Source organism: Embleya sp. NPDC020886 (genome assembly GCF_044333915.1).
Taxonomy (GTDB): Bacteria; Actinomycetota; Actinomycetes; order Streptomycetales; family Streptomycetaceae; genus Embleya.
The window spans coordinates 129,942-303,359 of record NZ_JBIRRX010000011.1; the positions used below are offsets into that span (position 1 = coordinate 129,942).

Below are 173,418 nucleotides of genomic sequence, written 5' to 3' on the forward strand. Positions count from 1 at the left end.
ACGCCACGAGCACCCCCGGCGGCGTCTCGTTCACCCTGGACCCGGCGCTGAACTACTCCGAGGCGGCGTTCAAGGCCGACATCGCGGCCAAGAAGGCGGCCGGCAAGAAGGTGATCATCTCGGTCGGCGGCGAGAAGGGCACCGTCTCGGTCAACAGCTCCTCGTCGGCGAACAACTTCGCGAACACGCTGTACACGCTGATCCAGACCTACGGCTTCGACGGCGTGGACATCGACCTGGAAAACGGCATCAACTCCACCTACATGTCCCAGGCGCTGCGCTCGTTGTCCGGCAAGGTCGGCGCCGGCCTGGTGATCACCATGGCCCCGCAGACGCTGGACATGCAGTCCACCGGCACCGAGTACTTCAAGACCGCGCTGGCGATCAAGGACATCCTGACCGTCGTCAACACCCAGTACTACAACAGCGGCGCGATGCTCGGCTGTGACGGCAAGGTGTACAGCCAGGGCACGGTCGACTTCATGACCGGCCTGGCCTGCATCCAACTCGAAGGCGGCCTGGCCCCCTCGCAGGTCGGCCTCGGCCTGCCCGCCTCCCCGCGCGGCGCCGGATCCGGCTACGTCTCGCCGGGCGTGGTCAACAACGCGCTCGACTGCCTCGCCAAGGGCACCGGGTGCGGCACGTTCAAGCCGAGCAAGACCTACCCCGGCCTGCGCGGCGCGATGACCTGGTCGACCAACTGGGACGCCCTGAACGGCAACCAGTTCTCCAACACGGTCGGCCCGCACCTCGACACGCTCCCGTAGCGCGTCGCGCCCGGGCCGGACCACGCGACCGGCCCGGGCGCGGCCCCACCTTGCTCCGTTCCGTCCCGACCACGCGAGGAATCCCATGTCCGGATCCACCAGCGTTCGTCCCCCCAAACGGCTGCGCTCCCTCGTCGCCGCCGCAAGCACCGCCCTGTTGACCGCCGCGATGCTCACCGCCGCCGGCGGCACCGCCGATGCCGATGTCGCGGCCGCGGCCGAACTCGTGCAGAACGGCGGCTTCGAATCCGGTCTGACCGGCTGGACGTGCAGCGCCGGCAGCGGAGCCACCGTCAGCACCCCCGTACACGGCGGGACTTCGGCCCTGAAGGCGACCCCGGCCGGCAGCGACAACGCGCGCTGCACGCAGACGGTCGCCGTGCTGCCCAACTCCGACTACGTGATCTCCGGCTGGCTGCGCGGCAGTTACGTCTACCTCGGCGCGACCGGCACCGGCACCACCGACCCCGCCACCTGGACCGGCTCCGCACCGGACTGGACCCGGCTGAGCACCACGTTCCGCACCGGCGCGAACACCACGTCGGTCACCCTGTACACGCACGGCTGGTACGGCACGGGCGCCTACCACGCCGACGATCTGTCGCTGACCGGCCCCGGCGGCACCCAGATCCCGGCCGCGCCCACCGGCCTGGCCGCCGGCGCGCCCACCGCCTCCAGTGTGCCGCTGACCTGGAACGCGGTGCCCGGGGCGACCGGTTACAAGGTCTACCGCGACGGCGCGTTGGCCCAGACGGTCACCGGCACCGGCGCGACCGTCACCGGCCTGGCCCAGGGGACCACGTACAGCTTCCAGGTCACCGCGACCAACACCGCCGGCGAGTCGCCCAGGTCGGCCGCCGTGAGCGCGACCACCACGGGCGTCGTCGAAGTCCCGGCCACTCCCACCGGCCTCGCCGCCGGCACCCCGACCGCGACCACCGTGCCGCTGTCCTGGAACGCGGTGCCCGGGGCGACCGGCTACAAGGTCTATCGCGAGGGCGCGCCGGACCTGACGGTCACCGGGACCGGCACGACGGTGACCGGCCTGGCCGCGTCCACCGCGTACAGCTTCCGGGTCAGCGCGACCAACTCGGCCGGCGAGTCGGCCAAGTCGGCGGCCGTCACCGCCACCACCGGCTCCGACGGCGGAGGCGGCCAACTGCCCCCGCACGCCCTGGTCGGCTACCTGCACGCGAGCTTCGCCAACGGCGCGGGCTACACCAAGATGGCGGATGTGCCCGCGAGTTGGGACGTGATCAACCTGTCCTTCGGCGAGCCGACGTCGGTCACCTCCGGTGACATCCGGTTCGTGCGCTGCCCGGTCACCGAGTGCCCGAGCGTGGAGAGCGACGCCGACTTCAAGGCCGCCATCCGGGCCAAGCAGGCGGCCGGCAAGAAGGTGCTGATCTCGATCGGCGGCCAGAACGGCCAGGTGCAACTGTCCACCACCGCCGCACGGGACAAGTTCGTGCAATCGGTCGGCGGGATCATCGACGAGTACGGACTCGACGGCTTGGACATCGACTTCGAGGGCCACTCGTTGTCGCTGAACACCGGTGACACCGACTTCAAGAACCCGACCACGCCGGTGATCGTCAACCTGATCTCGGCGGTCAAGACGCTCAAGGCCAAGTACGGCAGCCGGTTCGTGCTCACCATGGCACCCGAGACGTTCTTCGTGCAGATGGGCTACCAGTACTACGGCTCCGGCCAGTGGGGCGGCCAGGACCCGCGCTGCGGCTCCTACCTGCCGGTCATCTACGCGTTGCGCGACGACCTGACCCTGCTGCACGTCCAGGACTACAACTCCGGCTCGATCATGGGCCTGGACAACCAGTACCACAGCATGGGCGGCGCGGACTTCCACATCGCGATGACGGACATGCTGCTCACCGGCTTCCCGGTCGCGGGCAACACGAACAACGTGTTCCCGGCGCTGCGACCCGACCAGGTCGCGATCGGCATGCCGGCCTCGGTCCAGGCGGGCAACGGATGGGTGTCCACCACCGAGGTGAACAAGGCACTCGACTGCCTGACCAAGGGCAGCAACTGCGGCGGCTACACGCCGCACGGCGTGCGACCCACCCTGCGCGGACTGATGACCTGGTCGATCAACTGGGACCGCTTCAACAACCTGGAATTCTCCAAGAACTTCGACAACTACTTCGGTAGCTGAGCCGCTCGGCTGCCGCCGTCCCCCGGCAGCCGAGCCCCCGACGACCCCCGCCGCCGGACCCATGAGAGACCGGCGGCGGGCCGGTCACCCCCGGCGGTGACGCCCAACAGCCGTCGTGGCGGCCCCACTCAGGTGACGCGATGGCCGAACTCGGCTGACAGCGCGTCGAGTTCGGGAGTGCCGAACTCGTCTGCCAGGGCCTGGAAGGCGACCACCTTGTCGTCCCCGAAGCGCCGAATCTTCGCGGCGAACGTGTCCGGGCGCAGGAAACGCGGCGGGTTGGACTTGCTGTGGAACTTGTCCGCGTACATCACCAGACGTTCCTCGACCGACTCGGCGAGATAGTCGTCCACCGGGATCGGCAACTGCCGGCTCAGCACGTCGTCCCGGGTCAGTCCGACGCCGGTGTGACACGAGCAGAACCGGTGCAGCGACTCGGGCAGGCCCTCCTTGCGCAGGATCTCCACGCCGAGCAGTCCGTGCCGTACGTAGTTGGCGCCGTCCAGTCGGCCGTCCTCGTCGTAGAGCCGGTAGACCCCGATGTCGTGCAGCAGGCACCCGGCTCGGACCAGGTCCCGGTCCACGCCGGCGCCGGCGGGTCCGTCGAGCAACTGCTCGGCGATCCGCCAGACGATCCCGCAATGGGTGTGCACCTTTTCGAAGGCCGCTCGGGTCGGCGCGTACGCCCGGTGCAGTGCGGTGACCTCGGCGACCGTCGGAACGTGTGACATCCGGGGAGCTTAGCCGAGGGACCGTCTGGTTTGTCCGGATGGGCGGCGGATCAGCATGGCGGGGGGCTTCGGCGATCGGCGGGCGCGGGTGGGACCGACGCCGTCGTGGCGCGGTGGGAAAGGTCCGGGAATGCGTGCTGTGCGTGTGTGAACGGGCCTTCACGCAGCGCGAGTTCGATGTCGGAGCGCCCCGACGGGTACCCTCGTGGTTGCCTGATGTTCGCCCGGTCGATCCTGCGGGGGCATCACGGGATCAGGCACCGTGGAGGGGCGACGGCCGGCGACGTGCCGGTGCCGGGCCGGCAGTGTCTGCCGATGGGGCGGACGCCGGCGGGTGCGGCATCGAGGGTCGGACGGGTCCGTCCGCGACCGACGGCCATCCCAGCGAACCAGGACACGCGATGACCCCGACCACGCTCGCAGGGCCCGCTCCCGCCGGGCGCACCGACCACCACACGTTCATCGCGATCGAGGGGCCGCCCGGCGCGGGTGGCGCCGCGCTCGCCGACACCCTCGGCACCGCGCTCGGCTGCACGCCGATCGCCGGGCGTGCCGAATCGATCCGCCTCGACGCCCGCGCCGGATACGGCCTCGGTCTGGCCGGGCTGCTCCGGGCCGATGAGCTGGTCAAACGACAGCGCTCGGCCGGGCCGGTGATCGTGCACACGTGGGCGGCCGGCGTCGCCGCCGACGGCGCGGTGATCTACCGGGCCGACGGGAGCAGGCTCAGCGCCCAGGTCGCCGAATACCGGGCCGTGCTGGAGGAGCCGACCGTCACGGTGCACCTGACCGCGTCGGCCCGCACACTGCGCGACCGACTGTCCGCGCAGCAGGTGCTCTCCGCCGACGACCGGGGCTGGCTGACCCGCCGCGGCGCGCTGGAGCGCATCGCCGAGGCCCATGTCGCGCTCGCGCTCGAAGCCGACCCGAGGCACGCGATCGTGGTGGACATCGACGGATGCGGAGCGCGGTCGGTGGCGGACGTGGTGTTCGCCGGACTGCACGCGCGCGAGATCGGCGTCGTGGACGCGGCGTAGGGTGCCGCGCATGAGCGGTGAGATGGGATTGCGCGAGCGCAAGCGGCAGCGGATGGCGGCGACGATCTCCGATGTCGCGATCGCCCTGTTCCTGGCGAAGGGCTTCGACCGGGTGTCGGTCGCCGAGGTCGCGGAGGCCGCGGAGGTCTCCAAGCCGACGCTGTTCCGGTACTTCCCGACCAAGGAGGACCTGGTGCTGCACCGGTTCGCCGACCACCAGGACGAGGCCGGTCGGGTGGTGGCCGGTCGGCCCGAGGGCGTCTCGGCGCTGACGGCGCTGCGCCTGAACTTCCTGGCCGGACTGGATCGGCACGATCCGGTCACCGGGCTCAGCGACCAGCCACAGGTGCTGGCCTTTCATCGGCTGCTGTACGGGACCCCGAGCCTGGTGGCCCGGCTGTACGCGTACACCGAACGCTCGGAGGAGGCACTGGCCGACGCGCTGGCCGCCGCGGCGCCCGCCGCGAACGCCGACCCGGAGGCGGCCGACGGGCCGGGCGGGGACCGGGACGCGGGCGCGGACGAGGACACGATGCAGGCCCGGTTGGCGGCCGGGCAGATCATCGCGGTGCAGCGCATCCTGGCCCGGGAGAACTGGCGGCGGATCGCGGCGGGCGAGCGCGCGGCGGCGCTGCATCCGGTGGCCCGGGCGACGGCGGAACGGGCCTTCGATCGACTGGCCGGGGGGTTGGCCCGCTATACGAGCGTTACTCGGTAACATTTTTAACCGAGTTGCATTATCCTGGTCGGCATGACGCCACTCGATGCCGAACTCGGCCGGGAGCGCGCCTACCACGAGGTCTGCCGCGAGGCGATGGCCGCGATGGTCGCGGGCGCCACCGAACACGTGCGCACCGGCGCCGACGTCTCCGCCTCCGGCGCGGATGCCGAGGCGCTCGGATACACCCTGCGCAGCCGCGCCCGTGAGATGGACGAACTCCCGGACACCCCACTGTTCTTCGGCCGCCTGGACTTCGTCGAAACGGAGGCGGCCGGCGAGCACCGCGGCGGTCGCTACCACATCGGCCGACGCCGGATCGGCACCGATCCGGCGGTCCCGCCGCTCGTGGTCGACTGGCGCGCACCGATCTCCAGGGCCTTCTACCGGGCCAGTGCCCGCGACCCGCAGGGCGTCGCGATCCGCCGCCGGTTCGGCTGGGCGCCGTGGAGCGACGGCGCCGCCGAGGACCTGACCGGCCTGGAGGACGAGCACCTCGCCGCGAGCCCCGAGCCGGATCCGGCCGACACCGGCGGCCCCGGGGCGATCCTGGCCGGCGAACTGCGCCGCCCCCGCGTCGGCCCGATGCGCGACATCGTCGCCACCATCCAGCCCGAACAGGACGACCTGGTCCGCCGCGACCCGACCGCCTCGATCTGCGTACAGGGCGCCCCCGGCACCGGCAAGACCGCCGTCGGCCTGCACCGCGCGGCCTACCTCCTCTACACCTACCCGCAGCGCATCCAGCGCGCCGGCCTGCTGATCGTCGGTCCCAACCGGGCCTTCCTGCGCTACATCTCCGAGGTGCTGCCCGCGCTCGGCGAGACCGGAATCCGGCAGACCACCATCGACGAGGAGGTCGGCCGGCAGGCGATCCGGGCCCACGACGAACCCGCCGCCGAGGTGGTCAAACACGACCCCCGGATGGCGACCGTGCTGCGCCGTGCGCTCTACGCCCGGGTCGTCGCCCCGATCGAGCCGGTCGCGGTGCCCGACGGCTCCTACCGGCGCCGGATCACCCTGGACGAACTGACCCGGATCGTCGAGGGGGTGCGCGCCGAGGATCCCCCGTACCAGGTCGGCCGGGACCGGATCCGAGCCCGCGCGGTGGCCCTGCTGCAACGCCAGGCCGAACGCAACTCCGGCCCGCCGACCGGTGCCTGGCTGCGTCGGATGGGCGGCTCGAAGGGCGTCGCCGGCTTCGTCGACCACTGCTGGCCCAGGGCGCACCCCGAGCAGGTTCTCGCCGAGCTGCTCACCGACCCGCACGCGTCGGCCGCCGTCGACGGCATCCTCACCGCCGACGAACAGCGGGCCATCCGGTGGACCCGGCCGCCGCGCTCGTGGCGCAGCGCCCGCTGGTCGGCCGCCGACCTGGTCCTGCTGGACGAGCTGGCCGGCCTGATCGAACGGCCGCCGACCTACGGTCACGTGGTGGTCGACGAGGCGCAGGACCTGTCCCCGATGCAGTGTCGCGCGCTGGCCCGGCGGATCGGCTCCGGCTCGGTGACCGTGCTCGGCGACCTGGCCCAGGGCACCACGCCCTGGTCCGCCCGCACCTGGCCCGAGCTGCTCACCCACCTGGGCCGACCCGAGGCCGAGGTGGCACCGCTGACCGTCGGCTTCCGGGTGCCCGCGGTGATCGTGGCGCTGGCGAACCGGCTGCTCGCGGGCCTGGACGTGGACGTGCCCGCGGCCCGGTCGTTGCGCGAGGACGGCGAGCTGAGCATCCGCGAGGTGGCCGACCCGATCGCCGCGGCGGTCGTGGCGGTGCGCGCCGCGCTGGAGCGGCCGGGCTCGATCGGGGTGATCGCGGACGACGCGCGGATCCCGGCGTTGGCCGCCGCGCTGGCCGCCGCCGACATCGCCACCACGACGGCGGAGGCGCCGGATCCGACCGGCGCGGTGCGGGTGACCGTCCTGCCCGCGACGCTGGCCAAGGGGCTGGAGTACGACCACGTGGTGGTGGTCGAACCGGCCGCGATCGTGGCCGCCGAGGCGCGCGGGGCGGGCCGCCTGTACGTGGTGCTGACCAGGGCGGTGTCCCGGCTGGACATCCTGCACGGCCTGCCGCTTCCGGCGCCGCTGCGGGAGGCGCCGGCCTGAGCGCGCTCGCCCGGGTCGGCACCACCCGTTCGCGGTAGCCGAGCGGGCGGCGTGCGCGCGGCGAACCTAACGTGTGGACAGGACCGCTGCCCGGACACGGCCGGTGGATCGACCCGGGAGGCACCATGACGGGCGCGAGACACGAGGTCCCGGTGATGATCGCCGGCGACTCGATCGGTCACGTCGGCAGCGGCGACCGGACCTGGCGATATCGTCTGTGGCGACACCTGCGCGCCCACGACGTGCGGCTGGACCTGGTCGGGTCCGACGACCCGCTCGGCGACATCGAGGCCGAGGTGGCCGAGCACCGACCGGACTACCTGCTGATCCTGCTCGGGGTCGACGACCTGCGGCCGAACATCGATCCGGCCCGGTTCGAGGAGAACCTGCGCGCGTTCATCTCCGACGCCCGCCGGGCCAACCCGCGTCTGCGGATCGTGCTCGGCCACGTGTTGCCCACCCATCAGGCGGGCCCGGACCCGGACTTCGCCGCCCGGGCGGCGGCCTTCAACGCGCGGATCGACGCCCTCGCGGCCGACCTGAACAGCGACGAGTCGCCGATCGTGGTGGCCACCACCGACGCCGAGTTCATCGCGGCCGACCACACCGGGGACGGCCTGCACCCGAACCCGGCCGGCGAGTACCGGATCGCGGCGGCGTTCGCCGACGTCCTCGCCGACCGTTTCCACCTCGGCGTGCACTACCCGCGCCCGTTCCCCAGGGTCTCGGACGCCTCGACGGATACGCCACCCCCGACGAATTGACGGCGGCCCCAGGGCGGTTCGGCGCTATACCGGTGGGACGAGGGTGAAGTACCGGTCGGCGGTGTCGCGGTCGCCGGTTACGGTGAGCCGGTCCACCGGGAGGCGGCCCCACAGGAAGAGCGCCAAGTCCGATGCCGTACCGGCCAGTTCGACATCACCGCGCCCCTCGGCCGGGCCGAACCGGACCTCGTCGCCGACCAGACGCAGCGCCCAGTCGCCCGGTCCGTCGGTCTGCCGGAACCGCAGGTGCTCGCCGGACCCGGGCGGCGCCTGCCCCCGCTCGCGCCGGGCCGGGACCATCACCTCGAAGTGCTGGGCGATCGCGTCCGCCGCGAGTTCGGCGTGCACCGGAGCGGCGGCGCCGACCGCCTGCTCGGCGTCCCAGCGGTGCACGGCGGCCTCGATGGTCTGCATGCGCAGCCAGAAACCGACGCTCTGCTCGGCGGACCAGGTCCAGACCGTGCGCGCGGCCGGCGTGTGGGCGAACGCGTCGGCCAACTCGCCCGCCCCGGCGGCGAACCAGTCGACCAGGCCGGGCGGCAACGGCCCCGGGGTGGGCGTGGGACCGCCCGGGGTCGGCCAGCCGGTGCGGTCCTCGGGCAGGGCGTAGATCCCGATGTCGGTGACCGGCGGCGGCTCGGCGAGTGCGGCCACGACGACCCGGGCCACGAAGCGGTGCACGCCGCCGAGGTGCACCACCAGATCGCTCATCGTCCACTCCGGACAGGACGGCACGACGGGCGCCTCGGGAGCGTTCAGACCCCGCCGCGCGGCGGCCTCGAACGCACGAACCTCACGGCGGAAATGACTGATGTGGTCCATGGATCGCATTATCGGCGAGCCGACACCCCTTTCGCCGCACCGCTCTCGCGGGTCCTCCGAAGACCTCCGGGGGGACGCGGCGCCCATCGACGGGTTGGAACGCATGGGCAGAATGCCGGAGATCGACCCTTGGTGCGTCACCTGCCACGCGCGTTCATCCGGATGGAGGCGTGGGCGAGGGGGGCGTGTACGTCGCCACCCGCGTCGGCTCGGAACGTCGCGGTTGGCCCCGGCCCGGGCGACAAAACCCGGTCCGGCACCAATAGGCTTGCCGGCAACGGGAATCGACCATTCCATCAATCCACGGTTGGAGCCTTCATGGCAGACGACTCGCAAACGGCGGACAACGCTCCGGTCGAGCCGAACGACGACTGGCGACCGGTCGGCATCGACATCTCCACGCCCAGCATCGCGCGAGTCTACGACGCGGTACTCGGCGGCAAGGACAACTACCCGGTGGACCGCGCGATAGCCGAGGCGTCGCTGGCGATCGTCCCGGAGATCGGCGATGTCGGCCGGTACAACCGGGCGATACTCGGGCGCGGTGTGCGGTACATGGCCGAGCAGGGCATCCGCCAGTTCCTCGACCTCGGCTCCGGCCTGCCCACCGTGCAGAACACCCACCAGGTGGCCCAGGAGCACTCGCCCGAGGCCCGGGTGGTCTACGTGGACAAGGACCCGATCGTGCTCGCGCACGGCCGGGCGCTGCTCGCCGAGAACGACCGGACCACGGTGGTCACCGCCGACCTGCGCGACCCGGCCGAGATCCTGAACCACCCGGACGTACGGGCCCTGATCGACTTCGACCAGCCGATCGGCCTGATGCTGGTCGGCGTCGTGCACCACCTCAACGACTCCGAGGGCCCCGAGCAGATCGTCGAGGCGTACAAGAAGGCGCTGCCGCCCGGCAGTTTCCTCTTCCTCACCCACTTCTGCGCGTCCAGCCCGGACGCGGTCGCGCTGGAGAAGGCGCTGCTCACCGACCTGGGTTCGGGGCGCTTCCGTACGATCGAGGAGATATCCGCGTACTTCGAGGGCCTGGAACCGGTCGAGCCGGGCGTGGTGTTCCTGCCGCAGTGGCGGCCGGAGGAGCCGGTCGAGGAGCCGCTGACCGTCGGTCAGAAGCTGATGGCCGGTGGCATCGCCCGCAAGCCGACGGCCTGACCCACCACACGTGATCGTCGCGGCGCGCGGCTCAGCGTGCCGCGGCGAGTTGTCGTTCGACGCGGGCGACGACCTCCTGGAGGTACAGCCCGCGGCGGACATCGCACACGTGCTCGCCCCCGTCGCGCACCAGGCTCGCGAACTCCGCGCGCAGCACCGCGAACGCGGCCCCGTCGATCGCGGTGGACAGGTCGAGCGCGGCGACCCCGGTCGCCCCGTAGACCTCCACGTCGTAGCGGTGGCCCGCCGCCGCGGCGCAACACAGCACCAGTTGGGACACCGCGCCGCCGGCGTGCACCAGTTGTACCGCCGTCCACCCGTCGCCGGGGGCATCGGCCCGCACCTCCACGACGTCGCCCAGCGCGACGCTCATCAGATCGAACGCGTGCGGCCCCACGTCGAGAATCGCCCCGCGAGCCTGTCGCCACGGCGACGCCGCGAACGGACCATCGAGGAAGGCGCCGGTGACGCAGGCCAGTCGCCCGCCGCGCCATCGGGTGTCGGCGCTCTCCAGGTGGGCCAGGAAGTCCCGTACCCGCGGCGCGTATCGAGCGCTCAACGCGACCATCGAGCCGACCCCGGTCTCGCCGATCACGTCGGCCAATCGACGGGCGCCGTCCAGGTCGTCCGCGATCGGCTTCTCCAGCAGCACCGCCTTGCCCGCCCGGGCCGCCCGCTCGGCCAGCGCGGGCTGCGCCTCGGGGGCGATCGCGAAGACCACCGCCTCGCACCGGTCGAGCAGTTCGTCGAACCGCGCGCACGCCTGGGCCCCATGGGTCTCGGCCAGTTCCCGGGCCGCCTCCGGGCGGCGCGCCCACACCGCGGCGAGCCGGGTCTCCGGCCCGTCCGCGAACACCGGCGCGTGCACCAGACTCGCCCATGGACCCGCCCCGACCAGTCCCACCGCGACCCGCTCGGCCATCGTCATCGCCTCCACCGTGCACACCACCCGACCCCGCCGAGCGAGCGTACCGGCGCGCCGAGCCCGCCCGGCCCGCGCCCCGCCGGCCCGCGGGCCGGCCGCCGTCGCTTCGACCGGCGGGGCCGCGCGGCCCTGGAGAGCTTGCGAGGACGCTGCTAGCTTCCGGCCGCATGAAGTTCTCCATGTCGCTGCCCGTGCTTCGGGACGCCGGCCACGCGCAGCCGTACCACCGCACTTTCGCGCTGGCCCGGATCGCCGAGGAGGCGGGTTTCGACACCGCCACCGTCGGCCACCACCACTTCATGCCGGGCAACATGAGCGATCCGCTCACGCTGCTGGCCGCCGTCGCCGCGCGCACCGAGACGCTGCGGGTGGGGACCGGCATCTTCCAACTCCCGGTGCACCACCCCGTGCGGGTCGCCGAACAGGTCGCCACGATCGACGAGATCTCCGGCGGCCGGGTCACCCTGGGCGTCGGGCTGGGCTGGTGGCCGCTGGAATACACCGTGCACGGATCCGACTTCCGCACCCGGGGCGCGCGGATGGAGGAGGCGCTGGAGATCCTCCGGCTGCTCTGGACCCGGGAGAACGTCGGCTACCGGGGCCGCTTCCACAACTTTCCCGAACTGACCGTGCACCCGCGCCCGGTTCAGGAGCGCATCCCGTTGTGGGTGGCGGGCGTCGCCGACGCCGCCGTCGAGCGCGCCGCGCGGCTGGGCGACGCGTGGTTGTGCGGTCCGGTGCAGTCGTTGGCCAAGGCCCGATCCTGCCTGGCGGTCTACCGGGCGGCCTGTGCGACGCACGCCCGGCGTCCGGACTGGGTGCTGCGCCGCTATGCGTGGCTGGGCAAGGATCGCCGCACGGTGGCCGAGGAGGTGCTGCCCGGATACGTCGGCGGCCTGCTCGAACACTGGCGCGAGTCGGCCGAGGACGCCGACGAGCGGGAGTTGTTCCGCCGCCTGGACGCGGGTGAACGGGTACCCGCCGAGGAGATCGCCCGCGACCGCCTGTTGTGGGGCGACCCCGAGGACGTGATCGCCCAGATCACCCGCTACCGCGACCGCACCGGCAGCGAGCACGTGCACGCCGCCTTCGGCGCGGGGCTGCCGGCCGGGGCGAGCCCGGTGTCCACGCGCGGCTCCTTCGATGAACTGGCCGCGATGATCCGGCTGTTCGGTGCCGAGGTGATCCCGGAGTTCCGCTGACCCGGGCCGCCGGCCCGAGTGTCGGTCGGGCCGGGCGCGGACATGGCGCGGGCCCCACCGCCGGTGGCGATGGGGCCCGCGCCCGGCAGTCGGTGCCGGGTGATCAGCGGTGGGCGATCAGTGCACGAGCACCGGAATCGCCGGCTCGTCCGCGTCCTCGTCGTGCGAGGCGACCACCGTGCTGTCGCCGTGCCCGACGGTGATGAACGTGAAGGCGATCGCCGAGGCCAGGGCCAGGATGCCGACCGCCCACCAGATCGCGGTGGCGTAGCCGTGCACCATGGCCTGCATGCGCAGTTGCTCGGCGCCGGCCGAGGTCACCGCGTGCGAGGCCACGTAGGCGGTGGTCGCGCTGGCCGCGATGGTGTTCAGCAGCGCGGTGCCGATCGCGCCGCCGACCTGCTGCGACGTGTTGATCATCGCCGACGCGACACCCGCGTCGCGCGGCTGCACACCGTAGGTGGCCAGGCTCATCGCCGGCATGAACGAGGTGCCCATGCCCAGGCCGAGCAGGATCTGCGCGGGCAGGATCAGCCCGACGTAGGAGCTGTCCACCTCGATCTGGGTGAGCAGCAACATGCCGACCCCGGCGGTCAGGAAGCCCGGGCCCATCAGCAGCCGGGCCGGGACCCTGGTCATCAGCCGGGCGCCGATCTGGGTCGAGCCGGTGATCATGCCCGCGATCATCGGCAGGAACGCCAGGCCGGTCATCACCGGCGAGAAGTCCTTGACGATCTGGAGGTAGTAGGTCAGGAACAGGAACATGCCGAACATCGCGATGATGGCCAGGCCCAGCGAGAGGTAGATGCCGGCCCGGTTGCGCTCGGCGATCACCCGCAGCGGGAGCAGCGGAGCCTTGACCCGGCTCTCCACGAAGACGAACGACGCGAGCAGGACGGCGGCGGCCACGAACAGGCCCAGCGTGCTGCCGGCGGTCCAACCGTGGCTCTCGGCGCGGGTGAACGCGTAGACCAGGGTGCCCAGGCCGACCGAGGACAGCACCACGCCGGGGATGTCCAGCGGCGAACGGTTGCGGGTGCCGGCGGGCTCGCGGATGACCAGGACGGCACCGGCCGCGGCGACCGCGGCGAAGGGGATGTTGACGAAGAAGGTCCAGCGCCAGTTCATGTACTCGGTGAGCACGCCGCCCAGGATCAGGCCGACCGCGCCACCACCACCGGCGATCGCGCCGAAGATGCCGAACGCCTTGGCGCGTTCCTTGCCGTCGGTGAACATCACCGCGAGCAGGGACAGCGCGGACGGGGCGAGCAGCGCGCCGAACACACCCTGGAGGGCGCGGGCGCCGAGCAGCATGCCGGTGCTCCCGGCTATGCCGCCGAGCGCGGAGGCGGCGGCGAAGCCGACCAGACCGACGATGAAGGTCCGGCGTCGACCCCACAGGTCGGCGATCCGGCCGCCGAACAGCAGCAGCCCGCCGAACGCGAGGGCGTAGGCGGTGATCACCCATTGTCGGTTGCCGTCCGAGATGCCCAGGTCGGTCTGGGCGGACGGCAGCGCGATGTTCACGATGGTGCCGTCGAGCACGACCATGAGCTGGGCGAGGGCGATGAAGACGAGCGCTTTCCAGCGCCTGGGATCGGGCATGGCGGTCTGGGGCGGAGCGGTTGCAGACATGGGTGTACTCACTTTGGGGGTGCGTTGCGACGGCGGGCGTCGCAGGGGCGGACGGTGCCCCTCGCCCACGCCGAAGTGGCGAGGCGACGGTGACGAGTTCGTAGTCGTTACGCGGTCACGCGGTATTGCGGTGAAATCGGAAGTCGGTAGGGCGCGTCAGCGCCCGGAAGGCTGCCCCTCGGGCTCGTCGGCCAGGTGTTCCAGGTCCCGCATCGCCACGGTGGAGCCGGACAGCGGGGTGGGGTCGGATGTGCACAGACCGTCGAGCAGCACGTCGAGGTGACGGTGCACGAACCGGTCGTTCACCACGCAGCCACCCATCCCGGGCAGCGGTCGGGTGAGTTGGGTGATCGCCATCAGGAGATCGCCCGAGCCGACGTCGACGCGCAGCCGGCCCTCGGCACGAGAACGCTCCATCAGCGTCTCGACCAGGTCCTCCAGCCGCGTCCGGGCGGAGATCAGCTCGGGGTGTTCCTTGTCCACGGTCGCGGACACGAGTGGGCACAGCGCCCCGATCCGCTCCCTCATCGCGCCGTGGGCGAAGCGCCGCAGGGCCGCGAAGGCCACCGGCTCCTCGGCCAGGGCCAGCTCGCCCTGCTCGGTGATCCGCTCCAGGACGGAGAGGATCACCCGGTGTGCGAGCTCGCCGCGGTCGGCGAAGTGGCGGTACAGGGTCGCGTTGCCGACTCCGGCACGGCGGGCGACCTCGTCGAACGGCACCTCGGCGCCGTGCTCGACGAACATCTCGCGCGCCGCGGCGATGATCCGCTCGCGATTGCGCCGGGCATCCGCACGAAGGCGCGGACCGCGGTCCTCGACAACGTCGGTGGCGGTGACGGTGGCGGTACTGCCCATGATCCGGCTCCTTCCTGTCGGTCCCGACCGATAACCGGGGAGTGATTCCCCGATTGTGATTCGCTCGGTTAAACGGACAGGAAGTCCCCGGATATTTCAATCAGTGATGTGACCTGGGTCACAGCCTCCGATGGCGACGGCCCGGTGCGTGATCGCCGTCGCGGCCGAGGGTGTCGGGGCGGGGCTGGAACGGTTCCGTACCCGGGCGCGTCCGTAGTAGGCGGGAGTCGCACCCGGCCCCCCGACCGCGGCTCGGCCCGCCGACCCGGAACCCGTCCGCGGTCGCGCGCGGCGGCCCGTCGGTCGCGAGAAAGCGGTTCGCCGGCCGTGACCCTGGGGGGTCTGCCACGACGTGGGGCGGCCGGCCACGACACAGGGGGACGATCCGTATCGGTATCGCCGAGCCCGGGCGCACTGCCCGGGACAACAGCGCGCGAGGTGGGGGAGGGCACGCGGCCGGTGGGACGGGGGCTGCGGAGAAAGGTGCACGTGGGGTGGCCGCCGGTGGGGTCGGCGTCCGCGAGATCGGTGTCCGCGACGAGGTGGACCCCGACGGCGGGGGTGTCGAGGGTGGGGACGTCGAGGCGGCCGAGGGGGCGCCGCCCGATGTGCCCTCGTCGCCGCGTCGGGGTCGGCTGCGGCGGCGGTGGCGGTCGTGGAGTCGGTGGCGGCGGGTCACCGTGATCGTGTTGTTATTGGTGAGTCTGCCGCTGGTGCCGGTCGGTGCCGCCGCGCTCGCGTTGCGGTTGGAGTACGCGGGCGATCCCTCGGATCAGGCCCGCAGTCGCGGCCGGGATGCGATCTGGCTGGGCCACGCGTGGGTGGACGGGCGCAAGGGCCCGGCCGAACTGGCGGTGCTGGCAAAGCGGTTGCGCGATACCGGCATCCACGACCTGTATGTGCACGCCGGCCCGCTGGAACACGACGGCACGCTGCCGGCGTCGGCGCATCCCGGGGCGCGGCAACTGGTGGAGGCGGTGCACCGCGAGGTGCCCGGTGTACGGGTGCAGGCGTGGCTCGGCGACATCGTCTCGCACGGCGGGCCCGGCCTGAACCTGACCCGTCCACAGGTGCGCGCGGCGATCACCGCGTCGGCCGCGCAGGTCCTGGACGCCGGCTTCGAGGGTGTGCACTTCGACCTGGAGCCGGTGTGGTCCGGCGACGAGGACTTCCTGACCGTGCTCACCGCCACCCACGAGATGACCCGGGCGCGCGGCGTCCCGCTCTCGGTCGCCGCCGCCCAGATCGACCCGCTGCCGTCGCTGCACAACGTGTTCCTGGCGTTGCGCGACCACCCCAAGTGGTGGTCGCAGCGCTACTTCGGCCAGGTCGCGCGCCGGGTCGACCAGATCGCGCTGATGTCCTACGACACCGCGATGCCGCTGGAGTCGTTGTACGGCGGCTACGTCGCGCAGCAGACCGGGCTCGCGCTGGAGGCGACCCCGGCCCGGGTCGACCTGCTGATGGGCCTGCCCGCCTACTACGCGAACTCGTGGGGCCACCACGGCTCGGCCGAGACGGTCGCGGCGGCGGTGCGCGGCATCCGGCTCGGCCTGACCCGAACCGACCTGCACCGACCGGCCTTCGGCGTCGCGTTGTACGTCGACTTCACCGCGACCGACACGGACTGGGCGTCCTACCGCCGCGACTGGTGCCGCCTGGACGAGTGAGCCGGGTCCCGGCAGGCCCGAACGCGGTGTCCGAATGCCGCCGGCACCGCGTTCCGGCCCCGCCCACGCTGGTGCCATGACCACCATCGCAAGCCCACCCGCCTTCGTCGTCCGAGCGATCCCCGCCGAGTTCCTCGACACGGTCCGCGCCGCCGGTACGGACGTCTCCGGCCACCCGGTCGAGCCGCGCGCGGCCGGCGGCGGCGAGCCGCTGCGCTGCTGCCTGCGCGACGCGGAACCGGGCGAGTCGCTGATCCTGTTCGGCTACGAACCCCCGCTGCCGGCAAGCCCGTACCGCGAGATCGGCGCGGTCTTCACACACGCCGAAGCCTGCCCCGGCCCGACCGACGACGGCTACCCGCCGCACTGGCGCGACCGCCCCCAGGTCTTCCGCGCCTACGACGCGCTGGGCCGCATCCACCCCACCTCGCGCGTCCACGACACCGACGCCCCCGAAGGGGCCCTCGCCGAAATCCTCGCCGACCCGGAGGTGACCCGAATCCACAGCCGCAACATCACCTACGGCTGCTACATGTTCGCCATCACCCGCCCCACCCCGGACCACGACTGATCGTCGCCGGCTCCCCGCCCACGTCCGACGGCTGTCCGTCGGTGGGTGGGGAGGCGGTGATGCCGTTCAGGACGTAGGTCAGGCCGGTGGTGAAGGTGGTGTCCCAGTCGTTCTGCAGCATGTAGTCGTTGGCGCTCAGCGTCGGGTAGCGGTCGTTCAGGTCGTGTAGCCGGCGCTGGGCGGCCTCGCGGTCCTCGGCGGAGAGGGTGAAGCCGGCTCGGGCCACGGTCGCGCCCATCAGGTGGTTGTAGAGCGCCCAGGTGGCGGAGTTCAGGCGCCGGCCGGTGAAGCCCGCCCGGACCAGGGTCGCCTGCAGGAACTCCATCCGGGCCAACAGGTTCGGGCCCAGGGTCGGTCGCTGGAGCAGCGCGGCCGACCACGGGTGCCGCAGCATGGTCGCCCGCCAGTCCATGAGCAGGGCGACGATGTCGGCCTGCCACGCGTCGGGGTCCGGGGCAGGCGCCGGTAGCGGTGTCTCCGCGAAGATCGCGTCGAGCGCGAGGTCGACCACGTCGATCTTGGTGTCCACGTGCCAGTAGAGCGTGGTGACGCCCGACCCCAGCCGCTCGGCCAGACGCCGCATGGTCAGCCCGTCGATGCCCTCCGCGTCGAGCAGGGCCACCGCCTCGCCGACGATGCGTGCCCGGGTCAACGGGGGTTCCTCGCGCGCCGCCCGGGATTCGCGCAGCCACACGCTCTGCGCGCCCCCCGCGGCCTGGCCCTTGGCGTTGCCCTGCTTGCCCTTGATGACCCAACCTCCTTGCTCTTTCCGTGACGGCGAGCCTAGTATCCTGGCCTTGTCGAACGTTGTACCAGTACTAGTACGTTGTTCTAGAGGGGCGGAAACCAGCCGTGCATCAGCGGGAGTACGAGCAGGAACACGAACGGGAACACGAGCGCGCGCCCGACCCGGAGCGGGCCGAGGCGGTGGTCGATCCGGCGGTCGATCGTCGCCACGAGCAGCGGTGGTGGGCGCTGGCCGTGATCACCCTCGCCCAGCTCATGATCGTGCTGGACGGCACCATCGTGAACATCGCGCTGCCCTCGATGCAGCAGGATCTGCACCTGTCGGACGCCGACAGGCAGTGGGCGATCATCGCCTATGTGCTGGCCTTCGGCGGGTTATTGCTGCTCGGCGGCCGGGTCAGTGGGCTGCTCGGGCATCGCCGGACGTTCCGGATCGGCCTGATCGGGTTCGCCGCCGCCTCCGCGCTGGGTGGCGCGGCCGACGGTGCGGGCACGCTGTTCGGGGCCCGCGCGCTGCAGGGGGTGTTCGCCGCGGCGATGGCGCCCGCCGCCATGTCACTGCTGACCCTGACCTTCACCGACCCACGGGACCGCGGCAAGGCGTTCGGGGTGTTCGGGGCGATGGGCGCCGCCGGTTCGGGGGTCGGCCTGCTCGCGGGCGGGCTGCTCACCGAATACCTGGACTGGCGGTGGTGCCTGTGGGTCAACGTGCCGATCGCCGGAATCGCCCTGCTGGGCCTGCCGTTCGTCTACCGCGACCGTCCCTCGGCCGGGCCCGGTCGGCTGGACCTGCCGGGAGCGTTGCTGAGCGTGGCCGGCCTCGTGGCCTTGGTCTACGGCTTCAATCGCACCGAACCACGCGGCTGGGACGACCCGTTGGTGCTCGTCCTGCTGCCCGGCGGGGTGTTGTTGCTCGGCCTGTTCGTGCTGGTGGAGACCAGGGTGCGCCATCCGCTGTTGCCGATGCGGGTGGTGGCGGACCGCGTTCGTGGTGGCGTCTACCTCACCAGCGCGTTGATGTTGGCGGCGCTGTTCGGCTGCTTCCTGTTCCTGAGCTACTACGCGCAGACCGTGCTGGGCTATTCACCCGTGCGGGCCGGGCTGATCATCATGGTGCTGGTCGCGGGCTCGCTGGTGGGCTCGATCCTGATCGCGGGCCGGCTGCTGGCCCGGGTGACCGCCAGGGTGTTGATGGTTCCCGGGCTGCTCGCGATGGCCGCCGGGTTGTTGCTCCTGTCCCGGTTGACGGCGGACAGCGCGCATGTACTGGTGCTGTATCTGGTGCCCGCGCAGATCCTGATCGGCCTGGGCCTGGGCGTCGTGCTCACCACCGCGACCAGCCTGGCCACCGCGGGGGTGGGCGCGGCCGACGCCGGAACCGCCGCGGCGACCTTCAACGCCGGACAGCAGGTGGGCGGCGCGCTCGGCACCGCGCTGTTCAACACCGTCGCCACCAGCGTCACCGCGACCTGGCTGCGCAACCACGAGGGTGCCCCGGACGCGGTCACGGCGGGCACCGTGCACGGATTCGGCGTGGCCCTGCTGGTGGCCGCCGGCATCATGCTCGGCGCGACGGTGGTCGCGGCCGTGCTGATCACCCCGCGCCCGACCGGGGACGCGCCGCCGTCCTGGTCCTGAGCGCACCCGGCCGGCCTCAGCCGCCCGGCACGGAACCGGGCGTCCGGGGGCCGTGCCGGGTGAGGCTGCCGGTGCGTTTGAGGGTGCGGATGATCGGCGCGGTCTCCACCGCGTCGATGCCCGGCAGGGCGCCGATGCGCTCGGCCAGGTAGGTGTACAGCGACTCGTCGTCCGGACACAGGACCGTGGCCAGCACGTTGGTACGGCCGGTGCCGGCCGCCGCGTAGGCCACTTCGGGGTGGCCGGCCAGGGCGGCGCCGGTGCCGGCCAGATGGGCGGGGCGTACCGACATCCACATCGCGGTGGTCGCCGGGTTGCCCAGGAGCCGTTCGTCGAGGTCCAGGACGAAGAACAGCGCGCCGGCCGTGCGCAGGTGGGCGATCCGGCGGCGCGCCGTCGACTCGTGGCAGCGGGCCTCGGCGGCCAGCGCGGCATGCGAGGCCCGGCCGTCGCGGCTCAGCACGCCGAGCAGGACGTGGTCGAGGTCGGTCAACTCCAGCGGCGCCGCCCGGGCGTCGGGTGTCGGGTAGGCGGGGGCGAGCGCCGCCTGCTGTGCCGCGTCGAGCGGTTCCCGGCCCAGCACCACCGCCGGACCGTCCCACGTGCTCGGGCCGCCCTTGAACATCCGCAGCAGGCGGTGCGCGGTCATCGAGACCACCCGACGGCCGGCCGGGATCCGCTCCAGGAGCAGCGCGTCCCGGTCGTCGTCGCCGGCACCGGCCACGACCAGGTGGCAGATGATCTCGGTGCCGCCCGAGGCCAGCCGAACCCAACGGGTGTCCGACCGCTCGGCCAGTGCCCGGGCCAGACCCAGGGCCGCGCTCGGTACGCACTGGAGTCGCAGCACCCATACGCTCTGCCCGACCGGCCGGGGATTGAGCCGGCCCACCACACGCAGCCCGGCGCTCTCGCGCAGCCGGGTGTACCGGCGGGCGACCATCTGATCGGAGACGCCCAGCACCGAGGCGATCCGGCGCAACGGAGCCCGTCCGTCGATCTTCAGTGCATGCAGAAGCTGCAGATCGAGGTATTCCACACATCCGGAGTCTAGCTCCGGCGATATCCGGCATCCGCGCCCACACTCGTTGCCGCCGCCCCGGGCCGATTCGGATGCTCGTGGCCATGAGCGCATTCAAGGATCTTCGGCACTACATCGACCACCTGACCGAGCAGCTCGGTGCCGACGAGGTGCGTCGGGTCGACGGCGCGGACCGGGACACCGACATCGGCGGGATCACCGAGCTGATGGCGGAGCGCGAGGGACCCGCCCTGATGTTCGACAACATTCCCGGATTCCCGGCCGGGTTCCGGGTGTTCACCAACTTCATGGGTACGCCGGCGCGTACCGCGGTGGCCCTCGGTCTGCCGCCGGACACCGCGGGACTGGACATCGTGCGGGCCTGGAAGGACCTGGGCAGGCGACTGGAGCCGATCCCGCCGGTCGTGGTGGACACCGGTTCGGTACTGGAGAACGTGCTGGTCGGTGCGGACGTGGACCTCGGGATCTTCCCCGCGCCGCAATGGCACGACGCGGACGGCGGTCGCTACATCGGCACCGCGTGCATGGTGATCACCCGCGACCCGGACACCGGCTGGGTCAACATCGGCACCTACCGCGCATGTGTCCAGGGCCGGGACCGGCTGTCGTTGTGGATGCTGGGCAACCGGCACGCCCGGGCGATCGCGGAGAAGTACTGGGCGCGGGGCCGAACCTGTCCGATCGCGGTGGTGGTCGGCCAGGACCCGATCCTGTCCACCGCCGCGGCGATCGCGGCACCGGCCGGGATGTCGGAATACGACCTGGCCGGCGGGTTGCGCGGACAGGGGGTCGAGGTGCTGCTCCCGCCCGGGAGCGAACTGCCGGTGCCGGCGCACGCGGAGATCGTAATCGAGGGCGAACTGCCGCCGGTGGAAGAGGAATCGGTCCTGGAGGGTCCGTTCGGGGAGTGGACCGGCTACTACACCCACTCGGGACAGGAGACGGTGGTCCGGGTCACCCGGATCCTGCACCGGGACGATCCGATCATCCTGGGCGCCCCGCCGATGTTGCCGACCGTGCCGGCCGGCGACCAGGCGGTGCCGCTGTACTCGGCGTCGGTGACCTGGGATCACCTGGAAGCCTCGGGTGTGCAGAACATCAAGGGCGTGTGGGCCTATGCGCGGCAGTTGATGATGGTCGTCTCGATCGAGCAGACCGGCGCCGGCGACGCGATGCACGCCCTGTTCGCGGCCCTCGGGCGCAAGCGCACCGGTGGCATGGAGCGCTACTTCGTGGTGGTCGACGAGGACATCGACATCACCGACATCAACCACGTGTTGTGGGCGATGTTCACCCGGGTCGACCCGTCCGAGTCGATCCAGGTGCTGCGCGCGCCGACCACCGCCATCGACCCGCGGTTGTCCCCGGACAAGCGGGCGGCGGGCGACCTGTCGATGGGGGTGGTGCTGATCGACGCGTGCAAGCCGTTCGCGTGGAAGGACCACTACCCGGCGGCCAACCGCTTCGACGACGCGTCCCGCGAGGCGCTGCGCCGGCGCTGGGCGGGCGTACTGCCGCTGTAGCGCGGGCCTGTGGTGCCGTGCCTGTGGTGTCGTGCCGTGCTCCGGGAGGGGCTTGCCGGCCCCTCCCGTCCGCTGCGCCCCTCCCGTCCCCCTGTCCGCTTCCCTCACCGCCGATCCGTCGGATCAGGAGATCGTCGTGCCGAACGCATCCCCCACCCGTTTCGTCGTCGGGGTCACCGGCGCCACCGGCGCGCCGATCGCCGTCCGCCTCCTGGAGGTGCTGCGCCGACTGCCGCACGTGCAGACCCATCTCGTGCTGAGCACCTGGGCCCGCTCCACGATCGAGGTGGAAACCCCCTACTCGGCCCGTGAGTTCGCCGAACTCGCGGATGTGACCCACAAGTTCGGCGAGTTGGGGGCGACCATCTCGTCCGGCTCGTATCCGGTGACCGGCATGGTGGTGGTCCCGTGCAGCATGAAGACGCTCGCGGCGATCCGGCACGGCTTCGCGGACAATCTGATCACCCGCGCGGCCGACGTCACACTCAAGGAGCGGCGTCCGCTGGTCCTGGTGCCGCGCGAGACGCCGCTGAGCGAGATCCACCTGGAGAACATGCTCGCGCTGGCCCGGATGGGCGCCCGGATCGTGCCGCCGATGCCCGCCTTCTACGATCGCCCGGGCAGCATCGAGGATCTGGTCGACCACGTCGTGATGCGTGTTCTCGATCAGCTCGGCCTGCCTTCGGCCGACGCGGACCTCGCCGAGCGCTGGCCGGGCCTGACCGAGGTGCGGGGCCGGGAATGAGCGGGCGGCGAGGGGCATGCGCCTCCCGCCGCCCACCCTTGGCGAGGGGTCTTCGGGGGTCAGCGGAAGACGCCGGTGTGGCCGAGCGAGTACCGGCCCGGCTGCGGATACACGCACAACCCGTGCGGGCCCACGCCGACCGGGATCCGGGCGAGCAGGTGCCCGTCGGTGGTGTCGATCGCGTATACCTCCGCGTCGTAGCGTCCGCTGAGCCACAACACCTTGCCGTCGGCGGAGACACCGCCCATGTCCGGGCTGCCGCCGCCGGGCAGGTGCCACTTGGCGGTCAGCGCGCCGGTGGCGAAGTCGAGTACCGAGATCGAGCCCTCGCCGCGGTTGGAGATGTACAGGCTCTTGGAGTCGCGGCTCGGGTACAGGCCGTGCGCGCCCTTGCCGGTGCGCAGCTTGGTCGGCTTGCCGAACGTGTCGCCGTCGAGCACCCAGACGCCGTCGGACATCATGTCGGCGATGTACCAGGTCTTGCCGTCCGGGGAGATCTTGACGTCCTGCGGCATCGAGCCGGACAGCGGGATCTTCTGCTTGGCCAGCACCTTCATCTCGGCGGTGTCCACCTTGAGCAGCTCACCGGAGAACTCGCAGGAGACGATGAAGTACTTGCCGTCGGGCGAGAAGTCCGCGTGGTTGACCCCCGCGCACTCGCTGGGCACCGCCTTGACCACGGCCATCGTGTGCGCGTCGCGGAAGACCAACTGGCGGTCCATCGAGGCCATCACGACCGCGTACTTGCCGTCCGGCGTGAAGTAGAGGTTGTACGGGTCGTCCACCGGGACCGGCGTGCCGACCTTGCCGGTGGCCGGGTCCAGCGGGGTCAGCGTGTCGCCCAGGTCGTTGTTGACCCACAGGGTCTTCAGGTCCCAGGACGGCACCACGTGTTGTGGTTGGTGGCCGACCTTGATCGTCTCGATCACCTTGTAGGTGCTCGGGTCGATCACGCTGACCGTGTTCGACTCGGTGTTGGGCACGTACACCCGGGACGGGAAGTCCTTGACCACGTCCGAGAACATGCCGGGGCGGTCGGCGGCGTACAGATCGTGCGGGTCCAGTGGGGGCGGCATGCCCGGCAGCAGGTTCGCGGTTTCCGGCGCCGGCAGTGCGGCCGGGACGGGCGCGGGTTGCACGGGGGCGATCGAGGACGTGCCGGGGGAAGGCTTCGCCGTGCCGTCCGAGGAGGACGCGCACGCGGCGGACGCCACCAGGCAGCAGGCCACCAGGAACAGGGCGACCGGGCCGGGCCGGCGACGGGTGGGGGAGGGATGAGTGGTCATCAGGTGACGAGCTCCGACATCGTGACCGCCCGCAGTCCGCGGGTCCGTAGGCCGTCGAGGATTGCGGGCAGCGCGGCTACGGTGCCCGGGTGTCCGAAGTGCAGGCTGACCACCGAGCCCGGCCGAACCCCGGTCAGCACGGTACGGCTGACGGCGGCGGCGCCGGGATCGGTGAAATCCAGGGAGTCCAGGTCGTAGCCCAGGCAGTGCGCGTATCCGGCGCGGCGGACCTGGGCGACGACGGTGGGCGTGCAGTCCTTGGCCTGTGAGGGCCGAAACCAGCGTCCGATCGAGCCGGTGAGGCGCTTGAGCCGGTCGGCGCAGTCGGTGATCTCGGCGTAGGTGCGATCGGCGGACATCGAGGAGATGTCGCCGTGATGCATGGTGTGGTTGCCCAGTTCGTGACCGCCGTCCAGGACCCGGCGCGCCATCTGCGGCTGTTCGTCGAGCCAGCTGCCCACCGCGAGGACCGTGCCGCGCGCGCCGGCCGCCTCCATCAGGCCCAGCATCGAGCCGGCGATCTCCGCACTGCCCTGACCGTGGAAGGTCAGCGCCACCTGGGGGCGATCACGGGGTCCGGAGGTGACCTGGAACGGCAGATCGGCGGGCAGCGGGGGCGGTTCGGGAACGGCGCCGACGGCCGGTGCCGAATCGGCGCCGACCGGCTTCGCCGTGGGTGCGGGCATGGACGCGTGCGGGGAATCCTCGCCACACGCGCTCGCGACCGCACCGACCGCACCCAGCGCGGCGGCCCGGGCGAGCTGCCGCAGCGCGCTGCGGCGATCCAGAGGCGTCACGCTGGCGACCTTACGCGCTGTGATCGTCCGGATGCGAAATGTGCACGTCGGATGGGGTACGTGTCGCGGTGTGGGGATGTGTCCCGGGCTCGGCGTGTCCCAGGGGTCGGCGCCTCGACTCAACCGGCCGTCGGCGGCACCGCCTCCGTGTACGCCCGCAGGATGGTCAGCGCCTCGACGGTCAGGCCCGGACGCGCCTCCGCCCGGACGGTCGGCGACCACTCGGCCCAGCGCAGCGGCCAACCGCCGTCGTCCTCCTGGGCGTCCGCCAGTGCACGCAGGCCCGCCCGCAGTTCGGCGTCGGAGAACCAGCCCCGGGCCAGGCTGTCCGGGCGCCGCGCGAAGTCGTGTGGCAGGTGATACTCGCCCTCGGCGTAGCCCGGGGCGAGCCGGGCCCGTTCCGGATGCGCCGGGTCGAGCAGCACGAGCCGCTGCTCCCGGACCAGTTCGCCCAGTCGTTCGGCCCGACGGCGGGCCCAGGGCCGATCGGGGAGAGCGTCGAGGAAGGTGACTGCCGCCTCCACCTCGTACGGGTGGGTGGTGTGCAACTCCTCGACGGCGGTACGGCAATACTCCGTCGCCCGGGTCAACCACGGATGCTCGACGCCGGCGTGCAGGAGCGGGCCGACGATCCAGCCGGTCGGGATCAGGCCCGCGACCGGCGGATCCGGGACCACCAGCCACGGCGGGTGCGGGTAGTCGCGCAGGCTCGCCAGCGCCGGTGGCACCCCGCCCGCCTCGGTCGTCACGCCCGCCAGCCAGTCGCACAGCCGAGCCGACTCGGGGCCGCGCAGCGCTTCGGTCTCCGCCAGGATCGGCATCGCGGTACGCAACGTCGCCGGTTGGGGCAGCGGCCCTCGCACGTCCGGCTCCAGGCCGTAGGCGTAGCCGCCGTCCGAGGTCCGGTACGCGTGCAGCGCGTCGAGCACACCGGCACGTTCGTCCGCGGTGGGCCCGGGCGCCCGAGCCGTCTCGACCGGTGTGCCGAACAGGTATGCGAAGCGCCGCTGTTCCAGGACCCGCCCCGACGTCCACAGGAACCGCTCGGCCCGCTCGACCATGTCCTTCGTGATCCACGTCATGCCCGGACGCTAACGGGCGGATTGTCGCGGATCTTGAACGAATCGGACATCGGGCGTGCCGGATCGGCGATTTCGTGGCCGTTGCGTGTCGGGACCTGGGCCCGCCGATGACGGTTGGTGGAATTTGCCCGCGCGGGGGTTGGCCCGCGCCCCGCCGGCCGGCCACGGTGGGCGGGTCAGGTTCGACGACGCTCTTCGGGGGATGCTCGTGTTCGCTCGTTCCGGTAGCCATGCTCTGCGCCGATCCGTAGTCGCCGGCTCCGCCGCACTCGCCGTCTCGGCCCTGTTGGCCGGCCCGATCCCGGCCGCGCACGCCGCCGAGTCGGAGCGATCGGCGGGCTCGCACGGCACGTTCGGGGTGCACCGGGACGGCCGCCCGGTGGTGGTCCCGTTCCGGACCGGGCGCGACGGCGAGGCTCTGGTGACGCTCACGGTCGCCGCGCCGGGCATCGACTGGGGCACCCCGGGCCGGGAGTCGGCGGTGTTGCAACTGAGCGTCGACGGCCGACCCGCGGGCGACGTGGTGGTCTTCGGGTCCACGCCCACCGAGCGCAGCTTCGCGCTCGGCGCGTTGCGCAAGGGACGGCACCGGCTGACCCTGGGCTACGCGGCCGACCGGTCCTCGGCGGCCGGCTCGGTGGTGCGGGTCTCGCGGCTGCGTACCGAGACCATCGGCACCGGGGAGCGCGAGCACGCCGTGGCCGCGAACGCGCCGGTCCTGTACGGGCGGAGCATCCCCGGCGTGCCCGGCGGCGCGACCGGCCCGTTCCAGAACGCGATCTCCGACACCCCGGTGCTGGCCTGGTACCAGGAGGCCCCGGCGGCGACCGCCGGCAACCGGGTGCTGACCTACACGATCGTGTGGAGCAACGAGGACGGCGGCACCTCGACGCCGGCGCTGATGGCCCGCTGGGGCCGCACCACCGACATAGAGTGGGCCTACCGCGTCGAGGTGGACGCACGAGGCAGGGCGGTGCCGGGCACGGCCTACTTCCAATCGCCCGACCACGGCACGAAGTTGTTCGCCGGGCGCTACGAGGACGGCCATCCGCTGCTCCAGACCTGCACGTTGAACAACAACCTGTGCGACGTCGTGGACAATCCGATGCGATTCGCGCCGGCGGCGGTCGAGCGGCTGGTCGACCCGAAGAAGACCGCGCGCGAGGAGATGGTGGACCGTCACCCGTGGGTGTACCCGGTGATGACCGCCGAGGTACGCCGCGAGGGCCGGGTCGTGGCCGATCCGCCGGCCGACACCACCACGCTGATCGCCGACCCGCAGGACTACCTGTACGCGGTGATCCGCAAGACCACCTCGGCGCCGCCGCCCGGTGCGGCGGGCTGGAACGGTGTCGCGCTCGGTGTGCGGATCAAGGGCGATCCGACGCTGTACCGCTCGGACCGCGCGCGGGTGGACTGGTCGTTGCAGCGCGACGACCCGGCGGCGACCACGGTCCGACTCCCGCACGGGACGCGGGCGTCGGACATCGTCGAGGTGGTCGCGATTCGTACCGTGGCCGGGGTCGACCCCGGTTCCACGATCACGGTGAACGGGGTCAACCGGGCGTTTCTGCTGGGCGCGGACGACCGACCGGGGCGGGCAGTGCCGGTCCGTCCGAAGTCGGTCACGCTGAGCGCGGCGGCGCCGGAGGCGGTGCTGTACCGCCGGTGAACCGGTTGGCATCGGGCACCGGCCGGGCTTGATGAGGTGTTCTCAAGCCGCGGTCGGGAGTCGGGCGCCGGGCGGGCCGAAGTCGGCTCGCCCGGCGCCCGGCCGTCGGTGTTCCGCCGGTTGTCCGGGCCTTTGCCGCGGTTGCCCAACGGCCTTACCGGCAAGGCGTCTTCCGGTACCGGATGGGGTTTTGCCCCGCCGCTTCTTCGTCTCTTCTTCGCCTGCCCGCCACGAGCCGACCCCCCGCGCATCACGTCGCGCGGGTCAGGGTGTGGGCGTCGACGCTCGACCGTCGTCGACCGGAGCGAGAAGGAGACGTCCATGTCCGGATGGAAGACCGTCACGGCTGCGGTGTTGGCCGGGGCCGCCATCGTCGCCGCCCCGGGAACGGCCGCGGCGGCGGACCGCCACGGCGGCAACCAGCGCGGGTCCTTCGACCTCCAGGCACACCGCGGCGGTCTCGGGCTGACCGTGGAGAGCACGCTCGCCTCCTTCGCCAAGGGCCTGGACGTAGGCGTGTCCACCCTCGAACTCGACGTGCAGATCACCGAGGACGGCCGCGCCGTGGTCACCCACGACCGCAAGGTCGACGGGCGCAAGTGCGCCGACACCGCACCGGTGCGGGCCGGCGACCCGGAGTTCCCCTACGTCGGCAAGTACGTCAACACGCTCAGCCTGGCCCAGGTCCGCACGTTGGACTGCGGGTCGCGGCAGTTCCCCGGTTTCCCCACGCAGACCACCTCGCCCGGCGCCCGAATGCCGCTGCTCACCGAGGTGTTCGACCTGGTCCGGCGTCGGCACGCGCACGGCGTGAAGCTCAACGTGGAGACCAAGGTCGAGGCCGGCGCGCCCCAGGAGACCGCGCCGCGCGAGCAGTTCGTGCAGACGGTGGCGCGCGAGGTGCGCCGGGCCGGGCTGTTGCGCCAGGTCACCATCCAAAGCTTCGACTGGGGTGCGCTCAAGCGCATGCGCCAGGTCGAACCGCGCCTGCCGCTGGTCGCGTTGACCAACTACGACTTCCTTCAGGTCGGCAAGCCCGGCGCCTCGCCCTGGCTGGGCGGCCTGGACATCGACGACTTCGGCGGCGACCCGCTGCGCGCGATCGCCTCGTTCGGGGCCGGCACCTTCTCGCCCGTGCACGGTTTCCCGCAGAACGGCAAGGTGACCGATCCCGACTACCGTCCGTACGTGACCCGGGAGATGGTCGCCCGGGCGCACGCGCGGGGCATCAAGGTCGTGCCGTGGACCATCGACGACCCGGCGACCATGGCCAAGTTGATGGACGACGGCGTGGACGGCCTGATCACCGACTACCCGGACCGGTTGCGGGAGTTGCTGGCCGCGCGCGGACTGCCGCTGCCCAAGCGGTATCCGGCTCGCGGCTGATCGATCCGGCCGCACCGGGGGCCGGGCGCGGAAAGGGTCCGGGCGCGGAAAAGGGCCGGGCCCGTCGACACGTGGTCGACGGGCCCGGCCCTGGCTGCGGCTACTACACGGCGGCTGTTGCCGTGCGGTTACTGCCTGTTGACGCTCGGATCAGAGGTTGACGCCGTGCGCGCGCAGGTAGGTGACCGGGTTGATGCCGCTGCCGTAGTTCGGGGTGGTGCGGATCTCGAAGTGCAGGTGCGGGCCGGTCACGTTGCCGGTCGCGCCGGAGAGGCCGATCTGCTGACCGGTGCTCACCGTGGCACCCACGCGAACGCTGATGCTGGACAGGTGCGCGTACTGCGAGTACTTGCCGTCCGCGTGCTTGATGACGACCTCGTTGCCGTAGGCGCCACCGTTGCCGGCGCTGACCACGGTGCCCGAGGTGATCGCCTTCACCGAGGTGCCGGTGCCGACCACGAAGTCCTGGCCGGTGTGGCTGCCGCTGGACCACAGCTTGCCGCCGGTGCCGAACGCGGTGCCCAGCGAGCCGCTCACGGGAGCGACGTAGCCGGAGGCGTTGACCGAGGAGCTGCCGGCCTTGACCGAGGCACCCTTGGTCGCGACCGGGGCCTTCTCCTTGACCGTGGTCTTCGGAGCGACCTTCACCGACGCGGAGGGCTTGGCCTGCGACGTGGTCGTGGTCGTGGTCTCGGTCTTGGGCGCGGCCTTCGGCGCGACCTCGGCCTTGGCGGTGGCGGTGGCGGTGGTGGCGGTGGCGGCCTTGGCCTTGCCGGACAGCTTGAGCTTCTGACCGATCTGGATGACGTCCGGGTTGCCACCGATTACGGCGCGGTTGTCGGCGTACAGCTTGTGCCAACCACCGGTGACGGCCTTGTCCGCGGCGATCTTGGACAGGGTGTCACCCTTGACCACGGAGTACGAGGAGGTGGTCGACGCGGCGGCCGGGACGACCTCGATCTTCGGGGCCGGGGCGGTGGTCGGCGCGGACTCGGCCGGCTTCTCGGCGGCCTTGGGGGCCACCGTGACCGAGGTCTTGGCCGAGCCGGCGGCCTTGGTGCTCGGCGAGACGGCGGGCTTGGCGCCGCCCTTGGTCAGACCCGCCGGGCCGGAGGTGTTCGGCCACGCGCCGGGGCCCTGCACGGCGAGGACCTTCTCCGCGATGGCGATCTGCTGGTCCTTGGTGGCCAGGTCGGCACGCGGGGCGTACTGCTGACCGCCGAACTCGTTCCAGGTGCTCTGGGTGAACTGCAGGCCACCGTAGAAACCGTTGCCGGTGTTGATGTGCCAGTTGCCCGAGCTCTCGCCCATGGCGACCTTGTCCCAGGTGGAGACCGAGGCGGCGTTGGCGGTCGCGAGACCGGTGATCAGCGGGGCGGCGACGATCGCGCCGGCCATTCCGAGGGTGAGCGCGAGACGCGTCTTCTTGGGCATACGGGCAGGGGTGTTGAACGACTGCACGAAGATTTTCCTTCTCCCACGCCTACGAAGTGAGCTGTCGGATTCGGGCTGGAGAGTCTCGCCCGGCCGTGTTCGGCCCTCGTGAGAGGGACGGGCACGGCTTCACCCCAAGCCGTCCTAATGGGCGTCTGTGTCACAGACGCCCGGGACGGCATTCCACTTGGTTCCCCCGCTCCTGCCTTTCGGGTTTCGTACCGTGGCCTCGCTCCGGCGGCAGGATTCGGCGAACCGGGAGACCATTTCGCCGAGCACCGGACCGGTGTGGCGAAGCACCAAGCTACGCACACCCCGACCGGGAACCAAACATCACGATTCGCCGAAACCGAAAAATCAGGACGTAAGCGTGGAATATCGGGACCTAAAGTCCCGGACGCGGTACGCATTGTGCCCGAGTTGCTCACGCTGAGCCGATAGGGGAATCACCATGGGTGAAATTCCGGAAAACTCGGTTCACGCTGCGTACGAGTTCCTGACCATCGGTATGCGCGATGTGACGTGCGTCATGCGCTCGATAGCGGAGTGTCCGAATTACCCCTATATATACGTCCCAATTTGCCTGCCGGCCCGGTCTCCGCCGGGGTTGTGACCGCCGGGAAGTGGTGCGCGTCTCGGGGCTTCACTTGGATTCGATCCGCCTCATGGGGGCGACGCTCTCCGGCAGAGCCTGCTGTTTCGCTGCCCGGCCGGCGTCGTCGATACCGAGTACGTGGCGCGGGTGGGTCGAGATGGCCCGTTGCATCAGGGCGGCGCGTTCGGGGTTGTCGGCGGTGGCCTCCCGGGACCTCGTAGCGGGTGCCCGGTCGAGCGCGACCGGGAGCCGTATCGGCTCGGCGGTCCCGGCGACGGGACGCTCGCGGCACCGGGCGCGGCCGGTCCCGTTCGGGCCCGGCCCCGGTCACCCCCCGTATTCAGGCCCGCCAACCTCGTCGATCGGGTGGCTTGGGACGGAGGGGGTGGGGGCATGGGGGCGGGCATGGAACGATTCGAGATTGCCATCTTCCCGTTCAACGACCAGGACATGGCCGCCGACGCCCGGGGCCCGGCGGTGCGCTCGGCGGTGGTCGAGGCCACCGGCGAGGTCGGCGCATCGGGCCATCCGCGCTACGCGGGTGAGGGTGTGGTGGCCGACATCGACCCGAGGTCGCGCACGGTGGAGGCGATCACCATCGACGGCGCCGAGATCGAGGACGGGTGGAGCGTGCGGATCGTCCCGGCACCGGGCTGAGCCGATACCGACGAGGGCGGCCGTCGACACCGCGGACCCGCGGGTCGAACAGCCGCCCTCGACATCGTTTCCGGCCGACCCGGCGGGTCGGCGATCGGGCTCAGACCGCGGCGGACAGCGCCTCGAACTGCTCGTCGGACAGTCGGATTCGGGCCGCCTCGGTGTTCTCCTCCAGGTGCGCGACGCTGGAGGTGCCCGGGATCGGCAGCAAGACCGGGGAGCGGTGCAGCAGCCAGGCCAGCGCCAACTGTGAGGGCGCGGCGCCCTGTTCCTTGGCGACCTGCTCCAACGGACCGCCCGGCCGCGCGAGTTGGCCGGTGGCGATCGGGAACCACGGGATGAACGCGATGTTCTCGGCCGTCGCGTAGTCGAGCACGCTCTCCGACTTGCGGTCGGCCAGGTTGTACAGGTTCTGCACGGAGACGATCTCGACGATCTCCCGGGCCTCGCGCAACTGCTCCACGGTGACCTCGGACAGGCCGATGTGCCGGATCTTGCCCTCCTGCTGCAACGCGCCGAGTTCACCGAGCTGGTCCGCGAGCGGGACCTGCGGGTCGATCCGGTGCAGCTGGTAGAGGTCGATCCGCTCCAGGCCGAGGTGACGCAGGCTCAGTTCGGTCTGCTGGCGCAGGTATTCGGGCCGGCCCAGGGCGCGCCATTCGCCCGGTCCGGTGCGGGCGAAGCCGCCCTTGGTGGCGATCACCACGTCCTCGGCGTACGGGTGCAGCGCCTCACGGATGAGTTGTTCGTTGACGAACGGGCCGTACGAGTCGGCCGTATCGATCAGATTCACCCCCAGTTCGACGGCGCGGCGCAATACCCGGATCGCCTCTTGGCGGTCCTTTGGTTCGCCCCAGACACCGGTTCCGGTGAGTTGCATGGCGCCGTACCCGAGCCGGTGCACCGGCAGGTCGCCGCCGAGCGGGAAGACACCGGAGGCGTGGGCGGGGCCGGACGCGGACGAGACGGTCATCGGTTCTCCGTAGGGGTCGGGCGGCCCGGGCGGGCCGGACGGCGCGGACGAGGTCGAGGCCATTGTGCCCCGGGCCTCGGGCGTGGTCACCGGGATACGTCCCGCACGCGTGGTGCAGGTCCCCGGTGACGTGTCCATCCGCAGGATGACCAAGTTCGGGCGCGTACTTGTACACAACGACGCATTCGCGGCAGGGCGCTGCTCCCTAGTGTGTGCCACTCGTCGAGGCACTCGATCCACGGATGGAGCTGTTCATGGTCTGGCTCATACAGGACTATCGCGAGGAGGACCTCGCGGCGGTGGTGCACCTGATCGACACCACGACCGAACTCGGCCAGGAGTCGGTCTTCTCGCTGTCGGAGTGCATCAACGCGCTGACTTCGCGACAGCCGGCGGTGGTTGCCCGGCGGGACGGCGCGGTGGTCGGTGCGGCGCTGGCCACGGTCTCCGAGGGGCGGGCCTGGGTGATGCGGATCGCCATCTCGCCACCCGCGCGCGGCCTGGGGCTGACCAGTACGCTGCTGCTCGCGCTGGAACGCCGGTTGGTCGAGGACCGGGTGCGCCGGATCGCCTACGTGCTGCCCGAGGAGGACTCGCGCGAGTTGGGGCTGCGCAACGCGGGCTACGAACGGCGGCCGGCGGTGGCCTACTTCGAGAAGGTCGAGCCGGTCGACGACCATGCGGCGGAAACCCTGGACCGGCTCGGCGGGCGGATGTTGCCGGGCGACCTGTGGTCGAAGGTGGCCGGCATGGAGGTGGAGAAGAACCTGATCGAGCGGCGGGTGGTGTTGCCACTGGCGGATCCCGAGCGGGCTTTCCGACACGGCGTCGAACCGCCCAGCGCGATCGCGTTGTTCGGCCCGCCCGGGACCGGCAAGACCACCTTCGCCCGGGCGATCGCCTCCCGTCTGGGTTGGCCGTTCGTGGAACTGCTGCCCTCGCGGCTGGCCGACGGCGGCAACCTGGCCGCCGCGCTGCGCGAGGCGTTCGGGCGGCTGGCCCGGCTGGAGCGGATCGTGGTGTTCATCGACGAGGTCGAGGAGATCGCGCCGGTCCGGCACGCCCGGCCCAGTGCCGGCCACGCGGTGACCAACGAACTGCTCAAGCTGATCCCGGCGTTCCGCGAACACGGCGATCGGCTGCTGGTGTGCGCGACCAACTCGGTGCGCTCGCTGGACCCGGCATTCCTGCGGCCGGGGCGGTTCGACTACATCATCCCGGTGGGCACACCGGACGCGGACGCGCGGCGGGCGATGTGGACCCGGTACGCGTCGGCGCGCCCGGACGTGGACCTGGACGCGCTGGTGGCGGCGAGCGAGCTGCTCACCCCCGCCGACATCGGGCACGCGGCCCGGATCGCCGCCCAGGCGTCGTTCGAGCGCGACCTGTTCGACGAGTCCGCGAGCGGCGAGGGACCCGGCGCCCACACCCGCGACTACCTGGACGCGCTCGCCCAGTCCCGCCCCACGGTGACCGCGAGCATGGTCGAGCTGTTCGAGGAGGACATCACCACCCACGCCCGGGTGTGAGCCGATCGGGCGCCGCGCCGGCCGGGCCGCCTGGACCCGGGCGGCCCGGCCGGCGCGCCGACGGCTGCCCTTGACGTGTCCGGCTACGGGGTCGTACGTTCGTTTGCGTTCGATTGAAACGTTTCATTTTCTTCTCGGTGGTGTCAGGAGAGTGCTTCCATGACGGACGACGCGATGGTGCGGGCCGCCTTGCGTGCTCAGCGGATCGAGACCCCCTCGTGGGCCTACGGCAACTCCGGCACCCGGTTCAAGGTCTTCGCCCAGCAGGGTGTGCCGCGCGATCCGTTCGAGAAGATCGCGGACGCCGCACAGGTGCACGCCTTCACCGGCGTGGCGCCGATCGTCTCGCTGCACATCCCGTGGGACCGGGTCGAGGACTACACGAAGCTGGCCGAACACGCCCGGGAGCACGGGGTGCGGATCGGCGCGATCAACGCCAACGTCTTCCAGGACGACGACTACATGCTCGGCAGCGTGACCAACCCCGACGCCCGGGTGCGCCGCAAGGCGATCGATCACCTGCTCGCGTGTGTGGACGTGCTGGACGCGACCGGCTCGCGGGACGTGAAGTTGTGGTTCTCGGACGGGACGAACTACCCGGGCCAGGGCGACATCGCCACCCGACAGGGGCACCTGGCCGAGGCGCTGGCCGAGGTGTACGCCCGGCTCGGTGCGGATCAGCGCATCCTGCTGGAGTACAAGCTCTTCGAGCCCGCGTTCTATCTGACCGACGTGCCGGACTGGGGTACCGCCTACGCGCACTGCCTCAAGCTCGGCCCCAAGGCCGTGGTGTGCGTGGACACCGGACACCACGCGCCGGGCACCAACATCGAGTTCATCGTGGCGTTCCTGCTGCGCGAGGGCCGACTCGGCGCGTTCGACTTCAACTCGCGCTTCTACGCGGACGACGACCTGATGGTGGGCGCGGCGGACCCGTTCCAACTGTTCCGGATCATGCACGAGGTGGTGCGTGGCGGTGGGCTCGACCCGGCCGAGGGGGTGAACTTCATGCTCGACCAGTGCCACAACATCGAGCCGAAGATCCCCGGCCAGATCCGTTCGGTGACCAACGTCCAGGAGGCCACCGCCAAGGCGCTTCTGGTGGACGCCGACGCGCTGACCGATGCGCAGCAGGCCGGCGACGTACTCGGCGCGAATGCCGTGCTGATGGATGCCTACAACACCGATGTCCGGCCGCTGCTGCGGGAGTTGCGCGAGGAACAGGGGCTGGCGCCGGATCCGGTGGCGGCCTATCACGCGTCCGGCTACGCGGAGCGGATCCGGGCCGAGCGGGTCGGGGGCACGCAGGCCGGCTGGGGCGCCTGAGCCTTCCGGGTGCGGGTGCGGGGCGTGGGCGTGCCGGTGTTGCCGCCGTGTTGTATCGATGGTTCCGATTCACAAGGAGATTCGCCGATGTCCGGCACCTCGTCCGAGGTCGATCGTCTGCTGGAGCGTTCCCGTGCGCTGGGGGCGGATCCGCGTAACACCAACTATGCCGGGGGCAACACCTCCGCCAAGAGCGAGGGGACCGATCCGGTCACCGGCTCGACGGTGGAACTGATGTGGGTCAAGGGCTCCGGCGGCGACCTGGCCACGTTGACCGAGGACGGGCTCGCGGTGTTGCGGGTGGATCGGCTGCGTGCGCTGGCGGACAGGTATCCGGGGGACGAACGCGAGGACGAGATGGTCGCCGCGTTCGACTTCTGCGCGCACGGCAAGGGCGGCGCGGCGCCGTCGATCGACACCGCGATGCACGGTCTGCTCGACGCCGCGCACGTGGACCACCTGCATCCCGACTCGGGCATCGCCCTCGCCACGGCGGCGGACGGGGAGAAGCTCACCGCCGAGTGCTTCGGCGACACCGTGGCGTGGGTGCCCTGGCGTCGACCCGGCTTCCGGCTCGGCCTGGACATCGCGGCCATCCGGGCGGCCAACCCGAACACGATCGGCTGCGTACTGGGTGGGCACGGGATCACCGCGTGGGGCGACAGCAGCGCCGAGTGCGAACGCAACTCGCTGCACATCATCCGGACTGCGGAGAAGTTCGTCGCGGCGCGGTTCGACCCGGCTCGGCATCCGTTCGGCGAACTGCTGGCCGAGCCGCTGCCCGAGGAGCAACGCCGGGCCCGGGCAGCCGAGTTGGCTCCGGTGGTGCGGGGTCTTGCCTCCACCGATCAGGTGCGGGTCGGGCATTTCACGGACAGCGCGGAGGTGTTGGAGTTCCTTTCGCGGGCCGAGCACCCCAGGCTGGCGGCACTGGGTACCTCGTGCCCGGACCACTTCCTGCGTACCAAGGTCCGGCCGCTCGTGGTGGACCTGGCGGCCGACGCGCCGATCGAGGACGTGATCGCCCGACTGCGCGAACTGCACACGAACTACCGGTCGGAGTACGCCGCGTACTACGCGCGGCAGGCCGAGCCGGACTCCCCGGCCATGCGGGGTGCCGACCCGGCGGTGGTGTTGGTGCCGGGTGTGGGCATGTTCTCGTTCGGCAAGGACAAGCAGACCGCGCGGGTGGCGGGCGAGTTCTATGTCAACGCGATCAATGTGATGCGGGGCGCCGAGACGATCTCGACGTACGCGCCGATCGACGAGCGGGAGAAGTTCCGGATCGAGTACTGGGCGCTGGAGGAGGCCAAGTTGGCTCGGCAACCGGCGCCGCGTGCGTTGGCCGGGCGGGTGGCGTTGGTCACCGGCGCGGGGTCGGGCATCGGGAAGGCGATCGCCGGGCGGCTCGTCGCCGAGGGCGCGTGTGTGGTGGTCGCGGACCTGAACGCGGCGAGCGCGGCCGAGGTCGCCGAAGCGCTCGGTGGGCCGGATCGGGCGGTCGCGGTCACGGTCGACGTGACCTCCGAGGAGGGCATCCTGGCCGCGTTCGATGCGGCGGCGTTGGCCTTCGGCGGGGTGGACCTGGTGGTCAACAACGCGGGTCTGTCCATCTCCAAGCCGCTGTTGGAGACCACGGCGCGCGACTGGGACCTCCAGCACGACGTGATGGCGCGGGGGTCGTTCCTGGTCTCGCGGGAGGCGGCTCGGGCGATGATCGCGCAGGGGCGGGGCGGTGACATCGTCTACATCGCCTCCAAGAACGGGGTCTTCGCCGGGCCGAACAACGTCGCGTACGGGGCGACCAAGGCCGATCAGGCGCACCAGGTACGGCTGTTGGCGGCCGAGTTGGGGGCGCATGGGATCCGGGTCAACGGGGTCAATCCGGATGGGGTGGTGCGGGGGTCGGGGATCTTTGCGGGGGGATGGGGGGCGGAGCGGGCTGCGGTGTACGGGGTCGAGGAGGAGCAGCTCGGGGCGTTCTATGCGGGGCGGACGTTGTTGGGGCGGGAGGTGCTTCCGGAGCATGTGGCCAATGCGGTGTTCGCGCTTACGGGGGGTGAGTTGTCGCATACGACGGGGTTGCATGTTCCGGTCGATGCGGGGGTCGCGGCGGCGTTCCTGCGGTAGGCCCGCTGGGGGGCCTCGTGTGGGGTTTGGGTCGGGTTCGCCTCAAGCGCCGGCGGGGCTGGGTGGCCTCATGCGTCGGCCGGGCTGGTTGCCCTCGTGCGCCGGGCGGGCTGGTTCGCCTCAAGCGCCGGCGGGGCTGGGTGGCCTCATGCGCCGGCCGGGCTGGTTGCCCTCAAGCGCCGGGCGGGCTGGTTCGCCTCAAACGCCGGCGCGGCTGAGTGGCCTCAAGCGCCGGCCGGGCTGACTTGCCTCGTGCGTCGGGTGGGTTGGTTGCCCTCGTGCGTTGGGCGGGTTGGGTTCGCCTCAAACGCCGGCGGGGCTGAGCGGCCTCAAGCGCCGGCCGGGCTGATTTGCCTCACGAGCTGGCCGGGCTGATTTGCCTCGTGCGTCGGGCGGGCTGGTTTGCCTCGAATGTTGGCGGGGCTGGGTGGGTGGGTTGGCTGGGTTGGGTGCGCTCGTGTGTCGGGTGGGTTGGGGGCTTCAAGTGGTGGCCGGGTTGCTTGGCTCGTGGGGCGGTGGGGGTGGGTTTGCCTTGGGTGTCGGGTGGGCTGGGGCGGTTGGGGTTTGGTTGGGGTTTTTGGTGAGGAGGGGTTGGGGTGCGGGGATTTGTGGCTGTTGATTTGGGGGCGTCCAGTGGGCGGGTGTTGGCTGGGCGGGTGGGGGGTGGGGTGTTGACGGTGAGTGAGGCTCATCGGTTTGTGAATCGGCCGGTGCGGGTCGGTGGGACTTTGCATTGGGACGTGCTCGGGTTGTATGCGGGCGTGTTGGACGGGTTGCGGGCTGCGGGGCGGGTGGGGGGCTCGCCGGTGAGTGTGGGGATTGATTCCTGGGCGGTTGATTTCGGGTTGTTGGATGCGGATGGGGTGCTGCTCGGGAATCCGGTGCATTATCGGGACGCGCGCACCGATGGGGTGTCGGAGCAGGTGTACGGCCGGGTGGATGCGGCGGATCTGTATGCGAACACCGGGATCCAGCATGCGAGTTTCAATACGGTGCATCAGCTCGTCGCGGCGTCCGGCACACCGCAATTCGCGGCCGCTCGGCAGGCGTTGCTGATTCCGGATCTGATTTCGTACTGGCTGACCGGAGTGGCGGGCACCGAGGTCACCAATGCCTCCACCACCCAGTTGCTGGATCCCCGTTCGGGACGCTGGTCGAGTGCGGTGATGGACGCGCTCGGGCTCGATCCGGGGTTGTTCCCGCCGCTGCGGCTGCCCGGCGAGGCGGCGGGCGCGCTCACCGCGGAGGTGCTCGCCGAGACGGGGCTGCGCGGGCCCGTACGGGTCACCGCCGTCGGATCGCACGACACCGCGTCGGCGGTGGTCGGGGTGCCGGCGGACGGCAGCCGGTTCGCGTACATCTCCAGTGGCACGTGGTCGCTGGTCGGGGTCGAACTCGACGCCCCGGTGCTCACCGAGGAGAGCCGTCGGGCCAACTTCACCAATGAGCTGGGCGTCGACGGCACCGTGCGCTACCTGCGCAACGTGATGGGGTTGTGGCTGCTCCAGGAGTGCATGCGGTACTGGGACCGGCTGGGCCGACCGCAGTCGCTGGAGCGGCTGCTCGACGAAGCGGCACAGGTACCGGCGCTGCGGTCACTGGTGGACGCCGCCGATCCCGCCTTCCTGGCGCCCGGCGACATGCCGGACCGGATCGCGGCGGCCTGTCGGCGGGCGGGCGAACCGGTGCCCGAGACGCCCGGCGAGATGGTGCGCTGCATCGTGGACAGCCTGGCGCTCGCCTACCGGGGCGCGGTGCTGGACGCGCAGCGGCTGGCGGAACACGCGGTCGACGTCGTGCACATCGTCGGCGGCGGGGCGCTGAACACGCTGCTGTGCCAGGTGACCTCGGACGCGTGCGGACTGCCGGTGGTGGCCGGGCCGACCGAGGCGGCGGCGCTGGGCAATCTGCTGATCCAGGCCCGGGCGGCCGGGAGCGTGACCGGCTCGCTGGCGGACCTGCGCCGGTTGTTGCGCGAGACCCAGCCGCTGCGCCGGTACGAGCCGTGCGGCGACGCGGGCGACTGGGCGCGAGCGGCGGATCGCCTGCCGGTGTGACCGGGGCGCCCGCACCGGCGGCGAACAGGCGCGGACGCCGAGCAGGGGCCGGCGGTGTGGCAACCGTTAGGCTGCCGTGATGGTTGCCGCCGGACCGTACCGGCCTGGAGAAGCGGATCGATCCCCGATGACGACGTCGAGCATCAAAGAGGTGGCCCGTCGGGCCGGCGTGTCGGTGGGCACCGTGTCCAACGTGCTCAACCACCCGGAGCGGGTCGCCGAGTCGACCCGGACCCGGGTGCTCGAAGCGGTGGAGTTGCTCGGCTTCGTACGCAACGACTCGGCCCGATCGCTGCGTTCGGGCATCGCGAACACCGTCGGTCTGATCGTTTTGGACGTGGCCAACCCGTTCTTCACGGATGTGGCGCGCGGCGTGGAGGACGTGTGCAACGAGAGCGGCTCGGTGGTCATCCTGTGCAACTCGGACGACTCCGGAGCCAAGCAGGATCGGTATCTGCGGGTGCTTCAGGAGCAGCGGGTGCGCGGCGTGTTGGTCACCCCCGCCCGGGACGCCGAGTTGCCGGTGGCGGAGTTGCGGGCGCGCGGGCTGGCCGTGGTGCTGCTCGATCGCACCGGCGAACGGGCCGACCTGTGCTCGGTCGCGGTGGACGACGTGGCGGGCGGGCGGATGGCCGGCGAGCATCTGGTCGCCGAGGGGCATCGCGAATTCGTGTTCGTCAGCGGCCCGCTGACCATCCGTCAGTGTGCCGATCGGCGACGCGGCATGCGGGCCGCGCTGCGCGACGCGGGACTGCGGCTGGGCACGTGCACCCGGGATGTGGTGGTGCCGGCGATGAACGCCCGCTCGGGCACCGAGGCCGCCGTCCGGCTGCTTGCCGACGGTCGGCTGCCGTCGGCGGTGTTCTGCGCGAATGACCTGCTGGCGATGGGGTTGATGCGTGAGTTGTCGCGTGCGGGGGTGCGGGTTCCGCAGGACGTCGCGGTGGTGGGCTACGACGACATCGAGTTCGCGGCGGCGTCGGCGGTGCCGCTGACCTCGGTGCGTCAGCCCACGTATCGGCTCGGGCGTACGGCCGCCGAACTGCTCTTCGAGGAGAGCGAGCAGCCGGAGTCGCACACCCATCGGCAGGTGGTGTTCCGGCCCGAGTTGGTCGTGCGCGAATCGACGACGGGCGGCGACGAGACCCGGTAGGGTCCCGCCGCCGCCCGCTGTGGCTCACGCGACTCGTGGTGCGCGTTCCGTGCGATCGGTGGTGCGTGTTCGGATCAGTAGGCGGTGATGACCGACGTCCCGGCGAAGGTTTCCGTCGCCTGGAGGCCGATGTAGTGGTAACCCTCGGACGGTGCCGTGATGGTCAGCGACTCGGCGTTTCCGGCCGCGGTGGACTTGGCGGTGTAGGCGGTGTTCGTGGCCCACACGGCACTGTTGTAGTAGAGGTCGGCGTTGCCGGTACCGCCGGCGGTGGTGATGGTCAGCTTGGCGGTACCCGCGGGGATGTAGATGTAGAAGTAGAGCTTGTCGTTGCCGTCCTTGGTCGCCGACAGGTTGCTGCGCCGGCAGTTCTTGCCCAGCGCGCGGGTGTCGGGGTCGGTGCACTCGGTGCCGCCACCGCCGCCGATGGTGACGGTGTGCGTGACGTTCGCGGTGGCGCCCGCGTTGTCGGTGACGGTCAGCCGCACGGTGTGGCTGCCGGCCGCGAAGGTCTTGGTCGGGTTCGCCTCGGTCGAGGTGGTGCCGTCGCCGAAGTCCCAGGCCCGGGAGGCGATGGTGCCGTCCGGGTCGGTGGAGGTGTCGGTGAAGGCGACCGAGGTGCCGTTGACGGCGCTGGTGAACTCGGCCACCGGCGGACGGTTGCCGGGAGTGGTGCCGCCGCCGCACCCACCTGCCGCGCAGGCCGCGAGCCAGGTGTACCAGTCGCTGTCGTAGCGGCTGCCGATGGTGCTCGTCAGGAACGTGCGGGCGCCGGTCCAGTCGCCGGTCCGGTAGTAGCCCAACAGTCGGGTGATGTCCGCGGGGTGCTTCTCCAGCATGTACCGCACTCCGAGGTAGCCCCAGCGGTAGATGCGGGTCGTGTCGTTGGAGTAGGTGGTGTCGAACACCGTGCTCAGGGCGTAGGTGCGCTTGCCCGCCTCGGTGATCGCCGCGTCGTAGGGCAGCTTGCGGTAGGAGTAGGAGACGTACTCCGCGAAGCCCTCGATCCACCAGATGGTGGGGGTGGTGACGCCGGCGTCGAAGTCGCCGGCCATGTCGAAGCGGCCGTCGAGATAGTGCGTGTACTCGTGGTTGAGGTTCCAGATCTCGAACGCGGGACGCGTCCACTCGGCCTCGTAGGCGATGAAGCGCGGCTGGTTGCCGGCCGCGCTCGGGTCGCCCTCCAGGTACATGCCGCCGTTGTTGGTGTCGATGCCGAAGATCGCACCGGCGTAGGTCTGGTAGTCGGTGCTGGAGTCGAAGACCACGACTTCGATCTTGGTGTTGTGGTCGTTGGCGACCGGGCCGTTGTCCGCGGCCACACTGTGGAAGTAGGCGTCCTGGTTGCGCAGGCTGGTGCACGCTTGGGTGAGGTTGGCCGAAGTCATCTCCTGCGCGCGGATCCTGATGCTGTCGCTGCAGGTGTAGTCGACGGTCAGTACGGCCGCGGTCAGCCGAGTGGCGAGATCGCAAGTGTCGTAATAGGCACACTGCGCCTTGTCGTAGTAGTCCGCGCCCGAGGCCAGTGCGACCCACAACGAGGCGGTCGGGCCGGTGATCGAGGTGGCCTGGAGGTGGGTGCGCACCATCGGGCGCACCCTGGTCTGCAGGGTCGGGTACTGGACGAAGCGCACCAGTTCGCGACCCGCGTTGGTGGTCAGGAAGGCCCGGTCGGTGCCGAGCAGGTCACGGTGTGCGGTCGCGAACGCGTCGACCGCGTCGACGACGCTCGGGTCGGCCTTGACGGTGCTGACGAACTCCGGGACCTGGTGGCCGCGGAACAGCACGGTGAAGACGTTGTTGACCGCGGTCTTCATCCACCAGGACGCGTCGTACGAGCTGTTGTAGCCCGCCAACAGGCGCTTGACCACGGACAGGTAGCGGGCGTTCTCCTCGGCGCTGTCGATCAGGGTGACCGCCTCGGCCAGCGTCTCGCCGTTGGCGTCGGTGACGTCGGAGGAGTGCGCGTTGGCAAAGAAGGTGTCCAGACCGGACCGGATGGCGGTCTGCAACGCGGGCCCGTAGGTGCCCACGGTGGACTGGTTGTACCAGTGCACGTAGTAGCCGGCTCGCAGGAAGAGCACGATCTGCGGGGCACCGGTGCTGCCGTTGCCCGGGTAGGCACCGGCCAGGTCGCGCAGGGCGTAGGCGACCGAAGTCATCTGCGCCTCACGGAAGATCGAGGAGGCGTCCGTCCCGGTCACCGTGAACAGCGTGTTGACGCAGTCGGTGGTCGACGCCTTGATCTGCTGGACGAGCGCGCTGCCGGTGCGACTGGCGAAGTCGGCGACCGTACAGGTCGCCGCCGCGGCGGTGCGTTGCCCGGCGGCCATCGACGGGCGGTTCGGGAGCACGGCCGCCGCCGGGTCGTCGTAGTCGCGCTTGGCGGTGGCCGACGCGGACGCGGACAGCGGTGGTTGCACGGGTACCGGTAGCGGTTTGCCCTGGGTGTGCGGGGTCTGGTCGGCCGGTGCGCTGGGGGCGGTGCCGGCCGACGGTCCGTCGGTGGAGGAGGAGTTGGGGGACGAGCCGGCGGTTGCCCGGGACGTGGACGTCGCCGCGGCCGGATCGGAGGGGGCGGCCGATCCGGGCTGGGTGAACAATCCGAAGCCCATGGCGAGGGAGATGCCTACCACCGCGATGCGGCGAAGTCCCTGTCGTGCCGATGTGGTTCGCAAAGACCGTCTCCTTGCGGGACGGAGGTCACGCCGATGCGTGCCTCCGGTTGAGGGGTGGTGCCACGGCATGAGCGGTTCGTCGCCGGTCCCGCTCCGGGGACTTCCGGGATCGGCGCGAGCGTGGTCCTGGTCGCTGCCTCACCGAAATCCCAACGGTGGCAAGGCAGTTGGTGCCACGGCAGACCGGAAGGGGAGCGTCCGGCCGACCGCGTGACATGTACCATGTCACAAATCACATTTTGTGTGAAGGCCTGTGGAAGAACGAGTGCGGCCAACGAAATGGCAGCCGTCGGTGGGGAGATCCCGATTCGAGCTGATCCCTACTGGTCTAGACCTTGATTATTGGTCCAGACCTTCATTACGCTCGCCCTACTGTGTGAGCCGGACATCCCGGCTCATTGTGGGGCGCAGGTTCTCCATCGGATCCCAATCCAGGAGCACCCATGGCCATCGGAACCGTGAGGCGCACCAAACGCACCGAACCAGGCAAGAGATTCATTGCGATCTGTGCCGCCCTGTTACTCCCGCTCGCCGCGATGGTCGGCCTCTCGGCCGCGCCCGCGCAGGCTGCCGCGGGCGCGACCGCAACGTTCGCCAAGACCTCCGACTGGGGCAGCGGCTTCCAGGCGGAATGGACGATCAAGAACACCGGTACCACCGCGATCACGAGTTGGACCGTCGAATGGGACTTCCCCACCGGCACCAACCTGGGTTCGTACTGGGACGCGCTCATCACCAAGTCCGGAACGCACATCACCGCGAAGAACCGTGAGTACAACGGCTCGCTCGCACCCGGGGCCAGTGCCAAGTTCGGCCTCCTCGGTTCCGGACCCGGCAGTCCGAGCAACTGCAAGGTCAACGGCGGTCCCTGTGACGGCGCACCGCCGGTGGACAACCCGCCGAGCGCACCGGGAACACCCACCGCCACGGCGACCACCGTCGACTCGATCTCGCTGAGTTGGCCGGCCGCCACCGACGACAAGGGCGTTCAGAACTACGACGTCTACCGGGGCAGCACGGTGGTCGGCACGGCCACCGGCACCGCGTACACCGACACCGGCCTGACCGCCGACACCGCATACACGTACAAGATCGTCGCCCGCGACACGATCGGCCAGACCGGGCCCGCGAGTTCGACGGCCACCCTGCGCACCAGGCCGACGGGCGGCACCGACAACCCACCGACGGCGCCGGGCACACCCCAGGCGAGCGCGGTCACCGACACCTCGCTGACGCTCAACTGGGCGGCGGCGACCGACGATCAGGGCGTCAAGAACTACGACGTCTACCGAGGCGCGACCAAACTCGCGACCGTGACCGGCACCACCTACGGGGACACCGGCCTGACGGCGAACACCACGTACACCTACACGGTGGTCGCCCGGGACACCATCGACCAGACCGGCCCGGCCAGTGCGCCGCTGACGGTCAAGACCACCGGCGGAGGCACCCCCGGCAACGACTACGCGCGGGTGGGCTACTTCGTGCAGTGGGGCATCTACGGCCGCGCCTACACGATGAAGTCGCTGGACACCTCCGGGGCGGCGGCCAAGCTGACGCACCTCAACTACGCCTTCTCCAACATCGATCCCACCAACCTGACCTGCCTCAACGGCGTCACCAAGGCCACCACCCCGGGACCGCAGGACCCCAACCAGGGTGACGGCGCGGGCGATTCGTGGGCCGACTACGAACGCTCGGTCGGTGCGGGCGAGTCCGTCAACGGAACCGCCGACACCTGGAACCAGCCGTTGGCCGGAAGCTACAACCAGCTTCTGCAACTCAAGGCCAAGTACCCGAAGTTGAAGACGCTGATCTCGATCGGCGGCTGGACGTACAGCAGGTACTTCTCGGACGCGGCCAAGACCGACGCGTCGCGGCAGAAGTTCGTGAAGTCCTGCGTGGACATGTACATCAAGGGCAACCTGCCGGTGACCAACGGACGCGGCGGCACCGGTGTCGCGGCGGGTGTCTTCGACGGGTTCGACATCGACTGGGAATGGCCCGGCTCCGAGGGTCACGCCGGCAACCACATCTCGACCGACGACAAGAACAACCTGACCCTGCTGATGGCCGAGTTCCGCAAGCAGATGGAAGCGCTGACCACGACCACCGGCAAGCACTACCTGCTCACCGCGTTCACCCCGGCGGACCCGGGCAAGATCGATGCGGGCTGGGACATCAGCACGCGGGACGGCACGCCCAGCGTGTTCGACTACATGGACTTCGCCAACGTCCAGGGCTACGACTTCCACGGCTCCGGCAGTGACAACAGTTGGGAACCCAACCGCACCGGCGACCAGGGCAACCTGTACGTCGACGCGGGGGACCCGTACCCGACCAAGTTCAGCGTGGAATCGACCGTCCAGTACTACCTGGACCAAGGCGTCGACCCACGCAAACTGGTGCTCGGGCTCGCGTTCTACGGACGTGGCTGGCAACAGGTCACGGACGGCGGGGCGCACGGCGAATGGCAGGCCGCCAACGGCGCCGCACCGGGCCAGTTCCCGGAGGAGTCCGGTACCAGGGGCTACGCCAACCTGATCGCGTCGGTACCGAACCTGACCGTCTACCACGACGAACAGTCGGTCTCGACCTACGGCTACACCGGCAACAACGGCCAATGGTGGACCTTCGACGACGCGTGGTCCATCGGTAAGAAGACGGCCTGGCTCCGCACCAAGAACCTCCTGGGCGCGATGCTCTGGGAGATGAGCGGGGACACCGGAGTGCTGATGACCGCGGTCGACAACGGGCTCAAGTAGCCCACCGGATCGGAAGGTCGGGAGTGCGGTGAGTGGCCGCCTCCCGACCTTCCTCATGCCCGGCCGCATGCCCGGCCGCCGTCGGTGACGGGGAGTGGCGGTGCCGGGCGCGCCCACTCCGGTAAATAGTAGCCATGTACATAGTCGTCATGTACTGTATTCATCAGTCGAGCAGCACCGAGAATCCTGAGGAGCAGTCATGACCGGCACCGCAACCGCCCCCACCCCCGTCCTCGCCAACGCCCGGGTCATCGCCCTGACGCACTACGCCGGACGGGCCCTTCTGGAAAGCGTGTTGGCCCGCCACGGCGCCACGTTCCACCAGAGCGTGGCGCTCCGGGTCGTCGTGGTCGCGGGTGGGAGCATCGGCCGTGACGAGCTGGTCGCCGACGTCGTCGGTTCGCTGAAGGCCGACGAATCGCTCGTGCACGACGTGATCGGGGAACTGACGGCCGCCGAACTGTTGGAGGCGGACCCGGCGCAGGCGTCCCGGCTGCGACTGACCGACGCCGGACGGGAGTTGTACGAGCACAGCGCCGCCGAGACCGCCCCGATCTCGGCCCGACTGTACGCCGACATCCCGGCCGAGGACCTGGCGGTCACGGGCCGGGTGCTGGCCCTGATCACCGAGCGGGCGAACGCCGCGTTGGCCGGCGCCTGAGGCCCCGTCCGTTGCGTTTCACCCGTCAAACCCCGCCGCCGCCCTCGCCCGTCGCCTCGTCGCGCAGCGCCCGCTTCAGGATCTTGCCGGTGGGCCCCAGCGGCAGTGCGTCGAGCGTGCGGATCACCCTCGGATACTTGTGCCGACCGAGGTGTTCACGCGCCCAGTCGATCAACTCCTCCGGTGTCGGGGCCCGGGTACCGGCCGGGGCGGGGCGCAGGACGACCGCGGCATGCACCTCCTCGCCGAGCGCCTCGTGCGCCGCGCCGTACACCGCGACCTGGGCGATCGCCGGGTGCCGGGCCAGGACTTCCTCGACCTCGCGGGGGTAGACGTTGTAGCCGCCGCGGATGACCAGGTCCTTCTTCCGGTCGACGATGGCAAGGAAACCGTCCTCGTCGACGACGCCGAGGTCGCCGGTCCGGAACCAGCCGTCCACGATCGCGGCGGCGGTGGCGGCCGGGTCGTCCAGGTAGCCGGCGAAGACGTTGTGGCCGCGGACCACGACCTCGCCGACCGTCCCCGTCGGCAGCAGGTCTATGCGTTCGTCCACGTCGGCGGCGGCGACGGCCACCTCCACACCGCGGATCGCATGCCCGACCGTGCCGGGTCGGCGGCCCAGCAGTCGTTGGTTGAAGGTCGCGGCCGGGGACGTCTCGGTCAGCCCGTATCCCTCGAACACGTGCGTGCCGAACGCCGCCTCGAACCGCTCCAGCACGGCGACCGGCAGGGCCGCGCCGCCGGATACCGCCAACCGCAGGCTCGGCATGGTTCGTTCGCCGGCCGCCTCGGTGAGCGCGTGGAACATGGTCGGCACACCCATGAAGACACTCACCCCCTCGCGGACGATCACGTCGACGGCGCCGGCCGCGTCGAAGCGCGGCATCAGTACGAGCGTGGCCCCGGCGCGCAGCGCGGCGTTCATCGCGCAGGTCTGGCCGTAGCTGTGGAACAGCGGCAGACAGCCCAACACCACGTCCCCCGGGCCGAGTTCGTGCAGATCCTGGGCGCAGACGGTGGCGTTGAGCACGAGGTTCAGGTGGGTCAACCGGGCGCCCTTGGGGCGACCCGTGGTGCCGCTCGTGTACAGGATGGCCGCGATGTCGTCGGCCGTGGTCGGGTGGGCGGTGGTCAGCGGCTCGCCGCGGTGCTCGTGGTCGGCGCCCAGTGCCGCGATGCCGGCCGCGTCGGCGGCGGCCAGCGCGGTCGGCCACAACGCGCCGCCGCTGATCACGAGCACGGATCCGCTGTGTCGCAGGATGAATTCGACCTCCTCCGGGACCAACAGCGCGTGGATCGGTACGACCGAGGCACCGGCCGCGATGACCGCGTAGTACACGCGCGGGAACAGCGCGATGTTCGGCAACATGATCGCGACCCGATCACCCGGCTCGACGCCACGCTCGCGCAATGCCGCGGCGTAGCGCAGGACATCGGCCCACAACTGCCGGTAGCCGACCCGGATTTCGCCTTCGACGACGGCGACGCGGTCCGGGTGGCGCAGTGCGGAATCGCTCAAGAGGGCGGCCACACCGAGTTGTTGCTGCACGGGGCACTCCAGGGGTATGCGGCGGCGCCGGGCGCCGGACGGGGTTGCCGACCCGAACCGCCCCCGGCCGCACGAGGGCGCGGGGCGCGGGTCGTGCGGCCGGGACGGCGGGAGGGAGAAGGCGGGAAGGAGGCTGGAGGGAGAACGTGGGATGGTGGAAGGAGCCGGAGACGGGGAGCCGGAACCACGACCGACGACCGCGATCCGAGACCACGACCGGATGCCCCGGGCTACTTGCGCCTGTACTCCTTGTCCATGTTTGCGAGCACCGAGTTCACCGACGCCCGCCCCGTGAGCAGTTCCTGTACGCCGGCGAAGTGCGCCTGCTGGACCTGGGTGTTCGGCCAGTGCTGATCCGGCCACGGGCTTGTGTTGCCCTGGGCCGGCGCCTGCACGACGACGGCCTGCACGGGCGAGGGGGTGTACTCCACACCGGTCAGCAGCGGCGGCACATCCGCCGTCCTGGCGTAGGCGCTCATCACCTCGGGGCGGGCGAGGAAGTCCAGGAACTTGATCGCCGCGGCCTTGTGGCCGCTCTTCGCATTGACCGCCAGGCCGCTGCTCGGCGCGACCGGCACCCGGTTCTCCGCGACCACATCGGACGCGGGCAGCGGGAACGAGGCGATCTTCGTACCCGGCGCGGCCTTGGCCACCGAGTTCGCCGCCGACGTGGTCATCACGAAGCCGACCGACTTGCCCGCCAGGAACTGTCCGCTCGCCGCGGTCAGGCTGGTGCCGACGGGGTCCGCGTTGAAGCATCCCCGGTCCTGCATCTCCCGGTACTTGGTGAACGCGCTCGCCCAGCCCGAGCCGGCGAAGGTCGCCCGACCGGCCGCCATTCTCGCGTCGAAGTCGGGCCGCGGGGTCCCGGGTCGCACTGATGCCGTCCCAGTCGGTCAGCGACAGGCTCGCGCCGCGCAGTGCCGGTACGACCAGGACCGCGAGGTAGACCGCGGCGGCGGGTACGACGAACCACCACGGCACGCGGCCGTTGCGGGGTCGGCGCGGCGGGGGTGTGCGGGTCGGGGCCGGCCGCACGACCGGTCTCGACGTGGTGTGCGGGGTGACGGTGGTCATGGTCGACCTCGATTCGTGCCCTGGGCGCGGGGTGCGACCGGCGCGGCGTCGACGAGGGCGCCCCCGGCGAGGGCGTCCAGGGCGGTGTCGAACGTGCCCGCGGGGTGGTCGGCGACGCTGCCGTCCGGGGCCACGAGCGTGACCGGCACCGGGGATTCGACGTGGACACGATTGCCGTCGACGTGCACGTGGACCAGCCCGTGTGGGGTGGGCACCGCGCCCTTGGCCCAGCTCAGGTCGCCGAGCCGGGGGGCCACGCGGACCGTGGCATAGCCGGGCTCGGCGGGGGTGACGCCCAGCGTGTACACGAGCAGATCGCGGCTGGGCGTGGCGGACCAGCCGTGGCAGTAGGTGCCGCCCTCCCAGGTCTCCCGCCACGCGGTGGGCCCGGTGGCCAGCAGCCGTGCCCAGTCGCGGTACAGCCCGGTGAGCGCGTCCGCGGCGCCCAGCCGGGCCAGTGCGTCGTGCACGACGTAGCGGAAGAAGGGCTGGGCGCCCACGACTTGCCGGTGCACGTCCCAGGTGACCGGGGGCGGGGAGAAGCGCTCGATCCGGTGGCCGGTCGGCGCGCCGTCCGCATCGCCGCCGTGCGCGGCGACCGGCGCCTGGGTGAACATGGCGTCCCGGGCGAGTAGGAACTCCCGTACCCGTTGCGTGCGTTCGGCCGGGACCAGGCCGGCGCAGACCGCGGCGGCGGTGGTGTGCTCGCTCATCGCGGGCTGTACCACGTCGTGGACCGCGTGGTCGCGGTAGCCGCCCCGCCGGGCGTCCCAGAACACCTCGAAGCCCGCGCGCACCGCGTCGTGCAGGCCGCGTGCCCACGCGGCCCGACCGGCGTCGCCGAGCCAGTGGGCCATCTCTGCGAAGTCGCCCAGGGCGCGTGCCCACAGCGCGTTCAGTGTTGCGCTGGTGCCCTCGACCTGCACCGGCGACCAGTCGATCAGCACCCATCCGGTCACGTCCCGGACCAGGCCGTCCGGGCCGAGGAAGGCGGTGAACCAGTCGAGCACGGCTTCGGCGACGGGCATCAGGCGGGCCACCAGGGCGCGGTCGCCGGTGTGCCGGTAGAGGTTGTGCACCGAACGCACCCAGTGCAGCGACCAGTCCGGGATGGTGATCAGGTCCGGATCGCCGGCGTCGCCCGCGACCACCATCGGCAACAGGCCGTCCGCGCGCGGGGTCGCGGTGAGCAGTGGTGCGTGCCGGGCCAGGCTCCAGTCCGGGTTGTTGACCAGGTCGACCGACTGGTGCACGACCGCGTCGCCCGTCCAGGCCCGCTGTTCCCGGCTGGGGCAGTCGATGTAGGCGTCGTGTGCGGTCAGGTCCACGGTGCGCAGGCCCACCCGATGGATTTCCGTCAACAGCGGGTCCGAGCAGGCGAAGTACGGGCCGGCCGGACGCGGGCGCAGTCGTTCGGCGAGGGTCGGGGTGAGCCGGAGCGGGCCGGTGGCGCAGACCACGAGCACGATGTAGCGCCCGCCCGCCGGGTCGCCGAGTTCGAATCGTTCGCCGTCGCCGCCGCGTGTGGTGTATGCGAAGCACGCCGCGCTGGAGAGCGCCGCGGGGGTCGGCGACTCGCTGAGCGCGCCGAACAGCACGGTGCCGGGGGCGGCTTCGACGTCGATGCGCAGCGTGCCGCTGACCATTCGGCCGAGGTCGGCGATGACCAGTCGGCGGCCGGCGGGCAGTGCGAGCGAGGAGACCGCGGACGTCTCGTCCGGGTCGGCCGCGGTGTCGGGCCGGGCCTCGGGGCGGATCTCGCCGAGTGCGTCGGCCAGTGCGGTGTGAATGTCGGCGAAGCCGAGCGGGCCCTGGGGACGCGGGGCCGCGGTCAGCGCCGCGGTGGCGAAGGAGGCGGGTGTGCGGGTGGCCCCGCCCGGTTGCGGCAGCGGGTTGGGCAACAATGCGCCGTACGGCTCGGAGGGTGGCCGGGTGGCGCCCGCGCTGCCCACGTGCGATGCGGACAACACCGTTGCGGCAGGCCAGTGTTCGTCGTCGAAGTCGAGGCCGGTCCAGGCCGGGTCGAGCCGCCTGGCGTCCAGGATCTCGGGGATCTGCGGGGAGACTGTGGATTGCGGTGCGCACGGGGTCCAGGCGTCCGACTCCAGGCAGCGCCAGGACGCGTCGGTGGCGATCCAGGTGTCCCCGCCGACGCCGACCTCGGCGACCAGCGCGCCGCCGCCCAGGGTGTACGTGGTCGGGGAGGGTACCCACCATGCGGTGCGGTGGCCGTAGAAGCGCACCAGCACGGCGATCACGTTGCGTCCGGGGCGCAGCGCCGCGGCCGCGTCGCCGTGGTCGTAGTACAGCCGGCGGGCACCGTGTCGGATCGGGCCGCGGGTCAGTTCGACGCCGTTGACGTACAGCACGTGTCGGGAGTCGGAGCTGATCCGAAACGGTGCGTGCTCGGGTATCTCGGTCAACTCGAAGGTGCGCCGGAACAACACGCGGCGGTCGAATCGCTCGGGATCCAGCGATCCGTTCATCGGGTTCTCGTGCGGCGGCTCCCCCACCGCACCGTGTTCGGTCCAGAGCCACTGGCCCTGCCAACGACGGCTCACGAGTGTGTCTTGCATCGTGCGTGTCCTTCCGATTCTCGACCCTCGGTTCCCGGCACCCGATGCGGAACGCCCGGATCCCGAGTGGATCCCGAGCGGCGGGGACCCCCGGCTGCCGCTCGGCGGACACACCCTAACTCCGTTTTTTACTAACCACTAGATAAAAATGATAGGATGCTGACTGTGACTGAGAGAACACGCGGAGACGACGAGGATCGTGGGCGGCCGTCCCGACGAAGCCCCCAGCCCCGCCGCGGCCCGGGGCGCAGTGAGCGCGGCGCGCGACGGCGCGAGGAACTGGTGACCATCGCCGGCGAACTCTTTGCCCGCAGCGGCTTTCGCGGCACCGGCCTGGCCGAGGTCGCGGCCCGCGCCGGGATCACCCAGCCGGCGCTGCTCTACTACTTCGGCAGCAAGGAAGGACTGTTGCAGGCGGTGATCGAGCGACGGGGCGCGCAGAGCATCGAGTTCGCCCAGGAGTCGGTGGCCATCGGCGGCCTGCGGGCGATCCGGGAGTTGCCCGCCTCCGCACACCGCAATCAGCGCGAACCGGGTCTCGCGCGCCTGCTCGCGGTGCTGACCATGGAGAACCTGGACGCGGAGGATCCCGCCCACGAGTACTTCGTCGAGCGCTATCGACGACTGCGCGCGCTGATCGCCCGAATCATCACCGACGCCCAGGCCACCGGCGAGATCCGCGCCGAGATCGACCCGGCGCACAAGGCCGCGGAACTCCTGGCCACGATGGACGGTCTGCAGATGCAATGGCTGCTCGACCCGACGGAGGTCGACCTGGTCACCGCCATCGAGTCCTATGCCCTGACCCTGATCCGCGATCTGGCCGCCGACCCGTCGGTCTACGCGGCGGCCACGACCCGGGACACGACCGACGTCGAATAGTGCACGCGGCGGCGGCGAGCCGGCGCAGCGCCCCCGGCGACTGCGGACCGGGGCCGCGACCGGCCCGGGAGGCGAGTTCGACGAACACCGACACACCCTCAGCCCTGTGCCGAGGTGTGCTCGGCCAGGTACCGGCGCAGCGTCACGACGGCCGCTTCGGCCCGGCGCCGCTCGGGTGGGTCGTCACCGAGCGGGTCCGTGCCGGCCTCCGGCGGCGGTACGGAACACCTCGCCGCTGCGCCCGTATCGAGCCCGGGGCGAGGCGCGGTTGCCGAGCCGCCCGCAACCTCGCGCCGCGTCGTGTTCGGCGGCGCGCGATCACCGGCTCGTGCCCCGGGGACAGGGGGCACGAGCCGGTCCGCGCAGCCGCGAGGTGGTCACTCGCCGGCGTACGCCCTGCGCAGCGCGGCGATGTCGAGCTTGCCCATCTTGAGCATCGCGGCGGTGGTCCGGGTCGCCTTCTCCGGGTCCGGGTCGCCGATCAGGTCGATCAGCTCGGTCGGCACGACCTGCCAGGACACGCCGTACTTGTCCTTGAGCCACCCGCAGGGCCCCTCCGACCCGCCCTCGGACAGCTTGGCCCAGTAGTAGTCCACCTCGTCCTGATCGGCGCACGGGATCTGGAACGAGATGGCCTCGTCGAAGGTGAACTGCGGGCCGCCGTTGACGCCGACGAAGCGCTGCCCGTTGATCTCGAACTCGACGGCGAGCACGGAGCCCGCCGGACCGGGACCGGCCTCGGTGTAGCGGCCGATCCGGCCCAGCTTGCCGTCCTCGAAGATGGACAGGTAGTGGTTCGCGGCCTCCTCGGCCTGACCGTCGAACCACAGACAGGTGGTGAATCCCTTGCCGGTCATCGTTACCTCCGGTACTCGGTGCGGGGTGACGTACACGAGTACCGACCTGTTTCGCGCGGCAAACTCATCGCGTTCCGGCCGACGGTTTCCCGACGGCCGCCCGCGCCTTCGGGTCAGCGCCTGCGGGCGGCCTCGACCACGTCGCGGATGCCGTCCGCCGAGGTCACCCGGCGGGCGTACTCCGGCTGCCGCAGCGCGCCGCCCATGTAGGGGAGCGGGTTGCGGTGCGTCGCGGTGCTCTCCAGGACCGCACCGGCCGCGAAGTGCACCTCGCGCACGCCGGTGGCGGCCAGCACCCGGTCGATGTTGCGGGCGGTGATGCCGCCGCCCGGCATGATCACGATCCGGCCCGCGGCCTGTTCGACCAGGCGCGCGATCAGCGGAGCGCCCTCCAGCACGCTGCTGTCCTGGCCGGAGGTGAGCACCCGGTCGACACCGAGTTCGATCAGCTGCTCCAGCGCGGCGTGCGGGTCGCGGGTCATGTCGAAGGCGCGGTGGAAGGTGACCGAACGATCGCCGGCCGCGGCCATCAGCTGCTCGATCACCGGCCGGTCCAGGTCGCCGTCCGCGGTCAGCGCGCCGATCACCACGCCGTGCGCGCCGGCCGCCCGGATCGCCTCGACGTCCCGACGCATCGCGGCGACCTCGTACTCGTCGTACACGAAGTCGCCGCCACGCGGACGCACGATGACATGGACCCGGATCGTGTCGACGGCGGCCAGGGTCGTCTCGATCAGGCCGAGGCTGGGCGTGATGCCGCCCTCGAACAGGTCCGCGCACAACTCGACCCGGTGCGCGCCCACCCGTTCGGCGGCAAGCGCGCCGGGGACGTCGTCGATGCAGATCTCGTAGGTCGGGGCGGTGTCGGGGCCGGCGGTGACGATCATGGCGTGTTTCTCCCGGTGAGCGAGGATGAGCGGATGAGCGGAGGGGGACGTCAGGTCGGCATGGCGGTCACCCGGACCTCGCCGACCGGCAGACCGCCGCCCGGCACCGGTACGGACGCCCACTCGTGCGCCGCGGCCGTGTCCACGCCGAGCGTGCGCAACGCGGCCAGCGCGAGCGCGGTGGTCGCGCGCGGGCTGCCGTCGATCACCTTGACCGCGACCGCGTGCCCGGCGGTCGTCGCGGCCACGAACACGCCCTCGGCGCCGCCCTTGACCACGACGCCGGGCAGCAGCCGCATCACCTCGGTGTTGGCCTGCCCGTCCCCGCCGACGTAGCGCGGGTGCTCGCGCATCGCGTCGGCCACCGTGCGCCCGGGACCGTCGGACGAGGTGGCCAGCGCGCGGACGCCGCGGGCCAGCCCGGTCAGGGTCATCGCGAACACCGGCGCGCCGCAGCCGTCCACGGCGGTGTGTACCGTCGATTCGCCCGCCGACTCCTCGATGCCCTCGCGGACCAGCACCTGGAGCGGGTGCGCCGGATCGAGGTAGCCGTCGGTGGGCCACCCGGCCGCGACACACGCGGCCAACATCGCGGCGTGTTTGCCGGAACAGTTCATCCGCTCCCGCGAGTCCGCCTCGCCGCGCCCGATCATCGCCCGGTAGGCCGCCTCGTCCTCCGGCCGACTCGGCGGACACCGCAGCGCGTCGCCGGTCAGGCCGGCCGCCGCGAGGATCTCGCCCACCGCGTGCACGTGGAAGTCCTGCCCGGTATGGCTGCCCGCCGCGATGGCCACATGTGCCCCGACCAACGGCGCACCCGCGCGCAGACAGGCCAGCGCCTGGAACGGCTTGGCCGAAGAGCGGGGTATCACCGGCTCGTTCGGGTCGCCGAGCTCGATCACGGGCCGCCCGTCCGGGGCCAGCGCGACCAGGCTGCCGAAGTGCCGACTCTCCACGAAGCCGGAGCGGACCACCTCGGCCAACTCGGCGTAGCGGGTGCTGGGTTCGGGGCGCACGGTGTCCTCCTGGCGCATCGGGTCCTCCGGGTCGGGGCATTCGCTCGGGTCGCCGAGCACGGGCGGTGCGGTCACGGGTGGTGCGGTCACGGTCGGTGCGGTCGTGCGCGGCCCGCTCACAGCCGGCCGTCCGCGCCCGCGCGAGCCCGCAGCAGGGTCCGCAGGTTGCGGCGGCCGACGGGGCGGAAGCCCTGCCGGGCCTCCAGCGTGCGGGCCAGCTTGGACAACGACGCGTTGAGCACGATGTAGACGAGCGCGATGATGATGTAGGTCTGGATCAGGAGTCGGTTGTAGCTGGCCAACACCCGGCCGCTGTACAGCAGTTCGGAATAGCTGACGATGAAACCGAGCGAGGTGTCCTTGAGCAGGCCCACCGATTGGCTGACCAGCGACGGCAACAACCGGCGGATCGCCTGCGGCAGCACGATCAGCCGCATGGTCTGCGTGTCGGTCAGGCCGACGGCCAGGCCCGCTTCGCGCTGACCCCGGTCCAGGGACAGGATGCCGGCCCGGAAGATCTCCGCGAACACGGCGGCGGCGGACACCGACAGCGGCAACACCAGTTTCCAGAACAGCGGCAGGTCCACGCCGTAGTGCGGCAGTCCGAACAGGACCAGATAGACCAGCAGCAACACCGGAACGGTACGCATCACCTCGATGTACACGGTGGCCGGCCAACGCAGCGCACGACGCCGGGACAACCGCCCCAGGGCCAGTACGATGCCGCCGGCCACGGACAGCGCGGTGGCGACGGCCGCGGCGCGGATCGTGGCCCACAGGCCCTCCAGCAGATATCGCCACATCGGCCACGTGGTGTAGGGCCGCCACTTGTCCGCGTCGAGCTGGCCGTGGTCGGCGAACCGCCGTACGGCCAGGGCCAACAGCGCGGCCACCGTGACACCGGCCACGATGCCGGCGATGCGCATCCGGCGACGCGCGATCGGGCCGGGCTCGTCGAACAACACTCGGGACGCGCTCATCGCACGATCGCCACCTTCCGCTCGATCACGCCGGTGAGCAGGCCCGCGGCGGCGCAGATGACCATGTAGCCCAGGCCCGCGCCGACGAACACCGGGATCGGCTGCGCCTCCAGCAGGTTGACCCGGTTCGCGGCGGAGGTCAGTTCGACCACGCCCACCGCCGCGGCCAACGAGGTGTTCATGGTCAGCGCGATGAAGATGTTGCCGATCGGCTGGACCACGCCGCGCAGCGCCTGCGGCAGGATCACCAGACGCAGCGACTGGCCGAAAGTCAGTCCCAGGGCCCGGGCCGCCTCGGCCTGGCCGATGGAGACCGTGTTGATCCCGGAGCGCACCGCCTCGGCGATGTAGGCCGCCTCGTACAGCGCGATCACGATCACCGCGGTGGTGAACAGCGGGAAGATCACCCCGACTTCGGGCAGGCCGAAGACGAACAGCACGAGCAGGACCAGCAGCGGGGTGTTCTGGAAGGTCTCCACGTACACGGTGCCCACGCCGCGCAGGGCGGCGACGGGGGAGACCCGCAGGGCGGCCACCACGACGCCGATCAGCAGCGCGCCGGCGAACGACAACGCGGTGAGTTCGAGCGTGGTGGTGATGCCGTCGGTGAAGGCGGAGAGATGTCGCAGCACGACATCCATCGGCGATGGCCTTTCGGGAGAGGGTGGGAAGGGACGCGCGGGTGGGGGCGACTCGGGTCGAGCGCCGGGGCGGGAGGGCGTGGTGTGCGGCCCTCCCGCCCCGGGGATCAGGAGCCGGGCACGCCGCCGATCGCGGGCGGGGTCGGCGGGTTGCCCTCGACGACGGTGCCCAGCGTCTGCTTCCAGACCGACTGCCACGAGCCGTCCTGGCCGATCTTGCGCAGCCAGTCGTTGACGAACGTCTTGAACGCGGCGTCGTCGTGCCCGAGTCCGATGCCGTACGGATCGGCGGTGAACGGCTCGCCGACCACGGTGGTGTCCGGGTTCTGCTTGACGTCCGCGACCAGGAGCGCCTGGTCCTGGACGTAGGCGTCGCCGCGGCCCTGGCGCAGCGCGGTGACGCACTCCGGGTCGCTGCCGAAGGTGACCACCTTCGCGTCGGGGGCGACCTGCTTGATCGCGGCGATGGCGGGCGTGTTGGCGCCGGCGATCACGGTCTTGCCGTTCAGGTCGGCCGGCGTCTTGATGCCGCCCGCGCCCTTCTTGACCAGGATGGCCTGGCCGGACGAGTAGTACGGACCGGCGAAGGCGACCTGTTCGGCCCGCTTGGGGGTGATCGTGTAGGTCTGGAAGACCACGTCGACGGTGCCGTTCTGGAGCAGCGCCTCACGGGTCTCGGTGGCCGAACTGACGATCTTCACCTCGGGCTTGCCGATGATGTACTTGGCGAGTAGCCGGCCCATCTCGGCGTCGAACCCGTCCGTCTTGCCGGATATCGGGTTGAGCTGCGACCACAGCGGCGCGTCCTGCGAGCCGCCGACGATCAGATAGCCGCGCGCCTTGATCTTGGCCATCGTGGAGTTGGGCAGGATCGCGCTGTCCGGGGCGACGTCGGCCTTCTTGGCGACGTCCTCGCCGGCCGGCTTGGCGCCACCGGGCACGTCCGAGGAGGAGCCCCCGGAGCAGGCGGCCAGCGCGGTCAGGGACAGGGCCGCGAGCACCGCCGGGACGGCGGAGCGCAGGCGACGCGGGGTTGCGGCGGCGCGCGGGCGACGCAGGGGGAAGCCGGACATCGGGGCCTTCCTTCGCAGGTGAGGGTGTGGTGGGGACGGGACGAGGGGGTACGGCCCGGTGGGCGCCGGCGAGGTACCCGGGGTGTCAGTGACTGAGCACCTTGGACAGGAAGTCCCGGGCGCGGTCCGTGGTCGGAGCGGTGAAGAAGGTGTCGGGCGTGCCGACCTCGACGATCTGTCCGTCGGCCATGAAGACCACGCGGTCCGCGGCCCGGCGGGCGAAGCCCATCTCGTGCGTGACCACGACCATGGTCATGCCCTCGCGGGCCAGGTCGACCATCACGTCCAGGACCTCGTTGACCATCTCCGGGTCCAGCGCGCTGGTCGGTTCGTCGAAGAGCATCACCTTGGGCTGCATGGCCAGGGCCCGGGCGATTGCGGCACGCTGCTGCTGGCCGCCGGACAGTTGTGCCGGGTAGTGGTCCGCCTTGTCGGCGATGCCCACCCGGTCCAGCAACGCCCGGGCCTGCCGGTCCGCGTCGCTCGCGGACAGGCCCTTGACCCGGGTCGGTCCGAGCGTGACGTTCTGCAGCACGGTCTTGTGCGCGAACAGGTTGAACTGTTGGAAGACCATGCCCACTTCGGTGCGCAGCCGGGCCAATGCCCGACCCTCGGCGGGCAGTTCCTCCCCATCCAGTAGGACCACGCCCGAATCGACGTTTTCCAGCCGGTTCAGACAGCGGCACAGGGTCGATTTGCCCGCGCCGGAAGGGCCGATCAGCACGACCACCTCGCCGGCGGCGACGGTCAGGTCCACGTCGGTCAGCACGCGGACCGCCCCGAACGACTTGTTGATGGCGCGTGCCTCGACCATGGGCGTCAGTACGGCGGAAGAAGGCGACGCGGACTTCATCAACGCTCCATCTTTGTTCGGAATCGAAGTTTCATGTGACAGTAGAAGTTGAATTCGAAGGAAGTCAATGCCTTGCTGGTTATTACGGGGTGTGCTATTCCTGTCACTGCCGTACCGCAGCAGGTGTGCCTCGAACGGGAGTGGGACGTTGGCTGGAAGCGCGGGTGACCTGGTGCGACTGGTGGCCAAGGGGCACGGTCGATCCCGGGCGGAACTCGCCCGAATGAGCGGAATGGCCCCGTCGAGCGTCTCCCTGCGCGTGGAGGAGCTCATCGACGCCGGGCTGTTGCGCGAGGACGGCGAGGGCGCCTCCCGGGGCGGCCGGCGACCCCGGCAGTTGCGCCTGCACGAGAACGCGGGCGTGGTGGTGGCCGTGGACGTGGGCACCCACCACGTCCGGATGGCGGTCCTGGATCTGGGCGGCCGGGTGCTGCTGGAGCGCGAACTCCCCGGCGACATCGCCGAAGGCCCCGAGCGGGTGAGCGAACGGCTGGTCGAGCACCTTCGGATGACGCTCCGTCAGGCATCGGTGGAGCAACTGCCGCTGCTCGGCGTCGGCATCGGCATGCCGGGCCCGGTCGATCCGGGCGCGGCCAAGGTGGTCGCGCCGTCCCGGATGCCCGGCTGGAACGAGTACCCGATCGGCCGCCGGATGAGCGAACTGCTCGGCGTACGCGTGGTGGTGGAGAACGACGCCAACCTGATGGCGGTCGGCGAACACCGCTACGGCTGGCCGGATCGGGACAACCTGATGGCGGTCAAGGCCGGCACCGGGATCGGCTGCGGCATCATCGCGTCCGGGAAGCTGCACCGCGGGCGCGGCGCGGCCGGCGACATCAGCCACGTCCCGGTGCACGTCCCCGAACCGGTCACCTGCTCGTGCGGGCACTCCGACTGCCTGGAGGCGCACGCGAGCGGCGCGGCGCTGCAGCGCACGCTGCGCGCGCAGGGCATCGAGGTCTCCTCGTCGCGCCAACTGGTCGAACTGGTCAACGACGGCGTGCCCGAGGTGACCACGCTGGTCCGCAACGCGGGCCGGCTGGCCGGGCAGGTGCTCACCCCGCTGGTGAACTTCTTCAACCCCGACGTGCTCGTCCTGGGCGGCGGCCTCTCCGCCGCCGAGCCCTTCGTCGCCGCGGTACGCGGCGCGATCTACGAACGCTGCCTGCCGCTGGCCACCCGCGACCTGGAGATCGCCACCGCCGTGACCGGCCGGGACGCGTGCATGCTGGGTGCGGGCGCGCTGGTCCTGGACGAGGTGCTGGCCGGGGACTGGGTGGACGACGCCCTGTCCGCCCGCTGATCCGCGCCGGGTCCGAAGGAGGCGACCCCTACGCGCTGCCCACCCAGGACTCCGCCCCGAAGGTCACCTTGATCTCGGAGGCCAGGGTGCTCGCGTCGACCTTCGCGGCCAGCGCGTAGACGGTGGTTTTGTGCACGCCGCGCACGGTGAGGTGGACCGGGGAGTCGCCCGGGTGGGCGGCGAGGATTCGTTTGAGTTCGGCCACCGACTGCTCGGTGACCCGGTGGGCGGGCAGGGCCAGGCGCACCGGCGGTCGGCCGCCGTGTTCGGCGGAGGACACGTCCAGCACGGTCACCTCCCGACCGAAGACGTTCGGGGTTCCGTCCCGCTCTTCGATCCGGCCGGTGACCGAGACCACGTGGTCCTCGACCAGGGCGGGTCGGACGAGCCGGTAGACGGCGGGGAAGAACAGGACCTCGATGCCGGCGTCCCGGTCCCGGAGGTCGACGATGGCCCACACTTTGCCCTGTTTGGTCGTCTTGAGCTGCACCCCCGTGATCAGTCCGGACAGTCGCACCTCCCCGGAGCCGCGTTCGGAGCCGAGCAGCGCGGCGATCGAGCAGTCCCGCGCGGCGGCGAGGATGTGCTCGGCCCCGTCCAGCGGATGGGCCGAGACGTAGAGCCCGAGCATCTCGCGTTCGGTGGCCAGGAGTTGCCGGCGCGGCCACTCGGCGTCGTCGATCGGGAAGTCCAGGCCGAATGCGGGTTCGTCGCCCTCGCCCGCGCCCGCGTCGGCGAACAGATCGTCCTGGCCGAAGCTCGCCGCCTTCTTCACCGGGACGAACGCGTCGATGGCCTCCTCGTGCACGGCGGCCAGGCCCTTGCGCGAATGCCCCAGCGAGTCGAACGAGCCGGCCTTGATCAGCGATTCCACGGCCCGTTTGTTCAGGGCGGGCAGGTCCGCCTTGCTCAGGAAGTCGGCGAAGGAGGTGAACCCGCCCCTCCTGCGCCGGGCGTCGACGATCGCCTCGATGACGTTGTCGCCGACGTTGCGCACCGACCGCAGCCCGAACCGCACATCGTCCCCGACGGCGGTGAACTCCGCGACGGACTCGTTGACATCGGGCGGCAGGACCCGTACGTCGTTCTTGCGGGCGTCGGCGAGGTAGACCGCCGCCTTGTCCTTGTCGTCGCCGACGGAGGTGAGCAGTGCGGCCATGTACTCGGCCGGGTGGTTGGCCTTGAGATAGGCGGTCCAATACGAGACCAGGCCGTAGCCGGCGGTGTGCGACTTGTTGAACGCGTAGCCGGAGAACGGGAGCATGACGTCCCACAGGGCCTTGATCGCCTCCTCGCCGAAGCCGTTCCCGCGCATGCCGTCGTGGAACTTGTCCCATTCCGCGGCGAGTACCTCCGGCTTCTTCTTGCCCATCGCGCGGCGCAACAGGTCGGCGCCGCCCAGCGTGTAGCCGGCCAACTCCCGGGCGATGGCCATGATCTGCTCCTGGTAGACGAGCAGATGGAAGGTGTTCCCGAGGATCGGCTCCAGCGCGTCGCGCAGTTCGGGATGGATCGGGGTGATCTCCTGGCGACCGGTCTTGCGATGCGCGTAGTTGGTGTGTGCGTTCGCCGCCATCGGGCCGGGACGGTACAGGGCGTTGACCGCGGCGATGTCCTCGAACCGGGTGGGCTCCATCTGCCGCAGCAGCACCCGCATGCCGCCGCCGTCCAGTTGGAAGACGCCGAACGTGTTGCCCTCGGCCAGCAGTCGATACGTCCGAGCGTCGTCCAGGGGGATCACCACGGTCGAGGCGTTGCCGTCCAGCGGATCGACGGTGGCCAGGTCGATGCCCCGGTTCTCCCGGATGTTCCGGATCGCCTGGTCGATGACGCCCAGGTTGCGCAGACCCAGGAAGTCCATCTTGATCAGGCCCATCGCCTCGCACGAGGGGTAGTCGAACCCGGTGATCCGCACGCCGTCCGAGGCGCGCATGTGCAGCGGGATGCGGTCGGTGAGCCTGGTCTTGGACAGGATCACCGCTGCGGCGTGCACCCCGGTGCCGCGGATCAGGCCCTCGACGCCGCGGGCGGTGTCCAGCACCCGCCGCACGTCCGGCTCCTCGTCGTACATGCGGCGCAGCTCGCCGGCCTCGGCCCAGCGCTCGTGGGCGGCGTCGAAGACGGCGGCCAGCGGGGCCGGTTTGCCGTTGTGGTCCGGCGGCAGGGCCTTGGTGATGCGCTCGCCGTGGGAGTACGGGTAGCCCAGGATGCGCGCCGAGTCCTTGATCGCGTTCTTGGCCTTGATCCGGCCGAACGTGTTCACCATGGCGGTGTACTCGTCGCCGTACTTCTCGGTCACGTAGCGCACCATGCGGTCGCGTTGGCGGTCGTCGAAGTCGAGGTCGACGTCGGGCGGGTTGATGCGCTCCGGGTTGAGGAACCGCTCGAACAGCAACCCGTGTTCCAGCGGGCACAGTTCGGTGATCCGCGTCGCGTAGGCCACGATGGAGCCGGTGGCCGAGCCGCGCCCGGGACCCAGCGGGATCCGGTTCTCCCGGGCGTGCCGGCAGATGTCGGCGACGACGAGGAAGTACGAGCTGAAGCCCATCGGACCGATCACCGACATCTCGGTCTCGAAGCGGTCCAGCACCCGCGCCGGGATCGGATCCCCGTAGCGCATCACCAGCCCCCGGCGAACCTCCCGACGCAGCCAGGACTCCTGGCTCTCGCCTGCGGGCACATCCGGGAAGTGCGGCATCTCGTCGACGTAGTCGAAGACGTCGTGGTATGACTCGACGCGTTCGGCGATCAACAGGGTGTTGTCGCAGGCTTCGGGCAACTCCGCGAACAGGGCGCGCATTTCGGCGGGGGACTTGAGGTAGTAGCCGGAGCCGTCGAAGCGGAACCGCTTGGGGTCGTTCTTGTCCTTGCCGACCCCGATGCACAGCAGGCTGTCGTGCGCGTCGGCCTGGTCCTCGGTGACGTAGTGCGCGTCGTTGGTGGCCAGCAGCGGGAGGTCCAACTCCTTGGCCAGACGCAGCAGTCCCTCGCGCACGTCGCGTTCGATGGCCAGGCCGTGGTCCATCAACTCCAGGAAGTAGTTCTCCGGGCCGAAGATCTCCCGGTACGCCGCGGCGGCGGCCTTCGCCTCGTCGTACTGGTGCAGCCGCAGTCGGGTCTGTACCTCGCCGGACGGGCAGCCGGTGGTGGCGATGATGCCCTCGGATCGCCGCGCGATCGACTCCCGGTCCATCCGGGGCTTGCCGGCCGGGAATTGGCCCTCGTAGCCGGCCTGGGTGCTCAGCCGGAACAGGTTGCGCAGTCCCCGGACGTCGCGTGCCCACATGGTCATGTGCGTGAAGCGACCACCGCCGGAGACGTCCTTGGAGCCCTCGCCGTCGTTGCCGACGGCGCGTCGGCCACCGGGTCCCCAGAACTCCTGCTTGCGGGAGAACCGGGACGAGGGCGCCACGTACGCCTCGATGCCGATGATCGGCCGGACGCCGGCGAAGCCCCGCGCGACCCGGGCGAACTCGTAGGCGCCGAACATGTTGCCGTGGTCGCTCATGGCGATCGCGGGCATGCCCAGCCGGGCGACCTCGGCGAACATCGGTCCCAGCTTCTGGGCGCCGTCGAGCATCGAGTATTCGGTGTGATTGTGCAGGTGGACGAAGGAATCCGGCACGAGTGAGTCATCTCCGAGGCGGGGAGGAGGCGCGCTTGATCAACCAAGCGTTGACCGGAGACATCAAATCGAGCATGACGTAATGGGATCAAACAACTATCTCGCCCACAATCCACAACGATCGGTTGTGCTTCTAGGATGACGGGCGTGGATATCGCCGCCGTACGCACCTTCGTCGCCGCCGTGGACGCGGGACGGTTCCAGTCGGCCGCGGCCCGACTGTCGATCTCCCAGCAGGCCGTCTCCAAGCGCATCGCCGCGCTGGAGCGGGACCTCGGTGTGCAGTTGTTCGTCCGGACCGCGCGCGGCGCGCAATTGACCATCGACGGGCAGGTGTTCCTGCCGCATGCCCGGACGCTGCTGCATGCCGAGGAGCAGGCCGCCGCGTCGGTGCGGCCGGGCCGGCGCGCGCTGCGGGTCGACGTGGTCGGGCGCCGGCTCGCCCCGGCCGGCCTGGTGCGCGACTTCCACCTCGCGCATCCGGAGATCGGGCTGGACGTGGTGACCCTGCCCGGCGCCGACGCGGCCGTGGACGCGGTACGGTCGGGCCTCATCGACGCGAGCATCCGGGCCGTCACCATGCCCGGTCGGCGGTTGCCCGACGGCGTCGAGGCGACCCCGGTCCTGGACGAGCCGCTGCGGCTGTTCGTCGGCCCCACCCACGAGTTCGCCACCGCCGCGACGGTGGCCACGGCCCGACTCGCCGGGCGCCGGATCTGGATGCCGGGCAACATCCGCGGCACCGAATGGACGGCCTACTACGACGAGTTCGCCGCCGCGTTCGGATTCACCGTGGACACGATCGGCCCCGACTTCGGCATCGAGGTGCTCCTGGACACGATCGCCGAATCATCGACGCTGGCGACCTTCCTCACCGACCGCACGCCGCTCGTCTGGCCCGTCGGTCACGACCTGCGGCTCATCCCGCTGTGCGACCCGACCCCCGTCTACCCGCACTCGCTGCTGTGGCGCGCCGACAATCCACACCCCGGGCTCACCGCCCTGCGCGAACACCTGGTCGCGTCGGCCCCCGAGCACCCCTACGGCCGAACGTGGGCGCCCGGCTGGGCCCGAACCCGCCGCGCCGCCTCGACCCGCCCCCCGGACGCTGATTCCGGCCGGTAGCCACACCCCGTCGGCGGGGTCGGTCGAGGTGCTGCCACGGCGCGATCGAGAGCGGCCCCGAGCGGTCGTGGTTCGACAGGAATCACGGGCGACGGATCCAAACGTCGCACAAACGCATCATTCGATTACAGGTTGTGGTGCAAGTCGCGGGGCGGGGTAGCTATCGAGGTGCTCGGCGGGCAACTTCGGGACGTCGGCGTCTATTGGGAGCGAACAATGATCCGCGTTCTCTTGGTGCACGACACGGAACTGATGAGATCGGCGCTGACCGCGCTGCTCGATCGCGAGGAAGACATCGAGGTGGAGGCCGACAGTTGGGACGGCGCACCGAATCGGGCCCGGTGCCAACGTCCGCACGTCTGCGTGGTGGACGTGGACTGTCCCGGATCCGTGCAACTGCCGCGTCGCCCGGTCGATCCGGACTGCGCCCTGCTCGTCCTGGCCACCACGTCCCGGCCGGGCAGCCTGTGTCGGGCAGCCGAGGCCAAGGCCCTGGGCTTCGTGGACAAATGCGCGCGACCTCCGCAATTACCGAGAGCGATCCGGTTGGTGGCCGCCGGTCGGCGCTATGTGGACGGGTCGCTGGCGCTCGACCTGCTGCGCGCCGCGAGCGCCCCGTTGACCCCGCGCGAGATACGGGTGCTGACGCTCGCCGCCGAGGGGGCGTCGGCTCCGGAGATAGCCCGCGACCTGCGGCTCAGCATCGGCACGGTACGCAACTACATGTCCGCGATCACCCGCAAGACCGGCGCCCGCAACCGGATCGACGCGATCCGGATCTCGCAGGACGCCGGCTGGGTGTAGCACCGGCCCGGTCGGATCCGGGCGACGCGCCGGAGCCCGGATCCCGACCCCCTCCCGATCCTCCTCAGATGCGTTCCGCGTGCCAGTCCCCCACCAGGTCCCGGTACAACGACGAGCGATCCAGGAGTTCCCGATGCGTTCCGCACACCGCGTGTACACCGTCCAGGACCAGCACCCGGTCCGCCCGTCGGGCCGAACTGATCCGATGGGCGACCACGATCAACGTCCCCGGCCGGTCCGCGAAGGCCCGTTCGGCGCGTCGTTCGGCGGCCGGATCCAGATGGCAGGTGGCCTCGTCCAACAGGACCAGCGGCGCCGGTGACAGGTGGGCCCGACCCAACGCGATCAACTGGCGCTCGCCCTGCGACAACGACGCCGGATCCACCGGCGCGTCGAGGCCGCCCAGTCGATCGATCAGCGGCCCCAGGCCCACCGCGTCCGTCGCCGCGGCCAGCGCCGCCGCGGACGCGCCGTCCGGGCACAGGTAGAGCAGGTTCTCCCGCACACTCGCGCCGAACACGTACGCCTGTTGCGGGATGAGCACCCGCTGCCGGGAGGCCTCGCCGCCGACCGGGCGAACCGGCCGGCCGTCCACGAGCACCTCGCCCCGGTCCGGCACGAGCACCCCCGCGACCAGGGCGGCCAGCGTCGACTTGCCGATGCCACTGGGGCCGACCACCACGAGGTGCTCGCCGGGTTCGACGGTCAGGTCCAGGTCGCGCACCACCGGCGCCGCGTTCGGGCCGTAGGCGAACGTCACCCGGCGCAGCCGCACCCGCGGCGGCCCACCGGTCGCACCGGCCGCGTCGGCCGGGCCGAGCACGCCGGCACGCCGCCGCGCCGACGTCGGCCCCGAGGTGAGCCGATCCAGGACCACGAGCAGTCGGGTGCCCGCCGCGCCCAGCGCCTGCATCAACGTGTGCAGCGCCGGCAACAGCGCCTGGGTGAGGTAGGTCAGCGCGCCCAGCAACGCCCCCGCGGTCAGGCCCCGATCGAGCAACCACGGAGCGCTCACCAGCAGCAACAGGACCGGCAACTGCCCGGCCACCCCGAGCGCGATCGCCCGGGCGCCGGCCCACCGGGCCAACGACCGCGCCGCGCGGGCCTCGGCGTCGATCAACGCGTGCGTACGAGCCGCGACCGACTCGCCCGCGCCGCCCGCCAGCACGTCACGCAGGCCCGTCGCGACCATTCCGAGTTGCCCGGACAACGCCTCGTCGGCGTCCAGGAAGGCCCGCTGTCGGGCGGCCATCGGCAGCAACGTGGCCAGGAAGAGCGCCAGCCCGAGCACCAGCGGCGGCACCACCACGACCAGCAACTCCGGTGCCAGCGCGGCCAGTCCGAACAGCGCGCCGAGAGCGGTGAAGACGAACGAGCGGGCCACCAGGACCAGTCCGGCGAAGCTGTCCCGGGCGATCTCGCTCTGGTTGGTCAAACGCGAGACCACCGCGCTGTCCGCCGCGCGGGCCGGCGCGTCGATCGCCTCGGTCAGCGCGCGCGTCGCCACCCGCCGGACCAGCCCGTCGCGCAGCGGCTCGACCAGATCGGCCAGGCCGCGAAAGATCCCGCCGGTGGCCCACCCGCCGAAGACGATCGCCACCGCGGCAACGGCCAGCCAGGCCACCCCGATTCCGGCGCGCCCGGCCAGAAAGCCGTGATCGAGGGCCATCGCCACGCCGTAGCCGCCGAGGAAGGTCTGCGCCGACTCCAGCAGCGACCATCCCGCGAGCCGGACCAGGACCCGCCTGCGCCGGGCCAGGAAACGCCGGGCGAGCACCGGCACACGGGACTTGCTCACCGATCCTCCCCGGCGGCGCCCGGTCCGGCCCCGGCCGCCGATCCCTCGGCCGCGCCCGGATCGCCGAGATCCGCGAACACCGCCCGGTAGTCCGGCACGTCCCACAACTCCCGGTGTGTGCCGAGCGCCCGCACCCGGCCGGCCTCCAGCCACACGACCCGGTCGGCCCGCGCCGCCGAGGAGGCCCGATGGGCGATCAACAACCGGGTGCCCGCGCGCACGTCGCGCACCAGCGCCCGGCCGACCCGCAATTCGGTCACGCTGTCCAGGCTGGAGGTGGCGTCGTCCAGGATGAGCAGTCGCCCGGCGTGCGCGAACGCCCGCGCCAGCCCGAGGCGTTGCAGTTCGCCCCCGGACAGCGGGGCACCGCTCAGCGGCGCCGCGTAGCCCTTCGGCAGCAGCCGGATGAAGCCGTCGGCGCCGGCCGCTTCGGCGGCGACCTCGACCTCGCCGGGGGAGGAGGCATACGGCCCGAAGCCGATCGCCTCGGCGATCGTGTCGCCGAACAGCGCCGGTCGCTCGAAGGCGTACCCGACCTCGCGCCGCCACCGCGTCGGATCGACCTCGGTCGCCGGCACCCCGTCCAACCACACCGTGCCCGCGTCCACGTCGGTCAGCCGTCCGGCGACCGCGGCCAGCGTGGACTTGCCCGCGCCCGAGTGCCCGACCACGGCCACGGTGCTGCCGCCCGGCACGATCAGGTGCACGTCGCGCAGCACCGCCGTGCCGTCCCGCACGACGGTGACCCCGCGCAATTCGAGCCGGCCCGGGCCGTGCGCCGGCAGCGGGTCGGTGCCCGAACGCATCGGGGGCACGGCCAACAACTCGGCGGTGCGGCGGGCGGCGGCGCGACTGCGCACGAGGGCGTTGAGTTGCCCGACGCCGGCGCCCAGGCCGGCGGCCAACAGGGCGTAGCGCGAGGCGGCGAGCAGTTCGCCGACGGTCAGGTCGCCGTGGGTCAGCCGGATTCCGCCGACGGCCAGCACGGCCGTGGTCAGCAGCGGCACCAGGATTCCGGCGCCCGCCATGGCCCGTCCGTAGACGTGCCACATCCGCCTGCCCTGGTTGCCCAGCTCGGGCAACGGCGCGAGGATCCGGTCGAGTTCGCGGGCCGAGCTGCCGGCGGCGGCGATCGTGCGGGAGCCGCCCAGGGCCTCGACGAGCCGGCCGGCGATGTCCGCCTGGACACGCTGGTAGCGGGCCACACTGTCCGAGGAGTCGCGCACGAAGGCGCGCAGCAGCCAGGCCAGCAGCGGCACACCCGCCAGGAACACCGCGAACAGCGGGAGGTCGATGACCGCGAGTGCGATCAGGCCGCCGAGCGGAACGAACAACGCGGCCAGGCCGGTTGCCACCGTGGCGGGAGCGGTGCTCGCCTCGGCGGCGTTGCCGGTGAGTCGGGTGACCAGGTCGCCGGGGGTGCCGCGCTCGGCGGCGCGGTGCGGGGCGAGCGACAACACGTGGTCGATGCCGAGGCGGCGCAGCCAGGCGGCGGTCCGGGCGGTGGTGATCCCGCTCAGGAGCGCCTCCGCCGCGTCGAAGACGACTTCGGCGACGATCAGGATCGCGCACAAGGCGACCGCGCGGCGTGCTCCGGCGGCGTCGTCGAGCAACAGGTCGAGCGCGTGGCCCAGGACGGCGGGCAGCGCGATCGCGACTGCGGCGGCGCCGACACTGCAGGCGAACAGGGCGGAGGTGCGGCCCGCGCTGTGCCGGAGGGCGCCGACCAGGAGCCGGCCGGGGCCGTCGGTGCCGTCGGCGGGCGCCGGTTCGGTGCGGTCGGCGGTCCGGCGGATGGCGGCCATGTGCTGCGATTCCTCGCCTCCGGGTGCGGGGTGGGTCCTGGGACGTGCGCTGTGGGCGTACTTTCGAGAGCAGCGGTCCCGGGCGGAATGCCGCCGCCCGGGACCGCGTCGCGCTTTTCACCTCGGAGTGGTCAACCCCGGGAGTGGATCGGTCAGTCGCAGATGAGCAGGCTCAGCCGGCTGTCGCCGCACACGAGCAGGCTCAGGCGGCTGCCGCCACCGTGGCCGCCGCCACCGAACTCGGGGGCCTCTTCGGTCTCCATCGCCTGCAGGTCGAGAAGTGCCATGGTGATCATTCCTCTCGGTAGTGGTACTCGATCGACGGGACATCGATCGCCCGGTGCGCCCGCCCGAAACCGCAGGCGGGTCTTGCTTCGATCCCCGTGAAGGGATCGGCTTCAGGGCCGCGAAGGCGGCGGGAGGAAGGGCAGTTGCACGGGTCGGTCGTGCAGGGCGCTGCCCAACGCGAGCAGGCAACCGGCGGTGCCGGTGCTGAGATCCATCGACAGCCGCATCATCTGCTCACCGGCGAAGGCGAGTCGGCCCCGGTAGGGGACCGCGCCCCAGGACAACGACTCGATCTGCCGACGGATGTCGGCCGGTTCGGTCCCGGGCCCACCGGTGGTGGTGCGACTCAGGTGCAGCACCATGCCCGCCGTGCCCCGGAACAGGCCGGGCTGGGCACAGAACCTGGCCTGCGCGGCGCGCACGATCTCGCCGCGGGCCTGCTCGAACTCGGCGTCGGGACGGTGCGCGAGGTAGTCGTCCAGGACCATGCCGATGCCTACGCTGCCCGCGCCCAGGTAGGGCATCGTGCGGCTGCCCTCGTCGACCTGGAGGGTGCCGCCGACCGCGATCACACAGCGGGCCAGGTCGGCCCGCAGCGCTTCGGCGGCGGCGTCCAACAGGCCCGGGTCGCCGAGTCGTTCGTACAGGCGCAGGTACAGCAGCGCGCCGCCGGTGGCGCCGTGCAACAAGCCGGCCCGGGCCGGTGCGGGACCGGTGCGGATCCGGTCCGCGAGCTGCTCGGCACACGCGAACGCATGGGTGTCCAGGGCGGATTCGCCGGTGGAGCCGGCCAGGTCGTGCAGGGCCAGGCCGAGACCGGCGAGGCCGCTGTGCAGGTCCGGTCCCAGCATGCGCCGGTCCTGCGCGAGGATCGTGTCGACCAGATCCAGGGCCCGTTCCCGCCGACCGAGCCGGTCCAGCGTCCAGGCGACGCCGGACAGGCCGTCGTAGAAGCCGATCGGGTTCCCGGGCGGCAGGTTCTCGGTGGCGCGCAACAGCCATTCCTCGGCCGCCGGAAGCGGCTCGGCGTCGGTCTCGGCCAGCGCGTACAACACGCCCGCCGCTCCGTACCCGAAGCTCGCACCGCCGCCGGGCACGGCGAACTGAACGATGTCGCCGGGGAAACAACGATCGTCGCGGCCCGGTGTGGCGGACGCGTGGATCGCCCGGGCCATCGAGTCACGGCTGTTCGGCCAGTCGTCCAAGGCGACCGGGAGGTAACCGTGTGTCGGCCGGGGGCGATCGGGGATCCTCGTCTGCGGATCCTGCTCGGGCCGGTGCCCGCGCAGGATCTCCTCGACCGCCGTGTCCAGCCAACCGGCCGGGATCGGGAACTGTTCGGCGGCGATGTCGGCCAGATGCCGGGCCTTGTCCCGATCCACGGCGAACAGGCTGGTCAGCGGCAGGAACAGGGCGATCCGCAGACACGCCAGGGCGTAGCGGTCCACCTCCGCGCCACGTCGGTCGCGCGGGGCGACGAAGCCGGGATGGGCGACCACCTGTCGGGCGTTGTCGTCGTCCACGGCGGCGGCCTCGAAATCGAGCAGCGTCACCGCGCTCTCGTCCTCGGACATCATGATGTTGAACAGGTGCAGGTCGTTGAAGACCACACCGCGGGCGTGGACCTGCGCGACCGCGTTCTCCACGAGGGTGTAGACCCGCATCGCCCACTGGGTGTACTCGACCAGTTGCTCGGGCGAGGGATCCGTCTCGATCAGCGGATGCCGGTGGGCGAAGAATGTGTTCAGCGGGCTGCCCTGGATGAACTCCAGCACCAGGAAGCTGTGTTCGCCGAGGGTGAACCAGTCGTGCACCTCGGGGGTACAGCCGAGCCCGCTCAGTCGGCGCAGCGCGTCGCGCTCGCGCTCCAACCGGGTGACCGCGTCCGCGCCGTCCGCGGCGAGCCCGGCGTGCGGCCGGGCCTCCTTGAGTACGACCTGCTCGTCGGTGCGCAGATCCCGGCCGATGTAGACGCCGCCGCCGTTGGAGAAGTGCAGCGCACGCTCGATCTTGTACGGGAGTTCGCCGACGGTGGTCGCGGACCGGGCGGCCAGGTGCGGGGCCAGGAAGGCGGGCAGGTCGAGCCACGGCGGCAGCCGAAAGGTGGGTTCGCGGCGGTCGGGGACCAGGGTGCCGGTGTCGTCCGCGATCGCGGGACACGGTTCGCCGCGCTCGTTGTGGCAGTTGCGCTCGGTGAAGCTGCCGTACCGCAGGTGGACCGGTCCTTCGCCCCAGCGCAGGTCGCTGAGGATGTACGGGCCGGGTTCGCCGGCCAACAGCTCGGCCAGGTCGGTCGCGATGTTGCGACACTGCTCGTCGTCGGTGGGGTAGACGGTGACGAACTTCCCGCTGCCGGCCCGGTCGGCGTACTTGGCGTTGCGCGTGTGCAGCAGGTACCGGCTCGGTACGCACTTGAAGGCGATGCCGCGTGGGACGCAGTAGTCCCAGACGGCGGCGAGTATCCTCTCGGCGTTGCCCAGGCACGCGGAGACGTGGATCTTCCAGCCCTGGGCGGGCAGCGGGTACTCGGCCGGTCGGAAGGCGAGCCAGTCGGCGAAGTTGTGCCGCCGCCAGCCGTCCGGGAGTTCGCGGCGCGTGGTCCGGTAGGACGCCGCCGGACCGCTCTCGTCCGTGCGGAGTCGGTGCGGCGCGTCGTAGAACGTCCGATCGGCGTCGCAGTAGGCCGCGTACCCCTTGTTCATCGCACTCCCATTCCCGATGGCTGGTGCCGTGGAGAACGTTGCCGGCGAACGGGAGTGGACGGCAGTCGTATTCATCACGAAACGTCATGAGGAACGCACGGGTCCGCACGTGAAGAACTCACGTGCATGACAACCGAGTTACCGGTCCGGGCGGGATCGCCGCCGATGCGGGTGCCCGACGCGCGACCGGCAACCACCGGGTACACCAGCGGTGTTGCCGATCCGGGATCCGGGAGCCGCAGGAGCCATGACCCAGGAGCCGGCCGCGAAGCGCGGTGGCTCAGGGCGCGGTGACGGTGAAGCGGACCGGGGTGCCGGGGACCGCCTGGGCGGCTTGGCCGAGGTGTTCCTCGGGGACCACGCCGATCACCGGGTAGCCGCCGGTGACCGGGTGGTCGGCCAGGAAGAGTACCGGTCGTCCGTCCGGGGGCACCTGCACCGCACCCAACACCATGCCCTCGCTGGGCAGTTCGTCGGTGCGTGCCCAGCTCAACGCGGGCCCGTCGGTACGCAGCCCGATCCGGTTGCTCGCCGAGGCCACCGTGTAGCGGGCGGCGCCGAGCGAGGCCGGGGCGCCGGGCGAGAACCAGTCCCGGCGCGGGCCGAGGACCAGCGGCAGCACGAGTTCGCTGGGTGGGCCCGGGCATCGGGACACGTCCGCGCCCGCCGGGGTGGGGCCGCTCGGCTCGCCCAGCGCCAACACGTCGCCGTCGGCCAGCGGCGCCGGCCCCAGCCCGGAGAGCAGGTCGGTGGAGCGGCTGCCCAGGACCGGTTCGACCGCCACGCCGCCGGCGAAGGCCAGGTAGCCGCGCAGACCGGCGGTGGCCGGGCCGACGTCGAGCACGGCGCCGGCCGGGATCCGGATCGCCGCGCCCCACGCCACCGGGCGGCCCTGCACCCGGACCGCGCAGGGTGCGCCGACCACCGCGGCCACGGTGGTCGAGCGCACCCGCACGGCGGTGCCGGTCAGAGTGGTCTCCAGGGTCGCCGCGTCCGGCGGATTGCCGACCAGGCGATTGGCCAGCCGGTGTGCGGGTTGGTCCAGTGCGCCGGAGCGGGGCACGCCCAGGTGCGCGAACCCGGCTCGGCCCAGGTCCTGCACGGTGGTCAGGGCGCCGGCCCGGACCACCTCGACGGCCCGGGTGTTCATCCCCCCTCCGGCACGAAGTGCACCCGCACGCCCGGGGCGAACAGTGCGGCGGGCTCCCGGGCGGCGTCCCACAACACCGCGTCGGTGCTGCCGATCAGTTGCCAACCGCCCGGCGAGGAGCGCGGATACACGCCCGCGTACTCGCCGGCCAGCCCCACCGAGCCGACCGGTACGGCGGTGCGCGGGGTGGCCCGGCGGGCCAGGTGGTAGCGCTCGGGCAACCCGGTGAGGTAGCCGAAGCCGGGCGCGAAGCCGCAGAAGGCGACCCGGAAGGTGACCGCGCCGATGATCTCCGGGACCCGCTCGACCGGCACCCGCCACAGCCCGGCCACCTCGACCAGATCCGGCCCGTCGTAGCGGACCGCGATCTCGATCCGCTCGCCCGCCTCGACGGACAGCGGCGGGATGCGCCAACCGGGTACGTCGGCGGCCAGCGCGGCGGGATCCGCGAGCCCGTCCAACAGCACGGTGCGGGCCGCCGGAACGATCTCGCGCACCGTCGGCAGGGTTCCCGCGGCGCGGCGGCGCAGCAGTTCGGCGTGCAGCGCCTCGGCCCGGTCGGCCGTGTCCACCTCCAGGAGCAGCGCGTGTCGGCCCACCGGCAGGGCCCTCACGCGAACGGCTCCAGGGACACGTCGGCGGCCAGCAGCGCGCGGCGGACCCGCAGCGCCAGCTCGGCCGCGCCCGGGGTGTCGCCGTGCAGGCACAGCGACCGGGCCGAGACGGCGACCCGCTCTCCGGTGATGGCGACGACGGCGCCCTCACGCGCCATCGTCAACGAGCGGGACACGACCCGGTCGCCGTCGTGGACGACGGCCCCGGGTTCCCCGCGCGGCACCAGGGTGCCCTGCGCGGTGTATGCGCGGTCCGCGAACGCCTCGCGTACGCAAGGCAGTCCGGCGGACTCGGCGGCTTCGAGCAGGCGCGAGTCGGGCAGCCCGAGCACCGGCAGCGCACCGCCGGCCAGGAGCACACCGGCGACCACCGCGCCGGCCTGGTCCACGTCCCACACCGTGCGGTTGTACAGCGCGCCGTGCGGCTTGACATAGGTCACCCGGGCCCCGGCGGCACGCGCGAAGACCTCCAACGCGCCGATCTGGTACGCCACTTCGGCGGCCAGCTCGGCGGCCGGGACGTCCATCGCCCGGCGGCCGAAGCCGGCCAGGTCGCGGTAGGAGACCTGCGCGCCGATCCGCACGCCGCGCTCGGCGGCCAGGTCGCAGACCCGACGCATCGTGGCCGGGTCCCCGGCGTGGAATCCGCATGCGACGTTGGCGCTGGTCACCACGGACAGCAGCGCCTCGTCGTCGGTCAGCGTCCAGCGGCCGAAGCCCTCGCCCAGGTCGGCGTTGAGGTCGATCACGGTGGTGTTCATGCGCCGTCCATCCGCATCGCGGTGCAGATCATCTCGCACGCGTCGTCCAGGTAGCGCTCCAGGACCGCCGCGGCGCCCGCGGTGTCGCCGGCCCCGAGCAGGTCGACGATGCGCCGATTCAGGCGCAGGAACGGTTCGTGCAGCGCGCGGGCCGAGGGCATGGCCAGGAAGGCCAGCCGCAGCTCGGCGAGCAACCGGGTCATGTACTCGTCCAGCCGCGGGCTGCCCGCGAGGGCGACCAGGGCCCGGTGGAAGCGCAGGTCGGCGGTGCCGACCTCGGGCCAGTCGCCGGCGTCGGCCGCCGCCTCGCCGCCGGCCACCGCCGCGTGCAGTGCGGCGAGGTGTACGGGGCCGGCCGTGGCCGCGGCGCGCAGGCCGGTGCCCTCCAGGGCCCGACGGACCGCGTAGATGTCGTTCACGTCGTCGGGGTCGAGCGTGCGCACGAAGACGCCCCGGTTCATCTCGTGCACGACCAGGCGGCCGTCGACCAGCGTGCGAAACGCCTCGCGCAGCGTGTTGCGGGAGACTCCGAGGGCGGCGCCCAGGGCCTGTTCGGAGAGTCGGGTGCCCGGGGGCAGCGCGCCCTCGGCGATGCGATCGCGCAGCACCTCGGCGACACGTTGCGCGGTGCCCGAACGCCCGAGCAGGTCGCGATCGGCGGCAAGGCGTCCGAGTGTGTCCTCGGCGGAAGGCCGGGCGAGGTCGACGTCTTGGCCCATGTGGGGTCCCCCAGAGTGCGACGAGCGGTGCGGGAGGAGTAGATCAAGTTCCCGCACCGTTCACAAGGTCTTGTGGGATTGTTCAACAATAGCTTAGCCTCCTCGGCACCTCCTCGTCCCCCTGTTCGAGGACCCGAGCGTGGAAGGCTGCGCAATGATTGTGCTCCTCGGCGTCCTGCTGGTGATCGTAGGGTTCGCCACTCGACGCAACCCCCTGTTGGTGGTCGGTGTCTCCGGCGTGGCCACCGGCCTGCTCGGTGACCTGTCCCCGCGCGAAGTGCTCGCCGCCTTCGGCAACGGCTTCGCCTCCAGCCGAGGCGTGACGATCTTCGCGATCACCCTGCCGGTGATCGGGCTCCTGGAGCGCAACGGTCTTCAGGAGCAGGCCCGGACGCTGATCGCGCGATTCGGCAAACTCACCACCGGGCGTTTCCTGGTGTTGTACCTGGGTCTGCGTCAGCTCACCGCCGCCGTCGGCCTGGTCAGCCTGGGCGGACCGGCCCAGACGGTACGGCCGTTGGTGGTCCCGATGGCCGAGGGCGCCGCCGAGCGCAGCCACGGACCGCTCCCGGACAAGACCCGGGAGAAGATTCGTTCGCATGCCGCCGGCGCGGACAACGTCGGCCTGTTCTTCGGCGAGGACTGCTTCCTGGCGGTCGGTTCGATCCTGCTGATCACCGGCTTCGTGAACACCACGTACCACCAGCACATCGAGCCGCTGCACGTGGCGTTGTGGGCGATTCCCACCGCCGTCTTCGCGTTCCTCATCCACGGCGGCCGACTGCTGCGGCTGGACCGCACGTTGGCCCGCGAGTTCGCGGCGATCGCCGCCGCCGGACCGCCCGCCGAAACCGCCGCCGCATCCGTCGTCGCCGGTCGCGCCGCCGGCATCGTCGCCGAGGGGAAGCTCAAGTGATCAAGGTCGAGTGGTTCTTCTGGCTCGTCGGCGCCGTCTTCCTGGTGATGGCCGCGCAGATGCTCGTGGACCGCAGCAATCCCAAGCGGTTCGGCAGCGCCGCGTTCTGGGGCCTGCTCGGCGCGGGCTTCGTTTACAGCACCCGCGTCGTGGAGAAGACCTCCCCGGCCGAACCGCTGGGCGTGGCCGTGCTGGTGATGGTGTGTCTGGCCGGCTTCGGCTTCACCGGCAAGGGCACCGTGCACACCACCGGCCGCGAGCAGCGGGTGGCCATCGCCGCCCGACTCGGCAGCCGCCTCTTCATCCCCGCACTGACCATCCCGGTGGTGGCGATGGTGTGCGCGGTGCTCGTGAAGAAGTGGCACATCGGCTCCGAACCGGTCCTGCAAAAGGGCAGCGAGACCATCCTGGGCCTGGGCGTCGGCGCGATCGTCGCGCTGGTGGTCGGCATGCTCGTGGTCCGCGAGAAGCGGATCAGCGTGCCGATCCACGAGGGCCGCTCGATGCTGGAGGCGATGGGCTGGGCGCTGCTGCTGCCGCAACTGCTGGCCACGCTCGGCTCGATCTTCCAGGTCTCGGGCGTGGGCAAGCAGGTCGGCGTGCTCACCTCGAAGGTGCTGCCGGACGGCAAGATCTACGTCGCGGTGATCGTGTACTGCCTGGGCATGTTCCTGTTCACCATGATCATGGGCAACGCCTTCGCCGCGTTCCCGGTGATGACCGCGGCGATCGGCTGGCCGGTGCTGGTGGTCGAGGGCGGCGGCGATCCGGCGGTGGTGCTCGCACTGGGCATGCTCGCGGGCTTCTGCGGCACGCTGTGCACCCCGATGGCGGCCAACTTCAACATCGTGCCCGCGGCGCTGCTGGGGCTCAAGGACCAGTACGGGCCGATCAAGGCGCAACTGCCCACCGCCGGCGCGCTGCTCGTCGTCAACATCGGCATCATGTCGGCCTTCGCCTTCTGATCCCGCCGCGTCCCCTGTCCACCGCGTCCCAGGAGAGAACCACCATGACCCGCGTACTCGTCACCGGATTCGACACCTTCGCCGGCGAGGCCACCAACCCCTCCTGGGAGGCGGTACGCCTGCTCGCGGACGCGGCCGAACCGGGCCTGACGGTGACGGCGGTCAAACTCTCCTGTGTCTACGGGGTCGCGCTGGAGGAACTGCGGGCCGCCGTCGAGCGGGTCGACCCCGACCTGGTGTTGTGCGTGGGCCAGGCCGGCGGTCGGCCGGACGTGACCGTGGAGCGGGTCGCGATCAACGTCGACGACGCCCGGATCCCGGACAACGCCGGCCGGCAGCCGATCGACACACCGATCGTCGAGGCGGGCCCCGCCGCGTACTTCGCCACGCTGCCGGTCAAGGCGTGCGTCGCTGCGGCCCGCGCCGCCGGCGTGCCCGCGTCGGTGTCCCAGACGGCGGGCACCTTCGTCTGCAACCACGTCTTCTACGGCCTGATGCACCTGCTCGCCACCGAACGCCCCACCACCCGCGGCGGCTTCGTGCACGTCCCGTTCTCCTCCGACCAGGCCACCGACCGGGCGGTCCCCTCACTGCCGCTGCCCACGATCGCCGCCGGCCTGCGCGCCGTCATGACCACCGCCGTCGCCCGCACCACCGACATCACCGCCCCGGGCGGCACCACCCACTGACCACCCGTCCGCCCGTCGACACGGGATGCGAGCCGACAGCGGTCGCCCGGGTTCGCGAACGGCCCGAGGCCCTCGATCGTGCAGGTACGGACGGCCGCGTGCGGAGCGAGTCGGCACGGGGATGGATACTGGTGCCCGGTCATCGTGCTCGCTGCCACGGGTGATGGCTCGGTGGGTGCGGGTCGACCGAGGACGGTCTCCGCCGGGCGTCCCGTATCGGGACGGGACCACCGGGCACCGGACGCGACCTCGATGCGCCCCGCCACCGCGGCTCGCGGTGCGCGCACCGGCCACGTCGTCGACGAGGGACCCACCATGAAGCGATACATCCTGACCGGCACGCCCGGTGCCGGCAAGACGACCGTGCTGCGCCTGTTGGCGCGGGCGGGGTACGCCGTCGTCGAGGAGGCGGCGACCGACGTCATCGCCCGAGGACAGGCCCGGGGCGAGCGCGAGCCGTGGACCGACGCGTCGTTCGTCGACCGGGTCGTCGCGCTGCAACGCGAACGGGAGCGGGAGGCCGGGACCCGGAGCGAGGACGTGTGCTTCTTCGACCGGTCGCCGATCTGCACCCACGCGCTGAGCGTCTACCTCGACCGGCCGATCTCGGCGGCGCTGTCCGCCGAACTCGACCGGATCGCCGAGGCCGGCACGTATCGACGTCGGGTGTTCTTCCTCCGGAACCTGGGCTTTTGCGAACCCACCGCCGCCCGCCGGATCGACTTCGCCCAGTCGTTGGAGTTCGAGCGCGTCCACGAGGAGAGCTACCGGGCCTTCGGCTACGACCTCGTCGACATCCCGGCCGCGACCGCGCACGAACGCGTCGCGACGATCCTGCGAACGCTCCGCGACTCCACCGACTGACCGCCGCGCCGGGCCCGGGATCGGGGTGGACGATCGAGGGTCACCCGTTCGGCAGTCCGCCGGTGGGTGGTGCGAACCGGGTGCGGATACCGGGTGTCGTGCGGAAACTCGGGAGTGCCGGGGTGACACAGTGTAGCCAGTCGGCGTCGAGGCGGCATTTTCGGCATGCGGGGGACTCTTCGCCCGGCTTACCTGGAAGTCGCGAGCACGGCTGTCCCAGTGGTAGGTCGCTACCGCGTCCGGGCTCGCCGGAGGTTGCATCATGCGTTCGATCACCAGGCTTGCGGGCACCGCGCTGCTCGGCGCGACGCTCGCGCTCGCCGTCCCCGCGGTCGCCCACGCCGCTCCGGCCCGCCCCCAGGTCGACCCGGCGGACTGCGCCAAAGCGGTCGCCGCCGCCGCGAAGGGGCAATTGCAGTACGACGCCGCGGTCGCGGACTTCGCCAAGGCCGCCGCCGCCGCGGCCGGGCAGCCCGACAAGTCCCGGCAGGAACAGCTCGAACGCGCCAAGAACGAGATGGGCGCCGCCGCCTCGGCCGCCGCCGAGGCGTGCCCGGACGCCAGGGTCCTCGGCGGCGAGGGCGGGTCGGACAAGAGCCGGCCGGACGCCGAGCAGGCCGCGCACGGCAGCGCCGCCGGCGACCGGGACGAGTACGCCGAGGCACCCTCGGGCAGCATGCACACCGGCGCCGGCGGTACCTCCGGCAACGCCACCGCCGGCGGGATCGCGCTCGGCGTGGGCCTGTTCGCCGCCGGCGCGAGCCTGGTCGTGCGGCGTCGCCGACTGGGCGCGGGCCGCGGCTGAGCGCGTGCGAGCCGGCTCGGACCACCACGCTCCCGCACCGCTCGACCCTGATCGCGGCGGTGCGGGAATCTGGTGGAACACACCGACCGGGCAGGCGAGTTCCTACCCACCCAGGCGCGTCGGGCGCAGCACCCCTCAGGAGCAGCAGTGGATCCTTCGGCCCCGCCCGACGAAGGTCGCAAGCGCAGCATGGGGCCGGTGGGCGCCGGGGTGGTGGCGATGTGCCTGGGCGCCGCGCTGATCGTCAACGGCACCGGGGCCGCCGATCCGCCGCCGCAGCCCGGCGAGGCCCGGGTCTATCCGGACCAGCCCCGCCCGGCGCCGGACGATCCGCCGCCGCTGGCCCCGTTGTCGGCCGCGGCGCCGGTCCGGGTGCGGATCCCGGCGATCTCGGTGGACGCACCGCTGACCGGCCTGGCCCTGGAGGACGGCGGCCGACTCGCGGCCCCGCCGGACGACGAGGACAACCTCGCGGGCTGGTACCGCAACGGCACCGCCCCCGGCGCGGGTGGCACCGCGATCGTGGCCGGACACGTGGACACCCCACAGGGCCCGGCGGTCTTCTACCACCTCGGCGAGCTGAGTCGGGGCAACACCGTCGAGGTGGATCGTGCCGACGGCGGCACGGCGATCTTCACCGTCGACGCGATCGAGGTCTACCGCGCCGAGCAGTTCCCGGACCGACGCGTCTACGGCGCCGCGAAGGGGGCGGAGTTGCGGTTGATCACCTGTGGCGCGGGCTTCGACCGGACCGAGCAGCGCTATCTGGGCAACGTCGTCGCGTTCGCACACCTGACCGGCCTGGTCGCGCCGCCGCGCGCGTCGTGAACACGCGTCGATGGCACGAAGCCCCGTCCGAGCCGGAGCCGGCGCGTGCGCCTTGGTCGAAACGCCGCCGCCCCGCCGGCCGGGTGGCCGTCGGGGCGGGCGAACAGCGGGGCGCCGGCCCTGTTCGAAACCGCCGGATTCCCCGTCGAGGAGACCGACCGGGCGATGAATACGGTGCTGGCCTACGTGATCGGGATGGCCACTGCCGAGGCCGCCTACCTGTCGATGATCGCGCGCAGCGATCGCACCGAGCAGGAGTGGATGGCGAGCCTGTGGTCGAGCACCGAACAGGCGATGGCCCGACACCCGCGACTGCGCGAGGCCCAGGAGGCCAAGCGCGACCGGAAGCCGGCGCCGGTGCGCGACGTTCGACTACGGCCTGCAACGCGTATTGGACGGTCTGGCGACCCGGCCGAGCTGAGGCGGGCCCTCGATCAGCACTGCCCGGGCACTGCTCTCGTTCGTCCGGCGTCGGACGCCGGGCTGATCCGCGCCCGCCGCTCGTGTCGACGGGTCGTCACCACCACCACGACCGCCACCGACAGGGCGCCCGCCGCATGGGCGAGCGCCAACGTCATCCGCTGGTGCACGAAGCCCATTTCCAGCTCGATCTGTTCGTCGGCGGGGGCGATCCACGGATCGCCCATGATGCCCAGCAGCCGGCTCATCGTGGTCGCGGCGAGCAGCACCACGGCCGTCGCGATCAGCGGGGTGGGGCCGATCGCGGTGCGCCGGGCCTCCCGGGTCCGGCGCGCCGGACTGCGCCGACCGCCCAATCCCGCCGAAGGGCCGTACCACTGCTCGCGGTTTCGGGACACGAGTACGGCCCAGCACAGGAAGAGCACGGGCATCGCCACGCTCGTGACCGCGAGCACCGTCACCGCCAAGCTCGTTGCGCCGTTCCCGCGTGGCGCGAGCTGCGCGGCCAACCGCAGGGCCTCCCGCTCGGCCGGCTGGTCGATCCGTGAGGCCAGGTCGGCGTGCCAGTCGCGGTACACGACATAGGCGAACAGGTCCGCGACGACCATCGCCGCCGCCGCCGTGGTCGCCGCGATGCCGGCGCGCCGGATCGACAACGGCCGAACGGAAGGCAGCCGAAGAGGTGGTAACCGAACCGCCGACTTCGACGCGCCGCCGGATCGATCGGACACCGTTGGTACCCCCGGTTCGGGAAATGTCGTGTGTGCCAAGGATCATGACGCGGCGTCGGCTCGTCGAGTGCGCGGGCCGCTTCGTGCGCGAAACGTCACCATCGCGCGATGCGACGGGAGGTGTGATATCCGCCGGCGGTTCGGGCGTTCGGATGCCATCATGCCGTCGGACGCTGCCGGGGGCGCCGGGGTACGGGCATTCCGGTTCGACGACGAGAGGGGCGGGTGGCTGCCGTGACGATCCACTTCTACGGGGCCGACGAGGTGCCCTACGGCTGCTTCTCCAACTTCTCGCCGCACGGCTTCACCGTCGACGAGGTGTCCTGGCCGACCTCGGAACACTTCTTCCAGGCCCACAAGTTCGCCGGCACCCCGCATGCCGAGCGGATCCGGCGGGCGCCCACGGCCTTGCGCGCGGCGGAGTTGGGCCGGTTGCGGAGCGTGCCGCTGCGCCGGGACTGGGAGTGGGTCAAGGACGAGGTGATGCGGGGCGGGGTGTACGAGAAGTTCCGGCAGAATCCGCGGATCCGCGCGATCCTGCTCGGGACCGGGACGCAGCCGCTCGTGGAGAACACCACGACCGACCACTACTGGGGCCGCGGCAGCACCGGCACCGGGCGGAACATGCTCGGTCGGATCCTGGCCCGTACCAGGACCCGACTCGCGGCCGAGATCGAGGCCGAGACCCGGGCCGGGGGACGCGAACGAGGCCGGGCACGGGGCTGATTGCCCCGGCCCGGCCTCGTTCGCGCAACGCGGTGGGCGTCAGTTGCCCCAGGGCGAGCCCTTGACGTCGACGAAGATCGGGTTGCTGTAGAACCAGATGTCGCGCCACGGGTCGCCGTCGTTGTTCGGGTGCTGGATCGGGCCGGCCGGGTCGACGCCGGCGCCGAACGGGCCCACGCCGTGCCGGTTTCCGTCGCTGCCCCGCAGCCGGACGTAGTACGGCTTGTTCCGGCGGGGCAGTTGCACCTTCAGCGTGTAGGTGCCGGTGCGGCCGGACACGTCGATGCGCTTGCTCACCCGGGTGTCCGGGGCCTGCCACGAGTCCGCGTCGCGGGACTTGCCGGTGACCGTGCCGGTGATCACGTCCACATGCGCGAGCTTGGGCACCTCGCCGTGGTAGTTGGGCCGACTGGCGGTGGTGACCCGGATGTAGAGGGTGGCGCCGCGATTGGCCGCCAACGGCAACCGGCCGCCCAGGGTGACCGGTTCGGTGTGGCCGTTGTCGGCGACCATCCACACGTCCAGGCCGTCCAGGAGCTGGCCGTGGTCCACCCACACCCGCCCGGCCCGGAGCCCGGCCATCACGTCGCGGTAGCCGAACCGTTCGACACCCACGTGGGTGCGGCTGAACTGACCCGGCCAGAAGTCGCTGCCGGGCTGCGGAACCCCGGTGTCCACGGGCAGCGGCTTGGAGCCCAGGTCGTCGAAGCCCTTGCCGGGCGGGTAGGCGCCGTCCGCGTAGGTGTCGAACATGGTGCGGTGGTTGTCCGAGTTCGAGGTGACCGACCACATCCGGCCCTCGGCGAGCAGTGCGTCCCACATGCCGCCGACCGTCGCGGTCATCCAGTCGAAGCCGCCGTGCGTGCGGTAGGTCTCGGCCGGGTACCGCGGCCAGCTCTGCGCTGACGGGGCGTTCTGGTACTCGCCGCGCTGGAAGGTGCCCGGCCCCGACTGGCCCTCGCGGAACTTCACCCAGGCCGGGTCGGCGTTGGCCTGCGAGCCGGGCGCGCCCTCGAAGCCGAGGAAGATCGAGGGGTCCGCGTCGTGCCAGGCGCGCAGTTCGTGCGGCGAGACGATGCCCAACCGGCTGGGGTGGTTGGCCAGTACCAGGACGTCCTCGACGAAGCCCTCGCGCTTGCGCTGACCCAGCCAGCGGATCGCCTCCACCGCCTTGGCCTCGTTGGCGGCGGTGACCGGGTCGCCGGGGGCGCCCACGTCGAACTTGTTGAGCTTGGCGTCGAAGGTCAGCTCGAATCGGCGCAGCAACTCCACCTCGTTGCGGCCGGGCGCGACCATCACGGTGGCGTGCTCGGCGGCGGGGACGTACCACTCCAGGCCCTGGAAGATCAGTACCCGGGGGTTCTCCTGGCGGGCCTTGACGATCTCCGCGTGCTCGCGCTCCGCGCCGCCGGCGTTGGCGTGGCCGAAGTTGGCGTGCTCGGTGTAGACGATCCAGTCCAGGCCGAACTGTCGACCCTGCGCCGCGGATTGCGCGAAGCCGTACTTCGCGTCGTGGCTGTAGACCGTGTGCACGTGGTGGTCGCCCACCAGGTAGACGAACTTGGCGGGCGGGCCGTCCTGGCCCGGTCGCGAACTCGCCTGCACCGCGTCGTCGGATTCGGCCGCGGCAGCCGTACCGGCACCCACCGCGCCGAGCGCCGACGCGCCGAGGAAGCCGGCTCCGAACAGGCCGGCTCGACCGATCAGGCCACGCCGGGACACGCCCTGCGCGTCGAGCCGATCCTCGGCCACCTCCGGGTCCGCCCACTCGGGCAACCGCGGAGCGAGGTGGTCGTCGGGTCGGTGCGAGTGGTCCTCGGTCGTCATGTGCGTTCCTCCGGTCGGGGGCGTCGGCGGATGCCGCCGCAGACGCTATGGGCCGTAGGTGGCGAATAGGCGACATCCGGCCACCGCGCACGTGACGGGCAGAATGATCTTGGGCTGTCCGGCTCGGCCGGCTTCGACCGGATTCCGCCGGTCAGCCGGTGTGCACCTGCGGATCGGGGACCTCGTGGGCGGACCGTTCCGGGCCCGGTGAGCGTGCTCCGCGCCGGCGCAGCAGCAGTTCGACCACGATCAGGTTGGGCACCCAGCACAGGAACGGGACGACTTTGTAGGCGCGGTCGAAGTCGGTTATCGGGACCAGCAGCACCAGCCACAGGCGCAGGGTCACCGCCGCGTAGGTGAACGCGAAGGCGCGCTGCATCCAACGCCGGTGTTCGGCGACCGCGCCGCGGCGGATGGTCCGCAGGCCCATCAGGGCGCAGGCCACCCACGACACCGCGAGCAGGCCGAAGCCGGCCGTGCCCACCGCGCCGGCCAGGTTCAGCGGCGCGAGTACCAGGCCGGCCGCGCCGCCGACCAGGATGCAGGCCAGCGTCACCCGACCGCAGATCCGGTGCAGCCGAGGCGATCGGCGCCGCACCCGGGAGGACAGTTGGCCCGGGGACAGCAGCAGGGCCAGTCCGGCGGCGACGATGTGGGCGTAGAAGAAGGCCCGGGCCCATGGTGGGCGATCCGCGTAGTTCGCGGCGATATCGCCGTCGTCCGAGGCCAGTTCGGTCAGGGTGTTGGTCAGATAGGGGAGCGGCGCGAACACCGCGATGGCCAGGGCGCTCAGGGCCAACCACCAGACCCCGACCGTGCGTCGTCGGGTCGGGTCGTGTGTCACCACTGTCATCTCCGGGCGTCCTTTCCCGCGGGCCGGCACCGCGTTTTCCGGCTGCCGGCTCCGCTCCTGCGGTGGGTGTCCTGCGTTGCGTGTGTCGCGCGGTGTGTCTTGGGCGGGTGTCTCTCGCGCCGTGTGCCCCGTGCCGTGCGTCGCGTGCCGTGGGTTTCGCGCGGTGGGATTCGGCCGGTGCGTCTTGCGCGGTGGATCTCGCGCCGGGCGTGCGGCACCGCGTGTCCCGCGTTGCGTGCCTGCAACGCTAGAAAACACGGGGTGTTCGGGTCACCCCTCGCAGCGGGGGGAATCGCCTCCCTCCTGCGAGGGAGACGCGCCTCCACCGAGGGGAGGTGGACCGGTGCGGCCGGTGCCGGTGCAGGATGGGGCATGCGTATTTCCGACGCCTGGCTGACCCTGGGATTCGTGGTCGCGGCGGCCTCGGTGACCCTGTTCGCGCCGGCCGGTCCGCCGTACCACGCGTTGGACGCGGTGGGTGTCGGGCTCGCCGTCGGGTCCGCGCTGTGCTTGCTCTGGCGCCGGGTGGCGCCGATCGCGGTGGTCTTCGCCACCTCGGCCTTCGTGGTGATCAACGCGGCGGCGGGCTACGCGACCACGGTGACCCAGTGGCCGGCCTGGATATCGCTGTTCACCCTGTTCTCGCTGCGGGGTGCGACCGCCCGGATCATCGGATCGACGCTGGAATTGGCGGCGGTGGCCGGATACGTCCTCCTCGATCGTGCGCCGGTCGGCGGTGCGGACGTGTTCGGCGTGACGGTGTGCTTCCTGCTGGCCACCGTCACCGGCGACGCGGCCCGCAGCCGACGGGCAGTCTCGATCGCCGAACACGCCCGGGTGCGGGCCGAGGAACGCACCGAACTGGCCCGCGAATTGCACGACGCGATCGGACACGCGGTGAACGTGATGGTGATGCAGGCGGGGGTCGGTCGGCGGGTGTTCGCCGACGATCCGTCCTTCGTGCGCGAGGCGTTGGGCAATATCGAGAGCGTCGGCCGCGAGGCGCTCGGCGAACTGGACCGCCTGGTACGGGTGTTGCACGCGGCCGAGCCGGTCACCGATCTGACCGGTCTGGTGGAACGGGTCCGGGCCGCGGGGCGGGAGTTGCGGCTGAACGCCGAGGAGGTCGAGGTGAGCGAGGGGGTCGCCCGGGCGCTGCACCGGATCGTGCAGGAGGCGCTGACCAACGCGCTGCGACACACCGAGACCGGTCGGATCGAGGTGGACCTGGTCCGGTCGGGCGGCACGGTGGTGCTGGAGATCGTCAACCAGGGCCGACATCTGCCGGTCGGCCCGCCCGGACGCGGCCTGGCCAACATGCGCGAGCGGGCCCGTCTGGTCGGTGGCGAGGTGGAGGCGGGGCCGATCCAGGCGGGCTTTCGGGTGCGGGCGACGCTGCCGGCCGAGGCGCTCTCGTGATCCGGGTCCTGCTGGTCGACGACGACGCGTTGGTACGCAGCGGGTTGACCGCGCTGCTCCGGGCCGAGCCGGGCATCGAAGTCGTGGGCGAGGCGGCGAACGGGGTCGAAGCGGTACGCGGCGCGCTCGAACATCGCCCCGACGTGGTGGTGATGGACATCCGGATGCCGGTCCGCGACGGGGTCTCCGCGACCCGGGATCTGCTGGCCGTTCCCGATCGCCCGCGAGTGCTGGTACTCACCACGTTCGACCTGGACGAGGTGGTGGACGACGCGATCACCGCCGGCGCCGACGGATTCCTGCTCAAGCGGGCCACGCCCGAGGAACTGGTCGCAGCCATTCGTACGGTCGCGGCGGGCGACGCGGTGGTGTCGCCGGCGGTGGCCCGCAGACTGTTCGCGTCGCACGCCGCGCGGGTGGGTCCGGACCACGCGCGAGCGGCCCGACTCACCGAGCGGGAGGCGGACGTGTTGCGGGCGATGGCGCTGGGCCTGTCGAACACCGAGATCGCCCGCACCCTGCACCTGTCGGTGGAGACGGTCAAGACGCACGTCAAACACGTGCTGGCCAAGCTGGACGTGCGCGACCGCACCCAGGCGGTGGTGTGGGCCTACCGGACCGGGTTCGCCTACCGAGGAGCACTCACCGTCCCGGAGTGAGCCGGGCAACACCCCTCGGGGGTGCGGGGTTCCGCATGACGAGCGGAACCCCGCACCCCGGCGGCGACTACGCGGTGCCCGCCTTGGCCAGGATCGCCGCGGCGACGTTCCCGGGCACTCGGGCGTACGAGTCGAACTTCATCGTGTAGCTCGCCCGGCCCGAGGTCCGCCCGCGCAGGTCGCCCACGTAGCCGAACATCTCGGCCAGCGGCACCAGCGCGGTGACGACCTTGGCGCCGGAGCGCTCGGTCATCGTGGCGACCTGTCCACGCCGGGCGTTGAGGTTGCCGATGACCTCACCGAGGTAGTCCTCGGGCGTGGTGACCTCGACCGCCATCGTCGGTTCGAGCAGCGCCGGCGCCGCCAGCCGCGCGGCCTCCTTGAAGGCCAGCGATCCGGCGATCCGGAAGGCCATCTCGGACGAGTCGACGTCGTGGAAGTCGCCGTCGAGCAGGGTGACCCGAAGGCCGGTGAGCGGATATCCGGCCAGTACACCGAACTCCATCGCGGCTCGGCAGCCCGCGTCCACCGACGGGATGTACTCCTTCGGGATGCGCCCGCCGGTGACCTTGTCGATGAACTCGTAGCCTTCTCCCTCCAGTGGTTCGATGGCGATCCGGACCTTGGCGTACTGGCCCTTGCCGCCGGTCTGCTTGCGATAGGTGTAGTCGTGTGCGGCCACCGACGCGCACACCGTCTCGCGGTAGGCGACCCGGGGCCGGCCGACGTCGGCCACGACGTCGAACTCCAGTCGCATGCGGTCCACCAGCACCTCCAGGTGCAGTTCGCCCATGCCCGAGACGATGGTCTGGCCGGTCTCCCGGTCGGTCTTGACCCGGAAGGACGGATCCTCCTCGGCCAGGCGCTGGATCGCGACGCCCAGTTTCTCCCGGTCCGCGCGGGAACCGGGCTCGATTGCCACCTCCAGCACCGGTACCGGGAAGTCCATCGATTCCAGGATCACCGGGTGCGCCGGGTCGCACAGCGTCTCGCCGGTGGTGGTCTGCCGCAGCCCCATCACCGCGACGATGTCGCCGGCGCCCACCGACGCGATCTCCTCTCGTTTGTCGGCGTGCATCCGGTAGATCTTGCCGATTCGTTCCTTGCGGCCCTTGACCGGATTCTGCACCTGGTCGCCGGCGGTGAGCCGGCCCGAGTAGACCCGGACGAAGGTCAGCTTGCCCAGGTGCGGATCACTGGCGATCTTGAACGCCAGTGCCGCCAGCGGTTGTTCGTCCGACGGCCGGCGCTCGACATCGGTCCGCGCCGCGTCGACCGCGCGGCCCACGATCGCGGCCACGTCCAGCGGCGACGGCAGGTAGCGCGCGACGGCGTCGAGCAGTGGCTGAACTCCCTTGTTCTTGAAAGCGGTTCCACACAGGACCGGGGTGACGGTGCGACCTTCCTCGGAGCCCGAAGCGATGGTGATCCGGCGGATCGCGGCGTGCAACTGCGCCTCGGTGGGCTCCTCGCCCGCCAGGAACAGTTCCAACATCGCCTCGTCGTGTTCGGCCACGGTCTCCACGAGCCGAGCCCGCCAGGTGAGCGCGGTCGCCAGGTGCGCGGCCGGGATCTCGACGTCGTCGTAGGCGTCGCCGAGCGCACTCTCGGCGGGCCACACCAGGGCGCGCATGCGGACCAGGTCGACCACGCCGCGGAAGTCGGCCTCGGCACCGATCGGCAACTGCACGACCAGGGCCACCGCGCCCAGTCGTTCGCCGATCATCTCGACGCAACGATGGAACTCGGCGCCGGTGCGGTCGAGTTTGTTGACGAAGCAGATCCGGGGCACCCGGTAGCGGTCCGCCTGTCGCCACACCGTCTCGGATTGCGGCTCGACGCCGGCGACCCCGTCGAAGACGGTGACCGCGCCGTCGAGCACCCGCAGGCAACGCTCCACCTCGACGGTGAAGTCGACGTGGCCGGGTGTGTCGATGAGGTTGATCCGGTGACTCACCCCGTCCAGGGCCCAGTCGCAGGTGATCGCGGCGGAGGTGATGGTGATGCCGCGGTCGCGCTCCTGCGGCATCCAGTCCGTCGTGGTGGTGCCGTTGTGGACTTCGCCGATCCGGTGCGAGGCGCCCGTGTAGAACAGGATGCGCTCGGTCGTGGTGGTCTTGCCGGCGTCGATGTGGGCCATGATCCCGATGTTGCGGATGCCGGCGAGGTCGCGGGCGGTTGTGGTCATGACGGAGTCTTCTCTCCTGCTCGATGGGATGGCTGGTGACGAATCCGGGCAGCCGCCATCACTCCGCGACCCGACCGGGCGTGCTGCCTGAACGGCACGGAGGGGCAACGGATTTCATCGGACGGCGGCATGCCGGGGTGCGATGGCCGCCGGGACCGGTGCGCGCGACCGGACACACCCCATCGACCCATGGGCGGACCACACGCGTCGGTCGGCGACACCGACGGTGACGCCGCCGATCGGCGGGCGTGCGGGTGCGCCGGAACCGGCACGGCGCGAGGCGCGGCGCGGTCGGTCGAAGGAGGATCAGGGCGCGGGCGCGGGCCGAGCCCGGACGAACCGGGCTCGGCGCGGGGCGGCGGCCTTCGGGTCGACTCGGGGGCGGCTGGTCAACCGCGGGTCGGCGGTCGGCGCAACATTTGTCGTCGCACCACTCACCGACGCCGGCTCAGCCGCGAGGCGACCCGGAGCAATCAGGCCAACGGCCCTTCCACGGCTCCCGATTCGTCGACGGATGCCCACTCCGCGGCCGGTCGCCGAACGCGAAGCGCGGCCCACCGATCCGCTCGCAGGTCACATCCATGTCCCCAAGGTAGATCAAGAACTCCCGCACGGTCACCTGCATTTCCCACACACCCGAACACACCCGTCCACCCCACCGGCCCGCCCCGCGCCCTCGCCGCATCCGCATCCGCACCCGCACCTGCGCTCACGCCCGTGCTCACGTCCGCGCCCTCGCCGCACCCGCACTCACGCTCACGCTCACGTCCGCACCCGCACCCGCACCCGCACCCGCACCCGCACCCGCACCCGCACTCACGGACCGTGGTCACCGCGTCGCCGACGTGGCTGATGGTCGAGGCGGTCCAATAGCGCCGGAACGCGCCGGCCGAGGGTGGGTGCCGGGTCGCTTCGTCACCCGTGCTCGTCGTCGCGTCGCTCATTCGCGTCCCCCGGGATGCCCGGCCCGTCGGGCGGCCCGGTCCGGGTCCGTCGGACCGACAAGTGAGTAACCAATGGAAACTCACTATAGTGGGCAGGTCGAACCAGGCAAGGCGAGGGCACATGCGATACACGGATCTGGCGGATGCCGACTGCGCCATCACCCAGGCGCTCGGCATCGTCGGCGACTGGTGGACCCTGCTGCTGATCCGCGATGTCGCGGCGGGCGTGCACCAGTTCGGCGCGCTGCACGAGCAGGTCGGGATCAGTCGCAAGGTGCTGGCCCAACGGCTCAAGGCGCTGGTGGAGCACGGGGTGCTGGAAAAGCGGCTCTACCACCCGCACCCGCCGCGCTACGAGTACCACCTCACCGAATCCGGCCGCGGCCTGCTCCCCGTCCTGGTCGCCCTACAGAACTGGGGCGGGCAACACGTCCTGGGCGACGGCACACTCACCGCCACCGGCGAAGCCGACTCGGCCGAGGCCCGTCAGGCGCACGCCCTGGTCGGCACCCGGTTGCCCGCACTGACGCTGCGCACCGCCGCCGCCGAGCGCGTCGACCCGATCGCGGCCACCGCGTGGACGGTCCTGTACTGCTTCCCCGGCGCCTACGCACCCGGCCTCCAGGGTCACCCACCCGGCTGGGACGAGATCCCCGGCGCGCCCGGCTGCACGCTGGAATCGTGCACCTACCGCGACCGGCTGGGCGAATTCACCGACCGCGGCGCCACCGTGCTCGGCGTGAGCACCCAACGCCCGGACCAATTGGACTCGTTCGCCCGGCACGCGAACATCCCGTTCCCGCTGCTCTCGGACGCCGACCTGGAACTGACCGCGGCACTGCGGCTGCCCACCTTCCGGGCGGCGGGCGTGGATCGGCTCAAGCGGCTGACCCTGCTCCTGGACGACACCCGCACCATCCGCGGTGTGCTCTACCCACTGCCCGACCCGGCCGGCTCGGTGCAGGACGCGCTCACCCTGATCGACACCCGCGAACCCCGGGCAACCGGGCACGGACAACACGTCGATCGTTAGTACGTCGCGTCCACCCGCCGAAACCGCCGGCCCCGGTCCCATCCCGCCGGGGGCGCCGAGCGGCGTTTCCCCTACCCGGCGACCACCTCCGACCCGTTACGCGCGACCGACGCGCCGGCCCGCCGGGTTTTGCCCGATGGTGGTCGAGTTCGGTGAAATCGGCGTGTTCGAGGGCGGATGTGGGCAACAATGCGCCCAATGGCGGGTCCGCGACGACGCGGTGTGGGGTGGGCGAATGTGCGCCGGTCGGCCCGCCTCGGCGGCCACGACTGCGGGGGTGGGTGTGGAGGCAGAGCTGATGACGTTGGCGGCATCGGGCGCGACCACGATGGTCGGACTGATGGTGTCGGAGTCCTGGGCGCAGGCCCGGACCCGGATCGCCGCCCTGTTCGGCCGTGGCGACCCGGCCCAGGGAGTCCTGATCGAACGCGAACTGGAGTCCTCCCAGCGCGAGTTGTCCGTGGCCCGGGAGGCCGGCGACGACCTGGTGATCGCCGACGTGGAGGCGGAATGGCGCACCCGGCTGCGCCGCCTGCTCCGTACCGATCCGGTTGCCGCCGCCGAACTGCGCGCGCTGCTCGACGAGTTGGCCCCACTCTTACCGGAGGAAGCAATGGGCACGGTGCACAACACGATCAGCGGCGGAACCCAACACGGCCCGGTCGTCCAGGGCCGGGACTTCTCCGGCCTGACCTTCGGCACGCCCGGCACCGCGCCACCGCCGACCACCCCGACCCCGGACGACCCCGAACCGCGCCGCTGACCGCCGTCCGCGAGTCACGAGCCACCGTCCGTCCCCGGCCCGCCCGGGCAGTCCGGCGTCGCCCTACAGCCCCATCCGCGCCACCTGCACGGACAGTTCGGCGGCCGAGGACACCACCGCCGCCACGTAGTGCGACACCTGCTCGTCGGGCACCCGATGGGACAGCGCGGCGATGCTGACGGCGGCCACCACGTCGCCGTCCTCACGGCGCACCGGAGCGCCGATGCCCAGCACGTCCGGGTCGAGTTCGCCGCGCGCCACCGCGTAACCCCGGGTCCGGATCTCCGCGAGTCGCGCCCGCAGCCGCTCGGGATCGGTCACGGTGGCGTCGGTGAAGCGGGGGAGCGGGTGGGCCAACAGCAGGTCGAGCTCGGCCGCGTCCGCCCAGGCCAGCAGGGTCAGCGCGGCGGCGCCGGCGTTGACCGGCAGCACCTGGCCGCGCTCGTAGGACAGCCGCAACGTGTGTACCGCCTCCTCACGTTCGAGGCAGACCACCGTGTCGCCGGCCCGACGGGTCAACAACACCGGCTGACCGACCGCACGGGCCAGCGTGCGCATCACCGGACGGGCCAGCTCGGACAGGCCGACCCCCTTGCGGGCCAGCCGGGCCAGGTCCAACACCCGGGGCCCGAGCCGGAATCCGGAGCCGCCGTCGTTCTCCTCCAGGAAGCCGTTGGCGGTCAGGCTCTGCAGATAGCGGTACGCGGTCGAGCGGGCGACGCCCAGGTGTTCGGCGACCTGGTTCGCGGACAGCGCGAGGCGGTCGTCGCCGAAGAGCAGGAGGATGTCCAGGGCGCGGTCCGCGGTCGAGTTGCGTCCGCGATATCCCTGGCCGTTTCCGGCTTCCCGAGGAGTGCTACCTGACATGCGGGAAACCTACCAGTTGTCGCCGCGCGCTCCCGGCGCGCGTCGGGCGTGGGCGGACCGGGCTCACATCGAGGCCGGCAACAACTGCTCCGCCCAGATCGTCTTGCCGTCGCCCGTGTAGCGGGTGCCCCAGCGCTGGGTGAACTGGGCGACCAGGAACAGCCCGCGCCCACCCTCGTCCGAGGTGCGCGCGTGACGCAGCCGAGGGCTGGTGCTGGTGGCGTCGGAGACCTCGCAGATCAGCGTCGCGTCGCGGATCAGCCGCAACCGGATCGGCCCCGACGCGTAGCGGATCGCGTTGGTGACCAGTTCGCTGACCACCAACTCGGTGGTGAACGCGATGTCGTCCAGCCCCCACTCGGCGAGCTGCCGGCCGGCCAGGGTGCGGGCCTCGGCCACGATCGCCGGGTCGGCGGGCAACTCCCAGGACGCCACCTTCGAGGAGTCCAGGGTGCGGGTGCGGGCGATCAGCAGGGCCACGTCGTCCGGCGGCGGATTGTGCACCAGCGTGTCCAGCACCGAGCGGCACAGCTCGTCCAGCGGCCGGTCCGGCTCGGCGAGCGCGGCGCGCAACCGGTCCATCCCGGTGTCCACGTCCCGATCACGCGTCTCGACCAGCCCGTCGGTATAGAGCACCAGCAGGCTGCCCTCGGGCAGTTCGAACTCGGCGGACTCGAACGGCAGGCCGCCCAGGCCCAGCGGCGGCCCGGCGGGCAGATCCAGGAACTCCACCGCGCCGCCGGGGCGGACCAGGGCCGGCGGCGGATGCCCGGCGCGGGCGAACGTGCACAACCGGCTGACCGGGTCGTACACCGCGTACAGGCAACTGGCGCCCAGCGCGGTGGTGTCCACACCGCCCTCGCCGGTGCCCTCCTCGTCGACGAAGCGGATGACCAGGTCGTCGAGATGGGCGAGCAACTCGTCCGGCGGCATGTCCAGGTCGGCCAGCGTGTGCACGGCCGCGCGCAGCCGGCCCATCGTCGCCGCGGCGTGCGTGCCGTGCCCGGCCACGTCGCCGACCACCAGCGCGACCCGGGCGCCGGACAGCGGGATCAGGTCGAACCAGTCGCCGCCGACCCCGGCCCGGTCGTCGGCGGGCAGGTAGCGACTGGCCACCTCGACCGCGGTCTGCCGGGGCAACCCGTGCGGCAGCAGGCTGCGTTGCAGGGCCAGTGCGGCGGCGTGCTCGTGGGTGAAGCGGCGCGCGTTGTCGATGCACACCGCGGCGCGCGAGACGAACTCCTCGGCCAGGATCAGGTCGTCGCCCTCGAACGGGTCCGGGGTGTCGCGGCGGAAGAAGTGCGCCACGCCCAGGATCGTGCCGCGAGCCCGGATCGGGACGACCATCATCGAGTGCAGGCCCACCAGGCGGGTCCGGTCGGTGGACACCTTGTCCTGGGCCAGCCAGGGCAGGATCGCCGGGTCCAGGACCGGTTCCAGGACCGCCTTGCCGTCGACCAGGCAGCGGGCGCCGGGGGAGTTGGGGGCGACCGGGGCATGCTCGCCGATCCGGGCGATCGACTCGGCGGGGACACCTGCCACGTTGCCGTCCCGGCCCTCCCGGCCCTCCCGGCCCTCACGTGCCGAGCGCTGCCCGAGTCGGATCAGCTCCGGGTTGTCCCGGCGGACCGGGCCGGGCGCGGGTTCGATCCCGCCGAGCACCGGTTCCAGCAGGTCGACCGCGACGAAGTCGGCCAGATCGGGGACCGCGACGTCGGCGAGTTCCTGCGCGGTGCGGGCGACGTCCAGGGTGGTGCCGATCCGGGCCCCGATGTCGCTCAGCAGCGCGAGCCGCTGCCGGGCCCGCCAGCGGTCGGTCACGTCGATGACGAGGTAGCACACGCCCGCCGGGGTGCCGGAGCTGTCGTCGAGCCGGAAGAACGAGGTGGAGTACGCGTGCACGTGGTCCGGGTCGCTCGCGGTGCGGCCCTGGTATTCGTGGTCGATCAGCGGGACCCCGGTCTCCAACACCTCGCGCATGCGCTTCTCGATGGTCTCGGCCGGCAGCCCGGGCAGCACCTCGCTCAGTCGTCGGCCGATGCGCAGCGCACGCGGGATTCCTCCATTGCGTTCGAGCTGGTCGTTCAGCCACACGCAGCGCAGTTCGCGGTCGACCACCGCCATGCCGACGGGTGCCCGGTTGAGCAGGTGGTCGAGCAGCGCCCGATCCGCGCCCCACGGCACGGCGGACCCGTCGGCCGCGCCGTCGTCGGCCCCGGGGGTGTTGGGTGTGCCCATCGAACCCTCCTGTTCCTCCTCATTCCATGGTCGCGCGTTTGCCGCTCAGTGCAGATCGGCTCCCGCGCCCGGCGTCGACCCGGCCGATCCCGGCGGAGCGGGCCGAGTCCCCGGTCGACGGGTCAGCATCAGGGCCACGTCGTCGGCCCGCTCGGTCAAGCGGCCCGCGTCGCGCAACATCCCGTCCGCCAACTCGGCCAGGCTCGCGTGCGGGGTCCGCGACAACGACGCGCGCATCCGGTCGATGCCCCAGTCCAGGTCGGCGCCGACATCCTCGACCAGGCCGTCGGTGTACAGCGCCAGGACCGAGCCGGGTTCCAGGACCAGTCGGGTCACCGGATACACGGCGGCCGGGTCGACGCCGAGCAGGGTGCCGCCGGCCACGTCGAGCACCCGGGTGCGTCCGTCCGGGCCGCGCAACAGCGGCGGCGGGTGGCCCGCGCGAGCCGCCTCGACCACCCCTGTGGCCGGGTCCAGCTCGAGGTAGCAACAACTCGCGAACAGGCCCGGGTCCAGGTCGGCGAGCAGCCGGTTGGTGCACCGCACCACCTCGTCCGGCCGCTGCCCCCCGGTGGCGAACGCCCGGACGGCGCTCCGGAGTTGGCCCATGGTGCCGGCGGCGGCCACGCTGTGCCCCTCGACGTCGCCGATCACCAGGCCGACGCCGTGCCCGGTGTCGATCACGTCGTACCAGTCGCCGCCGATCTCCATGCCCTGGGTGCCGGGCAGGTAGCGGGCCACCACCTCCAGGTTGGGCAGGTTCGGCAGCCGGTGCGGGAGCAGGGCGTGTTGCAGGCCGCGGGCGAGGGTGAATTCCGCGTCGTAGAGCCGGGCCCGTTCCAGCGCCTGGGCGATCAGGCCGCTCAGCGCGGTCAGTACCGAGCGCTCCTCGGGGGTGAACGCGTGGTGCCGGTCGAAGCCGAGGATGCAACTGCCCACCGGTCGGTCCGAGGCGATCAGCGGCAGGAACGCCCACGCGGACATCTCGTCGAGCGGGATGCCCGGATACGCGCCGGCCAGTTCCTCGGGCGATTCGAAGAAGATCGGTACGCCGCGGGTGAGCGCCTCGACGCCGGGCAGCGAGGCGTCCAGCGGGGCACCCTCGAACCGGTCCAGGAATCCCTCGGGGTAGCCGGTCTGCAGGGCGAGGAAGAAGCGTTCGTCCCGGACGATGTAGATCGCCAGCTCCCGGCCGCCGAACGCGGGCAGGATCTGGTCGGCGACGACCTTGCACACCTCGCCGACCGAGACCGCCTCGGTGAGCGCCCCGGCCATCTGGAGCACGTGGTAGATCGCGCCGAGCCGGGGCGGCTCGGCCTCGATACGGTCGGCGCCGGCCGCCTCGGCCCGATCGTCGGCGCCGGGCGGCGCGCCCACCGGGACCACCTTGCCGGTCAGCCCGTACGGGTCGGGGTAGAGCGAGAAGGCCAGCCAGCGATCGCGTGGGGTGCGGGCCAGGAAGGAGCCGGGCTGCTGGGAGAGCATCGCCGCCCGGTAGCGGTCCTCGTAGGACGGGTCGGCCAGCCAGGGCAGGGCTTCCCAGGGGGTCCGGCCCAGCACGTCCTCCGGCCGCACGCCCAGCAGGTCCCCCAGATGGCGGCTGGCATAGGTGATCCGGCCGCCCGGGTCGAGCGCGAAGACGCCGTCGCGCAGTCGCTCCACCGCCTCCGCCGCGGCGGCCCCCGCGCCCAGGTCGAGCACCGCGCCCACCAGGTGCCGAGACTCGCCGGCGGCCTCCTGGTCGGGAACACGGCCCCACACCTCCAACGGCCGGCCCGCGCCGTCGGAGCCCGCCACCTGGAAGCGCCAGGCGAGCACCCGGCCGGTGGCCACGGCCTGCCGCGCGGCGTCGCGGAACTCGTGCCCACCGCCGGAGATCACCCGATCGGCCAGGGTCGTCGCGCGCTTGTCGAAGGTGGCCGGGTCGACGCCGAACAGCTCGCACAACTCCCGGTCCGCGTCGAAGGCGCCGGTGGCCACGTTCCAGTCGAACAGGCCCACCCGGACCAGCGGGAACGCGTTCGCGGGCAACAGGGTCACGGTGGGCGGGCCGTCGTAGTCGACGGCCGCGCCGCGGGCGATCCGTGCGCCGAGCGCGTTCCCCAGTCGTCGGCTCGCCGCACCCAGACTGCGCCGCCGCGAGGCGGGCAGGCCGCGTCCGGGGGAGGCGGGCCACATCACGCAGACCACACCGAACGTCTCGGTCCCGGCGCACACCGGCGCCGAGGCGGACGCGTAGGCGTAGGGCATGCCCAGGGCGAGCTGCGGGAAGCGCCGCATGGTGTCGCCGTCGTCGGCGAGGAAGACGGTGCGGCCGGTGCGATACGCCTCCGGGGCGGGCAATGCGCCGGTCACCGGGACTCGGCTCCACGGCGCGAGCAGGGAAAGCGCCAGTCCGGCGACCTTGGTCAGCACCAGCGAGCGCCGATCGGGTGAACGCAGATAGACCACGCCGGCGTAGGCGCCGGTGCCGCGTACCGCGCTGTCCAGGCAGGCGGAGCAGTCGGCCAGGAGCGTGTCGCGCTCCCGGTCGAGGTGGGCCTCGTCCGGCACCGCGTGAGGGGGTGCGGGTCCTGGCCCGGCCTCGGGCGTCCCACCGGTCATGGGCGCCGCCCGGGTCCGGACGACGGGCGTCTTCGTACCGCGCGGTGCGCCGGACGCTCCGCTGCTTGCACGCACATATGTCACGGATTACGCCTGCCGGGATCCGATGTCAAACCGGCTGATTATGCGTGTATCAGGCATTTTGTCGTGACAGTCGGGCGCGCCGTCGCCGGGTGTGCCCACCATGCCTGCGTCGGGCCTGACGGGCTGCGACATACGGGTGAAACCGGGGTGGCGCGGTGTGTGTCGCCGCAGTGTCGACGGCCGTGGCAGGCACCGTCGAAATGTCCCATCTTCAGGTGATGCAACCTGATCCGACCGCGTGTCCCGTCCTCTTCGTGGAGCCCATCGTGATGCCATCCCCGTGCCACCGCCCGTCCACCCGCGCCCGGCGGCCGATCGTCGCGGCGATCGCGCTGGGTGTCGCCACGATCGCCGGCACCGGCCTGGCGCACGCGCTGCCGATGGCCCCGGGGGACAACGGCGACGTGAAGGTGCACCAGAGCACCACCTCGCCGACGGATCAGAGCAACGAGCCCAAGGTGTGCCTGTTCAACCTGGCGGCCTTCAACTTCGACACGCTCCAGTCGGTCACCTACACGATCGTCGCGCAGCCGGCGAACACCGAAGGCACCCTGCTGGGCGGCACCATCACCCTCGTGGACGGGAACGGTCACACGCCGAACCTGTCGTTGCCCAACGGGCAGTACAAGCTGGTATGGACCTTCGAGGGCGAGCACGGGGCCGGCAAGCAGAAGGTGTTCAAGGTCGACTGCCCCGCCGGCACCACCACAACCGGCGGCACTACCACCGGCAGCACCGGCGGCCGGCCGATGGGCAGTGTCAACGCCGGGGGCGGCGGCGGGGATTCGCACTTCGACGCGGGTGAGGTGACGGCCGGCGTGCTGGTCGCGGGCGCGGCGCTCGGTGGCTTCGGCCTCTACCTCGCGCGTCGTCGCCGTGCCACGGGCGATGGGTCGAACTGAGCCCGCGCCGGCGCAGCGCACGCGGCGCTCCGGCCCGGTCGCGGCCGGGGCGACCGCGTTGGCCGTCGCCGTCGGACTGTGGCTGGTCCAGCACGGTTCCGGGGACGGCACGGTCGAGCGGCCGCCGGCTCCGGACGCGGCTCGGGCGTCGGCCCACGCCCGGGTCCCCAACGACGCGGCGCACCGGGTGGACGCCGCGCCGCTGAAGGCGTCCACGCCCACCCGGATCAGGATCCCGGCGATCGGCGTCAACGCGCCGATGAGCGCGCTGGGCACCGGTCCGGACCATCGGCTGGCCACCCCGCCGGTGGGCAACAAGAACCTGGTCGGCTGGTACCGCGACGGCGTCGACCCCGGCGCCCGGGGAAACGCGATCACCGTCGGCCACGCGGACACCCGCTCGGGCCCGGCCGTGTTCTTCAAGCTGGGCCTGCTCCGGGTGGGCGACCGGATCGAGGTGCAGCGGCGGGACCGTCGCACGGCGGTCTTCACGGTCGACGCGCTCCGGTCCTACGCCAAGGACGCCTTTCCCGACGACGTGGTCTACGGGTCGACCGAGGCCGCCGAGTTGCGGGTGATCACCTGTGGTGGTCGATACGACAAGCACACCGGATACGCCGCGAATGTTGTGGTCTTCGCGCATCTGACGGGCAGCCGGTAGGGCTGCTCGACCCGTCCGCGATCAACGACCCGCACCCGCCGTCGCGCGGGGCGGGATCGGCGCGGGGGTACACCCGGTGGTCCCGGATCCGGTTCGCACCGGATCCGGGCCGCCCGGGGGCGATCTTCGACACCCTGGTGCGGACCGTCGCGCGCTGCGTGGCCTGCGGCCGGTTCGCGCCGACGGATCCGGACGACGCGGCCACCCACCTGAGTGCGCTGGTGCACGGGCCGGCCAGTCTCGAACTGCGCGGCGCGCTGGGCGAGGGGGAGCGGGCCGACCACCGGTGGCGGGTCGCGCTGGAGGCGGCCTGCCGGGGGCATCGCGCGGCACCCGTGTCGGGCTGACTCCGGGCCGGGCGGGGCCGGTTCGGGGCGACGCGGAAATCCGGTCGCCGTTGTCGGTGCGCTTGCCTACGCTCGTGCCATACCACGCGACGACACCCCGGGGGAACCCTCATGAGCATGCCGAACTACACCCAGGACCCGCTGGTTCGCCTCGACCGCCACCGGATCGAGTTCATCACCTACCCCGGCGACCACGCCGCGCTCGGCTTCGTCGCCACGCGGGCGACCTGCTCGTGCGGCACCTGGGCCTCGAACCGGCCCTGGGAACGCGGCGATCACCTGCGCGCCTTCGCCCGGCACATGGGCGACGTCCAGGTCATCGCGCACACCGTGCCGGGCGCCTACGCGCAACTCGCGGTGGTCCCGCTGCGCTGCGTCGACGCCGAGCACGCCGCGGCCGTGGTCCGCGACTGGCCCGAGCCGCAGGACGCCGAGCACGGGCTGTTCCGGCGCGAGGAGACCGTGTTCATCGCCTACCGGGACGGCGAGTTTCCGTGCTCCGTCGCGGTCTGGGCGCACCTTCGAGGTCACGTGAGCGACGTATACGCCGGGCGTCTGCTGCGGGACGTGGCCTGATCGCCACCGTCGCCGTGCCCGGCGCGTTCATCGAGTCCCGCGGCTGCCGGGGCGCGTCCGCCCGCGCCCGGCTCGACGCGCCGCCGGGTCGGTGGGTGCGGGTCAACCGCGTGCTCGCGGCGGTCGGTCGTGGCTGTTGTCGGCCGGCCGGAACGGGCCGTCCAAGGCCGCCCATTGCAGCAACATGATGGTCTTCGCGTCGGCGATGGAGCCGTCCCGGATCATCGCGAGCGCCTCGGTGAAGGGCAACTCCAGGGTGCTGATGTCCTCGCCCTCGGCGGCGATGCCACCACCCTCGCCGGTGGCGCTCCACGGGCCGTAGGGGGCGGCGTAGAAGTGCAGCCGCTCGGTGACCGAGCCGGGGCTCATGTAGACGTCGAAGACATGTTCGGGACAGCCGACCCGGTGCCCGGTCTCCTCGGCGGCCTCCCGCCGGATCGCCTCCTCGGGGCTGTCGCCGTCCAGCAGTCCGGCGGCCGTTTCCACGAGCATTCCGTCGGGGTGGCCGTTGACGTAGGCGGGCAGGCGGAACTGGCGGGTGAGCAACACCGTTCGGCGCTCGGTGTCGTAGAGCAGGATGGTGGCCCCGTCGCCCCGGTCGTAGTTCTCCCGCTGCTCGCGACTCCAATGCCCGTCGGCGTGCCGGTAGTCGAAGGTGGTCTTGCGCAGCACGTACCAGTCGCAGGACAACACCTCGACGTCGCGGATGCGCACCCCGGGGTTGCCGGTCAGGTCGCGGCCGAGGCGATCCAGGCCGATGCGGCCGCGGCGGTCGGGAAGGTCGATGCCCTCTGTCGTCGGGCGGCCGGTCGTCGGGCGGCCGGGGGGTGTGGTCGTCACGGTGGTTTGGCTCCTCGGATCGGGCGGCCGGGCGGTTCGGCGTCGGAGGGTGGGTCGGACCGGTCAGCCCAGGACGGTGCGCACACCGGCCTTGCGCAGGGCCGCCAACGTGTGCGGCCCGTTCGGATGGGTCGCGGCGTCGGCGGCGGCGTGGTCGGTGACGAACCCGTCCACCGCGTCGAGCGCGGCGACTCGGCCGAAGGCGCGAACGCCCAGCTTGGTGGCGTCCGCGACCACGATCGTGCGCGTGCTGCGGGCGAGCCCGACCTGCTTGACGGCCGCGTCGTCCAGATCGAATTCCGACCAGCCGTGCTCGGCGTGCACGCCGCCGATGGACATCACGAAACAGTCGAAGGCCAGCGACTCCAGGGTGCGCAGGGCCAGCGGGCCGACCAGCGAGTGTTCGCCGGGACGCGAGCGTCCGCCGACGACGAGCAATTCGATCCGGGGTCGGTCGGCGAGCCGTGCCGCGGCCTGGAGGCTGAGCACCGCGACGGTCAGCGGCGCGCGGGCGGCCAGGTGGTCCGCGACGTGCACGGTGGTGGTGCCCGCGTCCAGCAGCACCCTTGAGCCCGGTTCGACCAGGCCCGCCACGGCCGCGCCGAGTCGGTCCTTGGTCGCCGCCTGCCACGGTTCGCGCGCGGCGAACCCGGCGCCTTCCTCGCGGGCGCGGGCGGGGATCGCGGCGCCGTGCACCCGGCGGACCAGGCCCTGGCGCTCCAGCGTGTCCAGGTCCCGGCGCACGGTCATCTCCGAGACGCCGAGGCGTCGCGCGAGTTCGGCGACCGGAATGCGCTCGGAGCCCTGCACGAGGCGCAGGGTCAGGTCCAGGCGGGCGGCGACATCCATGGGGCATTTCTAACACGTGAATGTTCGATTGAACACCCACGTGTTCGTTTTGGGTGGTTGCGGCCCGATCAACGAAACGCCGCGATGTGGCGGGTCGCCCGGTTGGTGAAGGTGCCGGCGGGGCGGTCCGCGCTGCGGCCTGCCGCGCCGGTGGCGAGGGAGCGAGTCGGTCGACCGACCGAAGGACGGCGGCAACCCCGGGCGGCTGCTGTCTATATTTGTTAGTGAGATGACTGACTCAGTGCAGAGGAAGAGCCGGCGCGGGGCCGATGCCGGGCCCGGTAAGCGCGAACGGCTGGTGACGGCGACCACGCGCGTGCTGCACCGGCAGGGGGTCGAGCGGACCACCCTGGCGGACATCGCGACCGAGGCCGAGGTACCGGTGGGCAACGTCTACTACTACTTCCGGACCAAGGACCGACTCGTCGAGGCCGCCATCGACGACCACGAGCGGCAACTCCGCGAGCTGATCGCGGTGTTGGACGAACTGCCGACCCCGGGCGAGCGCCTGCGGGCGCTGGTGGGCGGTTGGGTGGAGCAGCGCGACCTCGCGGTGCGGTACGGCTGCCCGTTCGGCACGCTGGTGTCCGAGCTCGACAAGCGCGAGGACGACCTGGACCGGCACGCCGCCGAGGTGATGCGCCGGCTCCTGACCTGGGTCGAGGAACAGTTTTGCGCGATGGGCCACGACGCGGACGCGCGCGACCTCGCGCTCTCCCTGATCGGGGCCTATCAGGGCATGTCCCTGCTCACCAACACGCTCCGCGATCCGGACGTGATGGTCGGCCAGGGCCGGCGCCTCACCGCGTGGATCGACTCGTTGGCCGGAGGCTGATGCCGGCCGGCGAAAAAAGTTTCGGCGGGCTGTCGATTCGGCCGCTGCTCGTTCGTCGTCCTGATGTACGGCAACCCGCCGGACGAAGGAAACGACGGAACAGAGCAGGAGCCGGACCATGAAGTACATGTTGTTGATCCACAGCGGCACGATCGACGCGGACGGCGGCGCCGCCGAGTGCACCGTCGAGGACTGGGTGGCGTACGACAAGCAGGTCAAGGACGCCGGGATCTTCGTGTCCGGCGAGTCGCTCGCCGACCTGGTCACCGCGACCACCGTCCGGGTCGATCCCACCGGGGATCGCACCGTGACGGACGGGCCGTTCGCCGAGACCCGCGAGGTGCTCGGCGGCTTCTACGTGATCGACGTGCCGGACCTGGACGTCGCGCTCGACTGGGCCGCGCGCTGTCCCGGCGCCCGGGGCAGCGGCGCGATCGTGGTGCGGCCGATCGCCGACTTCGCGGGCTGACCGGCCATGGACGAGCGAGCCGCCGGTGCCGAGCCGCTCCCGGTCGCGGAAGGGGAGGGATCCGCCGACCGGGTCCGGGACGCGTCGGTGGACGCGTCCGTCGAGTCGGTGTTCCGGGAGGAACGGGGCCGGTTGCTCGCCTCCCTCGCGCGCCGCTTCGGCGATCTCGACCTGGCCGAGGAGGTCGCCTCCGAGGCGATCGAGGCGGCGCTGCTGCACTGGCCCGTCGACGGCGTGCCGGACCGGCCGGGCGCCTGGCTGTTGACCACGGCGCGCCGTCGGGCGGTCGACCGGTTGCGCCGGGACCGCACCTACGCCGCCCGGCTGGCCGTATTGCAGGTGGAGGCGGATCGGGCCGATCCGGCGCCGCCGGCCGACGCCGGCGACGATCTGCCCGACGAGCGGCTGCAACTGTTCTTCACGTGCGCCCATCCCGCGCTGCCCGCCGAGGACCGCGGCGCGCTGATGTTGCGCTGCCTCGCCGGGCTCGGCACCCCCGAGGTCGCCCGGGCGTACCTGGTGCCGACCGTGACGATGGCCCAGCGGATCGTCCGGGCGAAGAAGAAGATCCGCGAGGCGCGGATCCCGTTCCGGGTGCCCGGCGCGGACGAGTTGCCCGCGCGGCTGCCCGGGGTGCTCCAGGTGATCTATTCGATCTTCACCGAGGGCTACGCGGCCAGCTCCGGACCGCGGTTGCAGCGGCTCGACCTCGCCGAGGAGGCGATCCGGCTGGCCCGGATCCTGCGCCGGTTGTTGCCCGCCGAACGTGAACTCGCCGGGCTGCTCGCGTTGATGTTGTCGATCCACGCGCGGCGCGCGGCACGGACCGATCCCGACGGCGCGATCGTGCTGCTCGACGATCAGGACCGGGGCCGGTGGGACCGGGCGATGATCGAGGAGGGGCGCGCTCTGGTGGTCGCCGCGCTGACCGGCGGCCCACCGGGGCGGTACGGGGTGCAGGCCGCGATCGCCGCGCTGCACGACGAGGCCGCGAACGTCGCGACCACCGACTGGCCGCAGGTGGTGGCGCTGTACGACGTCCTGCTCGTGCTGACCCCGTCGCCGATCGTCGCGCTCAACCGGGCCGCGGCGGTGGCGATGCGGGACGGCCCGGAGGCGGGGCTGGCGCTGCTGGACGAACTGGCGGACGAGCCCAGGCTGCGCGGTTACCACCCCTTCCCGACCGCCCGGGCGGATCTGTTGGAGCGGCTCGGTCGGCGCGCCGAGGCGGCGGCGGCCTACCGCGAGGCGCTGGACCTGGCCGGGACCGAACCCGAACGGGCACATCTGCGACGCAGGTTGCGCGCGATCGGGGCGCCGGAAGCGGCTCTGGACCCGACCGACGAAGCGGGACGGCCGACGGCCGACCCGAGTACACCATCCGGGACTTGAGGAGAACCGACATGGACCGCGACCGGATCCTGGCGTGGGTACGAGCGGAACGACTGAGCCTCGCCGATCTGTTCGACGACCTCGACGAGCGGGAGTGGGCGACCCCCTCGCTCTGCGAGGCATGGACGATGCACGAATTGGCCGCGCATGTGACCACGTCGACGCGCACCACGTTGGCGGGCATGATCAAAGGTGCGATCCGGGCCCGGGGCGACTTCGAACGGTGGGGCGCCGACGAGGCTCGGGAACTGGCCGCCCGGTACACCCCGGCGGAACTCGTCGCGCAGATCCGGGAGACCGCGGGGTCGGCCCGCCGTGCGCCGCTGGCCGCGCCGTTGGACCCGCTCGTCGACGCGCTCGTGCACGGGCAGGACGTTGCGAGACCGCTCGGCCGCGAGCGGGCGATGCCCATCGAGCCGGCGCTCGCCGCCCTCGAACACGTGCTGCGCAGCCCGTTCTACGGCGCCCGCAAGCGTTTTCGGGGGATTCGGCTGGTGGCCACCGATGCGCGGTGGTCGGCGGGCCCGGGGCCGGACGAGGTCCGCGGTCCCACCGGCGACCTGCTCCTCCTGGCCACCGGCCGGCCGGCGGGCCTCGCCGCGTTGTCCGGGTCGGGCCGGGAGCGGGTCGCGGCGACGCTGCCGGGGGCGGCGCGGTAGGGGGTGGCCGTCGGGGGATCCGGCGGGTGGGGCCACTCGTCGGCGGCGCCGGGGAATCGGTGCTCGACGCGGTGACCGGGGCGAGGCGGGTCGACGGCTACGACTCGGCGGGGTCGCGCGGGCCGGGTCGGGGCGGGCGGTATTGCTGGGCTCCCTTGCGGTCGCGGACGGCGACGCCCAGCCGGCGCAGCCCGTCCAGCGCGTCCTCGGCCGCGCCGGCCCGCTTGTCGGTCAGGGCCCGCTTGCGTGCACGCAGCAGGGTGTGGGCGGCCTCGTCCAGATCGGTGGTGCCGTCGATCCAGACGGAGAACTCCGCTTCGCGCGGGTCGGTACTGCCGCGCCACGGGTAGTCGAAGCGGGCGAAGGCGTCCCGCAGGTGCCCGGTGGGCAGGTCGCTCGCGCGGACCCGGGCCAGTTCGCTTTTGTTCGGGTCGAGGGCGACCAGGTCCCGGCCGTCGGTGAAGATCGTGGCGATCCGGTCCCGGGGTATGTGCAGCCCCGAGCCGTCCCGGTGGATCGCCAGGTGGTCCGCGGCCACGGTCAGGACCGGGCTCTCCTGGCGAGCGGCCACGGCCGCCCAGGCGCCGAGGCCCGCGCCGAGCACGGTGCCGATCGGTACGGCCCAGCGGGTCGGCAGTTTCGCGGCCAGTCGCAGCGGGCCGGGCGCGGAGCCGACCAGGTCGATCAACCAGTCCACGAACGGTGCGACCGCGAACCCGGCGCCGAGGCCGAGCAGCGTGGCGCCGACCCCGATCAGCCAGAGCCACACCGACGGCATCCGGACCGTGACCGTCCGGTCATCGGCCGTTGTGTTGCCCATGGGGTTCCCCTGTCTCGTTCGGCGCGGGTGCCAGGTAGCGCGCGACGGTGCGGCGCAGTGCGGGTGTGGCGTCCCGATCGGGTGCGGCGCCCAGGTATACGGCGTCGACCACGGTCTGGATCCAGCCGGCCGCCTCGTTCGGGTCCAATGCCGGGTCGATCGTCCCGTCGGCGATGCCTCGGGCGATCAGGCCGGCCAGGCCGTCCCGGAGCACCGCCTCGGTCCGGGTGACCACGTCGACCAGCTCGGGATCCCGACCGACCTGGCGCAGCAGCTCCACGAGCAGGCCGGCCGCGCTCGGGTCGCGGGCGTCGGCGGCCAGCTCGGTGACGAGTTCGACGATCGCCTCGGTCGGGTGCTCGGCGCCGGCGAATCGGGCGACGCGTTCGTGGGACAGCGGCAGGTCCCGTTCGAACACGGCGCGGAACACCGCCCGCTTGTCCGGGAAGTAGTAGAAGACGCTCGCCGCGCTGAGCCCGGCGGCCCGGGCGATGTCCGCGACGGTCGTCGGCTCGAACCCCTGCTCCGCGAAGAGGCCGGCGGCGGCGAGCGTGATCGCTTCGCGCCGCTGGGCGGTGCGGTCGGGATCGACGGTGCGGGGCACTGCGGGCGGCCTCTCGATTCGATGACTGATCGGTCAATCGAAGAATAGCAGCCGGGTTCCGGCGGGGCGGGCGAGCCGGGCGGTTCGGGCGGGCCATCGCGTCATCTGGTCATCGAGTCACCTCACCTGGTCATCGGCTTCGACTTCGGCTTCGGCGTCGCTTTCGGTTTCGGGTTCGGTTTCGGCCAGGTAGTCCTCGTACACGCCCACCTTGTAGCCGATCAGGTCGAGGCACCGGTGGAGTTGGTCGATCTGGGCGGTTATCCGGGACCGGTGTTCGCGCAGGATGGCCAGGCGTTCGCGTTCGGTGCCGTCGCCGGCGCGGGCCAGTTCGGTGTAGTGCCGGATGGCGGGGATGGGCATGCCGGAGCCGCGCAGGATCACGCACATGTCGAGCCAGGCGATGTCGTGTTCGGCGTACACCCGGCGGCCGGCCCTGTTGCGGCGGACCGGATTGGCCAGGATGCCCTCGCGTTCGTAGAAGCGCAGGGTGTCGATGCTCAGGCCGGTGCGGGTGGCGACCTGGCCGATGGTCAGGTCCTCGGAGGTATCGGTCACGCGTCACAGGATGGGACTTGACCTGGAGTCGAGTCCAGCTCGTAGATTTCCGGTCGCCACACCCGTAAGCACCCAAGGAGCACGACCATGCGCTACCGCACTCTCGGCCGCACCGGCATCCGGGTCAGCGTGCAGGCCCTGGGCACGATGATGTTCGGGGCGGTCGGCAATCCCGACCACGACGACTGCGCCCGGATCGTGCACGCCGCGTTGGACCACGGGATCAACTTCGTCGACACGGCCGACATGTACTCGGCCGGCGAATCCGAGGAGATCGTCGGCAAGGCGCTCCGGGGCCGGCGCGACGACGTGATCCTGGCGACCAAGGTGCACTTCGCGATGGGGGAGGGGGTCAACCGGGGCGGCAACTCGCGGCGTTGGATCACCACGGCGGTCGAGGACAGCCTGCGGCGGCTGCGCACCGACCGGATCGACCTGTACCAGATCCATCGCCCGGACGAGTCGACCGACGTCGAGGAGACCCTTTCCGTACTGACCGACCTGGTGCGGCAGGGCAAGATCCGCGCGTTCGGCTGCTCGACCTTCCCGGCCGAGGACGTGGTCGAGGCCCATCACGTGGCCGAGCGTCGTGGCCTGCAACGCTTTCGCACCGAACAGCCGCCCTACTCGATCCTGGCCCGGGGCATCGAGGGCTCGTTGCTGCCGGTGTGCGAGCGCCTCGGCATGGGTGTGCTGACCTGGAGCCCGTTGGCGTCCGGGTTCCTCACCGGCAAGTACCGCAAGGGCGGCCCGATCGACCTGACCTCCGGTCGGGCCGGGCTCAACCCCGGGCGCTTCGACCCGGCCCTGCCGGTGAACGCGACCAAGCTCGACATCGTCGAGCAACTCGTCGCCCTGGCCGACGAGATCGGCTGCACGCTGCCCGAACTCGCGCTCGCCTTCCCGACCGCGCACCCGGCGGTGACCTCGGTCGTCATCGGGCCGCGCACGATGGACCAGTTGGCGGCGTCGGTGAAGGGCGCGACGCTCACCCTGGACGACGAGACGCTCGATCGCATCGACACGATCGTCGCGCCGGGTAGGAACGTCTACCATCCGGACGGCGCGTGGACCCACCCGGCCCTGGCCCGCACCGCGTTGCGCCGTCGCCCCCTCGCCGACCGTGCGGCCGGCTGAGGGCGCGCCGATCGGCGATGCCGGGGCCGGCGACGGGAAGTCGGCCTTCGGCGGGAACTTCGCTCGGGTGGTGGCCGACTGAGTGTCCGGGTTCGCGTTCGCGGGCGCCTGTCGGTACTTGTGGGGAGCGAAACTGTGCGGGGCAGCAAGGTGGGTGGCGTGGCCGCCGCGGTGGTTTTGTTCGCGACGGCCTGTGGAGGCGGTTCGACGGACACGGAGGACGCCGCCTCGGGGGCGACCGCGGCCGCGACGAAGCCGGGCGGTGGCGCGTCGGGTTTCCCGGTGAAGGTGACGGACTGCGCCGGTGCCGAGACGACCTTCACCGAGGCGCCGCGGAAGGTGGTCACCAGCAACGCCTCCGGCCTGGAGATGTTGTTCTGGCTCGGCGCCGGGGACCGGGTGATCGGCACCGGCTTCCCGCCCGGCAAGGGCACCATGCCGGCGCAGTTCTCGGCACAGGCCGACCGGGTCCGGGTGCTCGGCGACATGGTGATCCCCAAGGAGCAGTTGCTCGGTTCGGGCGCCGACCTCTACCTCGACACCTTCGCCGACATGGGCGGCATGGGCGCGATGGGTGCGGGGCCCTCGCCCAAGGAGTTCGCCGCCGCCGGCATCAAGCACATCTACCTCAAGTCCACCGCCTGCGCGCGCAAACGCCCGGGCCCGCAGCAGGACTTGGCCGAGGTCGAGGCCGACATCCGGGCCCTGGGCGCGGTCACCGGGACCTCCCCCAGGGCCGAACAACTCGTCGCCGGCATGGAGCAGACCCTCGGCTCGGTGCGCACCGCGCTCGCGGGTGTGCCGCAGGATCGGCGGCCGACGTACTTCTTCTTCGACTTCGACGCCGGTACCAAGCAGCCGATCGCGGTATGCGACAAACAGGTTGCCAACGCGGTGATCACCCAGGCCGGGGCACGCAACGTCTTCGCCGACTGCGCCGGCGACTTCAAGCCCGTCTCGTGGGAGGACGTGGTCGCCAGGAATCCGGACTGGATCCAGCTCGGTGTCCGGAACAAGGGCAGTGCCGAGGCCAACGCGAAGGCGTTCGACGACGCCGAACGATTCCTGCGCACGTTCGACGCGACCAAGGGCCTGAACGCGGTGCGGGACGGGAAGTTCGTCCGGATCGGCTCGGAGAGCACCACGATCGCCGGGGTCCGCAACGCCGAAACGGTGCAGCGGATCGCGAGCACGATCCACCCGGACCTGGTCCGACCCGCGCCGACCGCAGGGTAGGGGCCGGTGGTTTCGGTATTCGAGCGTCGGATCCGACGCGGGGCCGAGCCGGCGCCGGCGCCGGTGGCTCCCACCGACGGTGACCGGGGTCGTCCGGCGCGCACCGGGTGGGTGGTCGTCGTCCTGGCCGTGCTCCTGGTCGTCGCGTTGACCTCGGCCGTGTCGTTGGGGTCGGTGGACATCCCGATCGGCGAAGTGTGGTCGGTGGTCGGGCGACGGCTGACCGGCGAGTCGCCCGAACCCGGCACGCGCGACCTGATCGTCTGGCAACTCCGGCTGCCGCGAGCCCTGTTGGCCGCCGTCGTCGGCGCGGGACTGGGGCTGGTGGGCACCGCCGTCCAGGCGCTGGTGCGCAATCCGCTCGCCGACCCGTACCTGCTCGGCATCTCCTCCGGCGCCTCGCTCGGTGCGGTCGCGGTGATCGTGCTCGGGGCCGGCACCGGCGGGGTGCTCGGATACGGGCTGTCCGCCTCGGCGTTCGCCGGTGCGTTGGCGGCCTTCGCGTTGGTGTGGGCACTGGCTCGGCGCGGAGGCGGATTCTCCCCGCTGCGCCTGGTGCTGGCCGGGATCGGGGTGGGGCAATTCCTCTCCGGGTTCACCAGCTTCCTGGTGTTGCAGGCGGGCGACGAGCAGCAGACGCGCGGGGTGCTGTTCTGGCTGATGGGCAGCCTGAGCGGGGCCCAGTGGGAGCAACTGGCGCTGCCCACCGCCGCGGTGGCCCTCGGCCTGCTGGGTCTCCAGGCTCGGGCCCGGGCGCTCAACGCGCTGCTGATGGGCGACGAGACGGCGGCCGGACTGGGCGTGGACGTGGCCAGACTGCGCCGCGAACTGTTCGCGGTGACCAGCGTGTTGACCGGGGTGCTGGTCGCCGTTTCGGGAGCGATCGGCTTCGTCGGACTGATGGTGCCGCATGTCTGCCGGTTGTTGATCGGTGGCGATCACCGCCGACTGCTGCCGGTTTCGGCGTTGTTCGGCGCGGTGTTGCTGGTCGCGGTGGACACGCTGGCCCGCACGGCGGTCAGCACCCAGGAGTTGCCGATCGGCGTGGTCACCGCGGTGATCGGCGCGCCGGTGCTGCTGCTCCTGCTCGACCGACGGCTGGAGACGCGATGACGGGCGAGGGTGAACGGGAAGCCGCGGGCGAGAGCGCCGGGTTCGGTGGGCAGCGGAGCCGGATCACCGTGCAGGATCTGCACGTCACCCTCTCCGGCCGGGACATCCTGACCGGCGTCGGGTTGATCGCGGCCGGTGGTGAGATCACCGGGCTGGTCGGCCCCAACGGCAGCGGCAAGTCCACCCTGTTGCGCACGGTCTACCGGCACCTGAAGCCGCAGGCCGGGCGGGTCCTGCTCGGCGACCGGGACCTGCGGGCGATGACCCCCGCGGCGGCGGCCCGGCACGTGGCGGCGTTGCCGCAGGAGCGGGAGAACGACTTCGACTTCACCGTGCGCGAGGTGGTCGCGATGGGCCGTACGCCGTACCAGAAGGCGTTCGCGGGCGACAGCGCCGCCGACCGGGCGGCCGTGTTGATCGCCCTGGTGCAGGCCGGGGTGGAGGCGCACCAGGGCCGACGGTTCGCCACGCTCTCCGGGGGCGAGCGGCAACGGGTGCTGCTGGCACGGGCGTTGGCGCAGGAGCCGGACGTGCTGGTGCTGGACGAGCCGACCAACCACCTCGACGTGCGGCATCAGGTCGAACTCCTGGCCCTGTTGCGGGCCCAGGAGCGGACCACGTTGATCGCGCTGCACGACCTCAACGCGGCGGCCTCGGTGTGCGATCGGCTGCACGTGCTGCACGAGGGTGCGCTGCGGGCATCCGGGACGCCGCGTGAGGTGCTCACCCCGGAACTGCTCGCCGAGGTGTTCGGTATCCGGGCCGTGGTTCTCGATCACCCGCTCACCGGGGATCCGCTGATCGCGGTCGACCATCGGACACCGGCGTTGCCGCCGGCCCCCCGGACCCCGGTCGGGATCAGGTCGGCACCGCCGGCGTCGGGATGACGTCGAGGCGGGTCGGGCCGTTGACCACCAGTGAGGGGATCGGCGGGGGTGGTTGCTCGGGGTGGGCGAGGGCCAACCGCGGGAGGCGGTCGAGCAGGGTGGACACCGCGATGCGCGTCTCCAGCCGGGCCAGATGTGCCCCGAGGCAGAAGTGCGGACCGTAGCCGAAGGCGAGGTGTGCCTTGTCGGCGCGGGTGGGATCGAACGTGTCGGGCGCGTCGGGGTGCACCGCCGGGTCCCGCCCGGCGGCGGCGAAGGCGATGATGATCGGGTCGCCGCGACGGATCAGCACTCCCTCGCCCAGCTCGATGTCCTCCACCGCATAGCGCAACGGCAGGTACATGACCGGGCCTTCGAGCCGCAGCGTCTCCTCGATCACGTCGCTCCAGTCCAGGAGGCCCTCCCGAAGCCGAGCCAACTGCTCCGGATGGGACAGCAGTTCGGACAGGACGCTGGTGATCAGGTTGACCGAGGTCTCGTAGCCGGCGCCGAGCATCAGGAAGAGCGAGTCGATGAGTTGCTGCTCCGAGGACTGCTCCTCCTCGGCGACCGGGGCAAGCAGGTCACTGGTCAGGTCGGCGCCCGGGTGCTCCCGCTTGTACTTCATCAACTCGACAAGTCGGGCCTGGAGTTCGTGCTGACGTGCGATCGCCTCGGCGACCTCGATCCCGGTGTCCAGGATCGCGTCGATCGCGGTGCCCAGCCCGGCGCGCAATCCGTCCGGTACCCCGAACAGATCGCAGATGACGGTCATCGTCAGCGGCAGCGACAGGGCCCGGCGCACGTCGACGCTTTCGCCGGGCGGTATCGCAGCCAGCGCGTCGACCAGGCGATCCGCGGTCGCCTGGACCTGCGGGCGCATCGACTCCACCCGTCGGGGTGCGAAGGACGGCGCGACCCGGGCGCGCAGTCGGCGGTGTTCCGCGCCGTAGGTGTTCGCGAAGTTCTGTTGCAGTGCCACCGAGGCCAACGGCCAGCCTTCGGGCAGTTCGGCCAGTCCGGGCCAGTGCCGGCGGAAGTCGCGGGAGACCCGGGGGTCGGTGGTCAGTGCTTGGGCGACGTGGTACCGAGTGATCGACCAGGCCCGGACTCCTCCGGGGAGTTCGACCCAAACGGCCGGTCCCCGAGCGCGCAGCGCGGCCGCCTCGGCATGTCCGGCGCGGGCGGTGGGGTCGAGCACGGGGCATCGCCGAACGGGTTCCGTCGACATGCCGGGCTCCCTTCGAGGGGAACGTGCAAAGTGGTCGTCGTGCCCACGAGGCGCACGGTGCAGTCGTGTTCGCGAAACCGCGTCCGACGCCTGCGGGCGTCGCATGTCCTTCCCTTCTACGCCTGGTTCCGCACCCTGACAACACCGCCGAGGCAGGCGGTCGTCCGGGGAGCGGTCGGTGCGCCCGAACGTGCCTCGTGCCGAGGGTGAAAGGCCGCCGCAAGCGATAGTTAAGGTCGCGCCGCTTTAATGGCTGGAGCCTCGTGGCGGAACCGGCGCCGTCGGGGGGATCGGCGCTGCCCGGAGTCCGGGTCGTCGCGTCGATCCACGGCTGGGGAAACGGGCTGGGGAAACGGGGAAGCCATGACGACCACTGCCACCACCGGACTTCCGGAGCAACGCGAGGCCGTAACGACGCGGGCGCAACCGCCGGGGTCGGCGTCGGCAGCGGACCCGGCCGACGCGCGCGATCCGCGACTACGGTTGGGTCGGCTGCTCGACGAGGACGGGGTGCGGGCCCTGCCGGGGGAGGATCCGGCGGGCGTCTACGCGGTGTCCGGTCGCATCGACGGCGTCCGGGTGATCGCGTACTGCACCGACGCGACGGTGATGGGCGGTGCGCTCGGCTGGGCCGGCGCCGAGCGCATCTCGCAGGCGGTGGACACCGCGGTGCGCGAGCGCTGCCCGGTGATCGGTCTGTGGCATTCCGGCGGCGCCAAGCTCGCCGACGGGGTGGAGTCGATGGACGGCGTGGGCCGGATGTTCGCGGCGATGACCCGTGCCTCGGGTCGGGTTCCGCAGATCTCGGTGGTGCTCGGGCCGGCCGCGGGCGCCGCGGCGTACGGTCCCGCGCTGACCGACATCGTGGTGATGGCGCCCGCCGGCCGGATGTTCGTGACCGGCCCGGACGTGGTGCGCAGCGTCACCGGCGAGGAGATCGACATGGCGGGCCTGGGCGGCCCGGAGGCACACGCCAGACAGTCGGGCGTGGCCCATGTGACCACCGGTTCCGAGCCGGAGGCGTACGTCCACGCGCGTCGACTGGCCGGCTTCTTCGCCCGGCCCGGCCGGTTCGACCCGGACGCCGCGCGCGGCCGTACCGAGGACCTGCGGGCGCTGCTGCCCGAGTCGGCGCGCCGCGCCTACGACGTCCGCCCGTTGGTGTACGCGATCGTGGACGGATCGGGTCCGGCGGACTTCGCGGAACTCCAGTCGCACTGGGCGCCGAATATCGTGGTCGGCCTCGGACGGCTGGCCGGGCGCAGTGTCGGTGTGATCGCCAACAACCCGTTGCGCAAAGGCGGTTGCCTGGACTCGTTGTCGGCGGAGAAGGCGTCGCGGTTCGTTCGCATGTGTGACGCCTTCGGGGTCCCGCTGGTGGTGCTCGTGGACGTGCCCGGCTATCTGCCCGGGGTGGGCCAGGAGTGGGGCGGGGTGATCCGGCGCGGTGCCAAGCTGCTGCACGCGTTCGCCGAGGCCGAGGTGCCCCGGGTCACCGTGGTCACCCGCAAGTCGTACGGCGGCGCCTACATCGCGATGAACTCCCGTTCCCTGGGCGCCACCGCCGTGTTCGCCTGGCCGGAGGCCGAGGTCGCGGTGATGGGCGCGGAGGCGGCGGTGGGCGTCCTGCACCGCAAGCGACTCGCCGCCGTGGACGGTGCGGCGCGCGAGGAACTCCTGGCCGGACTGGTCGCCGAGCACGAGCGCATCTCCGGCGGCGTCGGCCGGGCCCTGGACTTCGGTGTGGTGGACGCCGTGATCGAACCCAGGGACACCGTGGAGCGGGTCGTCGCGGTACTGTCCGGCGCACCGGCCGGCCGCGGTCGACACGGCAACATCCCCCTTTGAGCCATCCTTCCCCACCCGGTGGCGCCGTCCCCCCGTGCGGCGCCACCGGGTCCTTCCCGCCGGTCGGCGGGACCACGTCCGGCCGCCGCGCGCAGACCCGTTGCGGCCTCGGCCGAGCCCGGTCGCCGAGCGACCTCGGGGTCGGTCGAGGCGGGCCGATTGTCGCCGAGCCCGTGTTTCGGGCCGCCGGCGACAGCGCCGTGCGCGCAGCGAGCGGGACCGTCCCCGGCATCGTCCGGGGCCCGATGTCGCGCCGGGCGCGGAGCGCCCGCGCCGGCCCTCGCGGTGGAACTCGGCCGGGGAGCAGTCCCTTCGGCCGCCGGCGCGTTCGACTCGTCGATCGCGGAGCAACGGCGCGAAGCCCGCGCCGCCGGCAACTCGGCGATTTCCGGTGCGCGTTGCTCGCCCCTGATCGGCGGCCGGTCGCGGGCGCGCCGCTCGGTGACGAGTGCGCGTGGCCGCCGGACCCCGGGTTCGCCGTCGTGACCGCACGGGACGCGGTCGCCGGGTTTCGACGGCATCGCGGTGTTCCGGGGCGCGACTTCGTGATCCTTCCGCGGGCCGTGCACGACGCGTTCGGGCCGGTCCCGACCTCGGCTCGGTGCCCTCGGCCGGCTTCGCCGCGGCGGTCCCGCGCCGTACGCCGGTGTTCCCGCGCGGGATTCGTGCCGGCCGGCGCAGACGAAAGGGCCGGTTCCTGAGGGGGAACCCTCGCCACACTTGTCGAGGCGGGTGCGACAAGGTGAGGGAATCGAATCCACGACCGTGGGGAGGCGCCCGAATGGCATCGACCGTCGACGCTGAAGGAGTTCGTGATGCGCGCACGTGATCTGGTGGCCGAGTATCCGATGGTCACCCTCGACAGCGACGCTCTGGACGCGGCCCGACTGGTAGCCGCGCAACGTCAGACCGGGGTACTGGTGCTGGATGCCGGCGGTGAACCGTTCGCGGTTCTACCCGCGTCGTCCCTGGTCGCCCTGTTGGCGAGCCGGGTGATCGATGATCCGGAGCCGGACGGGGTGTTCGACCAACCGTGTGTCTGCCGAACACACCGGGCCCTGGCCGGGCGTACCGTGCGCGACTGCCTGCGGCACGAGAAGACGCTGCCCTCGGTCGCCGACTCGGAGGACACCGTCCTGGAGATCGCCGCGTTGATGGCCCGCGATCGCAGTCGTCTGGTGGCGGTGATCGAGTATCCGAAGGGACGCGCGATCAGCGGAGCCGGACCGCGTGTGTTGGGTGTGATCACCGACTCCCGTCTGCTGGAGCAATTGCTCGGCAGGACCCGGTCGACCGACCCGAACGGGCGAAGCCCGTCGGCACCCACGACCTGATCGTGTGCCCGGCGGGGCGGGCACCCCGCCGGGCCTCGGGGCGGAACGACGGCCGTACGGACGGCGGATGGGTCGACCCGGCCACGCCGGTTCCACGACGCCGGATCGTGCACGTCGCACGGAATGCACGTGGCGGGCGAGCGGGCGCCCGGGTCAGCACAGCGTCGGCACGGCGCCGCCCTCGACCCGGGTCGCCTCGACGCCGGGCAGGCCCCGGCACCACCGGGTGGTGATCTCGGCGAGCGTGTCCGCGTCGGGTGGGCCGGCGCCCAGGCCGATCGCGAGGTGTGTGCGCGATCCGGCTTCGAAGGTGCGGGGCCACACGTGGGCGTCGGCGACACCGGCCTCGTGCAGTGCGGTGAGCAGGGCGCGGACGCGGCCGCGCAGCCGGCCGGTGGTGGCGGCGAACTCGTCGGCGGGGGCCGGGAGCACGGTCACCAACAACCAGGCCGCGTGGCGGCGGTGCAGCGGGGGTGGTTCGAGCAACGTCGGCCACGGATCGCCGTGTTCGGTCGGGATCGAGGGTGCGGCCGGGTCGATGGTCGCGGTCGAGGTGGTCGACTCCCAGGCGCGGTACAGCTCGTCGACCAGCAGGTCGCGTCCGCCGGGGGTGACCTGCGTGGTGCACGAGCGCACCGGGCGGGTCGGGGTCAGGATCGACACCGGCGCGCCGGCCGGCGAGTGCGGGCCTTTGGTGTCCTCGTGCAGGGACACCGGCTCGCGCCAGTCCCACGCGGCCCAGGTGGCGAAGAAGTGCGCCGACAGGTCGTCGCCGGCCAGACCTGCGGCCTCGCGCGTGGTCCGGGCGGCGAGTATCGACCAGGCCAGACCCGGCAGTCCGCCGAACGGCGCCGCGTCCAGGCCCCGGGCCCGCGCCCACGCCTTGACCCGTCGGGCCAGGTCGGCGAACCGTTCGTGGTCCGCGCCCACCGCGCGCCGGATCGCGTCCGCGTCGGTGATCGCGCTCAAGGTGATCGCGGCCGGCTCGGCCAACTCGGCGCGCCGGGCCGGGGCGTCGACCGGCTCGATGTCGCCGGTGGCCACCAGGGCCAGGTCCACGGCCGACCCGTCCACCCGCAACCGCAGTCCCGGCACGCGCGCCCCGATCACCGGCCGGACGGCGCTCGCCTCGGGCAGGGCCGCCGCGATGCGCTCGGCGAGGTCGGCGAGGTCGACGGTGAAGCCGGGCAGGGCCGCCACCAGGTCGATGTCGGCCTCCGGCAGCGCACACCCCATCCGCCGCGAGCCGACCGGCGACACGACGACGCCCTGGCCCAACGCCACGGCAACGCACCGAGTGATCCGCCTCGTCCGGTCGTCCGGGTCCGGTCCGTCACCCGAAGGCGTCGGAGCCTCGCGGGTGCGTCCGACGTCGAGACCCGGCCGTACCGCGTCGGACGACCACCGCAGTTCGCCCGTGCCCAGGGTGATCGTGGCCCGCACCCGCATCGGCTCGTCGCCCCGGCGGGAGAGCAGCACCAACTCGCCCACGCGCGCCGACATCGGCTCCAGCCGGCTCGCGCACTCGGCGGCCACCCGCTGGGGGTCGGCGCTGCGGCCCAGGGTCAGGTGCGGGGTGAAGCCGTCCGCGCGGCCCGGGCAGCGTGGGAAGCGCGCCGCGAAGGCGTCCCGCAGCAGCGACCACGGCGATTCGTCGGCCGCCGCCGGATCGAGCCACACGGTGGCGTCCTCGCGGTGGCCGAAGGTGTGTACGCCGTCCAGACGTGCGGTGAACGGCGCCACTGCGGCCGCCGCCGCCGAGAGCAGGGGCGCGGCCCGTTCGAAGTCGGCTTCCGGGACGAAGCCGAACAGCACGTTGACGTGCGGCGGCCAGCGGTCCACCTGCGGATCGTGCGTGTCACGGAGCCGCTGGAGCACGGGCCACAACCGTCGCGGCGGCAACCAGGCCAGCGCGGTGCGCGCGGTCGACGCGACGTCCAGGACATCGCCGGTCGGCGGGCCGGCCGGCACCAGGTCCGCCCGGACCCCGAAGTGGTCGGAGGCGTAGAGGCCGTCGGGCGTGGGCGCGTCCCCGTAGCGCACCGCCGCCTCCGCGCTCCACCCGCCGGTGCGCAGCAGAACCCGGTCCAGCCGGGCGGCGCGGCCGGTGCGCGAGCCGATCGCGGCCAGCGGATTGACGCCCGGATCGAAGGTGGGGGTGTCGTCGTCGGCGCCGTGCACCCGCGTCCACACATCCGCCAGGCCCAGCACGTCGGCCGGCCCGGCGGTGCCGTCGTTGAAGTCGCCGACCACCACCAGATCGCCCGGTACCCGGGCGAAACCGTCGGCCAGCGCGGCCAGTTCGACCCGGCGCCGGCCCGGACCGTCCTGCGCGTGGTCGCTGGTGAGGTGGGTGACCGCGACCACGAGCGGCTCGGCCGGGCCGGCGACGGTGATCGCGGCCACCGCCTTGTACCGGCCCAACGCATGCCGCCCGGACTCGCGCACCGGCAGCCTGCTCAGCAACAACAGCCCACTGTCCGGCACGTCCCGACCGTTCGGATCGGTGTCCATCGTGTACGCGGCGCGCACCCACGGCTCGGCCGCCAACAGCGCGACCAGGTCCGCCTCGACCTCCTGGAGCGCGATCACATCGGCGTCGGCCCTCGCGAGCGCGGCCAGCAACAGCGGTCGACGGCGCGCGGTTCGGATCCGGTCGGCGTCGTAGCGATCCCACAGCGTGTTCCAGGTCAGCACCCGGATCCGGGTGGTCGCCGGTGCGTCGATCCGGCCCCGGTCGGGCGTGCCCGCGGGTCGCCAGTCGGCGAGCACCGGGTCGAACGTGTGCGGTCGGCGCGCGGTGAAGAACGGCGTGGGCAACCGGTGGGCTTCCCGCACCCGGCCGGCGGCGCACGTGTCGATCCGGTCCACCCGGCCGGCTCGATCCCACACCACCTCGTCGTCCGCCTCGATCCGCAACACCCGATGCCAGGGAATCTCGCCGCCCGGCACGAACGCGGGCAGCGGGACACGCTTGGGCTCCGCGCCGCGCCGGTGGACCGCGAGTACGAACCGCGCGGGATCGAACCGGGGGTCCCAGCGCACCCGGTGGTAGATCTCCTCGCTCGTGCGCATCACGCGTCCTCCGCGTCCAGCGAGCCGGCGACGTCCTCGACCGTGCCGCCCGCGCCGATGTACCAGGTCCGGTGTGCCTGCCCGGGGTAGGGCGGTGCGAACCGCCGCTGTTGCGCGGCGCGTACGGTGGCCGGCACCGGGTGTTCGCGTACGGCGTTGCGTCGTTCCGACTCGTCCTCGCCGATCGGCAACACGGCGTGGGTGATCAGCGCGTCGCGGCCCTGGGCGACGGCGTGCACGGGCGCACGCTGCCGGGCGTTGAGCGAGGTGGCGTCCCACACCACCGTGCCGCCGGCCGCCAGTGCGGTGTCGAGTCGATGCAACGCCTCGCGCAGCACCTCGCCGTCGGCCGAGCGGTCCACCCGGGCGCCGCGCGCCGCGCGCAGGTCGTCCAGGCCGATCCGGTGGGCCACATCCGGCAGTTCGCGGGAGAAGGTGCTCTTCCCGCTGCCCGAGCAGCCGATCAGGTGGATCAGCCGAGGAAAGTCGCCGCGCCATCGGGTCCGCGCGACCTCGGGCGGCATCGACCAGCCCTTGGCGTGTGCCTCGCGCAGTTGCGCCCAACAGCGGTCGGCCGTCGCCGAGTCCAGGTCGGCGAACGCCTCCCGGGCCCGGGCGCGCAGCGGCGCCAGCGGGGCCTCCCCGAACAGGTCCGCGTCCGCGGCGACCAGCGCCGACCACTCCACCTGCTCGCGTTCCTCGTCGGCTTCGGCGCCGGTACGCCCGACCAGTGCGGCGGCGGCCACCGCGTGCAGTACGCCCAGATCGGCGGCGACCGCCAACCGGGCCAGCCCACGCGGGCGTTCGTGATCGGGGAAGGGGCGGCGCAGGTGCCGGTGCAAGCCGACCAGGTCCGCGACGCGGCGCGCCAGCGGCAGGCCGAGGGCCGACCCGAGTCGGGGCAGCAGCGTCCCGCGATGCTCGGCGTGCAGCGCGGCGGCGAGCACCCCGGCCAACCGGGCGTCCCCGGTGCGGCCCAGCACGTCCAGCCGCGCGCCCGCGTCGGCGACCACGTCGGGCTCGGCGGCCCATCCTCCGCCCGGGCCCGGACCCGGGCCCAGCGCCGCGAACAGCGCGGACAGGTCCGCAGGAGCGCCCGAACGCACCGCCCACAGCGCCGCGTCGGGCCCCAGACCGTTCGCGACCACCTCGGCATGCATCCAGTGCGTGTCGGTCCGCACATGCCCGCGCCGCACCCACTTGGCCACTCGCCGGCCGAAGTCCGCGCGCTCGAAGCCCTCGACCGAGCGGACCACGAAGCCCTCCCGGCGAGCGGGGTCGAGCCGGATCGCGCGCAGCGCCCGCTCGTCGAAGACTCCGCGCCACAACACCGGCGGCGTCGGCACGCCCAACCGGCGCAGGAAGCGGGTGCTCTCGTCCCAGTCCAGGCAACGATCGCCGGTCCAGACCGAGAATCCGTAGAACCAACTCGCCAGCGCGTCATAGCCGATCGAGTGCCGGGCGTACATGTTCTCGCCGCAGATCCGCCACCCGGGCGGGATCCGGGCGCCGATCCGGCCCTGCAGCGCCTTGACCCAGGTGCGCGACGGGTGGTGGGCGGAGTCGAGTGAGCGGGCGTGCAGTCCGTCCGGGTACAACGTGGTGTTCTCGCCGTCGAGCTTCTCGGTGACCACCACTTCGCGGCCGCGCAGTCCGGACAGGTCCCCGGCTCGCACGTCGTCGGCACCGGCTCCCGGCGACCACGGCACGTGCGGCGTGCGGGGATAGTGCGTACGCATCTCCACTCCCCGCTCGCCGGCCGGTGCTCCGGGCCCGATCGCGGGCCGACTCCCCGGTCACTGTAGGAGCCGACCGGGCACCGGGCCATCGAATATCGCCTGCCGAGCGGATGCCGCGCCGCCTTCGTGGCCTGTGACGGAGCCGGGTCGGGCGGCTGATTTGCATAGTGCCGACCGGTCGAGGTGCCGACCGGTTACGACGTGCCGACCGAGCGGATCAGGGTTTCGCTCGCGTTGATCGCGGCGGCGGCGCTGCTGCCCTTGCGCTGGGCCATGACGGCGGCGACCACCAGTTGTGGCCGGCCGTCGATCCGGCGTTCGGCGGCGAAGACGAGGTTGCCGCCGGCCGGGGTGGTGAAGCCGGTCTTGCCCGCGAGTACCCCCTCGCGGCCGAGCAGGGTGTTGCTGTTGGCCTTGGTGACCTGCGTCGAGTCGGTGTAGCTGCGGACGCCGGCGACCGCGGCGAAGGCCGGGTCGCGCATCGCGACGGTGAACAGCCTGACCTGATCGGCCGCGGTGCTCACGGTGGCCCGGTCGAAGCCGCTGGGATCGGTGTAGGTGGTGTCGCGCATGCCCAGCTCCTTGGCGGTGCGGTTCATCCGGGCGACGAAGGTCGCCTCGTCGCCGTCCACCCAGCGGGCGATCTCGTGGGCGATGTTGCTCGCCGAGACGGCCATCAGCGCCTCCAGGGCCCGACGCTCGGTGAAGGGCTCGCCCGGTCGGACCGGGGTCAGGCTCTCGAACCGGCGCAGCCGCTCCGGGTACCGGTTGGCCTCCTCGGCCGAGACGGTGAACGTGGGCCCCGCCGCGCCGGCCGCGAGGGGCTTGCTCTTGAGGAACACGTAGGCGGTCATCACCTTGGCCAGGCTCGCGGTCGGCGTCGGCTTCGCGGCGCCGGAGGCGACCGGCTCCCGCGCCCCCTCCACCGCTACGGCCGCCTGGCCGTCCTTGGGCCAGGCGGGGGCGAGCGCGCCGAGTGTTTCGGGTCCGACCGAGACCGTGGACACCGACACCGGGGCGGTCCGGCCGGTCTCGCCCGCGCAGCCGGCGACGAGCGCCAGCAGCGCGGCTACGGTGAGCATGATCGGCTTCGACGATCGACGGCGGCGGGCGGGAAGCACAGTGTGTGTGGTCATGGCCTGACCATGGCGACCGAGGATGACCGCGATCGGCCCGCAAGAAGACCGTTCTGTCACAACCGGGCCGATCGTTTGCCCGAAGCGCGTTCGGGGCCGGCCGCTGATCGATACTGAGGCAATGGTTCGTGTGCTCCTGATCGAAGACGACCCCGCCGTGGCCGAGGGCCTGGCGATCGGCCTGCGCCGGCAAGGCCACGCCACCGAGGTGCGGCACACCGGCGAGGAGGGCCTCGCGGGAGTGGCCGGGTTCGCTCCCGACCTGGTCGTACTGGACCTGATGTTGCCCGGTATCGACGGCTTCGAGGTGTGCCGGCGCATCCGTCGGGTCGGCACCCTGCCGGTGATCATGCTCACCGCGCGCAACGACGACATGGACATCGTGCTGGGCCTGGAGGCGGGCGCCGACGACTACGTGGTCAAGCCGGTGCAGGCACGGGTCCTGGAGGCCCGGATCCGGGCGGTGTTGCGGCGCACCGAGTCGGCCGCCCCGGCCGGGCGCCGCGAGGTACACGGCGAGCTGACCCTGGATCGCACCGCGCTCACCGTGCTCAAGGCCGGCCGGCCGATCGCCCTCGCGCCCTCCGAACTGCGGTTGTTGCTCGCCCTGTCGGCCTCGCCGGGCCAGGTGTTCAGCCGGGGCCAGTTGTTGGAGTCGGTGTGGGAGCACCCCTATCTGGGGGACAGCCGACTGGTCGACGCGTGCGTCAAGCGCCTGCGGATCAAGATCGAGGAACCGGATCGGCCGGCCCGCTACATCCAGACCGTGCGCGGCTTCGGCTACCGGTTCGGCCCGCTGTGACCGGGCCGCTCGGCCGGCTGCGCGGGCTGCGTGGGTTGCGGGTGCGGCTGGCCTCGGCCTGCCTGCTCGTCGCCGCGTTCGCCGCGCTCGCCACCGCCGCGCTGACCTACCGGGAGGCGCGGACCGCGATGTTGCAACGCGCCCAGGACTCGGTGGTCGGGTCGGTGCGCGACCGGGTCGAGGCGGTCGCGCCGTCGGTGCCGTTCCCGCCGGACCGGGCCGCGCTGGAGCGGATCGTGGCGCTCGTGGACACGCGGGGCAACACCGACCACTGGATCGTCGCGGCCGCCTATCGGGACCAGTGGGTGACCAGCGACCGCATGCTGGGCCCCGACGCGGTGCCGGAGGAACTGCGCTATCACGTCACCGAGCGGGTCAACACCGCGTTCCAGCGGATCGACCGCAAGGGCGTGATCTGGCTCGCCGTCGGAGTGCCGATCACCTTCGCCAAACCGATGTGGGGAGTTCCGTCCGGAGTATCGGTCTACGTGTTCACCCCGATGCGCGCGCAGATCGAGGAGGAGGCGGCGCTGGTCCGGGCCGCGCGCAACGGCGCGATCCCGGCGGTGTTGCTCGCCCTGGTCCTGGCACTCGTGGTGGCCGGTGGGGTGTTGCGCCCGGTCCGGGCCCTGCAACGGGCCACCCGCCGGCTCGCCCAGGGCCGCCTGGACACCCGGCTGGAGGTCAAGGGCGGGGACGAACTCGCGGAACTGGCGAAGGACTTCAACCACACGGCGGCGGCCCTGGAACAGAACGAGGCGCGACTGCGCACGATGGAGGCCCGGGCCCGCGGTTTCGCGGCCGACGTCTCGCACGAATTGCGCACCCCGCTCGCGGCGATGGCCGCGGTGATCGACGTGCTGGACGAGGACGCCGCCGCCGAGCACCTGGATCCGGACACCGCCGCCGCACTGCGACTGGTCTCCACCGAGACCGGCAAACTCACCCGACTGGTCGACGACCTGATGGAGATCTCGCGTTTCGACGCGGGCGCCGCCGCGCTGCACGTGGACGAATTCGACATGGCCGAGGCGGTCCGCCGCTGCCTGGCCGGCCGGGCCTGGTCCCAGGCGGTGATCACCGACCTGCCGGCGGGAATCCGGGCCGAGGTCGACCCCCGGCGTTTCGACGTGGTGGTGGCCAACCTGGTGGGCAACGCGCTGCGGCACGGCGCGCCGCCGGTCGAGGTGAGCCTGCGCAGCGAGCGGCGGGCGGACGGCCAGTGGATCGTGCTGCGGGTCGCCGACCGGGGCCCGGGCCTGGCCGCCGACACCCTGGACCGGGTCTTCGAGCGCTTCTTCAAGGCCGATTCGGCCCGGGCCCGCTCGGCGGGCAGCGGTCTGGGCATGGCGATCACGCTGGAGAACGTGCGACTGCACGACGGACGCATCCGGGCGGCGAACCGATCCGACGGGGGCGCGGTGTTCACCGTCGAACTGCCCCGGTACGCCCGGACCCGAATCGCGGAGGACGGATGAAGACGGCTCGCAACGGTGTCGTGGCAGGACGCACCGCGGCGGCCCGGTGTCGGCGCTCGCTCGCGGCGCTGGCGCTGCTCGGGGTCGGCGCCGGCTGCGGCATTCCCACCACCAGCGCGGTGGACGCCGGGATGCCCGCCGAGGGCATCGTCTCGCCCGCTCCGGCGGGGCAACCCGGCAGCCTGTACGTCTACCTGATCGTCGACCACCGCATCCGGCCCGCGCTGCGCACCTCGATCACCGGTGTCACCCCGCTGGCCGCGATCAATCTGCTGCTGGCGGGGCCGAGTTGGGAGGAGGCCCGGGCCCAGGTGACCAGCGCCGTCCCGGTGACCGCCGGCCCGGCGCGGGTGAGTCTCCAGGACGCCACCATCCGGATCGACCTCGCGGGTACCGCTCCGCTGACCGCGCTCGCCCTGGAGCAACTGGTGTGCACCGCCGCGATGTCGGCCAAGCGCGACGCGGCGACCGGGACGCAGCCGGCGGTTTCGGTGAGCACGCCCATCCAGCGGGTGGACAACCAGTTCTGCCCCAACCCGACCGTGAACTGAAGCCGCTCGGCGGCGGATCCGCGAACCGGCGGTCGAGGTCGACCGGGGGTGGAACGGAGGCCTCGGGCCGGGTAGGGGCCGTGGGCAGGGGATCGGCGATCCCGGCCGGGTAGGGGCCGCGGCCAGGGGAAAGGCGACCCCGGCCGGGTAGGGGCCGCAGGCGGGGGAAAGGCGACCCCAGCCGGGTAGGGGCGGTAGTCAGGGGTTCCGTCGCCGATCCCGGGTTCATACGCCGGCCGGGCCAACCGGTTGACCGCCGCGTGTTCGCGGCCGTGCCGTCGACCCGGCGATTCCCGGACGAATCGCGGGCGTTGCCCACACCACCCGAGCAGTTCCGCACGGCCCGACGCGTGTTCGGGACGCAGCGCCGAAGGGAGCCACGACATGCACGTGTCGCACCGGGACGAGGTCGGCGAGTTCGCCGCGAACGCGGCGGCCCTGATCACCCGACATTGGGGCCGGGCCGGCGCCGCGCCCACCGGGGACCTGGACCGGCTGTGGGATGTGGGCGCCGTACACGGCTGGTTCGACCTGGGCGACAGTGACGCCCTGGCCGCCGCGATCGCCCTGGCCCGCGCGCTCGGGCGGGCCGCGTGCCCGCTGCCGGTGCTGGACGCGTTCGTCGCGGCCCGGTTGTTCGCCGCGAATACCGGCCTGGCCGGGCGATCGGCGACGGGGGCATCCGGGTGGTGACCGCGTTGCCGGGCGGCCCGGGCGATGCCGACGCCGGTACCGACTGCCTGATCGAGGCCGGCGACGCGGCCACCCACGTGCTGCGACTGCCGTTCGGTGGCGGCCCCGCGGGGCTGTATCGCATTCTGGCGGCCGAACCGGTCGAGGGGCTGGCCGTACCCAGGTGGTCCCGGGCCCGGCTCGGTACCGCACTCGCGTACGGCGTGATCCCGGCGGGCCGGGTCGACCGGATGGTGACCCTGCTCCGCCTGGGCCTGGCCGGACGCGCGTTCGGCGCCGCCGAGCAGGCCGCGACCCTGGACCTCGCCGGCGACGGCGGCCGTCCCGGCGCCCGACTCGGCGTGCTCGGCGGGGGGCGGGCCCGGGTCGACCTCGACGCGGGCGACCTGCTGATCACCGACGCGGTCCGGCGGTACGCCGAGGGCGGTGCCGATTGGGTGCCGGCCGCCGAGTTGTTCGTCGCGCACGTGCGCCGGATCGCTCCGCGTGTGCGGGTGGGCGCCCACCACCCGTCGGGTCGGGCCGGCCGCTTCGACGAGCGGGAGACGCCCTGGTTGTTCCGCCGGGTGCACGCCGACCTGGCCTGTCTCGGTGCGTTCGGCGCGCCCGGCGGCGAGGTGGCCGATCGCCTGCTGGAGCGCGACGCGGATGCCGAGCCGGGCACCGACCCGAACGCCGGGGCCGGGCTGCCCGAACCGCGACTGGGGCCGGCCGGCGATGCTCTGCGCGAGGCGGTTCGCAAGGTGCTCGCCGGCCGCCCGACCCCGCGGTCGGCGAGCGGGGAGCACGCCGACGACCCGGCGATCGTGGCGGAGTTCGCCGAGCGGGGCTGGTTCGCGCTGGACTGGTCCATCGCGTACGGCGGCAGCGGCGGCACGCCCGCCGAGCGGTTCGCGCTGCGCCAGGAGGTCTGCGGTCGGCGTCTGCCGGTCGGCGACGCGCTGACCTGTGCGGCGGTGTTCGGTGCACCCATCGCTCGGCACGGCACGCCGGAGCAGCGGGCGCGGCTGCTGCCCGGGATCCGCCGGGGCACGCTGCGCATCGCGCCGACCGATCGGGCCGCGCGGGCGGATTTCGACCCGGCCGCGGTGCGGGTGCACGCGGTCCGGGCCGGCGCGGACGATCGAGGTGAATGGCTCCTCACCGGCGACCCGCTGTGGTCCGCCGACGCGCATCGGGCCCGCTACGTGTGGCTGGTCGCGCGGACCGGTCCGGACCGGGAGCGAACGCAGGCCGGCCTCACCGTGTTTCTGGTGCCGGTGGACACGCCGGGTGTCACCGTGCGCTCCCATCGATCCCCGGCGGGGGAGCGCGGTTGCACGGTGTTGCTGGACCGGGTCCGGGTCGCCGACACGGCCAGGATCGGTGCCGTGGGCGGTGGTTGGCCGGTGATCGTGGACACCTTCGCCGCCGAGCCGATCGCGGCCGGGGACGTCTCGGCGACCCTCCACCGCGGCCTGGTCGACCTGATCGGGTTGTTGCGTGCGGGCCCCGAGGCCGCCTCTGCGGCGGGACCGCGCGGCTCGGCGGCGCGTGCCGGACTGACCGAACCGGCCGCGCGGGTCCAGGCGATCCGCCTGCCGGCGGTGGCGGCGGCGCTGCCCGCGCGGGGCATCGGCGACATCGCGGCCCGCCTGCACGGGCTCGCGGCCGGCGCGCTCGGCGGGGAACTTGCGGCGGATTTCGGCGTGTTGGTACTCGATCTGCTCGGACCGGCGGCGGCAGTGGGCGCGGGTGCGGCCGGGGGCGCCGGGGTGCCCGACATCGAGCGTGTACCGGGCTTTCCGGAACTCCCGAGCCTGCCGGGCCTGCCGGGCCTGCCGGGCCGGACGGGCTCGGCCGGAGAGGTGATCCTCGGGCCGGGGCCGTGCGGGTCAGCGGCGGCTGCCTTCGGCGGTCCCGGCGACCTGCACCGCGGCCTGCTCGCCCGGGCATTGGGCCTGCCGGTGCGGGTCTGAGTCGGCCGCCGCCACGAGCCCCGCCGTCCGGGGGCCGTCGGTGGCCCCAGGGCCGACGTCGCGCGGCCCGGGAGTGGGGCGACACCAATCCGGGTGCGACCGCAGGTGGACGGGCAGTTGCCGGCGGTTCTTGATGTCGAGCTTGCGGTAGACCCGGGTCAGGTGCTGTTCGACGGTGCTCACCGTGATGAACAACTCCTCGGCGATGCCCCGGTTGCTGTATCCGGACGCGGCCAGTGCGGCGACCCGTCGCTCCGATTCGCTCAGATTCCCCGATTCGCCTCCCGGATACGTGCCGGCGCCGGCGGTGTTCGCCTCCCGCAGGTCGGCGTAGGCGTGCGCGATGGTGCGGGTGCGCGGCCGGGCGCCGCAGTCCCGGGTCAGGTGCCAGACCCGGGACTGCAGGGTGGCGGCGCGGACCGGCTCGGCCAGGGCCTGGTAGGACTCGGCCAGCGCCTCCAGAGTGCGGGCCAACTCCAAGGTGTCCTCGGACCGGCGCAGCGCCTCGACCGCCCGGCTCAGCAGCGCCGGGCGGTCGGCGATGTCGACGGTCATCGCGCGCAGGCGCAGCGTGGTGCCGCGAATCCGGCCGCCACCGGGGCCGCACAGCCGTAACTGCTCGGCCACCAGGTCGCGGGCGCGGTCCGTCTCGTCGAGCCGCAACAGGGCCTCGGCGGCGTCGGTCCGCCACGGGACGAAGAACGGCTGGTCGACTCCCCAGCCATGGGCGAGCCAGGCCACCTGAAGGAAATCGGCGAGCGCGGCCCGAACCCGGTCGGTGGCCAACAGGAACCGGCCCCGGGCGCGCAGATAGGCGAGGCCGTGCAGGCCGGTGAACAGGTCCTTGCCGACCGGCTGGTTCACCTGCCGGGCGGCGGCCTCGAAGTCGCCCATTTCGGTGTATATGCAGATCAGGCTCGCCAGCGGGCCGCCGAGGAACAGACTTCCGGCACGCTCGGGCAGTACCGCCATCGCCTGCCGCGCGTATTGTTCCGCGTCCGGCAACCGGCCCTGACGCAACGCCGCTTGGGCACACGCCGAGCCGAACAGGGCCTGCCAACCCGGGGCTTCGCGCCGGATCGATTCGGCGAGCAGGGCCTGGGCGTGTGCCTCCGCGCGGCTCGCCCGGTCCCGGTCGATCAACAGGTGCAGCGCCGAGACCAGCGGCGACACGGTCACGTCGGTCAATCCGGAGACCCGCAGCAGTCGTTCGGCGGCCTCGATGCCCTCGACGGGATCGGGTAACGGACCGGCCGATTGCGGGTGGTGCAGCCAGGGGAGCGGGAGATCCGATTCGAGCTGCTCGATCCACTCCGCCCGCGGGTCGCTCTGCTCCTTGAGCCGGCCCAGGACCCGACGGGCCGCGTCGAGCCGGCCGTGCGACAACAACTGGTGGGCCAGCGCCGTCATGCTCGACTCGGGCAGATCGCCGAGCGCCAGTGCGGTCAACGGCTCGCCCAGGCACCGTTGTTCGGCGGCATGCGGGTTGAGCCGTCCGGTGACCTCGGCGAGCCGCAGGTGCGTCTCGGCGCGGGCGGCGGGGTCGCGGCACTGTTCGGCGGCCAGTTCGAGGCAGGCGATCGCCCGGCGCGCCCGATCCCCGTCCAACGCTTCCTCGGCGGCCTCGCGCAGCACGTCCACCGCCCACGGCTCCGGTGCCTCGCGGGCGGCGAGCAGATGGTCGGCGATCCGGGCCGCCGGAGCGCCCTGTCGGCGCAGTACGGTGGCGGCGCGGCGGTGCAGGCCGCCGTGTTCGGTCGGATCCAGGCTGTCCAGCAGTGCGGCGCGGGCCGCGCGGCGCAGTCGGTCGCCCTCCAGCAGGCCGGCGCTCGACAGCGCGCCCAGGGCCTGGGCGGTGGCGAGCGCGGTGGTGTCGGCGAGCCGACGCAGTACCTCGGCCGACACGCCGACATCCAGCACGGCGGCGGCCTTGGCCACCCGCCACATCCCGGTGCCGCCGCGGCGCAGGCAGGCCAATACGGCCTGGCCGTACGGGCCGCCGGGCGCCGGTTCCGCCGCCGCACTCGTCGCGGAGCCCTGCTCGGCGATCAGCGCGCGCAGCAACAGTGGGTTGCCGCCGGTGAGTTCGTGGTACCGCTGGGTCCGGCGCGGGTCCGGGGCATCGGCAGCCGCAGCGAGCAGTTCGGCCACGCCGGTCGGGCTCAGCGGGGCCAGGTGGAGGTGCTCCAGCTCGGGTTGGCGCAGGAACTCGGTGGGCAACTGCGGGTCCGTCGGCGCGAAGTGGGGCGAGCGGGCGAGCAGTACGAGCACCCTGGCCCGGCCCGAGTGTCGGGCCAGGTGCAACAGACACCGTACCGAGGCGTCATCGGCGTGCTGGACGTCGTCCAGGGACAGCACCACCGGTCGCCGGAGCGCGACTTCGTGGATCGCGGTGGTGAATCGCCGGGCCGCGCGGGCGCCGTCCTCGTCCTCGACCAGCCGGTTCACGGCGAGGGCCAGGCGGGTCGGTACGCCCGGGCCGTCCAGGAACTGGCCCAGGATCGCCAGGGGCCGGGCCCGGGTCGCGGAACCGGCCGACCCGGCCGCCGACAGCGATATCGCGCCGCCGGCCGTCGCCTGCTCGGCGACCCAGCCGAGTATCTCGCTCTTGCCGCAACCCACGGCGCCATCGACCAGGACGATGCCGCCGCGCCCGGCGGCGCACTCCCGGAGCGCCGTGCGTAACCTGCCGATTTGCGGCCCTCGTTCGATGAACTCCATGGCCTTTGCGAGCCCCCAAGTGTCGCCCTGCACACGTTCTCCCACCGGTGCATGAAACCCCGGGCCCGCCGGCCTCGTCAACCATAGGTAACCGGCCATTGACCACCAGTGACAGCGGGAAGGTTGCACACGCAGACATCGGACCGGCTCTCCGGTCGCTGACGCGAGCCATTGCGCGCGAGTCTCGAACGGCGCGGGCGGTGGCTCTCGACGCAGCCCAGGGCCGTTTCCGGAAGTCGGCCGGGAGCGTGGCGTTCGCGCGGTCCGGGGTCGGGTCGACGTGCCCAACCGTGTCGCGACGGTAGTGGGTGTCACCGACACTCGGCGGCGTGCCACACGCAGGCGGTGGGGTGGTGATCTTCTAGGGTGAACCCGCACGGCGGTGGGCGTCGCGCGGATGTGGAGGACGGCGCGATGGACGTGGGCCGACGGGCGATGTTGGCAGCCGCGTTGGGCGGGCTGTTGGCGGGGTGTTCGGACGCGGGGAAGTCCGCCTCGCCGAGTACGACGTCACCACCGGCGCCGGCGGCGGCTCGTCCCGCGCCGGCGGAGTCGAGTCCGAAACCGTCCTCGGGTCCGCCGGCGGCCGTCGGTCCGACCCGAGCGGAGATCGTCGCCCGGTACGGTCGGCAGGTGCCCACGAGTTGGGGCCTGGAGGTGGCGGGGTCGTTGTCCCGACTGCCGACCACCGCGAAGGTGGCGGCGCTGACCTTCGACGCGTGCGGTGGCAAGGGTGGCAGCGAGTACGACCGGGCGCTGATCGACTTCCTGCGCGAACGGTCGGTCCCGGCCACCCTGTTCGTCAACTCCCGCTGGGTGGACGAGAACCTGCCCACACTTCGGCAACTGGCCGCCGATCCGCTTTTCGAGATCGCCAACCACGGCACCCGGCACCTGCCGCTGTCCGTCTCCGGCCGCGCCGCCTACGGCATTCCCGGCACCCGGGACGCGGGCGAGGTCTACGACGAGATCTCCGGCAACCGGGCCAAACTCACCGAATTGCTCGGCCGGCCACCCCGGTTCTTCCGGTCCGGGACGGCCTACTGCGACGACGTCGCGGCGAGGATCGTCACCGACCTGGGCGAACGCTTCGCGAGCTTCCACGTCAACGCCGACGGCGGCGCCACCTTCACCCCCGAGCAGGTCCGCAAGGCGATGCGGGGAGTACGTCCGGGATCGGTCGTGATCGGTCACCTGAACCATCCACGCGGTGGTACCGCTGCCGGCATCCGCCTGGCCGTGCCCGAACTCCTCCAGCAGGGCTATACGTTCGTCCGTCTCTCGGACGCCGTGAAGTCCTGACCGACGGTGCCGGCGAGCGTCAGGAGATTTCCAACACCGGCGCCGCGGGCGCGGGAATCCCGGTACGGCCCAGAGTGCGTTCGTAGGCGTCCTTCCACACGCCGTTGGTGAACGCGGATCGCAAGGCTTCGTCGATCGCCCTGCGCAGGGGCGGATTGTCGATCGCCACGCCGATGCCGTACCGCTCGGCCGTCACCGCGGGGCCCACGAGTCTGAGCCGGCCGGGGTTGTTGGCCACGTAACCCTGAAGCAGGACCTGATCGGTGGTGACCGCGTCGACGTGCCCGCTCAGCAGATCCTGCACGCACGCCCCGTAGTTGTCCCGGGAGACCGCGATGGCCTTCGGGATGTCGTGTTGCAGCTTCGCCAGCGTGGTGGTGCCGGTGACCGAGCACACCTGGCGATCGGCCAGCGAGGAGTCGAATCCGGTCAGCACCCGGTCGTCGGTGCGGACCAGGACGCCCTGCCCGCTGACCAGATACGGCCCGGCGAACGCGATGACCTGCTTGCGCTGGTCGGTGATGGTCAACGTGCCGACGTAGTAGTCGATCACCTGCTGCTGGATGGCCCGTAGCCGGTCCTGGGCGGGGATGGATTGGAAGCGGATCCGGTCCGGGCCGAAGCCGAGATGAGCCGCGACGACCTTGGCGATCTCGATGTCGAATCCCGAGTAGGCGCCCGTCACCCCGCCCTCGGAGAGCAGGTCCGTGGAATTGGAGGCGATACCCACGTTGAGGAAGCCGCGCTCCAGGAGGCGGCGTGATGCGTCCGGGAGGTCGGACGGTGGGATGGTCCCGGGTTGGGTGCCCGTCGAGGTGGGGCCCGTACCGGTGGGACCCGGTACCTGAGTTGAGCCGGAATTCTTGCCGGCGGGCGTCCGGTCCTTCGCCGTGTCGTGGTCGAACACCATGGGGCCGAAGGTCAGTCCGAGGCCGACGATCAGGGCGACGGCGAGGAGGACGGATACGACGCGCGCCGCCTTCATCGCCTCGCGGACCGGGAGCGGGAACACGCCGCCGGAGCCGGGCGGCGTTTCGTCGGATTCCTCGGGTCTCTCGGGGGTCGGGCCGTCGGTGGGCACGGGCGGGCGGGAGGGTGGATCGGTCGGCCCCGCGCCGCCGGTGGTCGCCGGCTGCCCGGATCCGTCCCCCGACGTCGTTGCCGGCGGCGGGAGTTCGTCGGCCGTCGTCTCGGCTCGTCCGATCGCCCCCGACGCGTGGACCTGGGGCCGGGCCGAGCGGACCGCGAGCAGGGCGGCCAGCATCGCGCCCGCGTCCGGGTACCGGTCGGCGACCGGCTTGGCCATCGCCCTGGCGAGTAAATCGTCCACCTCGGACGGGAGTTCCGGCACCTCGGCGGACACGAGCGGCACCGCGGAGTGGATGTGCCGATACATCATGGCCGGCGAGTTGGCGGCGGGGTAGGGGACCCGGCCGGTCAACAGTTCGTAGAGCAGGCAGCCGACGGCGTACACGTCGCCGGCCGGACCGGCCTCGCCGCCCTGGATCACCTCGGGCGGCATGTACGCGACCGTCCCCAGCACCGAGCCGGTCGCGGTCAGCCGGCTCGAATCGCTGCCGGTGATCCGGGCGATCCCGAAGTCGGTGACCTTGAGCCCGCCGTCGACGCGCACCATCACGTTGGCCGGCTTGACGTCGCGGTGCACCACGCCGTGCCGATGCGCGTGGTCCAGTGCGGCCAGCACGGCGCGCCCGATCGGCAGCACCTCTTCGAGTGGTAACGACCCGCGCCCGGCCAGCAGTTGGGCGAGCGTGTGACCATCGATGAGTTCCATCACCAGGTAGGCGACCATGTCGCCGAAGTGATCGATCTCGTCCTGGTCGTGCACGATGACGATGCCGGGATGGTTCAGCGCGGCGGCGGCCCGGGCCTCGGTGAGGAACCGACGGCGGACCACCGGATCGTGCGCGAGTTCGGGCGCCAGCAACTTCACCGCGACATCGCGACCCAGCCGGGTGTCCCGCGCCCGGTGCACCAGGGCCATCCCGCCCCGACCCAGGAGCGGCCCCAATTCGTATCGCCCGATCCTGTCCACCGTTGCCCCCCGTCGCGCGGCCCCGACCGGCGGGCGTCCGACGCGTGACCATGGTGCCGGCCGAGGCGACGCCTCATGCGGGAGTCGGCAAAGGACGAGGGTTATCCCGATCCGGGTGGTGTGGACGCCTCCGTTTGCGGGGTGTGCCAGCGGTAGATGTACTCGGGGCGACCGGCACCGCCGTACCGCGGTTCGCGCGAGACCAGGCGGCGGGCGGACAGGTGGTCCAGATAGCGGCGGGCGGTCGGGCGGGAGACGCCGACCGCGTCGGCGATGTCGGCCGCGGAGGTCACCGCACCGGTGCTCAGGTGCGCGACGATCGCCTCGAACGTGGCGGCGGCCAGGCCTTTGGGCAGCGGCGGCGCGTCGGAGGTGCGGCGCAGCGCGGCGAACGCCTGGTCGACCTCGCGCTGTCCGGTGGCGGTCGGCGCGGCACCGGCCTCGCCGATCTGCCGGCGGTATTCCGCGTAGCCGTCCAGGCGTTCGCGGAACGCGGCGAACGAGAACGGCTTGAGCAGGTATTGCACGACTCCCAGCGACACCGCCGAGCGCACCAGCCGCAGGTCCCGGGCCGAGGTGACGGCGATGACATCGGCGTCGTGGCCCTGGCCGCGCATGGTTCGGCACAGGTCGAGGCCGTGCAGGTCCGGGAGGTAGAGGTCGAGCAGGACGAGGTCGACCGGTCGGGTGGACAGCAGGCGCAGCGCCTCGGTGCCGCTGCCGGTGACGCCGACCACCTCGAACTCCGGGACGCGGCCGGTGAAGACCGCGTGGGCCTCGGCCAGGACCGGGTCGTCCTCGACGACGAGGGTGCGGATCATGCTTCCTCCCCCGGGCGTTGGGCGGGCAGTGCGGGCCGGTCGGGCAGTGTGGGTTGTGCGGGCAGCGCGGGCAGGCGCACGGTGAACACCGCGCCGCCGGTGTCGCCGCGGGCGACGTCGACGGTGCCGGCGTGCCGGGCGACGGTGGCGCGCACCAGCGCCAGGCCCAGGCCGCGGTCCTGGGATCCGTAGGGCTCCTTGGTGCTCCAGCCGCGCTCGAACACCCGCGCGGCGAGCGGTTCGTCGATGCCCGGGCCGCTGTCCGCGACCCGAAGCAGCAGGCCGCCGTCGGCGGCGTCCGGGTCCGCACCGACGGTGACCCGCACGGTGCGCGGCGGCGGCGCCGACACGGCCGCGTCGATCGCGTTGTCGACCAGGTTGCCCAACACGGTGACGAGGTCGCGCGGTTCGAATCGGGAGGCGAACGCGTCGAGCGGGCCCGGCCCGTCGTGGTCGGTCGCCGGCCCACCGGTCACCGTCAGTTGCACACCGCGTTCGGCGGCCTGCGCGTGCTTACCGAACAGCAGTGCGGCCAGCGCGGGTTCGTGCACGGCGGCGGTGAGTTCGTCGGCCAGGTCCTGGGCGGCGGCCAGTTCGCCGGTGGCGAAGCGGATCGCCTCGGCTCCGCGCCCGAGTTCGATCAGCGCGACGATCGTGTGCAGTCGGTTGCCCGTCTCGTGCGCGGACGCCCGCAGCGCCTCGGCGAAGCCCTTGACCTGGTCGAGTTCGCCGACCAGGGCGCGCAGTTCGGTGTGGTCGCGGAAGGTGGCCACCATGCGATCGTCGCGGCCGGTGGGGCTGATGTTGACCGCGAGTGCGCGAGTGTTGCACAGGTGGATCTCGTCGGTGACGGTGCGACCGGCGGTGAGGGTGTCGGCCAGGGTGCCGTCCAGGCCCAACGTGCCCACATGCCGCCCCTCGGGTGCGGGGGGAAGCGCGAGCAGCCGGACCGCCTCGTCGTTGGCCAACACCAGCAGGCCCGCCGAGTCCACCACGATCAGGCCCTCGCGAACGGCGTGCAGCACCGCGTCGTGGTGTTCGTACACCCGGCGCAGCTCGACCGGCCCCAGGCCCAGGGTCTGTCTGCGCAGTCGATGGTGCACCGCCATGCTCGCCGCGCAGGCCACCGCGAGGGCGGCGGCGGCGACCGCGAGGACCAGCGGGACGTCCTGGCCGACCAGGGCGTCGACGCGGTGGTTGGTGACGCCGACCGAGACCAGCGCGACCGGGCGGCCGGCCGGGCCGATCACCGGGACGACGGCACGCACCGAGGGGCCGAGCGAGCCGGTGTAGGTCTCGGTCGAGGTTCGTCCCTGGGCCGCGGCGTCGATGTGGCCCAGGAAGGTCCGGCCGATCCGAGTCGGGTCGGGGTGGGTGAAACGGGTGCCGTCGACGCTCATCACCACCACGAAGTCGACGCCGTTCTCCTTGCGGATCCGCTCCGCGATCGGCTGGAGCCGGGCGGTCGGGTCGGCGGCGGTCGCGGCCTCGGCGAGGCCGGGCGCGCGGGCCAGGGTGCGGGCCACGTCGAGCGCGCGCTCCCGGGCGGTCTGCTCGCCGGATCGGCGTACCGCGTGGACGGCGACGCCCGAGCCCGCCGCGACGAGCAGCAGGACGAGGGCGAGCTGCCACAGCAGCACCTGCCGAGCGATGCTCTGGTTGGCCATGCGCGAATTATCACTGGACGTCCGGGCCGTCTCGCAAGGCGACCGCTGCCGGTATTTCACCCGTTTTACGGCGATTCGTCAGCAATTTCGTCGTGCGCGTAATGCGCGTAAGCACCGTCGCGCTCCGTCGCCGCGCCAATCTACGTCCCGTAACGCGCTGTTTCGCCGATGTTTCCGCCGCCTGCCCGTCCGCCCGTCCGCCAGGGCGCGCGGCCCGGCGCCGCTCCGGTGTCGCAGCGTTGCCGTCCGCTCGACCCGACATCCCTCCGGGAGGCCCCAGATGTCCCAGGCCACCACGACCGACCCGGCCGCCGGCGCAGCCGACCCGCCCCCCACCGGTCCGCCGCCGCCTCAGCCGCCTGCGGCGCGTCGGCCCTGGTACACCCTGCTGTACGTATGGGTCCTGGTCGGCATCCTCGCCGGCATCGTGGTCGGCGCCGCGTGGCCGCACACCGGCGAACAGTTGCGCCCGCTGGGCGACACGTTCGTCAACGCGATCAAGATGATCATCACGCCGATCATCTTCGTGACCGTGGTGACCGGTATCGCGGGCGTCGACAGCCTGCGCGGTGCCGGACGGATCGGCTGGAAGTCGCTGGTCTACTTCGAGGCACTGACCACCATCGCGCTGATCCTGGGCCTGGTCGTGATGAACGTGCTGCGCCCGGGCGACGGGGTGCACGCCGACGTCGGCTCGATGAAGGTCTCCGCGACCGCGCAGGGCTACATCGACAAGGGCGAGGCGCAGTCCTGGTGGCACTTCCTCACCGACCTGGTGCCCAGCAGCGTGGTCGGTGCCTTCGCCGACGGCGACGTGCTCCAGGTGTTGTTCTTCGCGGTGCTCTTCGGCATCGCGATCAAGCTGGTCGGGCGCCCGGCGGAAGGCATCGCGATCGGCGTGGAGCGGACCGGCCGGGTGTTGTTCGCGGTGCTGCGGATCGTGATGTACGCGGCGCCGGTCGGCGCGTTCGGCGCGATGGCGTTCACCGTCGGCAAGTACGGGCTCGACACGCTGACCAGCCTGGGCAAGTTGGTGGCGATCTTCTACGGGACGAGCCTGTTCTTCGTGGTGGTCGTGCTCGGCCTGGTGATGGCCGCGATCCGGCTGAACATCCTGCACCTGCTGCGGTACATGAAGGACGAGCTGCTGATCGTGCTGGGCACCTCCTCCAGCGAGAGCGTGTTGCCCCGGGTGATCACCAAGATGGAGAACCTGGGCGTGCCCCGGCAGGTGGCCGGGCTGACGGTGCCGAGCGGATACTCCTTCAACCTCGACGGGACCTGCATCTATCTGACCCTGGCCGCGCTGTACGTGGCGCAGGCCACCGACACACCGCTGTCCATGGGACAACAACTGAGCCTGGTCGCGGTGCTGCTGCTGACCTCCAAGGGCGCGGCCGGGGTGACCGGATCCGGGTTCATCGTGCTGGCCGCGACGTTGTCCACGGTCGGGCACGTACCGGTGGCCGGGATCATGCTGGTGTTCGGCATCGACAAGTTCATGAGCGAGTGCCGCGCGCTGACCAATGTGTGCGGAAACAGCGTGGCGAGTCTGGTGGTGGCCTCGTGGGAGGGCGTCCTGGACCGGGACCGGGCCCGCAAGGTCCTGGCCGGCGAACCGGTCGCGCCACTCGACGCCCTCGACCCGATCCCACCGGCCGCACCGGGCGGGCAGTCGACGACCGACGCACCGGGCACGGTGTCGATCACCAAGGGGGCCCCGGTCGCGGCGGCGCACTGAGCGCGGCCGGACGGCCCGCCACCCGCGACCCGCCTTCGGCGTGGTCGCGGGTGGCCGGGTGGGTGCTGGGCATCGCCCGCTGTGGATCACAACCCGCAACGATTGATCCGGTCCGCCTCCTCCGGCGGCGCCGGGACGGTGCGGCTCGGCGGCGGCGGTGTGCCGTTCCGGGTCCAGGCGGCCAGCGCGTCGAAGGCCGTGGCGAAGCACGGGGACATCGACTGGATCACCTCGGGCATGGCCCGGTACAGGCCGTCCGCGTGGGTGCCGTTGGTGACCCGGTAGTAGCGGTGCAGGTCGCCGCGACCGGCGTCGTCGACCATCCTCGCGTACACGTCACCGCTCCTGGTGATCGGCAACAACGCGTCCAACGTGCCCTGGAGACTGATCAGCGGACGCTTGATCCGTCCGGTCGACGACAACCGTTCGATCGCTTTGTGCACGGCGGCCGGGCGATCGGCGTAGACGTAGTCGGTGTCGCAACCCTTGATCGTGTTCGCCGGGCAGAACGGCGTGCCGGCCTCCTTCGGGCCGTCGTACCCGGGGTCGAGCTCCTCGCGCATGGTGCGCTGGAGCGAGTCCCACAGGTTCAGATAGTGGAATCCCCAGATCGGCTCGGAGCCGACCGGGTAGCCGGCCGCGTGCATCTCCTCCAGGCCGCCCGGCACCCGGTCGCGGAACTTCGGGTAGGCGCGCAGCGCCGCCGGCGCCGTGTCCAGGATGTTCGGCGCGTCGGGCGTGAGCAGCAGGCCGTGCAATTCGACGCCGCCGGTGAACAGGCCCGGGTTGTTCTCCAATTGCCAGCGCACCAGGTAGCCGGCCGCGGAGGCGCCGGCCATGAACGTGGTCGCGGGCCGCCGACCGTAGTGCCGCGTGGCGACCTGCTTGGCGGCGACCGTCAACTGCGCCACCCGCTCGTGCCATTCGGCGATGGCATCGCCGGGACGCCGGCCGTCCCGGTAGATCCGCTCCCCGGTGTTGCCCTTGTCGGTGGCCGCGTAGGCGAAGCCTTGCGCGAGCACGTGGTCGGAGATCAGCCGGTCGTTGGCGTACTGCTCGCGCAGGCCGGGCGGGCCGGCCACGACCAGGCCGCCGTTCCAGTTCCTCGGCAGCCGGATCACGAACTGGCTGTCGTGGTTCCACCGGTGATTGGTGTTGGTGGTGGAGGTGTCCGGGAAGTAGCCGTCGAGTTGCACGCCCGGGACGCCCGACGGATCGACCGTGCCGGCCGTCTCCAGGCCGGCCCAGTCCTCCGGGTCGGTGTGTCCGGAGGCGACGGTGCCGGCCGTGGTCAGATCCGCCAGGCAGGCACCGATCACATGCTCCGCGCCGGGCACGCGCACTCGGCACGCCGACGCCGCGGCGATCGAATCGGACTCGGGTATCGCGCTCGCCGCCGTCGAGCCCAGCGTCGTGGCCAGCAGCAGCGCGGCGGCGACGGCCAGTGGGCGGGTGGTCTTCAGCAAGGAACTGCCCTTCGTGGGATGGGGTGGGGAGCCGGATTCGGCAGTGCCGAGACTAGGAAGGGCCGGGGAGCGGGCCACAGATGCCGACCGGCCACACCGCGATCGGTCTCCGCCCCGGGGTGTGCGGCGGCGCCGCCGAACGGCACATGACCTTCGGCCAAGGTTCGGCACGCCCCGGCCGCACCGGTCCCGGGCGCTTCATCCACGGGTATCGTTCGGCGCACCGCACCGGGGATCGAACAGGGGTACCAAGATGACCGCGTCGTCACCGCCGGCCCCGACCGCGGGGGTGTCCCGGCCGATGTCCTGGCTGCCGAGCACGGTCTACGCCGTCGTGTTGATCGGCGGACTCCACGGCGGCGTGATCGAGGCCGGCCCGATCCGGCCGCTGCGACTGGGCGGGTTCGCCGGGTGTCTGCTGCTCCTGGTCGCACTGGATCGCCGGGAGGTGTACCGCCACCCGGTCCGTACCCCGCCTCGACCGGCCGTGTTGTTGCTGATCGGCCGACTGGCGCTGTTCGCGGCGGCGGCCGGGCTCGACCGCTCCGGCGTGTCCCGGGCGCTGTTCGTCCTGGTGCCGATCACCGCCTACTTCGCCTTCGGCCGGCGGGTCGGCGTGGCGCTGAGCACGGTGTGCGTGGCGGTGATTCTGCTCGCCGACGTGCTGTGGGTGCCCGAGTGGTATCTGCGGACCGACATCGTCACCGACCTGCTGATGTCCGGCCTCGGCCTGGTGCTCGCCGTGGCGATGGCCTCGATCGCGGTGGGCGAGCAGGCGGGTCGGGTCCGGTTGGAGGACACGCTGCGCGAACTGCGCGACTCGCACGCGCGGTTGGCCGACTACGCGGCCCGGGTCGAGCGGCTTTCGGTGGCCCAGGAACGCAACCGGCTGGCCCGCGAGTTCCACGACGGCCTCGGCCACCATCTGACCGCGATCGCCATCCAGTTGGAGAAGGCATCGGCGTTTCGGGACCTGGACGCCCGCGTCGCCGAACGGGCACTCGCCGACGCACGCTGGTCGGCGAGCCGGGCACTGGACGAAGTCCGGGTGTCGGTACGGGCGCTGCGGGACGAGGGGGAACCGTTCTCGTTGTCCGCGGCGCTGGCGGACCTGGTTCGGCACGTCGAGGGCGGCCCCGCCCGGGTGACTCTGGACGTGGCCGGCGAGGAGCACGGTTACCACGTCGAATCGCTCACCGCGCTGTATCGCGCGGCGCAGGAGGGTCTGACCAACGCGCACCGGCACGCCGGCGCCGGCAACGTCGCGGTGTCCGCCCGCTACGGCGAACGCGAGGCACGACTGGTGGTCGCCGACGACGGGCGCGGCTTCGTCCCCGGCCCCACCCTCGGCGATCGTGCGCTCGACAGCGCGGACGGCTTCGGCCTGCGGGCGATGCGCGAACGGGTCGACCTGCTCGGCGGCCGGGTCGAGGTCGACGCCGCACCCGGGCGGGGCACCGTGGTCACGGTCACGGTGCCGCGCGTACCGGCGCGTGTCGGGGCGTCGAGCCGGTGAGCGGACACGAGGAGGACCCGGTACGGGTGTTGGTGGTCGACGACCAGGAACTGGTGCGCGAGGGCATCGCCTCGCTGCTGGGCATCCAGCCCGGCATCACGGTGATCGGCGCGGTCCCGGACGGCCGCCAGGCGGTGGACATCGCGTGTGCCGAGCATCCGGACGTGATCCTGATGGACGTCCGGATGCCGGTGATGGACGGTGTCACCGCGGTCGCGCTGCTGAGCGAACGCGCGCCGCTGTGCCGGGTGATCATGCTGACCACGTTCGACGACGACCGGTACGTCTCGGAGGCGCTGCGGGCGGGCGCGATCGGCTACCTGCTCAAGAACCTGCCGTCGGCACAACTGGCCGCCGCGATCCGACTGGCCCGCGCCGGCGTCGCCCCACTCGACGCCTCGATCACCCGACGCCTGGCCGCGCCCCGGCCCGAGCGGCCGACCCCGCCGCGCGACCCGGACCCGGGCCCGGACCCGAGCCTCGGTCCGGATCCGGGCCGCGAACTCGACGTGCTGACCGGGCGCGAGATCGAGGTGCTGCGACTGATCGCCACCGGGTCGACCAACCGCGAGATCGCCGGCCGCCTGTTCCTCAGCGAAGGCACCGTCAAGAACCACATCTCCCGGATCCTGTCCCGGCTGAACCTCCGCGACCGCACCCACGCGGCGATCTACGCCCGCGACCGCGGCCTGCTCTAGGAACCTCTGACGAAAGCCGGCGACACCTCGAGGAACCGAAGGTCAAGGGGCGGATCGGCGCGCTGCCCGACCGACGGGACGTCAACCGCTGTCGAGCGCCGAGGGGCGCCGAGACCCCTCGGCACGAAACCCGCTAACCGCAGTTCATCGTCACACTCGCGTAGAAGACATGGCCGCGGTACGGGTCGTCGAAGACCTCGAAGACCTGTGGCGCGTCGGCCGCTTCGCAGGAGTAGCGGCCGTCCGTGCGGGCCGACTCCTGGGCGTCCTCGATCGCGGCCCGAACCGCGATGTCGGCCGTCGGGCCCATGCCCCCGCCGCAGTACAGCGCCGTCCCGCTCGCCATCGCCGGCGCGCCGGCGGACAGCAGGGCGGCGGCCAACCCGGCCACGAACAGTGCGCCCCGGGTCAGCCGCGTGGAAGTTGTCGCCATCATCGATCCCCTCCTGATTCCGCAGGGCCCGGCGGTGGGCGGGGCCCTGGAGTCTCCGTCACCCACACGGCCGGCCGGCCGCACGGGTTCACCGGGCCGCCGTTCACCCGTCCGCGTCCGCCCACCGGTCCAGGATCGCCGTCGGGTCGTCGCCGCCGGGCGGTGGGATGTACCGCGCCCCGGGCGAGGCGTGTGCGGGGGGCGTGTAGGCGCCGCGATCGATCAGGCGGCGGATGTTGGCTCGATAGATCTCGTCCACGTCGGCATGGCCCGTCGGATCGTGGTCGAGCCACAGATTGGCCGGGTGCACGGGGCGGTCGTACATCCGGCGGAAGAGTTCGGTGCGCAGGTCCTTCAGCCAGTTGGAGTTGAGGTTCATCACCCGGAATCGGCGCAGCGCCTCGATGTCCACGATGCCGGCGACGAAACTGTTCGCGCCGGAGACCGTGTGTGCGATCACGGCGCCGAGGTGGTCGACGATGTGCGAGTGCCCACCGCCGATGTCGTACGGATGCCGGGCGTCGGGAGTCACGTACACCGGGCCGACGTTCGGGCAGACCATGTACAGGGAGTTGAAGTGCGCGTGGGCCCGGTTCTGCAAAAGCCACGTGCCGCCGGGGTCGGGGCCGGCCTGGGTCATCGGCACCGCCTCGCTGGGTCGGTACACCACCTCGGCCCCGCCCAGCGCCAACGCCCTTACCGCCTCCGGGTATTCGCCGTCGCTGCAGCAGATCGTGCCGATGTTGCCGATGTCCGGGGTGCGCAGGACGGGGTAGAAGGCGTCGATCCCGTCGCCGAACACCTCGACCCAGCGATCGTAGACGTCGTGCGGGGTGCACGAATGCTCGCGGCACCAGACGTGGTTCTTGGCGGCACGGTGCACGATCTCGCCGTCGGGGGAGATCACGAACAGCACGTTGAAGTAGCGGTCGGGGACGATCTCGGGCCAGCGCGCCTTGCACTGGACGACCAGGTAGGTGCCGTAGTGGCGGGCGAGGGCGGCGAGGCGGTCGGTCTCGGGGCCGGGGATGTCGATGAACAGGTCCCGGGCGGCCCGGACGTGCGGGAGGTCGAAGATCTCGTCGGTGAAGCCGGTGAGCGCGCCCTCGGCGAGCGCGATCAGCTTGACCGGCATGTTGATCCCGATGGTGGAGACGGCGGCGTGGATGGCGTCCTCGATCGTGTCGAGGTTGCGGGTGATGTGCCGGCGGGCGCCGATGCCGTGCACGATCGTCGACAGTCCGACGGCCAGGTAGGGCGCGATCGGTTCGGGCCCGCTCACGCGCCGCACCAGTCGATCGCCGCGAGCGCGTAGGTACGGGCCGCGCAGATGATCTCGTCGATCGCGCAACGTTCGTCGTAGGCGTGCGCCATGGCGAGTCGACCCGGTCCCAGGCCCACGGTCGCGATGCCGGCGCGGCAGAGCCAGGTGGAGTCGGTCGCGGAGGGGAACGCCTCGATGCCGGGCCGGGCCGCGTACGGACTGTCGTGTCCGGCCAGTTCGCGCGCGCCGGCCACGACGTTGCACAGCGGATGGGTCGGGTCCACGCGCGATCCGGGGTAGCACAGTTGCCAGGTGACCACCGGCGGATGCTCGCGCAGCCATGGGTCGGTGGCGGCGACGTGCGCGATGTGGCTCTCGATCTCCTCCCGGATCGTGTCCTGTTCCTCGGCCGGCGGGTGGAACACCGCGTAGACCATGCTCATTCGGTCCGGAATGAAGGCGCCGCTGCGGGAGTGTCGGGCGCCGCCGTCGAGGGCTCCGGGGGCGATGGTGAACTGTCCGGGTTCGAAGAGCGGGTCGAACTTCGTGATCGCCCAGTCGTGTTCGAGGCGCCGAAGGGCCTCGTGGATCACCAGTCCCCGGTCGATCGCGCTGACCGCGATCGGGTCCCGCGTGCCCTGCCCGCGCAACATGCGTCCGCGCATGGACGAGTGGGCGCTTTTGCCGACCACGTCGACCTGCATCACCAGCACGCCGGGGGTCGCGGCCATGACGGTCAACGGCTTTGCTGCGCCCGTGGGTTCGGCCACGATCGCGCCGTCGGCGGTGTAGCCGCGCGCGAGCACCGCGGAGGTGCCCATGTGGTGTTCGAGGTTCTCCTCGCCGACCACGGCCTGGAGGATCAGGTCGCCGCGCAGCCGCACCCCGGCCTCCCGCAGGGCGCGGGCCGCGAACGCCTGCGCGACCAGGCCGCTCTTCATGTCGGCCGAGCCGCGGCCGTGGATCCAGCCGTCCTCGATCGCCGCGTCGAACGGGTCGCCGGAGCGCCACGCGGCGGGGTCGCCGGGCGGGACGACGTCGACGTGACCGTTGAGGATCAACGAACGGCCGCCCCCGGTACCCCGGATCACCCCGACCGCGTTGTCCCGCCCGGGGTCGACCGCGAACACGTCGACCTCGGCGCCGGCGTCGGTGTACACACCGGCCAGCAGGCGCGAGACCGCGCCCTCGGCGCCGACCACGTCGGCGTAGTCCTCGCCGGGGAAGGTCGGCGTGACGCTCGGGATTCGAATGGCCGCGGCGAGGGTGGCCAGCAACTCGTCGCGCAGGTCGTCGATTCGGGCGAGCACCTGCTCGTGTGCGGTCATCGGCCGTTCTCCGTTTCGGGTTCGTCGCCGGCGTCCGCGAGGTCGCCGCTGTCGTGCACGGTGCGTCCGCCGAGGAGGGTGCGCAGCACCCGGGTACCCGGGAGGTCGTCGAGGTCGCAGCGTGCGGGGTCGCGGTCGACGATCGCGATGTCCGCGTGGTGGCCGGGTACCAGGGCGCCGATGTCCGGCCAGTCCAGCACCCGGGCGGCGCCGGTGGTCCACATCCGCAGTGCCTGGGCGCGGGTGAGGACCTGGTCGGGACCGGCGTTGCGGTGCCCGGAGCCGGCGAACTCGTGTGTCTGGGCCAGTTTGATCTGCTCCCACGGGTTCTTCGGTCCCCAGTCGGTGCCGCCGCCGAGGTCCAGGCCCGCGTCGAGCAGGCGGCGCAGCGGGACGAGATCACGCCACACGTGCTCGCCCATGCGCTCCCCGTACATCCGGCCCTTGCCCCACGCGAAGCCGACCGACGTGGTGACCTGGAATCCGAGCGCGCGGTAGCGGCGGACCTGGTCGGGGGTGATCGTGATCGCGTGTTGCAGGATCCAGCGCCGATCACGGAAGTCGTGTTCGCGGACCACACGTTCGGCGATCGCCAGGAAGTCGTCGTGCTCGCGGAACGCGCCCAGGCACATGTTCGCGCGGATCCCGCGTGCGGCGCAGAACCGGACGAAAAGTTCCTCCTTCTCCAGGGACAGGAATCGAACTCCCCGGGTGGGCGAGCCGAACGGGCCGGTGTACGGCTCGTGGGTCGCGAAGTAGCCGGAGAAGCACGGGCCGCCCGGACTCATCGTGATGCCGTCGATCCGCAGGAACTCGTCGTCGCGCTCGGAGGGTTGTGCGGTCAGTCGCTCCAGACGGGCCCCGAATTCGGCCGTGCTCAGCGGCTCGAACGGGGTGAAGATGACCGACTCGATGTCGGGCGCGGCCAGGACCCGGAAGGTGAGCCGGCCCTGGGCGCGCAAGTGCCGGTATACCTCGATGTGTTCGGGTTCCATCGCGTGCCCCTCGTATACCGTGGTCACCCCGTGTGCGGTGAACCGGGCCATCTCGTCGAGGGTGCCCTGTACGGCGCGGGCGGGGTCGAGCGGGGGCAGCTTGGTCAGGATCTGGGACCAGAACGGGTCGTACGTGTAGTAGTTGGTGACCGGCCCGCGCAGGATGCCGGTGAGTTCGCCGTTGTCGTCCTTGTCGATTTCGACGTCGCAGACCCGGTCGGGCAGGAAGGCGCTCAGCCCGACGGCGCGCAGTCCCGCGCTGTTGAACGCCACCACGTTCGGCATGCGCGGCGCCCAGGCCTGGATCAGCACCGGGTGGTCGGCGGTCGCCGCGTCCAGGGTGTGCCGGTCGGGCAGGCGCCGTTCGGCGAGGTCGGCCGACGAGCGCCGGACGAAGTAGTGCGGTTCCCCGACCGGCGTGCACATGATCCACTCGCCCGGGGGCGTGTGTGCCGCGTGCTCGCGGATCCGCGCCACGATGTCGGCGTGGTCGACGGCGTCGGTCAGGTCGACCAGGCCCGCCGCCAGGCCACCGAAGTGCAGCACGTGCGGGTGGGTGTCGATCAGACCGGGCAGCACGGTCGCCCCGGCGACGTCCATCGTCCGCGCGCCCCGGCCGGCGAGGCTCGCCATGTCGCGGGCGCCGCCGGTGGCGAGCACCCGCCCCGCCTCCACCACCAGCGCCTCGGCGTCCGGCGCGGACGGATCGAGGGTCAGTACGTTGCCACCGGTGATGAGTGTCCTGGCCATCCGCTGCCTCCGCTCCGACCGGCGGGTCCGGTCATCGGGTGAAGGTAGGCGGGCAGGCGATGGGGCACATCGATCCAACGGTTGACACCCGACCTTGACCCCTCGGTTCGGGCGCGGTTAGGTTCGACCTGCCTCCCTTCGACCTCCTCGTGTCGATCTCCTCGGTCGGCCTCTCCTCGACCCCTTCCTTCGGACGAAGCGGCGGCCCCCATGTACCCCAGCACCCCACGATCCACCGTCGGCCCGCACGGCGTCGCCGAGTTCAAGGCGCGGACGATGGACTTCCTGGCCGAGTCCGTCTCGGCGACCGGGATGGTCTTCTACTCCGTCGATCCAGGTCTGAACGCGGTCGGCCATGTCTTCCGGGGCATCCCGCCGGCGCGCAACGTCGGCTACCTGAGCCATTTCCATCTGCTCGATCCGTTCCACCCGAGGCGGTTCGACGCGTCGGACACCCCGCTGGCGACGCTGTTCGACCTGGGGGAACGGTTCGACGCGTCGGATTACTACCGGCACTTCATGCGTCCGCTGGGGATCCGCTACGAGGCCGAGTTGTACCTGCGGCACGACGGCCGGCTCGTGGGGGGTGTGTCGCTGTTGCGGGATGCGCGCGAGGGCGATTTCACCGCGCGCGAGCTGCGGTTTCTGCGCAAGGCGCACCCCTATCTCGAGTACGCGTTCGGCGCGTGGCAGCAGCCGGCGGTCGATCCGGCCCCCGAGGCGGCCTGGGAGCTGACCGCGCGCGAGGCCGAGGTCGTCGCCCTGCTGCTCGACGGAGCGACGAACGCGGAGATCGGCCGGGTGTTGTCGATCGGTGTGCCGACGGTCAAGAGTCACCTTCAGCACATCTTCGACAAGACGGGGCTGCGGTCCCGGGGCCGGCTCCTGGCCCACATGTTGCGGGACCGACCGGGAACGACGGATCGGGCGGGACGCTGACGGCGGGTCCGGGGACGGTGCCTAGCCGTGACCGGCGCAGTGGCGCAGGATCGCGGGGCGCAGGCGGGTGTGCTCGAAGTCGTCGTCGGGTGTGGCGAGTTGTTCGAGGACGAGGCCGTTGAGCAGAGTGAGCAGGTCGGCGGCGGCGGCCTCGGGCTCGGCCGCGCCCACCGCCGCCAACCGGGCGGCCAGGGCCTCGCGTTGTACCGCCCCCCACTCCTCCAGGGCGGGGCGCAGCTCGGGTCGGCGGGCGACCTCCAGGAACAGCTCGAACCGGGCGATGCTCGCGTCCCGATCGCCGGCGACGGTGTCCGCCACGTAGCGGGCGAGCCGGGCGGCGAACTCCTGCGGGTCGGCGGTGGCCGACCGCCGCAACACGGCCCGGATCTCGTCGATCTGCCCGGCCGCGAGGCGGCGCAGGGCCTCGTCGAGCAGTTGCTCGCGGGTGCCGAAGTAGTAGCGGGCGGACCCGTGGGTGGTGCCCGCCTCGACCGCCACGGCGCGGTGCGTCACCGCCCGGGCGCCGTCCCGGGCGAGCAGCCGCACGGTGGCGTCGAGAAGGGCCTCGCGCCGCGCCGCGCCGCCGGCCGACCGGGGTGCTCGGACGGGAGTGGACATGGGGACCACCCTAGTTCCTCGACAACTTTTCTCCATTCGGAGAAAAGTGGTGCTACGGTCGTCGTGAGGAGACGTGAGGGGTGGCGTGGCCGTTCCGGAACCGGGCGGTGATCACCGCCCGGCAGTCGGATGCGGTCAGATGCGATCGGGCGATCAGGAGGTACCGGGAGGAGTGGATGTCGTCGCGTCGTTCCCAGCGGATGCGAAGGCGGCGGAAGTCGTGCAGCCACGAGATGGTGCGTTCCACGACCAGCGCACGCGTCCGAGGCCGGATCCGTGGGGTTGTTGTCCCCGTCGGGCGATCATGGGTTCGGTTCCTCGCGCCCACACGAGGCGGCGGTATTTGTCGTGGTCGTCGTAACCCCGATCGCCGCGAGCAAAGGCATGACCCGAGTGACGTCGTTGCGGTTTCCGCCGGACAGGCCCTAGATCCCCGGCGAGACCGGAACCCCGCGCCCCGGCTGTCGTTTCGTGGGCAGGAACAGGACGGAGTTGACGTAGCGGCGGCTGAAGGGTGCCAAGGTGCGGCGCAGTAGGCCGCGTTCGGCCACGTGGGAGGTGCGTGCCTGGTGGCCGGCCAGGTCGAAGTCGGTCAGCGGCAGCCAGTGTCGACCGGGCAACACCCAGCCCCGGTAGTCCAGTCGGCCGAGGAAGTCGAGCACCGGCGCGGGCGACTGGATGCGGGCCTCCAACTCGATGAACAGCGCCGGACGATCCCGGCGCAGGGTGTCCTCGGCGCCCTGGAGCACCGCCGGTTCGCTGCCGTCCACGTCGATCTTGACGAACGTGACGTCGGTCAACCCGAGATCGTCCAGACGCACGCAGGGTACGTCCAGCGCCCGATCGTGGATCTGCCTGCGCACGAGCGAGGACACGCCCCGATCGCCCCGATCGCCCGGCGGCAACCACAGCGCGGTGGTGCCGGTGCCGCGATCGCCCGCCGCGGCGGCCACCACCCGTACGTTGGCCGGTGTGCGGGCGTCGAGCAACGCGGCCAGGTGCGGTACCGGCTCCACCGTCACCACCGAGTCCGCGCGTCCGGCCAGTCGCCGGGACCACGGCCCGTACCAGCCGCCCACGTCGACGGCGGTGCCGCCGCGCGGGACGAAGTCGGCGATCCGCCGCAACTCCGGTTCGAAACGCGGGTACAGCACGTCGACGGCGGCGGTGACCAGTCTCGGGGAAACCCGGGGGGCGAGCCGGGCGGCCAGCGTCACGGGGCGATCCGGTGGGCGAGTCGGGCGTGTTCGTCGTCCGAGACCCGGACGCCGGAGGAGGGGAGGAGTTGTGGGATGCCGTCGAGGATCGGGTATCGGCGGTGCAGTCTCGGGTTGTACAAGGCGTCCTCCGGGAGAAGCAGGGTGAGTGGTCCCTTGTCCAGTGGGCAGGCCAGGATCCGGAGCAGCGGATCATCGGGTTCCATGTGGTGACTCCTTGGGCAGGGAAGCGACTTCCCCCGTGGTGCCGGTGACCCGAGGTCCTCGTCGTGTCGGGGCAGCAGGAGCAGGACGAGCACGGCCAGCGCTCCGCCGAGCAGGCGCAGGGTCAGGCGCAGTCGGTCGTGCGGCAGTGCCTCGCCGAAGGCGAAGCTGCCCGGTACGGCGGTGAACAGGGCCGAAACCGTGGTGCATACCGGCACGATCAGCGACGCGCGGCAGCGCTGCAACGCGGTCTGCGACAACACCAGGCCGGCCGCGCCGATCCCGACGAGCAGGTACGGGTAGGGGGAACGGAGCAGGTCGACGGCGGTCGCGCCGGGGCCGGCCCCGCCGAGCCGGCCCGAGATGCCCTTGATCGCCAGCGAACTCACCCCGTACAGCAGGCCCATCGCGACGCCGTATGCCACGCCGGTGGTGGGCGGGCGGCCGGGGTCGCGAGCGCGCCGCTCCGCGCCGAGGTAGAGCCACAGGCCGGCTGCGAGCGCGGGCAGGCAGAGCACCAGGAACCGGCCGAGCGGGGCCCGTTCGCCGACCGGGTCCGCGTCGCGCAACGAGGCGACGATCATCGCCAGTGCGGCGAGCACGGCCAGGACCCCGGCGCGTTCCCGACCGGAGGCCCGTTCGCCCAGGAGCGCCGAGGACAGCAGGAGCAGCAGTACCAGCCCGCCGACGAACAGGCCCTGGGCCGCGGCGATGGGCAGCGTGCGGTAGACGGCGAGTTGGGCGACGAAGCCGGCGGCCAGCGCGAACGAGCCGGCGAGCCATCGCGGGCTGCCCACGAGCAGGCGCACCAGCCGGAGCGGCCGGCCCGTCGACAGCGCCGGAAGGTCGGCCAACGCCCGTTTCTCCAGCACGAATCCGGTGCTGTAGAGCACATTGGCGAGCAGCGCCGCGGCGACTCCCCACCACACGGCTAGGCCCGCCGCGCGTGCACGAGCAGGATCGAGGCCAGCGAAGGGGCCAGGCACGCGGCCCGGTCCAGCGGCCCGAGTACCCTCGGCACGCCGTGGAACGGCGCCCCGGTCGTCCGGACCACCTCGAAGCCCGATGCGGTGAGGAAGTCGCGCAGGGCGCGGGCGGTGTACAGCCGCAGGTGGCCGACCACCTGGGCGCCCGGTCGGCCGTGGATGGCGCGCAGGCTGACCTCGGAGAAGATCGGTTGCACGCCCGCGAGCAGCAACGCGCGGTTGTACCAGGCGGCCAGGTTCGGCGTGGAGAGCATCAGGTGGCCACGGGGCTTGAGTATCCGGCGCAGTTCGTCCAGGGCCGAGTCCGGGTCCACGAGGTGTTCGAGCACCTCGCCGAACAGCACCGCGTCCACGCTCGCATCGGCCAACGGCAGCCCTCCGTCCGTGAGTTCGCCGCGAACCAGGTGCCGCATCCGGCTGCTCGCCCGGCGCAGCGCGTCCTGGGACCAGTCGATCCCGATCAGGGTGTGGCCGGGCAACAGCGGGCCCGTGATCGAGGCCGCCGAGCCGTCGCCGCAGCCGACGTCGACCACCAGGGCCGGGTCCGGGCCGAGGGCGCGAGCCAGCATCGCGGCCTGGCGCCGGCTGCGCTCGACGCCGGAGGCGACCGGCACCGTCGGATCCTCGTAGAACTCGCGCAGCCCGGTCGGTCGGGTGTCGGTCATCCCGGACCCCCTTCGCGGGCAACCGCCGGGTTCACGACCGGGGTTGCGAGCGGGTCCACCGCGGGAGCCACGACCGGTCCGGCGGCGAGTGCGGCGGCCGAGACGGTGTCGAGGTAGTCCGCGAAGAAGCCGTAGAGCCGCCGACCCGCCGCGTCGTCGAGCAGTGCGCGGGACCAGCGCAGTCCCACGTGCAGCCGGCCGGCGATGCCGGTCGTGGTGATGGTCAGGCCCCGGGGCATCCGGGTGGGTGCGGAGACCCAGACCGCGTCCGCCCGGCCCGCGTCGCCGAAGTCCAGCGGGTAGGGGATCCGGCCCAGGTTGCTGAGCAGCGTGGTGGAGGTCCACGGCCCGAACGCGCGGCCCAGGCCCCGAGTGATCGAGGCGCGCAGGTCGACCGGGAGGACCGGTGCGGTGAGCAGGGCCGCGCCGTGGCCGAGCGGGGGGCGTGGCGCGGCCCGGAGTTGCCTGGTCCGGCGGGCCGTGCGGCGGAGCAGGGCGACGATCGCCTCTGGGCTCGGTTCGTTCGCGTACTCGCGGGAGCCGAAGGCCACTTCGACCAGTCGGGTGCCGTTGCCGATCGGCATCTCGGCGCCGCGCGGGCGGTCGTCGACGGGCATGGTGATCCGGATCGGCCGGGTCGGCGCGGCGTGCAGCCGGTTCCAGCGGGCGATGGTCAGGCAGGTGGCCACCAGCAGGCGGTCGTTGACGGTGTGGTCGGCGCCGGGTGGACGCGGGTGGATCGGGAGTTCGCCGAGGACGACGCCGTTGCCCCGACGTCGCCGCGCGAGTGCGGCGGGGGCCGGTGCGACCCGGGCGGAGCGGGCCGGCGGTCGGCCGGGATCCAGGGCCGGCGATTGCGGACCGGCGGCGGCGTCGGGTGGGCCGGTGCGCTCCGGGACGGGCGTGGAGTCGGTACCGCTGTACGACTCGGCGGCGGTGGCCAGGACGCGCAGGAACGAGGGGCCGTCGAGGGCGGTGTGATGGATCGTGCACAGCAGTACACAACCGCCGGACGTCGCGGAGGAGCGGATCACGTCCAGGCGCACCGGCGGGGACAGGGACAGCGGCGGTGTCTCGGCCAGGGCCCTCGTCCGGGCCCGGGCCAACGCGTCCGGTCCGGGCGGTGGGAAGCCGACCGGTTCGACGTCGGGGGCGGCGGTGAGTTCCCATTCGTAGCGCCGCCCGTACCACGGGCGCGGGGCCTCGCGGACCAGAACGCGCGCGTGTCGGCGCAGCGCGGTACGGAACGCGGCACGCAATCGGGCCGGATCCGGCTGCCCGGGCAGCCGGATCTCCATGTGCACCGCGATCGGCTCGCCGGGCCGCTGACCGTGCCGGGACATCTCGTCGACGAGCGGGAACGGGATCCGGGCGAGAGCCGGCCCGACCGGAAGCCCGGGCCGACTCGGGCGCGCTGCGGTCACGGCTGCCCGGCCCCCTTCCCGCCGGTCGGCGGCGCCGGCGACTGCGTCGCGCCGGTCGCGTGGTGGTCGGTTGACGGTGCGGGCGCCTGCGCTGTGTCGGTCGCGTGGTGGTCGGTCGGAGGTACAGGCGCCTGCGTCGCGCCGGTTGCGTTCCCGTCGGGTGGCGGTGCGGTGTCGGTCGCGTGGTGGTCGGTCGGAGGTACAGGCGCCTGCGTCGCGCCGGTCGCGTTCCCGTCGGGTGGCGCTGTGGTGTCGGTCGCGAGGTGGTGGGTCGGAGGTACGGGCGACTGCGCTGTGTCGGTCGCGTTCCCGTCGGGTGGCGGTGCCGGCGACTGCGCCGCGCCCGTCGCGTTTCCGCCCGATGGGGGCGTCGGCGCCTGCGCGGCGCCGGCTTCCCCGCCGCCGGGTGGCAGCGTGGGTAGCTGCGCCGTGTCGGCGTCCCGGTCCGGGTGGCTCGGCAACTGCGCCGTGTCGGCCTCCCGGTCCGACCGATCCCGGCCGGACCCCGTGCCATCGCCGACCGGGACTCCGTCGGGCGCCGCCGACTCGGCCATCGACCCGGCCCCGGCCGCCTCCGGCCCGTCGGGCGACGGCGGCGCAGGAGGCCCAGGCGGCCCAGGCGGCCCAGGCAGCGCAGCCGCCCCGGTCGTCCCCACCGCCCCCGCCGGCGCAGCCCCCGTCCCCGCGTCCCGCGTACGTCCGTGCCGGCCCCCGCCCGCCGCGGTCCACAGGCCCCCCGGCTCGCCCCCGCCCGTCGTCACCAGCGCAGCGCACAACGCGATCAACGCAAGCACCTGGGCGGCGGGCCCGAAAGCGCCCTGGCCGCCGACGACCGGCTCGTCCGCGCCGACCGCCGCCGCGATCCCGGCGCCGGCCATGGCCGCGAGTGCGATCGGTACCAGCAGCCGGTGGCGCAGGTGGGCGACCACCGCGAGCGCGGGCACCAGCAGCGCGACCGGTCCCGCCACGACGGCGATCACGACGGTGAGCGCGAGCACGCCCAGGATCCGGCCCGGCGCCGGCGGATCGGCGAGCGGCTCGTCGAGGCCCGTCGGATCCTGCTTCCGCCGCCGCACGAAGGCCAGGGCGAGCAGGGCGGCCAGGGCCACCGCGGCGCCGATCAGCCCGCCCCGGTAGATGTCGCCCGGTTCGTAGTCGAGCTCGACGGTGCCGGCCGCCCCGGCGGGCACCAGCCAGCCCTGTTGCCAGCCGTCGATGCGTACCGGACGCAGTTCCTTGCCGTTCAGGGTGGCCTTCCACCCCGAGTTGTGGTTCTCGTACATCTGCAGGTAGGTGGCCTCGCCCGCGCCCATCCGCACCGAGCGGTGGTCGCCGCTCCAGTCGGCGGCGTCGGCCGAGCGCGCCGACCGGCGGTCCGGGACCGGGAGTCGGCCTCGGGTCGCGGTCACGTCGGTGATCTGGAGCGGGCCCTGATTGCCCGCCTCGACCGTGTGCAGCCCCGGGCCCAGCGGCAGCGCGCCGCCGGCGGCCTCGGCGGCGCACAACCGCACCGACACGGGCCGCCGTTCGAGCAGATCGCGCACCGAGCCGGCGACGCTGGTGGTGTGCAGTACGCCGTCCACCGCCAACGCCGGCCCCTGCCCGCACGGCAGCGTGAAACCGAGCTTGGGATCCGGCGGGGGCGTGCGCAGGCCGGCCAGTGCCGGGACGTGGATCTCGCTGAGCCCGACCGGCAGTTGCAGCCGCTTGTCGGCGAGCGGATTGTGCACGGTCAGCGGTGCGGTCCGGGTGATCGTGATGGTGATCCGGTCGGTGTCGATCGGGCCGAAGCGGGCCAGTCCGTTCTCGTCGACGGTGGTGGTCACCGAGCCGTTGGGCGCAGTGATCCGTACCTCCTCCGGTCGGCTGGACAGCCCGCCCGCCGCGCCGAAGACGATTCGGTCGATGGTCTTGCGGTCGGGCCAACTCAGCTCGACCACCGGCCGATCCCCGGCGATCCAGGCCGTGGTCAGGTCGCCGTCCACGAGGTTGCGCGGACTGAGCGAACGACCCGTACGGCCGGTCGACTCGGCGGTCACGGTGATCCGCCGCGCCTGTTCGGGCGCGGCGGCCACCAGCAGCCGGTCCAGTTCCGGTCCCGGCACCGCCACGGCGCGGATGTCGAAGGCGAAGTCGCCGGCCTGCGGCGTGGCGAACCGGCGGTGCAGCCCGTCCTCCGCCGCCACCGGCGAGAGCCCGCCGAGGTCGATGTCGCGGTGCAGCGAGTAGACCGAGGTCTGCGCGTCGTCCCGGTCCGCGTCGGTGGGCAGCCGCAGCAGCCGGGAGACCTGCACGCCGGGGATGGCCACCTCGGCGAAGCCCGCGCCGGAAAGACCCGATCGGGCCGTCTGCGCGTCCAGGATGGTGACCTTGAGCCACTTGGCCGCACCCGGCGGCGCCGGCACCGGTTGGGCGGTGCCCTCGGGCCGCAGCGTGCCCTCCCTGGCCCCACGATCGGTCTCGATCCGCACCCGGGTCGGCACGGCGCGCAGGCCGTCGCCGGCCAACGGGGTCAGCAGCAGCGACGCGGGGATGTCGGTCGGGGCGGTGAAACCGACCTTGAGCCACTGACCGGCCGGCTTGCCGGGGCTGCCCTCGGCCCACGCGGTCGCCGGGTCGCCGTCGAAGGCGTTCACCGGGTCGAACTGCGGCAGATGGAAGAGCCAGTTGCCGCTGCTGGACGCGCTCACCGACGTCGCCCCGCGCAGCTCGGCGGTGCTCTGATGTTCGGCACCGTCGATCGGCAGGATCTGCTTCGGTGGTGTGCCGGGGTTCTGCGTGCTGTCCGAGGGGTTTCGTTCGGTCGCGGTGTACGGATAGGACGTGTTGGAGTTGATCAGCCCGAAGCGGGTGTCCGCGCGGCGCAGCCCGTCGGCCACGAGTCGGGTGCCGGGCCGGTCGATACCCGGGTGGGCGTCGCCGGTGAGCACCGTGGGCCGATCGCGCAGCGTGGGGTCGACGGACAGTTGCAGCAGCGCCTCCGGGCCGCCGCTGAGCAGCGCCGTGTCGGCGACCGCGCGGCTGCCGACGCGGCCGGGGCGCGGGGTGTCCGGGCTCGGCTCGTAGATCTCGACGGCCTGCCGGCGGGTGAACAGGCCCTGCACCTGGATCGGGGTCTCCTCGGGGATCCGGCCGCCGGTGATCAGCGGCCCGAATCCGGTCACCCGGTGGTAGCCGGAGGACTCCAGGGTGCGGATGACGGTGGCCGGCTGCACGTAGCCGATCTGGTCCGGGTCGAGGTCGTTGCGCACCACCACCGTGTACAGCCCGGCCCGGGAGAGGAAGTCACGCAGCCCGGGCACCGCGCCGCCGGTGAGCAGCGCCTGCTCCACCGCGTCCGTCGCGCGCCGCACCCCGGGTGTGCCGAACGGGACGAAGTCCCTCTGCGCCCACGGCGATTCGGCGAGCGGGTCGAGCGGTTGGTCGATCGGGGAGCCCCACGTGTACAGCCCGTGGGCGGTCGCGGGGACCACCAGGGCCCGGGTGTCCGAGGAGTGTCGGTCCAGCCACTGGGCGGTCTGTCGCCAGTGGTCGGGCAGCTTTTCGAAGCTCCCCGGTTGCAGGATCGTGCCGTTGAGGTAGGGCCAGGCCAGGCCGGGCAGGATCAGCAGCGCGGCAAGCGCGGGCGCGAACCGGCGGGCCGGCCGGGGCAGCACCCGCTCGCGCTCGCCCGCGGTGCCCACCAGGTGGGTGAGCCCGAGCACCAGGGCCAGCGCCAGTCCCGGCTCGAACTTGTAGATGTTGCGGAACGGACGCAGCCACCCGTCCAGCCAGTCCCGGGCCGTGCCGTGGAACGGCGCGCCGAACGAACCGCCGTACCCGGCCAGCGCGATCAGCGCCACGACCAGCACGGTCAGCGTCAGCCAGCGGCGCTCCGGCAGGTCCCGTCGGGCCAGCCCGGCCAGGCCCAGCGCGGCGGCGAACGCCGAGCCCAGGATGGTGACCACCGCGGTCGCCACGGTCCAGCCGGCCGGCAACCACGGCTCACCGAAGTGCAGATAGGCGACCCAGTCGCCCGCGCCGCGCAGCAGTTCGGTCGCGGACATCGTGCTCGTGGTGGTCTCGGCCTGCTCGATGTACGGCAGGAAGTTCTCGCCGTAGATGCCGAGCAGCAGCAGCGGGACCACCCACCACGCGGTGGCCAACAGCACCCCGGGCACCCACCAGCCGATCAACGCCCACTTGCGCGGCCCGGCCGGACGGGTGAGCAGGTACAGCCCGACCGGCAACAGCGCGGCCAGCGTCGAGGCCGCGTTGACCCCGCCCATGAACGGGATCAGCAACGCCGAACGAGCGGCGGCGGTACGCGGGTTCAGCCGGGTCGAGGCCAACGGCAGGAGCACCCACGGCAACAGCGCCCCGGGCAACACCGCGGCCGAGGTGGACCCGATCACGATGGTGAAGGTCGGCCACAGCGCGTACGCCACCGCGCCGAGCAGCCGGCTGCTCGCGCTGCCCACCCGCAGCCGCTCGGCCAGCCGCAGTGCGCCCCAGAAGGCGGCGCTGACGATCAGCGAGAGCCACAGCCGTTCGGCGAGCCAGATCGGCAGATGGAGCAGATCGGCCAGTGCGTAGTAGGGCAGGATCGGGAAGGCGTAGCCGATGTACTGGTCGGCGATGCCGCCGAAGCCGGCCCGGTCGTGCCACAGGTTGCCCAGATCGCCGATGAACCGCCACGGGTCGGTGACCACGCCGAGCTTGGTCTCGAAGGTCGTCCGGCCCGGCGCCCGGACCAGGAACGCGACGAAGACGACCGCCCAGAACGCCGGCAACCAGGCCCGCCGGCGCGGCCGTTCGGCCGGTGGCTCGGCCGACGGCACCTCGGCGGGCGGCCGGCCGGGCCGGGCCGGAGGGAGGGACAGGGTCGTATCGGTCACGAGTGCCTCCTGCGAAGCGCGCGCGGTGCCCGGGCGGCCGGGGTGCCGGCGGCGGGGGCGACGCACGCGTCGGGCGGCGCCGCCGTCCCGGGGGCCGCGGTCACGGGCAGCGCCGAAGAATGAGGAGCAGGTTCCAGGTGAGGACCTCGCGCAACCCGGGAACGCGGATGATCGCGCCGGGCGCGAAGGGCCAGTAGCGGGAGCGGGCCGAGACCAGCACGACGTCCGGACGGTCCCGGACGTGGCGCAGCGTGGGCCCGACGTGCACGGTGAACAGGTTCTCGCCCAGGGTGTGCTTGGCGGCCCGACCGGTGCGTCGCGCGTACCGGGCCCGGGCGCGTTCGGCACCCAGGTAGTGCCAGGGCGCCCACTCGTGACCGCCCCACGGGGAGTACCAGTTGGTGAAGGCGACGTAGATCAACCCGCCCGGGCGGGTGACCCGGACCAGTTCGCTCAAGAAGGTCTGCGGATCCGCGACGTGCTCCAGCACATTGGAGGAGAAACACACGTCGGCGACGCCGTCGGCCAGCGGCAGCAGGTAGCCGTCGGCGAGCACCGCACCAAGGAGCGGTGCGCCGTGCCCGGCCAGTTCCCGCGCATCCGGTTCGAACAGGTAGCCGTGGGCGCCGCGTCGGCGGAACTCCCGGGTGAAGTGCCCACTGCCACCGCCCACATCCACCACCACTCGACCACGCAGCCGGACATGCCGCTCGACCTGGTCGGCGGCATCGCGGGCGAGCAGCCCGTAGCACCGATCCGGGTCGTGCCGCTCCTGCCGGAAGGCGCGAAGGAGCGCGATCGACCTGCGCAGCGACGGGTCCTTCATCCGGTCACCACCCGGCGCCGCGTCCGGTGACCGGGGCGGCCGCGGCCTCGGCGGCCACCGCTCGGAACTGCCGCACCGTGTCGGTCCAGCGAAACCGTGCGGCGCGCAGCCCGGCGGCGGCGCCCATCGCCGCGCAGCGCTCGGGACCGAGCGCCAACGTGCACCAGGCGGCGGCGAACGAACTCTCGCCCCGGGCCAGGACCCCGGTGACCCCGTCGTCGATCGAGTCGCGCAGTCCGGGGATGTCGAACCCGATGGCCGGCGTGTGCCGGGCCGCGGCCTCGGTCACCACCAGACCCCAGCCCTCGACCAACGAGGGATGCAGCAACAGCCAGGCCGAGCACAACAGTCGATGCTTCTCGGCCTCGGAGATCCGACCGGTGAACAGCACGCCGGGCCCGGTCAGCGCTTGCAGTCGCTCGCGTTCGGGACCGTCGCCGACGATCACCAGCCGGCCCCCGGTCACCGGCCGGACCCGCTCCCACAGGCGCAGGAGCAGGTCGATGCGCTTGTATTCGACCAACCGGCCCACCGCCACGAACAGCGGCTCCGGCGACTTGGCGGCCCTGGGCCCGGGTTCCTCCACGCCGTTGTGCACGACCCGGATCCGGTCCGGCGGCACCCCGATCGCGCGCAGCGCGGCGGCGGTCGACTCGGACACCGCGACGATCAGGTTGCCCCGATGCGCGCCGGCCAGTCCCCAGTGCTCCAGTCGCCGGCCCAGCCGTGCGGCGGGGCCCGGGAACCGCATTTCCCACAGGTCGGTATGCACGTGGTTGACCAGGCACACGGTCGGCCCGCGATGCCACAGCGGGCTCAGGTAGGGCATGCCGTTGCAGACCTCGACGAGCAGGTCGCAGCCGCCGACGCGGCGGTCGAGGGCCCGGTGGGCGTGCAGGTAGTGGTCGGTGTCGCCGCCGACCGAGAGCACCCGGTAGTCGCGGTCGGCGGACGGTCCGCCGCACAGCAGGGCCACCTGGTGGCCGTGCGCGGTGAGTCCGTGCGCCAGCCGATCGACCAGCAGTTCGGAGCCGCCCGCAGCCGGGTTGGCCAGGTCGCGGCGGGCCAGGAAGACGATTCGGCGCGGGTGCGGGGACGGTCGGGCACGGGGGTGCGCGGCGTGGGTCGGTACGGCTTCGGGGGGTGTCGCACGGAGCACCGGACGCAGCGCGGAAGGCACGTGCTGGGGCATGTCGGCTCCAACTCGTATCGAGCCTGGATCGGACGCGGATGGGTGCGTGGGAAGTGCGGGATGTGCGGGGTGAGTTCGTAGCTTTTCGCCACCGTGTGCGCGGCGGCTACTCACGCAGGTGACAACTTTGCCGCCGGGAAGTGCGACGAACCGTCAGTTCGGTGCCGGCCGACCGGAGTCGCCGCCACGCGCCGCGCTCGGGCGCAGCCGCGGCAACCGGCGCCGGCGGACCCGCGCCTTGCGATCGGCGGCCGGCTCGGCAACGGGGGTGCCGGGCCGCGGTCCGCGGATCACCGACAGCAGCCCGAGCGCGGTGAGTACGGTTCCCACACCCCCCGCGGCCAGCGGCGCGGTCTCCCCGACCAGCACCAGCCGGGCGTCGTCCCGCTTGGCCAAATCGACCTGCCGGCGCCGGGTTTCGGGGGTGAAGCGGATGTCGGAGCTGTCGAGCAACACCACCGAGGCCGTACTCGCGCCGGGTGCCCGCAGGGTCTTGCGCGGGGCGATCCGCGCGTCGATGACCCGACCGGTGCGCGGGTCGGCGACCAGTTCGATGCCGGCGTTCGCGTACCACTCCTCGGCGAGCACCTGCGGTTGTGCGACGCCGACCAGGGTGCCCGGGACCTGTCGACCGCCGACCCGGGTGTCCCGGACGGTGCCGGTGAAGCGATAGCCGCGATGCCCGCGCACCTCGACCGTGCCGCGATAGTCCAGCGGGACCTCGGCCCCCAAGGTCTCGTCCCACCAGCGGTATCGCCGCTTCTCCAGGTCGAACGGGAACTTCAGGAACGCCTCGCCCCGGATCGCCGGCGTCTCCCCGCAGCAGTGCACGGGGGCATTGGTACGCCGGTCGGTCACCCAGCGGGCCACCGTCCACTGGTAGGACCGCCGCGGGTCGTGCTCGGCCAGCGTGGCCGGGGTGTCGATCGTGGTCGACACGTCCCACACCGCCCGGCCGCTGCGCTCCGCCATCGCGACATCGCCCACCACCCGGCGGGTCACGGTCAGCGTCTCGCCGTGTACCGGCCGCAACGCGGTGGTGTCGAAATAGCTCCCGGTACCGGCGAACACCACCGTGTCGTCGATGTCGAGCGGCGTGCGCTTGGCCTGCGGCTCGACGTACCAGGCCAGCATCGCGGCCAGCACGAGCAGGAAGACTCCGGCTCCGAGCAGGGCCAGGGACAGGATCGGGGAACGAAACGAAATGGCGCGGCGCATCCGGCACTCCTGACGGCAAGGGGCCTGGGGGACGTGCACGTCTGTCTCAGGCCGGGAACCGTAGGCGCACCCTTGACGGAGTGTCAATACGCCTCGCACACTGTGTTCATTCAGAGCCGGTGCATGGGAATGGGCGGGGTGCCCTCCGATCGAGAGGCTCGTCGAAGCATGCACAGACTGCTCGCCGCCGGGTTGACCGTGATCCTCGCCGCCGCCCTCGCCGTCGGTGCCGCGTTCGGCATCGTCGCCGCGTTGCACAAGACCCCCGAACAACCCAACGTGCCACTCGTGTCCTTCCGCACCGATCCCACCGCGCCGAACCCGCAGCCCTGATGCCGGCCCCGCATGCCGGGAAACGTGTCCGGCCCCGGACCCACGCCGCCGGTGCGGGCATCGACCACCCGCCGCGAGGGCGAGGCACGGTGCGCACCGCGTGGCGGGACGTGCCCCGGCCGCAACTGCGCCGGTTCGCCGATCTGGCCATGGCCGAGATCGCCGACCTGGCACAGGGCATCCTGCGCGACATCCGGATCGAATTCCCCGCCCTGCCGCTGGTCCCGGACGAGTCGGGCGAACCGATGGCCCTGGTCGCCATCCGGCGCGCCCTGGCCGACTTCGTCGAGCACCTGCTCGCCACCGACGACCGGCAGCACGAACGCCTGGAACTGTTCGAACTGTTCGGCCGCGCCGAGGTGCTGCAAGGGCGCAGCCTGGACTCGTTGCAGGCGGTCTACCGGCTCGGCGTGCGACTCGCGTGGCGGCGGCTGGCCGAGATCGGCCAGCAGGTGGAGATCCCGCCGCCGGCGATGTACGAACTGGCCGAGGCGGGCTTCGAATACCTCGACGGCCTGGTCGCCCAGTCGGTGCACGGCTATGCCGAGGCCGCGGCCCGTCAGGTGGGCGAACGCCTGTGGGCGCAGAAGCGGTTGATCAAGTTGTTGCTCACCGAGTACGGCACCGAACCCGCGAGCGCGCTCGCCGAGCACGCCGCCCGGATCGGCTGGCCGCTGCCCGAACAGGTCGCCGTGGGAGTGCTGTTGCGGCCCGCGCCGGACGCGGTCGCGCCGGCGGTGGGCCGGGACGTGCTGTTGGACATGGAGTGCGAACGACCCCGGATGATCCTGCCCGATCCGGACGCGGCCGGCCGGCCCGAGTTGTTGCGCCGGGCGATGGCGGGTTGGTCCGGCGCGATCGGCCCGTCCGTGCCGCTGGCCGACGCGGCCAAGTCGCTGCACTGGGCCTGTACGGCGCTGCGCCTGATGGAGCGCGGGCAACTGCCGGACGGGCGGGTGATCCGCTGCACCGAGCACACCGAGGCACTGGTGTTGCTGCCGCCCGAGGAACTGATCGAGGACCTGGCCCGGCGCTGCCTGGCACCGCTGGACAACTGCCCGCCCGCGCACTCGCGCCGGTTGGCCGAGACGCTGCTGGCCTGGCTGGAGACGCGTGGCGGCGCACCGGAGATCGCCGCGCGGCTGGGAGTGCACGCGCAGACCGTGCGCTACCGGCTGCGCCGGATCCGGGAGTTGCTGGGCGACGAGATGGACGAACCGGATCGCCGCTTCGAGTTGGAACTGGTGCTTCGGGCCCGGCGGTTGCGCGACGACAAGGCGGCGGCGCAGCGGGACTGAGGGCGCGCTACGGCTGCGCGGGCGATGTCGAGCCGGTCGGTGTCGACGTCGTCGGCGCCGTGCCGGTCGGGGCCTTCGTGGTCGGGGTCGGTGGGATCCACGGCGTCGGTGGCCCGGTCGGCGACCACTCCCACCCGTCCGGCGAGGTCCGGTCCGGGGACGCCGGTGGCGCGAACGGGCCGATGCGCCTGTTCATCAGGACCAGCATGACCACGACGAAGACCACGGTGACCACGGTCAGGGCCAGACCGATGGGATTGCGGACGTTGAACACGTAGGGGCTCGGTCCCCACCTGTTCCGTTTGAACACGGGTTCGTGGTCGCGCACGCCCGGCAGTCTATGCGGCGGCCTCCCCGGCCCGTTCGGGTCGGGACATCGGCCGGGGATTCGGGGCCGTGGGCTCATCCGCCCGGGACCACGGGAGGCGCAGGGTTGTCACGTGAACGAAGAACGGAAGCACCCCGTGGCAGCTCGCCGACCCACTGCCACCCACGGCATTCCCGGAAGGATCAGGACCATGTGCCGACACTCTCCCCCCTGTCCCGCCGCGTCGGCCACCGACCACCTCGCGGCGCACGTCGTACAGAGCCATCCCGAACAGGGCTGGAGCCTGCTGTGCAACGGCGTGGTGATCTTCGAGGACACCGGCGCGCTGCTGCCAGACGGCGCGATCGAGCCCCCGCATCGCGCGGGCCGGGCCCGGTCGATCCCGATGCAGGCGGCCCGGTAGCCGAGCGCCCGCCGCGCGGCACCGCAACCAGCCGTCACCCGCGGAGAACCGCATCCGGTTCTCCGCGGTTTCGCATCCACACGTTTCCCATTCACACGTTTCGCATCCACACCTTCGTATCCACACAAGGAGACCGCTCGTGAGCATCCTCTGCCGGCCCGCCGTGGCCGTCCCCGAGAACGTGATCACCATGGACGAGTCGCTGGAGATCGCCCGCCGACTCCACGCGGACAATCCCCGTCTGCCGCTCGCGCTACGACTGATCGAGAACACCGGCGTGCGCAAACGACATCTCGTCCAGCCGATCGAGCGCACCCTGCGCCATCCCGGCTTCGAGGCCCGCAACCTCCTCTACCACGAGCAGGCCAAACTGCGGGTGCCCCCGGTGATCCGCCGGGCACTGGCCAACGCGGAACTGCGCGTACGCGACGTCGACCTGCTGATCTACGTCTCGTGCACCGGATTCGGCATGCCGTCGATGACCGCGTGGCTGATCAACGAGCTGGGCATGCGCCCCGATACCCGCCAACTGCCGATCGCCCAGCTCGGCTGCGCGGCCGGCGGCGCGGCGATCAACCGGGCCCACGACTTCTGTACCGCCCACCCCGGGCTCAACGCGCTGATCGTGTCCTGCGAGTTCTGCTCGCTGTGCTACCAGCCCGACGACGCCGACATCGGGTCGTTGCTCTCCGACGGCCTGTTCGGCGACGCGGTCGCGGCGGCGGTGGTGCGCGGCGCGGGCGGCACCGGCGTCCGGCTCGAACGCAACGGCTCCCATCTGATCCCACACACCCAGGACTGGATCTCCTACGCGGTCAAGGACACCGGATTCCACTTCCGCCTGGACAAGCGGGTGCCCACCACGATGGAGCCGCTGGCACCGGTCATCGAACAACTCGTCGCCCGCCACGCGTGGGACGCCTCGGCACTGGACTTCTACGTCGTGCACGCCGGCGGCCCGCGGATCCTGGACGACCTGAGCACATTCCTCGGCGTCGCCCCCGAGGCGTTCCGGCACAGCCGGGCCACCCTCACGGAATACGGGAACATCGCGAGCGCGGTGGTCTTCGACGCCCTGGACCGGTTGTTCGCGACGGGCGGACCGGCCGCCGGCGGACGCGGCATCGTGGCCGGCTTCGGCCCCGGGATCACCGCCGAGATGGCGGTCGGCACCTGGGTCGATTCCGGACCACCGGGCCGCGGCGATCGCCGGCCCGCGACCGAGGAGGTGTCGTCGTGGTCGACGGCCTGATCATTCCGCCCGGGGCGGGCCGGCGGCTGGTGACCGCCGCACAGGAGGTCACCTACAAGGTCACCGGAGCGCACGCCCGGCACACCTCGACCTTCGAGGTGGTGGTGCCGCCCGGCTTCGACGTCGGCGCACACGTGCACGCACGGGGCGAGGAGTTCTTCTACGTACTCGACGGCGAACTCGACGTACTCGCCTTCGAACCCCTGCACCGCACCGCCGACGATTGGCGGAACTGGCGCTCGGAGACCGGCCGGGGGCCGGTCCGCGCCGGCGCCGGGAGCTGCATGTTCGTGCCGCCCGGGTGCCCGCACGCGTTCGGCAACCCCACCACGAGACCGGCCAGGATGCTCTTCCAGTCCACACCCGCGCCCGACCACGAGCGCTACTTCGAGGAACTGATCGAGATCTTCGGGGCCGGGGAGCGGGTCGACTCGGAGCGCGTGGCCCGACTGCGGCGCAACTACGACATCCACCAGATCACGCCGCTGCGGCACGCGGCCCCGAGCGTCGCGCCGCGCGGGGAGCAGGAGAGACCGCGATGAACGCCACGCGCGGGCCGGCCGTCGACAGGTCGCCGTCGGACTGGCTGAGGTGCCCGAGCTGCCACACCCTGGTGTACCGCAGACGCTTCGAGCGCGCCCATCGGGTGTGCCCCGGCTGCGGCGCGCACACCCCCTTGGACGCGGCCAGGCGGCTGGACGCGCTGCTCGACCCGGGCAGCGCCCGGCCGCTGACCCCGACCGCGACCGTGCACGACCCGCTGCGCTTCGAGGATCTCCAGCCGTACCCGGACCGATTGGCCGCCGCCCGCGCGGCGACCGGGCACGAGGACGCGGTCCGGGTGGCCCTCGGCACCTTGGCCGGGCATCCGGTGGTGCTGGCCGTGATGGACTTCGCCTTCATGGGCGGCAGCCTGGGCGTCGCGGCCGGGGAGGCGATCGGCACGGCCGCCGACGCCGCGCTGGCCGGACGGGTGCCGCTGATCGTGGTCACCTCGTCCGGCGGCGCCCGGATGCAGGAGGGCGCGCTGGCCCTGATGCAGATGGCCAAGACCTCGGCGGCGATGGCCGAACTGGACGAGGCCGGACTGCTCACCGTCACCGTCGTCGCCGACCCCACCTACGGCGGCGTGGCCGCCTCGTTCGCCACGCTGGCCGACGTGGTGGTGTGCGAACCGGGCGCGCGGATGGGCTTCGCCGGACCGCGCGTGATCGAGCAGACCATCGGCGAACGGCTGCCGGAGGGTTTCCAGCGGGCCGAGTTCCTGCTTCGGCACGGCCTGGTGGACGCCGTCCGCCCGCGCGGCGAGCTGCGCCGGACGCTCGCGGTTCTCCTGGCCGCGGCGCGCCGGCCCGCCGAGCCGGATCGCCCGGAGGCGACCGGGCCGACCCGGGCCGCCGGCGTGGGCGACGGGGCTGCGGCTCGGCCCGAGGCCGGGTCGGTCGAGTCGGTCGAGTCGGTTGGGCCGATCGGGCGGCCCGCGCACGAGGTGGTGGCCGCCGCGCGGGATCCGCGACGCCCGACGACGCGTGACCATCTCGCGTACTGGATGGACGCGTTCGTCGAGTTGCGCGGTGACCGGGCGGGCGGCGACTGCCCGGCGATCGTGGGTGGTCTGGGCCTGGTGGAGGGCCGCGCGATGCTCGTGCTCGGGCACCAGAAGGGCCACACCACCGCCGATCTGGTCCGGGCCAACTTCGCGATGGCCTCGCCGGCCGGCTACCGCAAGGTGGTCCGGCTGGCCCGGCTGGCCGAGAAGATCGGCGTGCCGCTGGTGACCCTGATCGACACCCCGGGCGCACATCCGGGAATCGAGGCCGAGCAGCAGGGACAGGCCGGAGCGATTGCCGGATGCCTGCGCGTGCTCGCCGGGCTGCGGGTGCCCGTGGTGGCCGTGGTCACCGGCGAGGGCGGCAGTGGCGGCGCCCTCGCGCTCGGCGTCGCCGACCGGGTGCTGATCAGCGCGAACGCGCTGTACTCGGTGATCAGCCCGGAGGGCTGCGCGGCGATCCTGTGGAAGACCCGGGAGCAGAGCCCGGCGGCGGCCCGCGCGCTCGGTCTGGACGCCGGTTCGCTGCTCGAACTCGGGGTGGTGGACCGGGTGATCGCCGAACCCGAGGGCGGCGCGCAGGCCGATCCGCCCGCCGCGAGCCTCGCGCTGCGGGACGCGGTGTTGGAGACGGTGGCCGAACTCGCGAGCCTCGATCCGGCCGAGCGCGTCGCGTCGCGGCGACGGCGCTTCCGCGCCTTCGGGCTGCCTGCGGCGTCGGACGCGGCCGGCGCGGGGATCGGGACCGGCCGCGTCCGGGAGGACGGCGACGACTACCGGGACAGCGACGACTACGAGGAGGATTCGGCATGACCGCCGTCGACGACGAAGGCCGGGCGGCCACCCTGGCCGTCCTGCGCAACGCATTGGGCCGGGTGCTGCACGATGCCCCGCGACCGCCCACGAAGATCGTGGTGCGCTCCGGCGGGGAGAGCATCGAGGTCGCCTGGTCCGCCTCCCCGGGGCCGCCGCCGATCGCGGCCGCGGCCTCGGCCGGCCCGCAGGTCGAGCCCGCGCCCGCGCCGCAGCCGGCCGCGCCCTCGGGTCACCTGGTCCGCGCACCGCTGGTCGGCACGCTCTACCACGCGCCGGAACCGGGAGCGGCACCGTTCGTCGAGGTCGGCGACCGGGTCCGGGCCGGCCAACAGGTGGCCATCATCGAGGCGATGAAGCTGATGAACCCGATCGAGGCCGACCGGGACGGCCGGGTGACGGCGGTGCTGGTCGACAACGGGCAGGGCGTGGAGTACGACCAGCCGCTGTTCGAACTCGAACCCGTCGCCGGTTCCGGGCACGACCCCGGCTCCGGCTCCGGTGCCCCCTCCGACTCCGACTCCGACTCCGACTCGGCGAGGTGAACCTCCGTGTTCGACACCGTACTGATCGCCAACCGGGGCGAGATCGCACTGCGCGTGGTGCGTACCTGCCGGGACATGGGCATCGCCACCGTGGTGGTGCACTCCGGCCCCGATCGCGACTCGGCCGCCGTACGCGCCGCCGACCACCACGTCAACATCGGCCCCGCGGACCCGCATCGCAGTTACCTCTACCCGCCGGCGGTGATCGAGGCGGCCCGCAAGACCGGCGCCCAGGCGATCCACCCCGGCTACGGCTTCCTGTCCGAGGACCCGGACTTCGCCACCATCTGCGCCGAGAACGGGATCGTCTTCGTCGGCCCCGCGCCCGAGGTGATGGCCCGGCTCGGGGACAAATCGACGGCCCGGCGGATCATGGCGGACGCCGGGCTGCCGGTGTTGCCCGGATCGCGGGACCCGGTCGATACCGCCGACGAGGCCGCCGAGGTGGCCCGCGGCATCGGCTTTCCGTTGATCGTCAAGGCGGTCGCGGGCGGCGGCGGTCGGGGGATGGCGGTGGTGCCCGACGCCGGCGCGCTGTTGCCCACCTTCCGGGCGACCCGCGCCACGGCCCAGGCGGCCTTCGGCGACAACCGGGTCTACCTGGAGCGTTACCTGGCCGGCGCCCGGCACATCGAGATCCAGATCCTGGCGGACGGACACGGGAATGTGGTCCATCTCGGCGAGCGGGACTGCTCGGTGCAGCGCCGACACCAAAAGCTCGTCGAGGAGTCCCCCGCACCATGCCTGCCCGCCGACCTGGCCGATCGGCTGGCCGCCCACGCGGTCGCCGGGGCCCGGGCGGTGGGCTATCGGGGCGCCGGCACCTTCGAGTTCCTGGTCCGCGGCGAGGAAGCGGCGTTCATCGAGGTCAACTCGCGAATCCAGGTCGAGCACCCGGTGACCGAGACGGTGACCGGGATCGACATCGTCCGCGAGCAACTGCTCGTCGCCGCCGGCCGACCACTGGACTTCGACCAGGACCGGGTGCGGCGCCGCGGCGCGTCGGTGGAGGTCCGGATCAACGCCGAGGACCCGGCCCGCGACTTCGCGCCGTGTCCCGGCACGCTCACCACCTTCGACGCGCCCGCCGGCCCGTTCGTCCGGGTGGACACGCACGCGTTCCCGGGATCCCAGGCCCGTCCGGAGTACGACTCGCTCCTGGCCAAGATCGTCACCTGGGGGCCGGATCGCGACCAGGCGCTGGCCCGGATGCGCCGCGCGTTGCGCGAACTGCGGGTCGAGGGCCCGGGTGTGCGCACCACCGCGCCGCTGCTCGCCGAGATCCTCGACGACCCGGACTTCCGCGCCGGGCGGCACGACACGACCCTGTTGGACCGCCGTACCGGTTCCTGACGAAAGGCCACTCATGTCCGCGCCCGGGACCGCTCCCGCGTCCCCTTCCCCCGCCCGCGTGTTGGCGATCTCCGGCTCGCTGCGCGCACAGTCCGCCAACACCCGACTGCTGGCCGCGCTGCCCGCGCTCGCGCCACCCGGCATGTGCTTCGACGTGTATCCGACGCTGGGTGAACTGCCGCTGTACAACGAGGACTTGGACGTACATCCGGAGCTGCCGGCGGTGCGCCGGTGGCGTACCGCGATCCATCGGGCGGACGGGTTGGTGATCGCCACCCCGGAGTACAACCACTCGATTCCCGGCGTGCTCAAGAACGCCGTCGACTGGGCCTCGCGCCCGCGCGGCGACGCGTCGTTGTCCGGGAAGGCCGTCGCCGTGATGGTGGTGACGGCCAGCCGACTGCACGGGTTTCGCGGGTTGACCGACACCGTGCGGATCCTGGCCGGTCTGGGCAATCTGGTCGTGCCGCACCCCGAGGTGGTGGTGGGTGGCGCCCCCGACGCGCTGACCGGCGAACCGGACGGATCGGTACGACCGGCGGACCCCCGGGTCGCCGCGCTGATCCGGGTGCAGTTGCAGGCCCTCTCCGACGTCATCGGCACCGGCGCGGCCACCGCCGCCCTGGTCGCACCGACCGGCCGGCAGCGTACGGGATGAATTCACGCCCACGCCGGCCGGCGTGCACCCGCGCCCGCCCCGGGCGTCCCGGGCACCGGGCACACGGCGCCGCCCCCGCCGTCGAGGACGGCGGGGGCGGCAGTTTGTTGTGTTCCTTCGGGTCGGCTCAGTCGTCCGGCGGATCGTGCGTGTCCGGCTCGGCTGTTCGGCCCGAGCCATCGGCCTTATGCGGCGGATGACCGCTGCTCGCATCCGTTGCCTTCGCCGAATCGGACTCGTCCACGCTGGTGCACGGCGGATTCGGAAAGTGGCAGCCGAGCGGCTGGTCGGGCTTGTGCGACCCAGGCGGTGGTTCGCCGCCCTTCGGAAGTGGGCTCTTCGACATTTTGGATCTCCGTGTTGTGTGGGGGACAAGGTGATCAAGTCGATCACCGCTCCTCCACCTTCGCTCGCTGCGGGTCCCTCCGCATGTGGTCACGGTCCCGGGTCGGTCCCGGGTTGGTCCCGGGTATCGGTCCCGGCTCGTGGGATGACCGCGCGCACGACGGTGCCGTGTTCGTTGCCGCCCGCGGTGAAACTGCCGCCCAGTTCCTCGGCGCGTTCGGCCATCGAGGCCAGGCCGACACCCTCGGTCGCCGCGCCGCGTTCGCGCTCCGGGCTCCCGACGCCGTCGTCGACCACCTCCAGGACGACGCGGGTCTCGGTGACCACGACGTCGAGCGTGGCGTGGTGGGCCTGGGCGTGCCGGACGACGTTGGTCAGCGCCTCGCCGCAGATCCGGTAGATCGCCACCTCCACGGCCGCGGGCAGCGGCGGGGGCGGATCGGGATCGAAGGTGACCCGGATGTGCGGGTGGTTCCCATCGCCGCCGCCCAGCCGCGTCGCACATTCGCGCAGCGCCTCGGCCAGCCCGAGTCGGGCGAGTGCCGCGGGGGCGAGGCCGTCGGTGATCCGGCGCAGCTCGGTGATCGCCTCGCCGATGCTGCGCGAAGCGATGGCCAGGGTGCCCTCGGCCGGGGTGCCCGGCGGTACGCAGGCCCGCGCGGTGTCGACCTGGAGCCGGGTACCGGACAGCGCGGGGCCGAGGCCGTCGTGCAGGTCGTGCCGGAGTCGGCGGCGGGCCTCCTCGCGGGCCAGCACGATGCGTTCGCGGGTCTCCTGGAGTTCTTCGTACAGGCGCAACGAGGCGATGGCGGGCGCCGCCTGGTCGGCGAGGAAGCGCAGCACCTCCAGGTCCTGGCGATCCAACGCGTCCTGTCCGGGGCGGGGCGGTGCGGAGAGCCGGCCGATCACGACACCCTCGTAGGTGAGCGGGAAGTCGACCTCGGCGGTGCCGGCGGTGCCGATCCGGGCGAGTTCGCGTTCGCCGTGCCGGGTGTCGACCACGACACCGGCGCCGGGCAGGCCGAGCGTGTACACGACCGTTCGACAGAGCAGGGCGGGTGCCGAGCCGGGGGCCGGTGCTCGGCTCAATTGTTCGGAGAGGTCGCGAACCACCTGGTAGGGCCGGGCCCGTTCGCCGTAGTAGAAGCGGTCGACGACGCGCATCGCCCATTGCACGGTCGGCCGCAGCAGGGCGCCGATCAGCAGCGCCCCGGCCGCTATCACCAGCGCGCCGGCGGTGCGCGCGCCGGGGAGCACGCCGGACAGCGCGACGGCGATCCCGAAGTAGCCGCCCATCAGCACCGCGGCCAGCGTGAAGGTGGCCAGAACCTTGCGCGTGGATCGGTCGAGGTGCCACTGCCGGTCCCGGGCGAAGGCGTACGCGAAGCACAGTTGCCAGACCAGCACGCCCGCGTAGAGAAGGAATTCATAGAGCAGGTCCGAGAGTTCGAGGTGGTAGCCGAGGAAGCTCACGGCCAGCCACAGCAGATAGGGCAGCAGCGGCACGAGCCGCATCGGGTGCGGCTTGGGCGAGCGCACCCAGCACACGGTCATCACGGCGAGGCTGGTCAGGATGACCAGCGGCGGAATCAGGTCCATCCGCGGGGTCAGCCACTCGTCCAGCCACCGCTGCGTGCCGGCCCAGGCGCCGTGTTGCAGGAAGCTGGGCAGTCCGTACCAGCCGGACCCGGAGTAGTCGTCGTACGCGTGCACGGCGCTCCACAGCGCGAGCAGCACGGCATAGATCCGGACGAATCGGGACTTCGGCAGGGTGCCGTTCGGGAGCCACAGCGGCAGCGCGTACATCCCGAACAGGAGCATCGTGTCGGCGATCAGCCACACGGTGATCGCCACGGTGGCCCCGGCGAATCCGGCGTCGGCGAACACCGCGGTGAACAGGACCGCGCTCGCCAGCGGATAGCACAGGCCGGTCCACAACAACAGCCAGCCCAGGCCGGCGGCGGATCGACGCGAGAGCACGAAGAGCCCGGACAGCGAGAAGGCGATGCCCTGGAGGGTGGCCACGCCGATCAGGGCGGGGCGCGGGGGCATCCTCGGGTCGTCGAGGTGGGTGAGCAGCAGGATCAGCGTGACCAGGCCGCCGACCAGGGAGGCGCCGCATACCGCGTAGGCGCGGTCGAGGCCGGAGCGTTGCCTTCGGTTGCCCATGGGCATCTGGCGCCTCCTCACGGACGTCGTCGAACGACGGCGCGGACGAGTCGAGCCGGGTGGGGCCGAACGACGCCGGGTGCTTCCGATGTGCAGGACCCGGAGGGGTACGGACAACTCAGGATGGTCGTCGCGGTGTCCCGTGCACACGAGGCAGCGGTCCCATCGAGGTCCCGACCGGGGCCCGGTCGATGCCCCGGGACGGGCTCGGGTCGGGCCCGTCGGCGCGGTGGCGCGCGGGGCGGCGGTCCGGATCAGTCGGCGCCCAGGCCGAAGTCGCGGGCGTGCGCCACCGCCTCCGCGCGGGTGGTGACGTGCAACTTCTCGAAGATGTGCGTGATGTGGTTGCGCACGGTCTTCTCGGCGAGGAACAGCCGGCGGGCGATGTTGCGGTTGTCCAGGCCCCGGGCGAGCAGGTCCAGCACCTCGCACTCGCGTTCGGTCAGCTCGGGGAACACCCGCTCGGACGCGCGGGGGCTGCCGCCGGCCAGCAACGCGGCGAGCCGGGGCACGGTCTGCGCACCGAAGACCGCGCCACCGGCCGCGACGGTACGCACCGCGTGCAGCACCTCGTCCCGGCCCGCGCCCTTGACCAGATAGCCACCGGCGCCGGCGCGTATCGCCGCGAGCAGGCTGCCGTCGTCGTCGGACATGGTCAACACCAGGACCGGCACGGTCGGCGTGTCGGCCGCGATCTTCCGGGTGGCCTCGATCCCGGACCCGTCCGGCAACGACAGATCCATCACCACCAGATCGGGCGCCTGCTCGGCAACCACTCCCGGCACCGCGGCGGCCGTCTCCACCTCGGCGACCACCACGATGTCCGCGGCACTCTCCAAAGCGGCCCGCAACCCCGCCCGAAACAACGGATGGTCGTCGACGATCACGACCCGCACAACCTCGAACCCACTCTCCCCAACCACGCGGTACATACTACGCGTGCGCACCCCGTCACTTTGCGCACACGCCCCGATCCACCCCCACGCCCCGCCACACCCCGCCGCAACGCGCGGCGCGCGGCACCACCACCGGCGCGAGACTGCGGTGCGGGGGCCGCCGAAGGCGAGGGACGACACACCAGACCCGAGGCACCCACAACCCACTCGTCCCGCTCCGCGCCTCCGCGCCTCCGCGCCTCCGCGCCTCCGCGCCTCCGCGCCTCCGCGCCTCCGCGCCTCCGCGCCTCCGCGCCTCCGCGCCTCCGCGCCTCCGCGC

The 173,418-nt window shown here is 72.2% G+C and carries 140 protein-coding genes, 2 pseudogenes and 1 riboswitch (1 of these 143 cut by a window edge); of the genes and pseudogenes, 71 read left to right on the forward strand and 71 right to left on the reverse strand.

The features are described from left to right. A protein-coding gene (locus tag ACH4U8_RS32200) for a fibronectin type III domain-containing protein (RefSeq protein WP_395781920.1) crosses the window boundary here: on the forward strand, positions 1-767 show its end. 1,192 nt of this gene lie to the left of the window's left edge; only the last 767 of its 1,959 coding nucleotides appear in the window; its start codon lies off the left edge, out of view; the stop codon is at positions 765-767. Positions 768-852: 85 nt separating this feature from the next. Continuing rightward, the gene (locus tag ACH4U8_RS32205; RefSeq protein ID WP_395781922.1) at positions 853-2,943 is read left to right on the forward strand and encodes a fibronectin type III domain-containing protein; all 2,091 of its coding nucleotides are present in this window, start codon (positions 853-855) and stop codon (positions 2,941-2,943) included. A gap of 128 nt (positions 2,944-3,071) precedes the next feature. On the opposite strand, the gene ACH4U8_RS32210 is transcribed toward ACH4U8_RS32205, so the two are convergent. Then, complete coding sequence (locus ACH4U8_RS32210) at positions 3,072-3,674, reverse strand: HDIG domain-containing metalloprotein (RefSeq protein ID WP_395781924.1); 603 nt, start codon at positions 3,672-3,674, stop codon at positions 3,072-3,074. Positions 3,675-4,075: 401 nt separating this feature from the next. Between ACH4U8_RS32210 and ACH4U8_RS32215 the strand changes: the two genes are divergently transcribed. The 4 genes from ACH4U8_RS32215 to ACH4U8_RS32230 all read left to right on the forward strand — a co-directional run bounded on the left by ACH4U8_RS32215 (position 4,076) and on the right by ACH4U8_RS32230 (position 8,299). After that, on the forward strand, positions 4,076-4,711 hold the full coding sequence (locus ACH4U8_RS32215; RefSeq protein WP_395781926.1) for a hypothetical protein: 636 nt from the start codon (positions 4,076-4,078) through the stop codon (positions 4,709-4,711). A gap of 10 nt (positions 4,712-4,721) precedes the next feature. Beyond that, on the forward strand, positions 4,722-5,429 hold the full coding sequence (locus tag ACH4U8_RS32220) for a TetR family transcriptional regulator (RefSeq protein WP_395781928.1): 708 nt from the start codon (positions 4,722-4,724) through the stop codon (positions 5,427-5,429). Between the two features lie 33 nt (positions 5,430-5,462). After that, positions 5,463-7,535: a HelD family protein gene (locus tag ACH4U8_RS32225; protein WP_395781930.1), complete on the forward strand. Its 2,073-nt coding sequence runs from the start codon at positions 5,463-5,465 to the stop codon at positions 7,533-7,535. 125 nt (positions 7,536-7,660) lie between these two features. Beyond that, the gene (locus ACH4U8_RS32230) at positions 7,661-8,299 is read left to right on the forward strand and encodes a GDSL-type esterase/lipase family protein (protein ID WP_360309200.1); all 639 of its coding nucleotides are present in this window, start codon (positions 7,661-7,663) and stop codon (positions 8,297-8,299) included. 24 nt (positions 8,300-8,323) lie between these two features. Here the strand turns inward: ACH4U8_RS32230 and ACH4U8_RS32235 are convergent, their stop codons facing one another. Continuing rightward, positions 8,324-9,121: a maleylpyruvate isomerase family mycothiol-dependent enzyme gene (locus tag ACH4U8_RS32235; RefSeq protein ID WP_360309198.1), complete on the reverse strand. Its 798-nt coding sequence runs from the start codon at positions 9,119-9,121 to the stop codon at positions 8,324-8,326. A 318-nt stretch (positions 9,122-9,439) separates the two neighbouring features. On the opposite strand from ACH4U8_RS32235, the gene ACH4U8_RS32240 reads away from it, so the two are divergent. Continuing rightward, positions 9,440-10,285: an SAM-dependent methyltransferase gene (locus ACH4U8_RS32240; protein WP_395781932.1), complete on the forward strand. Its 846-nt coding sequence runs from the start codon at positions 9,440-9,442 to the stop codon at positions 10,283-10,285. 31 nt (positions 10,286-10,316) lie between these two features. On the opposite strand, the gene ACH4U8_RS32245 is transcribed toward ACH4U8_RS32240, so the two are convergent. After that, a complete protein-coding gene (locus ACH4U8_RS32245; protein ID WP_360309194.1) occupies positions 10,317-11,213 on the reverse strand; it encodes a Gfo/Idh/MocA family oxidoreductase in 897 nt (298 codons plus the stop codon). Between the two features lie 164 nt (positions 11,214-11,377). Here ACH4U8_RS32245 and ACH4U8_RS32250 point away from each other — a divergent pair, with 164 nt between their 5' ends. Continuing rightward, positions 11,378-12,412 (forward strand): LLM class flavin-dependent oxidoreductase, encoded by a 1,035-nt coding sequence (locus tag ACH4U8_RS32250; RefSeq protein ID WP_395781934.1) that lies wholly within the window; start codon positions 11,378-11,380, stop codon positions 12,410-12,412. A 117-nt stretch (positions 12,413-12,529) separates the two neighbouring features. On the opposite strand, the gene ACH4U8_RS32255 is transcribed toward ACH4U8_RS32250, so the two are convergent. Beyond that, positions 12,530-14,047, reverse strand: a complete 1,518-nt coding sequence (locus tag ACH4U8_RS32255; protein WP_395781936.1) for an MFS transporter — start codon at positions 14,045-14,047, stop codon at positions 12,530-12,532. A 156-nt stretch (positions 14,048-14,203) separates the two neighbouring features. Further along, the gene (locus tag ACH4U8_RS32260) at positions 14,204-14,902 is read right to left on the reverse strand and encodes a TetR/AcrR family transcriptional regulator (RefSeq protein WP_360309188.1); all 699 of its coding nucleotides are present in this window, start codon (positions 14,900-14,902) and stop codon (positions 14,204-14,206) included. A 494-nt stretch (positions 14,903-15,396) separates the two neighbouring features. On the opposite strand from ACH4U8_RS32260, the gene ACH4U8_RS32265 reads away from it, so the two are divergent. Together ACH4U8_RS32265 and ACH4U8_RS32270 are read left to right on the forward strand one after the other, a co-directional pair. Next, a complete protein-coding gene (locus ACH4U8_RS32265) occupies positions 15,397-16,572 on the forward strand; it encodes a hypothetical protein (protein ID WP_395781938.1) in 1,176 nt (391 codons plus the stop codon). A 76-nt stretch (positions 16,573-16,648) separates the two neighbouring features. Further along, a complete protein-coding gene (locus tag ACH4U8_RS32270; protein WP_395781940.1) occupies positions 16,649-17,143 on the forward strand; it encodes a DUF1203 domain-containing protein in 495 nt (164 codons plus the stop codon). Here ACH4U8_RS32270 and ACH4U8_RS32275 read toward each other — a convergent pair. Further along, positions 17,115-17,795: a TetR/AcrR family transcriptional regulator C-terminal domain-containing protein gene (locus ACH4U8_RS32275; protein WP_395781942.1), complete on the reverse strand. Its 681-nt coding sequence runs from the start codon at positions 17,793-17,795 to the stop codon at positions 17,115-17,117. The genes ACH4U8_RS32270 and ACH4U8_RS32275 overlap by 29 nt on opposite strands. 323 nt (positions 17,796-18,118) lie before the next feature. Between ACH4U8_RS32275 and ACH4U8_RS32280 the strand changes: the two genes are divergently transcribed. Beyond that, on the forward strand, positions 18,119-19,528 hold the full coding sequence (locus ACH4U8_RS32280) for an MFS transporter (RefSeq protein WP_379991287.1): 1,410 nt from the start codon (positions 18,119-18,121) through the stop codon (positions 19,526-19,528). Between the two features lie 16 nt (positions 19,529-19,544). Here ACH4U8_RS32280 and ACH4U8_RS32285 read toward each other — a convergent pair whose 3' ends face one another. Continuing rightward, positions 19,545-20,564 (reverse strand): Lrp/AsnC family transcriptional regulator, encoded by a 1,020-nt coding sequence (locus ACH4U8_RS32285; RefSeq protein ID WP_395781944.1) that lies wholly within the window; start codon positions 20,562-20,564, stop codon positions 19,545-19,547. 86 nt (positions 20,565-20,650) lie between these two features. Here ACH4U8_RS32285 and ACH4U8_RS32290 point away from each other — a divergent pair, with 86 nt between their 5' ends. Beyond that, positions 20,651-22,090, forward strand: a complete 1,440-nt coding sequence (locus ACH4U8_RS32290) for a UbiD family decarboxylase (protein WP_395781946.1) — start codon at positions 20,651-20,653, stop codon at positions 22,088-22,090. Between the two features lie 136 nt (positions 22,091-22,226). Further along, the gene (locus ACH4U8_RS32295; protein ID WP_360309176.1) at positions 22,227-22,835 is read left to right on the forward strand and encodes a UbiX family flavin prenyltransferase; all 609 of its coding nucleotides are present in this window, start codon (positions 22,227-22,229) and stop codon (positions 22,833-22,835) included. Positions 22,836-22,894: 59 nt separating this feature from the next. Here ACH4U8_RS32295 and ACH4U8_RS32300 read toward each other — a convergent pair whose 3' ends face one another. The 3 genes from ACH4U8_RS32300 to ACH4U8_RS32310 all read right to left on the reverse strand — a co-directional run bounded on the left by ACH4U8_RS32300 (position 22,895) and on the right by ACH4U8_RS32310 (position 26,000). After that, on the reverse strand, positions 22,895-24,121 hold the full coding sequence (locus ACH4U8_RS32300; protein WP_395781948.1) for a hypothetical protein: 1,227 nt from the start codon (positions 24,119-24,121) through the stop codon (positions 22,895-22,897). Beyond that, positions 24,121-24,918 (reverse strand): polysaccharide deacetylase family protein, encoded by a 798-nt coding sequence (locus ACH4U8_RS32305; RefSeq protein WP_360309174.1) that lies wholly within the window; start codon positions 24,916-24,918, stop codon positions 24,121-24,123. The genes ACH4U8_RS32300 and ACH4U8_RS32305 overlap by 1 nt, the downstream gene beginning before the upstream one ends. A 119-nt stretch (positions 24,919-25,037) precedes the next feature. After that, a complete protein-coding gene (locus tag ACH4U8_RS32310) occupies positions 25,038-26,000 on the reverse strand; it encodes a hypothetical protein (RefSeq protein WP_360309172.1) in 963 nt (320 codons plus the stop codon). Between the two features lie 208 nt (positions 26,001-26,208). Between ACH4U8_RS32310 and ACH4U8_RS32315 the strand changes: the two genes are divergently transcribed. Continuing rightward, complete coding sequence (locus tag ACH4U8_RS32315) at positions 26,209-27,672, forward strand: hypothetical protein (protein ID WP_379991279.1); 1,464 nt, start codon at positions 26,209-26,211, stop codon at positions 27,670-27,672. Positions 27,673-27,993: 321 nt separating this feature from the next. Beyond that, positions 27,994-29,058: a glycerophosphodiester phosphodiesterase family protein gene (locus ACH4U8_RS32320; RefSeq protein WP_379992902.1), complete on the forward strand. Its 1,065-nt coding sequence runs from the start codon at positions 27,994-27,996 to the stop codon at positions 29,056-29,058. Between the two features lie 150 nt (positions 29,059-29,208). Here ACH4U8_RS32320 and ACH4U8_RS32325 read toward each other — a convergent pair whose 3' ends face one another. Continuing rightward, entirely contained in the window at positions 29,209-30,492 is a 1,284-nt protein-coding gene (locus tag ACH4U8_RS32325) for a transglycosylase family protein (protein ID WP_395782120.1), read from the reverse strand. A gap of 31 nt (positions 30,493-30,523) precedes the next feature. Continuing rightward, positions 30,524-30,755: riboswitch (cyclic di-AMP (ydaO/yuaA leader) on the reverse strand. Positions 30,756-31,492: 737 nt separating this feature from the next. On the opposite strand from ACH4U8_RS32325, the gene ACH4U8_RS32330 reads away from it, so the two are divergent. Continuing rightward, the gene (locus ACH4U8_RS32330) at positions 31,493-31,744 is read left to right on the forward strand and encodes a hypothetical protein (protein WP_379992594.1); all 252 of its coding nucleotides are present in this window, start codon (positions 31,493-31,495) and stop codon (positions 31,742-31,744) included. A gap of 100 nt (positions 31,745-31,844) precedes the next feature. Here the strand turns inward: ACH4U8_RS32330 and ACH4U8_RS32335 are convergent, their stop codons facing one another. Continuing rightward, positions 31,845-32,717 (reverse strand): aldo/keto reductase, encoded by an 873-nt coding sequence (locus tag ACH4U8_RS32335; RefSeq protein WP_395781950.1) that lies wholly within the window; start codon positions 32,715-32,717, stop codon positions 31,845-31,847. Positions 32,718-32,971: 254 nt separating this feature from the next. Between ACH4U8_RS32335 and ACH4U8_RS32340 the strand changes: the two genes are divergently transcribed. From ACH4U8_RS32340 to ACH4U8_RS32360, 5 genes are all read left to right on the forward strand, one after another. Next, a complete protein-coding gene (locus ACH4U8_RS32340; RefSeq protein ID WP_360309164.1) occupies positions 32,972-34,246 on the forward strand; it encodes an ATP-binding protein in 1,275 nt (424 codons plus the stop codon). 159 nt (positions 34,247-34,405) lie between these two features. Beyond that, positions 34,406-35,572, forward strand: a complete 1,167-nt coding sequence (gene rhaI / locus ACH4U8_RS32345) for an L-rhamnose isomerase (protein WP_379992699.1) — start codon at positions 34,406-34,408, stop codon at positions 35,570-35,572. Positions 35,573-35,659: 87 nt separating this feature from the next. Continuing rightward, positions 35,660-37,702: a bifunctional aldolase/short-chain dehydrogenase gene (locus tag ACH4U8_RS32350; protein ID WP_395781952.1), complete on the forward strand. Its 2,043-nt coding sequence runs from the start codon at positions 35,660-35,662 to the stop codon at positions 37,700-37,702. A 596-nt stretch (positions 37,703-38,298) separates the two neighbouring features. Continuing rightward, a complete protein-coding gene (locus ACH4U8_RS32355; protein WP_395781954.1) occupies positions 38,299-39,759 on the forward strand; it encodes a rhamnulokinase family protein in 1,461 nt (486 codons plus the stop codon). A 127-nt stretch (positions 39,760-39,886) separates the two neighbouring features. After that, positions 39,887-40,912 carry a LacI family DNA-binding transcriptional regulator gene (locus ACH4U8_RS32360; RefSeq protein WP_395781956.1) on the forward strand — a complete coding sequence of 342 codons (1,026 nt, stop codon included), beginning with the start codon at positions 39,887-39,889 and terminating at the stop codon, positions 40,910-40,912. A 74-nt stretch (positions 40,913-40,986) separates the two neighbouring features. Here ACH4U8_RS32360 and ACH4U8_RS32365 read toward each other — a convergent pair whose 3' ends face one another. After that, complete coding sequence (locus tag ACH4U8_RS32365; protein ID WP_395781958.1) at positions 40,987-43,527, reverse strand: collagenase; 2,541 nt, start codon at positions 43,525-43,527, stop codon at positions 40,987-40,989. Positions 43,528-44,033: 506 nt separating this feature from the next. Here ACH4U8_RS32365 and ACH4U8_RS32370 point away from each other — a divergent pair. Both ACH4U8_RS32370 and ACH4U8_RS32375 read left to right on the forward strand, forming a co-directional pair. Then, complete coding sequence (locus ACH4U8_RS32370; RefSeq protein WP_395781960.1) at positions 44,034-46,355, forward strand: glycosyl hydrolase family 18 protein; 2,322 nt, start codon at positions 44,034-44,036, stop codon at positions 46,353-46,355. Between the two features lie 199 nt (positions 46,356-46,554). Beyond that, entirely contained in the window at positions 46,555-47,016 is a 462-nt protein-coding gene (locus ACH4U8_RS32375) for a MarR family transcriptional regulator (protein ID WP_395781962.1), read from the forward strand. A gap of 25 nt (positions 47,017-47,041) precedes the next feature. Here ACH4U8_RS32375 and ACH4U8_RS32380 read toward each other — a convergent pair whose 3' ends face one another. The 3 genes from ACH4U8_RS32380 to ACH4U8_RS32390 form a co-directional block, all read right to left on the reverse strand. Further along, positions 47,042-48,565 carry a long-chain fatty acid--CoA ligase gene (locus ACH4U8_RS32380; RefSeq protein ID WP_395781964.1) on the reverse strand — a complete coding sequence of 508 codons (1,524 nt, stop codon included), beginning with the start codon at positions 48,563-48,565 and terminating at the stop codon, positions 47,042-47,044. A gap of 230 nt (positions 48,566-48,795) precedes the next feature. After that, the gene (locus ACH4U8_RS32385; protein WP_395781966.1) at positions 48,796-49,404 is read right to left on the reverse strand and encodes an extracellular solute-binding protein; all 609 of its coding nucleotides are present in this window, start codon (positions 49,402-49,404) and stop codon (positions 48,796-48,798) included. Positions 49,405-49,638: 234 nt separating this feature from the next. Further along, entirely contained in the window at positions 49,639-52,218 is a 2,580-nt protein-coding gene (locus ACH4U8_RS32390) for an alpha-L-rhamnosidase C-terminal domain-containing protein (protein ID WP_395781968.1), read from the reverse strand. A 282-nt stretch (positions 52,219-52,500) separates the two neighbouring features. Here ACH4U8_RS32390 and ACH4U8_RS32395 point away from each other — a divergent pair, with 282 nt between their 5' ends. After that, a complete protein-coding gene (locus ACH4U8_RS32395) occupies positions 52,501-53,100 on the forward strand; it encodes a TetR family transcriptional regulator (RefSeq protein WP_395781970.1) in 600 nt (199 codons plus the stop codon). A gap of 377 nt (positions 53,101-53,477) precedes the next feature. Here ACH4U8_RS32395 and ACH4U8_RS32400 read toward each other — a convergent pair whose 3' ends face one another. The 7 genes from ACH4U8_RS32400 to ACH4U8_RS32430 form a co-directional block, all read right to left on the reverse strand. Continuing rightward, positions 53,478-53,957 carry a VOC family protein gene (locus tag ACH4U8_RS32400; protein WP_360309142.1) on the reverse strand — a complete coding sequence of 160 codons (480 nt, stop codon included), beginning with the start codon at positions 53,955-53,957 and terminating at the stop codon, positions 53,478-53,480. 113 nt (positions 53,958-54,070) lie between these two features. Beyond that, positions 54,071-54,844 carry a copper homeostasis protein CutC gene (locus ACH4U8_RS32405; RefSeq protein ID WP_395781972.1) on the reverse strand — a complete coding sequence of 258 codons (774 nt, stop codon included), beginning with the start codon at positions 54,842-54,844 and terminating at the stop codon, positions 54,071-54,073. A gap of 50 nt (positions 54,845-54,894) precedes the next feature. Next, a complete protein-coding gene (locus tag ACH4U8_RS32410) occupies positions 54,895-55,950 on the reverse strand; it encodes an asparaginase (protein WP_395781974.1) in 1,056 nt (351 codons plus the stop codon). 26 nt (positions 55,951-55,976) lie between these two features. Further along, positions 55,977-56,840 carry an amino acid ABC transporter permease gene (locus ACH4U8_RS32415; RefSeq protein ID WP_395781976.1) on the reverse strand — a complete coding sequence of 288 codons (864 nt, stop codon included), beginning with the start codon at positions 56,838-56,840 and terminating at the stop codon, positions 55,977-55,979. Next, complete coding sequence (locus ACH4U8_RS32420; RefSeq protein WP_355543293.1) at positions 56,837-57,481, reverse strand: amino acid ABC transporter permease; 645 nt, start codon at positions 57,479-57,481, stop codon at positions 56,837-56,839. Before ACH4U8_RS32420 ends, ACH4U8_RS32415 begins: the two co-directional genes overlap by 4 nt. Before the next feature lie 107 nt (positions 57,482-57,588). Further along, positions 57,589-58,554, reverse strand: a complete 966-nt coding sequence (locus tag ACH4U8_RS32425; protein WP_360309135.1) for a glutamate ABC transporter substrate-binding protein — start codon at positions 58,552-58,554, stop codon at positions 57,589-57,591. Between the two features lie 85 nt (positions 58,555-58,639). Beyond that, positions 58,640-59,407 (reverse strand): amino acid ABC transporter ATP-binding protein, encoded by a 768-nt coding sequence (locus tag ACH4U8_RS32430; protein ID WP_360309133.1) that lies wholly within the window; start codon positions 59,405-59,407, stop codon positions 58,640-58,642. A 148-nt stretch (positions 59,408-59,555) separates the two neighbouring features. Here ACH4U8_RS32430 and ACH4U8_RS32435 point away from each other — a divergent pair, with 148 nt between their 5' ends. Beyond that, positions 59,556-60,710: an ROK family protein gene (locus ACH4U8_RS32435; RefSeq protein WP_360309131.1), complete on the forward strand. Its 1,155-nt coding sequence runs from the start codon at positions 59,556-59,558 to the stop codon at positions 60,708-60,710. 28 nt (positions 60,711-60,738) lie between these two features. On the opposite strand, the gene dnaE is transcribed toward ACH4U8_RS32435, so the two are convergent. Continuing rightward, positions 60,739-64,335 (reverse strand): DNA polymerase III subunit alpha, encoded by a 3,597-nt coding sequence (gene dnaE, locus ACH4U8_RS32440; protein ID WP_395781978.1) that lies wholly within the window; start codon positions 64,333-64,335, stop codon positions 60,739-60,741. 147 nt (positions 64,336-64,482) lie between these two features. On the opposite strand from dnaE, the gene ACH4U8_RS32445 reads away from it, so the two are divergent. Next, positions 64,483-65,460 carry a LysR family transcriptional regulator gene (locus ACH4U8_RS32445; RefSeq protein ID WP_379991655.1) on the forward strand — a complete coding sequence of 326 codons (978 nt, stop codon included), beginning with the start codon at positions 64,483-64,485 and terminating at the stop codon, positions 65,458-65,460. Between the two features lie 216 nt (positions 65,461-65,676). Continuing rightward, positions 65,677-66,264, forward strand: coding sequence for a response regulator transcription factor (locus tag ACH4U8_RS32450; protein WP_360309125.1), 588 nt, complete (start codon positions 65,677-65,679; stop codon positions 66,262-66,264). A gap of 64 nt (positions 66,265-66,328) precedes the next feature. On the opposite strand, the gene ACH4U8_RS32455 is transcribed toward ACH4U8_RS32450, so the two are convergent. The 8 genes from ACH4U8_RS32455 to ACH4U8_RS32490 all read right to left on the reverse strand — a co-directional run bounded on the left by ACH4U8_RS32455 (position 66,329) and on the right by ACH4U8_RS32490 (position 76,101). Continuing rightward, the gene (locus tag ACH4U8_RS32455; RefSeq protein ID WP_395781980.1) at positions 66,329-68,062 is read right to left on the reverse strand and encodes an ATP-binding cassette domain-containing protein; all 1,734 of its coding nucleotides are present in this window, start codon (positions 68,060-68,062) and stop codon (positions 66,329-66,331) included. Continuing rightward, positions 68,059-69,867 carry an ABC transporter ATP-binding protein gene (locus tag ACH4U8_RS32460; RefSeq protein WP_395781982.1) on the reverse strand — a complete coding sequence of 603 codons (1,809 nt, stop codon included), beginning with the start codon at positions 69,865-69,867 and terminating at the stop codon, positions 68,059-68,061. The genes ACH4U8_RS32455 and ACH4U8_RS32460 overlap by 4 nt, the downstream gene beginning before the upstream one ends. A gap of 152 nt (positions 69,868-70,019) precedes the next feature. Beyond that, positions 70,020-70,154, reverse strand: coding sequence for a SapB/AmfS family lanthipeptide (locus tag ACH4U8_RS32465; protein ID WP_360309119.1), 135 nt, complete (start codon positions 70,152-70,154; stop codon positions 70,020-70,022). 111 nt (positions 70,155-70,265) lie between these two features. Beyond that, entirely contained in the window at positions 70,266-72,857 is a 2,592-nt protein-coding gene (lanKC, locus tag ACH4U8_RS32470; RefSeq protein WP_395781984.1) for a class III lanthionine synthetase LanKC, read from the reverse strand. A 280-nt stretch (positions 72,858-73,137) separates the two neighbouring features. Continuing rightward, positions 73,138-74,007 (reverse strand): biotin-dependent carboxyltransferase family protein, encoded by an 870-nt coding sequence (locus ACH4U8_RS32475; RefSeq protein ID WP_395781986.1) that lies wholly within the window; start codon positions 74,005-74,007, stop codon positions 73,138-73,140. Beyond that, positions 74,004-74,621 carry an allophanate hydrolase subunit 1 gene (locus ACH4U8_RS32480; RefSeq protein WP_395781988.1) on the reverse strand — a complete coding sequence of 206 codons (618 nt, stop codon included), beginning with the start codon at positions 74,619-74,621 and terminating at the stop codon, positions 74,004-74,006. Before ACH4U8_RS32480 ends, ACH4U8_RS32475 begins: the two co-directional genes overlap by 4 nt. Continuing rightward, complete coding sequence (locus ACH4U8_RS32485) at positions 74,618-75,382, reverse strand: LamB/YcsF family protein (RefSeq protein ID WP_395781990.1); 765 nt, start codon at positions 75,380-75,382, stop codon at positions 74,618-74,620. The genes ACH4U8_RS32480 and ACH4U8_RS32485 overlap by 4 nt, the downstream gene beginning before the upstream one ends. After that, a complete protein-coding gene (locus ACH4U8_RS32490; RefSeq protein ID WP_395781992.1) occupies positions 75,379-76,101 on the reverse strand; it encodes a GntR family transcriptional regulator in 723 nt (240 codons plus the stop codon). The genes ACH4U8_RS32485 and ACH4U8_RS32490 overlap by 4 nt, the downstream gene beginning before the upstream one ends. A 154-nt stretch (positions 76,102-76,255) precedes the next feature. Between ACH4U8_RS32490 and ACH4U8_RS32495 the strand changes: the two genes are divergently transcribed. The 6 genes from ACH4U8_RS32495 (at position 76,256) to ACH4U8_RS32520 (ending at position 81,168) form a co-directional block, all read left to right on the forward strand. Continuing rightward, positions 76,256-77,017 carry a DUF969 domain-containing protein gene (locus ACH4U8_RS32495; protein WP_395781994.1) on the forward strand — a complete coding sequence of 254 codons (762 nt, stop codon included), beginning with the start codon at positions 76,256-76,258 and terminating at the stop codon, positions 77,015-77,017. Next, the gene (locus ACH4U8_RS32500) at positions 77,014-77,982 is read left to right on the forward strand and encodes a DUF979 domain-containing protein (protein WP_379992308.1); all 969 of its coding nucleotides are present in this window, start codon (positions 77,014-77,016) and stop codon (positions 77,980-77,982) included. Before ACH4U8_RS32495 ends, ACH4U8_RS32500 begins: the two co-directional genes overlap by 4 nt. A gap of 44 nt (positions 77,983-78,026) precedes the next feature. Then, positions 78,027-78,671: a pyroglutamyl-peptidase I gene (gene pcp, locus ACH4U8_RS32505; RefSeq protein WP_360309103.1), complete on the forward strand. Its 645-nt coding sequence runs from the start codon at positions 78,027-78,029 to the stop codon at positions 78,669-78,671. A gap of 315 nt (positions 78,672-78,986) precedes the next feature. Further along, positions 78,987-79,535 (forward strand): AAA family ATPase, encoded by a 549-nt coding sequence (locus tag ACH4U8_RS32510; protein WP_360309101.1) that lies wholly within the window; start codon positions 78,987-78,989, stop codon positions 79,533-79,535. Between the two features lie 262 nt (positions 79,536-79,797). Next, the gene (locus ACH4U8_RS32515) at positions 79,798-80,340 is read left to right on the forward strand and encodes a hypothetical protein (protein ID WP_395781996.1); all 543 of its coding nucleotides are present in this window, start codon (positions 79,798-79,800) and stop codon (positions 80,338-80,340) included. 189 nt (positions 80,341-80,529) lie between these two features. Further along, positions 80,530-81,168: a class F sortase gene (locus tag ACH4U8_RS32520; protein ID WP_379992311.1), complete on the forward strand. Its 639-nt coding sequence runs from the start codon at positions 80,530-80,532 to the stop codon at positions 81,166-81,168. A 434-nt stretch (positions 81,169-81,602) separates the two neighbouring features. On the opposite strand, the gene ACH4U8_RS32525 is transcribed toward ACH4U8_RS32520, so the two are convergent. Next, positions 81,603-82,244 (reverse strand): hypothetical protein, encoded by a 642-nt coding sequence (locus ACH4U8_RS32525; protein WP_395781998.1) that lies wholly within the window; start codon positions 82,242-82,244, stop codon positions 81,603-81,605. A 300-nt stretch (positions 82,245-82,544) separates the two neighbouring features. Here ACH4U8_RS32525 and ACH4U8_RS32530 point away from each other — a divergent pair, with 300 nt between their 5' ends. Next, positions 82,545-83,045 (forward strand): NADAR family protein, encoded by a 501-nt coding sequence (locus ACH4U8_RS32530; RefSeq protein ID WP_395782000.1) that lies wholly within the window; start codon positions 82,545-82,547, stop codon positions 83,043-83,045. A gap of 39 nt (positions 83,046-83,084) precedes the next feature. Here ACH4U8_RS32530 and ACH4U8_RS32535 read toward each other — a convergent pair whose 3' ends face one another. Continuing rightward, positions 83,085-84,872, reverse strand: a complete 1,788-nt coding sequence (locus ACH4U8_RS32535) for a histidinol-phosphatase (protein WP_395782002.1) — start codon at positions 84,870-84,872, stop codon at positions 83,085-83,087. Positions 84,873-85,023: 151 nt separating this feature from the next. Beyond that, positions 85,024-85,725, reverse strand: a complete 702-nt coding sequence (locus ACH4U8_RS32540) for a DUF2306 domain-containing protein (protein ID WP_395782004.1) — start codon at positions 85,723-85,725, stop codon at positions 85,024-85,026. A gap of 372 nt (positions 85,726-86,097) precedes the next feature. On the opposite strand from ACH4U8_RS32540, the gene ACH4U8_RS32545 reads away from it, so the two are divergent. Both ACH4U8_RS32545 and ACH4U8_RS32550 read left to right on the forward strand, forming a co-directional pair. Then, a complete protein-coding gene (locus ACH4U8_RS32545) occupies positions 86,098-87,144 on the forward strand; it encodes a histidine kinase (RefSeq protein ID WP_360309087.1) in 1,047 nt (348 codons plus the stop codon). Further along, complete coding sequence (locus ACH4U8_RS32550) at positions 87,141-87,803, forward strand: response regulator transcription factor (protein ID WP_360309085.1); 663 nt, start codon at positions 87,141-87,143, stop codon at positions 87,801-87,803. The genes ACH4U8_RS32545 and ACH4U8_RS32550 overlap by 4 nt, the downstream gene beginning before the upstream one ends. Positions 87,804-87,870: 67 nt before the next feature. Here the strand turns inward: ACH4U8_RS32550 and fusA are convergent, their stop codons facing one another. Further along, positions 87,871-89,991 carry an elongation factor G gene (fusA, locus tag ACH4U8_RS32555; protein WP_360309083.1) on the reverse strand — a complete coding sequence of 707 codons (2,121 nt, stop codon included), beginning with the start codon at positions 89,989-89,991 and terminating at the stop codon, positions 87,871-87,873. Positions 89,992-91,056: 1,065 nt separating this feature from the next. Here fusA and ACH4U8_RS32560 point away from each other — a divergent pair. Next, positions 91,057-91,968, forward strand: a complete 912-nt coding sequence (locus ACH4U8_RS32560) for a winged helix-turn-helix transcriptional regulator (protein ID WP_360309079.1) — start codon at positions 91,057-91,059, stop codon at positions 91,966-91,968. 136 nt (positions 91,969-92,104) lie between these two features. Then, a complete protein-coding gene (locus ACH4U8_RS32565; protein WP_395782006.1) occupies positions 92,105-92,731 on the forward strand; it encodes a hypothetical protein in 627 nt (208 codons plus the stop codon). A gap of 63 nt (positions 92,732-92,794) precedes the next feature. Here the strand turns inward: ACH4U8_RS32565 and ACH4U8_RS32570 are convergent, their stop codons facing one another. The 3 genes from ACH4U8_RS32570 to ACH4U8_RS32580 all read right to left on the reverse strand — a co-directional run bounded on the left by ACH4U8_RS32570 (position 92,795) and on the right by ACH4U8_RS32580 (position 98,440). After that, positions 92,795-93,598 carry an IclR family transcriptional regulator gene (locus ACH4U8_RS32570; protein WP_360309077.1) on the reverse strand — a complete coding sequence of 268 codons (804 nt, stop codon included), beginning with the start codon at positions 93,596-93,598 and terminating at the stop codon, positions 92,795-92,797. 63 nt (positions 93,599-93,661) lie between these two features. Continuing rightward, entirely contained in the window at positions 93,662-95,836 is a 2,175-nt protein-coding gene (locus tag ACH4U8_RS32575) for a SpoIIE family protein phosphatase (protein ID WP_395782008.1), read from the reverse strand. Positions 95,837-95,881: 45 nt separating this feature from the next. Next, positions 95,882-98,440 carry a SpoIIE family protein phosphatase gene (locus tag ACH4U8_RS32580; protein ID WP_395782010.1) on the reverse strand — a complete coding sequence of 853 codons (2,559 nt, stop codon included), beginning with the start codon at positions 98,438-98,440 and terminating at the stop codon, positions 95,882-95,884. Positions 98,441-98,793: 353 nt separating this feature from the next. Here ACH4U8_RS32580 and ACH4U8_RS32585 point away from each other — a divergent pair, with 353 nt between their 5' ends. From ACH4U8_RS32585 to ACH4U8_RS32600, 4 genes are all read left to right on the forward strand, one after another. Beyond that, positions 98,794-99,426 (forward strand): hypothetical protein, encoded by a 633-nt coding sequence (locus ACH4U8_RS32585; RefSeq protein WP_379991571.1) that lies wholly within the window; start codon positions 98,794-98,796, stop codon positions 99,424-99,426. Beyond that, positions 99,413-100,087 (forward strand): class F sortase, encoded by a 675-nt coding sequence (locus ACH4U8_RS32590; RefSeq protein WP_395782012.1) that lies wholly within the window; start codon positions 99,413-99,415, stop codon positions 100,085-100,087. The genes ACH4U8_RS32585 and ACH4U8_RS32590 overlap by 14 nt, the downstream gene beginning before the upstream one ends. A gap of 122 nt (positions 100,088-100,209) precedes the next feature. After that, positions 100,210-100,434 (forward strand): TetR-like C-terminal domain-containing protein, encoded by a 225-nt coding sequence (locus ACH4U8_RS32595; protein WP_395782122.1) that lies wholly within the window; start codon positions 100,210-100,212, stop codon positions 100,432-100,434. A gap of 111 nt (positions 100,435-100,545) precedes the next feature. Next, complete coding sequence (locus tag ACH4U8_RS32600) at positions 100,546-101,010, forward strand: hypothetical protein (protein WP_360309068.1); 465 nt, start codon at positions 100,546-100,548, stop codon at positions 101,008-101,010. Positions 101,011-101,112: 102 nt separating this feature from the next. Here ACH4U8_RS32600 and ACH4U8_RS32605 read toward each other — a convergent pair whose 3' ends face one another. Both ACH4U8_RS32605 and ACH4U8_RS32610 read right to left on the reverse strand, forming a co-directional pair. Further along, on the reverse strand, positions 101,113-101,850 hold the full coding sequence (locus ACH4U8_RS32605) for an NUDIX domain-containing protein (protein ID WP_395782014.1): 738 nt from the start codon (positions 101,848-101,850) through the stop codon (positions 101,113-101,115). A 63-nt stretch (positions 101,851-101,913) separates the two neighbouring features. Beyond that, a complete protein-coding gene (locus tag ACH4U8_RS32610) occupies positions 101,914-102,699 on the reverse strand; it encodes a DeoR/GlpR family DNA-binding transcription regulator (RefSeq protein WP_395782016.1) in 786 nt (261 codons plus the stop codon). 229 nt (positions 102,700-102,928) lie between these two features. Between ACH4U8_RS32610 and ACH4U8_RS32615 the strand changes: the two genes are divergently transcribed. The 4 genes from ACH4U8_RS32615 (at position 102,929) to ACH4U8_RS32630 (ending at position 106,054) form a co-directional block, all read left to right on the forward strand. Beyond that, entirely contained in the window at positions 102,929-103,534 is a 606-nt protein-coding gene (locus tag ACH4U8_RS32615) for a TetR/AcrR family transcriptional regulator (RefSeq protein ID WP_395782018.1), read from the forward strand. 118 nt (positions 103,535-103,652) lie between these two features. Next, positions 103,653-104,003: a YciI family protein gene (locus ACH4U8_RS32620; RefSeq protein WP_395782020.1), complete on the forward strand. Its 351-nt coding sequence runs from the start codon at positions 103,653-103,655 to the stop codon at positions 104,001-104,003. Between the two features lie 6 nt (positions 104,004-104,009). After that, positions 104,010-105,395, forward strand: a complete 1,386-nt coding sequence (locus ACH4U8_RS32625; RefSeq protein WP_395782022.1) for an RNA polymerase sigma factor — start codon at positions 104,010-104,012, stop codon at positions 105,393-105,395. An 11-nt stretch (positions 105,396-105,406) separates the two neighbouring features. Continuing rightward, positions 105,407-106,054, forward strand: coding sequence for a maleylpyruvate isomerase family mycothiol-dependent enzyme (locus ACH4U8_RS32630; RefSeq protein ID WP_360309056.1), 648 nt, complete (start codon positions 105,407-105,409; stop codon positions 106,052-106,054). A gap of 97 nt (positions 106,055-106,151) precedes the next feature. On the opposite strand, the gene ACH4U8_RS32635 is transcribed toward ACH4U8_RS32630, so the two are convergent. From ACH4U8_RS32635 to ACH4U8_RS32645, 3 genes are all read right to left on the reverse strand, one after another. Continuing rightward, complete coding sequence (locus ACH4U8_RS32635) at positions 106,152-106,874, reverse strand: hypothetical protein (RefSeq protein ID WP_395782024.1); 723 nt, start codon at positions 106,872-106,874, stop codon at positions 106,152-106,154. Then, positions 106,852-107,478: a TetR/AcrR family transcriptional regulator gene (locus ACH4U8_RS32640; RefSeq protein WP_360309052.1), complete on the reverse strand. Its 627-nt coding sequence runs from the start codon at positions 107,476-107,478 to the stop codon at positions 106,852-106,854. The genes ACH4U8_RS32635 and ACH4U8_RS32640 overlap by 23 nt, the downstream gene beginning before the upstream one ends. A 117-nt stretch (positions 107,479-107,595) precedes the next feature. Continuing rightward, complete coding sequence (locus tag ACH4U8_RS32645; RefSeq protein ID WP_395782026.1) at positions 107,596-108,036, reverse strand: MerR family transcriptional regulator; 441 nt, start codon at positions 108,034-108,036, stop codon at positions 107,596-107,598. A gap of 87 nt (positions 108,037-108,123) precedes the next feature. Between ACH4U8_RS32645 and ACH4U8_RS32650 the strand changes: the two genes are divergently transcribed. From ACH4U8_RS32650 to ACH4U8_RS32665, 4 genes are all read left to right on the forward strand, one after another. Next, on the forward strand, positions 108,124-109,173 hold the full coding sequence (locus ACH4U8_RS32650; RefSeq protein ID WP_360309048.1) for an aldo/keto reductase: 1,050 nt from the start codon (positions 108,124-108,126) through the stop codon (positions 109,171-109,173). Positions 109,174-109,308: 135 nt separating this feature from the next. Further along, positions 109,309-110,409 carry an ABC transporter substrate-binding protein gene (locus ACH4U8_RS32655; RefSeq protein WP_395782028.1) on the forward strand — a complete coding sequence of 367 codons (1,101 nt, stop codon included), beginning with the start codon at positions 109,309-109,311 and terminating at the stop codon, positions 110,407-110,409. A gap of 63 nt (positions 110,410-110,472) precedes the next feature. Further along, entirely contained in the window at positions 110,473-111,522 is a 1,050-nt protein-coding gene (locus tag ACH4U8_RS32660) for an iron ABC transporter permease (RefSeq protein WP_360309258.1), read from the forward strand. Continuing rightward, entirely contained in the window at positions 111,519-112,409 is an 891-nt protein-coding gene (locus ACH4U8_RS32665; RefSeq protein WP_360309044.1) for an ABC transporter ATP-binding protein, read from the forward strand. Before ACH4U8_RS32660 ends, ACH4U8_RS32665 begins: the two co-directional genes overlap by 4 nt. Here the strand turns inward: ACH4U8_RS32665 and ACH4U8_RS32670 are convergent. Next, entirely contained in the window at positions 112,381-113,619 is a 1,239-nt protein-coding gene (locus ACH4U8_RS32670) for a cytochrome P450 (protein ID WP_395782030.1), read from the reverse strand. The genes ACH4U8_RS32665 and ACH4U8_RS32670 overlap by 29 nt on opposite strands. 363 nt (positions 113,620-113,982) lie before the next feature. On the opposite strand from ACH4U8_RS32670, the gene ACH4U8_RS32675 reads away from it, so the two are divergent. Beyond that, complete coding sequence (locus ACH4U8_RS32675; protein WP_395782032.1) at positions 113,983-115,467, forward strand: acyl-CoA carboxylase subunit beta; 1,485 nt, start codon at positions 113,983-113,985, stop codon at positions 115,465-115,467. An 815-nt stretch (positions 115,468-116,282) separates the two neighbouring features. Beyond that, positions 116,283-116,801 carry a CBS domain-containing protein gene (locus ACH4U8_RS32680; protein WP_360309038.1) on the forward strand — a complete coding sequence of 173 codons (519 nt, stop codon included), beginning with the start codon at positions 116,283-116,285 and terminating at the stop codon, positions 116,799-116,801. Positions 116,802-116,954: 153 nt separating this feature from the next. Here ACH4U8_RS32680 and ACH4U8_RS32685 read toward each other — a convergent pair whose 3' ends face one another. From ACH4U8_RS32685 to ACH4U8_RS32695, 3 genes are all read right to left on the reverse strand, one after another. Continuing rightward, positions 116,955-119,876: a poly(A) polymerase gene (locus ACH4U8_RS32685; RefSeq protein ID WP_395782034.1), complete on the reverse strand. Its 2,922-nt coding sequence runs from the start codon at positions 119,874-119,876 to the stop codon at positions 116,955-116,957. Further along, positions 119,876-121,615 (reverse strand): RNA ligase family protein, encoded by a 1,740-nt coding sequence (locus ACH4U8_RS32690; RefSeq protein ID WP_395782036.1) that lies wholly within the window; start codon positions 121,613-121,615, stop codon positions 119,876-119,878. Before ACH4U8_RS32690 ends, ACH4U8_RS32685 begins: the two co-directional genes overlap by 1 nt. Before the next feature lie 194 nt (positions 121,616-121,809). Continuing rightward, positions 121,810-122,751 (reverse strand): D-alanyl-D-alanine carboxypeptidase family protein, encoded by a 942-nt coding sequence (locus ACH4U8_RS32695; protein ID WP_395782038.1) that lies wholly within the window; start codon positions 122,749-122,751, stop codon positions 121,810-121,812. A 121-nt stretch (positions 122,752-122,872) separates the two neighbouring features. Here ACH4U8_RS32695 and ACH4U8_RS32700 point away from each other — a divergent pair, with 121 nt between their 5' ends. From ACH4U8_RS32700 to ACH4U8_RS32720, 5 genes are all read left to right on the forward strand, one after another. Continuing rightward, positions 122,873-123,553: a response regulator transcription factor gene (locus ACH4U8_RS32700; RefSeq protein ID WP_360309030.1), complete on the forward strand. Its 681-nt coding sequence runs from the start codon at positions 122,873-122,875 to the stop codon at positions 123,551-123,553. Next, positions 123,550-125,031, forward strand: a complete 1,482-nt coding sequence (locus ACH4U8_RS32705) for an ATP-binding protein (RefSeq protein WP_395782040.1) — start codon at positions 123,550-123,552, stop codon at positions 125,029-125,031. Before ACH4U8_RS32700 ends, ACH4U8_RS32705 begins: the two co-directional genes overlap by 4 nt. Then, a complete protein-coding gene (locus ACH4U8_RS32710) occupies positions 125,028-125,582 on the forward strand; it encodes a hypothetical protein (RefSeq protein WP_395782042.1) in 555 nt (184 codons plus the stop codon). Before ACH4U8_RS32705 ends, ACH4U8_RS32710 begins: the two co-directional genes overlap by 4 nt. A gap of 384 nt (positions 125,583-125,966) precedes the next feature. Continuing rightward, on the forward strand, positions 125,967-126,275 hold the full coding sequence (locus ACH4U8_RS32715) for a hypothetical protein (protein WP_395782044.1): 309 nt from the start codon (positions 125,967-125,969) through the stop codon (positions 126,273-126,275). Continuing rightward, positions 126,272-128,233 carry an acyl-CoA dehydrogenase family protein gene (locus tag ACH4U8_RS32720; protein ID WP_395782046.1) on the forward strand — a complete coding sequence of 654 codons (1,962 nt, stop codon included), beginning with the start codon at positions 126,272-126,274 and terminating at the stop codon, positions 128,231-128,233. The genes ACH4U8_RS32715 and ACH4U8_RS32720 overlap by 4 nt, the downstream gene beginning before the upstream one ends. On the opposite strand, the gene ACH4U8_RS32725 is transcribed toward ACH4U8_RS32720, so the two are convergent. After that, positions 128,150-130,987 (reverse strand): AAA family ATPase, encoded by a 2,838-nt coding sequence (locus ACH4U8_RS32725; RefSeq protein ID WP_395782048.1) that lies wholly within the window; start codon positions 130,985-130,987, stop codon positions 128,150-128,152. The two genes, ACH4U8_RS32720 and ACH4U8_RS32725, sit on opposite strands and share 84 nt — an antisense overlap. Before the next feature lie 600 nt (positions 130,988-131,587). Between ACH4U8_RS32725 and ACH4U8_RS32730 the strand changes: the two genes are divergently transcribed. Continuing rightward, a complete protein-coding gene (locus ACH4U8_RS32730) occupies positions 131,588-132,256 on the forward strand; it encodes a polysaccharide deacetylase family protein (protein WP_379991993.1) in 669 nt (222 codons plus the stop codon). Between the two features lie 19 nt (positions 132,257-132,275). Here the strand turns inward: ACH4U8_RS32730 and ACH4U8_RS32735 are convergent, their stop codons facing one another. From ACH4U8_RS32735 to ACH4U8_RS32745, 3 genes are all read right to left on the reverse strand, one after another. Next, positions 132,276-134,312: a protein kinase gene (locus ACH4U8_RS32735; RefSeq protein ID WP_395782050.1), complete on the reverse strand. Its 2,037-nt coding sequence runs from the start codon at positions 134,310-134,312 to the stop codon at positions 132,276-132,278. A gap of 101 nt (positions 134,313-134,413) precedes the next feature. After that, on the reverse strand, positions 134,414-135,133 hold the full coding sequence (locus tag ACH4U8_RS32740; RefSeq protein WP_360309012.1) for a response regulator: 720 nt from the start codon (positions 135,131-135,133) through the stop codon (positions 134,414-134,416). Then, positions 135,130-136,800: an ATP-binding protein gene (locus ACH4U8_RS32745; RefSeq protein ID WP_395782052.1), complete on the reverse strand. Its 1,671-nt coding sequence runs from the start codon at positions 136,798-136,800 to the stop codon at positions 135,130-135,132. Before ACH4U8_RS32745 ends, ACH4U8_RS32740 begins: the two co-directional genes overlap by 4 nt. Positions 136,801-137,080: 280 nt before the next feature. Between ACH4U8_RS32745 and dctA the strand changes: the two genes are divergently transcribed. After that, entirely contained in the window at positions 137,081-138,541 is a 1,461-nt protein-coding gene (gene dctA, locus ACH4U8_RS32750) for a C4-dicarboxylate transporter DctA (protein ID WP_395782054.1), read from the forward strand. A gap of 86 nt (positions 138,542-138,627) precedes the next feature. Here the strand turns inward: dctA and ACH4U8_RS32755 are convergent, their stop codons facing one another. Beyond that, positions 138,628-140,007: a tannase/feruloyl esterase family alpha/beta hydrolase gene (locus ACH4U8_RS32755; RefSeq protein WP_395782056.1), complete on the reverse strand. Its 1,380-nt coding sequence runs from the start codon at positions 140,005-140,007 to the stop codon at positions 138,628-138,630. A 253-nt stretch (positions 140,008-140,260) separates the two neighbouring features. Here ACH4U8_RS32755 and ACH4U8_RS32760 point away from each other — a divergent pair, with 253 nt between their 5' ends. Next, entirely contained in the window at positions 140,261-141,523 is a 1,263-nt protein-coding gene (locus ACH4U8_RS32760) for a sensor histidine kinase (RefSeq protein WP_395782058.1), read from the forward strand. Beyond that, positions 141,520-142,221 (forward strand): response regulator, encoded by a 702-nt coding sequence (locus tag ACH4U8_RS32765; RefSeq protein WP_395782060.1) that lies wholly within the window; start codon positions 141,520-141,522, stop codon positions 142,219-142,221. The genes ACH4U8_RS32760 and ACH4U8_RS32765 overlap by 4 nt, the downstream gene beginning before the upstream one ends. A 133-nt stretch (positions 142,222-142,354) precedes the next feature. On the opposite strand, the gene ACH4U8_RS32770 is transcribed toward ACH4U8_RS32765, so the two are convergent. The 4 genes from ACH4U8_RS32770 to ACH4U8_RS32785 form a co-directional block, all read right to left on the reverse strand. Then, positions 142,355-142,657: a hypothetical protein gene (locus tag ACH4U8_RS32770; RefSeq protein ID WP_395782062.1), complete on the reverse strand. Its 303-nt coding sequence runs from the start codon at positions 142,655-142,657 to the stop codon at positions 142,355-142,357. A 100-nt stretch (positions 142,658-142,757) separates the two neighbouring features. Continuing rightward, complete coding sequence (locus ACH4U8_RS32775) at positions 142,758-143,936, reverse strand: nitrilase-related carbon-nitrogen hydrolase (protein ID WP_395782064.1); 1,179 nt, start codon at positions 143,934-143,936, stop codon at positions 142,758-142,760. After that, entirely contained in the window at positions 143,933-145,246 is a 1,314-nt protein-coding gene (locus ACH4U8_RS32780) for an ArgE/DapE family deacylase (protein ID WP_360308997.1), read from the reverse strand. The genes ACH4U8_RS32775 and ACH4U8_RS32780 overlap by 4 nt, the downstream gene beginning before the upstream one ends. Beyond that, positions 145,243-146,991, reverse strand: a complete 1,749-nt coding sequence (locus ACH4U8_RS32785) for an amidohydrolase (protein ID WP_395782066.1) — start codon at positions 146,989-146,991, stop codon at positions 145,243-145,245. Before ACH4U8_RS32785 ends, ACH4U8_RS32780 begins: the two co-directional genes overlap by 4 nt. 210 nt (positions 146,992-147,201) lie before the next feature. Between ACH4U8_RS32785 and ACH4U8_RS32790 the strand changes: the two genes are divergently transcribed. After that, a complete protein-coding gene (locus ACH4U8_RS32790; protein WP_360308994.1) occupies positions 147,202-147,930 on the forward strand; it encodes a helix-turn-helix transcriptional regulator in 729 nt (242 codons plus the stop codon). Between the two features lie 21 nt (positions 147,931-147,951). Here ACH4U8_RS32790 and ACH4U8_RS32795 read toward each other — a convergent pair whose 3' ends face one another. From ACH4U8_RS32795 to ACH4U8_RS32845, 11 genes and pseudogenes are all read right to left on the reverse strand, one after another. Then, a complete protein-coding gene (locus tag ACH4U8_RS32795; protein ID WP_395782068.1) occupies positions 147,952-148,548 on the reverse strand; it encodes a TetR/AcrR family transcriptional regulator in 597 nt (198 codons plus the stop codon). Between the two features lie 166 nt (positions 148,549-148,714). After that, a pseudogene (locus ACH4U8_RS32800) lies at positions 148,715-148,970 on the reverse strand (transposase); the annotation flags it as partial. 3 nt (positions 148,971-148,973) lie between these two features. After that, positions 148,974-149,765, reverse strand: coding sequence for an FkbM family methyltransferase (locus ACH4U8_RS32805; protein ID WP_379991393.1), 792 nt, complete (start codon positions 149,763-149,765; stop codon positions 148,974-148,976). Next, on the reverse strand, positions 149,762-149,971 hold the full coding sequence (locus ACH4U8_RS32810; RefSeq protein WP_379991396.1) for a Trm112 family protein: 210 nt from the start codon (positions 149,969-149,971) through the stop codon (positions 149,762-149,764). The genes ACH4U8_RS32805 and ACH4U8_RS32810 overlap by 4 nt, the downstream gene beginning before the upstream one ends. A gap of 36 nt (positions 149,972-150,007) precedes the next feature. Beyond that, positions 150,008-150,898: pseudogene (locus tag ACH4U8_RS32815) on the reverse strand (hypothetical protein); the annotation flags it as partial. Positions 150,899-150,900: 2 nt separating this feature from the next. Next, positions 150,901-151,620 carry a methyltransferase domain-containing protein gene (locus ACH4U8_RS32820; RefSeq protein ID WP_395782070.1) on the reverse strand — a complete coding sequence of 240 codons (720 nt, stop codon included), beginning with the start codon at positions 151,618-151,620 and terminating at the stop codon, positions 150,901-150,903. Beyond that, positions 151,617-153,044, reverse strand: coding sequence for a condensation protein (locus ACH4U8_RS32825; protein WP_395782072.1), 1,428 nt, complete (start codon positions 153,042-153,044; stop codon positions 151,617-151,619). The genes ACH4U8_RS32820 and ACH4U8_RS32825 overlap by 4 nt, the downstream gene beginning before the upstream one ends. Beyond that, the gene (locus ACH4U8_RS32830; protein WP_395782074.1) at positions 153,041-157,921 is read right to left on the reverse strand and encodes an alpha-(1->3)-arabinofuranosyltransferase family protein; all 4,881 of its coding nucleotides are present in this window, start codon (positions 157,919-157,921) and stop codon (positions 153,041-153,043) included. Before ACH4U8_RS32830 ends, ACH4U8_RS32825 begins: the two co-directional genes overlap by 4 nt. Before the next feature lie 100 nt (positions 157,922-158,021). Continuing rightward, a complete protein-coding gene (locus ACH4U8_RS32835; RefSeq protein ID WP_395782076.1) occupies positions 158,022-158,747 on the reverse strand; it encodes a class I SAM-dependent methyltransferase in 726 nt (241 codons plus the stop codon). Between the two features lie 4 nt (positions 158,748-158,751). Then, entirely contained in the window at positions 158,752-159,939 is a 1,188-nt protein-coding gene (locus ACH4U8_RS32840; protein WP_395782078.1) for a glycosyltransferase family 4 protein, read from the reverse strand. A 153-nt stretch (positions 159,940-160,092) separates the two neighbouring features. Then, positions 160,093-161,157 (reverse strand): DUF3068 domain-containing protein, encoded by a 1,065-nt coding sequence (locus ACH4U8_RS32845; RefSeq protein WP_360308985.1) that lies wholly within the window; start codon positions 161,155-161,157, stop codon positions 160,093-160,095. Between the two features lie 168 nt (positions 161,158-161,325). Between ACH4U8_RS32845 and ACH4U8_RS32850 the strand changes: the two genes are divergently transcribed. Beyond that, complete coding sequence (locus ACH4U8_RS32850; RefSeq protein WP_360308982.1) at positions 161,326-161,490, forward strand: hypothetical protein; 165 nt, start codon at positions 161,326-161,328, stop codon at positions 161,488-161,490. An 89-nt stretch (positions 161,491-161,579) separates the two neighbouring features. Beyond that, a complete protein-coding gene (locus ACH4U8_RS32855) occupies positions 161,580-162,788 on the forward strand; it encodes a helix-turn-helix domain-containing protein (RefSeq protein WP_395782080.1) in 1,209 nt (402 codons plus the stop codon). A gap of 7 nt (positions 162,789-162,795) precedes the next feature. Here the strand turns inward: ACH4U8_RS32855 and ACH4U8_RS32860 are convergent, their stop codons facing one another. Then, on the reverse strand, positions 162,796-163,116 hold the full coding sequence (locus ACH4U8_RS32860; RefSeq protein ID WP_395782082.1) for a hypothetical protein: 321 nt from the start codon (positions 163,114-163,116) through the stop codon (positions 162,796-162,798). A gap of 190 nt (positions 163,117-163,306) precedes the next feature. Between ACH4U8_RS32860 and ACH4U8_RS32865 the strand changes: the two genes are divergently transcribed. From ACH4U8_RS32865 to ACH4U8_RS32895, 7 genes are all read left to right on the forward strand, one after another. Continuing rightward, entirely contained in the window at positions 163,307-163,519 is a 213-nt protein-coding gene (locus tag ACH4U8_RS32865) for a DUF5999 family protein (protein ID WP_360308977.1), read from the forward strand. 139 nt (positions 163,520-163,658) lie between these two features. Beyond that, complete coding sequence (locus ACH4U8_RS32870) at positions 163,659-164,771, forward strand: type III polyketide synthase (protein ID WP_360308974.1); 1,113 nt, start codon at positions 163,659-163,661, stop codon at positions 164,769-164,771. Further along, positions 164,756-165,313: a cupin domain-containing protein gene (locus tag ACH4U8_RS32875; RefSeq protein ID WP_360308971.1), complete on the forward strand. Its 558-nt coding sequence runs from the start codon at positions 164,756-164,758 to the stop codon at positions 165,311-165,313. Before ACH4U8_RS32870 ends, ACH4U8_RS32875 begins: the two co-directional genes overlap by 16 nt. Beyond that, complete coding sequence (gene accD / locus ACH4U8_RS32880) at positions 165,310-167,133, forward strand: acetyl-CoA carboxylase, carboxyltransferase subunit beta (protein ID WP_395782084.1); 1,824 nt, start codon at positions 165,310-165,312, stop codon at positions 167,131-167,133. The genes ACH4U8_RS32875 and accD overlap by 4 nt, the downstream gene beginning before the upstream one ends. After that, on the forward strand, positions 167,130-167,678 hold the full coding sequence (gene accB, locus ACH4U8_RS32885) for an acetyl-CoA carboxylase biotin carboxyl carrier protein (protein ID WP_395782086.1): 549 nt from the start codon (positions 167,130-167,132) through the stop codon (positions 167,676-167,678). The genes accD and accB overlap by 4 nt, the downstream gene beginning before the upstream one ends. 6 nt (positions 167,679-167,684) lie before the next feature. Then, positions 167,685-169,031, forward strand: a complete 1,347-nt coding sequence (locus tag ACH4U8_RS32890; protein ID WP_395782088.1) for an acetyl/propionyl/methylcrotonyl-CoA carboxylase subunit alpha — start codon at positions 167,685-167,687, stop codon at positions 169,029-169,031. Positions 169,032-169,044: 13 nt separating this feature from the next. Then, positions 169,045-169,689 (forward strand): NAD(P)H-dependent oxidoreductase, encoded by a 645-nt coding sequence (locus ACH4U8_RS32895; RefSeq protein WP_380017736.1) that lies wholly within the window; start codon positions 169,045-169,047, stop codon positions 169,687-169,689. 435 nt (positions 169,690-170,124) lie between these two features. Here the strand turns inward: ACH4U8_RS32895 and ACH4U8_RS32900 are convergent, their stop codons facing one another. Together ACH4U8_RS32900 and ACH4U8_RS32905 are read right to left on the reverse strand one after the other, a co-directional pair. Then, complete coding sequence (locus ACH4U8_RS32900) at positions 170,125-172,209, reverse strand: GAF domain-containing sensor histidine kinase (protein ID WP_395782090.1); 2,085 nt, start codon at positions 172,207-172,209, stop codon at positions 170,125-170,127. 248 nt (positions 172,210-172,457) lie between these two features. Then, complete coding sequence (locus ACH4U8_RS32905) at positions 172,458-173,099, reverse strand: response regulator transcription factor (RefSeq protein WP_360309250.1); 642 nt, start codon at positions 173,097-173,099, stop codon at positions 172,458-172,460. Positions 173,100-173,418: the final 319 nt, after the last annotated feature.

Bases quoted from the DNA above. Each gene is read 5' to 3' on its own strand.
- ACH4U8_RS32205 (WP_395781922.1), top strand. From the start codon at position 853: ATGTCCGGATCCACCAGCGTTCGTCCCCCCAAACGGCTGCGCTCCCTC.
- ACH4U8_RS32210 (WP_395781924.1), bottom strand. From the start codon at position 3,674: ATGTCACACGTTCCGACGGTCGCCGAGGTCACCGCACTGCACCGGGCG.
- ACH4U8_RS32215 (WP_395781926.1), top strand. From the start codon at position 4,076: ATGACCCCGACCACGCTCGCAGGGCCCGCTCCCGCCGGGCGCACCGAC.
- ACH4U8_RS32220 (WP_395781928.1), top strand. From the start codon at position 4,722: ATGAGCGGTGAGATGGGATTGCGCGAGCGCAAGCGGCAGCGGATGGCG.
- ACH4U8_RS32225 (WP_395781930.1), top strand. From the start codon at position 5,463: ATGACGCCACTCGATGCCGAACTCGGCCGGGAGCGCGCCTACCACGAG.
- ACH4U8_RS32230 (WP_360309200.1), top strand. From the start codon at position 7,661: ATGACGGGCGCGAGACACGAGGTCCCGGTGATGATCGCCGGCGACTCG.
- ACH4U8_RS32235 (WP_360309198.1), bottom strand. From the start codon at position 9,121: ATGGACCACATCAGTCATTTCCGCCGTGAGGTTCGTGCGTTCGAGGCC.
- ACH4U8_RS32240 (WP_395781932.1), top strand. From the start codon at position 9,440: ATGGCAGACGACTCGCAAACGGCGGACAACGCTCCGGTCGAGCCGAAC.
- ACH4U8_RS32245 (WP_360309194.1), bottom strand. From the start codon at position 11,213: ATGACGATGGCCGAGCGGGTCGCGGTGGGACTGGTCGGGGCGGGTCCA.
- ACH4U8_RS32250 (WP_395781934.1), top strand. From the start codon at position 11,378: ATGAAGTTCTCCATGTCGCTGCCCGTGCTTCGGGACGCCGGCCACGCG.
- ACH4U8_RS32255 (WP_395781936.1), bottom strand. From the start codon at position 14,047: ATGTCTGCAACCGCTCCGCCCCAGACCGCCATGCCCGATCCCAGGCGC.
- ACH4U8_RS32260 (WP_360309188.1), bottom strand. From the start codon at position 14,902: ATGGGCAGTACCGCCACCGTCACCGCCACCGACGTTGTCGAGGACCGC.
- ACH4U8_RS32270 (WP_395781940.1), top strand. From the start codon at position 16,649: ATGACCACCATCGCAAGCCCACCCGCCTTCGTCGTCCGAGCGATCCCC.
- ACH4U8_RS32290 (WP_395781946.1), top strand. From the start codon at position 20,651: ATGAGCGCATTCAAGGATCTTCGGCACTACATCGACCACCTGACCGAG.
- ACH4U8_RS32300 (WP_395781948.1), bottom strand. From the start codon at position 24,121: ATGACCACTCATCCCTCCCCCACCCGTCGCCGGCCCGGCCCGGTCGCC.
- ACH4U8_RS32310 (WP_360309172.1), bottom strand. From the start codon at position 26,000: ATGACGTGGATCACGAAGGACATGGTCGAGCGGGCCGAGCGGTTCCTG.
- ACH4U8_RS32320 (WP_379992902.1), top strand. From the start codon at position 27,994: ATGTCCGGATGGAAGACCGTCACGGCTGCGGTGTTGGCCGGGGCCGCC.
- ACH4U8_RS32325 (WP_395782120.1), bottom strand. From the start codon at position 30,492: ATGCCCAAGAAGACGCGTCTCGCGCTCACCCTCGGAATGGCCGGCGCG.
- ACH4U8_RS32330 (WP_379992594.1), top strand. From the start codon at position 31,493: ATGGAACGATTCGAGATTGCCATCTTCCCGTTCAACGACCAGGACATG.
- ACH4U8_RS32335 (WP_395781950.1), bottom strand. From the start codon at position 32,717: ATGACCGTCTCGTCCGCGTCCGGCCCCGCCCACGCCTCCGGTGTCTTC.
- ACH4U8_RS32340 (WP_360309164.1), top strand. From the start codon at position 32,972: ATGGTCTGGCTCATACAGGACTATCGCGAGGAGGACCTCGCGGCGGTG.
- rhaI (WP_379992699.1), top strand. From the start codon at position 34,406: ATGACGGACGACGCGATGGTGCGGGCCGCCTTGCGTGCTCAGCGGATC.
- ACH4U8_RS32350 (WP_395781952.1), top strand. From the start codon at position 35,660: ATGTCCGGCACCTCGTCCGAGGTCGATCGTCTGCTGGAGCGTTCCCGT.
- ACH4U8_RS32360 (WP_395781956.1), top strand. From the start codon at position 39,887: ATGACGACGTCGAGCATCAAAGAGGTGGCCCGTCGGGCCGGCGTGTCG.
- ACH4U8_RS32365 (WP_395781958.1), bottom strand. From the start codon at position 43,527: ATGGGCTTCGGATTGTTCACCCAGCCCGGATCGGCCGCCCCCTCCGAT.
- ACH4U8_RS32370 (WP_395781960.1), top strand. From the start codon at position 44,034: ATGGCCATCGGAACCGTGAGGCGCACCAAACGCACCGAACCAGGCAAG.
- ACH4U8_RS32375 (WP_395781962.1), top strand. From the start codon at position 46,555: ATGACCGGCACCGCAACCGCCCCCACCCCCGTCCTCGCCAACGCCCGG.
- ACH4U8_RS32385 (WP_395781966.1), bottom strand. From the start codon at position 49,404: ATGGCGGCCGGTCGGGCGACCTTCGCCGGCTCGGGCTGGGCGAGCGCG.
- ACH4U8_RS32390 (WP_395781968.1), bottom strand. From the start codon at position 52,218: ATGCAAGACACACTCGTGAGCCGTCGTTGGCAGGGCCAGTGGCTCTGG.
- ACH4U8_RS32400 (WP_360309142.1), bottom strand. From the start codon at position 53,957: ATGACCGGCAAGGGATTCACCACCTGTCTGTGGTTCGACGGTCAGGCC.
- ACH4U8_RS32405 (WP_395781972.1), bottom strand. From the start codon at position 54,844: ATGATCGTCACCGCCGGCCCCGACACCGCCCCGACCTACGAGATCTGC.
- ACH4U8_RS32415 (WP_395781976.1), bottom strand. From the start codon at position 56,840: ATGAGCGCGTCCCGAGTGTTGTTCGACGAGCCCGGCCCGATCGCGCGT.
- ACH4U8_RS32420 (WP_355543293.1), bottom strand. From the start codon at position 57,481: ATGGATGTCGTGCTGCGACATCTCTCCGCCTTCACCGACGGCATCACC.
- ACH4U8_RS32425 (WP_360309135.1), bottom strand. From the start codon at position 58,554: ATGTCCGGCTTCCCCCTGCGTCGCCCGCGCGCCGCCGCAACCCCGCGT.
- ACH4U8_RS32430 (WP_360309133.1), bottom strand. From the start codon at position 59,407: ATGAAGTCCGCGTCGCCTTCTTCCGCCGTACTGACGCCCATGGTCGAG.
- ACH4U8_RS32450 (WP_360309125.1), top strand. From the start codon at position 65,677: ATGATCCGCGTTCTCTTGGTGCACGACACGGAACTGATGAGATCGGCG.
- ACH4U8_RS32460 (WP_395781982.1), bottom strand. From the start codon at position 69,867: ATGGCCGCCATCCGCCGGACCGCCGACCGCACCGAACCGGCGCCCGCC.
- ACH4U8_RS32465 (WP_360309119.1), bottom strand. From the start codon at position 70,154: ATGGCACTTCTCGACCTGCAGGCGATGGAGACCGAAGAGGCCCCCGAG.
- lanKC (WP_395781984.1), bottom strand. From the start codon at position 72,857: ATGAACAAGGGGTACGCGGCCTACTGCGACGCCGATCGGACGTTCTAC.
- ACH4U8_RS32475 (WP_395781986.1), bottom strand. From the start codon at position 74,007: ATGAACACCCGGGCCGTCGAGGTGGTCCGGGCCGGCGCCCTGACCACC.
- ACH4U8_RS32485 (WP_395781990.1), bottom strand. From the start codon at position 75,382: ATGAACACCACCGTGATCGACCTCAACGCCGACCTGGGCGAGGGCTTC.
- ACH4U8_RS32490 (WP_395781992.1), bottom strand. From the start codon at position 76,101: ATGGGCCAAGACGTCGACCTCGCCCGGCCTTCCGCCGAGGACACACTC.
- ACH4U8_RS32495 (WP_395781994.1), top strand. From the start codon at position 76,256: ATGATTGTGCTCCTCGGCGTCCTGCTGGTGATCGTAGGGTTCGCCACT.
- pcp (WP_360309103.1), top strand. From the start codon at position 78,027: ATGACCCGCGTACTCGTCACCGGATTCGACACCTTCGCCGGCGAGGCC.
- ACH4U8_RS32510 (WP_360309101.1), top strand. From the start codon at position 78,987: ATGAAGCGATACATCCTGACCGGCACGCCCGGTGCCGGCAAGACGACC.
- ACH4U8_RS32515 (WP_395781996.1), top strand. From the start codon at position 79,798: ATGCGTTCGATCACCAGGCTTGCGGGCACCGCGCTGCTCGGCGCGACG.
- ACH4U8_RS32520 (WP_379992311.1), top strand. From the start codon at position 80,530: ATGGGGCCGGTGGGCGCCGGGGTGGTGGCGATGTGCCTGGGCGCCGCG.
- ACH4U8_RS32535 (WP_395782002.1), bottom strand. From the start codon at position 84,872: ATGACGACCGAGGACCACTCGCACCGACCCGACGACCACCTCGCTCCG.
- ACH4U8_RS32540 (WP_395782004.1), bottom strand. From the start codon at position 85,725: ATGACAGTGGTGACACACGACCCGACCCGACGACGCACGGTCGGGGTC.
- ACH4U8_RS32545 (WP_360309087.1), top strand. From the start codon at position 86,098: ATGCGTATTTCCGACGCCTGGCTGACCCTGGGATTCGTGGTCGCGGCG.
- fusA (WP_360309083.1), bottom strand. From the start codon at position 89,991: ATGACCACAACCGCCCGCGACCTCGCCGGCATCCGCAACATCGGGATC.
- ACH4U8_RS32560 (WP_360309079.1), top strand. From the start codon at position 91,057: ATGCGATACACGGATCTGGCGGATGCCGACTGCGCCATCACCCAGGCG.
- ACH4U8_RS32565 (WP_395782006.1), top strand. From the start codon at position 92,105: ATGGTGGTCGAGTTCGGTGAAATCGGCGTGTTCGAGGGCGGATGTGGG.
- ACH4U8_RS32570 (WP_360309077.1), bottom strand. From the start codon at position 93,598: ATGTCAGGTAGCACTCCTCGGGAAGCCGGAAACGGCCAGGGATATCGC.
- ACH4U8_RS32575 (WP_395782008.1), bottom strand. From the start codon at position 95,836: ATGGGCACACCCAACACCCCCGGGGCCGACGACGGCGCGGCCGACGGG.
- ACH4U8_RS32580 (WP_395782010.1), bottom strand. From the start codon at position 98,440: ATGACCGGTGGGACGCCCGAGGCCGGGCCAGGACCCGCACCCCCTCAC.
- ACH4U8_RS32585 (WP_379991571.1), top strand. From the start codon at position 98,794: ATGCCATCCCCGTGCCACCGCCCGTCCACCCGCGCCCGGCGGCCGATC.
- ACH4U8_RS32590 (WP_395782012.1), top strand. From the start codon at position 99,413: ATGGGTCGAACTGAGCCCGCGCCGGCGCAGCGCACGCGGCGCTCCGGC.
- ACH4U8_RS32600 (WP_360309068.1), top strand. From the start codon at position 100,546: ATGAGCATGCCGAACTACACCCAGGACCCGCTGGTTCGCCTCGACCGC.
- ACH4U8_RS32610 (WP_395782016.1), bottom strand. From the start codon at position 102,699: ATGGATGTCGCCGCCCGCCTGGACCTGACCCTGCGCCTCGTGCAGGGC.
- ACH4U8_RS32615 (WP_395782018.1), top strand. From the start codon at position 102,929: ATGACTGACTCAGTGCAGAGGAAGAGCCGGCGCGGGGCCGATGCCGGG.
- ACH4U8_RS32620 (WP_395782020.1), top strand. From the start codon at position 103,653: ATGAAGTACATGTTGTTGATCCACAGCGGCACGATCGACGCGGACGGC.
- ACH4U8_RS32625 (WP_395782022.1), top strand. From the start codon at position 104,010: ATGGACGAGCGAGCCGCCGGTGCCGAGCCGCTCCCGGTCGCGGAAGGG.
- ACH4U8_RS32630 (WP_360309056.1), top strand. From the start codon at position 105,407: ATGGACCGCGACCGGATCCTGGCGTGGGTACGAGCGGAACGACTGAGC.
- ACH4U8_RS32635 (WP_395782024.1), bottom strand. From the start codon at position 106,874: ATGGGCAACACAACGGCCGATGACCGGACGGTCACGGTCCGGATGCCG.
- ACH4U8_RS32650 (WP_360309048.1), top strand. From the start codon at position 108,124: ATGCGCTACCGCACTCTCGGCCGCACCGGCATCCGGGTCAGCGTGCAG.
- ACH4U8_RS32665 (WP_360309044.1), top strand. From the start codon at position 111,519: ATGACGGGCGAGGGTGAACGGGAAGCCGCGGGCGAGAGCGCCGGGTTC.
- ACH4U8_RS32670 (WP_395782030.1), bottom strand. From the start codon at position 113,619: ATGTCGACGGAACCCGTTCGGCGATGCCCCGTGCTCGACCCCACCGCC.
- ACH4U8_RS32675 (WP_395782032.1), top strand. From the start codon at position 113,983: ATGACGACCACTGCCACCACCGGACTTCCGGAGCAACGCGAGGCCGTA.
- ACH4U8_RS32680 (WP_360309038.1), top strand. From the start codon at position 116,283: ATGCGCGCACGTGATCTGGTGGCCGAGTATCCGATGGTCACCCTCGAC.
- ACH4U8_RS32685 (WP_395782034.1), bottom strand. From the start codon at position 119,876: ATGCGCACGAGCGAGGAGATCTACCACCGGGTGCGCTGGGACCCCCGG.
- ACH4U8_RS32690 (WP_395782036.1), bottom strand. From the start codon at position 121,615: ATGCGTACGCACTATCCCCGCACGCCGCACGTGCCGTGGTCGCCGGGA.
- ACH4U8_RS32695 (WP_395782038.1), bottom strand. From the start codon at position 122,751: ATGACCACACACACTGTGCTTCCCGCCCGCCGCCGTCGATCGTCGAAG.
- ACH4U8_RS32700 (WP_360309030.1), top strand. From the start codon at position 122,873: ATGGTTCGTGTGCTCCTGATCGAAGACGACCCCGCCGTGGCCGAGGGC.
- ACH4U8_RS32710 (WP_395782042.1), top strand. From the start codon at position 125,028: ATGAAGACGGCTCGCAACGGTGTCGTGGCAGGACGCACCGCGGCGGCC.
- ACH4U8_RS32715 (WP_395782044.1), top strand. From the start codon at position 125,967: ATGCACGTGTCGCACCGGGACGAGGTCGGCGAGTTCGCCGCGAACGCG.
- ACH4U8_RS32740 (WP_360309012.1), bottom strand. From the start codon at position 135,133: ATGATCCGCACCCTCGTCGTCGAGGACGACCCGGTCCTGGCCGAGGCC.
- ACH4U8_RS32745 (WP_395782052.1), bottom strand. From the start codon at position 136,800: ATGGCCAACCAGAGCATCGCTCGGCAGGTGCTGCTGTGGCAGCTCGCC.
- dctA (WP_395782054.1), top strand. From the start codon at position 137,081: ATGTCCCAGGCCACCACGACCGACCCGGCCGCCGGCGCAGCCGACCCG.
- ACH4U8_RS32760 (WP_395782058.1), top strand. From the start codon at position 140,261: ATGACCGCGTCGTCACCGCCGGCCCCGACCGCGGGGGTGTCCCGGCCG.
- ACH4U8_RS32770 (WP_395782062.1), bottom strand. From the start codon at position 142,657: ATGATGGCGACAACTTCCACGCGGCTGACCCGGGGCGCACTGTTCGTG.
- ACH4U8_RS32780 (WP_360308997.1), bottom strand. From the start codon at position 145,246: ATGACCGCACACGAGCAGGTGCTCGCCCGAATCGACGACCTGCGCGAC.
- ACH4U8_RS32785 (WP_395782066.1), bottom strand. From the start codon at position 146,991: ATGGCCAGGACACTCATCACCGGTGGCAACGTACTGACCCTCGATCCG.
- ACH4U8_RS32790 (WP_360308994.1), top strand. From the start codon at position 147,202: ATGTACCCCAGCACCCCACGATCCACCGTCGGCCCGCACGGCGTCGCC.
- ACH4U8_RS32795 (WP_395782068.1), bottom strand. From the start codon at position 148,548: ATGTCCACTCCCGTCCGAGCACCCCGGTCGGCCGGCGGCGCGGCGCGG.
- ACH4U8_RS32810 (WP_379991396.1), bottom strand. From the start codon at position 149,971: ATGGAACCCGATGATCCGCTGCTCCGGATCCTGGCCTGCCCACTGGAC.
- ACH4U8_RS32820 (WP_395782070.1), bottom strand. From the start codon at position 151,620: ATGACCGACACCCGACCGACCGGGCTGCGCGAGTTCTACGAGGATCCG.
- ACH4U8_RS32835 (WP_395782076.1), bottom strand. From the start codon at position 158,747: ATGAAGGACCCGTCGCTGCGCAGGTCGATCGCGCTCCTTCGCGCCTTC.
- ACH4U8_RS32840 (WP_395782078.1), bottom strand. From the start codon at position 159,939: ATGCCCCAGCACGTGCCTTCCGCGCTGCGTCCGGTGCTCCGTGCGACA.
- ACH4U8_RS32845 (WP_360308985.1), bottom strand. From the start codon at position 161,157: ATGCGCCGCGCCATTTCGTTTCGTTCCCCGATCCTGTCCCTGGCCCTG.
- ACH4U8_RS32850 (WP_360308982.1), top strand. From the start codon at position 161,326: ATGCACAGACTGCTCGCCGCCGGGTTGACCGTGATCCTCGCCGCCGCC.
- ACH4U8_RS32865 (WP_360308977.1), top strand. From the start codon at position 163,307: ATGTGCCGACACTCTCCCCCCTGTCCCGCCGCGTCGGCCACCGACCAC.
- accD (WP_395782084.1), top strand. From the start codon at position 165,310: ATGAACGCCACGCGCGGGCCGGCCGTCGACAGGTCGCCGTCGGACTGG.
- accB (WP_395782086.1), top strand. From the start codon at position 167,130: ATGACCGCCGTCGACGACGAAGGCCGGGCGGCCACCCTGGCCGTCCTG.
- ACH4U8_RS32895 (WP_380017736.1), top strand. From the start codon at position 169,045: ATGTCCGCGCCCGGGACCGCTCCCGCGTCCCCTTCCCCCGCCCGCGTG.
- ACH4U8_RS32900 (WP_395782090.1), bottom strand. From the start codon at position 172,209: ATGCCCATGGGCAACCGAAGGCAACGCTCCGGCCTCGACCGCGCCTAC.